Annotated in this window: 202 protein-coding genes, 5 tRNA genes, 2 pseudogenes and 1 riboswitch; of the genes and pseudogenes, 137 read left to right on the plus strand and 72 right to left on the minus strand. The window is 72.7% G+C overall.

The features are described 5' to 3' along the window. Positions 1 to 606: 606 nt before the first annotated feature. The 6 genes and pseudogenes from BM051_RS30340 to BM051_RS29880 form a co-directional block, all read right to left on the minus strand. Positions 607 to 1,449: a C40 family peptidase gene (locus BM051_RS30340; RefSeq protein WP_341770817.1), complete on the minus strand. Its 843-nt coding sequence runs from the start codon at positions 1,447 to 1,449 to the stop codon at positions 607 to 609. 556 nt (positions 1,450 to 2,005) lie between these two features. Continuing rightward, complete coding sequence (locus BM051_RS29870; RefSeq protein WP_243859604.1) at positions 2,006 to 2,518, minus strand: hypothetical protein; 513 nt, start codon at positions 2,516 to 2,518, stop codon at positions 2,006 to 2,008. A gap of 117 nt (positions 2,519 to 2,635) precedes the next feature. After that, on the minus strand, positions 2,636 to 3,247 hold the full coding sequence (locus BM051_RS29875; RefSeq protein WP_243859605.1) for a hypothetical protein: 612 nt from the start codon (positions 3,245 to 3,247) through the stop codon (positions 2,636 to 2,638). A gap of 75 nt (positions 3,248 to 3,322) precedes the next feature. After that, positions 3,323 to 3,396 (minus strand) — tRNA-Arg (locus BM051_RS13115). Between the two features lie 460 nt (positions 3,397 to 3,856). After that, positions 3,857 to 4,663: pseudogene (locus BM051_RS13120) on the minus strand (endo-1,4-beta-xylanase). 32 nt (positions 4,664 to 4,695) lie between these two features. Further along, positions 4,696 to 5,085, minus strand: a complete 390-nt coding sequence (locus BM051_RS29880; protein ID WP_092530426.1) for a hypothetical protein — start codon at positions 5,083 to 5,085, stop codon at positions 4,696 to 4,698. Positions 5,086 to 5,531: 446 nt separating this feature from the next. Between BM051_RS29880 and BM051_RS29885 the strand changes: the two genes are divergently transcribed. The 3 genes from BM051_RS29885 (at position 5,532) to BM051_RS13140 (ending at position 7,022) form a co-directional block, all read left to right on the plus strand. Next, a complete protein-coding gene (locus BM051_RS29885) occupies positions 5,532 to 5,972 on the plus strand; it encodes a hypothetical protein (RefSeq protein ID WP_092530427.1) in 441 nt (146 codons plus the stop codon). Continuing rightward, positions 5,957 to 6,325 (plus strand): hypothetical protein, encoded by a 369-nt coding sequence (locus BM051_RS29890; RefSeq protein WP_243859606.1) that lies wholly within the window; start codon positions 5,957 to 5,959, stop codon positions 6,323 to 6,325. The genes BM051_RS29885 and BM051_RS29890 overlap by 16 nt, the downstream gene beginning before the upstream one ends. A 76-nt stretch (positions 6,326 to 6,401) precedes the next feature. Continuing rightward, positions 6,402 to 7,022: a mycothiol-dependent nitroreductase Rv2466c family protein gene (locus BM051_RS13140; RefSeq protein WP_092530429.1), complete on the plus strand. Its 621-nt coding sequence runs from the start codon at positions 6,402 to 6,404 to the stop codon at positions 7,020 to 7,022. A 764-nt stretch (positions 7,023 to 7,786) separates the two neighbouring features. Here the strand turns inward: BM051_RS13140 and BM051_RS13145 are convergent. Together BM051_RS13145 and BM051_RS13150 are read right to left on the minus strand one after the other, a co-directional pair. Beyond that, entirely contained in the window at positions 7,787 to 8,182 is a 396-nt protein-coding gene (locus BM051_RS13145; RefSeq protein WP_092530857.1) for a peptidase inhibitor family I36 protein, read from the minus strand. A gap of 175 nt (positions 8,183 to 8,357) precedes the next feature. Beyond that, positions 8,358 to 9,440, minus strand: coding sequence for a LacI family DNA-binding transcriptional regulator (locus tag BM051_RS13150; protein WP_092530430.1), 1,083 nt, complete (start codon positions 9,438 to 9,440; stop codon positions 8,358 to 8,360). Between the two features lie 87 nt (positions 9,441 to 9,527). Between BM051_RS13150 and BM051_RS13155 the strand changes: the two genes are divergently transcribed. The 8 genes from BM051_RS13155 (at position 9,528) to BM051_RS13190 (ending at position 24,350) form a co-directional block, all read left to right on the plus strand. Next, the gene (locus BM051_RS13155) at positions 9,528 to 10,721 is read left to right on the plus strand and encodes an MFS transporter (protein ID WP_092530858.1); all 1,194 of its coding nucleotides are present in this window, start codon (positions 9,528 to 9,530) and stop codon (positions 10,719 to 10,721) included. Positions 10,722 to 10,814: 93 nt separating this feature from the next. Next, positions 10,815 to 12,830 (plus strand): bifunctional copper resistance protein CopD/cytochrome c oxidase assembly protein, encoded by a 2,016-nt coding sequence (locus BM051_RS13160; protein WP_092530431.1) that lies wholly within the window; start codon positions 10,815 to 10,817, stop codon positions 12,828 to 12,830. A 205-nt stretch (positions 12,831 to 13,035) separates the two neighbouring features. Beyond that, positions 13,036 to 13,479, plus strand: a complete 444-nt coding sequence (gene ssb, locus BM051_RS13165; RefSeq protein ID WP_092530432.1) for a single-stranded DNA-binding protein — start codon at positions 13,036 to 13,038, stop codon at positions 13,477 to 13,479. A gap of 162 nt (positions 13,480 to 13,641) precedes the next feature. Beyond that, positions 13,642 to 15,318, plus strand: coding sequence for an energy-dependent translational throttle protein EttA (gene ettA, locus BM051_RS13170; protein WP_092530433.1), 1,677 nt, complete (start codon positions 13,642 to 13,644; stop codon positions 15,316 to 15,318). A gap of 101 nt (positions 15,319 to 15,419) precedes the next feature. Beyond that, complete coding sequence (locus BM051_RS13175; RefSeq protein WP_092530434.1) at positions 15,420 to 18,191, plus strand: hypothetical protein; 2,772 nt, start codon at positions 15,420 to 15,422, stop codon at positions 18,189 to 18,191. Positions 18,192 to 18,317: 126 nt separating this feature from the next. Further along, the gene (locus tag BM051_RS13180) at positions 18,318 to 23,291 is read left to right on the plus strand and encodes an NAD-glutamate dehydrogenase (protein WP_092530435.1); all 4,974 of its coding nucleotides are present in this window, start codon (positions 18,318 to 18,320) and stop codon (positions 23,289 to 23,291) included. Between the two features lie 41 nt (positions 23,292 to 23,332). Then, positions 23,333 to 23,722, plus strand: a complete 390-nt coding sequence (locus BM051_RS13185; protein WP_092530859.1) for an acyl-CoA thioesterase — start codon at positions 23,333 to 23,335, stop codon at positions 23,720 to 23,722. Further along, positions 23,715 to 24,350, plus strand: a complete 636-nt coding sequence (locus tag BM051_RS13190; RefSeq protein ID WP_092530436.1) for a DUF8010 domain-containing protein — start codon at positions 23,715 to 23,717, stop codon at positions 24,348 to 24,350. The genes BM051_RS13185 and BM051_RS13190 overlap by 8 nt, the downstream gene beginning before the upstream one ends. Positions 24,351 to 24,446: 96 nt before the next feature. Here the strand turns inward: BM051_RS13190 and BM051_RS13195 are convergent, their stop codons facing one another. Both BM051_RS13195 and BM051_RS13200 read right to left on the minus strand, forming a co-directional pair. Then, complete coding sequence (locus BM051_RS13195) at positions 24,447 to 24,863, minus strand: SgcJ/EcaC family oxidoreductase (protein ID WP_243859607.1); 417 nt, start codon at positions 24,861 to 24,863, stop codon at positions 24,447 to 24,449. Between the two features lie 756 nt (positions 24,864 to 25,619). Then, complete coding sequence (locus tag BM051_RS13200) at positions 25,620 to 26,315, minus strand: DUF305 domain-containing protein (protein ID WP_341770818.1); 696 nt, start codon at positions 26,313 to 26,315, stop codon at positions 25,620 to 25,622. Between the two features lie 153 nt (positions 26,316 to 26,468). Here BM051_RS13200 and BM051_RS13205 point away from each other — a divergent pair, with 153 nt between their 5' ends. Further along, on the plus strand, positions 26,469 to 27,875 hold the full coding sequence (locus BM051_RS13205; RefSeq protein WP_243859641.1) for an LVIVD repeat-containing protein: 1,407 nt from the start codon (positions 26,469 to 26,471) through the stop codon (positions 27,873 to 27,875). Positions 27,876 to 27,882: 7 nt separating this feature from the next. On the opposite strand, the gene BM051_RS13210 is transcribed toward BM051_RS13205, so the two are convergent. Genes BM051_RS13210 through BM051_RS13220 form a run of 3 tightly spaced genes read right to left on the minus strand, consistent with a single transcriptional unit; the run spans position 27,883 to position 30,442 of the window. Beyond that, positions 27,883 to 28,995, minus strand: a complete 1,113-nt coding sequence (locus BM051_RS13210) for an alpha-amylase family glycosyl hydrolase (RefSeq protein WP_092530439.1) — start codon at positions 28,993 to 28,995, stop codon at positions 27,883 to 27,885. A 4-nt stretch (positions 28,996 to 28,999) separates the two neighbouring features. Beyond that, complete coding sequence (locus BM051_RS13215) at positions 29,000 to 29,410, minus strand: globin (protein WP_092530440.1); 411 nt, start codon at positions 29,408 to 29,410, stop codon at positions 29,000 to 29,002. A gap of 42 nt (positions 29,411 to 29,452) precedes the next feature. Beyond that, complete coding sequence (locus tag BM051_RS13220) at positions 29,453 to 30,442, minus strand: mechanosensitive ion channel family protein (RefSeq protein WP_092530441.1); 990 nt, start codon at positions 30,440 to 30,442, stop codon at positions 29,453 to 29,455. 152 nt (positions 30,443 to 30,594) lie between these two features. Between BM051_RS13220 and BM051_RS13225 the strand changes: the two genes are divergently transcribed. Beyond that, the gene (locus BM051_RS13225; RefSeq protein ID WP_424923288.1) at positions 30,595 to 31,314 is read left to right on the plus strand and encodes an HNH endonuclease; all 720 of its coding nucleotides are present in this window, start codon (positions 30,595 to 30,597) and stop codon (positions 31,312 to 31,314) included. A 133-nt stretch (positions 31,315 to 31,447) separates the two neighbouring features. Here the strand turns inward: BM051_RS13225 and BM051_RS13230 are convergent, their stop codons facing one another. Beyond that, on the minus strand, positions 31,448 to 31,837 hold the full coding sequence (locus tag BM051_RS13230) for a hypothetical protein (RefSeq protein ID WP_092530443.1): 390 nt from the start codon (positions 31,835 to 31,837) through the stop codon (positions 31,448 to 31,450). A 318-nt stretch (positions 31,838 to 32,155) separates the two neighbouring features. Between BM051_RS13230 and ctaJ the strand changes: the two genes are divergently transcribed. The 3 genes from ctaJ to BM051_RS13245 all read left to right on the plus strand — a co-directional run bounded on the left by ctaJ (position 32,156) and on the right by BM051_RS13245 (position 33,797). Continuing rightward, on the plus strand, positions 32,156 to 32,404 hold the full coding sequence (ctaJ, locus tag BM051_RS13235; protein ID WP_092530861.1) for an aa3-type cytochrome oxidase subunit CtaJ: 249 nt from the start codon (positions 32,156 to 32,158) through the stop codon (positions 32,402 to 32,404). Further along, on the plus strand, positions 32,391 to 32,882 hold the full coding sequence (locus tag BM051_RS13240; protein ID WP_092530444.1) for a DUF5130 family protein: 492 nt from the start codon (positions 32,391 to 32,393) through the stop codon (positions 32,880 to 32,882). The genes ctaJ and BM051_RS13240 overlap by 14 nt, the downstream gene beginning before the upstream one ends. Before the next feature lie 519 nt (positions 32,883 to 33,401). Then, positions 33,402 to 33,797, plus strand: a complete 396-nt coding sequence (locus tag BM051_RS13245; RefSeq protein ID WP_092530445.1) for a hypothetical protein — start codon at positions 33,402 to 33,404, stop codon at positions 33,795 to 33,797. Positions 33,798 to 34,017: 220 nt separating this feature from the next. On the opposite strand, the gene BM051_RS13250 is transcribed toward BM051_RS13245, so the two are convergent. From BM051_RS13250 to pepN, 3 genes are all read right to left on the minus strand, one after another. Further along, positions 34,018 to 35,919, minus strand: a complete 1,902-nt coding sequence (locus tag BM051_RS13250) for a S9 family peptidase (protein WP_092530446.1) — start codon at positions 35,917 to 35,919, stop codon at positions 34,018 to 34,020. A gap of 355 nt (positions 35,920 to 36,274) precedes the next feature. Further along, on the minus strand, positions 36,275 to 36,958 hold the full coding sequence (locus BM051_RS13260; protein WP_243859609.1) for a hypothetical protein: 684 nt from the start codon (positions 36,956 to 36,958) through the stop codon (positions 36,275 to 36,277). A 196-nt stretch (positions 36,959 to 37,154) separates the two neighbouring features. After that, positions 37,155 to 39,716, minus strand: a complete 2,562-nt coding sequence (gene pepN, locus BM051_RS13265) for an aminopeptidase N (RefSeq protein WP_092530447.1) — start codon at positions 39,714 to 39,716, stop codon at positions 37,155 to 37,157. Between the two features lie 162 nt (positions 39,717 to 39,878). On the opposite strand from pepN, the gene BM051_RS13270 reads away from it, so the two are divergent. Then, entirely contained in the window at positions 39,879 to 40,508 is a 630-nt protein-coding gene (locus BM051_RS13270) for a mycothiol-dependent nitroreductase Rv2466c family protein (protein WP_092530448.1), read from the plus strand. On the opposite strand, the gene BM051_RS13275 is transcribed toward BM051_RS13270, so the two are convergent. Both BM051_RS13275 and BM051_RS13280 read right to left on the minus strand, forming a co-directional pair. Continuing rightward, positions 40,495 to 41,310 (minus strand): MBL fold metallo-hydrolase, encoded by an 816-nt coding sequence (locus tag BM051_RS13275; protein WP_092530449.1) that lies wholly within the window; start codon positions 41,308 to 41,310, stop codon positions 40,495 to 40,497. The genes BM051_RS13270 and BM051_RS13275 overlap by 14 nt on opposite strands. 24 nt (positions 41,311 to 41,334) lie before the next feature. After that, a complete protein-coding gene (locus BM051_RS13280) occupies positions 41,335 to 42,123 on the minus strand; it encodes a 2-phosphosulfolactate phosphatase (RefSeq protein ID WP_243859610.1) in 789 nt (262 codons plus the stop codon). A gap of 47 nt (positions 42,124 to 42,170) precedes the next feature. Between BM051_RS13280 and BM051_RS13285 the strand changes: the two genes are divergently transcribed. Together BM051_RS13285 and BM051_RS13290 are read left to right on the plus strand one after the other, a co-directional pair. Next, complete coding sequence (locus tag BM051_RS13285) at positions 42,171 to 42,644, plus strand: ribose-5-phosphate isomerase (RefSeq protein WP_208325967.1); 474 nt, start codon at positions 42,171 to 42,173, stop codon at positions 42,642 to 42,644. Further along, positions 42,644 to 43,453 (plus strand): Fpg/Nei family DNA glycosylase, encoded by an 810-nt coding sequence (locus BM051_RS13290; RefSeq protein ID WP_092530864.1) that lies wholly within the window; start codon positions 42,644 to 42,646, stop codon positions 43,451 to 43,453. The genes BM051_RS13285 and BM051_RS13290 overlap by 1 nt, the downstream gene beginning before the upstream one ends. A gap of 50 nt (positions 43,454 to 43,503) precedes the next feature. On the opposite strand, the gene BM051_RS13295 is transcribed toward BM051_RS13290, so the two are convergent. Next, positions 43,504 to 44,295, minus strand: coding sequence for a hypothetical protein (locus BM051_RS13295; protein ID WP_092530451.1), 792 nt, complete (start codon positions 44,293 to 44,295; stop codon positions 43,504 to 43,506). 175 nt (positions 44,296 to 44,470) lie between these two features. On the opposite strand from BM051_RS13295, the gene BM051_RS13300 reads away from it, so the two are divergent. Continuing rightward, positions 44,471 to 45,340, plus strand: coding sequence for a TIGR03619 family F420-dependent LLM class oxidoreductase (locus BM051_RS13300; protein WP_092530865.1), 870 nt, complete (start codon positions 44,471 to 44,473; stop codon positions 45,338 to 45,340). Between the two features lie 17 nt (positions 45,341 to 45,357). After that, positions 45,358 to 45,804, plus strand: coding sequence for a nuclear transport factor 2 family protein (locus tag BM051_RS13305; RefSeq protein ID WP_166677751.1), 447 nt, complete (start codon positions 45,358 to 45,360; stop codon positions 45,802 to 45,804). Between the two features lie 2 nt (positions 45,805 to 45,806). On the opposite strand, the gene BM051_RS29030 is transcribed toward BM051_RS13305, so the two are convergent. Continuing rightward, entirely contained in the window at positions 45,807 to 45,977 is a 171-nt protein-coding gene (locus tag BM051_RS29030; RefSeq protein ID WP_166677752.1) for a hypothetical protein, read from the minus strand. Positions 45,978 to 46,601: 624 nt separating this feature from the next. Then, positions 46,602 to 46,672: transfer RNA gene (locus BM051_RS13315), tRNA-Gly, on the minus strand. A gap of 89 nt (positions 46,673 to 46,761) precedes the next feature. On the opposite strand from BM051_RS13315, the gene BM051_RS13320 reads away from it, so the two are divergent. From BM051_RS13320 to BM051_RS13340, 5 genes are all read left to right on the plus strand, one after another. Continuing rightward, positions 46,762 to 46,835, plus strand: a tRNA-Pro gene (locus BM051_RS13320). Positions 46,836 to 46,987: 152 nt separating this feature from the next. Continuing rightward, entirely contained in the window at positions 46,988 to 48,202 is a 1,215-nt protein-coding gene (locus BM051_RS13325) for a GNAT family N-acetyltransferase (protein WP_092530453.1), read from the plus strand. Between the two features lie 22 nt (positions 48,203 to 48,224). Continuing rightward, positions 48,225 to 49,352 carry a methyltransferase gene (locus BM051_RS13330; protein WP_092530454.1) on the plus strand — a complete coding sequence of 376 codons (1,128 nt, stop codon included), beginning with the start codon at positions 48,225 to 48,227 and terminating at the stop codon, positions 49,350 to 49,352. Between the two features lie 66 nt (positions 49,353 to 49,418). After that, entirely contained in the window at positions 49,419 to 50,834 is a 1,416-nt protein-coding gene (locus tag BM051_RS13335) for a DUF2867 domain-containing protein (RefSeq protein ID WP_092530455.1), read from the plus strand. An 11-nt stretch (positions 50,835 to 50,845) separates the two neighbouring features. Then, positions 50,846 to 51,340, plus strand: a complete 495-nt coding sequence (locus BM051_RS13340) for a hypothetical protein (protein WP_092530456.1) — start codon at positions 50,846 to 50,848, stop codon at positions 51,338 to 51,340. 56 nt (positions 51,341 to 51,396) lie between these two features. Here the strand turns inward: BM051_RS13340 and BM051_RS13345 are convergent, their stop codons facing one another. Next, the gene (locus tag BM051_RS13345) at positions 51,397 to 52,239 is read right to left on the minus strand and encodes an urea carboxylase-associated family protein (RefSeq protein ID WP_092530457.1); all 843 of its coding nucleotides are present in this window, start codon (positions 52,237 to 52,239) and stop codon (positions 51,397 to 51,399) included. A 153-nt stretch (positions 52,240 to 52,392) separates the two neighbouring features. On the opposite strand from BM051_RS13345, the gene BM051_RS13350 reads away from it, so the two are divergent. The 7 genes from BM051_RS13350 to BM051_RS13380 all read left to right on the plus strand — a co-directional run bounded on the left by BM051_RS13350 (position 52,393) and on the right by BM051_RS13380 (position 59,069). After that, entirely contained in the window at positions 52,393 to 53,244 is an 852-nt protein-coding gene (locus BM051_RS13350) for an SAM-dependent methyltransferase (RefSeq protein ID WP_092530458.1), read from the plus strand. A 105-nt stretch (positions 53,245 to 53,349) separates the two neighbouring features. After that, positions 53,350 to 54,741, plus strand: a complete 1,392-nt coding sequence (gene tig, locus BM051_RS13355; RefSeq protein ID WP_092530459.1) for a trigger factor — start codon at positions 53,350 to 53,352, stop codon at positions 54,739 to 54,741. A gap of 136 nt (positions 54,742 to 54,877) precedes the next feature. Then, positions 54,878 to 55,483 (plus strand): ClpP family protease, encoded by a 606-nt coding sequence (locus tag BM051_RS13360; protein WP_092530460.1) that lies wholly within the window; start codon positions 54,878 to 54,880, stop codon positions 55,481 to 55,483. A gap of 29 nt (positions 55,484 to 55,512) precedes the next feature. Next, positions 55,513 to 56,142, plus strand: coding sequence for an ATP-dependent Clp protease proteolytic subunit (locus tag BM051_RS13365; RefSeq protein ID WP_092530461.1), 630 nt, complete (start codon positions 55,513 to 55,515; stop codon positions 56,140 to 56,142). A gap of 222 nt (positions 56,143 to 56,364) precedes the next feature. Beyond that, the gene (clpX, locus tag BM051_RS13370; protein ID WP_092530462.1) at positions 56,365 to 57,660 is read left to right on the plus strand and encodes an ATP-dependent Clp protease ATP-binding subunit ClpX; all 1,296 of its coding nucleotides are present in this window, start codon (positions 56,365 to 56,367) and stop codon (positions 57,658 to 57,660) included. A gap of 23 nt (positions 57,661 to 57,683) precedes the next feature. After that, the gene (locus BM051_RS13375; protein ID WP_092530463.1) at positions 57,684 to 58,055 is read left to right on the plus strand and encodes a hypothetical protein; all 372 of its coding nucleotides are present in this window, start codon (positions 57,684 to 57,686) and stop codon (positions 58,053 to 58,055) included. Between the two features lie 84 nt (positions 58,056 to 58,139). Then, entirely contained in the window at positions 58,140 to 59,069 is a 930-nt protein-coding gene (locus BM051_RS13380; protein WP_092530464.1) for a sensor histidine kinase, read from the plus strand. A 15-nt stretch (positions 59,070 to 59,084) separates the two neighbouring features. On the opposite strand, the gene BM051_RS13385 is transcribed toward BM051_RS13380, so the two are convergent. Both BM051_RS13385 and fdhD read right to left on the minus strand, forming a co-directional pair. Continuing rightward, positions 59,085 to 60,035: an alpha/beta hydrolase gene (locus BM051_RS13385; protein WP_092530465.1), complete on the minus strand. Its 951-nt coding sequence runs from the start codon at positions 60,033 to 60,035 to the stop codon at positions 59,085 to 59,087. A gap of 62 nt (positions 60,036 to 60,097) precedes the next feature. Further along, positions 60,098 to 60,922, minus strand: a complete 825-nt coding sequence (gene fdhD / locus BM051_RS13390; RefSeq protein WP_092530466.1) for a formate dehydrogenase accessory sulfurtransferase FdhD — start codon at positions 60,920 to 60,922, stop codon at positions 60,098 to 60,100. Positions 60,923 to 61,066: 144 nt separating this feature from the next. On the opposite strand from fdhD, the pseudogene BM051_RS13395 reads away from it, so the two are divergent. Then, a pseudogene (locus tag BM051_RS13395) lies at positions 61,067 to 61,434 on the plus strand (MFS transporter); the annotation flags it as partial. A 226-nt stretch (positions 61,435 to 61,660) separates the two neighbouring features. Further along, positions 61,661 to 62,389 carry a DUF899 family protein gene (locus tag BM051_RS13400; RefSeq protein WP_208325968.1) on the plus strand — a complete coding sequence of 243 codons (729 nt, stop codon included), beginning with the start codon at positions 61,661 to 61,663 and terminating at the stop codon, positions 62,387 to 62,389. A 117-nt stretch (positions 62,390 to 62,506) separates the two neighbouring features. On the opposite strand, the gene BM051_RS13405 is transcribed toward BM051_RS13400, so the two are convergent. After that, entirely contained in the window at positions 62,507 to 63,547 is a 1,041-nt protein-coding gene (locus BM051_RS13405; protein WP_243859611.1) for a substrate-binding domain-containing protein, read from the minus strand. A gap of 30 nt (positions 63,548 to 63,577) precedes the next feature. Between BM051_RS13405 and BM051_RS13410 the strand changes: the two genes are divergently transcribed. From BM051_RS13410 to BM051_RS13420, 3 genes are all read left to right on the plus strand, one after another. After that, on the plus strand, positions 63,578 to 65,245 hold the full coding sequence (locus BM051_RS13410) for an alpha-amylase family glycosyl hydrolase (protein ID WP_092530467.1): 1,668 nt from the start codon (positions 63,578 to 63,580) through the stop codon (positions 65,243 to 65,245). Positions 65,246 to 65,422: 177 nt separating this feature from the next. Next, the gene (locus BM051_RS13415; RefSeq protein ID WP_092530468.1) at positions 65,423 to 67,978 is read left to right on the plus strand and encodes a M14 family zinc carboxypeptidase; all 2,556 of its coding nucleotides are present in this window, start codon (positions 65,423 to 65,425) and stop codon (positions 67,976 to 67,978) included. Positions 67,979 to 68,062: 84 nt separating this feature from the next. Next, a complete protein-coding gene (locus BM051_RS13420) occupies positions 68,063 to 68,737 on the plus strand; it encodes a GOLPH3/VPS74 family protein (RefSeq protein ID WP_092530469.1) in 675 nt (224 codons plus the stop codon). Positions 68,738 to 68,739: 2 nt separating this feature from the next. Here BM051_RS13420 and BM051_RS13425 read toward each other — a convergent pair whose 3' ends face one another. Next, a complete protein-coding gene (locus BM051_RS13425; RefSeq protein WP_092530470.1) occupies positions 68,740 to 71,046 on the minus strand; it encodes an FdhF/YdeP family oxidoreductase in 2,307 nt (768 codons plus the stop codon). 180 nt (positions 71,047 to 71,226) lie between these two features. Between BM051_RS13425 and BM051_RS13430 the strand changes: the two genes are divergently transcribed. Together BM051_RS13430 and BM051_RS29035 are read left to right on the plus strand one after the other, a co-directional pair. Next, the gene (locus BM051_RS13430) at positions 71,227 to 73,866 is read left to right on the plus strand and encodes a valine--tRNA ligase (protein ID WP_092530471.1); all 2,640 of its coding nucleotides are present in this window, start codon (positions 71,227 to 71,229) and stop codon (positions 73,864 to 73,866) included. Between the two features lie 336 nt (positions 73,867 to 74,202). Beyond that, the gene (locus tag BM051_RS29035; protein WP_092530472.1) at positions 74,203 to 74,799 is read left to right on the plus strand and encodes a hypothetical protein; all 597 of its coding nucleotides are present in this window, start codon (positions 74,203 to 74,205) and stop codon (positions 74,797 to 74,799) included. A gap of 63 nt (positions 74,800 to 74,862) precedes the next feature. Here the strand turns inward: BM051_RS29035 and BM051_RS13440 are convergent, their stop codons facing one another. Next, positions 74,863 to 75,711, minus strand: a complete 849-nt coding sequence (locus tag BM051_RS13440; RefSeq protein ID WP_092530869.1) for an SGNH/GDSL hydrolase family protein — start codon at positions 75,709 to 75,711, stop codon at positions 74,863 to 74,865. Between the two features lie 365 nt (positions 75,712 to 76,076). On the opposite strand from BM051_RS13440, the gene BM051_RS13445 reads away from it, so the two are divergent. The 7 genes from BM051_RS13445 to BM051_RS13475 all read left to right on the plus strand — a co-directional run bounded on the left by BM051_RS13445 (position 76,077) and on the right by BM051_RS13475 (position 86,345). Next, the gene (locus BM051_RS13445; protein ID WP_092530473.1) at positions 76,077 to 77,591 is read left to right on the plus strand and encodes a sugar ABC transporter ATP-binding protein; all 1,515 of its coding nucleotides are present in this window, start codon (positions 76,077 to 76,079) and stop codon (positions 77,589 to 77,591) included. 274 nt (positions 77,592 to 77,865) lie between these two features. After that, on the plus strand, positions 77,866 to 78,882 hold the full coding sequence (locus tag BM051_RS13450) for an ABC transporter permease (protein WP_092530474.1): 1,017 nt from the start codon (positions 77,866 to 77,868) through the stop codon (positions 78,880 to 78,882). Then, on the plus strand, positions 78,879 to 79,928 hold the full coding sequence (locus BM051_RS13455; RefSeq protein WP_092530475.1) for an ABC transporter permease: 1,050 nt from the start codon (positions 78,879 to 78,881) through the stop codon (positions 79,926 to 79,928). The genes BM051_RS13450 and BM051_RS13455 overlap by 4 nt, the downstream gene beginning before the upstream one ends. Next, positions 79,925 to 81,103, plus strand: coding sequence for a substrate-binding domain-containing protein (locus BM051_RS13460; protein WP_092530476.1), 1,179 nt, complete (start codon positions 79,925 to 79,927; stop codon positions 81,101 to 81,103). Before BM051_RS13455 ends, BM051_RS13460 begins: the two co-directional genes overlap by 4 nt. Next, positions 81,100 to 81,972: a sugar phosphate isomerase/epimerase family protein gene (locus tag BM051_RS13465; RefSeq protein WP_092530477.1), complete on the plus strand. Its 873-nt coding sequence runs from the start codon at positions 81,100 to 81,102 to the stop codon at positions 81,970 to 81,972. The genes BM051_RS13460 and BM051_RS13465 overlap by 4 nt, the downstream gene beginning before the upstream one ends. Positions 81,973 to 82,041: 69 nt before the next feature. Beyond that, on the plus strand, positions 82,042 to 85,659 hold the full coding sequence (locus BM051_RS13470) for a ThuA domain-containing protein (RefSeq protein ID WP_092530478.1): 3,618 nt from the start codon (positions 82,042 to 82,044) through the stop codon (positions 85,657 to 85,659). 125 nt (positions 85,660 to 85,784) lie between these two features. Then, positions 85,785 to 86,345 carry a hypothetical protein gene (locus BM051_RS13475; protein WP_092530479.1) on the plus strand — a complete coding sequence of 187 codons (561 nt, stop codon included), beginning with the start codon at positions 85,785 to 85,787 and terminating at the stop codon, positions 86,343 to 86,345. Positions 86,346 to 86,371: 26 nt separating this feature from the next. Here the strand turns inward: BM051_RS13475 and BM051_RS13480 are convergent, their stop codons facing one another. Further along, complete coding sequence (locus tag BM051_RS13480) at positions 86,372 to 86,983, minus strand: TetR/AcrR family transcriptional regulator (RefSeq protein WP_092530480.1); 612 nt, start codon at positions 86,981 to 86,983, stop codon at positions 86,372 to 86,374. 102 nt (positions 86,984 to 87,085) lie between these two features. On the opposite strand from BM051_RS13480, the gene BM051_RS13485 reads away from it, so the two are divergent. Then, complete coding sequence (locus BM051_RS13485; protein WP_092530481.1) at positions 87,086 to 88,273, plus strand: cytochrome P450; 1,188 nt, start codon at positions 87,086 to 87,088, stop codon at positions 88,271 to 88,273. On the opposite strand, the gene BM051_RS13490 is transcribed toward BM051_RS13485, so the two are convergent. Beyond that, the gene (locus tag BM051_RS13490) at positions 88,263 to 88,886 is read right to left on the minus strand and encodes a class I SAM-dependent methyltransferase (RefSeq protein WP_092530482.1); all 624 of its coding nucleotides are present in this window, start codon (positions 88,884 to 88,886) and stop codon (positions 88,263 to 88,265) included. The two genes, BM051_RS13485 and BM051_RS13490, sit on opposite strands and share 11 nt — an antisense overlap. Positions 88,887 to 89,126: 240 nt before the next feature. On the opposite strand from BM051_RS13490, the gene folC reads away from it, so the two are divergent. Further along, complete coding sequence (folC, locus tag BM051_RS13495) at positions 89,127 to 90,647, plus strand: bifunctional tetrahydrofolate synthase/dihydrofolate synthase (RefSeq protein ID WP_092530483.1); 1,521 nt, start codon at positions 89,127 to 89,129, stop codon at positions 90,645 to 90,647. Continuing rightward, on the plus strand, positions 90,647 to 91,084 hold the full coding sequence (locus BM051_RS13500; RefSeq protein ID WP_092530484.1) for a DUF4233 domain-containing protein: 438 nt from the start codon (positions 90,647 to 90,649) through the stop codon (positions 91,082 to 91,084). The genes folC and BM051_RS13500 overlap by 1 nt, the downstream gene beginning before the upstream one ends. 60 nt (positions 91,085 to 91,144) lie before the next feature. Here the strand turns inward: BM051_RS13500 and BM051_RS13505 are convergent, their stop codons facing one another. Together BM051_RS13505 and BM051_RS13510 are read right to left on the minus strand one after the other, a co-directional pair. Then, a complete protein-coding gene (locus tag BM051_RS13505) occupies positions 91,145 to 91,576 on the minus strand; it encodes a pyridoxamine 5'-phosphate oxidase family protein (RefSeq protein WP_092530485.1) in 432 nt (143 codons plus the stop codon). A 64-nt stretch (positions 91,577 to 91,640) separates the two neighbouring features. Next, positions 91,641 to 94,070, minus strand: a complete 2,430-nt coding sequence (locus BM051_RS13510) for a penicillin acylase family protein (RefSeq protein WP_092530870.1) — start codon at positions 94,068 to 94,070, stop codon at positions 91,641 to 91,643. 243 nt (positions 94,071 to 94,313) lie between these two features. Here BM051_RS13510 and ndk point away from each other — a divergent pair, with 243 nt between their 5' ends. Continuing rightward, positions 94,314 to 94,724 (plus strand): nucleoside-diphosphate kinase, encoded by a 411-nt coding sequence (gene ndk / locus BM051_RS13515; RefSeq protein ID WP_092530486.1) that lies wholly within the window; start codon positions 94,314 to 94,316, stop codon positions 94,722 to 94,724. Between the two features lie 182 nt (positions 94,725 to 94,906). Next, entirely contained in the window at positions 94,907 to 96,457 is a 1,551-nt protein-coding gene (locus tag BM051_RS13520) for an alpha/beta hydrolase (protein ID WP_243859642.1), read from the plus strand. Positions 96,458 to 96,486: 29 nt separating this feature from the next. Here the strand turns inward: BM051_RS13520 and BM051_RS13525 are convergent, their stop codons facing one another. Both BM051_RS13525 and BM051_RS13530 read right to left on the minus strand, forming a co-directional pair. Beyond that, positions 96,487 to 97,404 (minus strand): dihydrodipicolinate synthase family protein, encoded by a 918-nt coding sequence (locus tag BM051_RS13525; RefSeq protein WP_092530487.1) that lies wholly within the window; start codon positions 97,402 to 97,404, stop codon positions 96,487 to 96,489. Further along, the gene (locus BM051_RS13530) at positions 97,401 to 98,849 is read right to left on the minus strand and encodes a sialate:H+ symport family MFS transporter (RefSeq protein WP_092530488.1); all 1,449 of its coding nucleotides are present in this window, start codon (positions 98,847 to 98,849) and stop codon (positions 97,401 to 97,403) included. The genes BM051_RS13525 and BM051_RS13530 overlap by 4 nt, the downstream gene beginning before the upstream one ends. A gap of 115 nt (positions 98,850 to 98,964) precedes the next feature. Here BM051_RS13530 and BM051_RS13535 point away from each other — a divergent pair, with 115 nt between their 5' ends. From BM051_RS13535 to BM051_RS13560, 6 genes are all read left to right on the plus strand, one after another. After that, positions 98,965 to 99,753, plus strand: coding sequence for a FadR/GntR family transcriptional regulator (locus tag BM051_RS13535; protein ID WP_243859612.1), 789 nt, complete (start codon positions 98,965 to 98,967; stop codon positions 99,751 to 99,753). A gap of 106 nt (positions 99,754 to 99,859) precedes the next feature. Next, positions 99,860 to 103,285, plus strand: a complete 3,426-nt coding sequence (locus tag BM051_RS13540; RefSeq protein WP_243859613.1) for a phosphodiester glycosidase family protein — start codon at positions 99,860 to 99,862, stop codon at positions 103,283 to 103,285. Between the two features lie 147 nt (positions 103,286 to 103,432). After that, positions 103,433 to 103,747, plus strand: coding sequence for a quaternary ammonium compound efflux SMR transporter SugE (sugE, locus tag BM051_RS13545; RefSeq protein ID WP_092530489.1), 315 nt, complete (start codon positions 103,433 to 103,435; stop codon positions 103,745 to 103,747). Between the two features lie 86 nt (positions 103,748 to 103,833). Then, on the plus strand, positions 103,834 to 104,778 hold the full coding sequence (locus tag BM051_RS13550) for an ABC transporter ATP-binding protein (RefSeq protein ID WP_177216929.1): 945 nt from the start codon (positions 103,834 to 103,836) through the stop codon (positions 104,776 to 104,778). Continuing rightward, a complete protein-coding gene (locus BM051_RS13555) occupies positions 104,775 to 105,596 on the plus strand; it encodes an ABC transporter permease (RefSeq protein ID WP_243859614.1) in 822 nt (273 codons plus the stop codon). Before BM051_RS13550 ends, BM051_RS13555 begins: the two co-directional genes overlap by 4 nt. Before the next feature lie 2 nt (positions 105,597 to 105,598). Next, positions 105,599 to 106,432 (plus strand): ABC transporter permease, encoded by an 834-nt coding sequence (locus BM051_RS13560; protein ID WP_177216930.1) that lies wholly within the window; start codon positions 105,599 to 105,601, stop codon positions 106,430 to 106,432. Between the two features lie 14 nt (positions 106,433 to 106,446). Here the strand turns inward: BM051_RS13560 and BM051_RS13565 are convergent, their stop codons facing one another. Beyond that, positions 106,447 to 107,898 (minus strand): S8 family peptidase, encoded by a 1,452-nt coding sequence (locus BM051_RS13565; protein ID WP_092530491.1) that lies wholly within the window; start codon positions 107,896 to 107,898, stop codon positions 106,447 to 106,449. Between the two features lie 591 nt (positions 107,899 to 108,489). On the opposite strand from BM051_RS13565, the gene BM051_RS13570 reads away from it, so the two are divergent. From BM051_RS13570 to proB, 5 genes are all read left to right on the plus strand, one after another. Then, positions 108,490 to 111,651: a translation initiation factor IF-2 N-terminal domain-containing protein gene (locus BM051_RS13570; RefSeq protein ID WP_134046215.1), complete on the plus strand. Its 3,162-nt coding sequence runs from the start codon at positions 108,490 to 108,492 to the stop codon at positions 111,649 to 111,651. Between the two features lie 178 nt (positions 111,652 to 111,829). Beyond that, on the plus strand, positions 111,830 to 112,144 hold the full coding sequence (rplU, locus tag BM051_RS13575) for a 50S ribosomal protein L21 (RefSeq protein ID WP_092530492.1): 315 nt from the start codon (positions 111,830 to 111,832) through the stop codon (positions 112,142 to 112,144). A 30-nt stretch (positions 112,145 to 112,174) separates the two neighbouring features. Further along, positions 112,175 to 112,429: a 50S ribosomal protein L27 gene (gene rpmA / locus BM051_RS13580; protein ID WP_092530493.1), complete on the plus strand. Its 255-nt coding sequence runs from the start codon at positions 112,175 to 112,177 to the stop codon at positions 112,427 to 112,429. Positions 112,430 to 112,565: 136 nt separating this feature from the next. Continuing rightward, entirely contained in the window at positions 112,566 to 114,053 is a 1,488-nt protein-coding gene (gene obgE / locus BM051_RS13585) for a GTPase ObgE (RefSeq protein ID WP_092530494.1), read from the plus strand. A 2-nt stretch (positions 114,054 to 114,055) separates the two neighbouring features. Then, the gene (proB, locus tag BM051_RS13590) at positions 114,056 to 115,192 is read left to right on the plus strand and encodes a glutamate 5-kinase (protein ID WP_092530495.1); all 1,137 of its coding nucleotides are present in this window, start codon (positions 114,056 to 114,058) and stop codon (positions 115,190 to 115,192) included. A gap of 83 nt (positions 115,193 to 115,275) precedes the next feature. Here proB and BM051_RS13595 read toward each other — a convergent pair whose 3' ends face one another. The 3 genes from BM051_RS13595 to BM051_RS13605 form a co-directional block, all read right to left on the minus strand. Further along, on the minus strand, positions 115,276 to 115,887 hold the full coding sequence (locus BM051_RS13595; protein WP_341770820.1) for a hypothetical protein: 612 nt from the start codon (positions 115,885 to 115,887) through the stop codon (positions 115,276 to 115,278). Beyond that, on the minus strand, positions 115,806 to 117,086 hold the full coding sequence (locus tag BM051_RS13600; protein WP_092530497.1) for an MFS transporter: 1,281 nt from the start codon (positions 117,084 to 117,086) through the stop codon (positions 115,806 to 115,808). The genes BM051_RS13595 and BM051_RS13600 overlap by 82 nt, the downstream gene beginning before the upstream one ends. 764 nt (positions 117,087 to 117,850) lie before the next feature. Further along, on the minus strand, positions 117,851 to 119,986 hold the full coding sequence (locus tag BM051_RS13605; RefSeq protein WP_092530498.1) for a RecQ family ATP-dependent DNA helicase: 2,136 nt from the start codon (positions 119,984 to 119,986) through the stop codon (positions 117,851 to 117,853). A 294-nt stretch (positions 119,987 to 120,280) separates the two neighbouring features. On the opposite strand from BM051_RS13605, the gene nadD reads away from it, so the two are divergent. Continuing rightward, complete coding sequence (nadD, locus tag BM051_RS13610; protein ID WP_092530499.1) at positions 120,281 to 120,877, plus strand: nicotinate-nucleotide adenylyltransferase; 597 nt, start codon at positions 120,281 to 120,283, stop codon at positions 120,875 to 120,877. Positions 120,878 to 120,968: 91 nt separating this feature from the next. On the opposite strand, the gene BM051_RS13615 is transcribed toward nadD, so the two are convergent. Both BM051_RS13615 and BM051_RS13620 read right to left on the minus strand, forming a co-directional pair. Beyond that, positions 120,969 to 121,256, minus strand: a complete 288-nt coding sequence (locus BM051_RS13615; protein ID WP_092530500.1) for a hypothetical protein — start codon at positions 121,254 to 121,256, stop codon at positions 120,969 to 120,971. Between the two features lie 73 nt (positions 121,257 to 121,329). After that, positions 121,330 to 122,511, minus strand: a complete 1,182-nt coding sequence (locus tag BM051_RS13620; RefSeq protein ID WP_092530501.1) for a helix-turn-helix domain-containing protein — start codon at positions 122,509 to 122,511, stop codon at positions 121,330 to 121,332. Positions 122,512 to 122,656: 145 nt separating this feature from the next. Here BM051_RS13620 and rsfS point away from each other — a divergent pair, with 145 nt between their 5' ends. The 8 genes from rsfS (at position 122,657) to BM051_RS13660 (ending at position 131,212) form a co-directional block, all read left to right on the plus strand. Beyond that, positions 122,657 to 123,058, plus strand: a complete 402-nt coding sequence (gene rsfS, locus BM051_RS13625) for a ribosome silencing factor (protein WP_092530502.1) — start codon at positions 122,657 to 122,659, stop codon at positions 123,056 to 123,058. Continuing rightward, a complete protein-coding gene (locus tag BM051_RS13630; RefSeq protein ID WP_092530503.1) occupies positions 123,055 to 123,669 on the plus strand; it encodes a histidine phosphatase family protein in 615 nt (204 codons plus the stop codon). The genes rsfS and BM051_RS13630 overlap by 4 nt, the downstream gene beginning before the upstream one ends. Before the next feature lie 6 nt (positions 123,670 to 123,675). Next, the gene (gene octT / locus BM051_RS13635; protein WP_092530504.1) at positions 123,676 to 124,413 is read left to right on the plus strand and encodes a diglucosylglycerate octanoyltransferase; all 738 of its coding nucleotides are present in this window, start codon (positions 123,676 to 123,678) and stop codon (positions 124,411 to 124,413) included. Positions 124,414 to 124,422: 9 nt separating this feature from the next. Next, positions 124,423 to 125,271 carry a DegV family protein gene (locus BM051_RS13640; protein WP_092530505.1) on the plus strand — a complete coding sequence of 283 codons (849 nt, stop codon included), beginning with the start codon at positions 124,423 to 124,425 and terminating at the stop codon, positions 125,269 to 125,271. Positions 125,272 to 125,465: 194 nt separating this feature from the next. After that, complete coding sequence (locus BM051_RS13645; protein WP_092530506.1) at positions 125,466 to 126,263, plus strand: ComEA family DNA-binding protein; 798 nt, start codon at positions 125,466 to 125,468, stop codon at positions 126,261 to 126,263. Positions 126,264 to 127,066: 803 nt separating this feature from the next. After that, positions 127,067 to 127,378, plus strand: a complete 312-nt coding sequence (locus BM051_RS13650) for a hypothetical protein (protein ID WP_092530507.1) — start codon at positions 127,067 to 127,069, stop codon at positions 127,376 to 127,378. 463 nt (positions 127,379 to 127,841) lie between these two features. After that, the gene (locus BM051_RS13655) at positions 127,842 to 130,256 is read left to right on the plus strand and encodes a ComEC/Rec2 family competence protein (protein ID WP_092530508.1); all 2,415 of its coding nucleotides are present in this window, start codon (positions 127,842 to 127,844) and stop codon (positions 130,254 to 130,256) included. 290 nt (positions 130,257 to 130,546) lie between these two features. Continuing rightward, entirely contained in the window at positions 130,547 to 131,212 is a 666-nt protein-coding gene (locus tag BM051_RS13660; RefSeq protein ID WP_134046217.1) for a hypothetical protein, read from the plus strand. Positions 131,213 to 131,391: 179 nt separating this feature from the next. Here BM051_RS13660 and thrC read toward each other — a convergent pair whose 3' ends face one another. Continuing rightward, complete coding sequence (thrC, locus tag BM051_RS13665) at positions 131,392 to 132,663, minus strand: threonine synthase (protein ID WP_092530510.1); 1,272 nt, start codon at positions 132,661 to 132,663, stop codon at positions 131,392 to 131,394. 12 nt (positions 132,664 to 132,675) lie between these two features. Continuing rightward, positions 132,676 to 132,808: riboswitch (SAM riboswitch) on the minus strand. Positions 132,809 to 132,929: 121 nt separating this feature from the next. Here thrC and holA point away from each other — a divergent pair. Then, on the plus strand, positions 132,930 to 133,910 hold the full coding sequence (gene holA, locus BM051_RS13670; RefSeq protein ID WP_092530511.1) for a DNA polymerase III subunit delta: 981 nt from the start codon (positions 132,930 to 132,932) through the stop codon (positions 133,908 to 133,910). 331 nt (positions 133,911 to 134,241) lie between these two features. Here the strand turns inward: holA and rpsT are convergent, their stop codons facing one another. Continuing rightward, the gene (gene rpsT / locus BM051_RS13675) at positions 134,242 to 134,502 is read right to left on the minus strand and encodes a 30S ribosomal protein S20 (RefSeq protein WP_092530512.1); all 261 of its coding nucleotides are present in this window, start codon (positions 134,500 to 134,502) and stop codon (positions 134,242 to 134,244) included. 368 nt (positions 134,503 to 134,870) lie between these two features. Between rpsT and BM051_RS13680 the strand changes: the two genes are divergently transcribed. From BM051_RS13680 to BM051_RS13705, 6 genes are read left to right on the plus strand one after another with little or no spacing between them, the layout of a single operon-like run. After that, positions 134,871 to 135,737 carry an EamA family transporter gene (locus BM051_RS13680; protein WP_092530513.1) on the plus strand — a complete coding sequence of 289 codons (867 nt, stop codon included), beginning with the start codon at positions 134,871 to 134,873 and terminating at the stop codon, positions 135,735 to 135,737. 45 nt (positions 135,738 to 135,782) lie between these two features. Then, entirely contained in the window at positions 135,783 to 136,163 is a 381-nt protein-coding gene (locus tag BM051_RS13685) for a VOC family protein (protein ID WP_092530514.1), read from the plus strand. Between the two features lie 21 nt (positions 136,164 to 136,184). Then, positions 136,185 to 137,417, plus strand: a complete 1,233-nt coding sequence (locus BM051_RS13690; RefSeq protein WP_134046219.1) for a DUF6346 domain-containing protein — start codon at positions 136,185 to 136,187, stop codon at positions 137,415 to 137,417. A 21-nt stretch (positions 137,418 to 137,438) separates the two neighbouring features. After that, entirely contained in the window at positions 137,439 to 137,969 is a 531-nt protein-coding gene (locus tag BM051_RS13695) for a YbaB/EbfC family nucleoid-associated protein (RefSeq protein ID WP_243859615.1), read from the plus strand. A gap of 3 nt (positions 137,970 to 137,972) precedes the next feature. Continuing rightward, positions 137,973 to 138,281, plus strand: coding sequence for a type VII secretion target (locus BM051_RS13700; protein WP_092530517.1), 309 nt, complete (start codon positions 137,973 to 137,975; stop codon positions 138,279 to 138,281). Next, positions 138,278 to 139,318 (plus strand): WXG100 family type VII secretion target, encoded by a 1,041-nt coding sequence (locus BM051_RS13705; RefSeq protein ID WP_092530518.1) that lies wholly within the window; start codon positions 138,278 to 138,280, stop codon positions 139,316 to 139,318. Before BM051_RS13700 ends, BM051_RS13705 begins: the two co-directional genes overlap by 4 nt. Positions 139,319 to 139,338: 20 nt before the next feature. On the opposite strand, the gene BM051_RS13710 is transcribed toward BM051_RS13705, so the two are convergent. Further along, positions 139,339 to 139,941 (minus strand): class I SAM-dependent methyltransferase, encoded by a 603-nt coding sequence (locus tag BM051_RS13710; RefSeq protein ID WP_092530519.1) that lies wholly within the window; start codon positions 139,939 to 139,941, stop codon positions 139,339 to 139,341. 111 nt (positions 139,942 to 140,052) lie between these two features. On the opposite strand from BM051_RS13710, the gene lepA reads away from it, so the two are divergent. Further along, positions 140,053 to 141,912 (plus strand): translation elongation factor 4, encoded by a 1,860-nt coding sequence (gene lepA / locus BM051_RS13715; RefSeq protein WP_092530520.1) that lies wholly within the window; start codon positions 140,053 to 140,055, stop codon positions 141,910 to 141,912. 46 nt (positions 141,913 to 141,958) lie between these two features. Continuing rightward, complete coding sequence (locus tag BM051_RS13720) at positions 141,959 to 143,017, plus strand: nitronate monooxygenase (protein ID WP_092530521.1); 1,059 nt, start codon at positions 141,959 to 141,961, stop codon at positions 143,015 to 143,017. 19 nt (positions 143,018 to 143,036) lie between these two features. Here the strand turns inward: BM051_RS13720 and BM051_RS13725 are convergent, their stop codons facing one another. Beyond that, on the minus strand, positions 143,037 to 144,062 hold the full coding sequence (locus BM051_RS13725; protein WP_092530522.1) for an alpha/beta hydrolase: 1,026 nt from the start codon (positions 144,060 to 144,062) through the stop codon (positions 143,037 to 143,039). Positions 144,063 to 144,160: 98 nt separating this feature from the next. After that, on the minus strand, positions 144,161 to 145,129 hold the full coding sequence (locus BM051_RS13730) for a zinc-binding dehydrogenase (protein ID WP_092530523.1): 969 nt from the start codon (positions 145,127 to 145,129) through the stop codon (positions 144,161 to 144,163). 60 nt (positions 145,130 to 145,189) lie between these two features. Between BM051_RS13730 and BM051_RS13735 the strand changes: the two genes are divergently transcribed. The 6 genes from BM051_RS13735 to BM051_RS13760 are packed head-to-tail and all read left to right on the plus strand — an operon-like array spanning position 145,190 to position 148,463. After that, positions 145,190 to 145,390 (plus strand): hypothetical protein, encoded by a 201-nt coding sequence (locus tag BM051_RS13735; protein WP_092530524.1) that lies wholly within the window; start codon positions 145,190 to 145,192, stop codon positions 145,388 to 145,390. 9 nt (positions 145,391 to 145,399) lie between these two features. Continuing rightward, complete coding sequence (locus tag BM051_RS13740) at positions 145,400 to 145,837, plus strand: guanyl-specific ribonuclease (RefSeq protein ID WP_092530525.1); 438 nt, start codon at positions 145,400 to 145,402, stop codon at positions 145,835 to 145,837. Next, the gene (locus BM051_RS13745) at positions 145,834 to 146,226 is read left to right on the plus strand and encodes a barstar family protein (RefSeq protein ID WP_243859617.1); all 393 of its coding nucleotides are present in this window, start codon (positions 145,834 to 145,836) and stop codon (positions 146,224 to 146,226) included. The genes BM051_RS13740 and BM051_RS13745 overlap by 4 nt, the downstream gene beginning before the upstream one ends. A gap of 55 nt (positions 146,227 to 146,281) precedes the next feature. Next, positions 146,282 to 146,722: a VOC family protein gene (locus BM051_RS13750; protein WP_092530526.1), complete on the plus strand. Its 441-nt coding sequence runs from the start codon at positions 146,282 to 146,284 to the stop codon at positions 146,720 to 146,722. A gap of 36 nt (positions 146,723 to 146,758) precedes the next feature. After that, the gene (locus BM051_RS13755; RefSeq protein WP_134046221.1) at positions 146,759 to 147,256 is read left to right on the plus strand and encodes a DUF3224 domain-containing protein; all 498 of its coding nucleotides are present in this window, start codon (positions 146,759 to 146,761) and stop codon (positions 147,254 to 147,256) included. 34 nt (positions 147,257 to 147,290) lie between these two features. After that, positions 147,291 to 148,463: an AAA family ATPase gene (locus BM051_RS13760; RefSeq protein ID WP_092530528.1), complete on the plus strand. Its 1,173-nt coding sequence runs from the start codon at positions 147,291 to 147,293 to the stop codon at positions 148,461 to 148,463. Positions 148,464 to 148,465: 2 nt separating this feature from the next. On the opposite strand, the gene BM051_RS13765 is transcribed toward BM051_RS13760, so the two are convergent. From BM051_RS13765 to BM051_RS13800, 8 genes are all read right to left on the minus strand, one after another. Continuing rightward, positions 148,466 to 149,251 (minus strand): enoyl-CoA hydratase family protein, encoded by a 786-nt coding sequence (locus BM051_RS13765; RefSeq protein WP_092530529.1) that lies wholly within the window; start codon positions 149,249 to 149,251, stop codon positions 148,466 to 148,468. A 296-nt stretch (positions 149,252 to 149,547) separates the two neighbouring features. Continuing rightward, positions 149,548 to 150,318, minus strand: a complete 771-nt coding sequence (locus BM051_RS13770) for a sirohydrochlorin chelatase (protein ID WP_092530877.1) — start codon at positions 150,316 to 150,318, stop codon at positions 149,548 to 149,550. Between the two features lie 125 nt (positions 150,319 to 150,443). Beyond that, positions 150,444 to 151,799: a sulfate adenylyltransferase subunit 1 gene (locus tag BM051_RS13775; protein WP_092530530.1), complete on the minus strand. Its 1,356-nt coding sequence runs from the start codon at positions 151,797 to 151,799 to the stop codon at positions 150,444 to 150,446. Positions 151,800 to 151,801: 2 nt separating this feature from the next. Next, positions 151,802 to 152,722 carry a sulfate adenylyltransferase subunit CysD gene (gene cysD, locus BM051_RS13780; protein ID WP_092530531.1) on the minus strand — a complete coding sequence of 307 codons (921 nt, stop codon included), beginning with the start codon at positions 152,720 to 152,722 and terminating at the stop codon, positions 151,802 to 151,804. Positions 152,723 to 152,733: 11 nt separating this feature from the next. Next, positions 152,734 to 153,438: a phosphoadenylyl-sulfate reductase gene (locus BM051_RS13785; protein WP_092530532.1), complete on the minus strand. Its 705-nt coding sequence runs from the start codon at positions 153,436 to 153,438 to the stop codon at positions 152,734 to 152,736. After that, on the minus strand, positions 153,435 to 153,590 hold the full coding sequence (locus BM051_RS29895) for an Insertion element protein (protein WP_092530533.1): 156 nt from the start codon (positions 153,588 to 153,590) through the stop codon (positions 153,435 to 153,437). Before BM051_RS29895 ends, BM051_RS13785 begins: the two co-directional genes overlap by 4 nt. Further along, a complete protein-coding gene (locus BM051_RS13795) occupies positions 153,587 to 155,287 on the minus strand; it encodes a nitrite/sulfite reductase (protein ID WP_092530534.1) in 1,701 nt (566 codons plus the stop codon). The genes BM051_RS29895 and BM051_RS13795 overlap by 4 nt, the downstream gene beginning before the upstream one ends. Positions 155,288 to 155,615: 328 nt before the next feature. Beyond that, positions 155,616 to 156,416: a hypothetical protein gene (locus BM051_RS13800; protein WP_092530535.1), complete on the minus strand. Its 801-nt coding sequence runs from the start codon at positions 156,414 to 156,416 to the stop codon at positions 155,616 to 155,618. A gap of 99 nt (positions 156,417 to 156,515) precedes the next feature. Here BM051_RS13800 and BM051_RS13805 point away from each other — a divergent pair, with 99 nt between their 5' ends. The 5 genes from BM051_RS13805 (at position 156,516) to BM051_RS13825 (ending at position 161,973) form a co-directional block, all read left to right on the plus strand. Beyond that, a complete protein-coding gene (locus tag BM051_RS13805) occupies positions 156,516 to 158,231 on the plus strand; it encodes a carbon starvation CstA family protein (protein WP_092530536.1) in 1,716 nt (571 codons plus the stop codon). Further along, a complete protein-coding gene (locus tag BM051_RS13810; RefSeq protein ID WP_092530537.1) occupies positions 158,228 to 158,500 on the plus strand; it encodes a cory-CC-star protein in 273 nt (90 codons plus the stop codon). The genes BM051_RS13805 and BM051_RS13810 overlap by 4 nt, the downstream gene beginning before the upstream one ends. Next, positions 158,491 to 159,417, plus strand: coding sequence for an ArsA family ATPase (locus tag BM051_RS13815; protein WP_424923290.1), 927 nt, complete (start codon positions 158,491 to 158,493; stop codon positions 159,415 to 159,417). Before BM051_RS13810 ends, BM051_RS13815 begins: the two co-directional genes overlap by 10 nt. Before the next feature lie 283 nt (positions 159,418 to 159,700). Continuing rightward, positions 159,701 to 160,906, plus strand: a complete 1,206-nt coding sequence (gene hemW / locus BM051_RS13820) for a radical SAM family heme chaperone HemW (RefSeq protein ID WP_092530538.1) — start codon at positions 159,701 to 159,703, stop codon at positions 160,904 to 160,906. A gap of 251 nt (positions 160,907 to 161,157) precedes the next feature. Continuing rightward, positions 161,158 to 161,973 (plus strand): siderophore-interacting protein, encoded by an 816-nt coding sequence (locus BM051_RS13825; protein WP_092530539.1) that lies wholly within the window; start codon positions 161,158 to 161,160, stop codon positions 161,971 to 161,973. A 219-nt stretch (positions 161,974 to 162,192) separates the two neighbouring features. Here the strand turns inward: BM051_RS13825 and BM051_RS13830 are convergent, their stop codons facing one another. From BM051_RS13830 to BM051_RS13855, 6 genes are all read right to left on the minus strand, one after another. After that, positions 162,193 to 163,194 carry a TIGR03842 family LLM class F420-dependent oxidoreductase gene (locus BM051_RS13830; protein ID WP_092530540.1) on the minus strand — a complete coding sequence of 334 codons (1,002 nt, stop codon included), beginning with the start codon at positions 163,192 to 163,194 and terminating at the stop codon, positions 162,193 to 162,195. Positions 163,195 to 163,205: 11 nt separating this feature from the next. Continuing rightward, positions 163,206 to 164,597 carry a dihydropyrimidinase gene (hydA, locus tag BM051_RS13835; protein WP_092530541.1) on the minus strand — a complete coding sequence of 464 codons (1,392 nt, stop codon included), beginning with the start codon at positions 164,595 to 164,597 and terminating at the stop codon, positions 163,206 to 163,208. 10 nt (positions 164,598 to 164,607) lie between these two features. Then, positions 164,608 to 165,450, minus strand: a complete 843-nt coding sequence (locus BM051_RS13840; RefSeq protein WP_092530542.1) for a nitrilase-related carbon-nitrogen hydrolase — start codon at positions 165,448 to 165,450, stop codon at positions 164,608 to 164,610. Beyond that, positions 165,401 to 166,981: an NCS1 family nucleobase:cation symporter-1 gene (locus BM051_RS13845; RefSeq protein ID WP_092530543.1), complete on the minus strand. Its 1,581-nt coding sequence runs from the start codon at positions 166,979 to 166,981 to the stop codon at positions 165,401 to 165,403. Before BM051_RS13845 ends, BM051_RS13840 begins: the two co-directional genes overlap by 50 nt. Positions 166,982 to 167,108: 127 nt before the next feature. Then, positions 167,109 to 167,525, minus strand: a complete 417-nt coding sequence (locus BM051_RS13850) for a DUF6114 domain-containing protein (RefSeq protein WP_177216931.1) — start codon at positions 167,523 to 167,525, stop codon at positions 167,109 to 167,111. Continuing rightward, positions 167,525 to 168,160 (minus strand): DUF6230 family protein, encoded by a 636-nt coding sequence (locus tag BM051_RS13855; RefSeq protein ID WP_092530544.1) that lies wholly within the window; start codon positions 168,158 to 168,160, stop codon positions 167,525 to 167,527. Before BM051_RS13855 ends, BM051_RS13850 begins: the two co-directional genes overlap by 1 nt. A gap of 235 nt (positions 168,161 to 168,395) precedes the next feature. On the opposite strand from BM051_RS13855, the gene BM051_RS13860 reads away from it, so the two are divergent. After that, on the plus strand, positions 168,396 to 175,853 hold the full coding sequence (locus tag BM051_RS13860; RefSeq protein WP_092530545.1) for a type I polyketide synthase: 7,458 nt from the start codon (positions 168,396 to 168,398) through the stop codon (positions 175,851 to 175,853). Next, entirely contained in the window at positions 175,846 to 176,967 is a 1,122-nt protein-coding gene (locus BM051_RS13865) for an SDR family oxidoreductase (RefSeq protein ID WP_208325969.1), read from the plus strand. Before BM051_RS13860 ends, BM051_RS13865 begins: the two co-directional genes overlap by 8 nt. Positions 176,968 to 177,007: 40 nt before the next feature. On the opposite strand, the gene BM051_RS13870 is transcribed toward BM051_RS13865, so the two are convergent. The 3 genes from BM051_RS13870 to BM051_RS13880 all read right to left on the minus strand — a co-directional run bounded on the left by BM051_RS13870 (position 177,008) and on the right by BM051_RS13880 (position 180,747). After that, entirely contained in the window at positions 177,008 to 178,447 is a 1,440-nt protein-coding gene (locus BM051_RS13870) for a wax ester/triacylglycerol synthase domain-containing protein (protein ID WP_092530547.1), read from the minus strand. Positions 178,448 to 178,665: 218 nt separating this feature from the next. Further along, entirely contained in the window at positions 178,666 to 179,034 is a 369-nt protein-coding gene (locus tag BM051_RS13875) for an SSI family serine proteinase inhibitor (protein WP_243859618.1), read from the minus strand. A 90-nt stretch (positions 179,035 to 179,124) separates the two neighbouring features. Then, entirely contained in the window at positions 179,125 to 180,747 is a 1,623-nt protein-coding gene (locus tag BM051_RS13880; RefSeq protein WP_092530549.1) for a PucR family transcriptional regulator, read from the minus strand. A gap of 121 nt (positions 180,748 to 180,868) precedes the next feature. On the opposite strand from BM051_RS13880, the gene BM051_RS13885 reads away from it, so the two are divergent. The 18 genes from BM051_RS13885 to BM051_RS13970 all read left to right on the plus strand — a co-directional run bounded on the left by BM051_RS13885 (position 180,869) and on the right by BM051_RS13970 (position 197,534). Further along, entirely contained in the window at positions 180,869 to 182,191 is a 1,323-nt protein-coding gene (locus BM051_RS13885; protein WP_092530550.1) for an aspartate aminotransferase family protein, read from the plus strand. After that, positions 182,188 to 183,699: a CoA-acylating methylmalonate-semialdehyde dehydrogenase gene (locus BM051_RS13890; protein WP_092530551.1), complete on the plus strand. Its 1,512-nt coding sequence runs from the start codon at positions 182,188 to 182,190 to the stop codon at positions 183,697 to 183,699. Before BM051_RS13885 ends, BM051_RS13890 begins: the two co-directional genes overlap by 4 nt. 109 nt (positions 183,700 to 183,808) lie before the next feature. After that, positions 183,809 to 184,834, plus strand: a complete 1,026-nt coding sequence (gene hrcA / locus BM051_RS13895; RefSeq protein WP_092530552.1) for a heat-inducible transcriptional repressor HrcA — start codon at positions 183,809 to 183,811, stop codon at positions 184,832 to 184,834. A 40-nt stretch (positions 184,835 to 184,874) separates the two neighbouring features. Next, positions 184,875 to 186,032, plus strand: a complete 1,158-nt coding sequence (gene dnaJ, locus BM051_RS13900) for a molecular chaperone DnaJ (protein WP_092530553.1) — start codon at positions 184,875 to 184,877, stop codon at positions 186,030 to 186,032. A gap of 94 nt (positions 186,033 to 186,126) precedes the next feature. Then, positions 186,127 to 186,888: a 16S rRNA (uracil(1498)-N(3))-methyltransferase gene (locus BM051_RS13905; protein ID WP_243859619.1), complete on the plus strand. Its 762-nt coding sequence runs from the start codon at positions 186,127 to 186,129 to the stop codon at positions 186,886 to 186,888. Between the two features lie 594 nt (positions 186,889 to 187,482). Continuing rightward, the gene (locus BM051_RS13910) at positions 187,483 to 187,842 is read left to right on the plus strand and encodes a histidine triad nucleotide-binding protein (protein ID WP_092530555.1); all 360 of its coding nucleotides are present in this window, start codon (positions 187,483 to 187,485) and stop codon (positions 187,840 to 187,842) included. A gap of 114 nt (positions 187,843 to 187,956) precedes the next feature. Next, positions 187,957 to 189,057, plus strand: a complete 1,101-nt coding sequence (locus BM051_RS13915; protein WP_092530556.1) for a PhoH family protein — start codon at positions 187,957 to 187,959, stop codon at positions 189,055 to 189,057. 5 nt (positions 189,058 to 189,062) lie between these two features. Further along, on the plus strand, positions 189,063 to 189,614 hold the full coding sequence (ybeY, locus tag BM051_RS13920; RefSeq protein WP_092530557.1) for an rRNA maturation RNase YbeY: 552 nt from the start codon (positions 189,063 to 189,065) through the stop codon (positions 189,612 to 189,614). A gap of 13 nt (positions 189,615 to 189,627) precedes the next feature. Next, positions 189,628 to 190,971: a hemolysin family protein gene (locus BM051_RS13925; RefSeq protein WP_092530558.1), complete on the plus strand. Its 1,344-nt coding sequence runs from the start codon at positions 189,628 to 189,630 to the stop codon at positions 190,969 to 190,971. Next, positions 190,964 to 191,329 (plus strand): cytidine deaminase, encoded by a 366-nt coding sequence (locus BM051_RS13930; protein ID WP_092530559.1) that lies wholly within the window; start codon positions 190,964 to 190,966, stop codon positions 191,327 to 191,329. The genes BM051_RS13925 and BM051_RS13930 overlap by 8 nt, the downstream gene beginning before the upstream one ends. Before the next feature lie 59 nt (positions 191,330 to 191,388). Then, positions 191,389 to 192,294: a GTPase Era gene (gene era / locus BM051_RS13935; RefSeq protein ID WP_092530560.1), complete on the plus strand. Its 906-nt coding sequence runs from the start codon at positions 191,389 to 191,391 to the stop codon at positions 192,292 to 192,294. A 198-nt stretch (positions 192,295 to 192,492) separates the two neighbouring features. After that, the gene (locus BM051_RS30650) at positions 192,493 to 192,969 is read left to right on the plus strand and encodes a CD225/dispanin family protein (RefSeq protein WP_092530561.1); all 477 of its coding nucleotides are present in this window, start codon (positions 192,493 to 192,495) and stop codon (positions 192,967 to 192,969) included. After that, positions 192,966 to 193,418: a DUF2752 domain-containing protein gene (locus tag BM051_RS13945; protein ID WP_424923291.1), complete on the plus strand. Its 453-nt coding sequence runs from the start codon at positions 192,966 to 192,968 to the stop codon at positions 193,416 to 193,418. Before BM051_RS30650 ends, BM051_RS13945 begins: the two co-directional genes overlap by 4 nt. 85 nt (positions 193,419 to 193,503) lie before the next feature. Further along, entirely contained in the window at positions 193,504 to 194,409 is a 906-nt protein-coding gene (locus BM051_RS30345) for an RDD family protein (RefSeq protein WP_092530562.1), read from the plus strand. 76 nt (positions 194,410 to 194,485) lie between these two features. Then, the gene (locus tag BM051_RS28480) at positions 194,486 to 195,400 is read left to right on the plus strand and encodes an RDD family protein (RefSeq protein ID WP_134046223.1); all 915 of its coding nucleotides are present in this window, start codon (positions 194,486 to 194,488) and stop codon (positions 195,398 to 195,400) included. A gap of 25 nt (positions 195,401 to 195,425) precedes the next feature. Further along, the gene (gene recO, locus BM051_RS13960; protein ID WP_092530564.1) at positions 195,426 to 196,313 is read left to right on the plus strand and encodes a DNA repair protein RecO; all 888 of its coding nucleotides are present in this window, start codon (positions 195,426 to 195,428) and stop codon (positions 196,311 to 196,313) included. Further along, positions 196,252 to 197,109, plus strand: a complete 858-nt coding sequence (locus BM051_RS13965) for an isoprenyl transferase (protein WP_092530565.1) — start codon at positions 196,252 to 196,254, stop codon at positions 197,107 to 197,109. The genes recO and BM051_RS13965 overlap by 62 nt, the downstream gene beginning before the upstream one ends. Beyond that, positions 197,106 to 197,534 carry a hypothetical protein gene (locus BM051_RS13970; protein WP_092530566.1) on the plus strand — a complete coding sequence of 143 codons (429 nt, stop codon included), beginning with the start codon at positions 197,106 to 197,108 and terminating at the stop codon, positions 197,532 to 197,534. Before BM051_RS13965 ends, BM051_RS13970 begins: the two co-directional genes overlap by 4 nt. Positions 197,535 to 198,582: 1,048 nt before the next feature. Here the strand turns inward: BM051_RS13970 and BM051_RS13980 are convergent. Beyond that, positions 198,583 to 198,921: a hypothetical protein gene (locus BM051_RS13980; RefSeq protein ID WP_092530568.1), complete on the minus strand. Its 339-nt coding sequence runs from the start codon at positions 198,919 to 198,921 to the stop codon at positions 198,583 to 198,585. A 383-nt stretch (positions 198,922 to 199,304) separates the two neighbouring features. Between BM051_RS13980 and BM051_RS13985 the strand changes: the two genes are divergently transcribed. From BM051_RS13985 to BM051_RS13995, 3 genes are all read left to right on the plus strand, one after another. Beyond that, positions 199,305 to 200,516 (plus strand): hypothetical protein, encoded by a 1,212-nt coding sequence (locus BM051_RS13985; protein ID WP_092530569.1) that lies wholly within the window; start codon positions 199,305 to 199,307, stop codon positions 200,514 to 200,516. A gap of 85 nt (positions 200,517 to 200,601) precedes the next feature. Next, positions 200,602 to 201,654: a permease gene (locus BM051_RS13990; RefSeq protein WP_092530570.1), complete on the plus strand. Its 1,053-nt coding sequence runs from the start codon at positions 200,602 to 200,604 to the stop codon at positions 201,652 to 201,654. Then, positions 201,651 to 202,367, plus strand: coding sequence for a TIGR03943 family putative permease subunit (locus BM051_RS13995; protein ID WP_092530571.1), 717 nt, complete (start codon positions 201,651 to 201,653; stop codon positions 202,365 to 202,367). Before BM051_RS13990 ends, BM051_RS13995 begins: the two co-directional genes overlap by 4 nt. Positions 202,368 to 202,387: 20 nt before the next feature. On the opposite strand, the gene BM051_RS14000 is transcribed toward BM051_RS13995, so the two are convergent. Further along, complete coding sequence (locus tag BM051_RS14000) at positions 202,388 to 202,819, minus strand: Fur family transcriptional regulator (protein WP_092530572.1); 432 nt, start codon at positions 202,817 to 202,819, stop codon at positions 202,388 to 202,390. Next, complete coding sequence (locus tag BM051_RS14005; RefSeq protein ID WP_092530573.1) at positions 202,816 to 203,229, minus strand: ArsR/SmtB family transcription factor; 414 nt, start codon at positions 203,227 to 203,229, stop codon at positions 202,816 to 202,818. The genes BM051_RS14000 and BM051_RS14005 overlap by 4 nt, the downstream gene beginning before the upstream one ends. Positions 203,230 to 203,597: 368 nt before the next feature. Here BM051_RS14005 and BM051_RS29040 point away from each other — a divergent pair, with 368 nt between their 5' ends. The 8 genes from BM051_RS29040 (at position 203,598) to BM051_RS14045 (ending at position 212,289) form a co-directional block, all read left to right on the plus strand. After that, positions 203,598 to 204,809, plus strand: a complete 1,212-nt coding sequence (locus BM051_RS29040; RefSeq protein ID WP_092530574.1) for a hypothetical protein — start codon at positions 203,598 to 203,600, stop codon at positions 204,807 to 204,809. A gap of 221 nt (positions 204,810 to 205,030) precedes the next feature. Then, entirely contained in the window at positions 205,031 to 205,630 is a 600-nt protein-coding gene (locus tag BM051_RS14015; RefSeq protein WP_243859646.1) for a class F sortase, read from the plus strand. A gap of 104 nt (positions 205,631 to 205,734) precedes the next feature. Continuing rightward, complete coding sequence (locus BM051_RS14020; RefSeq protein WP_092530576.1) at positions 205,735 to 207,123, plus strand: glycine--tRNA ligase; 1,389 nt, start codon at positions 205,735 to 205,737, stop codon at positions 207,121 to 207,123. Positions 207,124 to 207,156: 33 nt separating this feature from the next. Then, complete coding sequence (locus BM051_RS14025) at positions 207,157 to 207,807, plus strand: YdcF family protein (protein WP_092530577.1); 651 nt, start codon at positions 207,157 to 207,159, stop codon at positions 207,805 to 207,807. A gap of 98 nt (positions 207,808 to 207,905) precedes the next feature. Beyond that, positions 207,906 to 209,216: a deoxyguanosinetriphosphate triphosphohydrolase gene (locus tag BM051_RS14030; protein WP_092530578.1), complete on the plus strand. Its 1,311-nt coding sequence runs from the start codon at positions 207,906 to 207,908 to the stop codon at positions 209,214 to 209,216. Between the two features lie 44 nt (positions 209,217 to 209,260). Beyond that, entirely contained in the window at positions 209,261 to 210,379 is a 1,119-nt protein-coding gene (locus BM051_RS14035) for a serpin family protein (protein ID WP_092530579.1), read from the plus strand. After that, positions 210,376 to 211,566: a glycosyltransferase family protein gene (locus tag BM051_RS14040; protein ID WP_243859620.1), complete on the plus strand. Its 1,191-nt coding sequence runs from the start codon at positions 210,376 to 210,378 to the stop codon at positions 211,564 to 211,566. Before BM051_RS14035 ends, BM051_RS14040 begins: the two co-directional genes overlap by 4 nt. 135 nt (positions 211,567 to 211,701) lie before the next feature. Continuing rightward, positions 211,702 to 212,289, plus strand: a complete 588-nt coding sequence (locus BM051_RS14045; protein ID WP_092530580.1) for a carboxymuconolactone decarboxylase family protein — start codon at positions 211,702 to 211,704, stop codon at positions 212,287 to 212,289. On the opposite strand, the gene BM051_RS14050 is transcribed toward BM051_RS14045, so the two are convergent. Beyond that, complete coding sequence (locus tag BM051_RS14050; protein ID WP_092530581.1) at positions 212,275 to 213,225, minus strand: sigma-70 family RNA polymerase sigma factor; 951 nt, start codon at positions 213,223 to 213,225, stop codon at positions 212,275 to 212,277. The two genes, BM051_RS14045 and BM051_RS14050, sit on opposite strands and share 15 nt — an antisense overlap. Positions 213,226 to 213,282: 57 nt before the next feature. Between BM051_RS14050 and dnaG the strand changes: the two genes are divergently transcribed. From dnaG to BM051_RS14065, 3 genes are all read left to right on the plus strand, one after another. Beyond that, complete coding sequence (gene dnaG, locus BM051_RS14055) at positions 213,283 to 215,187, plus strand: DNA primase (protein ID WP_425319717.1); 1,905 nt, start codon at positions 213,283 to 213,285, stop codon at positions 215,185 to 215,187. A 61-nt stretch (positions 215,188 to 215,248) separates the two neighbouring features. Then, on the plus strand, positions 215,249 to 215,770 hold the full coding sequence (locus BM051_RS14060; protein ID WP_092530582.1) for a hypothetical protein: 522 nt from the start codon (positions 215,249 to 215,251) through the stop codon (positions 215,768 to 215,770). Positions 215,771 to 215,785: 15 nt separating this feature from the next. After that, positions 215,786 to 216,544 (plus strand): trans-aconitate 2-methyltransferase, encoded by a 759-nt coding sequence (locus BM051_RS14065; protein ID WP_092530583.1) that lies wholly within the window; start codon positions 215,786 to 215,788, stop codon positions 216,542 to 216,544. A 164-nt stretch (positions 216,545 to 216,708) separates the two neighbouring features. Here the strand turns inward: BM051_RS14065 and BM051_RS14070 are convergent, their stop codons facing one another. Continuing rightward, positions 216,709 to 216,957 carry a hypothetical protein gene (locus tag BM051_RS14070; RefSeq protein ID WP_092530584.1) on the minus strand — a complete coding sequence of 83 codons (249 nt, stop codon included), beginning with the start codon at positions 216,955 to 216,957 and terminating at the stop codon, positions 216,709 to 216,711. 162 nt (positions 216,958 to 217,119) lie between these two features. Here BM051_RS14070 and BM051_RS14075 point away from each other — a divergent pair. The 5 genes from BM051_RS14075 to BM051_RS14095 all read left to right on the plus strand — a co-directional run bounded on the left by BM051_RS14075 (position 217,120) and on the right by BM051_RS14095 (position 220,702). Beyond that, positions 217,120 to 217,192 (plus strand) — tRNA-Asn (locus tag BM051_RS14075). A 148-nt stretch (positions 217,193 to 217,340) separates the two neighbouring features. After that, positions 217,341 to 217,622, plus strand: coding sequence for a hypothetical protein (locus BM051_RS14080; protein WP_092530585.1), 282 nt, complete (start codon positions 217,341 to 217,343; stop codon positions 217,620 to 217,622). Between the two features lie 107 nt (positions 217,623 to 217,729). Beyond that, a tRNA-Ile gene (locus BM051_RS14085) sits at positions 217,730 to 217,806 on the plus strand. 101 nt (positions 217,807 to 217,907) lie between these two features. After that, complete coding sequence (locus BM051_RS14090; protein ID WP_092530586.1) at positions 217,908 to 219,176, plus strand: site-specific integrase; 1,269 nt, start codon at positions 217,908 to 217,910, stop codon at positions 219,174 to 219,176. 956 nt (positions 219,177 to 220,132) lie between these two features. Continuing rightward, positions 220,133 to 220,702 carry an NUDIX hydrolase gene (locus BM051_RS14095; RefSeq protein ID WP_092530587.1) on the plus strand — a complete coding sequence of 190 codons (570 nt, stop codon included), beginning with the start codon at positions 220,133 to 220,135 and terminating at the stop codon, positions 220,700 to 220,702. Here BM051_RS14095 and BM051_RS14100 read toward each other — a convergent pair. Continuing rightward, on the minus strand, positions 220,667 to 221,785 hold the full coding sequence (locus BM051_RS14100) for an NsdA family TPR-like regulatory protein (protein WP_092530882.1): 1,119 nt from the start codon (positions 221,783 to 221,785) through the stop codon (positions 220,667 to 220,669). The two genes, BM051_RS14095 and BM051_RS14100, sit on opposite strands and share 36 nt — an antisense overlap. A gap of 183 nt (positions 221,786 to 221,968) precedes the next feature. Continuing rightward, the gene (locus BM051_RS14105; RefSeq protein ID WP_092530588.1) at positions 221,969 to 222,346 is read right to left on the minus strand and encodes a helix-turn-helix domain-containing protein; all 378 of its coding nucleotides are present in this window, start codon (positions 222,344 to 222,346) and stop codon (positions 221,969 to 221,971) included. Between the two features lie 156 nt (positions 222,347 to 222,502). Here BM051_RS14105 and BM051_RS14110 point away from each other — a divergent pair, with 156 nt between their 5' ends. The 5 genes from BM051_RS14110 to BM051_RS14130 all read left to right on the plus strand — a co-directional run bounded on the left by BM051_RS14110 (position 222,503) and on the right by BM051_RS14130 (position 226,542). Continuing rightward, the gene (locus BM051_RS14110) at positions 222,503 to 222,784 is read left to right on the plus strand and encodes a helix-turn-helix domain-containing protein (RefSeq protein WP_166677754.1); all 282 of its coding nucleotides are present in this window, start codon (positions 222,503 to 222,505) and stop codon (positions 222,782 to 222,784) included. Then, a complete protein-coding gene (locus BM051_RS14115; RefSeq protein ID WP_424923292.1) occupies positions 222,781 to 223,170 on the plus strand; it encodes a WhiB family transcriptional regulator in 390 nt (129 codons plus the stop codon). Before BM051_RS14110 ends, BM051_RS14115 begins: the two co-directional genes overlap by 4 nt. After that, complete coding sequence (locus tag BM051_RS14120; RefSeq protein ID WP_092530591.1) at positions 223,167 to 223,496, plus strand: hypothetical protein; 330 nt, start codon at positions 223,167 to 223,169, stop codon at positions 223,494 to 223,496. Before BM051_RS14115 ends, BM051_RS14120 begins: the two co-directional genes overlap by 4 nt. Positions 223,497 to 223,597: 101 nt before the next feature. Then, a complete protein-coding gene (locus BM051_RS14125) occupies positions 223,598 to 224,356 on the plus strand; it encodes a hypothetical protein (protein WP_243859621.1) in 759 nt (252 codons plus the stop codon). Continuing rightward, positions 224,353 to 226,542 carry a cell division protein FtsK gene (locus tag BM051_RS14130; RefSeq protein WP_424923293.1) on the plus strand — a complete coding sequence of 730 codons (2,190 nt, stop codon included), beginning with the start codon at positions 224,353 to 224,355 and terminating at the stop codon, positions 226,540 to 226,542. The genes BM051_RS14125 and BM051_RS14130 overlap by 4 nt, the downstream gene beginning before the upstream one ends. A 183-nt stretch (positions 226,543 to 226,725) precedes the next feature. Here the strand turns inward: BM051_RS14130 and BM051_RS14135 are convergent, their stop codons facing one another. The 3 genes from BM051_RS14135 to BM051_RS29405 form a co-directional block, all read right to left on the minus strand. Then, the gene (locus BM051_RS14135) at positions 226,726 to 227,598 is read right to left on the minus strand and encodes an endonuclease/exonuclease/phosphatase family protein (protein WP_166677755.1); all 873 of its coding nucleotides are present in this window, start codon (positions 227,596 to 227,598) and stop codon (positions 226,726 to 226,728) included. Between the two features lie 181 nt (positions 227,599 to 227,779). Next, positions 227,780 to 228,115: a hypothetical protein gene (locus BM051_RS14140; protein WP_092530594.1), complete on the minus strand. Its 336-nt coding sequence runs from the start codon at positions 228,113 to 228,115 to the stop codon at positions 227,780 to 227,782. Further along, a complete protein-coding gene (locus BM051_RS29405; RefSeq protein WP_092530595.1) occupies positions 228,108 to 228,341 on the minus strand; it encodes a hypothetical protein in 234 nt (77 codons plus the stop codon). The genes BM051_RS14140 and BM051_RS29405 overlap by 8 nt, the downstream gene beginning before the upstream one ends. Before the next feature lie 326 nt (positions 228,342 to 228,667). On the opposite strand from BM051_RS29405, the gene BM051_RS14150 reads away from it, so the two are divergent. Beyond that, complete coding sequence (locus BM051_RS14150) at positions 228,668 to 230,059, plus strand: NsdA family TPR-like regulatory protein (protein ID WP_243859622.1); 1,392 nt, start codon at positions 228,668 to 228,670, stop codon at positions 230,057 to 230,059. Positions 230,060 to 230,686 lie beyond the last annotated feature (627 nt).

Raw genomic sequence — 230,686 nt, forward strand, 5'->3', positions numbered from 1 at the left:
AGAGTAATCGAGCATACCCCACAGCGTGGATTCCCTCGTAACCATTCTCATCACAGTAGCCATCATGATAGTTGCTGTCGGCGTGATGTTGCTGGTGGCCCTGACCCGGAAGGGCTCAGTGACGACCATCACGATGACCACCCGGCGAATCGTCTTGCATTCAGCAGCCTCACCGGATGTTGTGTACGCCCTACTCTCGCAGGAGTGCCCGTCTGGCTACTCAGTCGAGGACGTCGACCCCTTCCGCGGCTTGGTGATCCTTTCGTCACGGCCGACCGCTTTCACCTGGGGCTTCTTTTACCCTGTCGTCGTATCAGCGGAAGGCACTGGTGCTCGTGTGGAGATTGGCATCAAGCCGAAGGTGTTCCAGTACGGCCCCCTGGTGACACGGGCGCACAGGAAACTTGCGCACGCAGTGGCCGGCTTGCCCAATGTCCACATCGAAAATGGTTGAGAAGGAGGCAGGTCGATATCGACGCCATTAGCGTTCCAGCACCAGGACTACAGGGTTGTACTCTGCGTACGCTCGCCGGAAACCGTCGTCGGGTCGCCTCAGGGGATGAGGCTGGTGTTCGGTCTGCCTATCCTGGGAACGTGCATCCGGTCTCATGTTGCTGCCCCCTGGGCTGGTCTTGTTGCGGCGCGGTAGTGGCCGATGGGGTCGATGCGGATGACGGCGCCGGTGTAGGGGGCGTTGATCATGTGGGTGCTGGAGATGGCGATGCCGACGTGAGTGATCGTGTGTGGGCTGGTGCCGAAGAACACCAGATCACCTGGTAGCAGTGGTGTGCTGGGTGGGAGCAGCGGGCCGGCGTCGTGTTGGGTTCGCGCGGTGCGCGGGATGGTGACCCCGGCTGCTTGGTAGGCGGCGCGGGTGAGGCCGCTGCAGTCGAATCCGCCTTCGGCATCGCCGTCGCCGCCCCAGACGTAGGGTTTGCCGAGCTGGGCGTGGGCGAATGCCACGGCGGCCTGTGCGGCTTGGCCGGGTGGGCCGCTGCTGGGCGCGGCGTCGCGGTAGAGGGCGGCTTGGGCGAGGACTTCGTCGACGTACCAGCCGGCGTGGTTGTAGGCGAAGATCGCGGCGTGCAAGCCGTGGCTGACGTTGTTGTCGCAGAGGTAGAAGCTGGCTGCGAAGATCGCGTCGTGCTTGTCCCAGGGAGATGGCGGGGTGTGTCCGCCTGGCGGAAGGGGGTGGCGGGCGATGACGCTGTCGAACGTGGGCTGGAGGCACTGCATGGGACCGCGTGCGTGGGAAGAGTTCTCGGTGCCCTCGGCGACGCCGGGCAGGGTGCTGCGACCGTGGTCGGACTCGACCTTTCCGATCGCGGCGAGGATGGACCAGTCGAGGCCGGGACATGCGGTGGCGGCCTGCTGGTAGAGGGCGAGGTAGTCGACGGGTATGTCGGCGAGCGCGGTCTGGCTGGGGGTGCTAGTACTACTACCGATCACGGCCCTGATCACATTGCCTGCGGCCGCGGCGCGCCGTCGCGTGCCGCGCAGTGCTCGATACGGCCTGGAGCCGCTGTGGCTTGCACCGACGAAGGGATGGAGTCGTGAGCCGAACCACTGGTTCCGGGCCGACGCGTATGCGGCCCGCCGTCTATGGATGTACCAACCACACCGGCGAGAGAGCCGGGACGGACGTGTCCCGCCGCTACCGCGCTTGCAGCGCGGTAGCGGCGGAGTCCGGCGCGATGGCCCAGTGGTTCTACGACGCCCCCGCATACCCTCGGCGGCCGCTTCCGCCTCAACGTCCACGACATCGAGTCCCAACTCGGCATGCCACGCGGTGACTGTCGGGAGCTCGCTATCAGGATCGCTGATCCGGACCGCGAGTTCGCCACGATCGTCTGTGCCGCGCTCGGTCGCCTCCCACGCCAGCCTCGCCTGCGACACCCACTTCTACGCGCGGCGAGCACGGCCAACGTGCCCTTGGCGTTCGCCGACGACCTGTCTCTGACCCGGCAACTCGCACCCAACGCACTGGTCTTCTCCCGACTCGGGCTCAGCTGTCCGGAATGGCCGACGCTTCGATGACCCCCACGAACGACCGCTTTCCCGAACCAGCCGCCGACCCAGAGATGCGGCTGGACATTCGCATTGCCGAAGGCGCCGAAGCCGAACGACTCCGGCTCGAACAGGCCCAGGTACTCATGGAGGTGACGCAATGGCTGGCCCAGAGGCAACCCAGGAATGGCTCAACCAGCAAGGCGGCCTGAGCGCTGTCTCCGGCCCGTACCGTTCCGGCTGGGACGGCTTCGACTCGGCTGCGGTCACCGCCGCGCCTGCCCTGATCCCAGTCGCGTTCCTCGGGCGCACCTCCACCGACGACCAGCAGGACCCCGTCGGGTCGCTGCTGCGCCAGCTGCGCATCTCGCAGGAAGCGCTGCCCGAGGGCTGTGTCATCGTCGCGTACTTCTACGACGTCGAGTCCGGACGCAAAGACCTCGATGTGCGCGGCCGGGGCGATCGTCACGAGCGGCTCGGCATCCCCATCCCGCGTGATGGCGGCATCCACGATCTGCTCAAAGAGGCAACCAACCCCAACCGACGCTTCCAAGCAGTCATCTGCGAACAGATCGACCGCATCGCACGTCGGGCCTACTACGGCACGCTCGTGGAGCACCGCCTCCAGTCAGCCAACGTCGGACTGTGGGCCGCCGATGAGCCCATTCGGCTCGATACCGACATGCTCATCGACCCGACCACGGTGCTCACCCGACGGGTCAAGCAGGGCATCGCTGAGTGGTACGCGCTGGACATGATCAAGCGGGCTCGCGACGGGTTCGAGACCCACACCGATCAGGGCTACAACGTCGGCAAAGCCTGCTACGGCTACCGCACCGTCCAGGTCCGGCTCGACAAGCAGGACTCCGACGACGAGCACGCGTCCGACAAGGGCAGCGCCGAGCAGACAGGGCGAGGAAGGTCTGGTAATCGAGGGAAGGGTCGGAACGGTCCGCGGACCAAGAGCAAGCTCGTCAAGGAGCCGATCGAGGCCGCGGTCGTCCGCAAGATCTACGACTGGCGGATTGCCGAGCGACTCAGCTACGAGGCGATCGCGGAGCGACTCAACCTCGACCTCGCGCTGTTCGAAGCGCTCAGGTTGGAGATCCACTACAACAAGACCGACAACACCGCCGTCTGCCGCATCACGCTGAGTGGCGAGACGCTCCCAGCGCTTCAGCAGACCACACACGAGAGCGGAGTGGTACTCCCCTTCACGAAGCCAAAGCGCAAGAACCACGGCAGCACCAGCACCGACGCGAACGAGAAGGACGAGGCGCTCAGCGACTCGTCCCCCCTGTTCCCATCTGCTGTGTGCCCCCGGCAGGACTCGAACCTGCGACCTAGAGATTAGAAGGCTCTTGCTCTATCCAGCTGAGCTACGAGGGCCGGTGCGGCCGACTGCCGGTGGCCACCCGCATGCCCCCAGCTTAGTCGGCACATCTTGTCGATCGTCCGATCGCGGCAAAGCGTTTCACCGCTGGCAAGCCCGGATGAGGCCTGCGTCACAGCTGCTCGGGGTGGCGGCGTGGCCAACCCCCATTATCGCAGGTGAGGAGCTCGTCGGCGGAGCGGGCCGACCGGAGGGGGGCCGGCCCTCGCGGCGAACCGGACCGGGCCGGGGGGAGGTGGGTTGCCGAGTGGACAAGCCCGACTTCCCCTTCGTCCAGGGTGGGTAACGGTGGTTGCGCCGGATGGACCAGTCGTCCGCTGGTTTTGTGCGAGTGGCCGGCGGTGATCGCCGGGAGGAGGCTCCGACCGGCGCCCCTACAGCCGCTGCACGCGCCTGGTGCCGGCCGGGGAGGGCGGTGCCGCGCCGCGCCACCCTCCCCGGCCTTGCCGGCAGCGCCTACGGGTTGATCCTCGTGTAGGCGGGCTTCGGCCTCAGGCTGCTGTCGAACAGGCATGCCGCACCCTGACCGTTGAAGGCGTCGGGGACCCACGAGTGCCGGTCGGTGAAACCCCACGTGGTGAACTCGACACAGCGGGACACCGCATGGCAGGTGTCCCACACCCGCTTGTAGTAGTCGGCCTGAGTGGACAGCTTCGACGAGTCGACCGGCAACGGCATCCGCACGTCGATCTCGGTGATCGCCACGGCGACGCCCAGCGCGACGAACCGCTCCAGGTTGGACCGCAGGTCGTTCGGGAAGCCGTACTGGATGGTCAGATGCGTCTGGAGGCCCACGCCGTTGATCGGGACTCCCTGCTGGCGCAGTGAGCGCACCAGGTTGTACACCGCGTTGCTCTTCGCGTTCTGCCCCTCGATGTTGTCGTCGTCGATGTACAGCTTGGCCGAGGAATCGGCCTGCCGCGCCCAGCGGAACGCCTCGGCGACCTAGCCGTCACCCAGCTTCTGCTGGAAGATCGAGTTGCGCCGCGAACCGTCCTCGTTGAACGCCTCGTTCACCACGTCCCACGCCCGGATCCGACCCCGGTACCTGCTCATCACCGTGGTGATGTGGTTGCGTACCACCGTCCGCAGCTCGTCGGCCGACAGGTTGTTCAACCAGCTCGGGTGCTGGCTGTGCCACACCAACGTGTGACCACGAAGGGACTTGCCGTTCCGCCGCGCGTGGTACTGCCCGCGGTTGCGTTCGAGGCTCTCCCACTTCATCTCGTTCTCGGGGGTCACGCTGTCGAACTCGCGGGTCAGGGTGGCGCGGTCTCACTTCCCACCGATCCCCATCAAGCCGCTGGTGAGCGACCGGCGAACTGGGTCTGGTACTCCCACAGCGTCAGGGTGAGCACGAGCGGGAACAGGAAGCCGTTCCACGCCTGCGACGCCGTGTAGATGCCGATCGTGGCGATCGACGAACGGGATATCGGGACGACCAGCCTGACCAGCACCGGTGGCCGGTCGAGCGGCTCGGCGAGTGGGAGCGGCGCTACGCCGCGGAGAACTTCGGGCCGGAGCACGCCGGCGCCGTCGCCGAGGTCCTGCGCACCTACGGCACGCTGCAGTCCCGGCGCAAGCCGGAACTGCTCAACGGGAGGATCAGCGTGGACCCCACCAAGGATCTCGCGACCGACCCGACCGCGGTCGTCTGCGACGACGAGGCCGACCCGTTCAACCACGTCGACTATCGTGAGCGGGAGCGGGTCACGGAGGAGTGGCAACGGCTGGCGGCCAGGGCCGAGCGGATCGGCGCCGCGCTGCCCGCATCCCACCGGAATGCCTACTACCAGCTGGTGCTCTACCAGGTGAGGGCGACGGCCAACCTGTACGCGCTGCGGGAGGCCGAGTTCACCAACCTCCGCTACGCCGAGCAGGGTCGGGCGGCGACCAACGACCTCGCCGACGCCACCGGTGCCCGGTTCGCCGAGGACCAGGCGATGTCGGACTACTACGACAACACGCTGGCCGGCGGGAAGTGGAACGGCTTCCAGACGCAACCGAAGATCGGCTACGGGGATGTCGAGCGTTACGGGCCGGACGCGCCGTGGCAGCAGCCGCGGACCCGGAACCACGTGGCGCTCCGGACGCCGTCTTCCCACCGCCGAAACGCATCGAGGTGCCGCCGATGGCCGACATGGGGGTGGCAGTCGACGGATCGGCGGACTGGTGGCCGGCGGCGGACAGCCTACCGGTGCTGCCGATGTTCAGCCCGTACCAAACCCAGCCGGCCCAGTACATCGAGGTCTTCAACCGCGGAACGGTCCCGTTCGACTACCGGATCGCGCCCGCCGAGCCGTGGGTGCTCGTCGAGCCGAGCGGCGGCCGGGTCGACCAGCAGGTGCGTGCCACCGTCCGGGTCGACTGGTCCCGGGAGCCGAAGGGCACCAGCCGGGTGCCGATCAGGGTGTCCGGGCCGGACGGCGCCGAGCTGGTGGTCGAGGCCATTGTGGACAATCGGAAGGTGTCGGGAACCCGGCCGGCGGGGTTCGTCGAGGCCAACCGTTCCCTGTCACCGCGCCGGCCCAGACCCCGGGTGGTGACGGACCACGGTTGGAGTACCGGATGAACGTGTTCACCACCGGACCGGGCGAGGTGTGGGCGTACCTGTCGCCGCGCAACGACACGGTGTCGTCGAACGGGCTCGAGTACGCCATCCCGATCGACGACCAGCCACCGCAGGTCGTGAACGTCACCGAGGCGACCGGCGCCGACGACACGGCGATGAACAAGCAGTGGGAGCGCAACACGTCGGACAACGTCAACCGCACGGTCACGCGGCATGTCATCACCTCCCCTGGGGTGCACACCGTCACGTTCTGGATGGCCGACCCGACCGTGGTGCTGCGGAAGCTCGTGGTGGACACCGGTGATCTCCGGGAGAGCTATCTCGGGCCACCGGAGAGCTTCCGATTCGGATGAGGCTGCGCTTCCGGTTCCGGTTCCGCTTCCGGTTCGGGTGAGGCCGGGCCGTCGTTCGCGGGCGTAGGGTTCGGGCATGGCCGACCGCTGGATCGCGGACTTCTGGTTCGACCCCTCGTGCCCCTATACCTTCATCACCTCGCGGTGGCTCGTGGAGGTGACGACCGTGCGCCCGGTCGACGTGCGCTGGCGGGTGATGAGCCTGTCGGTCCTCAACGAGCATCGCGACGACGATCCCGAGGGTGATCCGGAGGGCTACCTGTGGGTTCCGGTTCGGGTGTGCGCCGCGGTGGCGCGACACCACGGTCACGACGCGCTCGGCCGCTTCTACGCTGAGCTCTGGTCGGGGGCCGACCAGGACCGGGTCGGCCAGGACTGGATCGGCGACCTGGAGACCGCGTTGGCGGCGGCGGGCCTGCCCACCTCGCTGGCCGAGGCCGGGACCACCGAGGAGTACGACGACGCGGTGCGCGCCTCGCACCAGGACGGCGTCCGCCTGGTCGGCGACCACACCGGCACCCCGGTGCTGGCGGTCACCTGTCCGGACGGCAGCCGGCCGGCCATGTTCGGCCCGGTCCTGTCCCAGGTCCCGCACGGCGAACGCGCCGGCCGGCTGTGGGACGGGGTCCTGCTCGTCACCGGGGTGCCGGGCTTCCACGAGCTGAAAGGCCGAGCGCCGGAGACCGGCGCGGGCTGAGGTGGCCCCAGTCCGAGACGGACGGGTCGGGACGAGGCAGCCTCGTGCGGTGACCCGCCGTCGCCGCCCGCCCAGGCCGGACCAGTGGCGCTTCCGCTCGGGTGCCGTTATCCGGAGTCCGCTGGCCGCTCCGGTCCCGGTCGTCGGCGTGCTGATCGGGGGACCGGCGGCGAGCACCTTGCCGACCACCGCGGTCGCTGCGGGGGACGCCCGGACCCATCACCCGCGGTGGCCGGTCCCGCCAATCCGACGCCGGGGTGGCGAGCCATCACGTGGTCGAGAACCAGCGGCCGCCGCCGAGCCGTGTCCGCCGCTGCGCTGAGTCCGGGGTGCTGCTCCCCGGATGGGTGTGCCATGTCGATGCTCCCTGCCTGTCGTTGTTCCATCCGTCATGCGCGGTGTCGTCCGTGTCGCCGCTGACCTCGGCGCACCCGACCTTTTGGCACGGCCTTGCCTCGGTGCGCCCGGCTTCGGCGGTAGCCGCCGAACTCACCCGGCCGGCATCGACCCTCGAGGAGCGCCAGCCGGCGTGACCGCGTCAGCCGGACCGCACGACGCCGGCCGGTGGGTCCGGTGGCCACCGCCGCCAGGGCGGGGCATGTCCCCGACCGATGGCCACCGGACCCCGGGAAAGACCCGCGGGCGCACCCGGTGACCAGGTGCGGGCGCGCCCGCGGGCGGGTCGTGTCGGGGCACGACCCTTTCTCGGGCCGGTTGTCGTGTCGTGTCCCCAGGAAGAACGACACCGGCCCGGTTCAGGAGGCTCAGTTCCAGATCTGGATCGCGCGCACGAGGAACGGAGCCTGCGGCACGAAGGTGCCACCACCCGGATAGGTCGTGAAGTCCGCCTCGGTGGCGCAGTCCTCGTCCTGATAGACGGTGACGTCCCGGTCGATGCGGTTGACGAAGGATTTCGCCGCAATCCCCTCGCTCAACGGAACGCATTCCTCGGGGTTCGTGTTACGGAGGTCGTATCGGGCCGGCGTGCCCGCGTAGAGCTCACTCGCCCACGCGCAGAACTCGCCCGGCGCGCAGTCGAAACCCGGCGGTGTGACCGGGTCCGGCGCGGCGGGGGCGGCCGACACGGGGCCGGCGCCGGCGAGCAGGGCGAGCCCGGTGAGCGCGAGAGCTCGGGACAGTCGCGGGATTTTCCTCATCATCGTCGTGGTCCCCCTGTTGTGGTCCGGAATGGGGCGCTGGAGCAAATATGCAGGGCCGGGGGAGGGGAAGCCAAGAGGGAATTCGAGGATTGTGGACAACTGGAAAGAAGTCACCTGTTCGGGTTCGAGTTGTCCACAGATTGCCGGAAGTGGTTGCAGGAGAAAACCCAGCGTGCTAACTCGGTGCCGGGCCGGCGGACTCCCGCACCACCAACTCGACGTCCAGCGTCGTCGCGCGGGGTGGCCGCGCCCCGGCCAACAACCGCAGCGCCAGCTCACCCGCGATCTCGCCCTTGCGGGTGAGGTCCTGCCGCACGGTGGTCAACGGCGGCTCAGTCCACCGTACCGGTGGGGTGTCGTCGAAGCCGACCACCGACAGGTCCCGCGGTACCGCCAGCCCCCGCTCCCGGGCCACCGTCAGCGCGGCGACCGCGAGCTCGTCGGACATGCACAGCAGCGCGGAGGGCCGCGGCTCCCGGTCGAGAACTGCCCGGACCGCGCCCATGGCCTGCTCGCGGGACAGCCCCGAGGTCTCCCAGACCGGCACCGACCCGGCCGGTACGCCGGCAGCGGCCAGCACCTCCAGGTACCCGGTCAGCCGCTCGCGGTTGTCCCGGAACCGGCTGCGCAGCGCCTCGTCCACCGTCAAGGGTCCCTCGCGCGGCGTGGACAGGCACTGCGCCGACACGATGCCGAACCGGCGGTGCCCCAGTTCCACCAGATGGCGGGCGGCGGCCGCGGCACCGCCCCGGTCGTCGATGCCCACCCTGGCCGATCCCGGCACCATCGGGTGGTCGATCACGACCAGCGGGAGCCGCCGGTCTCGCACCGCCCGCAACGCCGGCGCGCCGTCGGCGAGGGAGTAGGCCACCGCCAGGTCGACCTGCGCGCTGAGCACCCGCTCGGCGCGCGGGCCCCCGTCGTCCCCGCCGGGCAGCAACAGCAACGCGTGCCCCTCCGGGTCCACCCGGCTGGCGAGGGCGTCGAGGGTGATGGACAGGGCCGGGTCCGAGAACGCCGCGGACAGCCCGGTATCGAGCATGAACGCGATCGCGCCGGCCCGCCGGGTCGCCAGGCTCCGCGCGGTCGGGTTCGGGCCGGGATAGCCGAGCTGCCGGGCCGCGCGCAGGACCTCCTCCCGAAGTCGGGCGGACAGCTGGTCCGGCCGGTTGTAGGCGTTGGACACCGTCGCCCTGGACACGCCGACGAGCGCGGCGACGTCATCGAGCGTCGGCCGGCGTCGCTTCCCGTCGGTCATCGCCGCAGTCTAGGTCGGGTGGACATTCTGAAGCGCTTAAGACACGCTGGGAGCGGAGTCTCACCGGGCGGAAGGGGCAGGTCCGTGGTGTCACAGCGGTTCGCGGTGATCCTGGTGTTCGCGCTCAACGGAGGGGCGCTGGGGTCCTGGGCGCCGAGGGTGCCCGCCCTGGCCGACCAGACCGACGCCGAACCCGGCGCGCTCGGGCTCGCCCTGCTCGGCGCCAGCGTCGGCATGCTGCTCGCGGCGGCGGTCACCGGGCGGCTGGTCGAGTGGTTCGGTGCCCGCGCGGTGATCGCCGGCTCGACACTGGTGGCCTGCGCGTTGCTGCCCGGCCTCGGCGCCGCGCCGTCGGTGCCGCTGCTGGGCGCCGCGCTGGTCGGCCTCGGCGCGTCGGTCGGGATGCTGGACGTGGCGATGAACGTGGCCGGCGTGGCCGTCGAGCGGCGGGTCGAGCGGCCCGTCATGCCGATCTTCCACGCCGGCTTCAGCTTCGGCGCGCTGGTCGGGTCGGGTGCGGCGGCGCTGGCCGCGGGGCACGGCTGGTCGCCGGCACGGCACCTCACCGTCGCGGCGGTGGTCGCCGTCGCCGTGCTCTTGGCCGTGCTGCGGCCCCTGCCGGGTGTCGCGCCGCGGGCGGCGCACTCCGCCGAGCCGCCGCCCGCCGCCGGGGCGGTTCCGATCCGGCGCCCGGCGCTGTGGCTGCTCGCCGGCGTCGCGCTGTGCTCGGCGATCGCCGAGGGCGCGAGCTCGGACTGGTCGGCACTGCTGATGGTCACCGAGCACGGCGTCGGGGAGGGCGCCGCGGCGCTGGCCTTCTCGGTGTTCTCGCTGGCCATGGCCGTCACCCGGCTTGCCGGCGGCTGGACCCACGCGCGCTTCGGGCCGACGCGGGTCCTGGTGGGTGGCGCCGTGTGCGCCGGCGGCGGACTCCTCGCGGCCGCGCTCCTTCCCGTCGCGGCGGCGGGCTACGCCGGCTTCGTCCTGGCCGGGGCCGGTCTCGCGGCGTCCTTCCCGGTCGCGCTGAGCCTCGCCGGTGAGGCGGGGCGGCGGGGCGACGGCACCGGGGGAGAGCGGGAGATCGCCTTCGTCACGGCGATCGCCTACACCGGGTTCCTCGCCGGGCCACCGCTCATCGGCGGGATCGCCCAGTTGACCTCGCTGTCCACGTCGTTCGTGGCCGTCGGGCTGATCGCCGCGCTCATCGCGCCCGCGGCCACCGCCGCCGGCCGGTCCCTGGCCAGGGAGCGCGCCGCCACCCGCTGCTCGGGACGCGCCTGACGGACCCCTTCCCGACCCCGGCGGAGAGATCCACCGCATCCGAGGGCACCGGGCGAGAGGAGCCGCGCTCGGCGCTCGGCCTACTCTCGTGGGGTGTCCCCGGAAGGATCCCCGACCACCGGCGCCGCCCGCCGGGCCAGCACGCTCCCGCTGCTCCTGGTCTGCGTTCTACTCGCCGCCTTCGTCGCCATCGGTCTGGTCGCGCTGACCGGTGGTGCCGGCTACGTCATCGCCGGGCTCACCGACCCCGGCGTGGTCACCCGCTACGGCGTCACCGTGGTCAGGGTGGTCGCCGAGGCCGCCGCCGTGGTGTGCATCGGGGCGTTGCTGCTCGCCGCGTTCCTGGTGCCGCCGCAACGGTCGGGCACCCTCGCCGCCGACGGCTACGCCGCGGTCCGCATCGCCGGCGTGGCGGCGTGGGTGTGGTGCGTCGCGGCGCTCGCCTCCGTGGTGTTCAGCGCCGCCGACGGCGCCGGCCGTCCGGTCACCCGGGTGCTGTCGCCGGAGGTGCTGGTCGGCCTCGTGGACGCCATCGAGCAGCCGAAGGCGTGGCTCATCACCGCGCTGATCGCGTTGCTGCTCGCGCTGGGGTGCCGCCTCGTGCTGAGCTGGGGCTGGACCACGGCCCTGTTCTTCCTCTCCGTCGGCGGGCTGGTCCCGATCGCCGTCACCGGGCACTCCGCCAGCGGCGGCTCGCACGACGTCGCCACCAACAGCCTGCTGTACCACCTCGTGGCGGCCGCGCTGTGGGTCGGCGGGCTCGTGGCGGTGCTCGCGCTGGGATGGCGGCGGGGCAGGCACCTCACCCTGGCCGCGCGCCGCTTCTCGAAGCTGGCGCTGGTGTGCTGGATCGTCATGGCCGTCTCCGGGGTGCTCAACGCGGTCGTCCGGATGGGACCGGAGCACCTGTTCACCACCGACTACGGCCTGCTCGTGTTGGCCAAGATCGCCGCACTGGGCGTGCTCGGCGTGTTCGGCCACCAGCAGCGTCAGCGTGGTGTGCGCGGCCTTGTCGACGGCGCCGGCGGCGGGCAACTGCTCCGGCTGGCCGCCGTCGAGATCGTGGTGATGTTCGTGACGATCGGCCTCGCCGCCGCGCTGGCCAGGACACCGCCGCCGGAGGAGATCGGCTACCAACCGTCCACCACCGAGCTTTTGATCGGCTACGACCTGCACGCCCCGCCGACGCTGGCCCGCCTGCTCTTCGACTGGCGGTTCGACCTGGTCTACGGCACCGCGGCGATCGTGCTCGCGGCGCTGTACTTGCTCGGCGTGCGCCGGCTGCGTGGCCGTGGGGACCGGTGGCCGGTCGGCCGCACCCTGGCCTGGGTGTCCGGCTGCGCGCTCCTCCTGGTGTCGACCTCGTCCGGCATCGGCCGGTACGCGCCGGCGATGTTCAGCGTGCACATGGGCAATCACATGTTGCTCTCGATGGTCGTGCCGGTGCTGCTGGTGCTCGGTGGCCCGGTGACCCTGGCGCTGCGGGCGCTGCCACCGGCCGGGCGGAAGGCGCCTCCCGGGCCGCGCGAGTGGCTGCTGGCGTTCGTGCACTCCCCGGTCTCGCGGGTGCTCACCCACCCGCTGGTGGCACTGGTGCTGTTCGTCGGCTCCTTCTACATCCTGTACTTCTCCGGGTTGTTCGACTCCGCGCTCAACTACCACTGGGCCCACCTGGCGATGAACGCGCACTTCCTGCTCGCCGGGTACGTCTTCTTCTGGCCGGTGATCGGGGTCGACCCCGCCCCGCGCCGCCTCCCGCCGATCGGTCGGCTGGGTCTGATGTTCGCGGCGATCCCGTTCCACGCCTTCTTCGGCGTGATCCTGATGAGCATGCAGACCGTCATCGGCGAGACCTTCTACCGCTCGCTGCGGCTGCCGTGGGTCCAGGACCTGCTGGCCGACCAGCGGCTGGGCGGCGGCATCGCGTGGGCCTCCGGCGAGGGGCCGGTGGTCCTGGTCCTGATCGCCCTGCTGGTGCAGTGGGCGCGCGCCGACGAGCGCGAGGCGCGCCGCACCGACCGTCGGGAGGCGGCCAGCGGCGACGCGGAGCTGGCCGCGTACAACGCGATGCTCAAGAAGCTCGCCGACCAGGGCCGCCCCCGCGAGTGAGCCGTACCCGGTAGCACACCCCACCGACAGGAACGCCGTTCCGAGGCCCGCCGACCCGCAGGTTGTCCACATCGCCTCCGGTCGTCCACAGATTCGCCGCGGCCGCCCCACGCCGCCTCCCGGCCGGGCACGCTGACCAGTAGCCGCTCCGACCCTCGGGAAGGGCAGCGGCTCCGAGCGACAGCCGAGACGGAGGAGAAGGACGATGGCGGTTGGGGAGACCACGGTGGCACTGGTCGGCACGGTGACCAGTGACCTGGCCCGGAGGCGGGTGTCCACCGGTGACGACGTCACCAGCTTCTGGGTGGTCAGCCATGAGCGGCGGTTCGACCGGGACACCGGCGAGTGGGTCGACGGCCGGCAGCTCTCCGTGCGGGTCTCGTGCTGGCGACGGCTGGCGGACAACGTCCAGGTGTCGCTGGGCAAGGGTGACCCGGTGATCGTCACTGGCCGGCTCTACACCAGCGAGTTCGACGGTGCCGACGGCGGCCGGCGCACGATCACCGAGTTGGACGCGTACGCCGTCGGGCCCAACCTCGGCCGGTGCGCCACGGTCGTGCAGCGGCACCGCCGGGACGGCCCTCCGGCGTCCGACCCGGGCCCGCCGAAGGCCACCGACCGTGCCGCGCCGGCTCCGGCGGCGGTGTAGCCCGCCGGGTGCTCGGCGGGGGGCTCTGACGGCCGCCGGAGGCCTCGGCGGCCGTGCTCAGCGGTGGAAAGGAGGTGGTGAAGGGCGAGTACCGCGGCGACCGGGACGGCTCGACGGTGACCGCCGTGAAGGCGCGCGCACGGCGGCTCTACGATCGCAGGCATGGCCGAGTTCATCTACACCATGAAAAAGGTGCGCAAGACGGTCGGGGACAAGGTCATCCTCGACGACGTCAGCACCGCCTTCTACCCGGGCGCCAAGATCGGCGTGGTGGGTCCCAACGGCGCGGGCAAGTCCACCGTGCTCAAGATCATGGCAGGGCTCGACCAGCCGAGCAACGGGGAGGCGTTCCTCCAGCCGGAGGCCACGGTCGGCATCCTGCTGCAGGAACCCCCGCTGAACGAGGCCAAGACGGTTCGCGGCAACGTGGAGGAGGGGCTCGGCGAGATCAAGGTGAAGCTCGACCGCTTCAACGAGATCGCCGAGCAACTCGCCACCGACTACAGCGACGAGCTGATGGCGGAGATGGGCAAGCTCCAGGAGGAGCTCGACCACGCCGACGCCTGGGAGCTGGACTCGCAGCTCGAGCAGGCGATGGACGCGCTGCGCTGTCCGCCGGGCGACGAGCCGGTCACCCACCTCTCCGGCGGTGAGCGGCGGCGGGTGGCGCTGTGCAAGCTGCTGCTGTCGAAGCCGGACCTGCTGCTGCTCGACGAGCCGACGAACCACCTGGACGCGGAGAGCGTGCTGTGGCTCGAGCAGTTCCTCTCGAAGTACCCGGGCGCCGTGCTGGCGGTGACCCACGACCGGTACTTCCTGGACAACGTCGCGCAGTGGATCATGGAGATCGACCGCGGCCGAGTGATCGGTTACGAGGGCAACTACTCGACGTACCTGGAGAAGAAGCGCGAGCGATTGGAGGTGCAGGGCAAGAAGGACGCCAAGCTGGCCAGGCGGCTGCAGAGCGAGCTGGAGTGGGTGCGCTCCAACGCCAAGGCCCGGCAGACCAAGTCGCGCTCCCGGCTGGAGCGGTACGAGGAGATGGCCGCCGAGGCGGAGAAGACCCGGAAGCTGGACTTCGAGGAGATCCAGATCCCGCCGGGCCCGCGGTTGGGCAACGTGGTCGTGGAGGTCGAGCACCTGCGCAAGGGCTTCGATGACCGGGTGCTGATCGAGGACCTGTCGTTCACCCTCCCGCGCAACGGCATCGTCGGCGTGATCGGTCCGAACGGCGTCGGTAAGACGACACTGTTCAAGACCATCGTCGGGCTCGAGGAGCCGGACGCCGGCACGGTCCGGATCGGCGAGACGGTCAAGCTGTCCTATGTGGACCAGGAGCGGGCCGGGATCGACCCGGAGAAGACGGTGTGGCAGGTCGTCTCCGACGGGCTGGACTACATCCACGTCGGCCATACCGAGATGCCGTCGCGGGCGTACGTGAGCGCGTTCGGCTTCAAGGGTCCGGACCAGCAGAAGCCGGCGGGGGTCCTGTCCGGGGGCGAGCGCAACCGGCTCAACCTCGCGATGACCCTCAAGCAGGGCGGCAACCTCATCCTGCTGGACGAGCCGACCAACGACCTGGACGTCGAGACGCTGGGATCGCTGGAGAACGCGCTCGAGCAGTTCCCCGGCTGCGCCGTGGTCATCTCCCACGACCGGTGGTTCCTGGACCGGGTGGCGACGCACATCCTGGCGTGGGAGGGCACCGACGAGAACCCGGCCAAGTGGTTCTGGTTCGAGGGCAACTTCGAAGGCTACGAGCGGAACAAGGTGGAGCGACTCGGGCCGGACGCGGCGCGCCCGCACCGGGTCACGCACCGCAAGCTCACCCGCGACTGAACGGTTCGTGGTACTCCTAGGCACCGCTGAGCGAGTACGCCAGAACCCAGACCGAGCGGAGTCCCCCCGTGGTAGCCAGCAAGCACACCAGGCCAGGCGCCGTGGCCGGTCCGACAGCCGGCGCGGACGCCGCCTCCGGTGCCGGCGACCGCGGTGGGGTCGAGCGTCTGCTCGAGCAGGCCGCCGGGCTGACCCTGCGGGCGCCTGAGCTGGCGCTGGTCCTCGGGGAGCGTGCGGCGGCGCTGGCCGAGGCGGCGGGCTCCAACGAGCTGTGGGTGCGAGCGGAGGGCCTGGTGGTCCTGGCCAGCGTGCGGCTGGGTGTGCGTGCCCCCACGGTCGGCAGGGCGGTGGCGGCCCTGCGCGCTGCCGAGGACAGCGGTCAGGAGGCCACCGCCGCGCAACTGCGGACCGATCTCGCGCTGTGCGCGCGCAGCGTCGGGCTCCCGCTGGCCGGGCTGGCGGCGCTGCGACCGGTGCTGGCGACTCGCGCGGTACGGCAGTCACAACGGGCGCTCGCGCTGTGCCAACTCGTCGGCTGCCTCGGGCCGTTCGGGCGTAAGCCGGAGCTGGACCGGGCGCTGCTGGAGGCGGACCGACTGTGCCTGGCCGACGAGGCGCTCGACGACGACACCCGGTTGCTGTCCAGAGCGCTGCTCCGGGTCGGGGTGTCGGCGCACCGGAGACGACACGGCGACCTGATGGGCGCCGCGGACGCGGCCCGTACCGGGATTGGCTTCCTGGACGACCTGGCGGACAAGTCGGCCGACGGCGGGGTGGTGCGCGTCCGGCTGGTGTTGGCACTGGTGTGTTCCCTGCTCGACCGCGGCAACGCCGACACCGCGGTGGAGCTGGCCCAGCCGATCCTCGACGAGCCGCACCGCGCCGCCGGGGTCGCGCCGGCCGGCTGGTTGCGACTGGCGGTCGCGACCCGGGTGTACCTGCCGGAGGGATCCGGGGAGGCCGCCGCACGCCTGCTGCGCGACGCACTGCACAGCAGCGAGGCGCACGGCCTGCACGCGCTCTCCGCCAGATTGTGGCTGGAGCTGGCCTATGTCGAGGAGCAGCTCGACCGGCCGGCCGAGGCCGTGCGGTGCCTGCGCCGGTCCCGAGCCGCCGAGCACACTCACGCCAGGGCCCGCCGGCAGGCCTGCGCGGTGCTCGCCGGCGAGTTCGGCACCGGCGAGCAGCCGCCGGTCGACCTCGACGAGCTGCTGGCACCGACGGTGTCCGCGCCGGCGCCGCGGGCGGCCGAGCGGTCGGCGGCGGTGGCGCCCGTACTGCAGCTGGCATCCGAGCAGGTGGCGCCCGAGCCTCGTCACGAGACAGCGCCCGCGGTTACTTCCCGGGAACCGGCGCGCGCGGGCGAGGCCGAGCGGTGGCGGCTGCGCACCGACCCCGCGCGCGCCGCTGACGCACGGGTCGCTGACAGCGAGGGGTGGCGACCCCGTGGCGTGTCCGCGCCGGCCGGCGCCACCACCACCGGAGGGCGGCGGTCCCGGCCCGAGTCCCTGGAGGCCACCGGGGCCGAGCCGTGGCGGAGCCGGGACGAGCTGGCGGAGCCGGTGGGCCCCGAACCGTGGCGGGCCCAGCACGACACCGCACCGTCGCGTGCCGCACGCGAGGTGGAGCCACCGACCGAGCCGTGGCGGCGGTCCGGGGCCGACGAGCCGGCCTGGGAGCGCCGGTTCGAGAGCGAGACGCGCCCGATCACCGGCCGGAGTGGCAGCTCCGGGACGTCGACCAGCACCACGCGGCACGACGCCGAGCACGGCTCGGTCACCGCGCGCTCCGTGCTCGACCGGCTGGGAATCTCGACATCGGGGTCAGGGGGACGCCGCAGGGCAAGCGAGTCCGACGAGCCCGGCCGCGACGACCGCGTCCACACCGGCGAGCGGACTCACACCGGCTACGGCCTCGACCGCCCCAGCACCGATTGGGCAAGTGCTGATTGGGTAAGTGCTGATCGGCTGAGTGCCCAGCGGGACCACGACGATCGCGACAGCGCCGATCGGTCGGACCGTGGCCGGTTCGGCCGCGACCAGGACAGCGCCGATCGGTTCGCCAGGGAACGGGACAGCGGCGACCGCGGTGACGAGTGGTTCGGCGAGGACCGGTTCGGTGCTGGGCTTTCGGATGGCGGCCGGTTCGGGGCGGACCGGCCCAGCGGTGAGCGGCTCGACGACGAATGGTCCCGAGGAGACGCCGGCGTCGACCGGAGCGGAAGCCGCCGGTCACGCGACGAGCGGGCCCGCGAACCCGGCTTCACGTTCCGGACGGAGGCCGAGCCAAGCGGGCGCTGGGGTACCGGCTCGCCCGAACCCACCGAGCGGGACGACCGTGGCCCGGAACCAGCCACGGAGGAGAACGACACGTGGCTGCCCCGGCTGCGCCTGCCGCCGTCGTTGGCGCCGATGGACGACCTGGACTTCACGTTCTCGGCGGTGGATCCGCCGGTGGATCCACCGCCGGCCGAGACCGGATCCAGGCACGCACCGGAGCCCGGCCGCACCGCGGCGGCCGAGTACACCCGCGCGCGCGAGCACCGCACGGCCGAGGACGCCCCCTCCGCCGCGCCCGACCGTCACGGCGACTCCGGCTTCGGTGGCGCCGACTTCTCGGACTCCGGCTTCACCGACTCCGGCACCGCCAACGGCGCCCCCGACCACTCCGCCGAGCCCGAGCCGACCGGTTACGACTTCCCGCTCGACGACCCACCGCCCGGCGCCGGGCTGGCCGAGCTCCTCGCCAGGGCGCTCGCCGAGCACAAGGCGGGCACCAGCAGCGCCGCCGCGCTGGTCAAGCGCCTCGGCGCGCAGCAGACCGACCTGGACGGGCCCCGTCGCGTCAACGGCCGGCACCGCGACGACGACTGAGCTCCGGTCCCCGCCACGGCTTGCGGCGCGGTCGACCGGGCCCGTCGGTGACCTACCACCATCGGCGTTAGGGTGATCCCGGGGTCGGGGCACACGGTCGTGTCATGAAGTGGAGAGTTGTCTGAGATGAGCTCGGTGGGGACGACGCATCGGCAGCCGCAGGCCGCTGACGACCAGGGCGACCGCCGGCGGCGCCCGCGGAGCCCGGAGCAGATCAGGGACGAGCTCGTCGAGGCCGCCGCCGAGCACGCTCCCGACATCGCCGAGCTGATCCGCCTCTACTACCGCCACGTCCCCGCCGAGGAGATCCTCGGCGACGACCCGGAGGGCCTCGTCGGCGCGGTGCGCGCCCACCTGCAACTGGCCCAGCGGCGGATGCCCGGCCGCCCGGTGGTGCGGCTGCTCAACCCGACGATGGCCAACGACGGTTGGTACCGCGAGGCCACCGTCGTGCAGATGGTCACCGACGACATGCCGTACCTGGTCGACTCGGTCGCGGCGCAGCTGTCCCGCGCCGGCGTGCAGGTCCAGCGGATCGTGCACCCCATCGTGGTGGTCACCCGGGACCTCACCGGCGAGCTGCGCGAGGTCCACCCCGACGCGGACGTCGACGAGCCCCCGGCCGGCGCCACCGCCGAGTCGTGGATGTACCTCGAGATCGACCGGATCACCGACAGCGAGCGTGCCCGCGAGCTGGACAACCGGCTCACCTCCGTGCTCGGCGACGTGCGCGAGGTCGTCGAGGACACCGAGAAGATGATCGAGGCGGCGCACACCATCGCCGCCGAGCTCGACGCCACCCCGCCGCCGTTGCCGGAGGAGGAGGTGCGCGAGGGCGCGGATCTGCTGCGCTGGCTCGCCGCGGGGCACTTCACCTTCCTCGGCTACCGGCGCTACGAGATCATCGGTCACCCCGGCTCAGGTGGGGAGGAGCCGGCACTGCGTGCCGTGCTCGCCTCCGGGCTCGGCGTGCTGCGGCAGGACAGCCTCGCCGCGCGCAGCCTGACCGCCGGCCCCGACGCCAGCGCGCTGGCCCCGACTCTGCTGGTGCTGACGCAGGCCAGCGCGCCGTCGACGGTGCACCGGCCGGTCTACCCGTTCTACATCGGGGTCAAGACCTTCGACGAGGACGGCAACGTCAACGGTGAGCACCGCTTCCTGGGCATGTTCACCACCACGGCGCTGCACGAGGACGTGCTGGACATCCCGGTGGTGGCCCGCCGGGTGCGGGAGGTCATCCACCGCGCCGGGTTCCCCATGGAGTCCTACTCCGGGCAGCGGATGCTCGAGGTGCTGCAGAACTGGCCGCGTGCCGACCTGTTCTCCGCCGACACCGACTCGCTCTACGCCACCGCGACGGGCGCGATCACCCTGGCCGGCCGGCGGCGGCTGCGGCTGTTCCTGCGCCAGGACACCTACGGCCGCTTCTACTCGTGCCTGGTCTTCCTGCCCCGGGACCGCTACACCACCCGGTCCCGGCTGCGGATGCAGGAGGTCCTGCTGCAGGAGCTGGACGGCACCCACCTCGAGTACAGCACGAGGGTGGGGGAGACGTTGCTCGCCCAGGTGCACTTCACCGTGCACACCGACCCGTCCCGCCGGGTCGAGCCGGACACGCTGCGGATCCAGGAACGGCTCACGGAGGCGATCCGCAGTTGGGACGACCGGATGGTCGAGGCGATCCTGGCGGAGCGCCGGGAGCGCAACGAGGGCGGCGTGGCGCCCGCGGTGGTCGAGGAGTCGGCTAGCGAGCAGGGGCAACGCTACGTGGCCGTGTTCCCGGAGGCCTACAAGGAGGACTTCTCCGCCGCGGAAGGCCTTGCCGACCTGCGCAGGCTGGAGTCGTTGACCGGCGAGGACGACCTGGCGATGTCGTTCTACCTGCCGGAGGAGGCCGAGCCGGGGGAGCGGCGGTTCAAGCTCTACCTGCTCGGTGAGGGCGTGACCCTGTCCACGCTGCTGCCGGTGCTGCAGTTGATGGGCGTCGAGGTGGTCGACCAGCGGCCGTACGAGCTGCGCCGAGAGGACGGCACCAGGTCCTGGATCTACGACTTCGGGCTTCGGGTCGAGCCGAAGATGCTCGACCAGATCAGCCAGGGCGACGAGGCGGACCTGCAGCAACGGTTCCAGGACGCGTTCGGCGCCGCCTGGCGCGGCGACTGCGAGGTCGACGGGTTCAACGCGCTCGTGCTGCGCGCCGGGCTCACCTGGCGGCAGGCGGCGGTGATCCGCGCCTACGCCCGCTACCTGCGTCAGGCGGGCAGCACCTACTCCCAGGAGTACATCCAGAACGCCGTGCTGGCGCACACCGACGTGGCGACGGCGCTGGTCCGGCTGTTCGAGAGCCGGTTCGACCTCGGCTGCTCCGCCGAGCAGCGCGCGGAGCACACCGAGGCGCAGGTCGCCGAGATCAACGCCAGGATCGACGCGGTGACCAGCCTCGACGAGGACCGGATCCTGCGCCGGCTGCTCGCGGTGATCTGCGCGACGCTGCGCACCAACTACTACGTCACCGACGACGATGGCAACCCGCGCCCGTACCTGGCGGTCAAGCTCGACCCGCAGGCCGTGCCCGATCTGCCCGAGCCGCGGCCGCAGTTCGAGGTGTTCGTGTACTCCCCGCGGGTCGAGGCCGTGCACCTGCGGTTCGGCACGGTGGCCCGCGGCGGGTTGCGCTGGTCGGACCGGCGGGAGGACTTCCGCACCGAAATCCTGGGCCTGGTCAAGGCGCAGGCGGTGAAGAACGCGGTGATCGTCCCGGTCGGCGCGAAGGGTGGGTTCGTGGTCAAGCGGCCGCCGGCCCCGACCGGCGACGCCAGCCTCGACCGGGACGCCAACCAGACCGAGGGCATCGCCTGCTACCGGATGTTCATCTCCGGCCTGCTGGACCTCACCGACAACCTCGTCGAGGGCACCACCCGGCCCGCGCCACAGGTGGTGCGCTACGACGGGGACGACAACTACCTGGTGGTGGCCGCCGACAAGGGCACGGCGACGTTCTCCGACATCGCCAACGAGGTGTCGGCGGCGTACGGGTTCTGGCTCGGTGACGCGTTCGCGTCGGGCGGGTCGGTCGGCTACGACCACAAGGCCATGGGGATCACCGCGCGCGGCGGGTGGGAGAGCGTCAAGCGGCACTTCCGCGAGCTGGGAGTGGACACCCAGACTCAGGACTTCACCGTCGTGGGGATCGGCGACATGGGCGGCGACGTGTTCGGCAACGGCATGCTGCTGTCCGAGCACATCCGGCTGGTGGCCGCGTTCAACCACCTGCACATCTTCCTCGACCCCGACCCGGACGCGGCCGCCTCGTTCCGTGAGCGCGAGCGGCTGTTCGAGCTGCCGCGGTCGTCGTGGGACGACTACGACCGGTCGGTGATCAGCGAGGGCGGCGGGATCTACCCGCGCAGCGCGAAGACGATCCCGATCAGCCCGCAGGTGCGCGCCGCGCTGGGGTTGACCGACGACGTGGAGAAGCTGTCCCCACCCGAGCTGATCAGGGCGATCCTGCTCGCGCCGGTGGACCTGCTCTGGAACGGCGGCATCGGCACCTACGTCAAGGCTTCGGACGAGACGCACGCCGACGCCGGCGACAAGGCCAACGACGCGGTGCGGGTCAACGGCGACGAACTGCGGGTGAGGGTCGTCGCCGAGGGCGGGAACCTCGGCTTCACCCAGCGCGGCCGGATCGAGTTCGCCCGCAACGGCGGCAAGATCAACACCGACGCGCTGGACAACTCCGCGGGTGTGGACTGCTCCGACCACGAGGTCAACATCAAGATCCTGCTCGACCACCTGGTCAACGTCGGCGAGCTGGACCGGGAGCAGCGCAACGTCCTGCTGGGCGAGATGACCGAGGAGGTCGCCGAGTTGGTGCTCGCCGACAACTACCGGCAGAACGCCGTGCTCGGTGTCGCCCGCGCGCACGCGCCCGGAATGCTCTCGGTGCACCAGCGGCTGGTGGCGGCGTTGGAGGCCAAGGGCGCGCTGGACCGGGAGCTGGAGGCGTTGCCGGACCCCGGCGAGTTCAAGGCGCTGGAGAAGGCGGATCTCGGACTCACCTCGCCCGAGCTGGCGACCCTGCTCGCTCACGTGAAGCTGGACCTCAAGGACGAGCTGCTGGCCAGTGAGTTGCCCGACGTCGAGGTGTTCTCCCGCCGGCTGCCGGAGTACTTCCCGCGGCCGCTGCGCGAGCGGTTCCCCGACGCGATCCACGAACATCCGCTGCACCGGCAGATCACCACCACGCTGCTGGTGAACGAGGTGGTCGACGGAGCGGGCATCTCGTTCGCCTTCCGGCTGGGCGAGGAGATGAACGCGACGGCCACCGACGCCGTGCGGGCCCACGCCGTGGTGACGTCGGTGTTCGACCTGCCCGCGCTGTGGGCCGACATCCGGGCGCTGGACAATGTCGTGTCGAGCCGGCTCGCCGACGCCATGGTGCTGGAGACCCGCAGGGTGCTCGACCGTGCCGCCCGCTGGTTCCTCACCAATCGGCCGCAGCCGCTCGCGGTGGGCGCCGAGATCAGCCGGTTCGGCGAGCCGGTCAGTGATCTGATGCCCCGGCTGCCGGAGCTGCTGCGCGGCCGGGAGGCCGCGTCGGTGCGGGAGTATGTCGGGCGGCTGGTCGCCGACGGGGTACCCGACGAGCTGGCCGAGCGGACCGCGGTGCTGCTGCACACCTACGGCCTGCTCGACGTGATCGAGGTGGCCGAGCTCGCCGAGCGCGAGGTCGGGTTGGACACCGAGCGCAGCCCGTTGGAGACGGCGGAGCTGTACTACGCGCTGTCCGACCACCTCGGCGTGGACAAGATGCTCACCGCGATCAGCGCGTTGGAGCGGGGCAACCGGTGGCACGCCCTGGCGCGGCTCGCGTTGCGCGACGACGTGTACTCCTCGCTGCGGGCGATCACCCTTGACGCGTTGCGGCACAGCGAGCCGGAGGACAGCGTCGAGAACAAGATCGCCCACTGGGAGCAGGCGAACTCGTCGCGGTTGGCGCGGGCGACGGTGACGCTCAGGCAGATCGAGCGGTCGGGCCGCAACGACCTGGCGACGCTGTCGGTGGCGGCGCGGCAGCTGAGGAGCACGGTGCAGTAGTGGCCGGTTACGTGGCGCTGGTCCGGCCGCGGTGGTCGGACATGGATGTGTTCGGGCACGTCAACCACGCGAAGATGGTGACCCTCCTGGAGGAGGCGCGGGTGCCGCTGCTGTTCGACGAGGCTGCGGCGGCCGGGCTCACCGGGCTCGCCCGTGGCGTGGTGGTGGTCCGGCTCGCCGTCGACTACCGGGCGCCGGTGGTGGTCCGCGGTACGGAGGTCCGGGTGGAGGTGTCCTTGGCGGAGCTGGCGTTCGCCTCGTTCACCCTCGACTACACCGTCTACAACGGACCATCTACTGAGAACGGTGTGGCGGTGGAGGCGCGGACGGTGCTGGCGCCGTACGACGTGGCCGGCGGCCGGCCGCGCCGGCTGAGTGAGGGGGAGCGGGAGTTCCTGGCCCGGCGGTTGGACGGGGGAGTGAATGCCTGAGCTGCGGATCACCGACCCGGCGGACCGGGAGACGCTCGCCGCGTTCGTCGCCCGCGCGGTGCGCCTCGACGCGCAGGCCGTGGTACGGCTGCGGCGGCGGTCTCCCGAGGTGGTGGAGGCGTGGGTGGCCACTCCGTTCGACGTGCTGGTCACCCGGGCCGTGGGCGGGGAGATCGCGCCCGCGGACGTCACCGTGTCCGGCAACGAGCTGCTCGCCGCGCTGACCGTGGCGGGTGGGGCGCGGATGGACCCCGGGCCGGCGCGGGACCTGCTGTGGCGCTCGGAGCTGCCGGCGGGGGCCACGTGGCAGCCGGTGGACGCGCTGCCCGCGGCGGTGGTGTCGGAGTTGGCCGAACGGGGTGTCGCGCTGGCCAGGGAGAACGTCGGGCCGCACGGCACGCCGCCGGCATCGCTGATGGACCAGACGGTGCTCACCGTCACCGGTGGGGACCTGGAGATCAAGGTGCCGATGCGGTGCCTGTTCGCGCTGTCCGGGATGGGCTTCGTGGACTCCTCGCTGCCGGACGACGTGGTCAGGGTGACCGCGACCGACTCCTGGATGCGCCTGGACGCGCGGTACGGCGCCGCCGTGCGGCGCCGCCACGCGCTGCTGCCCCTGCTGTTCTGAGATATGGAGGCGCCGACTTCCGACGCGCCCTGTCCTTGGTGGTGTTCCAGACGGGGCTGATCCCGCACCGCGCCCGCATCGAGGCTCCGGCGTGGCTCAGGAGTCGAGCACCTCGGTGTTCTGGCAGGCGGTCAGCAGCCACCGGCCGTCCTCCTTGGACATCACGTACAGCGGGCTGCCCTCGTGCTGGCCCTCGATCGGTTGCCCGTCGCGGGTGAAGTACCGCTGACGGACCTTCACGGCGGCGACGTCGGGGCGGATGAACAGGACGTGCACGACTTCGTAGCTCGGCCTGAGGTCTTTCATGGCGCCGGGCAGGACCTTGCTGGTGAAGGCGGCGATCTCGTCGCGCCCAGTCAGACGCTTGCCATGGCCGGTGGTCCAGATGGCGTCCGCACGGAACTGGGCGACGAACTCGTCGACGAGCTCGTTGGCCTGGGCATGCTCAACGGTGGCGACGACCTGCTCGATCGCCCTGATGTCGTCATTCTGCGTGGTGTTCATGCCGATCATCCTGGCACCTCCACCTGACTTGACGTCAACAGTGGCGGCCGCTGGAGGGGTGGCTCCGTGTCAGAAGTCACCGCCTCGGAGAATCAGGGACGTCCCGGGGATGGGCGCGTTTCGTCGGACCGCCCGGCATCGTGATCCGCGCGATGTCGAACAGCCGGAGCGCCCGGTGGAGTACCAGGCCACGTCGTCGATGGGGTGGCAGGGCTGGCGGTGACCGATGTGGACCAGCTTGCGGCCTCCACGATCGGGCAACGCGATCACTGTGCGTGGAGTCGCGAGGGTGGGCGCGCGAGCGGAACCGCCACCGAGACCCACCCATCCCGAGATCGAGCAGGAAGCACCGACCGCACCACACACCGCGACGCGCTCGCGATCCGGCCGGCACCCGCCGACGCTGTCCACCCGTTCGAGCGAAAACGCCCCGAGAGCTCCACTCGGCGCGCCGAATCGGTCCAAGTTGTCCACAGATTCCCGGTGAACCCGCCGAGCCACCCGACTCCCGGTAGACTGGAACCGGGGCCGCCCCCCGGTGCGGGTGGGGGCTACCTCCTGGGGGGTTGTCGATCAAGTGTAGCGCTGGCTTCGTGGCGCATGTGGTCGTAAAGCCGGAAGCCCGCGTGTGGCCGCGAAGCCCGGAAGCCGCCGTCGCGGCCCCTCGCCGTGGTCAACGCGGTGGCCGGGGTGTGCTCGGCGTCGCGAATGTTCGCCGCGGAGCCCTGGGCAGGCCGTCCACTCGGGATGAGTGCCGCGGCGACACTAGCCGCGGACGGCGCGCATCCGGTCGATCTCGGCGCTCTGCCCGGTGACCACGTCCTGGGCGAGCTGCTGCACCCGCACGTTCACCCCGTGCGCGAGCACCTCCTCGGCCATGGTCAGCGCGCCCTCGTGGTGGGTGATCATCAGGTCCAGGAACATCCGGTCGAACTCCGGGCCGCTCGCCGCGCGCAGCGCGGACAGCTGCTCGGGCGTCGCCATGCCGGGCATCAACTCGGACGCACCGTGCTCGTGGTGTCCGTGCGACCCGTGCTCCTCGGCCGGCACCGGCTCGCCGTGCTCGGCCAGCCACCCCTCCATCAACGCGATCTCACCGTCCTGCGCCACCGCGATCCGCTCGGCGATCGCCCGCACCCGGGGGTCGTTGACCCGCCCCTCCACCATGTCGGTCATGGTGATCGCCTGCCGGTGGTGCGGGATCATCATGGTCAGGAACCGCACGTCCGCCTCGTTGTGTGGCACCTCCTGCCGGTGCTCGTCGGCCCGCGCGGCCGGCACCTCCTTCGCCTCCTCACCCGGCCGACCCGGCACGAGCACCCCCGCTGACTCCCCGCCCGGCGCGGGTTCCGGCCCCGCCGTACACCCGGCGCCCACCAACGCCACGGCCGCCACGGCGGCGCACACCCCAACCCGCATGGCGCCAGCGAACCCCGCCGACCGCGCCCACGTCAACCGCATCCTCCAAATGTAGCTAGCCAAGCGAACGACCTCGGGTAATAATCGCGCCAAGCCGGCCGAACGCGCCACGAGCGCCGGTGAGAGGAGCGACTTCACGTGCAGACGAGCCCGACGCGGACGGATCCCGCCAAGCCCCGGCGCCTGCGCCGAACCCTGCTCGCCGCTTTCGGCGCGGCGAGCCTGCTGACCGGCGGGGTGCTCACCGCCCCCGCGGCCACCGCCCAGGACACCACCGGCATCCCCGGTGTCGACCAGATCGCCCACAGCCCCAACCTGCGGCAGATCGCCAACATCCCCAAGCAGGCCCCGTTCAACACCACCGAGGCCTACGGCACCGACATGGCCTTCACCGACGGCCACGCCATCGTCGGCAACTACGACGGCTTCGTGATCTACGACGTGCGCATCCCGTTCCGCCCGCGGATCGTCAGCCAGGTCCTCTGCCCCGGCGGTCAGAACGACGTCACGGTGCACGGCGACCTGCTGTTCCTGTCCACCGACTACCCGCGCAGCAACGACTCCTGCACCAGCGAGCCAATGCCGGCGTCGAACCCCTCCGCCTGGGAGGGCATCAAGATCTTCGACATCAGCAACCTCGCCCGGCCGCGCTACGTCGCCTCGGTCCGCACCGACTGCGGCTCGCACACCAACACGCTCGTCCCCGGCACCGACCGCAAGGACGTGTTCATCTACGTCTCGTCCTACTCGCCGGCGCCGGACCTGCCGAACTGCCAGCCCCCGCACGACAAGATCTCGATCATCAAGGTCCCGCTGCGCCGCCCCGCGCAGGCCGAGGTGGTCGCCACCCCGGTGCTGTTCCCCGACGGCGGCAACCTCGGCGGCACCAACCCGGACGGCACCCGCCGCGCGGCGACCACCGGTTGCCACGACCTCACCGCCTTCCCCAGCCAGGACCTGGTCGCCGGCGCGTGCATGGGTGACGGCGTGCTGATCGACGTCTCCGACCGGCTCGCCCCGCGGGTCATCGAGCGCGTGCAGGACAACGTCAACTTCGCGTTCTGGCACAGTGCCACGTTCAACAACACCGGCACCAAGGTGATCTTCACCGACGAACTCGGCGGCGGTGGCCTGCCCACCTGCAACGCCCGCTTCGGTCCCCACCGCGGCGCCGACGGCATCTACGACATCGTCGGCAGCGGCGACGACCGCAAGCTGGTCTTCCGCAGTTACTTCAAGATCCCGCGGCACCAGGCCGACACGGAGAACTGCGTGGCGCACAACGGATCGCTGGTTCCGGTCCGCGGCCACGACATCATGGTGCAGGCGTGGTACCAGGGCGGCGTGTCGGTGTGGGACTTCACCGACTCGGCCAATCCGAAGGAGATCGCCTACTGGGAGCGTGGCCCGCTCTCGGCCACCGAGTCGCTCACCGGCGGATCGTGGTCGGCCTACTACTACAACGGCTACATCTACTCCTCGGACATCCAGAAGGGCCTGGACGTGCTGGACCTGCGCGACCGGCGCACCATGAGCGCGAAGGCCGTGCGGTTCGACGAGTTCAACGCGCAGACCCAGCCGCAGTATCGCGACCGGAGGTGAGCCGGGTCTAGACCAGCCAGGCGGCGGCGTCCGGCGCCAGCTGCTCGCCCGCGAGGGGCACGCTCGACAGCAGCACCTCGCCGGGCGGCAGCGGCACCGGCGCCGCCGCGCTGTTCACCGCGCACACCAACCCGCCGGGCTGCCGGCGCAGTGCGCAGCAGCCGGGCGGGGCGCCGTACCACTCGACCGTCGACCCGGCCACCGCAGGATGTTCCTGCCGCAGCTCGAGCGCCCGCCGGTACAGCGACAGCGTCGAGTCCGTGTCCTCCAGCTGCGCGGCCACCGTCCGGTCGGCCCAGTCGCCGGGCACCGGCCAGGTCCTCGGCGCCGTCGAGAACGCGAACGGGGGCTCCGCGCCCTCCCAGGGCAACGGCACGCCGGCTTCGGCGCCGGCGAGGCCCAGCTCCTCACCCTGATCGAGGAACACCGCGCCGGGCAGGGCCAGCGCGAACAGCGCCATCGCCCGCGCCCGCCGCGGTCCGTCCTCGCCCGCCCCGAACCGGTCAGCCTGGCGCGGTCCGCGGTGGTCCACCGCTGTCCAGGCCGGTGGCACGCCGGCCCGCTCCGCGGCGGTCAGCGCGCGCTCGACGGCGGCCTGCAGGGCGTCGGCGTCGAACCGGGGCAGTACCAGGCCACGGTCGACGACCAGGTCCAGCGGGCCGGCGGCCGACCACCGCCCGGCGGCCATGACGGCGGGATGCTCGTCGAGCACCTTGCGCACCGTCCGGTGTGCCTCGGTTGGGTCACCACCGCCGGCCGGGTCGCCACCGACCCGGAACCCGTCCACGCCGTGGGCCAGCCAGGACCGCAGGATGTGCTCCAGCTCCGCCGGGTCGTCGCCGAGCGGGACGTCGACAGTCACCTTCAGCCCGCACCGGTGCGCGTCGGACACCAACCCGTCGACGTCGTCGGTCGGATGTCGCCCCGCCGGCTCGGGAAGGGCCAGGGTCAGCGCGTCCACGCCGAGCAGCTCGAGGTAGCCGAGCCGGCTCCGCACGCCGGCGAGGTCGCCGACCCCGTCGCCGTCGGCGTCCGCGAACGAGGGGACGTGGACCACGTAGCACACGGCGTCGGTCCACCAGGCCCGGTCCGAGTCGGACCGGGCCACCGCTCTGCGCACCGGCTCACCCCCAGCTGTTCATCAGCGAGTGCGCGGCCATCTCCAGGTAGTTCCACAGCTGGGTGCGATAGGGCTCGGGCAGGTCGGCCTCGTCCACCGCGACGCGCATCGCCCGCAACCAGGCGTCCCGCTCGGCGGGACCGATTCGGAATGGGGCGTGCCGCATCCGCAGCCGCGGATGGCCGCGCTGCTCCGAATAGGTGTGCGGGCCGCCCCAGTATTGCATCAGGAACAGGCGCAACCGCTCCTCCGCCGGACCGAGGTCGGCGTCCGGGTACAGCGGGCGCAGCACCTCGTCCTCGGCGACTTCGGCGTAGAAGCGGGCGACGATCTCGCGGAACGTCGGCTCCCCGCCCACGGCCGCGAAGAAGCTCTCCGGGTCGGTCGGTGGCTGCTGGCCGGTCACGTCTGCCATGCCTCCATCTTGCCTGTCGTGCTCGAGTCGGGTGGCGGGCCGTCAGCCGGAGTTGTTCGAGTTCGGCTGGTTCACGAAGAAGCGCCCCAGCGGCGGCTCGAAGCCGGCGTCCTCCAGCGCGGACATGACCTTCGCGCGCAGCGCCCGCTGCACCGCCCACTGCCGGCTGGGCCGGACCTTCACGGTGAGCCGCAGCTGGATGCCCTCCGGTGTCACGCTCTCCACCCCCAGCACCTCCGGCGGCTCCAGGATGTCCGGGGCGATCGCGTCGCTGGCCGCGGCGTCGGTGGCCACCTCGTTCAGCAGTCGAGTGGCCCGGTCGACGTCGGTGTTGTAGCTGAACGGGATGTCCACCAGGGCCACCGCGTAGCCCTGGCTGGAGTTGCCCACGCGGAGGATCTCGCCGTTGCGGACGTACCAGACGGTGCCGTTGATGTCCCGCAGGGTGGTGATCCGCAGGCCCACGGCCTCGACCGTGCCCACCGCCTCCCCGACGTCCACGACGTCGCCGACGCCGTACTGGTCCTCCAGCATCATGAACATGCCGGAGAGGAAGTCGCGCACGAGGTTCTGCGCGCCGAACCCGAGCGCGATCCCGACGATGCCGGCCGAGGCGATGATCGGGCCGAGGTCGATGCCCAGCTCGGCGAGGATCTGCAGCACCGCGAGCCCGTAGACGACGAACGTGGTCAGCGACTTCAGCACCGAGCCGATCGTCTTGGCCCGCTGCCGGCGCCGCTCCGCGGTGAGCGGGCCGAGCATGTCGGGCGCCCGCTCGCGCAGCGGCCGCAGCAGGGCGGGCAGCTTGCCACCGCCGTCGGCGGGCACCGTGGTGAGCCGGTCGATCAGCTTGCGAACCAGGAACCGCACCACGAGGGCGATCAGCAGGATCAGCAGGATCCGCAGCGGCTTGGCCACCAGCCAGTCGGCGGAGGCCGCCAGCCACTCGTTGTGGGTGAGCCGGAACACCTGGGCGCACCACGTGCCGGCGTCGTTCACGCAGTCCGGTGGTTCGCTGAGCAGCTGGTTCACGTAAGAGGGCACTTCCTTGTCCTGGACGTGGTCACGGACGGGCTCCGGATACCTCGCGATAGCACCGTACCCGCTGTGATCCTGGAGCCAACGAGCGTGCGCTCCGGGGGTGATCTGTGGTCGACTATGCCTGCACCGGTGGAGGTGGTCGAGTGCCAGACCGACAACCGAGCCCTCACGGCGTGCTCGCTCCGCAGGAGGTCGGGCCCGCGCCGGGGGGCATGCCGTACTCGACGGTGGCGGGAGGCGCCACGAGCGGACCGCAGCCGACCGGGCCACCCACCCGCGGCGGCAGGAACGGCCGCGGACCGGGGCAACGCCGATCGGAGTACCCGGCGGTCGGTCCACCGCTGACCGGCGGCAAGCGGCGGGTGCTGCTGCTCAACGCCACCTTCGAGCCGCTGACCGCGCTGCCGCTGCGGCGCGCGGTGGTCCTGGTCGTGTGTGGTAAGGCCGAGGTGGTGCACGGTGACCCGGCCGGGCTGACCCTGCACGCCGCGACCGTGTCGGTGCCGGTGCCGTCGGTGATCCGGTTGAGCAACTACGTGCGCGTGCCGTACCGCGCGCAGGCGCCGCTGACACGGGCCGGGCTCATGCACCGGGACCGGTTCCGCTGCGCCTACTGCGGAGGCCGGGCGGAAACGATAGACCATGTGGTGCCGCGCAGCCGCGGGGGGCAGCACACCTGGGAGAACTGCGTGGCCTGCTGCGCGAAGTGCAACCATCGTAAGGCCGACCGGCTGCTGAGCGAGCTCGGCTGGCGGCTGCGGACGGTGCCGAGGGTGCCGCACGGGCCGCACTGGCGACTGCTCGCGCACTCCACGGATGCCGACCCGCAGTGGCGGCAGTACCTGGGGATCCCGGCGGCCTGACCGGTGTGCCGGACCGCGGCGGCCCAGCCGCCGGAGCGGCTGGGCGGGCCGACGGGTACGTCCGACCCCGGATTGCCGGCGGGGTCCGCTGGGGCTGTGCCGGCCCCGGCCGGTACGGGTCGACCGGGTCGACTCAGGCGGCGAGGGTGACGCGCGTGCCGGCGGTGACCCTGGTACCGCGGGTGACGCGGGTGCCGCAGGTCACGCGGGTGCCCCTGGTGACGCGCGTGCCGCGAGTGACTCGCGTGCCGGCGGTCACCCGGGTGCCCGCCGTGACACGGGTGCCGCGGGTCACGCGGGTGCCCCTGGTGACCCGGGTGCCGGCCGTGACGCGGGTGCCGCGGGTGACGCGGGTACCGCAGGTCACGCGGGTACCGCAGGTCACGCGGGTGCCTCTGGTGACGCGCGTGCCACGGGTGACCCGGGTGCCGAGCGTGACGCGGGTGCCCAGCTCCGGGTGGGAATCGATCAGTGACGGCAGGGTGTCGGTGCTCGCCTGGGCGGGGGTCTTGGCGAAGTGCATGACATGTCCTTCCGGAACCGGTACGTGACTTATTGGGATGGGGAGCGAGGCGCAAGGCCCGTACAGGTGAAAAAACTACGAGCATTTCACTCGGCGAACAAGACAACAGCGTCGGGTGCCGCCGCCCGTACGGTGAGTTGCAACCTTTCGCGCGACCCTCTTCGGCCCAACGTGGGATGCGTGGCGTGGCAGTCGGCGGACGGGTGACTCCGGAGGGCGAACGGTCCGTGACCGCTGCCACCGGTGTCCTGGTCCGGCTGGGGCGGCGCCGGTACCGGCAAGCGGACGTCGGCCGAACCGATCGGTTACGCTGCGCGCGTGAACATGGTCGAGACGATCCTGGTCTTCGTGCTGATACCGCTTGCCCTCTACGGCGTGATCAGCCTGGCCACGCTGAGGTCGAAGTTCGCCGGTGCCCCCCGATACCGTCCGGGCCAGCCGTGGGAGTACCCGCCGCAGTGGTGGAGTGCCAACCCGGACGGCGTGAGCCATCAGCGGGTCGGGGACGAGGCGTCCGGGGCGACCACCGACGGCACGGTCAAGGGAGGCGCGCGTGGGACATGGTGAGCTGACGCACGGCGACGTGCGGGTGGATCCGGCCGAGCTCGGACCGGGCGCCGCGGTTACGGCGAGCGGCCGCGTGTCGGCCGCCAGGATGTACGAGCCGCCTACTCCATCCGGTCTCTTCAACCCGACGCAGCTCGCCCGGTTGGACGAGGCGCTGACCCTGGCCAGCCGGGAGACCGGGCTGGACTTCACCATCTACCTGGGAGAGCTGGGCGAGGACAGCAGGGTGGGCGCCGAGCGGCTGCACGACTCGATTGGGGAGCGGGCTCCCTGGTCGGTGCTCATCGCGGTGTCCCCGGGCGAGCGGGTGGTCGAGGTGGTCACCGGCGCCGAGGCACACCGCCGACTGCCCGATCGTGGCGCCAAGCTCGCGGTGATGAGCATGGTGGCCTCCTTCAAGGAGGGCGACCTGATCGGCGGGCTGATCAGCGGCCTGCGCATGATGACCGACCAGGCCGGCCCCGCACCCCGCGACTGACCCGAACGCGAATCGCGCGGAACCACTTGCCCCCACCCCCACCCTGTCCCTTGGGGGCCGGCCCCGCTTCCAGCCTACCGCTGGTGGGGGCCGTGGGCGGGGGTTGCGGAAATCTGTGGACGCCTTTCGGCGATGTGGACAACCGTCCGAGGCCGCCGGCCGCCTCGGAGGACGCGGGGTCGACGCGCATCTGCGGTGTGACCTGGGGACGGCGGGGCCTGACACGGGAAGCGGGTCGTCGATGCGGCGCCGGTGCCGTCGCGCCGTACGACCGAGCGGTCCACGTCGGGGACGCGCGCCGATTGGCACCTCCGGCCCTGCCGACGCCCCGGCCCGCCCAGGGGATGCGTAGACCCGTGTGCGGGCCATGGACCGCGCGTGGGCGGGCGGAGCCGGGCGGGGTGCCGCGGGTCGCGTGGGCGCGCCGACTTAAGCGGTGTCTTCTGCACCACGCGAGCCGGGACTTGACGCCAGGCGCTTGCTCGACGGCGGCACCGGTCGACGGGCAAGATTGCCGACGTGCGTCTGCAGCGGGCGGTGCGAGCGTTGGCCTGGAGCCACGCGGTTACTCGTTCGACGATCGCGGCTGGGTTCCTGGCTGCGCCATCGACCGTCGGGAGGTCCTGGCTGGGTGACGGGATTGATACCGGTGGGGGTGACGTCGCGCTTCGCGCGATGGCCGTGCGGGATCTCGTCATCGGGGTCGGCACGATCAGCGCGTTGTGGTCGCGCGCTCCGGTGAAGCGATGGTTCGAGCTGGGGGTAGCAGTCGAGGCCGTTGAGCTCGCCGCGATTCGGCGCCGGCGGAAGGAACTCGGGACAGCGGTCGACGCCTGGACACTGCTGACCGCCCTGGGTGCGTTGGGCGGCGCGGTGATCGCGATCGCGATCAAGGACGACCGAAGCATTGCCTGACGACAGTTGGGGGGTTGTGCCCGACCTGCCCGAGATTGGAGTGCTGTCATTGGTCTGCACCCGCCACTGTGAACTTTGAGCGGCTTCCCGCACGACCTACGCCCGGCGCATGGATGAGACGAGCGAACACGCTTCGCGTCGCGAGCTGCCTGCGAGCGATCTTGCCGTCCCAATCGTCATTGTCATGGGACGCGACGACATTAGGGCCACGTGTCGTTGGTCAGGGCCGGAGCCAGCGGTCGAGCCAGGCACGGGTCCGGCGTAGGACGTCGAGTTGGTGATTGCGTTCCCGGATCGAGTGCCCCTCTCTCGGATAGATCACGAACTCGTGCTCGACGCCGAAATGGCGCAGCGCCCGGTGGAAATACACGGATTGACCGAGGGGCACGTTAGTGTCCTCGGCACCGTGCAGGATGAGCACCGGAGTGCGAACGCGGCTGGCGAAGGAGATCGGACTGACCGCGTCGTGCGGATGCGGACCGACACCGGACCACCCGGTGCTGCCACCGAGCGCAGCTTCGAACTGGCCGTTCTCGCCGGTCGCGGCGAGCATGCCCCAGTCGATGACGCCGGCGACGACCAGCGCGGCGCGGAACTGATCGGTCTGGCCAACGGCCCAGGCGGACATGAACCCGCCGTGGCTCCCGCCGGCGATGCCCAGCCGATCCGGATCGGCGACGCCCTCGGTGATGAGCAGGTCGATGCCGGTCAGGATGTCGGTCCACTCCTCCTGGCCGACCCGGCCAGCCACACGGGAGGCGAACTGGTGGCCGTGGCCTTGGCCCCCGCGCGGGTTGGGCAGGAACACCGCGTAGCCGGCGGTGGCCAGCCACTGCGCGCTGGGGAACCAGAACAGCTGGCAACGATCGGCGTAGCGATCGTACGGGCCTCCGTGCACGATCGTGACCAGAGGAAACGGGCTGTCCGACGCGGACTTTCCGACCGGCAGTACGAGCAGGCCGTCCAGGTCGAGACCGTCGGCGGCACGGTAGGCCAGCGGTTGCTGAGTCCCAAGAGCGATGCCGTCCAGTTCCGGGCGGGTGTCAGTGATCTTTCGCAGCGGCCCGCTCGGTGGCCCGACGTGAACGTTCGCGGGCTGGTAGCGGGTGCCGGTCAGTGCCGCGATCTTCTCCCCGGTTGGGGTGGTGGTGAGGTCGTCGAGGCGTCCGGGGTGCTGCGACAAGGTCGTGGGGCCGGTGGGGTCGAGTCGGGCCAGGGTTGTGTTCAGGCCGTCGGCGAACACAATCAGTGGGGCGGCATCGGTCTGGTGCAGTTCGGTGGGACACATCGGGAGACCGGAAGTCCGGTTACGCAGGACACGGCTGCCCACGGCCAGGTCGAACACGGCGGTGCCGGCTTGCAGAGCCGGTGGGGTGAGAGCGATGTAGCCAAGGTGCCAGCCGTCCTCGCCTGGCCACCAGGCCAGAGAGTGTGCGTCTGCCCCGACAGCTCCGAGGTCCACCGCTGTCCCGGTCGTGGTGTCGAACAGGTGCAGTTGGCCGGTGCGGAGGCCGTAGTCGTTGTCGCTGCTGGCCTGGGTGAGTACGGCGAGTGCGCCGCCGTCGGGACGTTGCCGCAGTTCCACGACGTGCCGGTCGCCGAACACATCCGGGGTGGTGACCCGTCCGGTGTGCAGGTCGAGCAGACGCAACCGGGCACGCGGTTCGCGCTCACCGACGACAACAGCGTCGTCACGGTCCCGGGCGCGGCGCGCGTCCTGCTCGGTGGGTTCGTCCTGGGCGAGCAGAGCGACCAGGTTGGGGTCAGCGAGCGGCAGGTAGTCGACGACGCCGGCGCGCCAGTTGGTCACCGCGGCCGCCGCGCCGTCGGCAAGGGGGAGCCGGTGCACCTGCGGGATACCGCGGTCAGCGCGGTCGGACAGGAAAAACAGCATGGCCGAGTCCGCGGACCAGCGTGGTCGGGACTCTGCTGCGGTGTCGGTGGTCGCCCGGTGCGACGCCGCGGCGCAGTCGGTGTCGACGAGCCAGAGTTCGGTGTCGAGGTGGTCACCGGTCCGGCTGACGGGAGCGAGGACGTAGCAGAGCAGTTGTCCGTTCGGGGCAAGGGCCGGGGTCTGCGGTGTACGACCATCGACCACGAGTTCGGCGGTCAGGCCTGTCATGTGATCAGTCTGCCAACATCAACAGCGCAGCACGCGATCGAGTCAGAAGGCTGACACGATGCTGTCCGGCATACTCCCGGGCGGACCTTTTCGCCCGGCGCGTCCGGAAACGTGTGTCGTGCTGCCAGCGCGCGCCCCAAAAGCACCGAGCCAGCGGTAGTTCAGAGAAGCAGGCGTGTTCGTGGCGGCAGGGCGGGCCATAGGGCCGGCCGCAGCCGCCGAGCTCGACCTTGCGCTTGTCGAGGTTCGCCTCGAACTCGGTCCACTCCTCGGTGGTGACGTCACGGTACTCATCCGCTGGTCGGGTGGCCCGCCCAATGGCAAGAGGGCTGGTGGCGGCGTGTCCTGTCCTGGCTCAGAGTCCGAGCGCTTCCGTCACTCGCTCGGACAGATCATCCTCGGTCATCGTGGTGTCGACCTCGATGACGCGCAGTTGGAGACGCCTCGTCTCCGCGCAGAGGCGTCCAGTGAACATCCGATCGCGCTCGAGCAGGTTGTGCAGGGCCCTCTCCGGATCACTGGTCTTCCGCGCCATGTCCCATGTCGAGCCCCTGCTGTGGAGTGCCGCCCGGCGGAAGTCGGGCGTCGGGAGGAGCCAGACGGCGTGACTGGGCACGGCAAGGAGAGGCTTCACGAGGTGTGGCAACAGTCGGAAGCCCTCGACGAGCACACCAGGTTCTCTCGGGAGGCGGAGAAGGTCTTCCACGATCAGGCTGAAGCTTTCGCCTCGAAACCAGTGGAAGGTCTCGAGCATGGTCGCTGGAGATCTGTTCACCCACCGCTCGTCCATGTCCATGGCCTTGAACTCGCCCAAAAACTGGCTGTCTTCGGGCTTGCTCCGGGCGGCGTGATCCGACATCACGTCGTCGGTCGCGTAGAGCCGCAGACCGTGCCGAGCCGCCAGGCGACGCGCGATGGTCGACTTGCCCGCTCCGCTGCCGCCACCAATCCAGTAGACGTGCCGCAGCCGGGCACGCAGGACTGCGGCGTCGGCGTTCCCTTCGTGGTGTTCAGGTCGCCCTTCGGGTCGATGGTTCACGGCGGCTCCTCAGGTGCGTCGCTGACTTCGGCCGCGTAGTGGGTCCAGTCGCCGCTGCTGGCGCGTTGACCTTCCCGAGCCGTGCAGGGATACCCGGGTGCGGCCGATGCCGCGGCTCGCGCACGGCCAGACGCGGACGCGCGGCGGGAGCGGGCGGGGGCCGCCGGCACCTCGCCGGCGGCCCCCGCCGTCGAGGTCAGCTCTCGTCGAACTCCCGGGCCGCGAGTGCCCGCACGATGCCGGCCCTGCCCTCGGACACCAGCCGCCGCAGTGCCGCCGGGCGGTCGCCGGCCAGCCACGCGTCCGCGGCCTCCACCGTGGACTTCGTCACCGCCCACGACGGGAACAGGCCGACCACCGTCGGCTGGGCCCGCTCGCTCGACCGGCGCCGCCACACCTCGTCGATCACCTCGAAGTAGTCGTCGACGTAACCGCCGAGCAGCGCCTTCTGCGCCGGGTGGGCGAAGCCGGAGATGATCGCGTCGCTCACCGCGTTCGGCAGCTCGTCGTCGTACACCGCGCGCCGCCACGCCTCGGCCTTCGCCTCCGGAGTGGGCCGCAACGCCCGGGAGTGCTCGGCGTGCCGGTGCCCCGCCGCGGTGTCATCCCTCGCCTTCTCCGCGTCGATCTCGGCTTCGCCGGCCTTTCCGTGCGCCACCAGCGCGTCGAGCAGCCGCCAGCGCAGGTCGGTGTCGACGGTGAGTCCGGGAAGCGGCGCGGACCCGTCCAGCCACCCGGCCAGCACGTCCAGCGTCGCGCCGTCGAGCACGGCGCCGGTGAGCGCGTTGACGTAGGCGAGCTGGTGGTCCGAGCCCGGCTCGGCCGCGCGGGCCAGCTCCAGCAGCCGCTGGGTGAACGCCGGCCACCCGTGCTGGGCGGCCCACGCCTCCTCGGCATAGGAGTTCAGCGCGGTCTGCGCCTGCAGCAACAGCCGCTGCACGACGCCCACCTCCGTCTCGCCCTGGACACCGCGCATCACCAGGGTGACGAAGTCGCGGGCCTTCAGCTCGGCCTCCCTGGTCATCTCCCAGGCGGCCGACCAGCACATCGTTCGCGGCAGTGGCTCGGCGATGTCGGCGATCCGGTCGACCAGGGTGACCAGCGACCCCTCGTCCAGCCGCATCGCGCAGTAGGTCAGGTCGTCGTCGTTGACCAGCACCAGCTTGCCCGCCGGCGCCCCGACCAGGTCCGGCACCTCGGTGCGCTCGCCGGTGACGTCCAGCTCCACCCGGTGCGTGCGGACCAGCCGGCCCGTGTCGTCGTCGTACACGCCGACCGCCACCCGGTGGGTGCGCAGCTCGCCGGCGCCCGGCTTCGCGCCGCTCTGCAGCACCGCGAAGGAGGTGAACCGGCCGTCCGCGCCGACCTCGAACCGCGGCCGCAGGGTGTTCAGCCCGGTGGTCTCCAGCCACTGCGCGCTCCATCCGGACAGGTCCCGCCCCGACGCCTCCTCCAGCGCGGTGAGCAGGTCCGCCAGCGTCGCGTTGCCCCACGCGTGCCGGTCGAAGTACACCTTCAGCCCGGCGAGGAAGTTGTCCAACCCCACGTAGGCCACGAGCTGCTTGAGCACGCTGGCGCCCTTGGCGTAGGTGATGCCGTCGAAGTTCACCTCCACCGCCTGCAGGTCCACCATGTCCGCGGCGATCGGGTGCGTCGAGGGCAGCTGGTCCTGCCGGTAGGCCCACGACTTCTCGATGTTGGCGAAGCTGGTCCAGGCGTGCACGTACTCGGTGGCCTCGGCCTGGGCGAGCACGCTGGCGAAGGTGGCGAACGACTCGTTCAGCCACAGGTCGTCCCACCAGCGCATGGTCACCAGGTCGCCGAACCACATGTGCGCCATCTCGTGCAGCACCGTCTCGGCCCGCCGCTCGTAGGCGTAGCGGGTGACCCTGCTGCGGAACACGTAGTCCTCGAGGAAGGTCACCGCGCCGGCGTTCTCCATCGCGCCGGCGTTGAACTCCGGCACGAACAGCTGGTCGTACTTGGCGAACGGATACGGGGTGCGGAAGCTGCGGTGGAAGAACCCGAAGCCCTGCTTGGTCTCGGTGAACAGCCGTTCGGCATCCATGAACTCGGCCAGCGAGGCACGGCAGTAGATGCCGAGCGGGATGGTGCCGTGCTCGTCGGTGTACTCGTCGCGCCAGGACGCGTACGGGCCGGCGATCAGCGCCACCAGGTAGGTGGACAGCCGGGGGGACTCGGCGAACCGGGTGCGCACCGCGCCGCCCGTGGACGCCTCGGCCGACTCGACCGGCGTGTTGGACACCACGGCCCACTCCTCCGGCGCGAGCACGGTGAGTCGGTAGGTCGCCTTGAGGTCCGGCTGGTCGAAGCAGGTGAACATCCGCTTGGCGTCGGCGGTCTCGAACTGGGTGTAGAGGTACACGTTGTCGTCGACGGGGTCGACGAACCGGTGCAACCCCTCACCGGTGTTCATGTACCGGCAGTCCGCGACGACGACGAGCTCGTTGTCCGCGGCGAGGTCGGGCAGGGCGATGCCCTCGTCCTCCACGTAGCCGGAGGCATCGAGGGGCCGGCCGTTCAGCGTGGCCGAGCGCACCCCGGCCGCGACGATGTCCACCCACGACCGCTCGCCGGGTCGCGCGCAGCGGAATCGGATCGTGGTCCTCGACTCGAACGTCTTCTCACCGGGTCCGCCGTGGCCGTCGGTGAGGTCGAGCTCGATGTCGTAGGACTGCACGTCCAGGAGTTCGGCGCGCTGGGCGGCTTGCTCTCGGGTCAGGTTCGGGGCGGGCACTGGCACCTCTGCTGGTAGCGGTTCTCGATTGCATCTGCTCGTGCATCCAATCATGCAGCCGGGGTGTCCGGCACTGGGGAACAAGCCGCCGATCTTCGCTGTTGCCCGCAAGTGGGACCGAGCCACGGCCCGCCCCGCCTTCGACGACCAGGGAGAACCACCATGACCACCAGCGAGGCACCGGCCACCCGCACCCGCGTGGACTTCTACTTCGACCCGGCGTGCCCGTTCGCCTGGATCACCTCCCGCTGGATCCTCGAGGTCGAGAAGCAGCGAAACCTCGACCTGCGCTTCCGGATCATGAGCCTCGCCGTGCTGAACGAGAACCGCGAGGACCTGCCCGAGAAGTACAAGGACCTGACCAAGGCGGCGTGGGGCCCGGTGCGGGTCGCGGCGGCGCTGGCCGAGCGGCAGGGTGAGGAGGCGCTACGCGACTTCTACACCGCGGTGGGCACGCGCATCCACAACCAGGGGAACAAGGACTACCGGGCGGCGGTGCGCGACGCGCTCGCCGAGATCGGCGCGCCCGCCGAGCTGGCCGAGGCCGCCGACGGCACCGACTACGACGAGGCGGTGCGCAAGAGCCACCACGAGGGCATGGACCCGGTCGGCACCGACGTCGGCACGCCGACCCTGCACATCGACGGCGTCGCGTTCTTCGGACCGGTGCTCACCGAGATCCCCCGCGGGGAGGACGCGCTCAAGATCTTCGACGGTGCGCGGATGTTGGCCAGCTACCCGAAGTTCTTCGAGCTCAAGCGGACCCGCGACGAGGAGCTCACGTTCGACTGAGCGCCGCGCGGGTGACGTCGGCGGGGTAGGGCGAGCGGGCCACCGCCTGGTCGACGGCCACCTCGCCGGCGGCGACCGCGGCGCACAGGCCGCCGAGCACCACCAGCGGCTCCCGCTGCGCCGCGACGAAGTCCGGTGTCACCGGGTCGCCGTGCCCCGGCACGACCACCGCCGGCTCGGCGGCGAGGATGCCGGCCAGCGCGGCCGGCCAGCCGCCGACCGCGGCGTCCGGGCCGAACGACTCGGCGGTGAACGTGCCCTCCGGCCCGTTCTCCACGAGGTCGCCGACGAACAGCACGCCGGCGTCGGGCACCCGCACGACCAGGTCGTGCCCGGTGTGCGCCGGGCCGAAGTGGGCCAGCCGCACCCGGCGGCCACCCACGGTCAGCTCTTGTTCCCTGCTGACGAGGTGATCGGGCGGCACGATCTCGCTGGTGGCGATGCGCCTGGCGATGTCGGGCCGGCCCTCGTCGGCGTAGCGGGCGGCCCACTCGGCCCTGGCGTCCTGGCCGTGGGCGAGCAACTCGGCGCGGCACCCCTCGTGTGCCCACACCGGGCACGGGGTGAACGCGGAGGTGCCGAAGCAGTGGTCGAAGTGCGCGTGGGTGAGCACCACCGACCACGGCAGCGGGGTGACCGCCCGCACCGCCGCCGCCAGCTCCGCACCCTGCACGGCGTCGCCCCGGGTGTCCACCACCAGGCACGCGTTCGCGCCGAGCACCAGGCCCACGGTCAGGTCGAGCTCGGCGTAGCGGCGGGCGAAGACGCCGTCGGCGAGCTCGATCCACCGGCCCTCGTCCATGGCTGCCCCCTCGCTCGCGAGATCTCAGCGTAGGGGCAGGTGCTGGAACACGCCGTTCACGAGCCGGGGCGCCACCGTCGAGCGATTCACCCCGATGGCCAGGTCGACGTCACCCCCGTACCCGGCGTCGATGAGCTCCTTGCCCGAGGCGGAGCCGGCGACCACGGAGCCCACGTCCGGACCCGCCGCGCGGAACGCTCGGGCCGCCAGGCTCGCCTCCGGCGACGGCCAGCGCAGGCCGAGTCCGATCAGCGCGTCCACGATCGCGCCCGCCCCGAGGTGGTCCTCCACGCAGGGCCGCAGCGGGCCGACCGTGCCGGCGGGCGCGAGCACGTCGACCTGCCAGCGCTCCCCGGCCGGCACCACCCCGATCGGCTGGCCCGCGGCGCGCACCCGCGCCTCCGCCGCCACTGCGCGGGCGTTGCGCAGGCAACCCGCGAGCACCTCCGCGCCGGTCTCGGCGGCCGCAAGGCACAGCGTCGCGCCGTTGGGGGAGGCCACCGCGATGTAGGCGCCGGGCGGGGTGCGCAGCACCCAGGAGGGGCGCAGCGTGTGGCCGTGCTCGTCGGGGACGGTGGCGCCCTCGGCCGCGGCCGCCGCGCGCGCCGCCGAGTCACCCCAGCGCAGCGGCCGGACCCGCCCACCGCGGCTCACCGCGAGGTCGACCGTGGTGGAGAACGACAGCACGTCCACCACGACGAGCACGGCGCACTCCCGGCCCAGCGCGGCCACGCCCTCCGCGCTCCACTCGAGGCGGATGTCGTGCCCGGACTGCCCGAAGATCTCCCGTTCGATCTGCGCCCTGAGGTCCACCTCCCCAGCATGCCGGCCCGCCGCCGGGGATGGCAGACTGGCATCCCGTGCGCGTCTACTTGGGAGCCGACCACGCGGGGTTCGAGCTGAAGAACCACCTGGTCGGGCACTTGCGGAAGCTGGGCCACGAGGTCGTCGACGTCGGGCCGCGGGACTACGACCCCGCCGACGACTACCCGCCGTTCTGCATCGAGACCGCCCGCAGGGTCGTCGCCGACGAGGGCAGCCTCGGCATCGTGGTCGGCGGCTCCGGCAACGGCGAGCAGATCGCGGCGAACAAGGTGCCCGGCGCGCGGGCGGCCCTGGCCTGGAGCACGGAGACGGCCCGGCTGGCCCGGGAGCACAACCACGCGCAACTCATCGGGATCGGCGCGCGGATGCACCGGCCCGAGGAGGCCGTGGCGATCGTCGAGGCGTTCCTCGACACCCCGGTGTCGACGCAAGCGCGGCACACCCGGCGGGTCCGCCAGGTGCTCGACTACGAGTGCACCGGGACCCCGCCGGTGCTGCCGGAGGGCTGATGCCGGAGGGGCACACGCTGCACCGGCTGGCCCGGCTGCACCGGCGCCGCTACGCCGGAGCGCCGGTCGCTGTCTCCAGCCCGCAGGGGCGGTTCGCCGCCGAGGCCGCCCGGCTGGACGGTGCGGTGCTGCACGACGTCGAGGCGTACGGCAAGCACCTCTTCCACCACTTCGGTCCACTGGGGACGGTGCACGTGCACCTCGGGCTGTACGGCGCGTTCACCGAGGCTCCGCTCCCGGTCGCACCGCCGGTCGGCCAGGTCCGGTTGCGGCTGGTCGGTCGGACACATTGGACGGACCTGCGCGGGCCGAACCGGTGCGAGCTGCTCGACGAGGAGCAGGTGGACCGGATCCGGGCCCGGCTCGGCCCCGACCCGCTGCGCCGGGACGCCCGTCCGGAGCTGGCGTGGCAGCGGATCTCGAGGTCCCGGACGCCGCTGGCGGCGTTGCTGATGGACCAGTCGGTGGTGGCCGGGGCCGGCAACGTGTACCGGGCGGAGGTGCTGTTCCGGCACGGCATCGACCCGATGCTGCCCGGCGCCGCGCTCGAGGAGCCGCGGTGGAAGGAGTTGTGGGCCGACCTGGTCGCGCTGATGCGGGCGGGCGTGCGTACCGGCCGGATCGACACGGTCGCCGACGAGCACCGGCCGGAGGCCACCGGACGGGCGCCGCGGCAGGACCGGCACGGCGGTGAGGTCTACGTCTACCGGCGTGCGGGGCTGCCCTGCCTGGTGTGCGGCACGCCGGTGGCACGCCGTGAGCTAGCCGGTCGGAACCTGTACTGGTGCCCGGCCTGCCAGGCGGGGTAGCCGACCGCCGGTGACTCCGGCGCAGCCGGCCCTGACCGTTCTCAGATGTCTCAGATGTCGAAGCCGCCCAGGTCGAAGCCCCCACCATCGAGGCCGCCGCCGTCGAAGCCGGCTCCCTCGGCGCCGCCGGTGTCCGCGCCCACCTCGGCCCCGGCATCGGCGCCCCCGTCGGCGCCTTCCAGCGCGTCCTGCTGGCCGGCGTCGTGACCGGCTTCCCACGCCTCGGCGGACGGGATCCCGGCCATGCCGGAGAACATGGCGCTGAACAGCATCATCGAGCCCAGGCCCCAGGCGCCGGCCACCAGCGCCGGCTTCCACCACGGCTCGCTGTACCAGCCCCGCGGAACCGGCCGCCCGGCCACCCGGCCGCCCGGGTAGTAGTGCGGGGTGTCCTGCCCCGGCTCGGGCGACGCCACGTACCGGTGCCCCTCGACCTCGACCGCGCGGCGCTCGGTCACCGAACCGGCGCGCTCCCGCTCGCGGTCGGCGGGCAGCGGGGGACCGGGGTCCAGGCCCATCGCCTCCCTGGCCGCGCGGACGTAGTAGAGCCCCTCGAGCGCGGTGTCGGTGACCAGGCGGGCCTGCTCGACCGTCCTGGCCTGCTCCAGCTGGGAGCCCGCCGCGGTGTAGCGCTCGGCGGCGTCGGCCAGCGCCTGCTGTGCGGCGAGGTCGGTGCCGGTGAGGTTGAGCACCTGGCCGCCGAGGCGTTCGACCCAGCGGCGGGCCTCGGCCTTGGCGTCGTCGACCTCACGCTGCCGCGCGGCGGCCCTGCTCCGGGCCAGATAGACGCCGGCGAGGACGACGAGCGCCACGAGAACGGTCAGCACGATGGCGGTACCCATGGATCACGCTCCGCTCGGTCGGTGGCGTTCGGCCACCCTTCCGGCCACTTTTCCGGACAACGCGGACATCGGCCCGTGGGTTCCCGCGCCGGGTGAACGGGTTCGGCCTGGTGGTGAAAACTAGAACACGTTATAGTGTCGAGGTCCATTGCTGTGGGTCGTCGGGGTGGTGCGGATGAGGTTCACGGTCTCGGTCGCGATGAGCCCGCCGGAGCAGTTCGCCGAGTTGGCGAGGACCGCGGAGGAGTGCGGATTCGCCGCGGTGGCGTTGCCGGACTCGCTCTTCTACTCGGAGTCCGTGTCCGCGGCCTATCCGTACACTCCGGACGGAAGCCGGTTCTGGGACGAGGAGACGCCGTGGACGGACCCGCTGGTGGCCGCGGCGGCGATGGGCGCGGTGACGAACGAGATCAGGTTCTACACCTCGGTGCTCAAGCTCGGCTCGCGCCATCCGGTGCCGCTGGCCCGGCAGGTGGGGTCGGTCGCGGTGCTCACCGGCGACCGGTTCGGGCTGGGGCTCGGCGTCGGTTGGTCGCCGGAGGAGTTCGAGTGGTGCGGGGTCCCCTATGCCGACCGCGGCCGGCGCGCGGACGAGGCGATCGAGGTGCTGCGCCGGATCCTCGATGGCGGGATGGTGGAGTTCCACGGCCGGTTCTTCGACTTCGGGCGGTTGCGGATGAGCCCGGCGCCGCGGCGGCGAGTGCCGTTCTACATCGGCGGGCACACGGAGGCGGCGCTGCGCAGGGCCGCGCGGGTGGGCGACGGGTGGGCGTCGGCGATGATGCGGTTCGACGACCTGCGGGCGGCGATCGAGCGGCTGCGGGTGCTGCGTGCCGAGGCGGGGCGGGCGGACGAGCCGTTCGAGATCCAGGCGGTGTGCGTGGACCGGTTCGGGGTGGACGGCTACCGGCAGCAGGAGGAGATCGGCGTGACGGAGGCGATCACCGTGCCGTGGGTGCTGGACGGGGTGGGGTTCGACGCGGATCTCTCGGCGAAGCGGGACTCGGTGAAGCGGTTCGCCGACGAGGTCATCGCGAAGGTGTGAGCAGAGGTGAGGATGCCGTGTCGGTGACGGTGTGCTGGGACCCGGAGGCGGAGCAGCCGCCGGCGCGGGTGGCCGCGTGGCGGTCGATGAACGCGGTGGCGCGCGGGGACAAGGACGAGTGGTTGGCGCTGTTCGCCCCGGACGGCGTCGTGGAGGACCCGGTTGGGCCGTCGATGTTCGATCCGGAAGGTCGCGGGCATCGTGGTCGGACGGCGATCGCCGCCTTCTGGGACGCGACGATCGGCAGGGCGGAGGGGCTCGAGTTCGTGATCCGGGACTCGCACGCGGCCGGCGCGGAGGTGGCGAACGTGGGCACGATCACGACGTTCCTGCCCGGCGGCTACCGGGTGGACACGGACGGCGTGTTCGTCTACCGGGTGGGCGACGACGGGTTGATCGCGTCGGTGCGGGCGTTCTGGGAGACGGAGCGCGCGATGGCCACCGCCCGCCCGGTGGACGCCTGAACTCAGCGAAGCCCGAGCAGCTCGCTCAGCGCGGAGACGTACGGATCCGCGGCCACCGTCCGGAACTCGGTGGGTGGGTCGCCGACGCGGAGCCCGCTCACGGTCACCTCACATGTCGCCGGCTGCCCGTCCACCAGTAGCGGCACGGCGTGCAGTGTGATCGACCAGTCCATGCGACCGAGCTTCGGATGGTCCGGTGTACTCGGCTGGGCCAGGACCTCGGCGGGTCGGCCTCCGGCTCGAAGCGGTGTCTCGCCTCGACCACGATCTTCGGCGCCGACTTCGGCGGCCACTCGCTCAGCTGTCGCGAGGCCAGGCCGACAGTGACGGGCACAGCGGCTTCGGATCGGGGTGGGGAGGGGGAATGGATGGAGCCCCCACATCTCATGAGGCATGCCCTGATCCGGCGTGGGGAACGGCAGGTGCCCCCGCGCCGGTAAGGCGCGCACCGCCGGATGCGTTGTCCCTGGAGGGGGCTCGCGTCCTGCGGAGAGCCTCGGCCGGACCCGAGCCGTACGTCGATCTTGCGCTCCCGAACAAAGCTCTCGCGCTCCCGAACGTGGGATTCGCACCAAAAGCGACCACAGAACCCACGCGTGGCACGAGCAAGCGAGCGCAGCGAGCGAAGCGACAAGAAGACGAGGCAACCCCACGCGCCATGCTGGTTCACGACCAACGTCACCAGCGCCCGCCAACAGAAGGAGCTCGCACCGTGGGGTCTGGGGGCTCGGCCCCCAGATGCGATGGCGAGACGGACAAGGCGAGCGCGTTCCGCGAGCAGGGGGCGCCCACCGTCGAGCGGGTGACGGGAATCGAACCCGCGTCGCCAGTTTGGAAGACTGGAGCTCTACCATTGAGCTACACCCGCAGGCGCCCAACGGGTACCGGGCGCGGCGCAAGTCTAGCGGGTGCCGCTAGGGTGATCACACGGCGCCCTGGTGGGGGCGGTGATCGATACGGGGTGTGGCGCAGCTTGGTAGCGCATTCGCTTTGGGAGCGAAGGGTCGCAGGTTCAAATCCTGTCACCCCGACAACGGTGGCCTGACCTGCGGGTTCGTCCGGCCCGTGCCGGCTGGTCCGGCAACGGGCACGGCGCGGGTATGGCCTGGACACTTTGCGTCGACCGGCAGCGTCGACCGATATTCGGGTGCGGGGACCCGGTGCCCGCGGCCAGGATCGCCCCATGGTTGATCTCGTGGTCCGTCCGGTGGCCGAGGGTGAGGAGCGCGCCGTGTTCGGCGTGCTGGTCCGCGCGCTGCGCGGCACCCCGCCGGACGACGAGCGGTGGGCCCAGCGCGCTGCGGCCTTCTTGGCGGAGCGCCGGTTCGCCGCGTTCGCCGGCGATCGCCCGGTCGGCCTCACCGGCTCCATGCCGACTCGGCTCACCGTGCCCGGCGGCGAGTCCGTCCGGACCGCCGCGGTCGACGGTGTCGGCGTCCTGCCCGGCTACACCCGCCGCGGGCTGATGACCCGCCTGCTCACCGAGCAGCTGCGCGACTGCGCCCGTCGCGGCGACGTCCTCGCCGCGCTGCACGCCAGCGAGGCCACCATCTACGGCCGGCTCGGCTACGGCATCGCCACCCGTGTCGCCTGGCTCCGGGTGGACCGGCGCGCGGCGGCACCACGACCCGACCTGCCCAGGGCGGGCGAGGTGCGGCTGCTCGACCCGGACGAGGCGCTCACCCTGCCGCCCGCGCTGTACCGGCGTGCCGGCACCCGCCGCCCCGGCCGGATCGACCGGCCGGCGCAGTGGTGGTCGCTGCGGCACGAGGCACGGGTCCGCGACAACCACCTCGTCGCCGTGCACCGCGACCCCGCCGGCGAGGACGACGGCTACGTCCTCTACCGCGTGCTCGAGCGCCGCTCGTTCGACCAGCCGGTGCTCGGCGAGGCGCTGGAGGTGGTGGACCTGCACGCGCCCAACGCCGTGGCCGCCGCCGGCCTGTGGCGCTACCTGCTCTCCGTCGACCTCGTCGCCGAGATCCGCGTGCCCGGCCGCCCGCTCGACGACCCGCTCCCGGCGATGCTCGCCGACCCGAGGGCGTGCCAGACCACCAACGTCTTCGACGATCTCTGGCTGCGCCTGGTCGACGTCCCCGCCGCGCTCGCCGCCCGCGGCTACGCGCCCGGCGTGCCGGTGGTGCTCGAGGTGACCGACGACCAGCTGCCGGCCAGCACCGGCCGCTACCGGGTCGGGCCCGACGGCGCCGCCCGCACCACCGACCCGCCCCAGCTGCGCCTGGACGTCGAGACGCTGGCGATGCTCTACCTCGGCGAGTGGCGGGTCAGCCTGCTGGCCGACGTCGGCCGGATCGGCGTCACCGACCCCGCCGCCCCGGCCATGGCCGACCAACTGTTCCGCACCCCGGTGCACCCGTGGTGCGGCACCCCGTTCTGACCCACCCGCTACGGTGACGAGGGTGACCGGGCACCAGGTCGTGCGCTGGACCGAGGCCGGTGAGCCGCGCGAGGCCCGCTGGCGCTCGGCCTCCGGCGCGCCACCGCCGCGCCGCATCGAGATCGCCGACGACACCACCACCGCGGACGCGGCGTTCCGCCTCGCCAGCGCCGGCACGGGTCTGCTGTGGCGCGGTGACTACCAGAACGCCCGGCAGCTGCTGAGCGCGCTGGGCCGCCGGATCGACCGGCGGCGGTCGGCCAGCAGGGAGCCCGGCTCGCCCGCCGAGGCGTTCCACCGGCACCGGCACGCCCAGTCGCGCCGGGCCCGCACGTTGAGTCTGCTGCTGGTCCCGCTGGACCCGGACCACGTCGTTCCGCTGCGCAGGGCCCCCGACGTCCGCCAGGCCTGCCTGGAGGCCTACGGCCCCGCCGACGAGCCCGCGCTCGTGCCGCTGCGCGAGCTGCTCGGCGTGATCGGCGCGCACGAGTGGCGGAAGAAGGGCGTCCCCGTCCCGGCACTCGGCGCCCGCATCCACCCGCACTACGGGGTGTTCTCCCCGGTCCGCGGCGAGTACGTCGACCTCGTGGCGCGCGCCCCGCTGCCGTCCCGCGAGCTGGCCTTCGACGTCGGCGCCGGCACCGGCGTGCTCGCCGCGGTGCTCGCCCGGCGGGGTGTGGGCAGGGTGGTGGCCACTGACCAGGACGCGCGGGCGCTCGCCTGCGCTCGGGACAACATCACCCGGCTGGGGCTGACCGATCGGGTGGTGGTGCGCCACGCCGACCTCTTCCCGCCGGGCCGTGCCCCGCTCGTCGTGTGCAACCCACCGTGGGTCCCGGCCCAACCGACCTCGCCGCTCGAGGCCGCCGTCTACGACCCGGGCGGGCGCATGTTGCGGGCCTTCCTCACCCGGCTGCCCGGCCACCTGGCCCCCGGCGGCGAGGCCTGGCTGATCCTGTCCGACCTGGCCGAACACCTCGGCCTGCGCACCCGGTCCGAACTGCTCGACGCGTTCGAGCTGGCCGGGCTCACGGTCGTCGGCCGGCTGGACATCGCCCCTCGGCACCGGCGGGCCACCGCCCCGGACGACCCGCTGCGCACCGCCCGTGCCGCGGAGGTCACCTCCCTGTGGCGGTTGACCGTGCGCTGAGCGTGCCGGCCTGGTGATACTGGGAGCCCGGTCGCGGGAGGAGATCGGCCGGGACGGGGAGGAGCCATGACGCGCTGCCTGGTGCTCGGCGCCACCGGCTACGTGGGCGGCCGGCTGGTGCCGCGGCTGCTCGCCGCCGGCCACGAGGTGCGTTGCCTGGTGCGGGACGGGGCGAAGGCGGACGGGCTGGCCGCGGCTGGGGCGACACCGCTGGCCGGGGACGTGCTCGACCGGCACTCGCTGGACACCGCGATGGCCGGCGTCGACGTCGTGTACTACCTGGTGCACTCGCTGGACGCGCCGGACTTCGTCGCCAGGGACCGGCGCGCGGCCGAGCTCACCGCGGCCGCGGCCGCCGAGGTCGGCGCGCGGCAGCTGGTCTACCTCGGCGGCCTGCACCCCGAGCGGGACGAGGACCTGTCCGCGCACCTGTCCTCCCGGTGCGACGTGGCGGAGGTGTTCCTCACCGGCGCGGTGGCGGCGCTGGTGCTGCGCGCCTCGATGATCATCGGCACCGGCTCGATCAGCTACGAGCTGCTGCGCCACCTCACCCACCGGGCGCCGGTGCTGCCCGCGCCGCCGTGGCTGGACACCCGCATCCAACCGGTCGCGATCACCGACGTGCTGCACTACCTCACCGCCTGCGCCGCGCTGCCCGCGCCGCGCCGCGGAACGGTCGACGTGGGCGGCCCCGAGGTCCTCACCTACCGGCAGCTCATCCAGCGCTACGCGCGCATCACCGGGCTGCCGAAGCGGCTGCTGGTTCCCGCGCCGGCGCTGCTCACCCGGCTCGCCGGCCCGGTGGTCGACGGGCTCACCCCGGTGCCCGGCCGGATCGCCACGCCCCTGCTGGAGTCGCTGCGGCACGAGATGGTGTGTCACGGCGTGCCGGTGACCGACGTCCTGCCGGCCCCACCGGGCGGGCCGACCGGGGTCGACGCGGCGATCCGCGCGCACGACCCGCTCGCCGCCACCGCTGCCCCCGGCAAGCCGGGCACGGACAGCGGGCCGGTGCTGCGGGACACCTGGGGGCTCACCACGCCGGCCCGGCCCGACGACGTGTGGCGGGTGGTGGCCGGCATCGGCGGCGACGCCGGCTGGCGGGTGCCCGGTCTGGTGTGGACGGCGCTGGGCCTGGCGGACCACCTCGTCGGCGGGGTGGGCCTGCACCGCGGCCGGCCCGGCGAGCTGACCAGGGACGCCGTCGTCGACTGCTGGCGGGTGGTGGAGTGCGACCCGGTGGCCCGGCGGCTGCTGCTGGTGGCCGAGCTGCGGCTGCCCGGCCGGATGTGGCTGGAGCTGGGGGTCGAGCCGTGCGACGGCGGCGCCCGGTTCCGCCAGGAGGTGCTGTTCTACCCGCACGGCGCGGCCGGCTACGCGTTCTGGCTCGCCCAGCGGCCGGTGCGGCCCGTGGTGTTCGGCACCATGGCACGCAACATCGTGCGGGCCGCCGAGCGGGAGGCGCCCGCGCCGACCGGCTGAGGAGGCACGGGGTGACGGGACGGCTCGCGCGGACGGCGGGGGAGGGCGTGCTCGCCGGGTTCGCCGGCACGACCGCGATGACGGTCACCGCCGCGGTGTACGCCCGGCGACGTGGCCCGCTGGAGCCGGACGAGTCGGGCACCCTGCCGGTGATCGACTTCGACAACAGCGACCACGTGGTGATCGCCGCCGCGCGGCTGCTGCGGCTGAAGCCGCGCACCCCCGCCGCCCGGCGGGCCCTGTTCCACCTCGTCCACTGGGGCTACGGCTCGGCGGTCGGGATCGGCCGGCAGCTCATCGGTCGCGTGGTGCCCGGCGAGTTCGCCGGCACCGCCGTGTTCTACCTGGCCACGCAGGCGATGGCGGTCACCGTGTTCCCGCTCGCCGGCGACACCCCGCCGCCGTGGCGGTGGAGCCGGGAGCAGCGGGCCACCAGCGTGGTCGGCCACCTGGTCTACGCCGGCACGGTCGGCGCCGTACTGGCCGCGCTCCGCCGGCGCCGCTGAGGCACTGAGGCACTGAGGCACTGTCGCCGCTCGCGGAACCGTCGCCGCTCGCGGAACTACCGCTCGTCCCAGCGGGGCGCGCGCAGGCCGTGCACGCTGCGGTAGGCGGCCCGCTCCGGCGGGCGCCACCCGGCGAGCAGCTCCGGCCGCGGCCGGTAGACCTCGACCCCGAGCGGCCGGCACACCTTCACCGGGTCCCGGGCCTCCGGACCCCACAGGGGCACCGAGAGGTCGCCGCCGGGGCAGGTGGACAGCGCGCACAGCAGGTCGAGCTCGGCGAAGAACTCGAGGTGGTCGCCCGGCCGGGCGGGGCAGGCCTTCATGAAGTACTGGTCGTCGGCGTTGAGCCCCGTGCACTGGAAGACGTTGAGCACGTCGTGCACGTCGAACTCGGTCAGCCCGTAGGGCAGTACGGCGCGGACCAGGTTGGAGTGGCAGTGGAAGTCGAAGTCCTCGCCGGTGAGCATGCGGTTCACGTACGGGTCGCAGCGGGTGCCGAGCAGGTCGTGCACCCGGCCTCCCTCGGCGTCGACGCCGTAGCCGGCCAGCGAGTCGGCGGTGATCGTGACCAGCGGGCGCAGGAACGGCAGCGTCGACCACAGCCGGTCGAACGTGCTCACGTGCGCCCGCTGGAGCTGTCGGGTGCGCGCGGCCCACAGCCGTTCCCTCGGGTCGTGCAGGTTCCACACGTTCAGGTCACCCACCTGCGGCCCGTCCAGCGTGACCAGCCGGCACAGGTGGCCGCGGGGCACCGGCCACGCCCGCCCGGAGCGGATCGGCACCTCGAAGGACTCCACCAACTCGTGCTCGCCGTGCGCGGCGGCCAGCCGCCCGTAGAAGGCGCGGTCGACGTCCAGCGCGCCACCCTTGGTCGCCCGGTAGGCGCTTTCCGTTGCCACGCCCGCACGGTAACGCCCGACCCTCGTCGTGGGCCATCGGGTGACGACCGGATCGGCGGTACCCGGCGGCTCGCTAAGGTGGCCCACGAGGCTCACGAGGTCAGGGACGCGACGAGGAGGTCGGGCGATGGTTGGGGACTGGGGAGCGGAGTCATGAGCGACGAGCAGCGGCCGGTGTACGTACCGCAGGGCGTCGACCTGGAGAAGCCCAACGCGGCCCGCACCTACGACTGGTACCTCGGCGGCACCACCAACTGGGCGGTCGACCGGGAGTTCGGCAAGCAGGTGCTGCAGGCGTTCCCCTCGCTGAAGCCGTTGGCGCGGATCAACCGCGAGTTCCTCCGCCGTGCCGTGCGGTACTGCGCGGCCCAGGGCATCCACCAGTTCCTCGACATCGGCTCCGGGGTCCCCACCGCCGGCAACGTGCACGAGGTGGCCGAGGAGGTCGACCCCACCAGCCGAGTGGTCTACGTCGACAACGAGCCGGTGGCCGTGGCGCACTCGAAGGTGCTGCTGGAGCAGCGGGGCGACCCGCGGCGGCACGCGACGATCAACGCCGACCTGCGCGACCCGGAGCACCTGTGGAACGAGGCGACGGCCACCGGGGTGCTCGACCCGAACGAGCCGATGGCGCTGCTGATGGTCGCCGTGCTGCACTTCATCCCGCCCGGCGCGGGCGCTGAGGAGGCGGTCGCCCGGTACAAGGAGCTGCTGCCCAGCGGGTCCTACCTGGTCGTCTCGCACGCCACCAACGACGGCGTCCCGCCGCACCTCGCCGCCGAGCTCGGCGCGGCGGAGGAGCGGTACAAGCGGGCCAACACCCCGGTCGGCTACCGCACCCGTGAGCAGTTCAGCGCGTTCTTCGACGGGTTCGAGCTGGTCGAGCCGGGCGTGGTGTGGTTCCCGGAGTGGCATCTCGACGACGTGGACTCCGAGCTCAGCGCCGAGTGGGCGCACGACCCGCCGTCGAGTTGCGGTTTCGTCGGGGTGGCGCGCAAGCCGTAGGGCCAACCCGGCCTCGGCCCGGCGAGCCCGCGGTCCTAGACTCTGCCAGTCCGGGTCCGCGACCGACCTGGGAACATCCACTATTTCCAGCTCGAGGAGAACACGTTGAAGAGCACCGTCGAGCAGCTCAGCCCGACGCGCGTGAAGATCAATGTCGAGGTGCCGTTCGACGAACTCAAACCGAACTTCGACCGCGCCTACCGCAAGATCGCCCAGCAGGTCCGGATTCCCGGCTTTCGGCCGGGCAAGGCTCCGGCCCGCGTGCTGGAGAGCAGGATCGGCCGCGCACCGGTGCTCGACGAGGTCGTCAACGAGGTCATCCCGGCGAAGTACCTCGAGGCCGTGCGGGCCGGTGAGGTCCGCGCGCTCGGCCGGCCCGACTTCGAGGTCACCCGGCTCGAGGACCGCGAGGTGCTGGAGTTCACCGCCGAGGTGGACATCCGCCCGGACATCACCCTGCCGGACTTCTCGAGCGTCGCGGTGACCGTCGACGACCTCGAGCTGACCGACGAGGAGATCGACTCCCAGCTCGACGAGCTGCGGGCCCGCTTCGGCACCCTCACCGGCGTCGACCGGCCGGCCGAGCAAGGCGACTTCGTCTCCATCGACCTGTCCGCCACCGTCGACGGTGCGGAGGTGCCCGACGCCACCACCACCGGCCTCTCCTACGAGATCGGCTCCGGCCAGCTCGTCGAGGGCATCGACGAGGCGCTGGTCGGCGCGCGGGCCGGGGAGACGAAGACCTTCACCACCAGGCTGCTCGCCGGGGAGCACGCGGGCAAGGACGCCGAGGTCACCGTCACCGTCCAGTCGGTCAAGCAGCGCGAGCTGCCCGAGGCCGACGACGAGTTCGCCCAGCTGGCCAGCGAGTTCGACACGCTGGACGAGCTGAGGGACGACCTCCGCAAGCGGCTCACCCAGGTCAAGCGGATGCAGCAGGGCGTGCAGGCGCGGGACAAGGTGCTGGAGGCCCTGCTCGAGGCCACCGAGGTGCCGTTGCCGGAGAAGGTCGTCGACGCCGAGGTGGACAACCGCAAGCACGACGCGATCCACCCGTTCGACCACGACGAGGCCGCGTTCGCCCGCGCGCTCGAGGCCGAGGGCAAGAGCCTGGAGGAGTTCGACTCCGAGGTCCGCGCCGAGGCGGAGAAGGCGGTGCGCACCCAGCTGCTGCTGGACACCGTGGCCGACGCGGAGAAGGTCGACGTCAACGACGCCGAGCTGACCGAGCGAATCGTCTACCAGGCGCAGCGGTTCGGGATCAGCCCCGACGAGTACGTGCAGCGGGCCCAGCAGTCCGGCCAGCTCGGCGCGATCTACGCCGACGTGCGGCGTGGCAAGGCGCTGGCCGGCGTGGTCCGGCAGGCCACCGTCACCGACACCTCCGGCAACGAGGTGGACCTCGGCGACCTGTTCGGCTCGACCGAGTCGACCCCTTCGGGTGACGGCGACGAGACGCAGGTCACGGGCGAGGCGGGAACAACCGACCAGCGGTGATGCTCTCAGCGAACTCGGGCGGTGTCAGGCATTCTGCGCCGCCCAAGTTCGTTAGGGTCGGTTACAAGATCCGCACAGCAGAACGAACGGCAGAGCGGGGCGCGCCCGCGCCCATCTCGCGAAAAGGCAGGCAGACGTGACGCAGCACTTGCCCGAGGGGCGGACCACCACCGCAGGGCTCAACCTCACCGACTCGGTGTACGAGCGGCTGCTCGCCGAGCGCATCGTCGTGCTCGGCTCCGAGGTCAACGACGAGATCGCCAACCGGATCACCGCGCAGCTGTTGCTGCTCGACGCCGACGACTCCGAGTCGGAGATCCGGTTCTACATCAACTCGCCGGGCGGGTCGGTGACCGCGGGGTTCGCCATCTACGACACCATGCAGCTCATCCGGCCGGACGTGGCGACCTACGCGATGGGGATGGCCGCGTCCATGGGCCAGTTCCTGCTGTCGTCGGGCACCCCCGGCAAGCGCTACGCGCTGCCGCACGCCCGGATCATGATGCACCAGCCCTCGGCGGGCGTGGGCGGCACCGCGTCGGACATCGCCATCCAGGCCGAGGTCTACGGCAAGTGGAAGCGGGAGATCGCGGCCATCACGGCGGAGCAGACCGGGCAGACCGTCGAGCAGATCATCGCCGACGGCGACCGGGATCGCTGGTTCACCGCCGAGGAGGCCAAGGACTACGGCTTCGTGGACCACGTGCTGTCCCGCGAGCCGCGTACCGGCTCGGACCGCTGAGCACGTACCGAGCCAACGAGGAGACGGACATGAGCGAGCTTCACCTTCCCCATTCCCGGTACGTGCTGCCCGAGTTCACCGAGCGCACCAGCTACGGGATCAAGACTCACAACCCGTACACGAAGCTGTACGAGGAGCGGATCGTCTTCCTCGGCGTGCAGGTGGACGACGCCTCCGCCAACGACGTGATGGCCCAGCTGCTGCACCTCGAGCACGAGGACCCGGACCGGGACATCACGATGTACATCAACTCGCCGGGCGGGTCGTTCACCTCGCTGATGGCGATCTACGACACGATGCAGTACGTCAGTGCCGACATCATGACGGTGTGCCTCGGTCAGGCCGCCTCCGCGGCGGCTGTGTTGCTGGCGGCCGGCACCCCGGGCAAGCGGCTCGCGCTGCCCAACTCCCGGATGCTGATCCACCAGCCGGCCACCGAGGGCACCTACGGCCAGGTGTCGGACCTGGAGATCCAGGCCAACGAGATCCAGCGGGTCCGCCGGCTGATGGAGGCGACGCTGGCCAAGCACACCAACCGCTCGCCCGAGCAGGTGCGCGACGACATCGAGCGGGACAAGATCCTCACCGCCGACGAGGCCAAGGAGTACGGGCTCATCGACGAGGTGCTGCCGTACCGGAAGGCGTCCGGGCGGAAGTGAGACAACCAGACCAGGAGACCGGCGTGTGCCACCCGGCGACGCCGGTCTCCTGGTCTAGGGTGGCCCCTCGGCGCGTTTCGCGGGCCGTTGGTCCTCCCGTCGGACGCGTCGGGCGGGTACCGTCAGTGGCAGCGCGCGTGACGCCAGCGACCAGAGGTGGCCGCGAGGGCAGGCAGACAGTCAGGTGCACCCGGTGCGCCGGAGGGGACGAGGTCAACGGTCATGGCACGGATCGGCGACGGCGGAGACCTGCTGAAATGCTCTTTCTGCGGGAAGAGCCAGAAACAGGTGAAGAAGCTCATCGCCGGACCAGGCGTGTACATCTGCGACGAGTGCATCGACCTGTGCAACGAGATCATCGAGGAGGAGCTGGCCGAGGCCGGTGACGTCAAGCTCGACGAGCTGCCGAAGCCGGCGGACATTCGAGACTTCCTCGAGCAATACATCATCGGCCAGGACGACGCGAAGCGGACGCTCGCGGTCGCGGTGTACAACCACTACAAGCGCATCCAGTCGGAGAACCGGACCGGGCCGAAGGACTCCAAGGACGAGCCCGTCGAGATCGCCAAGTCGAACATCCTGCTGCTCGGCCCCACCGGCTGCGGCAAGACCTACCTCGCGCAGACGCTGGCCAAGCTGCTGAACGTGCCCTTCGCCATCGCCGACGCCACCGCACTCACCGAGGCCGGCTACGTCGGCGAGGACGTCGAGAACATCCTGCTCAAGCTGATCCAGGCGGCCGACTACGACGTCAAGCGGGCCGAGACCGGGATCATCTACATCGACGAGGTCGATAAGATCGCCCGCAAGTCGGAGAACCCGTCGATCACCAGGGACGTCTCCGGCGAGGGCGTGCAGCAGGCGCTGCTGAAGATCCTCGAGGGCACTACCGCCTCCGTGCCGCCGCAGGGCGGGCGCAAGCACCCGCACCAGGAGTTCATCCAGATCGACACCACGAACGTGCTGTTCATCGTGGCCGGGGCGTTCGCGGGCCTGGAGAAGATCATCAACGAGCGGGTCGGCAAGCGCGGCCTCGGCTTCGGCGCGGAGATCCGCACCAAGGCCGAGATCGAGGAGAGCGACGTCTTCGGCGACACCATGCCGGAGGACCTGATCAAGTTCGGGCTCATCCCGGAGTTCATCGGCCGGCTCCCGGTGGTGGCCAGCGTCACGAACCTGGACAAGAAGTCCCTGGTCCGCATCCTCACCGAGCCGCGCAACGCGCTGGTGAAGCAGTACAAGAAGCTCTTCGAGATGGACAACGTGGAGCTGGAGTTCACCAAGACGGCGCTGGAGGCCATCGCCGACCAGGCGGTGCTGCGCGGCACCGGCGCCCGCGGCCTGCGGGCGATCATGGAGGAGGTCCTCCAGCCGGTGATGTACGACATCCCGAGCCGAGACGACGTGGCCAAGGTCGTGATCACCGAGCAGACCGTCAGGGAGAACGTGAACCCGACGATCGTGTCCCGGCAGCCGTCCCGCCGCCAGCGCGGTGAGCGCGGCGAGAAGTCGGCCTGAGCCGGTCCCGCCACATCCGCCCGATGACCGCTCCGGCCTCGCACGGTCCCGCCCCCGACGGTTCGACCGGGTACGACGAGCCGCGCGGCCTGGCCGAGCTCTCCCGGCACGTGGTGGCGCGGCTGTACCGCCGGCACCCGAAGCTGCGCCTGGTCGCCGCCGTGGCGCTGGGCGTGCTCGCCGCGGTGTGCGTGGCGGCGACCGTCACCCGCGCCTCGCCGGCGCCGCTGATCCCGCTGCCGGCGCTCGCGCTGGCCGGCTACGCGCTGCACCGCACCCGGCGGGCGGCCGATGACCGCGCGCTGCTCGGCTGGACCCTGCTGGCGGCACTGGGCGTCGCGGTGTGCTTCTGGGCGATGAGCATCGTCGCGCGTTGGCTCGACAAGGTCGGATAACGGTTCCGCCCGCTCGCTGCCTCCGGCGTTTGTCCCGTTCCCGTTCGGGGTAACTACCCGCGCGATGTGGAACGGAGGCCACCTGTGACGGCTCGAGCGACCGGGACCGACACGGTCTCTCACCAGGCGCTCCTCTACCGCGGACGGGACGAGTACGTGGCCGGCACCGTGCCCTTCGTCCAGGACGCTCTCGCCGCGGGGTTGCCGGTGCTGGTGGCCGTGCCCCCACCCAACCTGGACCTGCTCCGCGCCGAGCTCGGCGACGCGGCGGGGGAGGTCAGGCTGGTGGACATGTCCGAGGCCGGGCGCAACCCCGGGCGAATCCTTCCTCGGGTGCTGCTGGCGTTCGCCGACGCCCACCCCGGACCGGTGCGCGCCATCGGTGAGTCGGTGTGGCCGGGCCGGTCGGACGCCGAGTACCCCGCCTGCGCCCGCCACGAGGCCCTGATCAACCTGGCGTTCCGCGACCGGGACGGCGCCATCCTGTGCCCCTACGACGCCGCCCGGCTCGACGAGGCCGTGGTGAAGGAGGCCGCGCTCACCCACCCGGTGATGGTCGAGGCCGGGGGGACGCGGCGCAGCGCCGACTTCGACCCCCACCGCGTCCTCGCCGAGCGCGACCGGCCGTTGGACCCACCGCTGGCCGCCGTGAAACTGCCGTTCGACGTCCGTGGCCTGCGCGCGGCCCGGCAGTTCGCCGTGGCCCGCGCCACCGAGCTGGGCCTGGCCGGCGAGCGCCTCCGCGACGTGGAGCTGGTGGTCTCCGAGCTGGTCGCCAACAGCGTCGTGCACGGTGAGGGCGGCGGTGTGCTGCGGGTCTGGGCGGACGGCGAGCACGTGCTGTGCGAGGTGACCGACGCGGGGCGGATCGTCGACCCGCTCGCCGGGCACCTTCCGGCGCCACCCGACCAGCTCGGCGGGCGCGGCCTGCTGATGGTGCACCAGCTCGCCGACCTGGTTCGGCTGCACACCGGGCCCGGGGGCACGACCGTGCGGGCGTACTTCCGCCGCTGACGTGCGTGGGCTCCACTACGGTGTGGCCGGCAGGTACCGGCCGAGGAACCGGACCAGGCTCGGCAGCACGGTCCGGTAGAACCCGTCGCCGTGGCCACCGCGCGCGGTGTAGCCGATCTCCGGGCGGGCCAGCGCGATGAACCGGCGCACCCCGGGGATGAAGCCGTCGTCCGTGCCGCACCACACCGCGGTGGGGACGTCGGCGAGCGCCTCGACGTGCCGGAGCGGGTCGAGCGCCAGCCATTCCCGCATCCCGCTGAAGGCGCGGCGCTTGCTCATCTCGGCCCAGGTCGTGATCAGGGCGGGGGACAGCGCCGCCACCGCGGCCGGGGGCCGGCCCCGCTCGACCCGGCGGCGGGCGTAGAGGAGGGCGCCGAAGCCACCCATCGACACGCCCGCGGCGGCGAATGGCGAGCCGTCGGCGCCGCCGAGGCCGCGGTCGCGCAGCCAGCGCGGCACCTCCTCGAGCAGCATCCGCATCGGGTCGTCACCCGGCCGGTTCTCGTGCCAGTAGTGGTCGCCGCCGTCCACGGCGACGAACCCGAACGCCGGCACCGCGCGCCGAGCCACGTCGGTGGCGAGTTGCCGGAGCAGCCCGGACGGCGCGGCCGCCCTGGCCGAGCCGCCCCGGCCGTGCAGGAACAGCGCCATCGGCAGTCCGGCCCGGGGCGAGGAGGTCGGCAGCATCGTCACCAGGTCCACCTCCCGGCCGCGGGCGGCCGAGTACACCCGCTCGACCCGGAACCGGCCGGGCCGCGGTTCCGGCCCCGACGCGACCCCCAGCGTGCGGTGCATGGCCGGGCCAACCGGCAGGGTGTCGGTGGCGATCCCGCCGGCCACCACGGACACGCCGAGGCCCGACGCCGTCGCCAGCAGCACCGACCGACGGCTGTGCCGCCGCCCGCCGTCCGGTCCCGCCACCGCGACCCCCTTCACACCCGAGCCATCGGCCCTCCGTGATCCCATCGTCGATCACCGCCCTGGTGTTGCCATCGGCCGTCCGGCCGATCCTGCCGGCCGAACGGCCCTCACCCGGGTATTCGCCCCTCCCCGCAGTAGACGTTCATGCTGTTCCCGCGCAGGAAGCCGACCAGCGTCATCCCGTGCTCCTCCGCCAGCTCGACGGCCAGCGACGACGGGGCGGACACGGCCGCCAGCAGCGGGATGCCCGCCATCGCGGCCTTCTGCACCAGCTCGAACGACGCCCGGCCGGACACCAGCAGCCCGGTGCCGGCCAGCGGCAGCAGGTCGTGCAGCAGCGCCCAGCCGAGCGCCTTGTCCACGGCGTTGTGCCGGCCGACGTCCTCCCTGACCACCAGCAGCGTGCCGGTCGCGTCGAACAGGGCCGCGGCGTGCAGTCCGCCGGTCGCGGCGAACACCCGCTGCCGCGACCGCAGCGCCTCGGGCAACGTGGCGAGGACCTCGGCGGTCACCCGGAACGGCGAGTCGGCGGGGTCGAACCGGGTGGCCAGGCGCACCGCCTCCAGCGCCGCCTTGCCGCACACGCCGCAGGAGGAGGTGGTGTAGAAGTTGCGCTCCACCCCGGTCGCCGGAGGCGGTACGTCGGGCGCCAGGGTCACGTCGAGGACGTTGTAGGTGTTGCGGCCGGTGTCGTCGACGCCGGCACAGTAGCGGGCGGTCGCCACGTCGACCCGGTCGCCGATCACTCCCTCGGCGAGCAGGAAACCGTGGGCCAGCTCGACGTCGTCGCCAGGGGTGCGCATGGTGACCGCCAGCGGGCGGCCGTCCACCCGCAGCTCCATCGGCTCCTCGGCGGCCAACGTGTCCGGCCGGCGGTGCCGCCCCTCGGGGGTGAGCCGGCGCACCGGGCGCCGCACCGTCACCCGACCCATGTCACCCCACCCATTGGCCGCTCCTCTCGATCCTGAGCGATCGTGTCCAGTCTTGTCCTCGCGTCGGCGCTGCGCGGCGCGGCGGCCAGGCACTGGATTGCGCGCTCAACCACGTGCCAGCGTAGGCGAGCGGAGGGTTCCGGGATGGGCGTCGGCTTCCTCGACCGGTCGCGCGGTGTCGCGCCGCGGGGCTGGAGCCGCTGGCTGATCCCGCCCGCGGCGCTGTCCATCCATGTGGCGATCGGCCAGGTGTACGCGTGGAGCGTGTTCAAGCCACCGCTGGAGGGAGCGCTCGGCCTCACCGGCACGCAGAGCGCGCTGCCGTTCCAGCTGGCCATCGTGATGCTCGGGCTGTCCGCGGCGTTCGGCGGCACCCGGGTGGAGCGCAACGGGCCGCGGTGGGCCATGTTCGTCTCGGCGAGCTGCTTTTCGGCAGGGTTCCTGCTCTCCGCACTGGGCATGGCGGCGGGGCAGGACTGTGGGTGGCCGTGCCGTTCGGCTACGGCCTCGTCGAGCTGATCGCCAAGGTCGTCCGGCTCTTCTGAGAGCGCAACTGCGAAGTTGTCGGCCCGACGTGGTTGGTGCAGGGCTCGGCCGAGGGCGCTCCCTGCGGCGGTGAGTTCCGGCCGGGTCGCGCGTCTGTGCTGGAGACCGTCATATGACGATGCCCGGAACGAGACACCACGGAGGACGACCACGCCGGACGACCCGGCCACCGCGCTGCCCGGCCGCCCGCCCGTGGTCGACCTGGCCACCTGGCAGGCCGCCCGTGCCGAGCTCCTGGTCCGCGAGAAGGCCCACACCCGCGAGGGCGACGCCCTCGCCGCGGCCCGCCGGCGGCTGCCGATGGTGGAGCTCGACGGAACGGTCGAGGTCGTCGGACCGGACGGCCCGGTCCCGTTCCTGGACCTGTTCCAGGGCCGCGACGAGCTCGTGGTCTACAAGCACATGTGGCACGACGGCGCGCCGCACCAGGGGCAGTGCGAGGGCTGCACCACCACGGCCTGGCACCTCAAGGACGCCGGCTACCTCAACGCCCGCGGTGTCTCGTTCGCCATCCTGACCACGGGCCGGTGGGACGAGGTGGCCTCCTACGTCGAGTTCATGGGCTACACCCAGCCCTGGTACTCGGTGCGCGACGTGGACGCGCCGGTCGGTGGCGGCATGGGTTACCTCACCTGCTTCCTGCGCGATGGCGACCGCGCATTCCTCACCTACTCCACGACAGGCCGTGGCAACGAGCCGGCCAGCGGGTCCTTCGGCCTGCTCGACATGACGCCCTACGGCCGCCGCGAGACGTGGGGGGATAACCCCGAGGGCTGGCCCGAGGGGCGCGGCTGGTGCTGGTACTGGCGCTCGGACGCGGACGGGAACGCCACCTGGGGCCCGACCAGCCGCCCCGTGCCGCAGTGGACCCGCCCCGGCGCGACTCCCGTGGAGACCCTCGGCCGCCAGGGCCACCACTGACGCGCCATCGCCGACGGCGTCGACACAGGTGTGGGGTGCCGGGCGAACCTCCGGACGAGACGAGGGCCGCCCGCGCGCTCCTGGTTCTCGACGTCGGGCAGGACGGCGTGAGCGGGTTCATCGCGTGCTGGCCCGCACCGAGGCGGTCCATGCGGCGGGGCCGCTCGGTCCGCGATCGCCGAGTGCGATCAGGGCACAGGCCCGCCCCTGATCGAGCAGCGACTGGGCGATGGTGGTGAGACCTTCGCGCCTCGCGTCCGGGCCGTCGTCCCAACCGGACACCGCGACGTCGTTCGGCACGTGGAGTCCTCGGCGACGGGCGGAGTCGAGGACGGCGAAGGCGAGTTGGTCGCTCATGGCCAGCACCGCGTCGGTGTCGCACGCGTCGAGGAGCACGTCCGCCATGGCCGCCGCGTCGTCGCGGTCGTTGCGGGCCACGACGGCCACCGGCAGGCGACACGTGTCGAGGCCCGCTTTCCGGCAGTGGTCGTAGACGCCGAGGAGGCGTGCGCGGGTGACCGGGAACGCCACGTGGTCGGGGTCCGGTCCGGTTTCCAGTCGGGATCTGCGGTCGCGACCGAAGGGAAAGCTGAGCACCGTCGGGCGGTGGGCTCCGCCGAAGGTGCGCGCCGCCAGCTCGCGGGCGGCGGCACGGTTGTCGATGCCGACCAGCCGAGCGCCGGGGACAGCGGGACCGCCGTGAACGGCGACCGGCTTGTGCAGCCCGGTCACCACCGGGAGCACCGGGTCGGAGTCGACGGTGGTCCAGACGATGTAGCCGTCAACGGATGCCGACCGCACGCGGTCGACGTCCTCGTCCTCACCCGTGGTCGGAATGAGGTTCAGCCCGATCCCGCGCTCGCGGCAGACCTCGGCGACGCCGGCGAGGAAGCGGCGGGCCTGCGGGTCCTCGAAGGCGTAGGCGAGGTGCTCGCCGAGCACGACGCCGATCGCGCCGTTGTGGCGACGGCGCAGGGACCGTGCGGTCGGGTCCGGTCCCCGGTAGCCCAGCTCGGCGGCGACCTCCCGGACCCGGCGCAGGGTGTCCGGGGCGACCCGGTCCGGCTGGTTGTAGCAGTACGACACCGTCATCGGGGAGACCCCGCAGCGGCGCGCCACCTCGGCCATGGTGACGCGCGACGATCCGGCGCTGGACATGGTCCCAGCCTACTTGTGTATCGTTACACAATGCGCACGGAGAACACCCATCTCACCCTCGGGCGACCGGCCCGGCCCTGGTGGCAGGACGCCGTCATCTACCAGGTGTATCCACGCAGTTTCGCCGACACCGACGGTGACGGGATCGGGGACCTTCCCGGCATCGTCGAGCGGCTTCCCCATCTCCGCTCCCTCGGTGTCGACGCCCTGTGGATCTCGCCGTTCTTCCGATCGCCGATGGTCGACTACGGCTACGACATCAGCGATCACACCGCCGTCGACCCGATCTTCGGCACCGACGCCGACGCGGACGTGCTCATCGCCGCGGCCCATGCGCAGGATCTGCGCGTCCTCGTCGACATCGTGCTGCCCCACACCAGTGACCAGCACCCGTGGTTCCGCGCCGCGGCCACGTCCCGCACCGCACCGACGCGCGACTACTACGTCTGGCGTGACGGGCCCACCCCCGGTCGCCCCGACGGCGGCCCACCGAACAACTGGTCCGCCGGGTTCCCTCCGGGCAGTTCCAGCTGGACGTGGCATCCAGCCACCGCTCAGTGGTATCTGCACTCCCACCTGCCCCAGCAGCCCGACCTCGACTGGTCCAACCCCGCGGTCCGGGCGGCGCAGCTCGACGTCCTGCGCTTCTGGCTGGACCGCGGCGTGGACGGCGTCCGGCTCGACTCGATCAACCGCCTCGGCAAGGACCCCGCCTACCGCGACAACGTCCCCGGCCAACCCCCGCGCCAGCAGAACTGGCCGACACTGCACGACTACCTGCGCCAGGTTCGCGCGCTCGTCGACGAGTACCCCGACGCCGTCGTGGTCGGCGAGGTCTGGGAGTTCGACCAACGCCGCATCCTGCCCTATCTCGCCCCCGACGAACTGCATCTCGCCCACAACTTCGTGTTCGCCAGGCTGCCCCTCGACGCCGCGGAGATCAGGCGAACGGTCGAGGAGTTCCTCGACCTGGCCGGCCCGAGCACCTGGCCCGCGTGGTTCCTCAACAACCACGACGAACCGCGGGTCGTGAGCCGGTGGTCGGCACCGGGCGACGACGAGAAGGTCCGGCACGCCCGGGGGCGTCTCGCCGCCATGCTGCTGCTCACCCTGCGCGGCACCCCCTTCCTCTACCAAGGTGAAGAGTTGGGCCTCCCCGACACCGAACTACCACCCGGTGTGGGCGAGGACCGCAACGGGCGCGACCCGCAACGCACCCCGATGCCCTGGGGGCCACCGTCCACGGCCGGTCCTGACGCGGGATTCAGCACCGCCGAACCATGGCTGCCGATCGGCGCCACCGCCGAACAACTCAACGTCGCCGCCGAACTCCGGGACGCGAGCTCGATGCTCACCCTCTACCGCGACCTCCTGAGCCTGCGCCGAACCCGGCCCTCCCTGCGAGCCGGAAGCCAGGTGTTCCTCGACGTGCCACGCGACCTCCTCGCCTACCTCCGCACCGAGGGCGGGGAACGCTCGCTGGTGGTCCTGAACTGTGCCGCCACGACCTGCTTCCTCGACCTTGCCGCGGTGTTGGGGCCCGGCTGGTCGGCCACACCCGTGCTGCTGGCCTCGACCAGCGACGCCGCGGGACCGGCGCTTTCGGCCACGGCAGGCGGGTCGGATTCCACCCTTGTCCTGGGTCCGTTCAGCGGCGTCGTCCTCGACCCCGGACCCCCGCTGGAAGCGGCGGTGTGACGATCAGCGGCCCGAGTTGGCCCCGCGAGCACCGCCCGCCTGGCTCCCGGATGACCGGCCCCGGCTCACCGCGGCGACCCGTCAACCGCCCGGTATGCCGAAGTGTTAGCCGGCGACTTCTTGCCAAGTCGTTAGCGGGGCGAAACACTCGTCGCACCCGTGCTCAGGGAGGTACCCATGCCCCGTGCCCGCTCGGCCCGCCGGCTGCTCGCCGCGGCCGCACTCCTGCTGCTGCCGGCCACCGCGCTACCGGCCCAGGCCGCCCCGCCGACCGGCCCGGATCCCGGTGCCACCACGCACCGCGAACCCGGTAACGGGCCCGAGCGCAACCGGGTCGCCGCCACCGACGCCGCGCCGCGGCCGGTCGCCGCCAGGGCGGCGGGGGAGAACCGGCGGCACGGCGACCACCGGGGCTACCCTCGCCGCACCGAGCTGCGGGTCTACCCGGAGGATCCGACGGACAAGGCCGTCAAGCTCGGTCTGGTGCCCTACCACGCGCTGGCACCCCGGCTCAACGACCTGCAGGCCCGCAGCGACCGGGTCTCGGTCGAGGTGATCGGCCAGTCGACGCTCGGCCGTGACCTGTACCTGGTCACCGTCACCGCCCCGGAGCGGCCGGCGGAGACCCGGCGGCAGGACCGCTGGCGGGAACTCATCGAGAACGACCCGGCCCGCGCCGCCCGGAACGTCGCGCTGGTCCGGCACTACAAGGCGCCGATCTGGATCAACGCCAACATCCACGGCGACGAGTGGGAGGGCACCGACGGTGCGCTGCGGGTCATCGAGCGGCTGGCCACCGCCCAGGACCGGGACACCCGGCGGCTGCTGGAGCGCACCCGGATCCACGTCACCGTCACCAACAACCCGGACGGGCGGGTCGCCGGCACCAGGGCCAACGCCGCCGGGTTCGACATCAACCGCGACCACATCACCTCCGCCCAACCGGAGTCCCGGGCCGTTCGGGACGTCGTGATCGGCACCCAGCCGCTGGTGATGCTCGACGAGCACGGCTACACCGGCACCACGCTGATCGAGCCGGCCACCCCGCCGCACGGCCAGAACTACGAGTACGACCTCTACATCAAGCACGCCTACGCCAACGCGCTCGGCATGGAGAAGGCCGTCGCCGGGCTCGGCCACCCGGAGACGGCCACCGCGGACATCCCGTTCCGCGACTTCGACCCCGGCGAGTGGGACGACTGGCCACCGATCTTCACCCCGATGTACGCGATCTACCACGGCGCCGTCGGGCACACCGTGGAGGTGCCGCTGCGGGTCAACCGGCGCGAGTACGACACCCTGCCGGTCGAGGAGCTGCGCCGCCGCTCGGCGATCAACACCGACGTCGCCGCGGCCACCATCCGCGCCGCGATCGACTACACCGACCACAACCGGGCGGCGCTGATCGCCGACCAGATCGAGCAGTTCCGGCGCGGCTGGGCCGGCACGCCGCAGCGCCAGGTGCCGGACGGCTACGTGCCGGGCTACGGCCCCGAGGACCGCTACACCGTCGACTTCCCGCGGGCCTACGTGATCCCGGCCGGCGAGGGGCAGCGCTCCGCGCCCGCGGCGGCCCGGCTGGTCGACCACCTCGTGGTTAACGACGTGCGGGTCGGCCAGGCACGGTCGCCGTTCCGGCTCGGCGGCCGCGCCTATCCGGCGGGCTCGTACCTGGTGGACATGCACCAGCCCAAGCGCGGCCTCGCCAACGCGATCCTCGCCGAGGGCAAGGACATCTCCGCCGACGTCCCGAGGATGTACGACATCTCCGGCTGGAGTCACCGGCTGCTGTGGGGCGCGTCGGTGGACGTCGTCCGGGACGAGGCCCCGCGGGTGCGCACCACGCCGGTGACGGCGGCCGCGCCGACCGGCGGGGTCGACGCGGCGCCGGGGCAGGACCTGGCACTGGCGCTGCTGGACGGCAAGGACGTCCAGGCGGTCAACACCCTGCTCGGCCAGGGGCTCCCGGTGCACCGGCAGACCGACGGCGGGGTGATGGTGCCGGCGTCGGCGCGCTCGGCGGCACTGGCCGTGGCGGAGCGGTTCGGCGTCCGGTTCACCGCGGCGCCGGCCGGTGAACGCGGCCCGCTGCTGCGCCGTCCGGTGCTCGCCGCCGCGGTGGGCGCCGACGAGCTGGCGGTGCTGCGTGAGCTGGGCTTCGAGGTGCACCCGGTGTCCACCTCGGCGCTCAACTCCGGGTTCGATCTGTCCAGGGTGGACACCCTGGTGGTCTCCAGCGGGCTGTCCTACCGGCAGCTCACCGCGCAGGCGCGCGCGGCGGTGGACGCGTTCCTCGCCCGGGGCGGTGTGGTGACCCGCGGTGCGACCGGGGCGGCGTTCAACGCCGACGCCGGGCTGCTGCGGGTGCGAGCCGTGGCCGGGCGCGACGACGCCAACGGGGTCGTCGCCACCACGACCGGCGGCGGCGCGGTGGGCAGCGGCTCGCCGGCGCACTCGTTCGTGTACTCGCCGATCTGGTTCACCGAGCTGGGCGAGTCCGTGGTGGCCGAGCAGCGGTACGCCACCGGGAACCCGCTGGTGGCCGGGCACTGGCTGCCCGGCAAGGACGGCCAGGGGCCGGCGCAGGCCGCCGGGTCTGCGGCGGTGGTGTCGGGCACCGCCGACCGCGGTACGCGGACGGTCCTGTTCGGCACCGAGCCGCTGTTCCGGGCCCACCCCAAGGGCCTGTTCGCCCAGTTCGCCAGGGCGGTCTACTGGACCAGCACCCCGTGACCCACTGAGGAGTCGGGGTCGGCGCCGGGGAACCGATTCGCGGTCTCCCCGGCGCGTCCCGGCCGGGGCCCCTAGGCTCGGGGCATGGTGATCGCGGAAGACCTGCTGCTGCTGGCGTTCGACGACGACACCGGCAAGCCGATCTCGGGGGTGAGCAACCTCGAGCTGAGCCTCGCCGGCGCGCTGCTGATCGAGCTGGCGATGCTGGGCAGGGTCGGGCTGGCCGTCGAGGGCGAGTCGGTGAAGAAGGGGCGCCTGGTGCTGCGGGACAGCACGCCCACCGGCCACCCGGCGCTCGACGACGCCCTGGACAAGCTCGGCAAGCTGGAGGGGCGCAAGCCCCAGGACGCCATCCGCCCGCTGTCCGGCGACGACCTCTCCAACCGGCTGCTCGCTGGCCTGGCCGACCGCGGCATCCTGCGCCGCGAGCAGGGCCGCGTCCTCGGGATCTTCCCGACCACGCGCTGGCCGGCCGAGGAGTCCCGGCACGAGGAGGAGGTCCGCGCCGGGCTGCGCCGGGTGCTCGTCGACGGTGGGGCGCCGACCGAGCGGGAGGCCGCGATGATCGCGTTGCTGTCCGCGATGAAGCTGGCCGGCAGGGTGGTCGACGCGCCGGACCGGAAGCTGGTCGAGCGGCGGGCCAAGGAGATCGCCGAGGGCAACTGGGTGTCCGACGCGATGGGGAAGGTGACCGAGGAGATCACCACGGCGGTGATGGTCGCGGTCTTCGTCCCCACGATCGTCAGCACCACCAGCTGAGCTCAGCCGGCGCGCTCCAGCCGCACCACGATCGCCTTCGCCACCGGCGTGTTCGACGTGCGGGCCACCGAGTCCAGCGGGAGCAGCGCGTTCGCCTCGGGGAAGTACGCGGCGGCGCAGCCACGGGCACACGGGTAGGCCACCACCCGGAACCGCTCCGCCCGGCGCTCGCCGTCGCGCCACTCCGAGATTAGGTCCACGAGATCGCCGTCGGCGAACCCGAGGGCGGCGAGGTCGTCGCCGTGGGCGAACACCACCCGACGGCCGCCCTCGATCCCGCGATAGCGGTCGGACAGCCCGTAGATCGTGGTGTTGTACTGGTCGTGGCTGCGCAGGGTCTGCAACAGCAGCCGCCCGGCGGGCACCGCCGGGTACTCCAGCTCGTTCGCGGTGAACCGCGCCCGCCCGGTGCTCGTGCCGGGGAACTCGCGGTTGTCCCGCGGCGGGTGTGGCAGCACGAATCCGTCCGGCTCGCGCACCCGCCGGTTGTAGTCCGCGCAGCCCGGGACCACCCGGGCGATCCGCTCCCTGACGAGGTCGTAGTCGCGTTCGAACTCCGCCCACGGCACGGGGTGGTCGGGGCCGAGCAGGGCGCGGGCCAGCCGGCACACGATCGCCACCTCGGAGCGCAGGTGCGGGCTCGCCGGCGGGAGGGTGCCGCGCGACCCGTGCACCACCGACATCGAGTCCTCGACGGTGACGAACTGGGCGCCGGCGGCCTGGACGTCCCGCTCGGTGCGGCCGAGCGTCGGCAGGATCAGCGCGGTGCGGCCGGGCACGACGTGCGAGCGGTTGAGCTTGGTCGAGACGTGCACGGTGAGCGCGCAGGAGCGCAACGCCCGCTCGGTGAGCGCGGAGTCCGGTGCTGCGGCGGCGAAGTTGCCGCCCAGGCCGACGAACACCCGGCCGCGGCCGTCGCGCATCGCCCGGATCGCCTCGACGGTGTCCCAGCCGTGCTCCCGCGGCACGGTGATGCCGAACTCCTCTTCGAGCCGGCGGAGGAACGGCTCCGGCATCTTCTCCCAGATCCCCATGGTTCGGTCGCCCTGGACGTTGGAGTGCCCGCGCACCGGACACAGTCCGGCGCCCGGCTTGCCGATCATCCCGCGGAGCAGCGCGACGTTGGCGATCTCGCGGATGGTGGGCACCGCGTGTCGGTGCTGGGTCAGCCCCATCGCCCAGCAGAAGATGGTGCGCTCGGACGCGGCGAGCATCCTGGCGATCCGCTCGATGCGTGTCCTGGGCAGCCCGGTCGCCTCGTCCACCGCGGTCCAGTCCAGCGCGCGCAGGTGCGCGGCGTACTCGGCGAACCCGTCGGTGCGTGACTCGACGAAGTCCCGGTCCGCCACGGTCCCGGGCGCGGCGTCCTCCCAGCGCAGCAGCAGGTGGCCGAGCGCCTGGAACAGCGCGAGGTCGCCACCCAGTCGGATCTGGGCGAACTCGTCGGCCAGCGGGGTGCCCCTGCCGGCCACGCCGCGCGGCGTCTGCGGGTTCCTGAACCGGATCAGGCCGGCCTCCGGCAGCGGGTTCACCGCCACGATCCGCGCGCCGTTCGCCTTGGCCTTCTCCAGCGCGGTGAGCATGCGCGGGTGGTTGGTGCCCGGGTTCTGCCCGACGACCACGATCAGGTCCGCCCGGTGCAGGTCGGCCAGCCGCACCGAGCCCTTGCCGACACCGGTGACCTCCGACAGCGCGGCGCCGGAGGACTCGTGGCACATGTTCGAACAGTCCGGCAGGTTGTTCGTGCCGAACGAGCGGACCAGCAGCTGGTAGAGGAACGCCGCCTCGTTGCTGGTGCGGCCGGAGGTGTAGAAGATCGCCTCGCCGGGATCGGCCAGCGCCCGCAGCTCGCCGGCGATCAGGCCGAACGCGTCGTCCCACGCGATCGGTTCGTAGTGGGTGGCGCCGGGGCGGAGCACCATCGGGTGGGTCAGCCGGCCCTGCTGGCCGAGCCAGTGGTCGGTGCGCTCGGCCAGCTCGGCCACCGGGTGGCGGGCGAAGAACTCCGGGTCGACCCGGCGCAGCGTGGCCTCCTCGGCCACCGCCTTGGCGCCGTTCTCACAGAACTCGATCGTCCCGCGGTGCCCGCCGTCGGCCGCGCGCGGCTCGGGCCAGGCGCAGCCGGGGCAGTCGAAGCCCTCCCGCTGGTTGACCAGCCGCAGGGTCCGTACCGCCCTGCCGGGGCCGAGCTGCTCGAGGGCGCGCTTCGCCGCGACGACGACACCGGTGACTCCGGCCGCCGCCGACTTCGGGCCGTGCGCGTCGAGCCGGCTCTCGTCGATGTCCTCGCGGGGCGGTTTCCTTGGCATGCCTCGCATCCTCCGCCATGGGCCGGCCCGGACGCCAGGGCTGTTCACACTAAGGTGTCGAACACGAGTTCGAATACCGCGCTAGCATGGGGTGTATGAACAAGATCCGAACTCCCGCCTTCTCCGCGGTTCTTGCCCCCACGAGGGCTCGAGGAGCCGCACTTCGTAGGCTTACCGGTTGTGACGGACATTGGGACCCAGCAGCAGACGGAACTGCCCGGCAACTGGAACCCGGCCGAGGAAGAGGCCGAGCTCTACCGGCGCTGGGTAGCCGCGGGCTACTTCACCGCGGACGCGGCGTCGGACAAGCCGCCGTTCACGATCGTGCTGCCGCCGCCCAACGTCACCGGCAGCCTGCACATGGGGCACGCGCTGGACCACACGCTGATGGACGCGCTGACCCGGCGGCGTCGCATGCAGGGTTACGAGGTGCTGTGGCTGCCCGGGATGGACCACGCCGGCATCGCCACGCAGAACGTCGTCGAGCGTGAGCTGGCCGGGCAGGGCGTGTCCCGGCACGACCTCGGCCGGGAGGGGTTCGTCGAGCGGGTCTGGGAGTGGAAGGCCGAGTACGGCGGCAAGATCCTCGACCAGATGAAGCGGCTCGGCGACGGCGTCGACTGGTCGCGCGAGCGGTTCACCATGGACGAGGGCCTGTCCCGGGCCGTGCAGACCATGTTCAAGCGGCTCTACGACGACGGGCTGATCTACCGGGCCGAGCGGATCATCAACTGGTGCCCGCGCTGTCACACCGCGCTGTCGGACATCGAGGTGGAGCACTCGGAGGACGAGGGCGAGCTGATCTCCATCCGGTACGGCGACGGTGAGAAGTCCGTCGTGGTCGCCACCACCCGCGCAGAGACCATGCTCGGCGACACCGCGGTGGCCGTGCACCCCGACGACGAGCGCTACCGGCACCTGGTCGGCACCGAGGTCGAGCTGCCATTGACCGGGCGGCGCGTCCCGGTGGTCGCCGACGAGCACGTGGACCCGGAGTTCGGCACCGGTGCGGTGAAGGTGACCCCGGCGCACGACCCGAACGACTTCGAGATCGGCCGGCGGCACGACCTGCCGGCGTTGACGATCATGGACGAGCGCGGGGTGATCACCGCGCACGGTCCGTTCGAGGGGCTCGACCGGTTCGAGGCCCGGCCGGCGGTGGTGGCCGCGCTGCGTGAGCAGGGCCGGATCGTCGCGGAGAAGCGGCCGTACCTGCACGCCGTAGGGCACTGTTCGCGGTGCGACACGGTGGTCGAGCCGCGGCTGTCGCTGCAGTGGTGGGTGCGGGTCGGGCCGCTGGCCAAGGCGGCCGGCGACGCCGTGCGCGACGGCCGCACCCGGATCCACCCGCCGGAGCTGGCGAAGCGCTACTTCGACTGGGTCGACAACATGCACGACTGGACCATCTCGCGTCAGTTGTGGTGGGGGCACCGGATCCCGGTGTGGTATGGGCCGAACGGCGAGACGGTGTGCGTCGGCCCCGACGAGCAGCCGCCCACCGGCGAGGGGTGGCACCAGGACCCGGACGTGCTGGACACCTGGTTCTCCTCGGGGCTGTGGCCGTTCTCCACGATGGGTTGGCCGGAGCCGACCGCCGACCTGGCGAAGTTCTACCCGACCACGGTGCTGGTCACGGGCTACGACATCCTGTTCTTCTGGGTGGCCCGGATGATGATGTTCGGGCTGTACGCGATGGACGGCCGGCAGCCGTTCGACAACGTGTTCCTGCACGGGCTGATCCGGGACGCGCAGGGCAAGAAGATGTCGAAGTCGCGGGGCAACGTGATCGACCCGCTCGACTGGATGGACACCTACGGCGCCGACGCCACCCGGTTCACCCTCGCCCGCGGTGCCAACCCGGGCGGGGACATGGCGCTGGCCGAGGAGTGGGCGGCCGGGGCCCGCAACTTCGGCACGAAGCTGTGGAACGCCACCCGGTTCGCGTTGCTCAACGGAGCGACCGTGGCCCGGCCACTGCCACCCGCCGACGAGTTGACCGCGACCGACCGGTGGATCCTCGGCCGGCTCGCCACCGTGGTGCCCGAAGTGGACCAGCTGTTCGAGGAGTACCAGTTCGCCAAGGTGACCAACGTGCTCTACCACTTCGTGTGGGACGAGCTGTGCGACTGGTACCTGGAGCTGGCGAAGGTGCAACTGACCATCGAGGACACCGCGCGGGCCGAGCACACCAGGGCCGTGCTCGGGCACGCGCTGGACACCGTGCTGCGGCTGCTGCACCCGTTCCTGCCGTTCGTCACCGAGCGGCTGTGGACCGCGCTCACCGGGGGAGTGTCGCTGGTGGTGGCGGCGTGGCCGGAGGCGGACCGGTTCGCCGGCTACGCCGACGAGGTCGCGGCGGAGCGGATCGCTGACGTGCAGAAGCTGATCACCGAGGTCCGGAGGTTCCGCGCCGACCAGGGGCTCAAGCCGGGCCAGCGGGTGGTCGCCACGCTGTCCGGGCCGGGGTACGACGGCATCGCCGGGCACGAGGCCGCGGTGCGCGCGCTCGCCCGGCTTACCGAGCCCGGTGACGGGTTCACCGAGAGCGCCGCGCTCGAGGTGGGGCTCACCGCCGGCGCGGTGAACGTCCGGCTCGACCTGTCCGGCGCCATCGACGTGGCCGCGGAACGCAAGCGGCTGCGGAAGGATCTCGCGGTGGCCGAGAAGGAGCTCAAGCAGGCGGAGGCCAAGCTCGGCAACGCGGCGTTCCTGGAGAAGGCGCCGGCGGAGGTGGTGGAGAAGATCCGCGCCCGGCGGAACACCGCGGAGGCGGACATCCACCGCATCACCGCCCGCCTCGACTCCCTGCCCTCCTCCTAGCCTGGCGGATGGGGTGCTGCGTGGCTGCTGCCCGGGGAACACCAGTGAGGTGGGGCACGCCTCACCCCAGGGGCAGCCGTGCGTAGGCCGGTTCGGGGCACGCCCCCATCGACAAGGGGCACACACCTCACCACGGGTTGCAGGTTGCGGCCATTCCCCTCCCCATTTCCGATCGTCAACACCTTGGGGCTTCGGGGTGGGGACCAACGTCCCGAAGCGGGACAAGGCTCCAAGCACAACTCGCCCGCGCGGCTTCGAAATGGGACAGCCATGCCCACCACACCCCGCGTGGCTTCGGATGGGACAGCGCAGCACTCCGAGACGAGTGGAGACGACGTGGACCGACCCCGGCGGGTGACCTGGGTGCGGCAGCGTGGCCGTGGGTGGGCCGCGGTGTACGGGTTGCGTGACGGTGTCGCGGTGCTGCCGGATCCGTACGTCTGGTACCGGTACCAGCTGCTCGTCGGCGTGCCGGTCGTGCTGCTCGGAGTCGCGCCGGTAGCGGTGAACTGGACCCGGCTGGGTCTGCCCGGCAGTGGCTCGACCGGGCTGGTCGTCCTGGTGGCCGCCGTCGCGGTCGAGGCGCTGCTGCTGCGGCTCGCCCGCGGCGCCGCGGAGCTGCGCCGGGTGGCGCTCGGCTGGGCCCGGCCAGGGCGGCTGGCGCGGCCGCCGGTCTTCGGCATCGTGCCGCTCCGTGCCCGCTGGACCACCGTCGCCGAGATGCGTCGCGGCCTGGCGATCCGCGGCTTCACCGAGCCGGTGCTGCACGCCGGGGCGGTCCGCGCCATGGAACTCGGCCGGGCGGGATGGATGGTCACCGCCACGCTGCGCACCGCGGAAGGTGAGATCTACGAGCTGGTCCGCCCTTTCCCCGTGGGGCAGCGGCGGTTCCGGCGCGTCCTGCGGGACAGCCTGGCCGGCACGCCGCACTGAGGCGGCCCGGCGGTGGCGGTCGGCTGCGTTCAGTGGGTGGGTCGCGTTGTGGGTGACGCCCGCTCACCGGGCGGTGAGCCGCGTGTCGAGGTGGGCACGGACCACCGAGGCCACGCCGGCCATTCCGGCGCGGTAGGGGTGGTACTCCGCGGCCTGGAACAGCGTGCGGTCCTTGCCGTTCACCCACGCCACCCCGGCCGGCTGGCACGCGTCGTGGCCATTCGAAGGGCCGTAGGTGTCGACATAGGACATTCCGATGCGGGAGGCGGTGGCGGCGGCCAGCGCGGCGTTGAGCGCCTCCTCCACACTGCTCAGCCAGGCGTAGTCACCCTCGGCGAACGGCAGCACGTCCGGACAGTGCCCCCGCTCCGGCGCGATCCGCGGGTAGCCGACCACCAGCACCTCCGCCCGCGGCGCCCGCGCCCGGATCCCGTCCAGCACGGCCGCAACGTTGTCCCGGATCCCGGGCAGCAACGCCGCGATCGCGTCCACCCCGCCCTCGGTGAAGTGCTCCCGGCACGGCGCCCCGGTCGGGTCCGCGTCGCGCAGGGTCGGGCAGGTGCCGACCAGCCGGCCGAACACCCCGAAGTCGTTGCCGCCGATGCCGAGCGTCACCAGGTCGGTGCCCTCCCGCAACGCGTCCAACTGCGGCGCGTTGCGACCCAGCGTCACGTCCTGGGGTCGGAACATGTGCTCGGTCCGCGCGCCTGCGCAACTGACGTCGGTGAACGACCTCGGGCGCAGCGCCACCGCCAGCATCGACGGGTAGTTGCTGGTCGACCGCATGCAGCCGAACGGGCCGAGCCGCTGCAACGGGATCAGCGGCCCGGAGGTGTAGGAGTCGCCGAGCGCGACGTAGTGCCGGGGCGTGGCGGCGGCCCCCGCGGCGGCCGCCGGTAGCGCGAAGGCCATCAGGGTGAGCGCGGTGATGGCGGTGAACAGCGCGGTGAACACGCTGCGGCGGACGAGCACGGGACACCCTCGCGGGCAGGCGGCGGTCAACGGCGGCCACCGGCGCCCAGCCCTGGCCTCGCGGGAGCGGTCACCGATGGTTACCGCGGTCGCTCGGCCCTGGACCTCGCGGGCCACGGCGGCGCCTCTCCTGTTCCTAGCCTCCGACGGGCGCCGGCGGTGTCCTCCGATCGGGCCGACTTCACCCGCTCCTTACGACATTTGGCGCAATCGACAGGCTTTCTGGCCTTGAGAAGCACATTTTCGCACAACTAATACACACTTTTGTTTGACATGCACTGAAGATCCCTCGTAGGGTCCAGCGCATGTCTGTGGCAGGGCTGACCTCACAAGGGCACCCGGTGGTGCGGATGCGGGGCGTTCGCAAGCAGTTCCTGGGGGTGGAGGTCCTGCACGGGGTGGACCTCGACCTGCACGCCGGCGAGGTCCACGCGTTGGTGGGGGAGAACGGCGCCGGCAAGTCGACGCTGATGAAGGTGCTGGCCGGGGCACACCGCCCGGACGCGGGGACGGTGGAGATCGACGGCGCCGAGGTGACGTTCGGCTCCCCGCGGGAGGCCCAGCGGGCCGGCATCGCGATCGTGCACCAGGAGTTCACCCTGCTGCCCGACCGGACCGTGGCGGAGAACGTCTGTCTCGGCCGGGAGCCGGTGCGCCGCGGCCAGGTCGACCGCGCGCGGATGGAGGCCGACACCGCGGCGCTGCTCGACCGGCTGGGGGAGCGGGGCATCTCCCCGCGCGTCCCGGTGCGTCGCCTGCCGGTCGCCCAGCAACAGGTCGTCGAGATCGTGAAAGCGCTATCAACGGACGCGAAGGTACTCGCGATGGACGAGCCGACCGCCGCGCTCGCCGACCACGAGGTGGAGCTGCTCTACCGGCTGGTCGGCCGGCTGCGCGAGGCCGGCATCGCCATCCTCTACGTCTCGCACCGCCTGCGCGAGGTGTTCGACCTCAGCCAGCGGATCACCGTGCTCAAGGACGGCGCGCTGGTGACGTCGGTGCCCACGGCCGAGCTGACCACCGACGAGCTGGTCCGGCACATGGTCGGCCGCCCGCTGGCCGCGCTGTTCCCGGAGAGGGCGCGCCCGGAGGAGCTCGGCCCGGTGCGGCTGGCCCTGCGCGGCGCGGGCAACGCCCGACTGCGCGGCATCGACCTCGAGGTGCACGCCGGCGAGGTCGTCGGCCTCGCCGGGCTGCAGGGCGCCGGTCGGTCGGCCGTGGCCCGCGCGGTGTGCGGGGTCGACCCGTTCACCGTCGGGACGCTGGAGCTGGACGGCCGGTCGGTGCGGATCCGCTCCCCGCGGGCCGCGGTTCGGCACGGCATCGCCCACGTCACCGAGGACCGCAAGGGCACTGGGCTGGCGCTGCGGCAGTCGGTGCGGGACAACGTGCTGCTCGTGCGGCGCGCGGCGTTCGGGCGCAGCAGGGGCGCGCGGGACGTGCGCGAGCTGCTGCGCTCGGTCGCGGTGGTGGCCCGCGGCGAGGATCAGGAGGTGCGGTTCCTGTCCGGCGGGAACCAGCAGAAGGTCGTGCTGGCGAAGTGGCTGGCGGTCGAGCCGGCGGTGCTGGTGGTGGACGAGCCGACCCGAGGAATCGACGTCGGCGCGAAGGAGGCGGTCTACGAGTTGCTCCGCGGTCTCGCCAGGGAGGGCGTGGCGGTGCTGATGATCTCGTCGGACCTGCCGGAGCTGATCGGGATGAGCGACCGGGCGCTGGTCATGCACGACGGCCGGCTGGCCGGCGAGCTGCCCGCCGGGCCGACCGAGGAGGCCGTGATGCGCCTGGCCACCGGGCACGAGCTGGGCGAGGAGGCGGCGTGACCGCCAAGGCGAGCGAACCGGGGGACATCGCGATGCGGCGAACGGGACCGGAGGCGCACCCCGGGCCGGCGACAGCGGCCAACCTCCCGACGCGAACGGCCAACCTCCCGACGGGAGCGGCAAACACGGTGACGCGAGCGGCGAATACGCGGACGGGAGCGGCGAACACGGTGGTGGTCTTCAGTGGGGAGGGGTTCGCGGGCGAGCTCGTGAGCGCGCCATGCGACGCGGCAGCCCGGCGGGTGTCGCCGAGGAGCGCCGGTGAGGGGGCGGCGTGAGCACGACCGCGGTGCGGCCGCGGCCGGCCGCCGCGCCCCGGCCGGAGCGCCGTCCGAAGTGGACGTCGTGGCTGAGCCCCACGGTCGCGGTCTACCTGGCGCTGGTGCTGGTGCTGGTCGCCGGCAGCGTGGTGGTCGGGGCGCGTGGCGGGGTACTGCTCGACCAGGGGGGCATCCTCAACATCCTCACCCGCGCCACCGCGCTGGGGCTGGTCGCGATCGGCCAGACCATGGTGATCCTGGCCGGCAAGCTGGACCTGTCCGTGGCTTACCTGATCGGCCTGTGCTCGCTGGTCGCGGCGGAGACCATGGCCGGCGATCCGGCCCGGATCGTGCCCGCGGTGCTGCTGACCCTCGCGGTCGCCGCCGGGGTCGGCCTCGTCAACGGCCTGATCGTCACGCGCCTGAAGGTCAACGCCTTCATCGCGACGCTGGGCATGGCACTGGTCATCCGCGGTTACCTGGAGAACGGCTACACCGGACCGGCCGGTGACGTGCCCCGCGCCTTCCAGCACCTTGGCTACGACCGGATCGGCCCGGTCCCGGTGTCCACCCTGCTGATGCTCGGCCTCGCCGCACTGGCCTGGTGGTACCTGACCCGGGGCCGCGGCGGCTACCACCTCTACGCGGTCGGCGGCGACGAGGACGTGGCGCGGCTGTCCGGCATCCGTACCGGTCGGGTCGTGGTCACCGCGCACGTGCTGTGCTCGCTCGCGGCCGGGCTGGCCGGCCTCTTCCTGGCCAGCCGGCTGGGCTCGGGGGCACCGTACGTCGGCGTGGACGCCGGCTACGACCTCGAGTCGATCGCGGCGGTGGTGCTCGGCGGCACGCTGCTCGCCGGTGGCCGGGGCGGCGTCGTCGGCACGATCGGTGGCGTCCTCATCCTCGCCACGCTCGACACGATCTTCGACGACATCGGGCTGAACTCCTTCGTCAAGGACGTCGTCCGCGGGGTGGTGCTCATCGTCGCGGTGGCGCTGTACGCCCGGCGGCGGATGCGGAGGGCGGCATGACCGGCGACACCGGAACCACGAGCGGAACCACGAACGACACCAGCGCCGGCACCCCGGCCGCGCGCCCGCGTTCCCGGCGGCTCCGGCTGGCGGACGGCACCGGCCCGGTGCTCGCCGTGCTGGTGGTGCTGCTCGTCGCGCTCGCGTTCGCCGGGCCGGCCTACATTGAGCCCGCCGGCTACCTCGCGCTGCTCAAACGGGCGGCGCCACTGATGATCCTCGCGATCGGCCAGTACTTCGTGATCGTCAGCGGCGGGTTCGATCTCTCGGTCGGCTCGCTGGTCACCGCGGAGGTGGTGATCGCCGCCCGGCTGATGGACGGCGACGAGTCGGCCACGCTGTGGGTGATCCCGTTGCTGCTCGGATTCGGCGCGCTGGTCGGCCTGGTCAACGGGCTGATCACCACGCGGCTGCTGGTGCCGTCGTTCATCGTGACCCTGGGCATGCTGCTGGTGCTCGACGGCGCGGTGTTCCTGTGGACCGGCGGCTCGCCACGCGGCGCGCTGTCCGACGCGTTCCGCGAGGTCGGCCGGGGCGGGCTGGAGGTGCCGCTGCTCGGCCAGCTGCCGTGGTCGGTGGTGCTGCTCGCGGTGCTCTGCGTCGCGGCCGTGCTGTTCATGCGCGGCGGCACCGGACGCACACTGGTCGCGGTCGGCGACAACCCGGACGTCGTGCGGCTCGGCGGCGGAAACGTCGAGCGGCTGCGCACCCTGGCGTTCGTCCTGTCCGGACTGTCCGCGGCCGTCGCGGCCATCCTGCTCGGCGGGTTCGCCGGCGTCTCCGCGCAGGTCGGCGACGGCCTGGAGTTCCGGGTCATCACCGCGGTCGTGCTCGGCGGCGTGGTGCTCGGTGGCGGCCGCGGCTCGGTGGTCGCGGCGATGGCCGGCGCGCTCACCCTCGAGGCCCTGTTCTCCCTGCTCAACCTGCTCGGCGTCGCCGGTGGCCTCGAGTCGGCCGTGCAGGGCGGAATCATCATCGCCGCCGTGGCGTACGCGGCGGTGGGACACCGACTCCTTCCCGGCAACCGAACCAGGAGAAACCGATGACGAGAGCATGGATGGCCGTCCTCGCCGCCGGCGCGCTGGCCCTTCCGGCGTGTTCGAGCGACCTGCCGGCCGAGGCGGACAAGCCGCCCGCCGACGGCGCCCCGTCCAGCGCCCCCGCGGCGAGCGAGTTCTTCGACCAGGCCGAGTACGACCGCCAGCTCGCGCTGCGCCAGGCCACCCCCGAGGGGCCGGCGGACAAGCCGTGGGAGCAGGCGCTGCGGCCGGAATGGGTGGACACCGCGCAGTACGAGAAGGACGGTCCACACAAGATCTGCTTCTCCAACGCCTCCGTGGACAACCCGTGGCGGCAGGTCGGCTGGAAGACCATGCGGGCCGAGGTCGACCTGCACCCGGAGATCGCCGACTTCACCGCGCTCGACGCCGAGGCCAAGGACGACAAGCAGATCAGCGACATCCAGTCACTGGTGTCCCAGGACTGCGACGCGCTGATCGTCTCGCCGAACACCACGCTGACGCTCACCCCGGCGGTGGAGCAGGCGTGCGCGTCCGGCATGCCGGTGATCGTGTTCGATCGCGGCGTCAACACCGACTGCCCGGTCACCGTCATCCACCCCATCGGCGGCTACGCGTTCGGCGCGACCGCCGCCGAGTTCCTCTCCCGGGAGGTCGGCCAGGGCGGCTCGGTGCTGGGCCTGCGCGTGCTGCCGGGCGTGGACGTGCTGGAGCACCGCTGGGCCGCGGCCGAGCGGATCTTCTCGGCGAACGGCGTGCGGGTGGTCGGCGCCGAGTTCACCGGCAACGACAGCGCGAAGGCCAAGAGCATCGTGTCCGACTACCTGCAGCGCGAGGGCAGGATCGACGGGATCTGGATGGACGACGGCACCGCGGCCGTGGCCGTGCTCGAGGCGTTCGAGGACGCCGGCCTCGAGCCGCCGGCGATCTCCGGCGAGGACCAGCAGCAGTTCCTGGAGAAGTGGAAGGCCGAGGGGCTGACCGCGCTCGCCCCGACCTACCCGACCTACCAGTGGCGCACCCCGGTCATCGCGGCGCTGAAGATCCTGAACGGCGAGCGGGTGCCGAAGGAGTGGATCCTGCCGCAGCCGGTGATCGACTCGACCAACCTCGACCAGTACCTCACCGCGGGCATGCCGCCGCTGCACTACGGCCTCTGCGGCTGCCAGGACATGCCCGGCTACCCCGAGCGCTGGCGGTGACGGCCGTGTGGCCGGTCGGGGTGAACACCTGGGTGTGGACCTCGCCGCTGGACGACGCCGCGCTGCGGGAGCGCGCGAAGTGGGCCGCCGAGCAGGGGTTCGACGTGCTCGAGCTGCCGGTGGAGAACCCGGGTGACTGGGACCCGGCCGCCGCGGCGACCGTGCTGGCCGACCTCGGCCTCACGGCCACCGTGGTGCTGGTGATGCCACCGGGACGCGAGCTGGTCCAGGCCGACGCCGCGGTGATCGGCGCGACGCGGGACTACCTGCGGCACTGTGTCGACGTCGCGGCCACGGTCGGCTCGCCGGTGCTCGCCGGGCCGGCGTACGCCTCGGTCGGCCGCACGTGGCGGACGAGCCCGGCGGAGCGGGAGACCTGCCTCGCCGAGCTGCGCGAGCACCTCGCCCCGGTGGTCGAGTACGCGGGGCGGGCCGGAGTCGTGCTGGGCGTCGAACCGCTCAACCGGTACGAGACCAGCCTGCTCAACACCGTGGCGCAGACCCTGGAGGCGCTCGACGGTCTCGACGAGCGCGCGTGCGGGGTGGCGCTGGACGTCTACCACCAGAACATCGAGGAGACCGACCCGCCGGCGGCGATCCGCGCGGCGGCCGGCCGGATCGCGCACGTGCAGGTGTGCGGCAACGACCGGGGGACGCCGGGGCGGGACTACCTCGACTGGCCGGCCCTGCTGGCCGCGCTCGACGCCGCCGGTTACCGCGGTCCACTGTGCGTCGAGTCGTTCGCCGCGCACAACCAGAGCATCGCCACCGCCGCGTCGGTGTGGCGCCCGCTGGCGGAGAGCCAGGACGCGCTCGCCGCGGACGGGCTGGCGTTCCTGCGGGAGGTGATGTCCACCGCACGAGCCTGATCCACCTCGACGGCGCCGGCACGCCGGAGAACCCCGATTTCTCTCTCCGTCCCCACACGTGAGGAATCCATGACACGCATGAGACTCTTGCCGAGGGTGGGCGCCGTCGTCCTCGGCGCGCTGGTCGCGATCGGGCTCGCCCCGGCGTCCGCGTCGGCCCATCCCGGCCACGAGCACGACCCGGAGTTCCGCGCCCTGCTGTTCACCAAGACCGCGGGCTACCGGCACGACTCCATCCCCGCCGGCGTCGCCATGTTCGAGCAGTTGGCGGCCGAGCACCACTTCGAGCTGGACCACACCGAGGACTCCGCGGTCTTCACCGACGCGACACTGGCCACCTACGACGTCGTCATCATGTTCCAGACCTCCGGCATGGTCTGGGAGAGCGACGCGCAGCGCCAGGCGATGCGGAACTACGTGGCCGGTGGTGGCGGTGTCGCGGCCATCCACAACGCCACCGACATGGGCATTGAGTCGGAGTTCCCCTGGTGGGACGAGCTGGTCAACGCTGGTGCGCACATGCCGTCGCACTCGCCGGGCGTGCTGCGCGGCACCGCGAAGGTCGCCGACCCGAACCACCCCTCCACGGCCGGGCTGCCGGACCGCTGGGAGCGCGACGAGGAGTGGTACAACTTCGACCACAGCATTCGCGGCAAGGCGCACGTCCTGGTCACCGCGGACGAGTCGACCTACAACCCCGGCCCCGACGCGATGGGTGCCGACCACCCGATCTCGTGGTGCCGCACGGTGGGCACCGCGCGGGTGTGGGCGACCGCGATGGGTCACCCCACCGCGGCCTTCTCCGAGCCGCTGTTCATCGAGCACCTGCTCGGCGGGGTCCGCACCGCCGCCGGGGTCGCGCCCGCCGACTGCGCGGCCACGGTGGACAGCTCGTTCGAGAAGATCGCGTTGGACAGCGACACCAAGGCGCCCACCGCGTTGGACGTCGCGCCGGACGGCCGGGTCTTCTACACCGAGATCCTCGGCCACGTGAAGGTGTTCGACCCAACCACCGACAGCTACTCGGTCGCGCTCGACATCCCGGTGTACTCCGGCGGTGAGGACGGCGTCGTGGGCATCACCCTCGACCCGGCTTTCGCCGAGAACAACTGGCTCTACCTGTACTACTCACCGCCGGGCACCGAGGAGATCAACCGGGTCTCCCGGTTCACCGTGCGGGACAACACCATCGACGCCAGCACGGAGACCGTGTTGCTGGAGATCCCGGCGTCCCGGCGCGAGGAGCCCGGGCACACCGGTGGCTACCTGACCTTCGGGCCCGGCGGCAACCTCTACATCGGCGTCGGCGACGACACCAACCCGTTCCACTCCAGCGGGTACAGCCCGATCGACGAGCGACCGGGCCGGGACCTGTTCGACGCGCAGAAGACCTCGGCGAACACCAACGACCTGCGTGGCAAGATCCTGCGGATCCACCCGGAGGCCGACGGTGGCTACTCGATCCCCGAGGGGAACATGTTCGCCCCGGGCATCGAGAAGACCCGCCCGGAGATCTACGCAATGGGCTTCCGCAACCCGTTCCGGTTCAGTGTGGACACCGACGGCACGGTCTACGTGGCCGACTACGGGCCGGACGCCGGCAGCGCCGACCCGAACCGCGGGCCGGACGGCAAGGTCGAGTGGAACATCATTCGTGAGCCGGGCTTCTACGGCTGGCCGTACTGCGTGGCCGACAACATCCCGTACAACGACTACGACTTCGCCACCGGTACCTCCGGCGCCAAGTTCGACTGCGCCAACCCGATCAACGACTCGCCGAACAACACCGGGCTGCGCGAGCTGCCGGCGGCGAAGGCGGCGGAGATGTGGTACGGCTATGGGCCCTCCGCGGAGTTCCCGATTCTGGGCACCGGTGGCTCCGCGCCGATGGGCGGTCCGGTGTACCGCTACGACCCCGAGCTCGACTCGGAGGTGAAGTTCCCGGCCTACTACGACGGCAAGCCGTTCTTCTCCGAGTGGGCCCGCAACCGGATCTTCTCCTTCAACCTCGACGACGAGGGCTCGCTGCTGTCCATCGACCCGTGGTTGGACAGCGTGGAGACCCTCGCGCCGATGGACATGCGGTTCGGCCCGGACGGGGCGATGTACCTACTCGAGTGGGGCGGCGGCTTCGGAAGGGACCACCCCGACTCCGGGCTCTACCGGATCGAGTACAACCAGGGCAACCGCCAGCCCGTGGTGAAGGTGAGCGCCCGCCCGCTGTCCGGGCAGGCCCCGCTGGAGGTGACGTTCTCCAGCGCGGGGTCGAACGACCCGGAGGGCACCAAGGTGAGCTACGCGTGGGACTTCGGCGACGGCACCACGTCGACCGAGCCCGACCCGGTGCACGTCTACACCCGCAACGGGCAGTACAACGCGCAGCTCGTGGTCACCGACGAGACCGGCAAGACCGGAGCGGCCAACGTGACCGTCACCGTGGGCAACACGGCACCGGAGGTCGAGCTGGTCTCGCCGGTCGACGGCGGGTTCTTCGACTTCGGCGACACGGTGCCGTTCGACGTGCGGGTCACCGACCCCGAGGACGGTGAGATCGACTGCTCGCGGGTGGTGGTGCAACCCGCGCTGGGCCACGACCAGCACGCCCACCCGCTGGACCCGATCAACGCCTGCACAGGTCGGTTCCAGACCATCGTGGACGACGGGCACGCCGGGGCGAACATCTTCTACTCGGTGGACGCCAGCTACACCGACCGCGGTGGCGACGGCGCTCCGGCGCTGGTCGGTCGGGACATGGCGGTGCTGCAGCCGAAGCACAAGCAGGCCGAGTACTTCACCCGCTCGATGGGCATCCGCGTGGTGTCGCAGAGCGGCGCGGAGAACGGCCAGCGCATCGGCGACATCACCGACGGCGACTGGATCGCGTTCGACCCGGTCAACTTCACCGGCATCGACCAGGTCTCGCTCCGAGCCTCCGCGCCGGACGGCCGGGGTGGGTCGGTGGAGTTGCGGGCCGGGGCGACCGACGGGCCGCTGGTGGCCACCGTGCCGGTGCCGAGCACCGGCGGGTGGAACAACTACGTCCAGCTGCCCCCGGTGGACATCACCGACCCCGGCGGCACGACGGAGCTGTTCGTGGTGTTCCGTGGGGCGATGGCCAGCCCGTTCGACCTCGACTCGCTGACCTTCGTCGGCCGCGGTGTCGCGGTGGGTGACGAGCAGCCGCCCGCCGTCGAGGTGTCCGGTGTGGACGACGGTGCCAGCCACGGTGACTCCGTGGACCTCACGCTGGGCTGGACGGCCACGGACGACGAGTCCGGGGTCGCCGGCACCGAGGCCATGCTGGACGGCGCGCCGGTGGACAACGGTGCGGTGGTCCCGCTGCACGCCCTGGCGCTCGGCCCGCACGAGCTCGTGGTCACCGCGACCGACGGGGCGGGCAACGTCGCCGAGCGGAAGGTCACGTTCACCGTGACGACGTCGCTGGCCGACGTGCGGGCACTGGTCGACCGGTTCTCCGGGGAGGGCCGGATCGACCGGGTCACCACGGTCCGGTTGCGGTCGGCGCTGTTCGCGGCGACCACGCTCACCTCGGCCGGCGTGACCCATGGCGCGATCAGGGCCATGGAGCTGTTCGCCGACACCGCCCGCCGCCACGTGCGTGACGAGCAGGCGCGGGAGGTACTGGTCCGGGACGCCGAGGCACTCGTGGCGGAGTGGCGCGGCTGATGGGATCACCCAGGACGCGAGGTCGGATGCCGGGCCGATCCTCGCACCGGCCGGCGCCTCGGCGGACTCGTCCGCCGGGGCGCCGGCTCCCCGGTGTCCGTGCGCGGGTCGGGCTGGCGGCGGGCGTGACGCTCGCCGTGCTGGCCGTGGTGCTGCTGCCCGACCTGCTCGGCGGTGGCGACCCCCGGCAGGACCGGGTCGCCGAGCTGCGGGCCGCCGAGCGGGCCCGGGACGCCGAGCTGACCAGGGAGCTGGTCGGGCTCGCCGAGGCCGCGCGGGCCAAGGTGGTGCCGGTGCTCGGCGGGCTCGACGAGCCCGCCGCCTCGACCGACCGGGTGGCCGAGTGGCGGGCCGCGGTGGACGCGGCGGCGGAGCGCTTCGCCGCCCGACCGTCCGGCGGCACGGCCGTCAACCTGGCCCGCTCCGGGCTGGCCGGGGCGATCACCACGCTCGGCAGGGCGGTCGAGGTGTACGAGCTGGCCTCGACAACTGGCGAGACCGCCGACGAGGCGGGGGAGCGGTCGCGGGCACTCGCCCGGTCGTTGCGCGACGACGCCGTGGTGGCGTGGTCGGTGGCGGCGAACCAGCTCGACGTGGCCGGCATCGAGGCCGGGATCGGGCACGTGCACGTGTTCCTGCCGCCGCGCGGGCTGCCGGGCGAGCTCACCGAGCACGGCCAGGGCTGAGACTCCCGGCGGCTGACTCCCGGCGGCTAGTCCAGTGTCGCCAGGCCGCGGGCCGCGAGGTCCGCGGCCCGGCGGGCGGCGGCGAGCGTCTCCCGCGCCGAGGCGCCGTCGTCCAGCGCGGTCAGCGCGGCGGCCTGCATCGCGCCGAACAGCGCGCCCACGGCGGCCGCGGCGGTCACCGGGTCCAGCTTGTCCGGGTAGGCGCGGCACAGGGCGCCGGCCAGCCGCCGTTGCGCGTCCTGTAGCAGCTGCAGCGACCGGGCCCGCAGCTCCGGCACGGTGGTGATCAGCCGGATCCGGATCGGGTCCAGCGAGAGGAAGCTCTGCTCGTCCATCACGGCCGCGGGATCGAGCACCCGCTCGACCACATGCCCGAGCAGCGCGGCCGGCCGCTCGCCGGCGCGCCGCGTGCGGACCACCGCGAGCATCTGCTCGATCCGGTCCTCGCGGAACGCGAAGAGTACCTCCTCCTTGCCGCCGACGTGGTTGAACAGGGTCTTCGTCGACACCCCCGCCTCCGCGGCGATCTCGGCGACCGTCGTGCGGTGATAGCCCTTCGTGGCGAACAGCCGCAGCGCGGCGGCGAACAGCGCCTGCCGGGTCTGCTGCTTCTTGCGCTCCCGCAACCCCGTGGACATCGGCTCAGCCTAACCCCGAGAAAGTTACAGCAGTTGTAAACTGGATGAAGATAGTGTTTGATAGTTAGTGTCAGTTCTGCTGTCGACGCGAAGGGGTCCGCGATGGCCGACGTCCTCCCCACCACCCGGCACCACCCGTTCGACCCGCCCGCGGGGCTCGCCGCGCTGGGTGACCGCGACACGCCGCACCGGTTGCGCTTCGCCGACGGCCACGAGGGCTGGCTGGTCACCTCCTACGCGCTGGCCAGGGCGGTGCTGGCCGATCCCCGGTTCAGCGCACGATCGGAGCTGCGCCACAGCCCGGTGCGCCGGCCTCGGGCGGACGACCTCGGTCCGGGTGGGCGTACCCCGCCGGGCTTCTTCATCGGGATGGACCCGCCCGAGCACACCCGCTTCCGGCGGCTGCTGGCCGGGGAGTTCACGGTGCGCCGGATGGACCGGCTGCGCCCGCGGATCGAGGCGATCGTCGGCGAACGGCTCGACGCCATGGCCGCCGCCGGCCCACCGGTCGACCTGGTGCCGGAGTTCGCGCTGCCGGTGCCGTCACTGGTGATCTGCGAGCTGCTCGGCGTGCCCTACGCCGACCGGGACCGGTTCCAGCGGGACAGCGCGGCGCTGCTGCGGCTGGACGTGACCGACGAGGTGGCGACCGCCGCGGTGCGTGGTCTGCGGGAGTACCTGCGGGACCTGGTGCGCCGGCTGCGCGCCGAGCCGGGTGAGGACCTGCTGAGCGCGCTGGCCGCGGGGGACCGGTTGACCGAGGACGAGCTGGTGGGTATCGCGTTCCTGCTGCTGGTGGCCGGCCACGAGACCACCGCGAACATGCTGGCGCTGGGTACCTTCGCGGCGCTGGGCGAGCCCGACCTCCTGGCGGCGTTCCGGGGTTCGGCCGAGGATGTCGCGGCGGCCGTGGAGGAGCTGCTGCGCTACCTGTCGATCGTCCACTTCGGGGTGAGCCGCACCGCGAAGGAGGACGTCGAGCTGGCCGGACAGCGGATCCGGGCGGGGGAGTGCGTACTGGCCTGGCTTCCGGCGGCCAACCGGGACCCGGAGCGGTTCCCCGACCCCGACCGCCCCGAGCCCGCCAGGGCCGGCGCCGGGCACCTGGCCTTCGGGCACGGCGTGCACCAGTGCCTCGGCCAGCAGCTCGCCCGGATGGAGCTGCGGATCGGGTTCACCGCGCTGTTCGCCCGCTTCCCGGGGCTGCGGCTCGCCGTGCCGGCCGAGGAGGTGCCGTTACGGCACGACATGGGCGTCTACGGCGTGCACCGGCTGCCGGTCACCTGGTGAGCTCGGGTTCGCGGTAGGTGAGCAGGTAGCGCCAGAACGGCAGCACCCGCACCCGCCGGCCGGGCAGCAGCCGGGCCGACTCGCGGCGAATCTCGGCCATGGTCATGGTCGTGTCGCGGATCGGCGGGTGCGGCAGCGGGTCCGGGCCGCCGTTCAGCCGCTCGCCGGCGGCGACGACGGCCCTGGCGGCGAGGTTGACCGGCATGGCGGCGATCCAGGTGGTCCAGTCGCCGGCGGTGCTCGGCCTGCCGAGGCCGAGCACGGCCAGCACACCGCCGGGCGCCAGCACCGTGCGGAGCGCGGCCACGGTCGCGAACGGCATGTGGTGCAGCGCGGCGAGGCAGGAGACGACGTCGTACCGGCCGGCCGGGAGCTCGGCGCGGGACACGTCCTGGACCCGGTAGCGAATGGTGCCGGGGCCCGGCGAGCCGAGCGCGCGGGCGGCCTCGACCATGTCCGGCGCCACGTCCAGCGCGTCCACGGTCAGGCCCGTGGCGGCGAGCCGGCGGGCGAACCGGCCGGTGCCGCACCCGACGTCGAGCGCGGTGCGCGCGTGCCGGGGAACCTGGCGCAGCAGGAGCGGGTGGTAGTGGTCGTTGTGGTCGAAGGGCACACGGCAACGGTGCCAGAACGGGCGGACGTAGACTCGCGGCGGGACGAACAGCGCGACGCCGTGCGACGACTGCCGAGCATCGACCGAGCCCCGGCGAGGGAGGAGCGGAGGCGGAAGGAGCGCGGCCCAGAGAACACGCCGTGCGACGACTGCCGAGCATCGACCGAGCCCCGGCGAGGGAGGAGCGGAGGCGGGAGGAGCGCGGCCCAGAGACACGGAGCACGATTGCCCCGAGGTGACATGGGCTCTTCCGGCGATCCATCCGGTGCGGAGCCGGCCGGGTCGGACAACGCCGAGTACCCGGCCGAACTGTCCAGTGGCGACAACTTCGTCGCGGGCCCGCTGCCCGACGACCCGGCCGAGGCCGGCGCCGCCGAGGTCGACGAGGCGGAGCGGGTGGAGCGCGGGCGCCGCGAGCTGCTGGTGGTCGAGGCCGAGCTGAACCAGCGGTGGCCGGAGACGAAGGTGGCGCCGTCGCTCGACCGCGTCGCCACGTTGCTCGACCTGCTGGGCAACCCGCACCGCGGCTACCCGGTGCTGCACGTCGCCGGCACCAACGGCAAGTCGTCGACCGCGCGGATGATCGAGGCGCTGCTGACCAGGATGGGGCTGCGTGTCGGCCGGTACACCAGCCCGCACCTGCAGCTGGTGACCGAGCGAATCAGCGTGGACGGCGCGCCGATCCCGGAGTGGAAGTACGTCGAGACCTATCGCGACATCGCCCCCTTCGTGTCCATGGTGGACAGTGCGACGGGGGCGGACGGTCCGGCGATGACCAAGTTCGAGGTGCTCACCGGGATGGCGTTCGCGGCGTTCGCGGACGCCCCGGTGGAGGCCGCGGTGCTCGAGGTGGGCATGGGCGGTCGGTGGGACGCGACCAACGTCGCCGACGCCCAGGTGGCCGCGATCACCCCGATCGGGCTCGACCACGTCGAGTACCTGGGCGGCGACCTCGCCGGCATCGCGCGGGAGAAGGCCGGGGTGATCAAACCCGGCGCGGTCGCGCTGTTGGCCGAGCAGGACCCCGTGGCCGAGCGGGCGTTGCTGGAGCGCGCGGTGGAGGTGGACGCGGTCGTGGCCAGGGCGGGCAGCGAGTTCGGCGTGCTCGACCGGCAGATCGCGGTCGGCGGGCAGCTGCTGCGGCTGCAGGGACTCGGCGGGGTGTACGACGAGGTGTTCCTGCCACTGCACGGCGCGCACCAGGCGGGCAACGCGGCGCTGGCGCTGGCCACGGTGGAGGCGTTCTTCGGGGCCGGCAAGGACCGGCAGCTGGTGGTCGACGCCGTGCGGGAGGCGTTCGCGGAGGTGCGGACGCCGGGCCGGCTGGAGCGGGTGCGCGCGGCGCCGGCGGTGCTGCTCGACGCCGCGCACAACCCGCACGGCGCGGCGGCCCTCGCCGCGACGGTCCGCGAGGAGTTCGCCTTCCGGCGGCTGGCGGCCGTGGTCGGGGTGATGGCGGACAAGGACGCCCGCGGGATCCTCGAGGCGCTCGAGCCGGTGGTGTCGGACGTGGTGGTGACCCGGAACTCCTCGCCGCGGGCGATGCCGCTGGACGAGCTGGCGGCGTTGGCCGCCTCGGTGTTCGGGGAGGAGCGGGTGGCCGCCGAGCCGACCATCGACGCGGCCGTGGAGACCGCGATCGGCCTGGTCGAGCAGACCGACGACCCGGAGGAGCCGCTCGCCGGCGGCGGAGTGCTGGTCACCGGCTCGGTCGTGACGGCGGGCGAGGCCCGCACCCTCTTCGGCAAGGAGCCCGAGTGATGGCCGGGGACGAGCGGCGGGACGGTGGGACCACGGACGAGCGGGCCGCCGAGCCGGCACCCCCTCGCAAGGACCCGATGGCGTCGTTCCGCGGGGTGCTCGCCGGGACCCTGGTGATCGAGGCGGTCGTGGTCGCGCTGGCGTTGCCGGTGGTGGCCAACCTCGGCGCGGGCATCGCCAGCTGGCAGGGCTGGGCGATCATCGGGATCGCCGCCGCGCTGGTGCTGTGCTGCGCCGTGCTGCGCCGGCCATGGGTCACCTGGGTGGTGCTCGCCCTGCAGGTGGCGCTGGTCGCGTTCGCCGTCGCCCTGCCCGCGGTGGCCATCATCGGCCTGCTGTTCCTGGCGGTCTGGCTGTGGCTGCTGTGGCTGCGCCGCGACGTCGCGCGCCGCATGGCCGCCGGCACGCTCCCCAGCCAGCGACCCGACCAGGGCTGAGACCGCCGTCACCTCGCTCCGGCATCCCTGGGTTGGCCGGGCATGGTGGACTCGCCCTGGTCAGACCTGGTAGCTGAGGTCGGTAGCGGTGAGTCGGGACGGGCGGAGGCAAAGCCACACCGTTCCGCGCTCGGCCGGGTCGTCGTGGAGGTACCGACGGAAGCGATCATCCCAGTTGGCTTCGTCAGGGCCGAGGTAGCGGCCGAGCTTGCGGCGCCCTCGCTCGACGTCGAAGGGCAGCACCTCGGCGCGCCCCCGCGCGATGACCTGCCGGACGAGGCCGGTGCGCGGGTCACACAGGTCGACGGTGAGCGCCAGCACCGGGTCGGCCCGGACCCGGTCGAGCAACCGGGCCCACGGCCCGGTGAGGATCCAGAACGCCTCCTCCTCCCACAGGTACCAGGTCGGTCGCACGGTCGGACCGTTCGTGGCGACGCGTGCGGTCAGCGGCTGGGCCAGGAACGCGTCGACGTCGAAGTCGGGGTTCCTCATCGCGTTCCTCCCTGCCGTCCGTCGCGGCTTCCCGACGGCGACGTCCTGAACGTGGCGAGCACGACTAACGCAGGTGCACGACGCGAAGGGCGGGGGAGGTGAGGATGTCGCGTTCGCAGAAGCGGGCGCGGACCCACTCACCGCGGGAGAAGAGCCTCGTCTGGTCCGCGTGGTGGGGTGAGGTCGGGTCCGCCGACTGCGAGTAGGTAAGCAGCGTCGCGGCGTCCGGGCAGGGGCCGCGGCCGAAGCCGACCACCTGGATGTGGCTCGAGCCGTGCACCACCTCGGTGTAGCCGCGCGCCGGGTCCCACACCGGCACGAGCATGTTCAGCACACCCAGTACCTGGTGGCCGCCGTGCACCGGGATGCGCTCGCCGCCCCGCACCACGTACTGGTGGTCCCCGAGCCGCCCGTCCAGCGGGATGCCCGCCGCGCGCAGCTCCGCCGCCGCGTCGCCGAACGCCCGCCACACCTCGGGCCGGTCGATGTCCAGGGTGTTCGGCGTGCCCACCGGATCCGCCGGGTCGAACGGCGTCCGCCACACCCCGGGGATCGCCGCCACCTCGCGGGCGAACCGGTCGAACAGCAACGACCCCCGGCTGTCCACGCCGTACGTGTGGTCCCAGGCGGCCAGCGCGGGGCACGCCGACCGCACGTCCACCGGCCCGGTCCCGGACGGCGCCCGCCCCTCCGGGAAGGCCGCGCACATGCGGGCGGTGTCCGCCGCGGCCAGCACCGCCAGCCGGCTGCGGTCACCGAACAGCAACCGCCGCATCGACTCCGGGGTGACGCCACCGCCGGCCAGCGCCTCCTCGACGGAGACGATCGCCTCGCGGGTCCGTCCCGACCGCTCGGTGCCGACGTCCCCGAGGACCCGCGGGTAGCCGGTGATCGGCGCGCGCGGGTTGGTAAACCAGGGGCTGTCGTTGGCGTTGAGCGCGTAGTCCCGACGGTGCAGCACCGGCAGCCGGCCCGCTCCCAAGAGCCCCGGTTCGACCGCGTCGGGGTCGCTGCCCCACCCGCACGTCGCGTCGGACCCATCCAGAATGGACACTCCAGTGGCCGGGAACACCTGCCGTCCCAGTGGGGTGCCGCAGCGCTCGGCGAGCTCGTCGGTGACGTGCGGGACCACCTGCACGTCGGCGAACAGGGCGTTGCCGGCGCGGTCGGTGGCGATCGTGTTCACCCACGGCACGCCCTGGGTGCCGGCCAGCGTGCGGACGATCTGCCGGGTGCTGCGTGCCTGGTTGAGCTCGAACCACGTGTTCAGCCCGCGCAGGTTCGTCGCGTTGGCGTCCCGCACGGCGTAGCCGGACCGCTCGGTCCACGGCAGCGGGATCCCGGGCCCCGCGGTGACCATCGGGCCGTACCGGGTCTCGTACAGCGTCCGGGACACCTCGCCGAGGCTGCCGTCGGGCTGCCGCACCGCCACCCGCACGGTGCGCGGCACCATCCGTTCGGCCTTGCCGCCCACCAGGTAGCTGGTCGGGTCGCCGGGCACCAGCGCCAACTCGTACAGCCCGAACGTGCGCGCGGTGGACACGGTGTGCGTCCACGCCGCGTCCCTGGTGAACCCGATCTGCACCAGCGGGATGCCGAGCAGCCCGCCCCCGGAGGCGTTGAGCCGGCCGGGCACGGTCAGCTGGAACTGCCAGAACCGGCGGCTGCCCTGCCACGGGTAGTGCGGGTTGCCGAGCAGCACACTCCGGCCGGCGGCCGTGCCGTCGGCGCCGATCGCGATGCCGTTGCTGCCGAGCTCGTCCGAGCCGAGCGCCTCGGCGAGCCCGGTGGCGAGCCGACCGGCCACGTCCGGCGGCGGCACGGTGCCCCTCGACGCCGTGGCCGCGGCGGCCGTGTCGGTCGGCGGCGCGGCGTTCGCGATGCCCTCGGCGAGCAGGCCCTGCCCGGTGATGGTGGCCAGCGCGTAGAAATGCCGATACACGTCGAGTTCGGTGATCGGCCGCAGCCAGGCCGCGCCGCGGCAGGCCGGGTCGGTCACCGACTCCGGCGGGGTCTCGGCGAGGTGCCGGTTGTAGCCGCGGACGTAGCCGGCGACGATCTCGCGGACCTCCCGCCGCGGCCCGGCCGGTGCGGGCAGCGCGGCCAGCCGCTCGACGACGCCCGAGTCGATGATCCGCTGGAAGTGCAGGTCGCTGGTCAGGTTGCCGCGCGCCGAGCCGAGGCCGTCGTTGCCGGCACCATCCGGTCCGAGGTGCCGGGAGCGCTCGGCCCCGACGGTGAGGTAGATGTCGGCGAGCGCGCAGAGGTTGTCCTTCGCCGCCGCGTAGCCGTACCCGTACCCGGCGCCGGCGACGTCCCCGGCGAGGATGTGCGGGACACCGTGCTCGGTGTAGCGGATGATCGCCTGTCCGCTCGCGGGGGCCGCGACCGCCGGCGCCGCCACCAGCCCGACGGTCACCAGTGCGGCCGCCGCGACCGCTCCCGCTCTTCGCCACCCCCGGGAACCCGGCTTCCGCGCACCCCGCCCGGCCATCTCGACCACCCTCCGCCACCGCGCCGCTGACCGCATTCCTGACGCAGCCCAACGTAGCCACCGGAGCCGGCGGGTGCCAGGATTCGGCGCGAGTTCGGGGGTTTCCCGCAGCACGTCGTGCGGGAGACCGCCGCCGGGACCCCGGTGGAACCGCTCGGACGCGGCGCCGGGCGCCGGACCTCCGGATCCGATCGCTAGGCTGCCGGGGCCGAAGCACGTTCCCACCGAAGGAGAAACACCGTCGTGACTGAGCGCACGCTGGTCCTGGTCAAGCCCGACGGCGTCAAGCGGGGCCTGGTCGGCGAGGTCATCTCGCGCATCGAGCGCAAGGGGCTGACCCTCGCCGCGCTGGAGCTCCGCGCCGTCGAGCGGGCGGTCGCCGAGGAGCACTACGCCGAGCACAAGGACAAGCCGTTCTTCGGCGACCTGCTGGAGTTCATCACCTCCGGCCCGGTGGTCGCCATGGCCGTCGAGGGCCCGCGCGCGATCACCGCGTTCCGCCAGCTCGCCGGCGGCACCGACCCGGTGGAGAAGGCCACGCCCGGCACGCTGCGCGGCGACTTCGCCCTGGAGACCCAGTTCAACCTGGTGCACGGCTCCGACTCGGCCGAGTCCGCCGAGCGCGAGCTGAAGCTCTGGTTCCCCGACCTCTGAGCATCGCCCTGGGGTCCGTCATCGCGACGGACTTCAGGGATTTTCCCCCTGGCGTCCCTGAGGCCGTGCCCGATAGTGTCGGCCGCACCTGGGCAAGGAATTACCTCTAGGGGGTCGTTGTGGTAAGTGGTTTGCGTTCGCCTGCCCGTCGGGCGGGTGCGGTCGCGGGAACGGCGTTGCTCGTGACCGGCCTGGTCGGCGGTGGCCAGGCCGCGGCGGTCGAAGCGCTGGACACCAACGGGGCGCCGGTGCCCGAGCTGAACTGGGCGCCGTGTCCGGACGACGTGGCGCCGGAAGGCTACGAGTGCGCCACCGCGGAAGTCCCGCTGTCCTACCGAAATCCGCACGGGCAGAGCATCACCCTCGCCGTCGGTCGGCTGCCCGCGACCGACCAGGCCAACAAGCTCGGCACGATCTTCTACAACCCCGGCGGTCCGGGCGGACCCGGTCGCATCGCGCCGCCGCTCACGCCGGAGCTGCACGAGCGGTTCGACATCGTCGGGTTCGACCCGCGCGGGATCGGCGCGAGCACGCCGCTGTCGTGCTTCCCGAACCCGGAGGACGCGCGGAAGCTGGGCGGCCCGTTCCCGATCACCCCGGCGCAGGAGCGTGAGCGGGTCCGCGAGGTCACCGAGGCCACCGAGATCTGCGGGCGGAACGCGGGACCGTTGATCGACCACATGTCCACGGCCAACGTCGCCAGGGACATGGACCTGCTGCGGCAGGCGGTCGGCGAGGACATGACGTCCTACTACGGCATCTCCTACGGCAGCCATGTCGGCTCGGTCTACGCCAACCTGTTCCCGGAGCGGGTGGGTGCGGTGGTGATCGACGCCGTGCTGGACCCGGTGGAGTGGACCACCGGCTACCGCCCGGAGGAGTGGTTCCACCCGTTCTCCTACCGCCTCGGCAGCCACCTCGGCGCCCAACGGTCACTGGAAAGCTTCCTCGACGCGTGCTCCGCCGACGAGCGCTGCGCGTTCCGGGAGCCGGGGGTGGACCTGCTGGCCAAGTACAACGCCATCCTCGACCGGCTGCTGGAGGGTCCGCTCACGATCACCCTCCCGGAGGGGCAGCCGCAGGAGATCACCTATCAACTCGCCGTGCAGAGCACCCTCGGCGCGCTGTACTCCGCGGCCGCCTCGCCGGTGCTCGCCGAGTTCCTGCAGGCCCTGCACGACGCCGCCCGGCCCGACACCTGGCTGTCCGGCCCGCCGGTGGCCGCGCTACCGCCGGTGCCGAGCACGCCCTACGCTCCGCTGCGGCTCGGCCCCGAGCAGGGCGTCGCGGTGATGTGCGCCGACTCCAGCAACCCCGGCAACCCCTACCAGTGGGGCCGGTTCGCCCGGAAGGCCGACGAGGACGCCCGTGGCTTCGGTTCACAGTGGACCTGGCTGTCGGTGCCCTGCGCCACCTGGCCCGGGGCCGACAAGGACCGCTACACCGGTCCGTGGAACCGCGACACCGCCAACCCGGTGCTGGTGATCGGCAACGGCAAGGGCGACCCGGCGACTCCGTACGAGGACGCCCGCAAGACCGCGGACATGCTGGGCGACGCGCGGCTGCTCACCCTGGACACCTTCGGCCACGGCGCGCTGGGTGAGAGCGCGTGCGTCGACGCCGCGGTGAGCGCCTACTTCGCCGACGGCACGTTGCCCGCCGAGGGCACCGTCTGCCAGCCCGACCGCGGCCCGTTCGACGAGCCGGTGATGCCGGAGCCAGCGCGGAGCTGAGCGCCGGGCCTCACCCGGGACGGGAACCATCAGCCGAGACCGGCGTCGGTCAGGATTCGCCTGATCGCGCCGGTCTCGGCCCGGTCCAGCGGCAGCAGCGGTGGGTTGGTCGCGGGGTGGTCGATCACGCCGCGCAGCGCCAGTGCCGCCTTGAACGCACCGAGCGCGCCCGCGGTGAACCCGATCCGCCCGCGGTCGGCGATGTCGACGATGCCGAACAGCCGGGCCAGCCGGTCCTGCTCCGCGGCCGCCGTGGCGAGGTCGCCGTCCCGGGCGGCCCGGTACAGCCGGACGTAGCCGTGCGGGTCGACGTTGCCGAGGCCCGGCACGATCCCGGCCGCGCCCAGCGCCACCGCGGTGTCGGCGAGCAGCTCCGAGCCGGTGAGCGCGGGGAGGTCGGGGGCCCTTCGGCGGATCTCCCGGAATGTCGCGAGATCACCACTGGAGTCCTTCAACGCCACGACCAGCTTCGTCTCGGCGAGCTCGGCCACCAGGTCCGGGACGAGCCGGGCGCCGACCGCGCCGGGGATGTCGTAGGCGACGACCGGGCACGGCAGCGCGGCCTGGACGAGCCGGAAGTGCTCGACGATCTCCGCCGGGTGGGGGCGGACGTAGAACGGCGCGGTGACCACGACCGCGTCGGCGCCGAGCGCGGCGGCCTGCCGGGCGTGCTCGATCACCCGGCGGGTGCCGGTGTCCACGGCACCGGCGAGCACCGGGACCGCGCCGGCCACCGTGCCGACCGCGACCTCGACGATCGCCCGTCGTTGGGCGGTGTCGAGCAGGGCGACCTCCCCGGACGACCCGCCGAGGAACACCCCGTCGACCCCGGCGGCCAGCTGGAACTCGACGAGCCGCTCCAGCGACGCCCGGTCCACCTCCCCGGTTGCGGTCAGCGGGGTGACGAGCGGGGGCACGACACCGTGCAGGGCGAGGTCGGCGGTCATGGGGTGGTCCGATCCGTGCTGGTGCGGGCCGGGGTGTCGGCGGAGATGTCGGTGCTGACCCGCAGCCAGCGGCCGATCCTGGCGGGCAGGTCGAACCCGATGATCAGGGCGACGGTGACGGTGAGCGTGACCGCGAGCGTGGTCAGCGCGGTGCCGAGGTCGCCGAGGTCGGCGGCGATGGCCGCGCCGGCCAGCGGGGCGACCGCGCCGCCGAGCGCGCCGACGTTGTAGCTGAACCCGAGGCCGGCGGCGCGCAACCGGGTGGGGAAGTGGTCGGCGATGTACTTCGGCAGCAGGCCGGAGATCCCCTGACTGGTGGCCTGCATCGCGAACAGCAGCACCCACAGCAGCACGATGTTGCCCGCGGGCAGCGCGAAGACGGGGAACACGAACGCCAGCGAGACGAACAGGCCGAGCACGTAGGCCCGCCGGGTGCCCAGCCGGTCGCCGAGCACGCCGGCGAGGCACGATCCCGCGGCGTAGCCGAGGCCCGCCCAGGTGAGCGCGTTGGACACCTGGCCGGCGTCGTAGCCGAGCTCGGTCTTGAGGTAGGTCGGCAGCAGCGACTGGATCGGCCAGGAGTACAGGAACGCGCAGAAGACGGTCACCATGATCGCGAGCATCACCGGCCAGAGCCGGCCGGCCAGTTGCACGGCGAACGCGACGAACCCGGCGACCACCACCGCCACCAGCAACCAGCTCACGCCCCCGGAGTTCTCGCTGAACACCAGGACCAGCGCGGTGGCGAGCACGGCCGCGAGGAGCCCGTTGCCGAGTCGCCGGCGCGGGGTGAACAGCACCGACGACGTGGTGACGTCGCGCCGCCCGGCCACCTCGGCCGTCCACTCCGCGGCCTCGGGCAGCGAGCGGCGCAGGTAGAGGGCGAGGGCGATGGGCACGATGCCGACGTAGAACAGCCACCGCCAGCCGAGGTCGGGCACGATCACCTCGTAGGACAGCGCGGCCAGCACGGTGCCGATCGGGTAGGCCGACAGCAGGAAGCCGGTGGCGCGGTTGCGCATGGCCTTCGGCCACGACTCCATCACGTAGGTGGCGCTGGAGCCGTACTCGCCGGCCATGCCGATCCCGACGATCGCCCTGAACACGAACAGCGACCAGTAGCCCCAGGCGAACCCGCACAGCCCGCTGCCCACCGAGAACGCGAGGATGGCCAGGATCATCGCGGGCTTGCGGCCGAACCGGTCGCCGATGGCGCCGAGCACGAGGCCGCCCAGCCACCGGGACACGAACGCCGCCGAGACCAGCGTGGCCGCCGTGGTCAGGTCGAGGTCGAAGTCGTCGGCGATCTCGGTCAGCACGAGGGTGATCAGGATGAAGTCGAATCCGTCCAGCAGGTAGCCGAGCCAGGCGGCGAAGAACGCCTTGCGCTGGCCTCCGCTGAGTTGGCGGAACGACTGGGGGACGCCGGGCGGCTCCGTTGCCATGGCAGGACCTCCGTCAGGAAGACATAGGATGTCCTATGTCCAGCGGTAAGGTAGTGCCATGACGGGAAGGACGCAAGGGGTGCCCGACCGGCGGGGCGGCCTAGACTCGATGCCCGTGACGACCCCGGCGAGCAGCCGTTCCCGCGCCGACCGCCCCGGTGCTGATCGACCGAGTGCTGATCGACCGAGTGCCGAGCGGCCGGGTGGGGCGCGGGCCAACCAGCGGGCACTCCAGGAGTCGATCAAGCGGCTGATCGTCGACCGAGGGTTGGCCCCGGGCGCACCGCTGCCCACGGAGCACGACCTGATGCGTGAGCTGGGGGTCAGCCGGCATCCGTTGCGCGAGGCGATGAAGGCACTGGAGGCGCTCGGCATCGTCGACATCCGGCACGGCTACGGCACCTACGTCGGTTCCGGTGCGCTCACCGGGCTCGAGGCCGGGCTCGCCTTCCGCGGCGCGCTGTCCCTGCGCGGCGACCTGCGGGACATCCGCGACCTGCTCGAGGTGCGCGAGGTGCTCGAGGCCGGGCTGGTCGACCGGTTGCTCGCCGCGCACGACCGGCTGGACTTCGCCGCGCTCGAGGCCGCCGTCGCCGGGATGGAGCGGGAGGCCGAGCGGGGCCGGTACGCGGCCGACCACGACTGGGCGTTCCACGAGGCCCTGTACCGGCCGCTGGGCAACGAGCTCGTGCTCGCCCTGCTGCAGGTGTTCTGGCGGGTGTTCCACCAGCTCGACGCCGAGCTGCCGCGGGCGGCCGACCCGCCCGAGGTCACCGCGCGCTGGCACCGGAACATCCTCGACGCCCTGCGTGCCGGGGACGAGCCGGCGCTGCGGGCCGCGGTCGACGAGCACTTCCGCGGTATCCGGGCCAGGGTGGAGCGGGCCGAGCCGCCGGAGAACTGACGCGCGTCCTTGTCATCCTGTTCCTCCCTGTTCATCCGAAGGTCTTCCGCCGGGCGGCCGCACGCGGTTCAATGGTCCAGGCATTCACTCGATCGTGGGGAACCTTGTGAAGAAGTCACCGCTGCTGGCGCTCGGACTCAGCGCTCTCCTCAGCGCCCTCGTCAGCTCCCTTCTCGGCGCCCACGGGGCCCCGGCCACCGCTGACCCGCTCGCCGCGCCACTGGGCCCGCCGCCGGTGGAGGCCGCGCCGCCGGCGTCCTCGGCCGCCGAGGGGCCGATGGCGTTCACCGCGCCGTCCCGGGCCGGGTCCACACCGGACGACGGCCTGGTCACCGACACGGTCACCGCGCCGGTGGCGCCCGGCCTCACGCTCACCGAGTTCGACCGGTTCGACCCGCGGGGCTGGATCCGCGGCGACACGCTGACCGTCGACCTCGCCGCCGGCCCGCGGCCCACCTACCTCAGCCCGGGCACGGTGTCCGCCCGCACCCCGCTGTCGGAGCAGGCCGAGCGGGCGGGCGCGGTCGCCGGCGTCAACGGCGACTTCTTCGACATCAACGCCACCGGTGCGCCGCTCGGCGTGGGCATCGCCGGCGGCGAGCTGCGGACCGCGCCGGCGAGCGGGCACAACCTCACCGCGTCGGTCACCACCGGCGGCACCGCCCGGCTCGCCGAGGTGTTCCTGAAGGCCGAGGTGACCCTGCCGGGCGGCACGACCGTCCCGGCCACGAACTTCAACGGCGCCCGGATCCCCGCCGGCGGGCTCGGCGTCTACACCCCGCTGTGGGGCGGTGCGGCGCGCGACACCGCGGTGGCCGGCGCCGACCGGGTGCTTGAGGTCGAGCTGCGCGACGGTGCCGTGGCGGAGGTCCGCGACCACGTCGCCGACGGCCCGATCGCCGCGGGCTCCACGGTGTTGCTGGCCAGGGACGCGGCCGTCGACGGCCTCGCCGCGTTGCGCCCCGGCGACCCGGTGACCGTGTCCTACGCGCCGCGCACCGACGCCGGTGAGCTGGCCGTGGCCGTCGGCGGCAACAAGGTGCTGCTGCGCGACGGGGAGATCCAGCCGGTCGACGCGGTCACCGCGCACCCGCGCACCGCGGTCGGCTTCTCCGCCGACGGCAGGAAGCTGTGGCTGGTCACGATCGACGGCCGGCAGGCCGACAGCCGCGGCATGACCGAGCTGGAGCTGGCCCGGCACCTGAAGTCCCTCGGTGCCGACGACGCGCTCAACCTCGACGGCGGCGGCTCCTCGACGCTGCTGGCCAGGGAGCAGGGCGAGCCGGCGGCGGCCGTGCGCAACGCGCCGTCCGACGGCGGTGAGCGCCCGGTGCCCAACGGTCTCGGCTTCACCACGGCGCCGGGCAGCGGGCGGCTCACCGGGCTGACCCCACGCCCCGCGCTGGACACCGAGCACGCCGACCGCGTGCTGTCCGGGTTGAGCCGCACCCTGGAGCACGGCGGGCACGACGAGACCGGGACCGCCGTCGACGCCCGGCCGCACTGGTTCACCACCAACCCCGTGCGTGGCACCGTGACCAGCGGCGAGTTCACCGCGCATCCCGACCCGGTGGACCCGGCCCGGCGGGCCGAGGTGACCGTGGTGGCCACCCAGCGCGGCGTGGTCGGCCGTGGCACGCTCACCGTGCTCGGCCGGCCGGTGCGGCTGGGCACCAGCACTGAGCAGGTGGCGCTGTCCGGCGCCCGGGCTCGCGGCGAGTTCCAGGTGTTCGGCTACGACGCCGACGGCTACGGCACGTGGCTCGAGCCCGACGACGTCAAGCTCGACTACGACCCGGCCGTGGTGCGGGTCGAGCCGGCCGGCGACCGGTTCGCGGTCACCGCGGTGGCCGGCTCCGGCGCCACCGTGATCACCGCGACCGCCGCCGGGCACACCACCCACCTCGCCGCGTCGGTGGGCAGCCGGCCGGAGCCGCTGCATCCGCTCGACGGCGCCACCGGCTGGCGGGCCAGCGTCTACCCGGCGGTGGTTGGGGCCGCGCTGTCCGGCGCCGAGGGCCGCGACGGCGGCGCCGGCCTCGCGCTGGACTACCGGCTCACCGGCACCAACGCCACCCGCGCGGCCTACGTCAACGCGACCACGCCGCTCCCGCTGCCCGCGGGCACGCAGCGGATCGGGATGTGGGTGCACGGCGACGGCGAGGGCGCCTGGCTGCGGGTGGAGCTGCGGGACGCCGCGAACGTCGCGTCCCTGCTCGACCTCAGCCGCAGCGTGGACTGGACCGGCTGGCGGTACGTGTCGGCGGCGCTGCCGGACGGCCTGCCCGGTGGGCAGCGGCTGACCCGGTTCTACGCCGTGGAGAACGTGCCGGCCGAGCAGTACTCCGGCCGGCTGGTGTTCGACGACCTCACCGTCGAGGTGGCGCCCGCCGCGAACGTCCCGGCGGACCCGGCGGTGCCCGACCCGGCCCTGCTCACCGACGGTGTGGTCGGCCCTGGCGGCCTGCGGATGGCGGTGGTCAGCGACGCGCAGTTCACCGCGGACAACCCGGACGGCCCGCTGGTGGCGCAGGCGCGCCGCTCGCTGCGCGAGGCCGTCGCCGCCCGGCCCGACGTCGTGGTGATCAACGGGGACTTCGTCGACCGCGGCACGACCGCCGACTTCACGCTCGCCCGGCGGATCATCACCGAGGAGCTCGACGGCAGGGTGCCCTGGTACTACGTGCCCGGCAACCACGAGGCCGACGGCGGCAGTGACGCCGGCGGGTTGACCGAGTTCCAGGCGGAGTTCGGCGCCCCCTACCGCGTGGTGGACGTGAAGGGCGTCCGGCTGGTGCTGCTGGATTCCTCGCGCGGGAGTCTGCGCGCCGGCGGGTTCGAGCAGGTGCGGATGTTGCGCGAGGCGCTCGACGGCGCGGTGGCCGACCGCGCGGTGCGCGGGGTGATGGTGGCCATGCACCATCCGGTGTCTGACCCCGCGCCGACCGGAAACTCCCAGCTGGCCGACCGCAAGGAGGCCGAGTTGCTCACCGAGTGGCTCAGCGAGTTCGAGCACCGCTCGGGCAAGCCGGCCGCCGCACTGGCCGCGCACGCCGGGGTGTTCCACCTCTCCCGGGTGGACGGCGTGCCGTACCTGCTGAACGGCAACGCCGGCAAGGCGCCGGCGGCCGCGCCTGGCGAGGGCGGCTTCACCGGCTGGGCGCTGGTCCGCGTCGACCCGGCGCGGCGCGCGGAGCCGGTGCGGATCGAGACCAGGGCGCACGTCGACGAGCTGACCCTGCACGGGCCGGGGACGCTGGCCCCGGGTGCCTCGGCACGGGTCACCGCCGAGGTGCTCCAGGCCGGCCGGCGGGTGCCGGTGCGCCACCCGGTCAGCGCCGACTGGGCCGGCGGCCACGGGCTGCACGTCGTGGAGCCCGCGCCGTGGGGCGGCACCACCCGGCCGGCGCCGTGGGACGTCGCGTCGTTCGACCCGACCACCGGCACTCTCACCGCGCTGCGCGCCGGCAGCACCGAGTTGCGGGTGACGGTCAACGGCACGACCAGGACCCTGCCGGTGCGGGTGAGCTGAGACCCGCGCGGTTCACGGGATCGGCGTGCCGCCGCCCGGGCGGCGGCACGCCGCCGTGGGTATCCTCGCCGGTGGCGGCCCGATCCGGAGCCGCCCCGGACGAGCGCACGCCGTACCCGGCCCGGCGAAGACGGCGCGCACCACACCATGAACTGGATCATCCTGGTCATCTCGGGGCTGTTCGAGACCGTCTGGGCGATCGCCCTCGGCAGGAGCGCCGGGTTCAGCCGGCTGGTGCCGTCGCTGGTGTTCGCGGTGGCGCTGCTGCTGAGCATGGCCGGCCTCGCGTACGCCATGCGCACCATCCCGACCGGCACCGCCTACGCGGTGTGGGTCGGCATCGGCGCCGTCGGCACCGCGGCGTTCGGCATGCTCTGGCTCGGCGAGCCGGCGACCCTGGCGCGGGTGCTGTGCCTGCTGCTGATCGTCGCCGGCGTGGTCGGCCTGAAACTGGCCCACTGAGCTGGCCCACTGAGCTGGCCCACTGAGGGGAATCCGCCCGGTAAAGCGGTTCGTTCCTGTCGGTGGGGCGTGGCAGTGTGCATGGTGTGAACACCGAAGGGGAGCAGGCGGGGCCGCTGGTCGAGGGCAAGGCACTGGTCAAGCGGTTCGGCGACGTCGAGGCGGTGCGCGGCATCGACGTCGAGGTCCGTCGCGGTGAGGCGTTCGGCTTCCTCGGGCCGAACGGTGCCGGCAAGTCGTCGACGATGCGGATGATCGGGTGCGTGTCGCCGCGCTCGGACGGTGACCTGACCGTGCTGGGCATGGACCCGGACCGGGACGGGCCGCGGATCCGCGCGCGGATGGGCGTGGTGCCGCAGCAGGACAACCTGGACACCGAGCTGACCGTGCGGCAGAACCTGCAGGTCTACGGTCGGTACTTCGGGCTGTCCCGGGCACACGTGCGGCGCAGGGCGGTGGAGCTGCTGGAGTTCGCGAACCTCACCGAGCGCGCCGACGACGAGGTGGAGCCGCTGTCCGGCGGGATGAAGCGGCGGTTGACCATCGCGCGGGCGCTGGTCAACGACCCGGAGCTGCTGTTGCTCGACGAGCCGACCACGGGGCTGGACCCGCAGGCCCGGCACCTGCTGTGGGACCGGTTGTTCCGGCTCAAGTCGCAGGGTGTCACGCTGATCGTCACCACGCACTACATGGACGAGGCCGAGCAGCTGTGCGACCGGCTCGTGGTGATGGACGGCGGGCGGATCGCCGCCGAGGGCTCGCCGTTGGAGCTGATCGCCCGGTTCTCCACCCGCGAGGTGCTCGAGTTGCGGTTCCCACCCGGCGAGCAGGACGGGGTGGTGCCACTGGTGGAGGACCTCGCCGACCGGCTCGAGGTGCTGCCCGACCGGCTGCTGCTCTACACCGACGCCGGCGAGGCGGCGCTGGAGCGGGTGCACGCGCGCGGCGTGCGGCCGCTGTCCAGCCTGGTCCGGCGGAGCACGCTGGAGGACGTGTTCCTCCGGCTGACCGGACGGAGCCTGGTCGAGTGAGCGTGGACGTCAGGCTGCCGCCGTGGTCCGCCGGCCGGGTGGTGCCGTCCTGGCGGGCGGCGTTGCTGCGGGTGGAGGGCCACTGGACATGGTACCGACGGTACTGGAAGTCCAATCTGTACTCCTCCGGGCTGCAGCCGGTGCTGTTCCTCGCCGCGATGGGGCTGGGCTTCGGTTCCCAGGTGCCGGCCGGGCCGGCAACCGGTGGACTGTCCTATCTGCACTTCGTCGCGCCGGCGCTGCTGGTCGCCGGCGCGGTGCAGCAGGCGGTGGCCGAGTCGAGCTTCCCGGTGCTGTCCGGGTTCAAGTGGCAGAAGGACTACCTCGCGGTCACCGCGACGCCGATCACCCCCGGGCAGGTCCTCGGTGGACAGTTGATCTGGGTCGCGCTGCGGCTGCTCATCGCCGGCGCGGTGTACGCGCTGGTCGCGCTCGCCTTCGGGGCCTGGCTCAACCCGGGCGCGGTCCTCGTGGTCGGGATCGGCGTCGTCGCCGGTATGGCCTGCGCGGCACCGGTGATGGCACTGGCCGCCACCACCAACGACGAGGGCTCGCGGTTCACCTCGCTGTTCCGGTTCGTGGTGATGCCGATGACCCTGTTCGCCGGCACGTTCTTCCCGATCACCCAGCTGCCCGCCGTGCTGCGCTGGCTGGCGTGGATCTCCCCGCTGTGGCACGGCAACGAGCTCGCCCGCGGCGTGACCCTGGGCGGGCTGGACCTCCTGCCGGCGCTGGGACACCTGGCGTTCCTGGTGGCGCTCTTCGCCGTCGGCGCGCTCGCCGCGCGGCACTACTTCTACCGTCGGCTGGTGGTGTGACGATGACCGGAGCGGCGACGGTGGCGGGTGCGCGTTCGCGCGGCCTGCTGGTGCGGATCCTGCCGCCCGCGCTGTACGCGGGCAGGGCGAGCGCGCTGCTGGAACGGTCCGTGCTGTCGTACTCGCGGGCGTGGCTGGTGTTCGTGTCCGGCGCGGTCGAGCCGCTGTTCTACCTGCTGGCGTTCCAGGTCGGGTTCGGCCGGCTGGTCACCGAGGTCGTCGGTCCGGACGGGCCGATGTCCTACGTGGCGTTCGTGGCGCCCGCACTGCTGGCCGCGTCGGCCATGAACGGGGCGGTGTTCGACGCGACCTACGGGGTCTTCTTCAAGTTCCGCTACTCGCGCACCTACGACGCCATGCTGGCCACGCCGATCGGCCCACTCGACATCGCGCTGGGTGAGATCGGCTGGGCGGTGCTGCGCGGCGGGCTGTACGCGGTGGCGTTCTTCGGCGTGATGGGCGGGATGGGGCTGGTCGCCTCGCCGTGGGCGGTGCTACTGATCCCGGCCGCGCTGCTGGTGGCGTTCGCGTTCGCCGCGGTCGGCATGGCGTGCGCGACGTTCCTGCGCTCGCCCTCGCAGTTCGACTTCGTCCAGCTCGCCGTGGTGCCGATGTTCCTGTTCTCCACCACGTTCTATCCGCTGTCGGTGTACCCGGACGCGCTGCAGGTGGTGGTCCAGCTGGTGCCGCTCTACCACGGCGTGGAGCTGATGCGCGGCCTGTCCGTCGGGGCCCTGGAGCCGTCGATGCTGCTGAACGTGGGCTACCTGGTGGCGCTGGCCACCGTGGGGGTGTGGGGCACGGCCCGCCGGCTGGGCACCCTGCTGCTGCGCTGACCCGCCGGACGGACCTACCGCACCGGGACCGGGCGCGCGGGTTGGGCCGGGCTCACCGCGGCGAGGGCGTCGACCAGGCCGTGGCCGTAGAAGCCGTTGTAGGCGGTGTATCCGGCGCAGTAGGCGTCCTGGGTACCGTTGCCGGTCAGGTCGTAGTCGGCGGGGCAGGGCACCGGCAGCGCTCCCGCCGCCAGCGCCTGGCGCAGCCGCCGCGGCGCGTGGTGGGGCCGGGTCGACGCCAGCAGCGCCGCCACCCCCGCCACGTGCGGCGCGGCCATCGAGGTGCCGCACAGCGACGCGTACCCACCGGGCACCGTGGACAGCACGCACCGCCCGGCGTCGCCGCCGGGGGCGGCGAGGTCGATCGCGCCGAGCCCGTAGGAGCTGTAGCCCGCCTTGACGCCCCGCTCGGTGACCGCCGACACGGTGACCACCTCGCGCAGGCCGGCCGGCAGCGCCGCGCAGTGCCCGCCGGGCGTCCCGCCTCCCCCCGCCGACCGGGCGACGGCCCGTGGCACCGGGGTGAGGTTCGTCGCGGTGTTGGTGGCCGCGGCCACGTTGAGCGTGCCGGCCGCGTCGGCGTGAGCGACCGCCCTGGTCACCGCTTCCCGCGCCACCGCGTGCCCGCCACCCTCCCCGCAGGACGGCGACCAGCTGTCGACGGCGTAGCTGCTGTTGGTGACGGCCAATCCGTTCCGCGCCGCCCACAGGAACCCGCAGACCACCGCCTCCGGGTCGACCCGGCCGTGGTCGTCGACCACCTTCACCGAGGCCAGCCGCACCCCGGGGGCCACTCCGGTCACGCCCCGGCCGTCGTCGGCGGCCGCGATGGTGCCCGCGACGTGGGTGCCGTGCGGGGACGTCGTCGGCTCCCACGCGGCCCGGTCCCGGTCCGGCGCCCCGGTCAGGCAGCCCGCGGACAGGTCCGGCGCGAGGGCCGCGGCCAGGTCGGGGTGGTCCGGGTCGATCCCGGAGTCGAGCACCCCGACCACCACGTCCCGGCTGCCCCGGTCGACCGCCCTGGCCAACTCGGCGTTGATCGCCCGCATGTTCCACTGCTCGGCGGTGCGGTCGGCGGTGGGGACCGCCGCGGCGCCGAGGCGGTCCAGCCGCTCGCGCGGCGCGCCGGTCCCGGACCGCAGGCGCTCCCGCTGCGCGCTGAACGCCCGGCCGGTGCTCAACCGGTCGGCGAAGTCCCGGTCGGCCGAGGTGGCGACGGCGACCGCGATCTCCGGGTAGTAGATCGTCGGGGCACCGCACGCGGCGAGGATCTCGCTGGTCGCGGCGCTCTCCGCGGTGCCGCGGTCGAACACCACCAGGTAGCGCAGGGGGGCGCCACCGGAGTCCCCACAGCCGTCGGCCTGGGCGCCGAGCACCGGGCTGGCGGCCACCAACTGCCCGGCGACCAGCAGCGCGGCGCAGGTGAGCATCGCGCTGGTCCGCCGCACGGACACCGCAACCTCCATCGCCACTGCTCGTCGGACCCGCTCGGCTCGGTGTCGCCGGCCGCCGGGTGCCGCTCTCGACGCGCACGCTAGCCACCCTCGGCGGGGTGGACAAGCGATTCGACGAAGTTCCCCCACCGGTGCGCGGCGGCCGTGCATGTCGCCCTCCCGCCGCACATGGCGCGGGCCGCGGGGTGCGCTCGGGCACCGAGCACCCGTCCGGGCGCGTGCCGTGTGGAATACTCGACGATGGCTACCGGATCGCGGCACCGCCCAGGCGTGGTGCGCGGCGGCACGGTGGCCCGGTGACGTGCCGGGTGAACGCCAGGACGTCGCCGCCGCGAGCACTGCGGGTGCCGGCGGCGAGGCGACGTGGGAGGTGGCGAACCGCCAGCGTGCGCGCGGAGCGTGACCGAGAAGGGACCTGCCACCGGCGGGCCGGCGACCCGGCACCCTGGTGGCGTGCAGGACAGGATTCCCGCCGTCGGCCAGCGCCGTGGCGGACCACAACAAGAGGCCCCTGTGCGGCCGCGTCCTGACCAGCCGGTTCCGGTGTGAGGAGAGACCTCGACCGGAGGCGGCGACGGACGCGCCCGGGGGCGGAGGAGACATATGTCGAACGCGGAGACACCCGCCGAGAACCAGGGCGGGACTACCGCCACACCCGACAACGGCCCGCTGGCCGCACTGCCCGACCGGATCAGGGTGCACGCCCTGGCCAAGCTGCTCGGTTCGAGCAGCCGCGAGCTGCTGACCACGCTGTCCGAGCTGGGAGTGGCCGCCCGCAGCGCCCAGTCCAGCATGTCCAGGGAGGACGCGCTGCGGGTCGCCGAGTCCCTCGGCGTGACCGGGCTCACCGACGCCGGGCCCGAGATCACCCAACCGACCAGCGAGCCGGCGACCGAGCCGACCGAGCCGACCAGGTCGGCTCGCACCGAGCCCGCACCGAGCGCCGCCGACCGGGCCGACCGGGGGGCGGCGCCGAGCCGGCCGGCCACCCCGTTCTCCGCGCCGCCGGAGACCCCGGCTGGGCTGCCCGAGCCGGCCGCCCCGGCCGCCCCGCACGTACCGGTGTTCGCCGCACCGTCGCCGGTGTTCCTGCCGCCCGAGCCGGAGGCCGGGGTGGAGCCGGGGGAGCCGGCGCGGGCCGAGGCCCCGGAGGCCCCGGACACCACGAGCGGCCCGGACACGGACGACTCCGACGAGTCGGAGTCCGCCGGCCGGCGCCGCCGCCGCCGGGGCCGGCGCGGTCGCGGCCGGGGCAAGGGCGGTGACGACACCGGTGCCGAGCAGTCGGAGTCGGCGGGCAAGGCCGAGCCGTCCGGGGATGGCGCGGACAAGCAGGACAAGTCGGACAAGACTGATAAATCGGAGAAGTCTGCCAAGACGGACAAAGCTGACAAGGCCGACAAGTCTGACAAGACTGGCAAGGCGGAGAAGTTCGACAAGGCCGCCCAGTCGGCCGAGGCCGAGCCGGACACCAACGGTGACGAGGCCGGGGCCGAGTCGGGGGACGGCGAGGATGGTGAGACCTCCAGCCGCCGCCGGCGGCGGCGCCGGCGGCGCAAGGGCGGTGCCGACACCGACGCCGACACGACCGAGACCGGCGACGACCCGCCGAACACCGTGGTGCACGTCCGGGAGACCAAGGGCGAGACCGCCGGCAGGGACGGGGTGCGCAGCGTGCGCGGCTCCACCCGGCTCGAGGCCAAGCGCCAGCGGCGCCGCGACGGCCGGGAGGCCGGCCGCCGGCGGGCGCCGATCCTGTCCGAGTCGGAGTTCCTGGCCCGGCGGGAGTCGGTCGATCGGACGATGGTGGTCGCCGAGCGGGACGGCTCCACGCAGATCGGGGTGCTCGAGGACGGCGTGCTCGTGGAGCACTTCGTGACGACCTCGGGCAGCGGCTCGATCGTCGGGAACGTCTACCTCGGCCGGGTGCAGAACGTGCTGCCGTCGATGGAGGCGGCGTTCATCGACATCGGCAGGGGCCGCAACGCCGTGCTCTACGCCGGCGAGGTCGACTGGGACGCGGCCGGCCTCGAGGGCAAGGCCCGCAAGATCGAGCAGGCGCTGTCCACCGGTGACAACGTGCTGGTGCAGGTCACCAAGGACCCGGTCGGGCACAAGGGCGCCCGGCTGACCACCCAGATCTCGCTGCCCGGCCGGTTCCTGGTCTACGTCCCGTCCGGCGGCGCCACCGGCATCTCCCGCAAGCTGCCGGAGAACGAGCGGCGCCGGCTCAAGGACATCCTCAAGCGCATCGTCCCCGAGGACGCGGGGGTGATCATCCGCACCGCGTCGGAGGGCATCAGCGAGGCCGAGCTGGAGCGCGACGTGCGCCGACTCAAGGCGCAGTGGGAGGTCATCAAGGAGAAGGCCGCCGCGGCGAACGGCTCCTCCGGCAAGAAGAAGTCCGGTGCGCCGGCCATGCTCTACGAGGAGCCGGACCTGCTGGTGAAGGTCGTGCGCGACCTGTTCACCGAGGACTTCGGCAGGCTCGAGGTGCAGGGCGAGACCGCGTGGGAGACCATCTCCGCCTACGTCGAGCACGTGGCGCCGGACCTGCGCGACCGGCTCAAGAAGTACACCGGCACGGGGGACGTCTTCGCCGACTACCGGATCGACGAGCAGCTCACCAAGGCGCTCGACCGCAAGGTGTGGCTGCCCTCCGGCGGCTATCTGGTCATCGACCGCACCGAGGCGATGACGGTGATCGACGTCAACACCGGCAAGTTCACCGGCTCCGGGGGCAACCTGGAGGAGACGGTGACCCGCAACAACCTGGAGTCGGCCGAGGAGATCGTCCGGCAGCTCCGGTTGCGTGACATCGGCGGCATCATCGTGATCGACTTCATCGACATGGTGCTGGAGTCCAACCGCGAGCTGGTGCTGCGCCGACTCACCGAGTGCCTCGGCAGGGACCGCACCCGGCACCAGGTGGCCGAGGTCACGTCACTGGGCCTGGTGCAGATGACCCGCAAGCGGGTGGGCACCGGGCTGCTCGAGTCGTTCTCCACCACCTGTGAGCACTGCAAGGGCCGCGGCGTGCTGATCTCCACCGAGCCGCAGCGCGGTAACGGTGGCGGTGGCCACCAGCACGGCGGATCCCGCCGGTCGCGCGGCCGGGGCAAGGCCGACGACGGCGCGCCGGCCGAGCGCACCGAGCAGGCGCCCGCCGGACCCACGCCCGAGCAGCGGGAGTCGGTGGTCTCGGCCGTGCAGGCGATGGCCAGCGCGTCCAAGACCGCGAAGGGCGGTGAGGGCGACTCGACCGGGCACGAGGAGACCCCGCGCAACGGGCGCGCCCCGGCCGCGGAGTCCGGCGGCCGCGGGGAGCGGAAGGCCCCGCGGGGCCGGAAGGACCGGGCCGAGCGCGCGGAGCCGGCCGCGGTGGGCACGACGCCCGAGTCCGGCCCCGCGCCCGAGCGCCCCGGAACGGGCGCGGCGGAAGCCGGGGCCGCCGACGCGCCGGCCGGCCTGGACCGGCCCGGCACCGGCGAGACCGCCCCGGCGCCGGAGCCGGCGGGCGAGGAGAAGGTTACGGACGGCGGCGCGTCGACCGAGCGCGAGCCGGAGGCGCGTCCCGAGTCGGCCCACCCGGCCGAGCCCATGACCCCGGCGCCCACCGGCCAGGAGGGCGGGACCGGTGAGCCGACCCAGCCCGAGGTGCCCCACGTCCCGGCGCCCGCCGTGCGGTCCACCACCCGGCGGCCGCGCCGCCGGGCGGCGTCGCGGCCCGCTGGCCCGCCGGTGAACGTCTCGGACAACACCTGACGACCCGAAGATCCGCACCCCGGTGTGGGCCGCTGTCCGGGCTTCCCGTAACCTGGACAGCGGCCCGTCGCCAGAGGCGGGCCTCACGGTGCGCGAGCCCCGGACCGCCCCCGGCGGGCCGGCCGCGCCAGCACCACCCGCACGTCCCAATCCACAGTCGAGTAAGCAGGAGACTTCCGTGTCGGCGTACGCGATCGTCAAGACCGGCGGCAAGCAGTACAAGGTGGCTGTCGGCGACGTCGTCGAGGTCGAGAAGCTCGAGGGCGAGCCGGGCACCGAGCACACCTTCCCCGCCGTGCTGGTCGTCGATGGCGGCGAGGTCACCACGGACGCCGACGCGCTGGCGAAGGTCTCGGTCACCGGCAAGGTCGTCGAGCAGACCAAGGGTCCGAAGATTCGGATCCACAAGTTCAAGAACAAGACCGGCTACCACAAGCGCCAGGGTCACCGGCAGCGGTTGACCCGCGTCGAGGTCACCGGCATCACCAAGTAAGGCTGTTGCAGCAAAGGAGAGTGACCAGAGATGGCACACAAGAAGGGCGCCTCCAGCTCCCGCAACGGCCGTGACTCCAACCCGCAGTACCTCGGTGTCAAGCGGTTCGGCGGTCAGGTCGTCAAGGCCGGCGAGATCCTGGTTCGGCAGCGCGGCACCAAGTTCCACCCCGGCGTGAACGTCGGTCGCGGCGGTGACGACACCCTGTTCGCGCTGTCCGCGGGCGCGGTCGAGTTCGGCACGAAGCGCGGTCGCAAGACGGTCAGCGTCGTCTCGGCCGAGTAACTCGGACCACTCGGGCGACGGGTGCCTGCCACATGCGCGGGCCTCGTCGCCCTTTTGCTATCCACCACCGGGACGAGCCCGCCCCGCGAGGGCGCCGGCTCCCGTGGTGGCCGCAGACATTCGGGAGAGGACGGGCATGGCGTCACGGTTCGTCGACCGCGTGGTGATCCACGTGGCCGCCGGTGACGGTGGCAACGGCTGTGCCTCGGTGCACCGGGAGAAGTTCAAGCCGCTCGGGGGGCCCGACGGCGGCAACGGCGGCAAGGGCGGCGACGTGCTGCTGGTCGTCGACCCCAACGTGCACACCCTGCTCGACTTCCACTACCGGCCGCACGCCCGGGCGCGCAACGGCAAGCAGGGCCAGGGCAGCCACCGCAACGGCGCCGCGGGCGAGGACCTCGAGCTGCGCGTGCCGGACGGCACGGTGGTGCTCACCGAGGACGGGGAGGTGCTCGCCGACCTGGTCGGTCCCGGCACCACGTTCGTCGCGGCGAAGGGCGGCCGCGGGGGCCTCGGTAACGCAGCATTGGCGTCGCGAGCGCGCAAGGCGCCGGGCTTCGCGCTGCTCGGCGAGCCCGGCGAGCAACACGACCTGGTGCTGGAGCTGCGCTCGGTGGCGGACGTGGGCCTCGTCGGCTTTCCCTCGGCGGGCAAGTCGTCGCTGATCTCGGTGCTGTCCGCGGCCAAGCCGAAGATCGCCGAGTACCCGTTCACCACGCTGGTGCCCAATCTCGGGGTGGTCACCGCGGGGGACACGGTGTTCACCATGGCCGACGTGCCCGGGCTGATCCCGGGCGCCAGCGAGGGCAAGGGGCTCGGGCTCGACTTCCTGCGGCACATCGAACGCTGCGCCGTGTTGGTGCACGTGGTCGACTGCGCCACCCAGGAGCCCGGCCGCGACCCGGTGTCCGATATGGACGCCCTGGAGGCGGAGTTGGCGAAGTACACCCCGGGTCTCGGGGGGGACCTCGCCGAGCGGCCGCGGATGGTGGTGCTCAACAAGGTCGACGTGCCGGAGGCGGCCGAGCTGGCCGAGCTGATCCGGCCGGACCTCGAGCGACGCGGGCTGCGTGTGTTCGAGGTGTCCACCGCCACCCGACAGGGGTTGCGGGAGCTGACCTTCGCGCTGGGCGAGGTGGTCGAGGCGGACAGGGCGGCGCGGCCAGCGCCGGCGCCGCGCCGGATCGTGCTGCAACCGCCCGCCGTGGACGACTCCGGGTTCACCGTGGAGCCCGATTCGGACGAGCCCGGCGGGTTCGTCGTGCGCGGGCCCAAGCCGGAGCGCTGGGTGCGGCAGACCAACTTCGGCAACGACGAGGCCGTGGGCTACCTCGCCGACCGGCTCAACCGGCTCGGGGTCGAGGACGAGTTGGCCCGGCTCGGGGCTCGGCCGGGCAGCCCGGTGACGATCGGCGACGTGACGTTCGACTGGGAGCCGTCCACGCCCGCCGGCATCGCCGGCACCCCGTCCGGCCGGGGCACCGACGCGCGGTTGGAGCAGAGCGGCCGGGTCAGCGCCGCCGAGCGGAAGGAGGCCCGGCGGATCCGCCGGGAGGGCGTGCCCGACGCCGAGGCCGGCGAGGGTGCCCACTCCACCGAGAACCGGGTGGACGGGGATGGCTGAGAATGGCTGAGGCGGCCGTCGGTGCGCGCCGCGACGCCCGCGCGGCCATCGCGGCGGCCGGGCGCCTGGTGGTGAAGGTCGGGTCCTCCGCGTTGACGTCGACCGGTGACGGCCTCGACGGCGACCGGCTGGACGCGCTGGTCGACGCGGTGGCCGGCCGGGTGCGCCGGGGGACGCAGATCGTGCTGGTCTCCTCCGGCGCGATCGGCGCCGGGCTGGCGCCGCTGTCGCTGCGGGCCCGGCCGCGGGACCTCGCCACCCAGCAGGCCGCCGCCAGCATCGGGCAGCTGGCCCTCGCGCACGCGTACGCCGAGTCGTTCAACCGGTACCGGCTGACCGTCGGTCAGGTGCTGCTGACGTCGGACGACGTGGTGCGCCGCACCCACTACCGCAACGCGGAGCGGACGTTCGCCCGGCTGCTCGCGTTGGGCGCGGTACCGGTGGTGAACGAGAACGACACGGTGGCCACCGAGGAGATCCGGTTCGGCGACAACGACCGGCTCGCGGCGTTGGTCGCCCACCTCGTCGGCGCCGAGGGGCTCGTGCTGCTGTCCGACGTGGACGCCCTCTACGACGGTGACCCGCGGCGTGGCGCCACCCACAAGGTCACCGAGGTGACCGGTGAGGCCGACCTGGACGGCCTGGAGGTGGGGATGTCCAGCTCCGGGCTGGGGACCGGGGGCATGGTGTCCAAGCTGGCGGCGGCGCGCACCGCCGCGGCGGCCGGGATTCCGGTGCTGCTGGCCGCGGCGACCGAGGCGGCCAGGGCGCTCGGCCCCGCCGACGTGGGCACCGCGTTCCGGCCGGCGGGGTCGCGGCTGTCGGCGCGGCGGTTCTGGCTGGGGTACGCGGCCGGGGTGAGCGGCCGGCTGCACCTGGACGACGGCGCCGTGCAGGCGGTGGTGCACCGCCGGCGCTCGCTGCTGGCCGCGGGGATCACCGGGGTGGACGGTGACTTCCAGGCGGGCGACGTGGTCGACCTGGTCGACTCGGCGCAGCGGGTGGTGGCCCGTGGGGTGGTCGCGTTCGACGTGGCCGAGCTGCCGGACCTGATCGGCCGGTCGAGCCACGAGCTGCCGGAGGAACAGCGCCGGGAGGTCGTGCATGCCGACGACCTCGTTCCCCTCCGCCGCCACTGACCCGCGGCTCGCGCTGAGCCGACTCCGCCCCCTCGGGTGGACGCTACGGCTCCCGCCCCGGACGACCTCGGCACGCGGCGTGGCTAATGCTCGTGCCGCCGCGGTCCGGTGTCACCGGCGGAGTCGTCGGCCGGCCCGCGGTCCCCGACGGGTTCCTCGTCACCCGGCGTCAGCTCGTCCCGCGATGTCTCCCTTCCGGCACCGCTGCCGAGTGCCGGTGAGCCAGCTGCGTCCGCCCTGGTGGGGCACAGGTGGCGGGCGAGGCGGGCCGCCTGCTCGGCGTAGGCCTCGACGAACCCGGGGGAGTCCGGGTCGAGTCCGGGGATGGCCCGTGCCGCGGCGCCGAACGCCACCGGCGCGCTGCCGAGGCTGATCAACATGAGCATCAGGTGGGCCGGGTCCAGGTCGCCGGGGAGGTCGCCGGCCCGCTGCCGCTGCCGCAGGTACTCGACCCGCTCGCGCAGGAAGTCCCGCTGTGCGCCCGCCTCCTCCGCGGTGCCGGTGCCGGTGCCGCCGGTGAGGTTCTCCCACATCAGCAGGCGCGCCGCGGCGGGGTCACGGAGGAGGCCGCGCACGAACTCGACGACGGTGTCCGCGATCGTGGCGGCGCCGGTCAGCGCAGCACGCTTCCCCTGGTCTCGGGCAACCGCAGGATCACCAGGAAGGCCACGGCGGCCCCGGCGGCGACGTACCAGAAGAACACGGTCGACGCGCCGGCCGTGGCCAGCGCGCTGATCACCAGCGGAGCGGTGCCGCCGAACAGCGCGACGGTGAGGTTGTACCAGGCGCCGATGCCCAGCGCGCGGACCTCGGTCGGGAACAGTTCGCTCATCACCGCCGGGGCGATCGAGGTCATCGCCGTGTACAGGCCGAGCCCGACGCAGAACACCACCAGCAGGTTGACCACCCCGGGCCGCACCAGGGTGGACAGCGGCACGATGAGCACGGCGGTGGCCGCCGACCACACCAGCAGCTGCGGCTTGCGGCCGAACCGGTCGGCCACCGCGCCCATCGGGTACTGCAACGCGACGAACAACGCGGTGGCGATGGACAGCGCGAGGAACACGTGCTCGTCGTTCACGCCCCGCGTCCGCACGGCGAACGGGGTCAGCGCGCTGAAGAACGTGTAATAGCACAGGGTGGACAGCATGGTGAAGCCGACGAGCTGACCGACCGCCCGTGGGTGCTCGCGCAGAGTCGTCGCCAGGGGGTGGCGCACCCGGCGGGCCTTGACCTTGTTGCCCTCGAACTGCTCGGTCTCGTGCAGCGTGCGGCGCAGCCACAGGGCGACCACCCCGAACACCCCGCCCAGCAGGAAGGGGATCCGCCAGCCGAAGGACTCCAGCTGGGCCGGGTCCAGCGCCCGGGACAGCACGTAGCCGAGCAGCGAGGCGAGCAGCACCGCCGAGCCGGTGGAGATGTAGAAGAACGACGAGTACCGGCCGCGGCGGCGCGGTGGTGCGATCTCCGCCAGGTAGGCCGACGCGTTCGAGACCTCGCCGCCCAGTGACATCCCCTGACCGACCCTGGCGAGCAGCAGCAGGATCGGGGCCAACCAGCCGACCTGCTCGAACGTCGGCAGCAGCCCGATCGCCAGCGAGCCGCCGGCCATCAGCACGATCGTGAAGATCATCGCCGGTCGCCGCCCGCGCACGTCGGCGAAGCGGCCGATGAGCATGCCGCCGAGTGGGCGGAAGAAGAACGCCAACGCGTAGGTCGCGAAGGCGTTGATCTCCGCCAGCTCTCCGGGGAAGAACGCCCCGGCGAAGTAGATGCTGAACGTGGCGTAGATCGTCCAGTCGAACCACTCGAGCGCGTTGCCGGCGCTGGCCGCGACGAGCTTCCGGACCGGAAGCCGGTGCCGACTGTTCGTACGCGCGCCCGCCTCGACCACCCTGCCTCCCAACCGGTCCGCCCGCTGTTCCGAATGAGCCGAACGGGCCCACCGCGTCGGACCCTGCCACACCGCCACCGCGCGTCGTAAGATCTTGACACGGCCTTGTCCGGCAGTGCCGACGTGGGCCGGGGCCAACCGGACCACCGGCTGGCGAGACCCGACGACGCCCACCTGAGAGCGACTACCCCGGGCGGTTGTCGTCGGGCTGTTGTGGTCGAGCCACTGTCGTCGAACCGTCGCCCTCGAGTAGCCACCACCACGTCACCGCACCGAGCAGCCCCGCCACATTGCCGACACCGAGCAGCCTCCGGCGACACACCGTCACCGAGCAGAACCGCAGGGCCGCCGTTTCGGCTACCTGCGTCCCACCTGGCGGCGCCGCGTCCACCAGTGCGCACCGCGCTCGCCCGCGTCGCGCCGGGGTTGCTCGCCGCGACCCGGGCGGCCCGAGAATCCTTCACCGAACCGGGGCCCCTCCGCCCGCCTGTCCAACCCGTGGCCCGAATCCGCCCACTGACCCAACCAGGTACCCGGAGATGCACGTCCCGGAAGGCAGAGCCGACATGCTGTGCCGGGGCGCATGTCGGGCTCGCCGTGCCCGATCGGGTGCCCGCGGCGCCGCACTCGATCCGGTGTGCCCCAGGGACGCCGTCCCCCCGGACGTCGTGCCCGCGGCGGTGCTCGGGAGACCCTGCCCCACGGAACGCGGCTCGGGGCGTCGTTGCCCGACGCGGGGCCGGGAGGATCGCGGTGGGCCGACCTCAGGAGGTCGTGGCCAGCGCGAACGGCAGGATCACTGGCGCACCTCCCTTCCGCAGCAGGCGCGTCGCCACCGTCATGGTCCAGCCGGTGTCGACCACGTCGTCGACCAGCAGGATCGGGCCGTCCAACCCGGACACCTTCGCCGCCAGCGCGTCCGGCAGCCGCAGCCGGGACCACAGGTCGGCGAGCCGCTGGGCGCTGTTCGATCCGCGCGGTGGTGGCCCGTGCGCCTCGACCGCACCCAGCAATGGCATCCGGCCGATGGCGGCGAGGCGCTGCGCGAGGTCGCGCACCAGGGTCGGCCGGGTGTGTGACGCGATCCCGACCACCGCGGCCGGCCGGGCCGGCCAGTCCCAGGCGGCCAGTACCTGGACACAGGCCTGGAACACCGGCTCCGGCACCGGGCCGTCGGCGGCCTCCGGACCGAGCAGCTCCCGGAGTCGGGTACCCCAGCCGATGTCGGTGAGCCGGCCGAGCGCGCGGCCCGGCTCGGCCTGCTCACCCTTCGGGATCCGGCCCGACACGGGCACGTCCAGCGTCGCCATCGCGGTGGGCCACTGGCGGCGTGGCGCGACCTCGACCCCGGGCCGGCGGAGCCGTTCGGCGGTGCCCGCCGACGTCTCCGCCGACACCTCGGCCGACCAGCGGCGCCCCGTACAGTTGTCGCAGCGCCCGCACGGGGCGGCGTGCGGGTCGTCGAGCTGCCGGAGCAGGAACTCCATCCGGCACCCTTCGGTGTCGAGGTAGTCGAGCATCGCCCGCTGCTCGGCCGCACGGGCCGCCCGGACCCGCTGGTAACGCTCGCCGTCGTAGTGCCACTCCTGCCCGGTGCTCACCCAGCCGCCACGTACCCGACGTACCGCGCCGTCCACGTCGAGCACCTTGAGCACCATCTCCAGCCGCGACCGGGACAGCTCGACCCTCGGCTCCAGCGCGGCGGTCGAGAGTGGACGGTCCGCGGCGGCGAGCGTCCGGAGCACCTGCGCCACCTGCCGCTCTCCCGGGAAGGCCAGCGACCCGAAGTAGCGCCAGATCTCCTGGTCCTCGACGCCGGGAAGGAGCAGCACCTCGGCCCGCCGGACCCCGCGCCCGGCTCGCCCCACCTGCTGGTAGTAGGCGATCGGGGAGGCGGGCGAGCCGAGGTGCACCACGAAGCCGAGGTCGGGCTTGTCGAAGCCCATCCCGAGCGCGGAGGTCGCCACCAGGGCCTTGACCCGGTTGGCCAGCAGGTCGTCCTCGGCGGCGATCCGGTCGGCCGGGTCGGTCTTGCCGGTGTAGGCGGCCACCGGGTACCCGCGCTCGCGCAGCAGCGCCGTGACGTCGTGCGCGGCCGCGACGGTGAGCGTGTAGACGATGCCCGAACCGGGCAGGTTCTCGAGGTGCTCGGCCAACCAGGCCAGCCGGGACTCGGCGGTCGGGAGCCGGACCACGCCGAGGTGCAGGCTCTCCCGGTCGAGCGGGCCGCGCAGCACCAGCGCCGCGGTGCCCGGGTTCGCGCTGCCCACACCCAGCTGGTCGGCGACGTCGGTGACCACCCGGTCGTTGGCGGTGGCGGTGGTGGCCAGCACCGGCACCCCCGCCGGCAGGGCGCCGAGCAGGGTGCGCAACCGCCGGTAGTCCGGGCGGAAGTCGTGGCCCCAGTCGGAGATGCAGTGCGCCTCGTCGACGACGAGCAGCCCGGTGGAGGCGGTGAGCTCGGGCAGCACGGCGTCCCGGAAGTCCGGATTGTTCAGCCGCTCCGGGCTCACCAGCAGCACGTCGACCTCGCCGGCCGCGATCGCGACCCGCACCTGCTCCCACTCCTGCACGTTCGCGGAGTTCATCGTGGTGGCGGCGATGCCGGCGCGGGCAGCGGCCGCGATCTGGTTGCGCATCAGCGCCAGCAGGGGCGAGACGATCACGGTGGGGCCGGCGCCCCGCTCCCGGAGCAACGCGGTGGCCACGAAGTACACCGCCGACTTGCCCCACCCGGTGCGCTGGACGACCAGCGCCCGCCGGCGGTGCTCGACCAGTGCCTCGATCGCGGTCCACTGGTCCTCGCGCAGGGCGGCTCCGTCGCCGGCGAGCGCCGTGAGCAGGGACTCGGCGCGCTGCCGGAGCGGTGTCCGGAGGGCTGTGGTGGGGGTGCTGTTCATGGGATCCACGTGTACCGCATCGGACCGACGGGGGCGGAATCGCGACGGCACGAACGGAGCCGCCGGTTCACGAAACCAGAGAATGTGTGTCGCAGATCACTTTTCTCGGGTTGGCAGGCCTCGTGATGAGGCGGCGGGCTCGCGCTCTCACCGGTGTGCCGGTCCTCGCGGGGGAGGACCGGCGCGCGGCGGGCGACGACCCGCCGCAACCGCGGTGCGCGGGGACGGCCCCTTCGGGGAGCGGTAGGGCCGACCCGCGCACCGCGCCTCAACTGGGCGTATACGCTCGGGCTCATGTCGCCACGCCGCATCGGGGTCATGGGGGGCACGTTCGACCCCGTGCACCACGGACACCTCGTCGCCGCCAGCGAGGTCCAGTCCCGCTTCCACCTCGACGAGGTCATCTTCGTGCCGACCGGGCAGCCGTGGCAGAAGTCCGACCGGATCGTCACCAAGCCCGAGGACCGGTACCTGATGACCGTGATCGCCACGGCCTCCAACCCGGTCTTCTCGGTGAGCCGCGTCGACATCGACCGGGGCGGCAAGACCTACACCGTGGACACGCTGCGTGACCTGCACGCCGAGTACCCCGACGACGAGCTCTTCTTCATCACCGGCGCCGACGCGCTCGAGCAGATCCTGACCTGGCGCAACGCCGAGGAGCTCTTCGACCTCGCGCACTTCATCGGCGTCACCCGCCCCGGGTACCACCTCAACGACCACCACCTGCCCAGCGGCAAGGTGAGCCTGATCGAGGTGACCGCCATGGCGATCTCGTCCACCGACTGTCGGCAGCGGGTGCTCAACGGTGAGCCGGTCTGGTATCTGGTGCCCGACGGCGTGGTGCGCTACATCGACAAGCGCCGGCTGTACCGCCACCCACCGGTCTGAGCTGGGCTGAAGGTACCGTGGTCGAGTAGCTGGGGATGGAACCCGGTCGACGCGGATGTGTCCGCGCATCGGCGCCGACCGGGGGCCGGGGTCAGCGGGAGCAGCAGGCCTGCCGCAGGCGCCGGACGAAGCCGGGCTCCCGCTCCGAGCAGACGCGGCAGGGTGGCAGCACCTCGAGGTAGTCCTCCGACGCGACGACGCACGCCGCGCCACACACCGCTCGGTAGGCCACCCCGTAGCGGTACGGGACCATCTCGGCCCCGATCGGGACCCAGTGCGCCAGCCGGCGGGCCGCCTCGGCCACCCCGCCGCACATCACGTGCCCGGCGGAGTGCCGTGCGGTGGAGCCCACCGGCTCCCTGCCGTCGCTGCGTCGCATGACCCCAGAGTGCGCCGCCGGCGGCGGAAAACGTTGACTCCGTGGCAACTACTCGATCGGAGCAGTGCCGGCGTCAGACGGTCAGGCCGGCGCGGAACGCCATTCCCCGCAGCTCGCGGCCCACGGCGTCGCGCTTCGCCTTGGCCAGCAGCTCCGCCAGCACCGAGCGCATGAACGGGTGCCGGTGGATCCGCGCGGGCGCGATCCGCTCCGCCCTGCGCAGCATCAGCACGGCGTCCTCGTGCCGCTTGGGCAGCCGCGCCAGCGCCCGCCCGTACTCGCGCCAGTACGCGGCCTTGCGGGTCGGCGAGGGCAGCGCGTCGGGGTCGACCGACTGGGCGATCCGGGCGGCCTCGGCGTGCTCGCCGGCCTCCAGCGCCACCGACATCCGCCACACGCCCACGTTCGCCGGCCCGAAGCCGAACCACCACGCGTCGCCGTCGCCGCTGCGCTCGGCCAGCTCGGTCGCGTGGTCGAGGGCCGCCGCGCGCTCCCGCTGGTCCCCCCGAGCGGCGGCGACCAGCGACGAGGCCAGCGCGAGCATGCCGGACAACTGCAGTTGCTCGCCGGTCGCGGTGCCCACCCGCGGCGCGGCCAGCGTCTGCGCCGCCAGGTCCAGCGCGCCGGCGCCGAGCAGGCCGAAGCCGGTGCCGAACGCGCTCGCCGCCTCGGCCACCGGGTCGTCGGCCAACCGTTCGGCGGCGTGCCGGGCGAGCGTGGCGGCCTGCCACGCGAGGTCCAGCGGCGCGCCCACGTCCATCAGCCACGCCTGCGTGCCCTGCACGTGGGTGAGCACCAACAGGCGGAGCAGCGTGCGCTGGTCCCCGCCGGCCGCCAGTGCGGTGTGCAGGTCACGGATCAACGCCGGGAGCGCCTCGCCGACCACGGCGTACCGGCAGTCCCGCTGGGCGGCGAGCACGTCGCTCACCCGGGCCGTGAGTGCCTCCGCCGGCATCCACTCACCGCATGGCTCACCCATGCTCACCGCGAGCAACGCCAGCCGCACCGCGCCCAGGGAGCGCTCCTCGTCGAGCTCGCCCGGCGTGGCGAGCGCACCGCTGGTGATCTCGGTCGGCGCGACATCCAGCGCGTTCGCCAGCGCCACGATCAGCGAGCGGCGGTCCAGCGCCCGGTCCCCGGACTCGAGCCGGGACAGGTAGGACGGGGAGATGCCGGCCAGCCCGGCGACCACCGTGAGCGACTTGCCGCGCGCATGGCGGATCTGGCGCAGCGTGCGGCCGATCCCGGGTGTCATACCTCCAGGGTAGTTGAGTCCCCCGTCGGGGTGGACACGGAAAGTAGGCAGCCGTTCGCTCCGTCCGAGGTCGCGAGGTCACAGGCCTGACTGCGGGTGACCCCGGGTACCCTGCTGCGGGACCACCGATTCGTGAAGGAGCACTGTGGCAGCGACGGCCGAGGCACGGAACCTCGCGAGGGCGGCCGCCCACGCGGCGGCGGACAAGAAGGCCACCGACGTGGTGGTGCTCGACGTCTCCGACCAGCTGGTGATCACCGACGCCTTCGTCATCGCCTCGGCGCCCAACGAGCGGCAGGTCGGCGCGATCGTCGACAACGTCGAGGAGAAGCTGCGGATGGCGGGGCACAAGCCCGTCCGCAGGGAGGGCGCCCGCGAGGGCCGCTGGGTGCTGCTGGACTACGTCGACGTGGTGGTCCACGTCCAGCACGACGAGGAACGCTCGTTCTACGGTCTCGAACGGCTGTGGAAGGACTGCCCCCGGATCGACGTCGAGGGGCTGGCCCCCGCGGAGGCGGAGCCGGCCGGGGAGGACGGGGCGCCGTGACGCTGCGCCGGCTCGTGCTGTGGCGGCATGGGGAGACCGACTTCAACGCCACCGGCCGGATGCAGGGACACCTGGACTCCGAGCTCACCGTGGTGGGCTGGAACCAGGCGCGGTTCGCCGTGCCCGCGCTCGCCCGCTTCCAGCCCGACCTGGTGATCGCCTCCGACCTGCGGCGGGCCACCGACACCGCGACCGTCCTCGCCGAGGCCATCGGCGTGCCGTTGCGGGTCGACAAGCGGCTGCGGGAGACCCACCTCGGCGAGTGGCAGGGGCTCACCGGCCCCGAGGTCGACGCGCGCTCGCCGGGGGAGCGCGACCGCTGGCGCGCCGACGCCACCTGGGCACCGCCGGGAGGCGAGTCGCGGGTGGACGTCGCCGAGCGGGCCTACGAGGTGGTCGCCGACCTCGAACATGCCGAGGCCGAGGTCGGCGAGACCGTGCTGCTCGCCGCGCACGGCGGGCTGATCATCGCGTTGACCGCGCGCCTGCTGAACCTGCCCGTGGAGAGCTGGCCGGTGCTCGGCGGCATCGCCAACTGCCACTGGGTGGAGCTGGGGCGGCGGGACGGCGCCTGGCGGTTGCACGCCTACAACGCGGGCATGACCGGGTAGGGCGGCGTGTCCGCGCCCCGGCTGCTGGTGTTCGGCGACTCGCTCAGCTTCCACGGCCCCGACGGTCCCCACCGGGCCGACGAACCCCGCCTGTGGCCCAACGTGGCGGCCACCGCGCTCGGCGGCACCGCCGACGTCGTCGCCCAGATCGGCTGGACCGCCAGGGACATGTGGTGGGCGCTGATCAACGACCCCCGCGTGTGGGCTGAGCTGCACCGGGCCGATGTCGTGGTGCTCGCCGTCGGGAGCATGGACACGCTGCCCTCACCGCTGCCGACCTACCTGCGCACCGGGCTGCGCTACCTGCGCCCGGACCGGCTGCGGCGGGTCGCGCGGCGGGCCTACCTGGCCGCGCAGCCGCGGCTCGCGGTCGCCCTGCGCGGGCGGCCCACGGTGCTACCGGCTCGGTTGACCGTGCGGTACCTGGACACGGCGGTGGGCGCGCTGCGGACGCTGCGGCCGACCCTGCCGGTGGTCGGCTGGCTGCCGTCGGTGCACCAGGCGCCCTCCTACGGGTACGTGCACACCGCCCATCCGGCCGCGACGGCCGCGGTCGCCGCGTGGGGTAGGGGCGTCGGCGTGCCGCTGCTCGACCTGCCGGCCGTGGTGGGGGAGCACGTCCGGGGCGGGCGGGGCAACCCGGACGGCATGCACTGGGGATGGGCAGGGCACGCCGCGGTCGGCGCCGCCATGGCCGAGCTGATCGGGCCGTTGCTCCCGGCCGCGGACGACCCGGGGCCGTAGGCTGGCCCGGTGCCGGTTGCCGTCGTCACCGACTCGACCGCCCACCTGCCGGAGGGTTTCGCCGACCGGCACGGGATCAGGGTGGTGCCCCTGCACGTCCTGATCGACGGGGTGGCCGCGCTGGACGGCACCGACGTCGGGCCCGCGGAGCTGGCCGAGGCGCTCGGGCAGCGGCGGATCGTGACGACGTCGCGGCCCACGCCCGCCGAGTTCGCCGCGACGTTCCGGGCGGTGCTCGGCGACGGTGCCGACGCGGTGGTGTCGGTCCACCTGTCCCAGCGGTTGTCCGGAACGTGGGAGTCGGCGGTGCTCGCCGCGCAGGAGGTCGATCCCGACCGGGTGCGGGTGGTCGACTCGCGCACCACGGCCATGGGCCTCGGCTTCGCCGCGCTGCACGCCGCGGAGGTGGCCGCGAGTGGGAGGAGCGCGGCGGAGGTGGAGGCCGCCGCCGTCGACACCGCGCGGCGCTCCTCGACGCTGTTCGTGGTGCCGACACTGGAGCACCTGCGGCGAGGTGGTCGGATCGGGCCGGCCGCGGCGCTGCTCGGCACCGCGCTGGCGGTGAAGCCGGTGCTGCACATGGATGACGGTCTGATCCAGCCGTTGGAGAAGGTGCGCACGATGCACCGGGCGGCGGCCCGACTGGTGGACCTGGCGGCGGAGGCCGCCGGCGACGAGCCGGTCGAGCTCGCGGTGCACCACCTGGCCGCGCCGGAGCGCGCGGTCGAGCTGGCCAACCGGTTGGAGGAGCGGCTGCCCCGGTCACGTGGCTGCGTGGTGTCCGAGCTCGGCGCGGTGATCGGCGCGCACACCGGGCCGGGGGTGCTCGGCGTGGTGGTGCAACGGCCCGGTCGCTGAGGCTGTCCTCGTCGTCCACGCCCGGCGGTTCCTGGGCGGTGCCGTGCCCCGCTGACGGTGAGCCCGACGCCCGATAGCACACGCCGCCGACCGTTTCCGTCAGCGCACCCCGACCTGTCCACAACCACCCCCTTGTCCACAGCCCCCGCCCTTCCCCCTGGCCTCCCCACCACCCCCTCCCTAACCTCGACCACATGTTCGACACACCACCCCCTCCTTCCCCGCACCACGGGCCCACCACGCTCACGCTCGGGCAGTTGGCCACCCACGGCCCGCCGGACGACGACGTCCTCGGCCCGACTCCTGACGTCGTCGACCGAGGCCACCGGGACCCACCCGGCCGGTTCTGGCGGCTGTGGTGCCGATGGCTGCCCGCGCCGCCCGACACGGGAGGCCGGCGCGGCGCGTTGATCGTGGTCGTGCTGCTCGGTGTCGTCGTCGCGGTGCTGGTCAGCGTCCTCGTCCTCGGCGCCCGCCCGGCCGAGGAGACACCGCCGCCCCTGCCGCTCGCCGCGGCGACCGCTGGGCCTTCCGCCGCGTCCGGCCCACCCGCCGAGCAGGGGTCGGTGGTGGTGAGCGTCGTCGGGGAGGTTCGTTCGCCCGGGCTGGTGACGGTCGCCCCGGGAGCACGGGTCGCGGACGCGCTCGACGCCGCGGGCGGGGTGATGGGGGAGGTGGACCTGGCCACGGTGAACCTGGCGCGCAAGCTCGTCGACGGTGAGCAGATCCACGTCGGCACGCCCCCGCCGGGTGCACCGCCCCCGGGTGGTGCCAGCGCGCCGGCCGCCGGCGCCACCGGACTGGTGAATCTCAACACGGCGACGGTGGAGCAGCTCGACGGGCTGCCCGGCGTCGGCGAGGTCACCGCGCAGCGGATCCTCGACTGGCGCGCACAGCACGGCTCGTTCACCGCTGTCGAGCAGTTGCGTGAGGTGGAAGGCATCGGGGAGAAACGGTTCTCCCGGTTGCGTGAGCAGGTGACGGTCGGATGAGTCCGCGGTTGATCCGACCGGCATCCCGCGTGGCGGGTGTCCCTCCCTGACCACCTGGCACGCCTCGCCGGCGCCCGGGCCTCCCGCCCGGCCACTCCAGCGACGAGGTACCGAGGCCCACCTCTCCGAGGTCCGGCCCGGCTCGCCTGATCGGGCCAGCTCGCCCCGAGCTGTCCGGTCAGGGCGGGGGGCCCCGACGAGCGTCGCCGGGGAACGGGATGGAGCAACCGGTCCGGCTCGTCCGAGTGCTGTCCCGCGGCCGGGGTGGACCCCGCTGGCTGGCTCGCCTGACCAGAGCATCGGGCGCCCGTGTCGGCGACACCGGCCCGGACACGGCGTGCAGGCCGTCCGGCGGTTGTTGTCCCAGGTTCGTCGAGTTGGTGCACGGGCACGACGACGGCGGCCAGCTGGAGGGCCGAGGTCATCGCCCCGGCGCCCTACCCACCCCGTCCCATCGGTCCGCTCCACAAGGTCGTCCGACTCGCGGCCGGCAGTCCTGTTGCCCGTGTCGGTTGGGCGAAGGCTCACCGGCGCTGTGCCGGCCTTCCTGGTGTCCGTCGGCCAGGTGAATGGGACGGGTGGCGGGTGGCGGCTCTGGGTTTCTCCCGGGGCACACGATCCGGGTGCGGCATCTCGCGCGGAGGGGGCGGTCGGTCAGGGTTCGCCGGTGGCTCGGTCCGCTGGGCTCCCGATGGGCGTGCTCGAATCCAGGCGGTCGGGTGGAATCGCACAGCGAAGTCCGTTGTGGACACTGCTCCAATGGAGGGAGGGTCACGGGTGGGCGTACGGTCCGCACGGACCGAGTGACTACCGCGGCCACGGCGCTGCCGACCGCGGGTCGCCCGGCGCAGTGGACCGGCGTGGCCGACGTGCCGTTGCCGCACGGCACGGGCTACCGGCAGCGCCCGTCGGTCGGTCCCTCCGAACCAGGTGTCACATGGCCGGCCGTTGTCGAGGTGGCGTGCGTGGGTGACCGCCCGGCGAGGTGGTCTGGGTGCCGACTGCTCGCCGCGGTGGGCGGAGCGCCCGACTTCCCATCGGCGCGGCCGGTCCGGGGCCGCGCCGAGGTGGCCGGCCGCGGCCAGCGGCCCGCCTCGGTGGTCGGGCACGGCTGAACGTTGGCGTGCTGGTCCGGGACACGGCTGAGGGACGGCGTGGCGGTCGGACGGGTTGAGGGACGGGTGGTCGGCCGTGCGCGCGTCGAGCGCATGAGGCTGGTCATGCCGGTCGCCGAGGGCAGGACGTGCTCGCCGTCGCGTGCGGGCACCGGGGCGGTGAGCCCGGTCGGCTCGGTCGGCTCCGAAGGTCGGTGCGCGTTTCTTGCCGACCGGCGCCACGGCCGCGTCGACACACGCTGCTCCATCCGAGCACGACGAGGTGCTCGGAAATCCATCGTCAGCCGCGCCGCCGCAGGTCGCGCTCGCTGGTGGCGGCTCGCTGACGGCCGTACCGGTTCCACCCACGCCGTGGCCCGAGCGCTCGAGGTCGTCGCGTCACCGGCCGGGCCGACCGGCACCAGCCAGCGCGGCGACCCGTACCGGGTGGCGAACCCGGCTCCCAGCAGGAAGGAGGATCCAGATGAGCACCCCACCGGTCGACCCACCGCCACGGGACCCACCGCCACGGGTTCGCCACGACGTTCGGCTGGTGCCCGCCGCGCTCGTGGTGTGGGGCGCGGTCCTGCTCGGCTGCCTGCACACGTGGTGGCTGACCGTCGCCACGGCGGGAACCGCGGCCCTCGCGGCGGTGCCGCTGCTCCGGCACGGCCGGCCGGCGCTCCGGCGCGCCGCCGCGGCGGTCCTGGCCGGCGGCGTGCTCGCCGCGGTGACCTGCGGGCTCCGGTTGGCCCGCGCCGAACAGGACCCGCTGCGCACACACGCCGACCGCGGTGCCCACGCCGTGCTCAGGGTGGTCGTCACCGAACGGCCCCGGCCGGTCCGGGCGGCCGGCTTCGCCGGACGGCCCGGCGGCACCCGGCTCGTGGTGCTCCGTGGGCAGGTCCGTGCCGCGACGGTGACCGGCCAACCGGTGCCCACCGGTGGCCGGGTGGTGCTCGTCGCCGCGGCGGAGGAGTGGTCCCACCTGCTGCCAGGGCAGGAGGTGACGGCCACCGGGCGGATGGTCCCCGCCCGCCCCGGCCAGCTCACCGCCGCCGTGTGCCACGTGCGCGGCCCACCGGCCGACGCCACCCCCGCACCCTGGTGGGAGCGCGCGGCCGCCTCGATGCGCGCCGACCTGCGCTCGTCCGCCTCGGTCATGGCGGACGAGCCCGCCGGTTTGCTGCCCGGGTTGGTCGTCGGTGACACCGACGCCCTGTCCCTCCGGGTGGAGGACGAGTTCCGCGACGCCGGCCTGACCCACCTGCTCGCGGTCTCGGGCAGCAACGTCGCCATCGTCTGCGGGGCGGTGCTGATGCTGCTGCGCCTGCTGCGGATCGGGCCCCGGGTCCGCGCCGCCGCGGCGGGCCTGGTCCTCGCCGGGTTCGTGATCCTGGTCGGGCCCGAGCCCAGCGTGCTGCGTGCCGGCGTAATGGGCGCGGTGGCCCTGCTCGCGCTCGCTCTCGGCCGGAACCGGTCGGCCGTGCCGGCGCTCGCCGTCGCGATCGGCGGTGTGGTCCTGTACGACCCCGCGATGGCGACCAGCGTCGGCTTCGCCCTGTCGGTGGTGGCCACCGCCGGGCTGGTGCTGCTCGCACCTCGCTGGGCGGACGGCCGCGGCGTGCCCACCGGCGCCGCCGAGGCGCTGGCGATACCGGTCGCGGCCTTCCTGGCCACGGCACCGGTCCTCGCCGGTGTCGCCGGCGAGCTCAGCGTCGTGTCGGTGGTCGCGAACCTGCTCGCCGCCCCGGTCGTGGCGCCGGTGACCGTGCTCGGCGTCGCGGCGGTCGTGCTCGCCGGCCCGTGGCCCGGCGCCGCGGAGGTGCCGCTCCGGGTGGCCGAGCCCGGCGTCGAGTGGCTGATCCTGGTCGCCAGGGAGGCATCGGCCGTTCCGGGCGCCACCCTCAACTGGCCCGGCGGCTGGTGGGGAGGCGCGCTGGCCGCCCTGGTCGCGGCCCTGCTGGTGCTGGCCCTGCGGCACCGCGCCGCCCGCACCGGCCTGGCCGTCGTGCTCGTCGTCGGGTTGCTGGTGTTCGTGCCGCTGCGCACGATCGCGCCGCCGTGGCCACCGGCCGGTTGGTCCGTCGTCGCCTGTGACGTCGGTCAAGGTGACGCCATCGTCCTGGCCACCGGTGAGCCCGGCCGGGCCGTGGTGGTCGACACCGGGCCGCAACCCGGTCCGGTGGACCGCTGCCTCGACCGGCTCGACGTGCGCCGGGTCCCACTGATCGTGCTGAGCCACCTGCACGCCGACCACATCGGCGGGCTGGCCTCCGTCTTCGAGGGCCGCGCCGTCGGTGGCGTGGCCGTCGGCCCCGGCCGCTCACCGCACTGGGCCTGGCGGCAGGTGGCCGACCAGGCCGCCGCGCACGACGTCCCGCTGCTGGAACTCGCCGCCGACGACCGGCTGGCGTGGCCCGATCTCCGCCTGGAGGTGATCGGGCCGCGGCACGTCACCGGCCGGTCGGCGGACCAGGACGGTACGGCCATCAACAACACCTCCCTGGTCGCCAGGGCCGCGACCGCGGCGGGCAGCGTGTTGCTCACCGGCGACATCGAACTCATCGCCCAGGGCGACCTGCTCGCCGCGGGCGTCGACCTGCGGGCCGACGTGCTCAAGGTCCCGCACCACGGCAGCCGGTTCTCCCTGCCCGGCTTCCTGGCCGCCGTCGCGCCCCGGCTCGCGGTGGTCAGCGTCGGCGCCGGCAACACCTACGGCCATCCGCACCCCACCACCCTCGGCGCACTCACCGCCGGTGGCGCGCTCGTCGTGCGCACCGACACCGACGGCGACACCGCCGTGCTGCCCGACACCACCGGCCCGGCGGTGGTCCGCCGAGGCCGGGGTCGCGCCGGTGGCCGGAGTCGTGGCCCACCCGAGCCGTGCGGACGGTGATCGAGGTGCTGGAGGCGACAGCGGCGGAACGGCACCATCCGGTCACCGTGCAGTCGCCCGGTGTTCACCCGTCGCCCGAATTGAGTTACGTTCAGCCGGTTTCGATGTGATGCACCGTACTCGTGGGAACTCTTGTCCCCGTTCTCGGTCTCCTGCCTACCATTCGGTCACCGGAACAATTCTGGAATACCCGGAGGATTGAAGTCCCAAGGTGGTCAGGGCTCGACCACCTTGCCCATTTCCGCCCCTTTCGGTGGCGGGCCTCGATTTGTCCAGAAAGGTCGAAAACCATGATTCGTTCCACTGTGTACAAGCCGGTCGCGGTGCTGCTGGCCACGAGCGTGCTGCTCGTCGGCGGAGCTCAGCTCGCCAGCGCCGGGACCCTGCCGCCGAGCGCGACCACGGCATCCGATGTGGACGAGCTCGCGGTCGACCGCGCGCTCGGCTCCGTGGTGACCGTCGAGAACGTCGACGGGTTGCTCGCCGCGGCCCGCGCCAACGGTGACACGGAGACGGTGCACGCGCTCGACGGTGTTCGTGCCGAACTGGTGACCGTGCTGAGCGAGAAGTCCGAACTGGGTGGCTCGTCGGTGGCGAACCAGGACATCATCGACACCATCAAGCGCATCGCCAAGTTCGCCCAACCGATCGTGGTCGCCGCACTGCGGATCGGCGGCCCGCTCGCCGCGCAGATCCTGGACACGATCGGGAACGCGCTCCGGTTCATTCCGGGCCTGGGCGGGGTGATCTCCAGCGGCGTGCTGAAGACGGTGGCGCTCGGGGTCCGCGAGGGCGCCGAGGCGCTGGCCGCGCTGATCGAGAGCATCAAGATCGAGGGGCTGAGCCAGGCCGAGGCCCGCGACGCGCTGGCCGGTCAGCTGCGTCAACTCACCGACGCACCGGCGGACCAGGTGGCGGCCGCCGCGACCGTGCTGGCCGTGGTGGCCACGGCCTGAGCGTGGCCCGAATGACGGACCCGACCACCGTCACCGGTTGGCGGGGGTGGGAACGACCGAGCCGTACGGCGGGTGGGGCAGTTCGGCTGCCCCACCCGCCCAGGTCTGCTCGCTCGCCCGCGCCCCGAACGGCCGGCGCGGTGAAGCACGGGACCGGGGGAGCGGAGTGGGGCGGCCGGTCAGCCGCCGAGGACCTCGCGGACCGCGTCGGCCGACGGCGGCACCGTCGCGCGGGGCCCGATCCGGCCCTCCACCGCGTCGAGGGTCTTCAGCCCGTCACCGGTGATCAGCAGGACGGTCTCGGCGTCGGGGTCGAGCACCCCGTTGTCCACCAGCTTCTTCGCGGTCGCGACGGTCACCCCGCCGGCGGTCTCGGTGAAGATGCCCTCCGTCCGCGCGAGCAGCCGGATGCCCTCGACGATCTCGTCGTCGCTGACGTCCTCGATGGCGCCCCCCGTGCGGTTGACGACGTCGAGCACGTACGGGCCGTCGGCGGGGTTGCCGATGGCCAGCGACCGCGCGATCGTGTCCGGCTTGACCGGCTGCACCACGTCGTGGCCGGCGCGGAACGCCGCGGACACCGGCGAGCAGCCGGTGGCCTGCGCGCCGAACACCGAGTACGGGCTCGCGTCGACGAGGCCGAGCTCGCCCAGCTCCCGGAAGCCCTTGTCCACCTTGGTCAGCTGGGACCCGGAGGCGATCGGCACCACGATCTGCTCCGGCAGCCGCCAGCCGAGCTGCTCGGCCACCTCGAACGCGAGCGTCTTGGACCCCTCCGAGTAGTAGGGCCGCACGTTGACGTTCACGAACGCCCACGTCTCCCGCTCGGCGGCCAGCTCGGTCGCCAACCGGTTCACGTCGTCGTAGTTGCCGTCCACGGCGATCAGCGCGCCGTCGTACACGGCGGTGGTGAGCACCTTCGCGCGCTCCAGCGACGACGGGATGAGCACCACCGACCGCCAGCCGGCGCGGGCCGCGGCGGCGGCGACCGCGTTGGCGAGGTTCCCGGTGGACGGGCAGGCGAGCGTGTCGAAGCCGAACTCCCGCGCGGCCGCCAGCGCGACGGCGACCACCCGGTCCTTGAAGGAGTGCGTGGGGTTGCCGGTGTCGTCCTTGACCCACAGCCGCCGGACGCCCAGCTCCGCGGCCAGCCGGTCGGCCCGCACCAGCCGGGTACAGCCGGGCTCGGTGTTGGGGACCTCCTCGACGTTCGACGGCACCGGGAGCAGCTTCTTGTACCGCCAGATGTTGCGCGGGCCCGACTCGATGTCCTCGCGGCGCACCCGGCCGAAGTCATAGCCGACCTCGAGCGGCGAGAAGTCCTCGGCGGAGACGAACTCGGGAGCCAACGGCTGCCGGTGACCCTCCTCCTTCGACACCAGCTCCACGGCGGGGCCGAGGTCGACGGTGCGCGCGCGGTCGGCGGGGGAGGTTCCCAGGGCTGCGGTCATCGCGAGGTCCTTTCCTCATCTGTCCCACATCGTGGGCCGGAATTGGCACCGTGGTCGCCAGCTACCTCGCGGAATCGAGATGACAGGCTGGACGCCGGTTGCCGGGGCTTCGTCGGGCCGTTCCCTCTGCCCCTCTGGATGAGCGGTATTCGGTTGTCGGCGGCTGCCGTGTGCTCCACAGTACGACATCACGCCATCGCGCGGCCACGGGATGGGGGCACATCACCGGGGCGGACGCCTCGCGTTCCACATGGCAGGATCACGGTGTGACCGCGCCAGCCACCACCCCCGCACCACTGCACCTCGTGCTCGGCGACGAGGAACTCCTCGTCGAACGGGCCGTCCGGGCCGCGCTCGACGCGGCGCGGCTCGTCGACCCGCCCGCGGACCTCACCCGCGTCAAGGTGTCCGAACTCACACCGCCCGCGCTGGCCGAGCTGGTCAGCCCGTCGCTGTTCAGCGAGGGCAGGGTGATCGTGCTCGAGGGGGCGCAGGACGCCAGCCAGGAGATCGCCGACGCCGTCATCGGCTACGCGGCCCAGCCCGCCGACGGGGTGGTGCTCGTCGTGGTGCACAACGGCGGTGGGCGCAGCAAGGCCGGCAAGTCGCTGCCGGCGGCGCTGCGCAAGGCCGGGGCGGTGCTCACCGAGTGCCCCAGGATCACCAAGCCGGCCGACCGGGAGTCCTTCGTCCGCAACGAGGTCAGGGCGGCCGGCGGCCGGATCGACGCCGCCGGGGTCGTCGCGCTCATCGAGGCCGTCGGCTCCGACCTGCGCGAGCTGGCCGCGGCCGCGGCGCAGCTGGTCGCCGACTCGGGCGGCTCCGTCGACGAGGAGGCGGTGCGCCGCTACCACCGCGGGCGCGCCGAGGTCACCGGGTTCGCCGTGGCGGAGAAGGCCGTGGCCGGCGACCGGTCGGCCGCGCTGGAGGCGGTGCGCTGGGCCCAGCAGATCGGAGTGCCGCACGTGCTGGTGGCCGACGCGCTGGCCGACGCCGTCCGTACCATCGCGCGGGTGTCGGCGGCCGGTCGCGGGAACCCGAACCAGCTCGCCGGCGAGCTGGGCATGCCCCCGTGGAAGGTGCGCAAGGCGCAGGGGCAGGTCCGCGGGTGGCGGCCGGCCGGGCTGTCGGCGGCCATGCGGGTGGTGGCCCGGGTGAACGCCGAGGTCAAGGGCGCGGCCGCCGACCCGGACTACGCGCTGGAGCGCGCCGTGCTCGAGGTGGCCGCCGCGCGCGAGCTGCGGTAGCGGCCGGCGCGCGGACCGGGAGCCGCACAGCGGCTTCGGATCGGGGTGGGAGGGGGAATGGATGGTGCCCCGCGCCTAGGGGCGTGCCCCGAGCCGGCGGGGGAACGCCTGGTGCCCCCGTGCCTAGTGGTGCTGTGCGCCACCGAGGGGTTCTCGGGCAGCAGCTTCGCGTTCTAGCGGCGCAGGGCCTTCGGCTGGCAGGCGGAACCGCGATCCGAGGGTGGGATTCACCGATGCCGGCGGGGGACTCTCGGTCTGGGCGAGTTCCCCGGGGCCGGGAACGCCGTGGGCCCCCGGCGGGTGATCGCCGGGGGCCCACGGAGAAGACGGCTCAGAGGGCGTTGGCCCGCTTGGCCATCCGCGACTTCTTGTTCGCCGCCTGGTTGGCGTGGATGACGCCCTTGCTGACGGCCTTGTCCAGCTTCCGGGCGGCCGCCCGCTGCATCTCGAGGGCGCGCTCCCGGTCGCCGGCCTCCGCGGCCTCACGGAACTTCCGGATCGCGGTCTTCACCGACGACTTCACCGACTGGTTGCGCTGCCGCGCCTTCTCGTTGGTCTTGATGCGCTTGATCTGGGACTTGATGTTGGCCACGCGGGCGCTCCTCCATCGGCTCGGGTTGGTCGTGCCGCGTTGTCGTGGCCCCGGCCCCGCTCGACGCGGGATCGGGCTTCCTCCCTTGCGGAATGCCACACGGCGACAGCGAGACAGCGTACCCGGCCCGCCCACCCGGCAGGACACCCGGTCCCGGCTCCTCGCCCCGCCACCGGCCGCGATGCCATGATCGAGGGTGCCAGTGCCTAGGGTTCCGCCGCCGGCCCGACCGAGGAGACGGCACGGGGAACGACAACCAGGGCCGGCGGGACCGGTCCGAGCGGCACCATCGGCCCAACTGGCCGTTCAGCTGACGGGACAAAAGCCTGGAGGCCCGCATTCCGCGTACGACACGGAAAGGGTCCCCGGTGAACGTCCTCGCTCTCGGTCTCGTCCTCGGTGCCGCCGCCCTGCACGCCGGGTGGAACCTGGCCGCCAAGCGCGTCCCGGACGGGGGCGCGCGGTTCGTCTACCTCTACTACACCGTGTCCGCGGTGGCCTGCCTGCCGGTCGCGTTGGTGGCGCTGCTGCTCGACCAGCAACGCCCGGCGTGGGGCTGGTTGCTCGCCGCGGCCGGCACGGCCGTGCTGCACGTCGGCTACGGGCTGGTGCTGCAGCGCGGGTACGCGGTCGGCGACCTGTCCGTGGTGTACCCGCTGGCCCGCGGCACCGGCCCGCTGCTCGCGGTCCTCGCCGCCGTGCTGCTGCTCGGCGAGCGCCCCGGCTGGACCGGTCTCACCGGCGCCCTGCTGGTCGTCGCCGGCGTCCTGGTGATCGGCTGGCCGGGCCACGGCACCGGCGACCGCCCGGCACTGCGCGCCGGCATCGGCTACGGCGTGCTGACCGGGGTGATGATCGCCGCCTACACGCTGTGGGACGCCCACTCGGTCACCGGGCTGGCGGTGCCGCCGCTGGCCTACCTTGCCGCGGGCTCGGCGCTGCAGAGCCTGCTGCTCGCCCCGCTGGCCCTGCGCGACCGCCCCGCCCTCGACCGGCTCTGGCGCGCCCACCGGCGCGAGGTGCTCCTCGTCGGGCTCCTCTCCCCGCTGGCCTACCTGCTGGTGCTGTTCGCCCTGCGGCTCGCCCCGGTGAGCCTGGTCGCCCCGGCCCGCGAGCTGAGCATCGTGCTCGGCGGCCTGGCCGCCTGGCTGGTGCTGGGCGAGGCCGAGCCGGTGCGCCGGCTCGCCGGCTCGGCGGTCGTGCTCGCCGGCATCGCCGCGCTCACCCTGGCCTGACCAGCGGGGTGGCCCCGCCGGCGCCCAGCCGGTAGGCAGGGAGGCATGGAGATCCTGAGCAGCCGCGTACTTCTGAAGCCGAAGGATCCGGCGGTGACCACGGCGTTCTACCGGGACGTGCTCGGCCTCGCGATCTACCGCGAGTTCCCCGGTGGCACGGTGTTCTTCCTCGGCCAGGGCCTGCTGGAGGTCGTCGGCCGCGGCGAGGCGGGCGCCGGACCGGACGTGGCACTGTGGCTGCAGGTCCGCGACCTGCCCGCGACCCTCGCCGAGTTGTGCTCCCGCGGTGTGGCGATCGAGCGGGACGCCCGGCGCGAACCGTGGGGGCTGGACGAGGCGTGGATCGTCGACCCGGACGGCACCCGCATCGTGCTGGTGGAGATTCCCGAAGGCCATCCGCTGCGCACGGACGCCCGCACGCCCTGACCCTGTGCCACACTTCGCCCCGTGCGCACGTCCGCGGAGGCTCCCGCGCCGCTCGCCCGGCGGGTGGGCCGCGCCCTGATCTGGTTGCTGGCCCTGGTCGTCGGCCTGCTCGCGTGGGCGACGGTGGCCAGGGTGACCTACGGCGGCGGGCCCGAGGTCGACCGGCTCGGCACCGCCCAGGTGCTGCGGTGCGTCGAGCACGGCCCGGTCAGTCGCTTCGGCGTCGGCACCACCCACACCTGCACGGCCGAGGTGCGGTGGTCGAACGGGCAGGTCGAGCAGCGGGAGTTTTCCCCGGGGCAGCTGAGTCCCGCCGACACCGGCGCGGCGGTGCCGGTGTACCTGGACATCCCCGAGGGCGTCCGCGGTGAGCTCTCCCTGGGCCGCAACGACAGCGCCCGGTTCTCCGCGCTGCGGCTGCCGGCGAACCTCCTGCTCGGGGTGGTCGTGGCGGGCCTCGGCCTCGGCGCCGCCTACACCGGTTACCGGGTCTTCCGCCCCCACTCGGCCCGGCCCGAGCGGGGCGAGCGCCCGGAGCGACGGGTCCGCGGCCGCGCCGCGGAGCAGCGCAAGGCCGGCCGCCGCGCCGAGCGGCGCTGGCCGGTGACCGCGGCCGACCTCGCCGCGACCCCGACGCCCCGGCGCACCGTCCGGCTGCGGCTGCTGGCCGCGTGGTGCGTCCTGGCCGTGCTGTACACGCTGCTGGCCACCGTCCCGCGCTACGACGCGCCGAGGTCGCCGGAGTTCACCTCCCCCTGGCCGCGGCTCGGCGATGCGCTGCTGCTCGACGTGCCGCCCACGGCCGTCGCGGTCCTCGGCACCATCCTGGCGGTGCTGCTCGCCGCGGCCGCCGGCGCGTCGCGCACCGACGCCGCGCGCGTCGTTCGCCACGGGCCCGACTACGTCGGCCGGGACCTCGCCGGCCGTGGCCCGGTGGAGCGCAGGGTGGCCGACCAGCTGGGCCGGCTGGCCGCGCACGACGTCGGGTTCCGACTGGCCGGCGTGGCCGTCGGAGTGCTGTTGCTCGCCGTGGCGGCGTGGGCAACAATGCGCGCGATCAACGCCTGGTCGTCCCAGGCCCCGGTCCCGGTGCAACTCGCCAGCCTGCGCGACGCGGTGCTGCTCGCCGCGCTGGCGTCGCTGTGGCTCGGCACCGTGGAGACCCGGCACCGGCGGCTCACCCTGCTGCTGGAACGGCACCGGGAAACTTCCCGGGCATCGGCGGGAACCGGGAGCGGCTCGGCGGAGTCGTAACGGCGCGGTGGAAGGAGCGCGGTGGCAACGGAGGGCATGGCGGGGGGTCAGCAGTGGCTGGCCGACTACACCCGCAGGGTCGGGGAGATCCAACGCAAGGCGGAGCAGACCCAGGAGCAGATCAAGAACCTGCGGGCACGGGCGGCCAGCCAGGACGGCTCGGTGTCGGTCGTGCTGGCCCCCGGCGGGCGCCTGGAGCGACTCGACCTCTCGCCACGGGCGATGGACCTGGGTCCGCAGCGGCTGGCGACGGTGATCACCCAGACCATCCAGGCCGCGCACGCCAACGCGGCGGCGCAGACCGAGGAGGCGCTGCGGCCGCTGGTCGGCGAGTCCGACGCCATGGAGTTCCTGCGCGACCAGATCGGCACCTCGCTGGCCGAGGAGCCGGAGCCCGAGCCGGGCACCGCCCCCGGCGACCAGCCCGCCGGACCGGTGCTGCGCCGGCCCGACGAGCAGGCCCCGAGCCGCCCGGCGCCGCCGCGGCGCCCCCGCCCACCGCGGAACGACGACGATGACGACGAGCCGTTCGGCGGCTCCATCCTGAGGTGAGCCATGACCGGATTCAAATCCACCCCGGAGGACCTGGCGACGCACTCCGCCACCGTGAAGCGGCTCGGTGAGCAGCTGAGCGGCGCGGCGACGACGGGCCGTGGCGTCGACCTCGGCGGGGAGACCTACGGCATCATCGGCCAGGCCTTCGCCGGTGACGTCAAGGAGCAGATCACGCAGACCGCCGACGCGATCGACGAGCTCGCCTCCGGGCTGTCCGACTTCGGCGACGGCGTCGAGAGCGCCGGCCAGCAGTACCAGCGGATCGAGGACGAGATCGAGCAGCTGCTCAAGAAGTTCGGGGGCGAGTGATGGTTCTCACCGGGATGGACGAGCCGACCGCGGGGGCCGGCCCCATCGACACCGTCTACCAGGCGGCGATGGACTTCAACAAGCCCGAGGACTGGGCGATGGACGGCGTCGCGCTGGGGCTGGACACGCTCGGCTTCATCGCCAACCCGCTGGGCAGCCTGCTCGGCGCGGGCATCGGCTGGCTGATCGAGCACCTCGAGTTCCTCAAGGAGCCGCTGGACGACCTCGCCGGCGACCCCGGCGCGATCTTCGGTGTCGCCGCCGTGTGGGGCGAGCAGGTGCGCAAGGAGGTCGGGCGGATCGCCGACGACTACCAGAAGGCGATCCAGTCCGAGATCACCAGCTGGTCGGGCGACGCGGCGGACTCCTACCGCAGGACTGCCAACGAGATCGTGGAGCAGATCCGCTCGCTGGACGCGGCCTCGGCCGCCGTCGCGGAGGGCGTGAAGGGCTCAGGGCAGCTCGTCGCGACCGTGCGCGGCATCATCCGTGACCTCATCGCCGACGTCGTCGCCGAGATCATCATCGCCGCCGGGGCGGCACTGGCCACTAGCTGGTGCTCCTTCGGCGGCTCGATCGCGGCGTTCATCGGCTGGTCCGTCGCCCGCGGCGCGGCCACCGCGGGCAAGATCGCCGGCAAGATCTCCAAGCTGCTGATGAAGCTGGCCAACATCCTGAGCAAGTTCAGCAAGCTGCGCGGTGCCGTGCAGGCGCTGGGCAAGCTGGCCAAGCGGTTCGGCGACGTGGCCAAGACCCTCGGCAAGACCGCCGGCCGGCACGGCAAGGCGCTGCGGCAGATCGAGGGCAAGGTCGACGACTGGAACAACAAGATCGTCGGCCGGTTGCCGGACGGCCTCAGGGACACGGCGGGCAAGGTCGACGACATGATGACCAAGCGCCCGCGGGACGGCTTCGCCGACACCTTCAGCGCGGACAACATCGGCCGGACCGTCGTCTACGAGGCGGCCAAGGAGAACGCGCAGGCCGACGAGAACTACGACAAGGAGAAGGAGAAGCTCGCCGAGGGCAAGCAGTGACGGCCGGCCGGGGGTGGCGGTCAGTCCGGCCGGCGGGCCCGCAGCTGCGCCGCCCTGCCCGCCATCGGCCCCGGCGGGTCCCACACCCAGGTCTGCACGTCCGTGAAGCCCGCGTCGGTGAGCTCGTCGGCGAGCGCGTGCCGGGGCACCGGTAGCCACTTCTCGTGCGCGGAGAGCACCAGCCGCCCACCGGGGCGCAGCACCCGCAGCAGCTCGGCGAAGCCCGCGGCGCGGTCGGACCACAGTGGCACGGTGTTGACGCTCAGCACGACGTCCACCGAGGCGTTGTCCTGCCCGGTGTCGTCGACCGAGCCGAGCCGTAGCTCGACGGTGCCGCGGCGGGCGGCCTCGGCGCACCGCTTCCGGCACAGCTCGAGCATCTCCGCCGAGGGGTCCACGCCGATCACCCGCCGGGCCGCGGCGGCCGCCTCGGCCAGCCCGACTCCGGGACCGGGGCCGACCACGAGCACCGTCTCCTCGGCGGTTGGCCTGGCCACCGCGACGACGTGCCGCTCGGTGGGCCCGTTGCCGCGGGCCATGAGCGCGCCACCGATCCGGCCGAGCACGCCGCGCGGGTGGCCGAAGGCCCTGTCCAGTACGTCGTCGGTCAGTGAGGTACGCATACTTCGAGCACAGCACGCCTCGCCGCGGCCGGCATCGGGGATGACCCGGAATTCGCCGCGGCCGGTCATGGGACCATGGGCAGTGCCCACGACGACCCCGAGGACTCGCGAGTGACACGACCCCGCACGTTCGCCGACACGACCTTCACCCCGCCGGAGCAGATCCGGAACTTCTGCATCATCGCCCACATCGACCACGGCAAGTCGACGCTGGCCGACCGGATGCTGCAGATCACCGGCGTGGTGGAGGAGCGCGCCATGCGCGACCAGTACCTCGACCGGATGGACATCGAGCGGGAGCGCGGCATCACCATCAAGGCGCAGAACGTGCGCCTGCCGTGGCGAGTCGACGGCCGCGACCACGTGCTGCACCTGATCGACACGCCCGGCCACGTGGACTTCACCTACGAGGTCTCCCGGGCGCTGGAGGCGTGCGAGGGCGCGATCCTGCTGGTCGACGCGGCACAGGGGATCGAGGCGCAGACCCTGGCCAACCTCTACCTCGCGCTGGACAAGGACCTCACCATCATCCCGGTCCTGAACAAGATCGACCTCCCGGCGGCCGACCCGGACAAGTACGCCGCGGAGCTGGCGCACATCATCGGCTGCGAGCCGACGGACGTGCTGCGGGTCTCGGCCAAGACCGGCGCCGGGGTGCGCGAGCTGCTCGACGAGGCCGTGCGCCAGGTGCCGCCGCCGGAGGGCGACGCGGACAGCCCACCCCGGGCGATGATCTTCGACTCGGTGTACGACACCTACCGTGGCGTGGTCACCTACATCCGGGTCGTCGACGGCCGGATCACCCCGCGGCAGCGGATCCGCATGATGTCCACCGGGGCCACCCACGAGCTGCTCGAGGTCGGCATCATCTCGCCGGAGCCCAAGCCCAGCGCGGGCCTCGGCGTCGGTGAGGTCGGCTACCTGATCACCGGGGTGAAGGACGTCCGGCAGTCCCGGGTGGGTGACACCGTCACCAGCGAGAAGCACGGCGCGAAGGAGCCGCTGGCCGGCTACCGGGATCCCAAGCCGATGGTCTACTCGGGGTTGTACCCGGTGGACGGCTCGGACTACCCGGTGCTGCGCGAGGCGCTGGACAAGCTGCGGCTCAACGACGCCGCGCTCACCTACGAGCCGGAGACGTCGGTGGCGCTCGGGTTCGGCTTCCGCTGTGGGTTCCTCGGCCTGCTGCACCTGGAGATCACCCGTGACCGGCTGGAGCGCGAGTTCGGCCTCGACCTCATCTCCACCGCGCCGAACGTCGTCTACGAGGTGCGGATGGAGGACGGCACCGAGATGCAGGTGACCAACCCGTCCGACTGGCCGACCGGCGGCAAGATCGCCGAGGTGCGCGAGCCGGTGAGCCGGGTGACGATCATCGCGCCGGCCGAGTTCATCGGCGCGATCATGGAACTGTGCCAGAGCAAGCGCGGCCAGCTGCGCGGCATGGACTACCTGTCCGAGGAGCGGGTCGAGCTGCGCTACGACCTGCCGCTGGCCGAGATCATCTTCGACTTCTTCGACTCGCTCAAGTCGCGCACCCGCGGCTACGCCTCGCTGGACTACGAGGAGGCCGGCGACCAGGCCGCCGACCTGGTGAAGGTGGACATCCTGCTGCAGGGCGAGCCGGTGGACGCGTTCTCCGCGATCGTGCACAAGGACGCCGCCTACGCCTACGGCAACAGGATGGCCACCCGGCTGCGCGAGCTCATCCCACGGCAGCAGTTCGAGGTGCCGATCCAGGCGGCCGTCGGCTCGCGGGTGATCGCGCGGGAGACGATCCGGGCGATCCGCAAGGACGTGCTCGCCAAGTGCTACGGCGGGGACATCTCCCGGAAGCGCAAGCTGCTGGAGAAGCAGAAGGAAGGCAAGAAGCGGATGAAGACCGTGGGGCGCGTGGAGGTGCCCCAGGAGGCCTTCGTCGCTGCTTTGTCCACTGAGGATGGTTCCGACAAGGGCAAGGGCAAGAAGTAGGTCACGTTCGGCTGGCCCGTCGCGCCGGCGGTCGTAGGGTGAGGGCATGTTCGACACGTTGCGTTGCCCCGTGATCGTGGCGCCGATGGCCGGCGGCCCCTCGACCCCCGAGCTGGTGGCGGGCGCGGGCGAGGCCGGCGCCTTCGGGTTCCTGGCCGGTGGCTACCTCGACACCGGCGCGCTGGCCGACCGGATCGACCGCACCCGCGCGCTGACCGGCGCTGACTTCGGGGTCAACCTGTTCGTGCCCGGTGAGCGGTCGACCGCCGGCCTCGGGACCTATGTCGAGCGGGTGCGGGCCGAGGCGGAGCGGTACGGCGTGGCGCCCGGTGAGTCGCGCTGGGACGACGACGCGTACCCGGCCAAGCTGGACGTGGTGGTGGAGCGGCGGGTGCCGGTGGTGTCGTTCACCTTCGGCATGCCGAGTGAGCGGGACGTGGCGCGGCTGCGCGAGGCCGGCAGCAGGGTGCTGGTCACCGTGACCGGGCCGGAGGAGGCCGCCGCGGCGGCCGCGCTCGGCGTGGACGGGCTCTGCGTGCAGGGGTTCGAGGCGGGTGGCCATCGCGGCCTGCTGGCCGACGACCCGGCGCACCCGGCCGGCGGTGAGCTGTACGGGCTGCTCGCCGCGATGCGCCTGGTGTCGGCGGTCACCGACCTGCCGCTGGTCGCGGCCGGGGGACTGGTGCACGGGGCCGACGTCGCCGCGGTGCTGGCGGCCGGCGCGGTGGCCGCCCAGCTCGGCACGGCGTTCCTGCGGGCCGACGAGGCGGGCACGGCGCCGGCGTACCGGCGCGCACTCGCCGAGGCGGGCCGGCCCACGGCGATCACCCGCGCGTTCAGCGGGCGGCCGGCGCGCGGGCTGGTGAACCGGTTCCTGGACGCGCACGGCGCGCACGCGCCGGCCGCGTACCCGCAGGTGCACCACCTGACGAAGCCGGTGCGCGCGGCGGCCGGCGCGGCCGGTGACCCGGAGGCGCTGTCGCTGTGGGCGGGGCAGACCTACGCGCTGGCGGGCGCCGGGCCGGTGGCGGAGATCCTGGACCGGCTGACCGAGCAGGCACGCGCGGCCCTCGACCGCGCCGCCCACCGCGTCCTCGGCCGCTGACGTCTCCGGTGGGCGCCGGTCAGCCGGCGGCGTCGCGCTCGGCGGGGACCGCCGCACCGCCCGCCGGGGCGCGGGTCCCGGCCGAGTGGTGCACGCCGGCCGCGAAGTAGGCGAGCAGCTCGGCCACCTCGGCCGGGTCGTCCAGCTGCGGGCAATGCCCCCAGTCGTCGCGGACCAGCAGCCTGCTGTGCGGCACGAGCGCGTGCAGCTGCCGCCCGGACGCCGCGCTGACCAGGCGGTCCTTGCCGCCGGCGACCACGAGCAGCGGCACTCGCACGCGGTCGAGCTGGTAGGCCGCGGCGAGCTCGGTGATGAGCTGGCGGGCCTGGTGGAGGCGGTGCGTGGTGCTGCGGTAGTCCGGGAACAGCTCGAGGAACCGGCGCACGTGCTCCGGCTCCGCGGTGGTCCGGTCGCCGTAGAGCAGCCACGGCACGACCTGCTCGGCGATCGCGCGGACGACGAACCGGGGCACCGGAAGCGGCAGCGTCGAGTACAGCCGTAGCGGCAGCGGGTACCGGGCGACGGTGCGGATCAGCCACGAGTCGACGAACCCCGGGGCCGCGATGGACGCGATCCCAGCCAGCGGCAACCGCGGATCCTGCGCGGCACGCAGGCCGAGCGTGCCGCCGAGCGAGTTGCCGGCCAGCACCACGGTGCCCAGCGCCGCCTGCTCCCGCAGCAGCGCCGCGGTGAACATGTCGAGCTGCGGCAGCATCGGCCCCGGCCGCAGCGCCTCGGCCGCACCGAACCCGGGCAGGTCCACCGCCACCGCCGGGTGGCCGGCCGCGCCCAGCTCCTCCAGCACCGGGCGCCAGGTGTCCGCGCTGTCGCAGTAGCCGTGCAGCAGCACTAGGCGGGGACGCTCCGACCGCGCGGCCCCGCGCCGCCGCGGCCGCGCGCGTCGCGGCCCTTCCTGCGGGGGCCCGACCTCGAGCACCCTCGTGCGCACCCCGGCGATCCGGCGGTGCCCGACCCGGACCACCGCCGGATCGGTCTCCTGCCGGCCCGGTGGGGTGAGCGGGGCGGCCCGCCGTGTCGCGGTCACCTGTCCAGGCTAGCCAAGGACTCTCGACTTCCGCTCGGAAACCGTGGATCACAAACACGTATCGGCACGGCGTCAACGAGGCGTCTGCCCAGGTCAGCTCACTCCCGGACGAAGACGATCTTGCCGGCGGTCGCCCCCTCGTGCATGTCCCGGAAGCCCCGCTCGGCCTCGGTGAACGGCAGTTCGGCGCCGATCTGCGGGCGGATGCCGGCGAGGTCGACGTAGGCCAGCAGGTCGGCCAGCTCGTCCCGGGTGCCCATGGTCGAGCCGACCACCCGCAGTTGCAGGAAGAACACCCGCTGCAGTTCGGCGTCGGCGTTCGGTCCGCTGGTCGAGCCGGAGACCACGATGACCCCACCCGGCTTGAGCGAGCGCACCGAGTGCCCCCACGTCGCCTTGCCGACCGTCTCGAACACGGCGTCGACTCGCTCCGGGAGCCGAGCCCCGGACTCGAACGTCCGGTGCGCGCCGAGCCGCTCCGCCAGCGCCCGCTTCTCCTCGGTACGTCCGGTCGACCACACCCGCATCCCGGCCGCCACGCCGAGCTGGACCAGCGCGGTGGCGACGCCGCCCGACGCGCCCTGCACCAGCATCGTCTGCCCGGGGCGCAGGCCCGACTTGACGAACAGCATGCGGTAGGCGGTCAGCCAGGCGGTTCCCATGGTCGCCGCCTCGGTGAAGGACAGGCTCGCCGGCTTGGGCAGCACGTTGCGGGCCGGCACCACGACCCAGTCGGCGAAGGTGCCCTGGTACCTCTCGGTGAGCAGGGTGCGCTTCGGGTCGAGCGTGTCGTCGCCCTGCCAGCCGGGCGCGTTGACCACCGAGTGCAGCACCACCTCGGTGCCGTCGTCCAGCACGCCGGCGCCGTCGCAGCCGAGGATCATCGGGAACTGGTTGGGTTTGATGCCCACCCCGCGCAGCGTCCAGATGTCGTGCATGTTCAGGCTGGCCGCCCTGACCGCCACCCTGACCCACCCCTCGGGCACCTCGGGCTCCGGCCGTTCGCCCACCACCAGGGAGGCGAGCGGGTCGTCCTGGTTCGGTTCCTTCGCGTACACGGCAAACATGGGGGTCAACCTACCCGCCCGTCGCTCGGGGTACAGCCGGGCCGGCGTAGGCTCACCGGCGTGCTGGACGGACTGACCGCGTGGTGGGACACGTTCGAGCTGTGGCTCGCGCAACGCTGGTTCCCGGTGCAGTTCGTCCTGGTGATGGCGGTGCTCGTGCCGCTGTGCCTGGGGGTGGCGTGGGTGCTCGGCTGGCTGGTCGACCGCCTGCCCCACCGGTTCGGCGTGACCCGGGAACAGGAGCCGCCGGGCCGGTCTTAGGGTGTCGCCATGCGGAACCGGAGACGGATCACCGCCGCGCTGGTCGGGTTGATCGTCCTGGTGCTCGGCGGCTGGCTGGTGCAGGAGGCCGTCACCGACGGTGGGGGTGCCGGCGCACCGGCCGGAACCAGCCAGGCACCGGCTCTGGGCGCGGAGTCCGGGCAGCGGGCGGTGCCGCTGTCGAGCCTGCCTCCAGAGGCACGTGATACCTGGAAACTGATCGAGCAGGACGGGCCGTTCCCGTACCCGGACCGGGACGGGAGCGTGTTCGAGAATCGGGAGAAGCTGTTGCCCCCCAAGGCGTCCGGGTACTACCGGGAATACACCGTGCCGACGCCGGGCAGCCGGGATCGCGGCCCGCGGCGGCTGGTCACCGGCTCCGGCGGCGAGTTGTACTACACGGACGACCACTACGCGTCGTTCGTCCTCGTGGACCCGGCCCGGTGAGCACCGTGGACACACCGAACGTCAGCTCCATCGCCGACGGCGCGCGGGCGCGCGGGGCGTTCCCGCACGTGGTGAACGCCGGCGCGCGGCCGGACAAGATGTCCACACTGGACGCCATCGCCGCCGCGTTCTCGTTCCCCGACTGGTTCGGCCGGAACCTGGACGCGCTGTACGACATGCTCACCGACCTGTCCTGGCTGCCCACCGGTGAGCACGTGCTGATCTGGGTGGACGCGGACGCGTTGAAGCGCGCGGACCCGAAGGGCTACCTGGGCATCCACGGCGTGCTCTCCGACGCCCAGCGGGCCACCACGCACGGCGCGGACCGGTCCGACCTCCGCCGGCTCACCGTGGTGCTGACCTCCGGCGACGGCAGCGCGCCGGAGTAGCCCGGCGTCCGGTTCGATCAAGCCGGCGGACGGTCGGTCGTGCGAAGCTGACGACATGGAGCAACGCGTCGACATCCTCACCCTCGCCACGGCCGACCTGGACGCCGCCCGGCGGTTCTACCGCGACGGGCTGGGCTGGTCCCCGCTGTTGGACGTGCCCGACGAGATCGTCTTCTTCCAGGTGGCGCCCAGGCTGGTGCTGGGCCTGTTCCGTGCCGACAGGTTCCGCGCGGACCTCGGCGGCACCGCGGCCGAGCCGTCGCTGACCGGGATCACCCTGTCGCACAACGTCGCCAGCCCGGACGCGGTGGACGAGACCGTGCGGGCGGCGGTGCGCGCCGGCGCTCGATTGGTCAAGCCGCCGCAGCGGGCGGACTTCGGCGGCTACCACGGGCACGTCGCCGACCCGAACGGCGTTATCTGGGAGATCTGTCACAACCCGGGCTGGCGGGTCGACCCCGACGGCCGGGTGCACCTGGAGGAGATCCCGGACTGAGTGTCGCTCCGGGGGCCGCTCGTTCGTCTCCCGGACATGAACACGGCACGACGTCCGCGACCGCTGGCCCTCCTGCTGCTGACGGCGCTTCCCTTCGCCGGGGTGGCACCGGCCGGAGCGGCCGCGCCGGGCGGGCGCCTCACCGGCGTCTTCACCATCACCTCGTGGAACGAGAGCACGCACCACGAGCTCCCCGGCGGGGCACGGCTGATCCACCTCACCGCCACCGACACGTTCGCCGGCGGCATCACCGGCGAGGCGTGGGCGGAGGAGGAGCACCTGATCCGCGCCGACGGCACCCGCGACTTCGCCGGGATGATCGTCGTGACCGGGCGAGTCGGCACCAGGGCGGGCGGCTTCGTGATCCGGACGACCGGCACGTTCGACGGGCACACCGCGCGCAGCGACTGGCGGGTCGTCCCCGACTCGGGCACCGGAGGGTTGCGTGGCCTGCGCGGTGTCGGCGGTGACCGGGTGACCGCCGCCGACGGATCGCACGTGCGCTACACCCTCACCTACTGGTTCGACCACTAGGGCCCGACCGTGCGGCCCCGGCTAGTGTCGGGGAATGCTGACCACCGTGGCCGTGCGGAACTACCGGTCACTGCGGGACCTGGTGCTGCCGCTGTCCGGGTTCACCGTGGTGACCGGTGCCAACGGCAGCGGCAAGTCCAACCTGTACCGCGCGCTGCGCCTGCTCGCCGACGCCGCGCGCAACGGCGCCGTGGCCGCGCTCGCCAGGGAGGGTGGGCTGCCCTCGACCCTGTGGGCCGGGCCCGAGGTGCACGGCCGGGCGGTGCGCGAGGGGCGAGCACCGGTGCAACCGGTGCGGCGGAGCGAGCCGGTCGGTCTCCGGCTGGGCTTCGCCGGCGACGAGTTCGGCTACGCGCTGGACCTCGGCCTGCCGGTTCCCGAGGACGAGAGCGAGTTCAACCTGGATCCGGAGGTGAAACGGGAGTGCGTGTGGCGCGGCCCGGTGCTGCGCCCGGCCACCCTGGTCGCCGACCGGGCGGGGCCCAGGATGCTCCGGCGTGACGAGTCCGGCGGCTGGGCGCAGGACGCGCACCCCATCGGACCGACCGACAGCATGCTCAGCCAGTTCGCCGACCCGCGGGCCTGTCCCGAGCTGCTGATCGTGCGGGAGCGACTCCGCTCGTGGCGCTTCTACGACCACTTCCGCACCGACGCCGACGCCCCCGCGCGGCAGAGCCGGATCGGCACCCGCACCCCGGTGCTCGACCACGACGGCGGCGACCTCGCCCCGGCGCTGCGCACCATCCAGGAGTTCGGCGACGGTGCCGCGCTGGGCACGGCGATCGACAACGCCTTCCCCGGTTCCCGACTGGAGGTGTTCGCTGCCGACGACGGCCGGTTCGACCTCCGGTTCCACCAGCACGGGCTGCTCCGCCCGCTCGGCGCGGCCGAGCTGTCCGACGGCACCCTGCGCTACCTGCTCTGGGTGGCCGCGCTGCTCAGCCCGCGGCCGCCGGAACTGCTGGTGCTCAACGAACCGGAGACCAGCCTGCATCCCGACCTGGTGCCGGCGCTGGCCGCCCTGATCGCGACGGCGGCGGAGCGGACCCAGCTCGTCGTGGTCTCCCACTCCGAGCTCCTGGTGCGCGCGGTGACCGCCGTCGCGGAGGACGCCACCCCGGTGGAGCTGGTGAAGGAGCTCGGCGCCACGCAGGTCGTGGGCCAGGGTCGGCTCGACCGGCCGTCCTGGCAGTGGCCCAAGCGATGACGCTAGCCGGCGCCCGGCTCCGAGGGGACCCATGCCGCGGGGCGCTTCTGGGCGAAGGCGGTGATGCCCTCCTGGGCCTCCTCGCTGGCGAAGAACCGGGCGGAGAGCTCGAGCATGTCGGCGAACGCCGCGGACAGGGTCGAAGGTCGCTCGGTGCGCAGCAGCTCCTTGGTCGCGGCGAGCGCGTTGGGGCCGCCGAGCGACAGCGACCGGACGTAGCGGGCGACCTCGGCGTCCAGCCGCTCGGCCGGCACCGCCGCGTTGATCAGGCCGATCTCGGCGGCCCGCTCGGCGTCGAACGTGTCGCCGGTGAGGAAGAGCTCGTGCGCGGCGCGCGGGGTGAGCCGGGGGAGCACGGTCACCGAGATGACCGCGGGGACGACGCCGATCCGCACCTCGGTGAACGCGAAGGTGGCGTCCCGCACCGCGACGGCGATGTCCGCGGCCGCCACGATGCCGACACCGCCCGCGCGGGCCGGCCCGGCGAGCTTGGCGACCACCGGTGTGGGACTGGTCCAGATCTGCTCGAGGATCTCCGGGAACTCGTTGACACCCTGGTCGGCGGCGCCGGCGCCGCGGGCCTCCTTGAGGTCCATGCCGGCGCAGAACACCGGGCCGGTGTGGTCGAGCACGATCACCCGGACGGCCTCGTCGGCCACCGCGGTGGTGAGCCCGTCGCGGAGCTCGCGGCGGAGCTGGGCGGACAGGGCGTTGCGGTTGTGCGGCGAGTCGAGCGTGATCGTCGCGACGCCACCCGCCACCGAGTAGTGCACCAGTTCGTCAGCCATGCGGACACTGTGACACAGCACCCGGTCCGCTCCGACGTGATCCTCGTCGGCGTGCGGTCACCGAATGTGGTCGTGGTGCGGACCGGGTTCGGGGCGGAATGGCAGGCCGTGGCGGCGGAGAACTGGACGAACTGGCGCGCCACCACAGGGTGCACGTGCGTGGCCGTACCGCCTCGTGGTTCGCCAACACCACCCGATTGTGTCGAACGCCCGTTCGAATGTCGCCGTATCGTGGACTCACGCGGCCCATCTGACGCCGCGTTGGAAGGGGGTCGGAAGCGTGCTGGAATCGGTGGTCAGGCCGGGCGGGTGGCAGCGGTGGCCGTCGCCTCGGCGTATCGCTGGAGGACCAGGTGGGCGACTTTGGTGTCCGCGCCGAGCGGTGCGGCCAGGGGGATGGCCGGGTCCGCGTGCCGGGCGAGCGTGGCGATCCGGTCGGGCAGCAGGCCCGGCGCGAGGAACCAGGACGCCACCGCGAACCGGCGGGCGCCCATGGCGCGGAGCTTCGCGATCGCCGCCGGGACGTCCGGCTTGGCCGCGCTGGCGAACGCCGCGACCACCCCGGCGACCGGGTTCCTGGTAGCCCAGTGCCGGGCCAGGCGGCGCACCACGTCGTTCGCGGCCGCGTGCGACGAGCCCACCGCGGCCAGGACGATGCCGAGTTCGGGGTCGGTGAGGTCGGCACCGGCCGCGACGAGCCGGTCGAGGGCGAGCGCCGCCAGGGCCGGCGGGTGACCGAGCACGTCCGTCACCGACACTCGTAGCCGGGGTGAGCGGGTGGTGACCTGGTCGACCAGCGCCGGTAGGTCGACCCGGGCGTGGTAAGCGGTGCCGAGCAGCAGCGGCACCACCACCGCCTCCCGGTGACCGTCGCCGTGCAGTGCGGTGAGGACGTCCGGCACGCTCGGCTCGGACAGGTCGAGGAACGCCGGACGCACCTCGAGACCCGGCGCGAGCGCCCGCACGACGTCGACCAGTGCCCGAATGGTCGCCGCCGAGTGTGGGTCACGACTGCCGTGCGCCACCGCCACCAGCGGCGGCGCACCACCGGCGTCACCGGTAACCACGGCGCCCCGGTTCGTGCCGTCGGCTGGCCGGGTGCCGCCGCGTGCCGTGGTACCACGATCGGGCACACCGCCAACCAGGGCGGGGAGGGGGTGGGGGAGGGGCCCCTTCGGTAGGTGCGCGGCGCTCACGTCTGCGTACTCGGTGCGGACGGTTCGGGTGACGGCGACCCGGGCGCGGACGCCGGTGACGCCGATCCCGCGGCCGACGGGGGGCGCAGGGCCGAGAAGCGCTCGCCGACCATGCCGGCGGCCAGCGTGTCGCCGTTCTTCGGGTCGATCACCAGGAACGCGCCGGTGCGCGGGCTGGTGGCGTAGTCGTCCACCGGGACCGGCTCGGCCAGCCGCAGCCGCACCGCACCGATCTCGTTCAGTTCCAGCGAATCGGGACCGTCCACGGTGGACAAAGACTGCTCGTCGAAGCGGCGGTCCAGCTCCTCCACCAGCGCCGGAACGGTGCGGGTGCCGTGCTTCACCAGCACCCGCGCCCCGGCTCGCAGCGCGGTCCCGGACAGCCAGCACAGCGTCGCGGCCAGCTCGTCGGTCACGGTCGGCGGCGCGTCCGCCGCGGCGAGCAGGTCACCCCGGGCGACGTCCAGCTCGTCGGCCAGCACCACGGTCACCGACCGCCCGGCCCCTGCCTCGGGCAGCGGACCGTCCGCGGTGTCCACCCGCTCGACCCTGCTGCGCAACCCCTGCGGCAGCACCACCACCTCGTCGCCCGGCCGCACGGTGCCCGAGGCCACCTGCCCGGCATACCCGCGGTAATCGGGATGCTCGGGGGTACGCGGCCGGATCACGTACTGCACCGGCAGCCGGAACGGCGCGTCGTGCGGGTCGGGCGCCACCGGCACGTTCTCCAGGTGTTCCAGTAGCGTCGGCCCGGCGTACCACGGCGTGCGCTCCGAGCGGGCGGCCACGTTGTCGCCGTGCAGCGCCGACACCGGGATCGCCAGCACGGTGCCCTCGGCGTAGCCCAACGACGCCGCGTGGGTACTGAATTCCTTGGCGATCACCGCGAACGCGGCCTCGTCGTAGCCGATCAGGTCGATCTTGTTCACCGCGAGCACCAGGCGCGGCACGCCGAGCAGGGCGAGCACGGCGGCGTGCCGGCGGGTCTGCTCCACGACACCCTTGCGCGCGTCCACCAGCAACACGGCCAGCTGTGCCGTCGACGACCCGGTGACGGTGTTCCGCGTGTACTGCACGTGGCCCGGCGTGTCGGCCAGCACGAAGCTGCGCCGCGGCGTGGCGAAGTACCGGTAGGCGACGTCGATGGTGATGCCCTGCTCCCGCTCCGAGCGCAGCCCGTCGACCAGCAGGGAGAGATCCGGTGTGGACAGTCCACGGTCGACGCTGGCGCGGCGCACCGCGTCGAGCTGGTCGGCCAGCACCGACTTCGTGTCGTAGAGGAGCCGCCCGACGAGGGTGGACTTTCCGTCGTCCACGCTGCCGGCCGTGGCCAGGCGCAGCAAAGAGCTCATGGTCAGAAGTACCCCTCTCGCTTGCGGTCCTCCATCGCGGCCTCGGACAGCCGGTCGTCGGCCCGGGTGGCGCCCCGCTCGGTGAGGCGGCTCGCCAGCACCTCGGCGATGACGTCCTCCACCGTGGCGGCCGTCGACTCCACGGCGCCGGTGCACGAGCCGTCGCCGACGGTGCGGTAGCGCACGGTCAGCTCGCGCACCTCCTCGCCCTCGCGCGGCCCGCCCCACGGACCATCGGTCAGCCACATCCCGTCCCTGCGGAAGACCTCGCGCCGGTGTGCGTAGTAGATCGACGGCAGCTCGATCCGCTCCTTGGCGATGTAGTGCCACACATCGGCCTCGGTCCAGTTCGACAGCGGGAACACCCGAACGTGCTCGCCGGGGCGGTGCCGGCCGTTGTAGAGGTTCCACAACTCGGGCCGCTGCCGGCGCGGCTCCCACTGCCCGAACGCGTTGCGCAGGCTGAAGATCCGCTCCTTGGCGCGCGCCCGCTCCTCGTCCCGCCGGCCGCCGCCGAACACCGCGTCGAACCTGTGCTCGGTGATCGTGTCCAGCAGCGGCACGGTCTGCAGCGGGTTGCGGGTGCCGTCCGGCCGCTCGGCCAGCCGGCCGTCGTCGATCCAGTCCTGGACCTTCGCCACGACCAGCCGCAGCCCGTGCCGGGCCACCACCTCGTCCCGGAACGCGATGACCTCGGGGAAGTTGTGCCCGGTGTCGACGTGCAGCAGCGGGAACGGCACCGGCGCCGGCCAGAACGCCTTGATCGCCAGGTGCAGCAGCAGGGTCGAGTCCTTGCCGCCGGAGAACAGGATCACCGGGCGATCGAACTCACCGGCCACCTCCCGGATGATGTGGATGGCCTCCGACTCCAGCGCGGTCAGGTTGTCGCGGGCCGCGTCCGTCGCGGGCTCGAGCGTCGTCATGGCTCCCTCTCTCACGCGTGCAGGCCACACTCGGTCTTCGCCTTGCCCGCCCACCGGCCGCTGCGCGGGTCGGCCCCCGGCGCGACCTTCGCCGTGCACGGCGCGCAGCCGATTGACGGGTACCCCTCGGCGACCAGCGGGTTCTGCAGGATCCCGTGCTCGTGCAGGTAGCCGTCGAACTCCTCGTCGGTCCACGCCGCGATCGGGTTCACCTTCACCAGGCCGTTGCGCTCGTCCCACGTGACGATCGGCGTGTTCGCCCTGGTCGGCGCGTCCACCCGGCGCACGCCGGTGATCCAGCACGAGTAGCCGGCCAGGGTGCGCCGCAGCGGCACCACCTTGCGCAGGAAGCAACACTGGTTCGGGTCCCGCTCGTGCAACCGCGGGCCGTACTCGGCGTCCTGCTCGGCGACGCTCTGCTCCGGGTAGGCGTTGACGATCCGCACGTCCGGGTAGACGGTGGTCACCGCGTCCCTGGTGCCGATCGTCTCGGCGAAGTGGTAGCCGGTCTCCAGGAACAGGACGTCCACATCGGACTTGATTTTCGTGACCAGGTCGATCAGCACGGCGTCCTGCATGTTCGACGCGACGATGAGGTCGTCGCCGAACCGCTCCACCGCCCAGCGGATCGCCTCCTCCGCCGTCGCGTCGGCGAGCTCGGCGGAAGCCCGCTCCGCCAGCGCCTTCAGCTCCTCGGTCCGGGTTGCCGTTGTCATCGCACGCCTCCTGGAAGCCGCAGTCCCACCAGTGTCACCGCGAAGACACGGCGGCATGCCGTGCACAACCACGCACCCTGCCGCTCTTCTTCCGGCCTGAGATCCTCGTCACCGCAGTACGGGCAGTAGAAGGGCGCCGCGCGCTCACTCACCGCAGGTCCTCCTCCGCCGCGCGGGCCACCCACTGCGCGAAGCGCTCACCCTGCTCGCGCTGGGCGACGAAGCGGCGCACCACCCGCTCGACGTAGCCGGTCAGCTCCGCGGCGGTGACCTTGTGCCCGCGCAGCTTGCGGCCGAACCCGGCGTCCAGGCCGAGCCCGCCGCCCAGGTGCACCTGGAAGCCCTCGACCTGGGTGCCGTCGTCGTCGGTGACGATCTGCCCCTTGAGCCCGATGTCGGCCGTCTGGATCCGCGCGCACGAGTTCGGGCAACCGTTGAGGTGCACGCTCACCGGTGTGTCTATATCGGACTGGATATCGGCGAGCCGTCGCTCCAGGTCGGCGACCAGCCGCTGGGCCCGCGCCTTGGTCTCGACGATCGCCAGCTTGCAGAACTCGATTCCGGTGCACGCCATCACGCCGCGCCGCCACGGCGAGGGGTCTGCCCGCAGCCCCAGCTCGGCCAGCTCCGCCCGCAGCCCGGACACCTCGGACTCGGGCACGTCGAGCACCACGAGCTTCTGCTGTGGGGTCAGCCGTACCCTGGCCGACCCGGCCCGCTCGGCGGCCTTCGCCACGGCGAGCAGCGACGAGCCGGACACCCGGCCGGCGACCGGCGCCGCGCCGACGTAGTACCGGCCGTCGTGCTGGCGGTGCACCCCGACGTGGTCGATGGGCACGGCCGGCACCTCGGGCGCGGGACCGTCGAGCAGCGGCCGCTTCAGGTACTCGGTCTCCAGCACCTCGCGGAACCTCGCCGCGCCCCAGTCCTTGACCAGGAACTTGATCCGCGCCCGGTGGCGCAGCCGGCGGTAGCCGTAGTCGCGGAACACGCCGACCACGCCGGCCCACACGTCCGGCACCTCGGCCAGCGGCACCCAGGCACCCAGTCGCTGGCCGAGCATCGGGTTGGTGGACAGCCCACCGCCGACCCAGACGTCGAAGCCGGGGCCGTGCTCGGGGTGTTCGACCCCGACGAACGCCACGTCGTGGATCTCGTGCGCCACGTCCGGCAGGCCGGAGATCGCGGTCTTGAACTTGCGCGGCAGGTTGGCGAACGCGGGGTCACCGACGTAGCGGCGGCGGATCTCCTCGATCGCCGGCGTACCGTCGATGATCTCGTCGGCGGCGATGCCCGCCACCGGGGAGCCGAGGATCACCCGGGGGCTGTCCCCGCACGCCTCCATCGTGGTCATCCCGGCCGCCTCGAGCTTCTGCCAGATCGTCGGCACGTCCTCGATGCGGATCCAGTGGTACTGGATGTTCTGCCGGTCGGTGATGTCGGCGGTGTCCCTGGCGTAGGTCTGGGAGATCTCGCCGAGCAGGGCGAGCTGCTCGGTGGTCAGCGCGCCGCCGTCGAGGCGCACCCGCAGCATGAAGTAGGAGTCGTCGAGCTCCTCCGGCTCCAGCGTCGCGGTGCGGCCGCCGTCGATCCCGGGCTTGCGCTGCGTGTACAGCCCGTACCAGCGGAACCGGCCCCGTAGGTCACCGGGGTCGATCGCGTCGAAGCCGGCGCGGGCGTAGATGTTCTCGATCCGCGCCCGCACGTTGAGCGGATGGTTGTCCTTCTTGGACCGCTCGTTCGGGTTGAGCGGCTCGCGGTAGCCCAGCGCCCACTGCCCTTCGCCTCGGCGTTGCTTGGGGCGCGCGGCGCGGCCGGTGTTCGGGGTTTCGCGCGTCGGCGAGGCCATCTGGTCGTCCTCCGGGGACTGGCGGTAAGGTGCCGCGCGCGCCGGCGAGCGCCCGGGGTCGACCGTGGTGGGAGCGCTTCGCGGCGGGCCCGGCGCCTGGTGGTTACGGAAACGGGCGGCGGGAGGTCAGCTCGTCGCCTGGCACAGTGCGCTGGCCATACGGCCCTGATCCACGTGTCGTCGGGACACGAGTCGCACACCGGCAGAAGTCACCCGTCCAGGGTGCCACGCGCCCAGAATGTGGTCGAGCCGCATCCACATGCTGGGAGAAGTGTCACGGTGGGCGGTGCGGTACCGAGGACGCAGCGCGACGGCGGCCACCCCGGCGTCAGGGAGTCGCGGCCCGCTCGGCGGCGGCGATGCCCCGGCGGCAGCCCCGGCCCAGGTCACGGCGCCGCTGGATCCTCCGCAGCAGCGGGAGCGGGCCCAACTCGGCGTCCGGGTCGCCGTGCCGGCGGGTCACCGTCAGCTCGGCGCCGTCCAGGGTGCCGTACCGCGACCAGCACTCCCACCGTTCGAGATCGGGCATCGAGTAGTCGTACCCGAACACCAGCGCGGGCCCGCCGGCCGGCAGGTCACCCGCGGCGAGCGGGCGCAGGCCGACGCGCTGGCCTCCGTCCCGTACCGAGGCGGTGCGCACCGCGGGGGCCCCGCCGTGCCCGTGCACCACGAGTGCCTGGGTGCGCGGGTTGGTGCGCGCGGGCAAGTCGGTGACGGTGTGCGCGTGCGCCAGCCGGACGACGATCCGGGGCAGCCACCACCAGTTCTCCCGGCGCAGCAGCGGGCTGTCGGCGAGCACCCGCGACGGCGGGTACTTCCTTAGTTCCTGGTCGAGCAGCTCACCGGCGAACACCTCGCCCGTGGTGTCGTCGGTCACGTCGATCCGGCCGGCCGCCGCCGCGCCGGCGCGGCGGGGCGGCAGGGAGCGGGAGTCGGTCACGGCGAACACCGCCTCCCCGGCCGCGCCCAGGTCGGCGATCTCGGCGGCGCGGGCGTAGGGCAGCGCCACGCACGGTGCTCCGTCCAGCGTCAGCGGTGTCACCGCCACCGCCGCGGGTTCACCCGACGGTCGTAGCCAGCACAGCTCCGCGGTGACCGCGCGTCGCCATAACCGAACCAACTCGTTCACGTCTCAACTCTTCTCTCGAAGATCGGGCTGCTGCTACCGTGCCGCGCAGTATCGGCTGGTCACAAGCCTCCGGCCAGTGGCGTCCGTGGAGGATCCGACATGCCCGCGATCGTGGTTGCCCTGGTGGTGGCCGTCCTGTTCTACCTCGGGTACCGCTACTACTCGGCGTATCTCGCCCGCAAGGTGTACGCCCTGGACCCGGCGTTCGTCACCCCCGCGCACAGCATGCGGGACGGCGTCGACTTCGTGCCGACGAACAAGCACGTGCTCTTCGGCCACCACTTCACCTCGGTGGCCGGCGCCGCGCCGATCGTCGGCCCGGCGATCGCGGTCTTCTGGGGCTGGGGGCCGGCGCTGGCGTGGGTGGTGCTCGGCACGATCTTCGCCGCGGGCGTGCACGACTTCGGCGCGCTGGTCGTGTCGGTGCGGCACCGCGCCAAGAGCATCGGCACCCTGGCCAAGGAAGTGATCAACAAGCGGGCCCGGACGCTGTTCCTGCTGATCATCTTCTTCCTGTTGACCCTGGTCAACGCGGTGTTCGCGGTGGTCATCGCGAACCTGTTCGTCGCCAACCCCTCGGCCGTGCTGCCGATCCTGCTGGAGATCCCGCTGGCCATCGCCATCGGCCAGTACATCTACCGCACCCGCAGCGCGGCGCTGGTGCCGTCGATCGTCGGGGTCGTCCTGCTGTACGCGACGATCCTGCTGGGGCAGCTCTGGCCGATCTCGCTGGCCGGCATCGCCGCCGAGGACGGGCTGCTCACCGAGCGCAACCTCTGGGTGATCCTGCTGTTCGCCTACACGTTCGTGGCGTCCCGGATCCCGGTGTGGGTGCTGCTGCAGCCCCGCGACTACATCAACTCGCACCAGCTGTTCATCGCGCTCGGCGTGATCGGGCTCGGGCTGCTGGTCGGCATGGACCGCATCGTGGCGCCGATCGTCAACGACACCCCGGCCGGCTCACCGAGCTGGTTCCCGTTCCTGTTCATCACCATCGCCTGCGGCGCGATCTCCGGCTTCCACAGCCTGGTCGCGTCGGGAACCACGTCGAAACAGCTGGACAAGGAGACCGACGCCCGATACGTCGGTTACATGGGTGCCGTGGGCGAGGGTTCGCTGGCGGTCGGTTCGATCCTGGCCTGCACCGCCGGGGTGGCGGCCACCCAGGTGGACTGGAACGCGTTGTACACCAACTTCTCCACGGCGTCGGGCGGGGCGACCGGCAACTTCGTCAACGGTGTCGCGTCCTTCGCCGGCAACCTCGGCGTGCCCACCTCGGTGGCGGTGATCTTCGCGGCGATCGTGGTGATCAGCTTCGCGGCCACCACGATGGACACCGGGGTGCGGCTGCAGCGCTACATCGTGCAGGAGATCGCCGAGATCGCCGGCGCGCGGGGGGTGGCCCGCAACGTCACGCTGGCCACCGCGATCGCGGTGCTCATCCCGCTGGTGATGGCGTTGCTGCCGGGCGGAGGGGACGCCGGGTACACCTTCGGTGTGCTGTGGCAGCTGTTCGGCACCACCAACCAGCTCACCGCGGGGCTGGCGCTGGCGGTGATCGCCGTGTGGGTCACCCGTCACCGGCGCAGCCCGGTGGCCATCCTCGTTCCGCTGGTGTTCCTGCTCGCGATGACCAGCTGGGCGCTGATCATCAACCTCGGCAAGTTCGTCGACCAGGGCCAGTGGGTGCTCGCGCCGCTGGACACGATCATCTTCGTGTTGGCGCTCTGGCTGATCGTGGAGAGCGCGATCGCGCTGCGCCGGGCCTGGCTGTCGGCGCGGTCGCCGGAGCGGGAGCCGGAACCGGAGTCGTGAGCGGGTGGGGCCGGCTGCGGTCGGCGTGGCGGCGGCTGGAGCGCGGGCACGACGCGCTGTTCGTGGCGCGCTGGCGGCAGGGGTTGCGCCGGGAGGCGCGCCGGCGCGAGGACACGCTGCGGGCGCTGGTGCTGCTGGAGTCGTTGGGCGTGGACAACCCGGTGGCCTACGAGACGCTGGACCTCGTGCCGTACCTGGTGGCCGACCTGCACGCGTGGCACCGGCGGATGGGGCGGGAGAGCTTCGGCGATCCCGGGGTGTGCTGTTGAGGCCGATCCGGTTCTTCGGCGGCAAGGGCGGGGTCGGCAAGACGACGTTGGCCGCCGGCTACGCGCTGCACCGGGCGCGGCGCGGGGAGCGGACCCTCGTGGTGTCGACCGACCCGGCGCACTCCCTCGGTGACGTGTTCGGCGTGCCGTTGGGGGAGCGGCCGCTGGCGGTGGTGCCCGGGTTGTGGGCGGCGGAGGTCAGCGGGGAGGCGCAGGCGGCGCGGCGGGTGGCGGAGATCGTGGCGGACGCGGAGCGGACGTTGCCGCGGGAGGTGCTGCCGGCGGTGCGTCGGCACCTGGCCAGGGCGGTGGAGAGCCCGGGGACCGTCGAGTCGGCGCTGCTGGACGCGGTGACCGATCTCGTGGAGCAGGTGGGTCGGGACTGGGATCGGCTGGTGGTGGACAGCGCGCCGACGGGGCACATGCTGCGGTTGCTGAGCCTGCCGGCGTTGCTGACGCCGTGGATCGAGGGGCTGGCGCGGCAGCGGGAGAGCGTGCGCGGGGTGGACCGGCTCGCGGCCGGGTTGGTGGGGCGGGCCGACGAGGAACCGGACCCGCTGCTGGAGCGGTTGCGGGCGCGACGGGAGCGGATGGCCGGGTTGGTCGAGCGGCTGCGGGCCGACGCGGAGGTACACCTGGTGCTGGTGCCCGAGCGGCTGCCGCTGGCGGAGACGGTGCGCGCGGCGGAGCAGCTGACCGGCGGCGGGCTGCGGCTGGGAACCGTGGTGGTGAACCGGGTGGTGCCGGCGGGGGAGACCGGCCTGCTGGCGCGGCGGCGGGAGCAGCAGGAGGAGGTGCTCGCGCGCGTGGCGGAGCGCTTCGGCCGGGAGGGCGTGGCACGGGTGCCGCTGCTGCCCGGGGCGCTGACCTCGACCGCCGAGCTGACCGAGGTCGCGGACCTGGTGAGCGACCTGTAGCCGCGCGACGAGCCGGATGAGCGGCAACCTCGAGTCTCCGTGTGCTGGTCATCGGGGCGACCACGGTTCTCCGCCGGGAGGAACACGCCTGCCGGTCACTCGGCCAGCACACCCTCGTCGACCAGCTTCGGCGACATCGCGTTCCGTGGAGAACCGCCCCCGCCTGGCTAGCCCTGCTGTCGAGTTGGCTGCTCGATCCAGTCGGCGTCGCATGCAGACCGGCTGGCTGGAGCACCACGACCGCCGGTGAGGCGGCGCCGGTCCACCCGGTCATACTGGTCGGGTGGCTGTTCCCGTCCTCCCCGAGGCGTCGGCGCTGCCCGCGCCCGCGCTGGCCGGGCTCGCCGGGCGGCCGTTCGGCGTGTACGTGCACGTCCCGTTCTGCGCCACCCGCTGCGGGTACTGCGACTTCAACACCTACACCGCCGGTGAGCTGGGCTCGGCCGCGTCGCCGCGGTCTTGGCTGGAGGCGCTGCGCCGCGAGCTCGACCTCGCCGCCCTCGTGCTGGGCTCGGCACCGCCGGCGGACACCGTGTTCGTCGGGGGCGGCACGCCGTCGCTGCTCGGCGCGGACGGCCTGGCCGAGGTGCTGGCCGCGGTCCGCGCCGCCTTCGGGCTGGCCCCCGGTGCCGAGGTGACCACCGAGGCCAACCCCGAGTCCACCTCCCCCGAGTTCTTCGCTGGCATCCGCGCCGCCGGCTACACGCGCGTCTCGCTGGGCATGCAGTCGGCCGCCCCGCACGTGCTGCGCGTGCTGGATCGCACGCACACCCCCGGCCGGCCGGGGGCGGCCGCCACGGAGGCGAGGGCCGCGGGGTTCGCGCACGTCAACCTGGACCTGATCTACGGCACGCCGGGTGAGCGCACCGAGGACCTGGCGGCGTCGCTGGCCGCGGTGGTCGAGGCGGGCGTCGACCACGTGTCGGCGTACTCGCTGATCGTGGAGGACGGTACCGCGTTGGCTCGCCGGGTGCGCCGCGGTGAGCTGCCGGCGCCCGACGAGGACGTGCTGGCCGCCGACTACGAGCTGATCGACCGCACCCTGCGGGACGCCGGCCTGCGGTGGTACGAGGTGTCGAACTGGGCGGCCACCGACGCCGCCCGCTGCCGGCACAACCTCGGCTACTGGCGCGGTGGCAACTGGTGGGGCGCCGGGCCCGGCGCGCACAGTCACGTCGGCGGGGTGCGCTGGTGGAACGTCAAGCACCCGGCCCGCTACGCCGGCCTGCTCGCCGCCGGCGAGTCCCCGGTCGGCGGGCGGGAGGAGCTCACCACCGACGAGCGGCACACCGAGCGGGTGATGTTGGAGCTGCGACTGGCCGAGGGCCTGCCGCTGGACGCGCTGGACGTCGCCGGCCGGCGCGCCGCCCGCGCGGCCGCGACCGAGGGCCTGCTCGAGGGGTCCACGATGGACGCCGAGGCCCGGGCCGTGCTCACCGACCGCGGCCGGCTGCTCGCCGACGGCGTGGTGCGCCGCCTGCTGGGCTGACCGGGCTCACCCGCTGGTGGGGCGAGCGGCTGCCCTGCGCCACCAGCACGGAACCCGGCGCCCCCTGACCGTGGGCGGGCGTCGTGTCCGCGCGCCGCGATCAGGTGTTCGCGCCGCACGACGCGGACACGCGTGCACAGAGGGCGGACACGCGTACGCGCAACGCGAGCAAGGGGGCAAGCGCGCGCCGGAGAAAGTGAGGGTAGCCTAATCTGAGTAAACGTCGTCGGGGTTTGTCGAGGAGAAGGCGTATGGCGGAGCAACCCGCCCGCAAGCGGCCGCTGACCCGGCTGCGGGTCCAGCGGGTGGAGCGGATCACCCCCCACATGATCCGGGTGGTCGCCGGAGGTGACGGGCTCGCCGAGTTCGTGGCGAACGGGTTCACCGACAGCTACGTGAAGCTGGTGCTCCCGGTGCCCGGGGTGCGCTACCCGGAGCCGTTCGACATGCGACGGATCCGGGCCGAGCTGCCACCGGAGCAGTGGCCGACGCTGCGCACCTACACCGTGCGCTACCTGGACCGGGCCGCGGGTGAGCTGGCCATCGACTTCGTCCACCACGGTGACCAGGGGCTGGGCGGCCCGTGGGCCGCGGCGGTGCGGCCCGGCGACGAGATGATGATCCTCGGCCCCGGCGGGGCCTACGCGCCCTCCGCCGACGTCGACTGGCATCTGCTGGTCGGTGACGAGAGCGCGCTGCCCGCGATCGGCGCCGCGCTGGAGGCGATGCCGGCCGGCGCACCGGTCCGGGCGCTGATCCTGGTCGAGGACGGCGCCGAGGAGCAGCTCCTCGTCACCAAGGGTGACGCCGAGGTGCGCTGGTTGCACCGTCGCGCCGGTGACGACGTGGTGGCGGCCGTGCGCGCCCTCGACTTCCCGGCCGGCACCGTGCAGGCGTTCGTGCACGGCGAGGCCGGGTTCGTCCGCGAGCTGCGCCGGCACCTGCTCGACGAGCGCGGGGTGCGCCGCGACCTGCTGTCCATCTCGGGCTACTGGCGGCGGGGCAAGAACGACGAGGAGTGGCGCGCGGAGAAGGCGGCGGAGAAGGCGTCGGAGAAGGCGTCCTGACCCCGACGCCGGCTCGCCCCGGCGGCACCCGGATGACCACGCCGGTGCCGAGCGGCCGGGTGGGGGACAGCCCGAACGTCGCGGAGAAGCTGTCGCTGACGTGCGGTGCGCTGGCGAAGCCCGCGCGCGACCGCGGCGGTGGTGAGGCCCGCGCCCGATCTGGCTCTACTGCGGCGTCGAGGTCGTCGCCGCGCAGTGCTGGCGGTCAGCGCCTGACCCTCACCCGCCCGCCAGTGCGCCGATCACCTCTCTGCCGTAGGCGGCCAGCGTCTCCTCCCGCTGGTCGTGCATCAGGTACACGGCGAACTGGTCGACCCCCAGGGCGGCCAGTTCCCGCAGCCGGTCCACGTGCGCCCCGGCCGGCCCCAGCAGGCAGAACCGGTCGACGATCTCGTCGGGCACGAAGTCGGTGGACGGGTTGCCGGCCCGCCCGTGGTGGGCGTAGTCGTAGCCCTCGCGCCCGGCGATGTAGTCGGTCAGCTCCCGCGGCACCGGCCCGGTGTCGCCGTAGCGGGCCACCAGGTCCGCCACGTGGTTGCCGACCATCCCGCCGAACCAGCGCAGCTGCTCCCGCTGGTGCGCCAGGTCGGTGCCCACGTAGGCGGGCGCGGCCACGCAGACGGTGATCCCCGCGGGGTCCCGCCCCGCGGCGCGCGCCGCCTCCCGCACCGAGCCGATCGTCCACCGGGCGATCGCCGGGTCGGCGGTCTGCAGGATGAACCCGTCGGCGTGCTCGCCGACCATCCGCAGCGCCTTCGGCCCGTACCCGGCCATCCACATCTCCAGCCGGCCGTCGCGGACCCACGGGATGCGCACCACCCGGTCGCCCATCGACACCGCCCTGCCCTCGGCCAACTCCTTGATCACGTGCATGGCGTCGCGCACGGTGGCCAGCGTCGACGGCGGCTTGCCGACCACCCGGTGCGCCGAGTCGCCGCGGCCGATGCCGCACACGGTGCGGTTGCCGAACATGTCGTTGAGCGTGGCGAACAGCGACGCGGTCACCGACCAGTCCCGGGTACCCGGGCTGGTCACCATCGGGCCGACCGTCATCGTCGACGTCGCCGCCAGGACCTGCGAGTAGATCACGAACGGCTCCTGCCACAGCACGCAGGAGTCGAACGTCCAGCCGTAGCCGAAGCCCTGATCCTCGGCCACCCGCATCAGCCGGACCACCTCGCGTGCCGGCGGGTCGGTCTGCAACACCACCCCGAAGTCCATTGCGGACACCCCTATCGCAGGTACTGGCAGCGGTCCCGGGACAGGAACGTGCCGTGGCCGACCCTTCCGCTGAACGTCCCACCGGAGAGCACCACCCGGCCCCGGGAGAGCACCGTCTCGACCCGGCCGGTGACCTCGAAGCCCTCGTACGCCGAGTAGTCCACGTTCATGTGGTGGGTGGCCGCGGACAGGGTCTGCCGCGCCGTGGGGTCGTAGATCACGATGTCGGCGTCCGATCCCGGCGCGATGACGCCCTTGCGCGGATAGAGTCCGAACATCAGCGCCGGGGTGGTCGAGGTGATCTCCACCCAGCGGGCCAGGGAGATCTCCCCGCTGACCACGCCCTGGTGCAGCAGGTCCATCCGGTGCTCCACGCCGGGCATCCCGTTCGGGATGTCCCGGAAGTCGTCCCTGCCGAGCTCCTTCTGGTCCTTCAGACAGAACGGGCAGTGGTCGGTCGACACCACCGACAGGTCGTTGGTGCGCAAGCCCCGCCACAGGTCGGTCTGATGCGACCTGTCCCGTAGCGGCGGGGACGCCACGTACTTCGCGCCCTCGAAGCCGGGGGCCATCATGTCGTCGAGCGACAGGTAGAGGTACTGCGGGCAGGTCTCGGCGAACACGTTCTGCCCGGTGTCGCGCGCCTCGGCGACGGCGGCCAGTGCCTGCGCCGCGGACAGGTGCACGATGTAGAGCGGCGCGCCGGTGACCTTGGCCAGCATGATCGCCCGATGGGTGGCCTCGCCCTCCAGCTCCGGCGGCCGGGTGAGGCCGTGCTGCGCCGGCTCCCGGCGGCCCTCGGCGATCGCCCGCGCCGCGAGCTCGTCGATCGCGATGCCGTTCTCGGCGTGCATCATGATCGTCGCGCCGATCTCGGTCGCCTTGTCCATCGCGCGCAGGATCTCGCCGTCCGTGGAGTAGAGCGCGCCCGGGTAGGCCATGAACATCTTGAAGCTGTTCACCCCGGCGCCGGCGCAGGTCGACATCTCCTTGAGCGTCGTGTCGTTGACGTCCGACACGATCATGTGGAAGGCGTAGTCCACGGCGCAGTTGCCGTCCGCCTTCCGATGCCATTCGTCCAAAGTAGCCAGCAGGGACGTGCCCTTCTCCTGCTTGGCGAAGTCGATGATCGTGGTGGTGCCGCCCCAGGCCGCCGCGGTGGTGCCGGTGGCGAAGGTGTCCGAGACCACCGTCCCGCCGAAGGGCATCTCCATGTGGGTGTGCGCGTCGACACCGCCGGGCAGCACGTACTTTCCGGCGGCGGCGAGCACGGTGTCCGCGGCGTCGGGGTCGAACACGCCCGGCGCGGCGACCGCCGCGATCCGCTCGCCGTCCACCAGGACATCGGCCGCGCTCGCGCCGGTGCTGCTGAGCACGGTGCCGCCGGTGATCAGGGTTCGCATGCCGGCCTCCTCACGCCTCGACGAGCGGCCCGTAGCTGTCCGGCCGCCGGTCCCGGTAGAACGCCCACAGGTCGCGGACCTCGGCCAGCAGGCCCATGTCCAGGTCCCGCACCACGACCTCGTCCTCGGTGTCCGAGGCCGCCTCGCCGACCACCTGGCCGCGTGGGTCGGCGAAATAGGACTGGCCATAGAACTCGTTGTCCCCCAACGGCTCCACGCCGACCCTGTTGATGGTGCCGACGAAGTACTCGTTGGCCACGGCGGCGGCCGGCTGCTCCAACCGCCACAGGTACTCGGAAAGGCCGCGGCTGGTGGCCGACGGGTTGAACACGATCCGCGCGCCGGCGAGGCCGAGCGCCCGCCAGCCCTCCGGGAAGTGCCGCTCGTAGCAGATGTACACCCCGATCCGGCCGACCGCGGTGTCGAACACCGGGTAGCCCAGGTTGCCGGGACGGAAGTAGAACTTCTCCCAGAACCCCTTCACCTGCGGGATGTGGTTCTTGCGATGCTTGCCGAGGTAGCGGCCGTCGGCGTCGATCACCGCGGCCGTGTTGTAGTACACGCCCGGCTGCTCGGCCTCGTACACGGGCACCACGAGCACCACGCCGTGCCGCTCGGCCACCTCCCGCATCAGCTGTGTGGTGGGGCCGTCCGGGACGGCCTCGGTGTAGGAGTAGTAGTCGGTATCCTGCACCTGGCAGAAGTAGGGGCCGTAGAACAACTCCTGCAGGCACACCACCTGCGCGCCCTGTGACGCGGCGTGGGCGATGGCGTCGACGGCGCCCGCGATCATCGACTCCTTGTCACCCGTCCACCGCTGCTGTACCAGCGCCGCCCGTATGAGGTCGCTCACCTGTGTCCTCCTTCGTCGTCCGCAGGAACTCGGCCCGGCTGGGGGCGCCGCGGGACAGCAGCAGGTACGCCGCGAACGCGGCCACCAGACCCACCAGCCAGCTGTAGTCGTAGAAGGGCTTGAACAGCGGGATCAGTCCGTCCGCCGGGAACGGGCCGGCGCCGGGCTCGGAGTAGGCGCCGCCGACGGCGAGCACCGCGCCGACCGCGGTGGCCACCAGCGCCCGCCAGTTCCAGCCGCCGCGGAACCAGTAGCGGCCGCCCTCGGCGTACAGGTCGGTCAACCACAGGCGGGTCCTGGCGTGGGCCCAGTAGTCGGCCACCAGCACCCCGGCCACCGCGGCCAGGGTGCCGCCGTAGAAGCCGAGCCAGGCGAAGATGTAGATGTTGGGGTCGGCGATCAGCCGCCACGGCTGGATCGCGATGCCCAGCACCCCGGTGATCAGCCCGCCGACCCGGAAGCTGATCCGCCGCGGAAAGGCGTTGGAGAAGTCGTAGGACGGGCTGACCACGTTGGCCGCGAGGTTGGCCGACACGGTGGCCAGGCCGAGCCCGAGCAGCGCGAGCACCACGACGAGCGGCGAGTCGAACCGGCTGGCCAGCTCCACCGGGTCCCAGATCGCCTCGCCGTAGATCACGATGCCGCCCGAGGTGATCATGATGGACACGATCGCCATGAACGACATCGTGGTGGGCAGGCCGAGCACCTGGCCGAGCGCTTGCTTGCGCTGGCTGGCGCCGAACCGGGTGAAGTCCGGCATGTTCAGCGACAGGGTCGCCCAGAACGCGATCATGCCCATCAGCGAGGGCGCGAACACCACCCAGAAGTCCGCACCCCAGCCCAACCGGGACGGCTGGGAGAAGATCGGGCCGAGGCTGCCGGCCTTCACCAGCACCCAGACCAGCAGGATGAGGAAGCCGACGGTGACCAGCGGCGCGCTCCAGTTCTCGAACCGGCGGACCGCGTCGATCCCGCGCCAGATGATGGCCATCTGGAAGGCCCAGAAGGCGAGGAAGCCGAGCCACATCGTCCAGGGCTGGCCGAACACCTCGGCGGCGTGCAGCCAGCCGTCGCCGACCAGCGTGCCGAGGATGACGAAGATCGCCTGCCCGCCGACCCAGGTCTGGATGCCGAACCAGCCGCAGGCGATGAACGCGCGCAGCAGGGCCGCGAGATTGGCGCCGCGGACGCCGTAGCTGGCGCGGGCGAACACGGGGAAGGGGATGCCGTACTTGGTCCCGGCGTGGCTGTTGAGCAGCATCGGGATCAGCACGATCAGGTTGCCGAGGGTGATGGTGAGGAACGCCTGCGCCCAGTTCATCCCGATGGCGATGAGGCCGGAGGCGAGCAGGTACGAGGGGATGTTGTGGGCCATCCCCATCCACAGCGCGAAGTAGTTGTACGTCGTCCAGCGGCGCCCCGCGACCGGGACCGGGGCCAGCTCCGGGTTGAGGAAGCGGCTCCCGGCGATGGCGGCCGAGTCGACCAGTTCGATCCGGCCGTCGCGGTGACGCAGCTGCGCGGGCTCCATCCCGGCATCGTCGTGTCCGACCGGCGCGGACGGGACTGGCAGAGTGTTCAGCGATACGTGACACAGCACACACTCTGTCGATTGCGTCGTGCCCTGCCGACGGACAACGACAATGCCAGCGGGCTGGTCAGGTGGGCTCGGCGACGTCGGTGGTGCGTCGCACCTCGGTGTTCGTTCCGGCGGGCCGAGGTGGGGACCAGGCGAGGGCCAGCGAGCCGCCCACCAGGGCCAACACCATGCCAACGAGGAAACCACCCAGGTTGGTCGTCACGTAGGACACGAAGCCGAACACCAGGACCACGATGCCGAGCGGCACGCGCCGGTGGGGCAGGCGGAGCAGCAGGATGCCACATCCCACCAGCACAGCTCCGGCGAGCAGGGCGCCGACCCCGGTGACGCCCTGTACCAGGAGGAACTTCGCGCTCCACAGGGGGACGAACAGCAGTTCCAGCCCGGCGAGGGTGGTGACCAGGCCAGCGAGGAAGGGGCGGGTGCGCCGCCAGGCACGAAACCAGGTGCCGACCCCGGTGCGTGTGGCCGGCATCAGAAGCATTCCGGTCCACGTAACGACACGTCGAACCGGAGGCCGGGGACCTGCAGGGTGCCGGCGACCAGTTGTCGTGTGGTGAGGCGGAGGTCGTCGATCACCAGGGAGTCGGCGCGTTGGGCGTAGTCGGCGCCATCGGGGTGCTCGGAATCGGGCCGCAGCGCGCCGAGGCCGATACCGCTGAACGTGGTGTTGCCGAGCAGGTCGGTCAGGTTCAGCACGAGGTCCTGCACCTCGACGGGGGCGCCCTCGCCGGAGGTGATGCGCAGGGTCACCGGGCCGATCGGGGTCGGTACCGCGGTGGACTGGCACAGGGAGGTGATGCGGGCCGAGATCAGCGTGGTCAGCGCGATCGGCTGGCCGGCAGAACCGGTCAGGTCGAGTTGCGGAACCTGGAGGAAGCCGCTTCCCTCCAACCGAGCCGCCGAGACCTTGACCGGGATGCCCGACAGCGCGACGGAGACCGGCAGCGCGGAGGTGGCGGTGAGGACCAGCAGCCCGGCGGCGGCGATCAGGTTCGCGATGGCCAGCGCGCAGAAGCGGCCCCAGCGGGTGCGGCCCGGCGGAGGTGGCACCGGGAAGTCCGCCGGTGTGTTCGGCTCGGGCGGTTCCGTTCCGGAATCGGTGTGCACGCGAGGGTCCTCGTGAAGAGTTGGTGACAGGATCAGGTTCCGGCAGTCTAGAACTCGCCGGCCGGTGGCGCCGCCGGCAATGCGACCCGGTTGGGTGAAGATGGGGGGGAACCACCAGATCGAGTGATGGGTAGTTGTGTCCCGGCCCCGGGGCGTGAAACTGTGGCGCTTACCGTTCCAATGGTTTACATGTCGATTCGTGTCGACGTTTCCGGACCGATCTCGAGGAGTGGGTATGACCGGGTTGGCCGCGACGGGTGCCGCCAGGGAGGACGTCGCCGCGGAGGGGATCGCGGTGGTCGGGGTCGGATGTCGGCTGCCGGGTGGGATCAGTGGGCTCGACGGCTTGTGGTCGGCCCTGTCCGAGGGACGCGACCTCGTGTCGGAACTGCCGATTGACCGCTTCGCCACGGAGCGGTTCGTGGACCCCGCCCGGCGGCGGCGCGGGAAGTGCTATACGAGCGCGGCGGGGGTGTTGACCGGATTCAACCTGGCCGAGTTCGATGCCAAGTTCTTCGGCGTGTCGCCTCGGGAAGCCAGTCGGATGGATCCGCAACAACGGTTGTTGCTGGAAATGTCGGTCGAGGCGTTCGACGATGCTGGTATTGATCCCGCGGGACTGACAGGATCGGATACCAGTGTTTTCGTGGGAATTTCCGAGGTCGGCTACTCGTTTTTCCAGAACGCGAACCTGTCCAGCGTCAACGCGTACACCAATTCGGGCTGTGCGGCGTCGATTGCGGCGAACCGCCTGTCGTACTTCTTCGATTTCCACGGACCGAGCATGGCGATCGACACGGCGTGCTCGTCGTCCTTGGTCGCCGTGCACCAGGCATGCCGAAGCCTGGTTGACGGAACGTGCCGGGTGGCGCTCGCCGCCGGAGTGAACGTCCTGCTGAATCCCTATTCCTTCGTCGGTTTCGCGCGGGCCTCGATGTTGTCGCCGAGCGGCCGCTGCCGCCCCTTTTCGGCCAACGCCGATGGGTACGTGCGGGCCGAGGGTGGCGGGGTGGTGGTGCTCAAGCGACTGTCGGACGCGGTGGCCGACGGTGACCGGGTGCACGGCGTGATCCTCGGGTCGGGAACCAACTGCGACGGCCGCACCCGGGGGCTGGCATTGCCGGGGGCGCGGACGCAGGAGGCGTTGTTGCGCCAGGTGTACGCCGCGGCGGGGGTGGAACCGGACGAGGTGGGGTACTTCGAGGCACACGGCACCGGGACCCCGGTTGGTGACCCGATCGAGTGCGCCGCGATCGGCGGGGCACTGGGGCGACACCGGCGGAAGGGCCAGTTGCTTCCCGTGGGGTCGGTGAAGTCGAACCTGGGGCACCTGGAGCCGGCCGCCGGCATGGCGGGCCTGCTGAAGGCCCTGGTGGTGTTGCGACATCACACGGTTCCACCGACGTTGCACGTCACCCCGCCGAACCCCGAGATCGACTTCACTGGATGGGGACTGGCCCCGGCGGTGGAGGCCGGCCCGTTGTCCACCGACGGGCGCGGGGTTGTCGGGGTGAACTCGTTCGGGTTCGGCGGCGCGAACGCCCACGTGATCGTGGGTGCCGGGCCGGCGCCGCGTCCGAACGGAGCCCCACCGGCCGCGATGCGGTTACCGGTCGTGGTCTCGGCCCGGTCCCCGGAGGCCCTCACCGTCGCCGCCGAACGGATGGCCGAGCACCTCGCCGACGCCACACCGGTCGGCTTCACCGACATCGCCTACACCGCGGCCCGCCGGCGCGGCCACCACCCCCATCGGGCGGTCGTGCTGGCCGGCGATGGTCGGGAGGCCGCCGACCGGCTGCGGCGTGTGCTAGATCAACCGGCGGCCGCCGTTGGGCGGGGCAGGGCCACCGCGCGAGGACGGGTCGCGTTCGTGTTCTCCGGCAACGGTGCGCAGTGGGCGGGAATGGGCGCGGACCTGCTGGCGACGGACGCGGTGTTCCGCAGTGCGGTGGCGGCGGTCGACGCCCGCCTGCGGCCGAGGCTGGGCTGGTCGGTGGCCGCGGAGCTGGCGGCGAACGCCCACGACCGTATGAGGCGCACCGAGGTGGCGCAGCCGGCGTTGTTCGCGGTGCAGGTCGGGGTAGCGGACCTGCTGCGATCGTGGGGCGTGATTCCGGCGGTCACCGTGGGACACAGTGCGGGCGAGGTCGCGGCGGCGTACGTGGCCGGCGCGCTCGACCTGGACGCCGCCTGCCAGGTGGTCGCCGAGCGCAGCCGCGCTCAGGCGGTGACGGCCGGCTCGGGGCGGATGGCGGCGGTGGGCCTGCCCGTGGACCGGGCCCGCGAGGTGCTGGCCCGCTGGCCCGGGCTCGAGCTGGCGGCGATCAACACCGGTCAGGACGTCACGATCAGTGGCGATGCCGGAGAACTGGCGGCGTTGGGCGAACACCTCATGGCACAGGGGGTGTTCTTCCGGGAGCTGGACCTGGATTACCCCTTTCACAGCAGGGCGATGGATCCGATCGTGGCGCCGCTGCGGACGGTACTGGCGGACCTGGCGCCGACCGCGTCCCGGTTGCCAATGGCCTCGACGGTGACCGGGCGGTGGGTCTCCGGCGCGGAGCTGGACGGGGACTACTGGGGGCGCAACGTGCGGGAGCCGGTGCTGTTCGGCCCGGCGGTGCAGTGCCTGCTCGGCGACGGGGTCGACGTCTTCGTCGAGGTCGGCCCGCACCCGGTGCTGGGCGGGTACCTGCGCCGGCTGGCCGGCACCGTGCCGGAGCTCACGGCGGTGGTGGATACCCTGACCCGGACGATCGGGGGTGCGCAGGCGCTCGAGGCGACGATGGCGGCGCTGATCGCGGCCGGAGTGCCGGTGGACTGGGACCGGTACTTCCCGAAACCGGGGCGGGTGGTGGAGCTACCGCCGTATCCGTGGCAGCGCGAGCGGCACTGGAACGGGACGCCACACAGCCTGCTGAGTGCCGGTGGCGACGGCACGATCGACCACCCGTTGCTGGGGGAGCGGATGGCGGTGTTGGAGCCGACCTGGCAGGACGTGGTGGAGCCAGTGCGGGTGCCGTGGCTGGCCGACCATCGGGTGGGTGGGGCCGTCGTGTTGCCGGCGGCCGCCTACGTCGAGATGGCACTCGCCGCCGGCCGGCGCGTCCACGACGCCCCGGTGGAGGTCACCGACCTGCGGATCACCAGCGCGCTCGTGTTGCACCGGGACGACGGCCAGGACGTGCGTCTCCAGTTCTCCCTGTCGGAAGAGGACGACGTCTTCCGGGTCGCCAGCCGGACCGAGGACGGTGCGGAGTGGCATGTCCACGCCACCGGCCGGGTTCGTCGGCTCTGGCGGCCGCAACCGCTGCCCGCCGGCCCCCGCGATCCCGGGCCGCCGTTGCCCCGACGACTGTCGAAAAAGGACTTCTACGGCGGCGCGGCCGAGGCCGGCCTTGACTACGGGCCGGCGTTCCAGGTGCTCGACGAGCTGCGGGTGGGCGAGGACCACGTGCTGGCGTCCTATGTCCACGAGGCATCGCAGACCGGCTACGAGGTGCATCCGGCGCTGCTGGACGCCACGCTGCAGGCCGGTGCCCCGCTGCTCGACTCGGCCGCCGAGGGGAAGGCCTTCCTGCCCGTCTCGATCGGCACCGTCCGTTGCTGGCGGCAGCCGGCGGCACGTGGGATGGTCCGGGTTCGGTCCCGCGCTCGGACCGAGCGCTACGCCCGTTGGGACATCACCGTTTTGGACGACCAGGGCATCGTCGCCCTGGAACTGCGCGACGTCTGGTTACGCCGGTTCGACGCCTTGGACGCCCCACCTGTGCAACGGTACGTCACCGTGTTGCGAGCCGCGCCGTACGAGAGCGGTGAGCTGGCACCCGCACCGGTACCGGCGGTCGACGAGTTGCTCGCCACCCCTCAGGGGGAATCCGCGCGGGCGGTTCTCGAGCACGTCGACAGCGAGGTGTTGCGGTGGACACGGCAGGGCTGTGCCCACTACGCGGCGGCCGCCCTCGCGGAGTTCGTGCCGCTCGGGCAGGAGTTCGACCAGGACGACCTGCTCGCCGCGGGCCTGTCGGCGAAGTTCGCCGGACTGGCGGAACTGCTGCTGTCGGCGGCCCAGGCACAGGGGTTCGCGCACCGGACCGGCGATCGGCGTTGGCGCCTGACATCCGCGGGTGACCCATCCTCGGTGGTGCGGTCCCTGATCGAGGAGTGTCCCCAGCACGGCCCCGAGACGGCACTGTTCGGCCAGGTGGGGAACCAACTCGCCGGGATCTTACGCGGCCAGCGGGACCCGGGCGAGATGATCACGGTTGACTGTGCCGCGCTCGTCGAGCGATACCACGAGGTGGCTCCGCTGGGCCGGGCCACCACTCTGGCCATCCTGCGGCTGCTGAGTGCGGTCGTGAACGGCTGGCCGGAGGACCACCCGTTGCGGGTGCTGGAGGTGGGCGCCGGCACGGGTGCGACGAGCGCGGCCCTGCTACCGGTGCTGCCGCCCGAGCGCACCCGGTACGTCGTCACCGACACGAGCCGGGCGTTGTTCCCCCGGGCACGGAAACGCCTCGAGCGCTACGACTTCGTCGATTTCGCGGTACTGGATCTCGATCGCGACCCGGCCGACCAAGGATTTCCCGATGCCACCTTCGACGTCATCGTCGCGTCGAACACCCTGCACGGCACGGTCGACCTGGAGCGGTCGGTGCGGTCGGTGTCCCGACTGCTCACCGACGGCGGCCTGCTTCTCGCCGGCGAAACGCACGATCCCGAGCTGGTGGTGTTGCCGTTCGGCGTCCTGGATGGCTTCTGGCGTGCCGCCGACCGGGATCTCCGGCCGACGTCGGGATTGTTGCCCCGCGCGGCCTGGCCGGCCCTGCTGCGCCGGTGCGGGTTCGGTGACGTCGTCCAACTCGGTGACGAGCGGGAACCGCTCCGCGGCGCGGCCTCGGTCCTCGTGGCCGCCCGGGAGCGACGCCGCCCGGTCGAGCCCGTGCTGCCCCCTACCCCCCTCGGTACCCGGTGGATCGTGCTCGCCGAGGACGACACCGAGGTCGAGTTCGGCGCGGCGCTGGCGGAACGGTTGACCGACGCCGGTGCCGACGAGGTGCGGGTTGCGGTGCCCGGTGCGGCACCCGACGGCTGGCCGGCCGTGCTCGATCCCGACGCCGCCTCGGTGCGGATCGTGTTCCTGCTGTCGGCGGGTCCCGCCCTTCCCGGGGGAACGGGCCGCGTGGTGCCGGACCGGTTGGGGCGCCGAGCCGCGATCCTTCGGGACCTCGCGGTGGCCGGGGATCGGCTGCCGGACACATCGGACACCGAATGCTGGGTGGTGACCCGGCCGAGTGGGGCGCTGCCCGCGCCGGAACGTCCGGAGGCACCCGAGGACGCCGCGATCTGGGGCGCCGCGCGGTCCCTGGCCAACGAGTGCCCGGCACTGGGGGTCCGGCGGTTGTCCCTGGCACGGGTCTCCGACCTCGGAGAGAATGCCGACCGGTTGGCGAGGGAACTGCTCACCCCGAGCGACGAGGACGAGATCGTGCTGACCGGCGGTGGCCGGTTCGTGCCCCGGGTGGTCGAAGCCGAACCCGAGACCGCGATGGTGGCGGTGGGGGAGACGACGCCGTGCTCGCTCCAGCTCCACAATCCGGGCCTGTCCTACCGGCTTTCCTGGGTTCCCCGTTCCCGCCCGGTCGTCGGCCCCGGCGAGGTGGCGATCGCGCCGCGCGCGACGGCCCTGAACTACCGCGACGTGCTCAACGCGGTGGGCGTGTTGCCACCGGAGGCGGTGCACGGCACGGTCAGCGAGGCGGGGCTCGGCTTCGAGTGCGCGGGAGTGGTGACCGAGGTCGGCGCCGGGGTCACCGAGCTGGCGCCGGGAGACCGGGTGTTCGGCATGGCCCCGGCCGCATTGGGCTCACCCGTCGTGGCCGATGCGCGGGCGGTGGCGCGGATACCCGATGGGCTGTCCTTTACCGAGGCCAGCACGCTTCCGGTGGCCGCGATCACCGTCCACCACGGCCTGGGCACCCTCGCGCGGCTGGCGCCCGGCGAGGTGCTTCTGGTGCACGGCGGCGCTGGTGGCGTCGGGCTCGCGGCCCTGCAGTACGCGCGGCACCGGGGCGCGACGGTCATCGCCACGGCTGGGTCGGCGGCCAAGCGGAACCTGCTGCGCACGCTCGGCGTCGAGCACGTCTTCGCCTCCCGCGACTTGTCCTTCGTCGACGACGTGCTGAGGGCGACAGGGGGGCGGGGCGTGGACGTGGTGCTCAACTCGCTGGCCGGCGAGGCGGCCGTGCGTAGCCTCGAACTGCTGTGCCCGCACGGCCGGTTCGTCGAGCTGGGCAAGCGGGACATCCTGGAGAACAAACGACTGTCGCTGCGCCCGTTGGAACGTAACATCAGCCTGTTCTGCGTCGACCTCAGCACCGGTGAACCGGACCATCCGCTGTCCAATTCGCCGATGTCCGTCGTGGCCGAGCTGGTTGCCGAGGATGTGTTTCGGCCGTTGCCCCACACGGTGTATCCGGCCGCCAGAGTGGCCGAGGCGGTCGAGTTCCTGCGGCATTCGCGGCACATCGGTAAGGTGGTCGTCTCGTTCGAGGCGGACGTGCCGGTGGAACTGCGGCCGGCCCCGGTGCGGCTGGACCCCTCGGCCAGCTACCTGGTCACCGGCGGCCTCGGTGGGTTCGGCGCCGCCACGGCGCGCTGGTTGGCCGCCCGCGGTGCCCGAAACCTGGCGCTGGTGAGCCGGCGTGGCCCGGACGCCCCGGAGGCGTCAGGGCTGGTCGCCGAGTTGGCCGCACAGGGCGTCACGGCGACCGCCTACGCCGCGGATGTGGCCGACGTGGCGGCGATGCGGCGGGTATTCGACGGTGTGGCCGCGACCGGCTGCCCGCTGCGAGGGGTGGTACACGCGGCCATGCGACTCGATGACGCGCCACTCGGGGAGTTGACGGACGACCGGTTCCGCACAGCGCTCGTCCCGAAGCTGCGCGGCGCGCAAGTCCTGGACGAGCTGACCGCGGACAAGTCGTTGGACTTCTTCCTGTTGTTCTCCTCGGTGTCCGCGTTGGTCGGCCAGATCGGGCAGGGGAACTACTGCGCCGGCAACCTCGCCACCGAGGCACTGGCCCGGAATCGGCGGTGGCGGGGACTGCCGGGGCAAGCGGTCGAGTGGGGGGTCCTCGGCGAGGTCGGGTACGCGGCACGCACCGGCATGGTCGACACCCTGACCAGCTTCGGGTTGGACACCCTGGCCCCGCGGGAGGTACTGGCCGAGCTCGAGCGGTTCCTCGGCACCGACCTCGACGTGTTGACGGCCGGAAGAATGGACTGGGGCCGGCTCCGCGACGCGCTGCCCGCGCTGCGGGCGCCGCGGCTGGCGAGGCTACTGCCACCGTGCGATGAGGGCACCGGACAGGACCACGCCGACTTCGCGGCCCTGTTGGCGGAGGTGGGTCCCGAGGAAGCCCACGTTCGCGTTCGCCAGGCGCTGGTGGAGTTGCTGGCCGGCGTGCTCCAGATCGAGGCGGACCGGATCGAGCCGTCTTCCCGCCTGGACCAACTCGGCATGGACTCGCTGATGGGCGCCGAGTTGCTGGTGTCGATCCGGGCGCGGCTCGGTTGCGACGTCCCGGTCATGGCGGCGGTCCGCAGCAGGAACGTGGACGACCTGGCGCGGATCGTGCTCGCCCGGCTCGTTCCCGGCGCGGCGGACCAGGACGGGGAGCCGCGTGGCTGAGCCGGGAGTGGCATTGACCGGCGCCACCGGATTCCTCGGGGCGCACCTGGTTCGGGAGTTGCTGCGCCGCCACCGCACGCTCACCGTCCTGGCGCGCGGGGACTCGGCATCCGTACTCGACCGCATCGGCCGGTTCCTGCGGCTGGCCGGGGCGTCCGCGGAGCTGCTCGACGAGCTTCCCGGGCGCGTTCGTCCGGTGCGGACGGATCTCACCCGACCGCGGCTCGGGCTGTCCGCCACCGCGTTTCGAGAACTGGCCGACGAGCTCGACGTCCTCTGGCACTGCGCGGGCGACGTCACCCTGGGCGGGGACCTGGCCGAGCTGCGCCGGGTCAATGTCGGGGGTACCCGACAGATGCTGGACCTGGCCGCGGCGGGGCGGCGACAGCCCCTGCTCCACCATGTCAGCACGGCCTTCGTCGCCGGTGCCCATCGGTACGGCACGATTCGGGAGGATTTTCTGGACGACAGTGCCGGCTTCGAAAACCACTACGAGCGGTCGAAGTTCGAAGCCGAAGTGCTCGTGCGCCGGTGGGCCGCGGAGCACGGGCGGCCCGTCGTCGTGTTCCGGCCGAGCGTGCTGGTCACCGACCTGCCCCGGTGCGCCGACCTGCCCCGGCACACGGTCGGCCTGGTCGGCGAACTCGTCGAGAAACACCTGCGGCAGTTCGGGCTGGCCGACCACTGGCCGCCGGAGCACCTGCGCCCGGTGGTCCGGATCGTCGGGGACTCCACCGCCCACCTCAACCTGCTGCCGGTCGACACGGCCGCGTCGGTGATGGCGAGGCTGGCCGAGCACCCCCCGTCCGGTGGGGTGGATACTTTCCACATCGTGCATCGCTGGGACACGCTGATCGCCGACCTGCTCGCCGTGCTGGAACGGATCGCGCCCGTGCGTCCCCGGCTCGTCTCCGGTGTTCCGCCGGACGAGACGTCGTTGGAGGCCGCCGTGCGCTACTACTCGGCCTTCGGATCCTACGCGCGGCAGCACCGGCGGTTCGACGACAGCAGGGTGCGCGCGTTGCTCGGCAATTCGACGCACTGCCCGCGGCTGGATCGGAACTACCTACACGCCACCATACGACGCGCCGCCGCGTCCGCGGCCCGCGCGTAAGGGCGCCGCGCCGACGCGCCTCGCCCTCCCGGCCCGGTGATCAGTCCCAGGCCGCCTGCCGCGGTCGGTCGGGGCCGGACGTCAGTTCTTCGGCGCCGTTCGGAAAGACGGAGCGGGTCGGCGATCCGGGTCGTGGTGCCAGTGGGTCCAGCTCCTCCGATTCCTCCAGCTCCGTCAGTGCCCGCAGCCACAACCGGCACAGCCCGTCCCCGTCGGGCAAACCGGAGTCGACGGCGAAGCCGACACAGCCGTGGTCCTGGTACGTGGTGAAGTAGGCCGCCAGGGGGTGCCGACGGGGAAGGAAGCCCAACGGCACGACCCGGGTCACTGGTGCGTTCTGGTAGCCCAGCTGATGCGTTGCGGAACGGATGTTGCTGGCGAGCAGGTCGACGTGCCAGCGGGAGAATGTGAGGGCGAAGATCCCCCGGACGAACCAGCGTGGCAGGGCCCGCATTCCGGCCGCCGCCACGCCGATCCGCCCGCCGCCCTTCGCGGTGGCTGTCGCCGCACTGACCCGCCGCAGTCGCTGTCGCGGGTCCTGCTCGTCGCAGGGCAACGCCACCCGCAGGTTCGCCACCCGGTTGCCGAGCGTGTGATCGCCCTCCCTGCGATGCAGGTCGACCGGGATGAGTGTCCACACCGGACGAGGGCCGCGTCGCCATGGCGTGTGCGGCCACTCACGTAGCGCGCTGGCGAGCGTGGCCAGGAAGAGATCGTTGAGGGTGACGCCGTGCCGGTCGGCCAGCGCGCGTAATCGGGCGACCGGGACCGACGTCCACGCGAATCGGCGGTCGCCGGTGCGGCCGCGGGTCGTGAACGACCGGGATGCCAGCGGCAGGAACGCGCGGAGGTACCGAAGACCGCCGCGAAGAACGGTCAGCAGGCCGGCGCTTCTCGTCCGCTCGACGGGCGGGTATGGGGCTGCCGTGGCGGGCTGATCGGGTGTGGTGGCGAGCAGGCGACAGGTCACCGCCACTATCGAGGCGGCGTCCAACAAGGCGTGATGGGCCTTGAAGAGTAGCGCCCACTCGTCGTCGGCGTAGCCGTGGATCAGCCACATCTGCCATGGGGGCCGCCCCCGGTCCAGGCGCCGCGCCATGATGGCATCCACCGCCGCGGGTAACCCGTCGGGCTCGGCCACCCATGTCGAGCAGTGTCGGGTGAGATCCGGTTCCGGCCGGACCCATCCCAGGGTGGGCCCGCGGCGACACACCGCGAACTCGAGCACCGGCAGGCCACCGAGTCGCGCGGCGACGAACCGGGGCCAATCGGCGGCGGGCGGCGACCCGTGAAACAACGCCAGCCCGCCGACCTGCACGTTGGCGACCGGCGTCCGGGCTTCGTAGGCGACGAAGGCGTGTTCGAGCCCGGTGAGTGGCCGGCTCCAGGGCGCTGACGTCACGCCGGCCGCCCGGTGACTGGCCGGGACGAGGCCGGCGCGGCTTCGGCGAGTTCCCGGAACACCGGCGTGCCGGCACACTTCATGGCGACGGTCACCGCGACGTACACGTCCACACCCTTCGAGCTCGAGGCAGTGATCACCAACGCTGGCACGAGGTCATGTGGGCGGCAACCGCGGGATGTCCCTTGTGGGTGATGGCAGAGCGAATTCGCCCGGCCGGAGGACGGTGCACGCTTCGTCGGCGGTGGGGACGGTTCCGGGGCGGGCCCGCTCAGTGGGCCTACCCCGGAACGGGTTCAGAAGCCGAACACGCCGCCGGTCTCGGAGTCGGCCACGCAGCTGTTGGGGTAGGTGGCGCGGAAGTGCACCGGCTTGCCCCGCCAGATGCCGTGCGCCACGGCCTTGACCGGGTCGTAGATCATGATGCAGGACTGTTGCTTGACCGGCAGCTTGGTGAGGTCACCGCCGGCCTGCGCCAGGGAAGAGCACGCCTCCTGCGGGTCGGGGTGGCTGCCGTAGGCCGGGGCACAGTGGAGGGTGACCGTTTTCGCGGCACCGTCGACTTCGTACAAGGACAGCGTCAACGACGCCTCGGGCGGAGCGGCCGGCCCGCCGAGGCATGCCAGGGTCAGCGCGCACGCGGTGATGGGTTCGAAAGGAAACATAGGCATATATTGCCTATCGGCACGGGAGACCCGTCACTGAGTTACTCGGCCGGGTGAAAGTTGGCTGCCACGATCGAGCGATGTGGAGGGTTACGTCGCCGACCGGGACCGCCGCACCTCATGTGCCAGCAGGGCGAAGTGCAGCGACAGCATCGACTCCGGATCCTCCAGCGGCACCCCGAGCACCTGCTCGATCCGGGCGAGCTGCTGGTAGTACGCCGTCCGCGAGGTGTGCGCCGCCGCGGCCGCCGCCGACTTGTTCCCGCCATGGGCGCAGAAATGCCGCAGTGCCCGCAGCAGCCGCCCGCCGGACGCGGCGTCCCTGGCCAGCAGCGGCCCCAGCTCGCGGGCGGCGAACGCGGCCACCCTGTCGTCGTCGGCCAGCAGGTGCAGCAGCCCCCGCAACCGCACGTCCGCCAGCCGGTGGAACCCGTGCGGTGCCGGCTCCCACGCGGCCGCGGCCACGTGCGCCGCCTCGGTGAGGCTGCGCCCGGCGGCGCCGGCGCCGTCCACCGTGGTGCCCGCCGCCACCACCACCGGCACCGCCGACCGCCCCTGCCGCAGCTCGCCGGCCAGCCGCCCGAGCACCACGTCGACGTCGGCCTCCTGGGACAGCGACAGCAGCGCCCGCACCGCGGTGCCGTCCAGGTCGGCCACCAGCGCCGGCACCCGGGCCCGGCGTGCGGCCAGCACTGTCGCCTCGGTCAGCTCCCGCACCACGGACGGCACGGCGGCGGCCGGCGCGGGCGGGGTGGCCGCGGTCAGCGACGGCCGCACCGCCACCCCCACCAGTCGCCGACCGGTCAGCTCGACACCGATCGCCGCGGCCCTGGCGAGCAACTCGGCACCGGGCACCGGAGAGGTGAGCAGCTCACCGAGCACGGTCCGGTGCGCCTGCCGTTCCAGACTGTCGCCGTCCCTGGCCAACAGGCGGTGCACGGCCAGCGCCGATGCCGCCCGCTCGACCACCACCACGTGCCGGTGCGCCGGCGGCTCCGGCGTGACCAGCACCAGCCGCCCCCAGTCGTGCCCGCGCGCCCCGACGACGGTGACCAACCAGCCCGACTCCGCCGCGTATCCGGTGCGCTCCCCGAGCCGCACCGCGCGCGAGCGCTCCGGCCACCGGTCGAGCAGCTCGACCGGATCGGTTCCGGCCGCGTCGTAGGCGAGCACCTCGTGCCCGAGCGACTCCAGCACCACCGGCAGCCCGGTGCCACGGGCCACCTCGCGCAGCACCACCGCCGGCTCCGCCCCGGACACGGTGAGCGCGGTGAACGTCTCGTGCACCTGCTCGGCCGCCCGCAACTCGGCGACCTGCGCGTCCACGATCATCGCGTGCACCGTCTCGGTGACCGTGACGTACCGCGTCTCCCTACCCAGCGTGATCAGCGGGACACCGCGCCGCTCGGCGGCCGCGCGCAGGGCCTCGGGCAGCGCGTCGCTCCAGTGCCGCACCAGCTCCACCACCACACCGGCCACCCCGGCGTCGGCCAGCGAGTCGACGTAGGCGGTGAGCGCGGCGGCGTCGTCGGGCAACGCGATGCCGGTGGTGAGCACCAACTCGCCGCCCTTGAGCAGGTGCGCGATGTCGGCGACTTCCGCGACGTGCACCCACCGCACCCTGCGGTCCAGTCCCGCGGCGCCGGCCACCACGCGGGGCAGGCCGGACCGGACCACCGGCAGCGCCAGCACCTCCGCCACGGTCGGGTACATGCGTGCCTCCTCGACCGTCCCTCGACCACCCGCACCGGAAAGCAGACTGTACGGCTCCCACCGGTACTCGGTACATGTTGTCGGTGGTGGCGGCCCTCCGGCGGCGCCGACACTCGCAGGCATGACCGAAGCGGAGCTGCTGGCCCGCCATCGGGCGGTGCTGCCCGACTGGCTGGCGCTGTACTACGACGAGCCCATCGAGATCGTCCGCGCCGGGGGCCGGCACGTCACCGACGCCTCCGGCCGCACCTACCTCGACTTCTTCGCCGGCATCCTGACCAACGCGATCGGCTACGGCGTCGCCGAGATCAGCGACGCCGTCCGCGCCCAGGTGGACACCGGCGTGCTGCACACCTCCACGCTGTACCTGATCCGCGGCCAGGTGGAGCTCGCCGAACGGATCGCCGAGCTGTCCGGCATCCCGGACGCCAAGGTGTTCTTCACCAACTCCGGCACCGAGGCCAACGAGACCGCGCTGATGCTGGCCACCCAGTACCGGCGCAGCAACCAGGTTCTGGCGCTGCGCAACTCCTACCACGGCAGGGCCTTCGGCACGGTGGCCATCACCGGCAACCGCGGCTGGGCGGCCAGCTCGCTGTCCCCGGTGCGGGTCAGCCACGTCCACGGCGGCTACCGCTACCGCAGCCCGTTCCGTCACCTCTCCGACGCCGACTACGTCGCCGCCTGCGTCGCCGACCTGCGCGACGTGCTCGCCACCACCACGGCCGGCGACGTCGCCGCGATGATCGTCGAGCCGATCCAGGGCGTCGGCGGGTTCGCGATGCCGCCGGACGGCCTGTTCGGGGCGTTCGAGGAGGTGCTCGACGAGCACGGCATCCTGCTGATCTCCGACGAGGTGCAGACCGGGTGGGGCCGCACCGGCGAGCACTTCTGGGGCATCTCCGCGCACGGCGTCGTCCCCGACGTGATGACCTTCGCCAAGGGCCTCGGCAACGGCATGGCCATCGGCGGGGTGGTCGCCCGGAGCGAGGTCATGGACTGCCTCACCGCCAACTCGATCTCCACCTTCGGCGGCAACCCGGTCGCCACCGCCGCGGCCAGGGCCACCCTCGACTACCTGCTGGAGCACGACCTGCAGGGCAACGCGGCCAAGCTGGGCGACCGGCTGGTCGGGGGGCTGCGGGACATCGCCGCCGACCACGACGTCGTCGGTGACGTGCGCGGCAAGGGACTGATGATCGGCGTGGAGCTGGTCCGGCCCGGCACCAGGGAGCCGGGACCGGGAGAGCCCAGCCCGGCCGCGGCCGGCGTGGTGCTGGAGGAGACCAAGGCCCGTGGCCTGCTGGTCGGCAAGGGCGGGCTGCACGGCAACGTGATCCGGCTCGCGCCACCGATGACCCTCACCGCCGAGGAGGCCGACGAGGCGCTGGACGTCCTCGCCGCCGCCGTCGGCGCCGCACAGGAGGAGGTGGCGCCGGCATGACCCGCCGCGTCAGCCACTGGATCGACGGCAAGCCGTGGGCCGGCGTGGCCACCCGCTCCGGAGAGGTGTTCGACCCGGCGACCGGGCGGGTGCGGGCCCACGTGGACCTCGCCGGCCCCGCGGAGGTCGACGAGGCGGTGGCCGCCGCCGCCAGGGCGTTCCCAGCCTGGCGGGACACCGCGCTGTCGGCCCGTACCCGGATTCTGTTCGCCTTCCGCCAGTTGCTCGACGCCCGCAAGGACGAGCTGGCCGCGCTGGTGACCGCCGAGCACGGCAAGGTCGCGGCGGACGCCGCCGGCGAGGTGCGACGCGCGCTGGAGAACGTCGAGTACGCCTGCGGCGCGGGCCAACTGCTCAAGGGCGGGTTCAGCGAGAACGCCTCCACCGGGGTGGACGTCTACTCGATCGCCCAGCCGCTGGGCGTGGTCGGGGTGATCTCACCGTTCAACTTCCCGGCGATGGTGCCGCTGTGGTTCGTGCCCAACGCCATCGCCTGCGGCAACACCGTCGTGCTCAAGCCCAGCGAGAAGGACCCTTCGGCCGCCATCCTCGTCGCCGAGCTGTTCGCCGCCGCCGGCCTGCCCGACGGCGTGCTGAACGTGCTGCACGGCGACCGGGACGCGGTCGACGGGCTGCTGGCCCACCGGGACGTGAAGGCCATCTCGTTCGTCGGGTCCACCCCGGTGGCCCGGTACGTCTACGAGACCGGCACCCGGCACGGCAAGCGGGTGCAGGCGCTCGGCGGGGCGAAGAACCACATGGTGGTGTTGCCCGACGCCGATCTCGACCAGGCCGCCGACGCCGCGGTATCCGCCGGCTTCGGCTCGGCCGGGGAGCGGTGCATGGCCGTGTCCGTGGTGGTCGCCGTGGACCCGGTCGGCGACGAGCTGGTCGCCAGGATCGCCGACCGGATCGCCGGGCTGCGGGTCGGTGACGGCCGCAGCCCCGACTCCGAGATGGGTCCGCTGGTCACCGCGGCGCATCGGGAGCGCGTCGAGTCCTACGTCGTCGCCGGCGTCGCCGCGGGCGCCCGGCTGGTGGTGGACGGCAGGGACGTCACCGTCGACGGGGCCGCCGGCGGGTTCTGGCTCGGCCCCACCCTCTTCGACCGGGTCGAGCCGGACATGTCGATCTACACCGACGAGATCTTCGGCCCGGTGCTGTCCGTGGTCCGCCGGCCGAGCCTCGACGCCGCGCTGGAGCTGGTCAATGCCAACCCCTACGGCAACGGCACGGCGGTGTTCACCGGCGACGGCGGCGCGGCGCGCCGGTTCCAGCACGAGGTCGAGGTGGGCATGGTCGGGGTGAACGTGCCCATCCCGGTGCCGGTGGCCTACTACTCGTTCGGCGGCTGGAAGGACTCGCTGTTCGGCGACAGCCATGCCTACGGCCCCGAGGGCTTCCACTTCTTCACCCGCACCAAGGTGGTCACCGCGCGCTGGCCGGCCGAGCGGGCGGCCCGGCCGGGTTCGGCGCGCCCCGACCTCGCCTTCCCCGGCACCGGCTGAACCAGCGGGCAACGCCCGGCCACCGGCGTGGCCCCGCGGGCACCAACCAGTACGTAAACTCGTTGTCAGCTACGCGCGGGTATCGACGAGCGGTGGACTGGAGGTGCCGATGGCCAACGCCGACGAGCGACGGTTCGAGGTCCTGCGTGCCATCGTCGCCGACTACGTCTCCAACCAGGAGCCGGTCGGGTCGAAGGCGCTGGTCGACCGGCACAACCTCGGGGTCTCCAGCGCGACCGTGCGCAACGACATGGCCGCGCTGGAGGAGGAGGGCTACATCACCCAGCCGCACACCAGCGCCGGCCGGATCCCCACCGACAAGGGCTACCGGTTGTTCGTCGACCGGCTCTCCGAGATCAAGCCGCTCAGTGCCGCCGAACGGCGGGCCATCCACCACTTCCTCGAAGGCGCCATCGACCTCGACGACGTGCTCCGCCGCTCGGTGCGGCTGCTCGCCCAGCTCACCCGGCAGGTTGCCGTGGTGCAGTACCCGATGCTCACCAGGTCGACGGTGCGCCACCTCGAGGTGGTCGCGCTCACCCCCGCGCGGCTGATGCTCGTGCTCATCACCGACACTGGCCGGGTCGACCAGCGCACCGTCGACCTCGGCGACGTGCTCGCCGAGGAGAACGTGTCCCGACTGCGCGACCTGCTCAACGGCGCGCTCGCCGGCCACCGGTTGACCGACGCCGCGGCGAAGGTGTCCGAGCTGCCCGAGCAGGGTCCGGCCGAGCTGCACGACGTGCTCACCCGGGTCTGCACGGTGCTGGTCGAGTCGCTGGTCGAGCACCCCGAGGAGCGGCTGGTGCTCGGCGGCACCGCCAACCTCACCCGTAACGTCGCCGACTTCCCCGGCTCGCTCCGCCAGGTGCTGGAGGCGCTCGAGGAGCAGGTCGTGGTGCTGAAGCTGCTCGCCGCCGTCCGCAACCCCGGTGCGGTCTCGGTGCGGATCGGTGAGGAGAATGAGGACGAGCAGATGCGCAGTACCTCGGTCGTGTCGATCGGTTACGGCATGGACGACCTGCTGCTCGGCGGCATGGGGGTGGTCGGGCCGACCCGGATGGACTACCCCGGCACGATCGCGGCGGTACGCGCGGTGGCCAACTACGTGGGCCAGATCCTGTCCGGCAGGTAGCCGGCGGGCGGCCGGCCTTTTCTAGGAGGACGTCAAGACGGTGGCGAGGGACTACTACGGCATCCTGGGGGTGCCCAAGAACGCGTCCGAGCAGGAGATCAAGCGCGCGTACCGCAAGCTCGCGCGCGAGCTGCACCCGGACGTGAACCCGGCCGAGGACGCGCAGCAGCGCTTCGCCGAGGTCACCACCGCCTACGAGGTGCTGTCCGACCCGCAGAAGCGCAAGATCGTCGACCTCGGCGGCGACCCACTGGACAACGGCGCCGGCGCCGGCATGCGCGACCCGTTCGCCGGGTTCGGCGGGCTCGGCGACATCATGGACGCCTTCTTCGGCGCGGCCACCGGCGGTGCCCGCGGCCGCGGCCCGCGCAGCCGCGTGCAGCCCGGCTCCGACGCGCTCATCCGGCTCGAGCTGACCCTCGAGGAGTGCGCCACCGGCGTCGACAAGGAGATCACCGTCGACACCGCCGTGGTCTGCGACGGCTGCCACGGCGCCGGCACCGCCCCCGGCGCGTCCGTCACCACCTGCGACACCTGCGGCGGGCAGGGCGAGATCCAGTCCGTGCAGCGGTCGTTCCTCGGCCAGGTGGTCACCTCCCGACCCTGCCCGGTCTGCCGCGGCTACGGCGAGGTGATCACCGACCCCTGCCGGCAGTGCGGCGGCGACGGCCGGGTGCGCGCCCGCCGGCAGGTGGTCGCCAAGATCCCGCCCGGCGTCGGCGACGGCATGCGGATCCGGCTGTCCGGGCAGGGCGAGGTCGGCCCCGGCGGCGGGCCCGCCGGCGACCTCTACGTCGAGGTCGACGAGGTGCCGCACGAGGTGTTCGTCCGGCAGGGCCACGACCTGCACTGCAACTTCCGGATCCCGATGACCACGGCCGCGCTCGGCGCCACCATCCCGCTGGAGACGCTGGTCGACGGCGAGGTCGAGATCGACATCGAGCCGGGTACCCAGCCGGGCACCGAGCTCGTGCTGCCCGGCAAGGGCATGCCCCGGCTGCGCTCCTCCGGCCGCGTCGACGGCCGCGGCGACCTGCACGTCCACATCGACGTCGTGGTCCCCACCAAGCTCGACGAGGCGCAGGAGGAGCTGCTGCGCGAGCTGGCGCAGCGGCGCGGCGAGGAGGCACCCACGCTGGCCGGCAATGGCAGCAAGCACGGCGGGCTGTTCGCCAAGCTGCGCGCCAAGAGCCGGTGACCGGGCACCCCCCGGCCGCTGGGAATCCCGCGCGCGAGTCGCTGTTCACGACGTCCCGGGAAGCCCCGCGGGCCAGCGCCGGTGGGGAGGGGGCGTGACCCAGGCCGGCGACAGTACGCCACCGGTGTTCCTGGTGCCCACCCTGCCCGGCGGCCCGACCGGCCTGCTCGACGGCGACGAGGCCCGGCACGCCGCCACCGTCCGGCGGCTGCGCGCCGGCGAGCCGCTCGTACTCACCGACGGCGCCGGCGGGCTCGCCCACTGCACCGTCGAGTCCGTCCGTCCCGGCCGGCACCCCGAACTCCAGCTGCGGATCCACCGGCGCGAGCGAGTGCCCCCGCCCGCCCTGCGGGTCACCGTCGCGCAGGCGCTCGCCAAGGGCGACCGCGGCGAGCTCGCCGTCGAGCTGGCCACCGAGGCCGGCGCCGACGCCGTGCTGCCCTGGCGCGCCGCCCGCAGCGTGGCCCGCTGGGACGAAGGCCCGCGCGGAGCCAAGGCGCTCGCCCGCTGGCGGGCCACGGCCATGGCCGCGGCCAAGCAGGCCCGCCGGGCCTGGGTCCCCGAGGTCGGCGACCCCGTGGACACCCGCGACCTCGCCGACCGGGTCCGCGCCGCCACCCGCGCCCTCGTCCTCGACGCCGCCGCACCCCGCCCGCTGGCCGACCTCGACCTCCCCGACACCGGCGAGCTGCTGCTCGTCGTCGGCCCCGAAGGCGGCGTCACCCCCGACGAGCTCGCCACCCTCACCGCCGCCGGCGCCGTCCCCACCCGCCTCGGCCCCACCGTGCTGCGCACCTCCACCGCCGCCGCCGTCGCACTCGGCGCGCTCGGCGTGCTGACGCCACGCTGGGCCTGACCGCCGCCGACTATCACCGATCTTCGAAACAGCGAACTTTTTCGCGCCTTTTCGGAGCGGATCCTGGCGCGACGACCGGCGGGCCACTAGGCTCGACACGTAGCGCCACAAAGGTTTCGGGCGCCCGGGGGGTCCACTTCTCCTGGGGCGTCGATGTCCCCGCCGGACACCTCCCCCCTCGGTCCGGCGGAGCCGCGGTGGCGATGGAGCGACCCCCAGGTTCCATCGCCCCGCGGCGCCCTCACCTTTCCCGCCCCCTGTTCGCCGGCCTGGTGGCCGGCTTCCCGGGGGCGGTGAGGGCGTGTTTTGTGGGGGCGAAGCCCCCCACACCCCACCCGGAGGGGCTCCGCCCCCCGGACCCCCCACATGTGGTCGCCTTGCCGAGGTTCGTCACCGGCCCGGGCCCCCGTGCCGGGGTGGCCTTGGCGAGGTTCGTCACCGTCAGGGATCTCGATGTGTGGTCACTTCGGGTAGTTCGGGTCTCGTTGTGGTGGGGGGCACCTGCTTTCGTTGCCTGGTCCCTCTCTGCGTGCGGCTTAGCTCGGGGAAGGTGGTCTCGATGGTGGGCGGTGGGGTGGCGTTAAGGTCTGGGTCATGAGTGATGCGGACGAGTTGTTCTTGCGGATCATTGCTCGGGAGGTTCCGGCTGACGTCGTGTACGAGACCGAAACGACACTGGCGTTCCGGGACATCAAGCCGCAGGCCAGGACGCACGTGCTGGTCGTGCCGAAGACGCGCTACCGCAACGTCGCCGAGCTCGCCGCCGCCGACCCGGGGCTGCTCGCCGACGTCATCGCCACCGCGCACAAGGTCGCCGAGCTCGAGGGCATCGCCGGCAGCGGCTACCGCGTCGTGTTCAACACCGACGCCGACGCCGGGCAGACCGTGTTCCACGTCCACGCCCACGTCCTCGGTGGCGAGCAGCTGGGCTTCTTCGGCCGCTACCGCTCCTGAGCCCGCCCGCGCCGGGGTAACCGACTGCGCGGGCCCCGGCGGTGCCGCTAGCATCGAGGGAGACCAGACGAAACCGACGAGCAGCGAACCCGCAGAAAGCAGGCCCGAACGCACGTGGCCGGTACCGCACAGGATGGCGCCGCCCGCTCCCCGCTGAACGGAGACGTCTCCCGCACCGAGGAGACCGCCGACCAGGAGACAGCGCGGACACCCGACACCGGGGCGGCCGCCGAATCGGCACAGTCCAAGTTCCCCATCCCTGACGCCGCGGCGCTCATCCTGCTGGGGTCGCGTGACGAGAACCTCCGCATCGCCGAGGACCTCCTCGAGGCTGACGTGCACGTGCGGGGCAACGAGGTCACGCTCACCGGCTCCGCCACGGCCGTCGCCTTCGCCGAACGGGTGTTCACCGAGCTGGTCACCCTGGTCGGCCGCGGCCAGCAGGTGGGGCCCGACACGGTCCGGCGCACCGTCGGCATGCTCTCCGCCGGCGGCGCCGAGTCGCCGTCGGACGTGCTCAGCATGGACATCCTGTCCCGCCGCGGCCGCACCATCCGGCCCAAGACGCTGAACCAGAAGCGCTACGTCGAGGCCATCGACAAGCACACCGTCGTGTTCGGCGTCGGCCCCGCGGGCACCGGCAAGACCTACCTGGCCATGGCCAAGGCCGTGCAGGCGTTGCAGGCCAAGCAGGTCACCCGGATCCTGCTCACCCGGCCCGCCGTCGAGGCCGGCGAGCGGCTCGGCTACCTGCCCGGCACCCTGTACGAGAAGATCGACCCCTACCTGCGGCCGCTCTACGACGCGCTGCACGACATGGTCGACCCCGAGTCCATCCCGCGGCTCATGCAGGCCGGCACCATCGAGATCGCGCCGCTGGCCTACATGCGCGGCCGCACGCTGAACGACGCGTTCATCATCCTCGACGAGGCGCAGAACACCACGCCCGAGCAGATGAAGATGTTCCTCACCCGGCTCGGCTTCGGCTCCAAGATCGTCGTCACCGGCGACATCACCCAGGTCGACCTGCCCAACGGGCAGCGCAGCGGCCTGCGGGTCGTCCGGGACATCCTCGACGGCGTCGACGACCTGCACTTCGCCACCCTCACCAGCCAGGACGTCGTGCGGCACCGGCTGGTCGGCGACATCGTCGACGCCTACGAGAAGTGGCAGGCCAACCAGGACGCGAAGAACGGCTGGAAGGGCCGCCGGTAAGCACCGTGAGCATCGAGATCGCCAACGAGTCCGGCGTCCGGGTCGACGAGGAGTCCATCGTCTCCGTCGCCCGCTTCGCCCTCGACCGGATGGAGGTCAGCCCGCTCGCCGAGCTGTCCGTCCTGCTGGTCACCCTCGACGTCATGGAACACCTGCACGAACGGTGGATGGACCTGCCCGGCCCCACCGACGTGATGGCCTTCCCGATGGACGAGCTGGAGTCCACCCGTCGACCGGACGCCGCCGAGGCGTCCCCGGCGCTGCTCGGCGACATCGTGCTGTGCCCCGCCTTCGCCAAGGACCAGGCTCACACCGCTGGCCACTCGCTGCTGGCCGAGCTGCACCTGCTGACCGTGCACGGCGTGCTGCACCTGCTCGGCTACGACCACGCCGAGCCCGCCGAGGAACGCGAGATGTTCGCGCTGCAGAAGCGGATCCTCGGCGAGTACCAGGCCGCGACGGCGGCCGCCCGCCGGCGCGACGCCCAGCGCGACGCCGACGACCGCCTGCTCGGCACGGTGGGCCTCGACGGGGGGCCCGTCGAGTCGACCGAGTGACCGGCCGGCAGCCGTGATCGACTCCGTCCCGCTCCTCGTCGTCGCCGCGGTGCTGGTGCTGCTCGGTGGCGTGTTCGCCGCCGCCGACGCCGCGATCAGCACCGTGTCCAGGGCGATGGCCGAAGGGCTCATCCGGCTCGGGCGGGTCGGCGCCCGCCAGCTCGCCCTCGTCGTCGACGAGCGCCGCCGGCACATCAACCTGCTCCTGCTGCTGCGCATGGGCTGCGAGCTCACCGCCACCGTGCTGGTCACCGTGGCGTTCCTGCGCTCGATCGACCCCGACGGGCTGGCCGTGGCCGCCGCCGCGGCGGTGATGGTCCTGGTCAGCTACGTGCTCGTCGGGGTCGGCCCGCGCACCATCGGTCGCCAGCACCCCTACCGAGTCGGCCTCGTCGTGGCCGGGCCGGTGCGCGTCCTCGGCTCGGTGCTGGGGCTGCTCAGCCGGCTGCTCATCGTGCTCGGCAACGCCATCACCCCGGGCAAGGGCTTTCGCGAGGGTCCGTTCACCTCGGAGGTCGAGCTGCGCGAGCTGGTCGACCTCGCCGAGGAGCGCGGCGTCGTGGGCACCGAGGAGCGGGAGATGATCCACTCGGTGTTCGAGCTCGGCGACACGGTGGCCCGCGAGGTCATGGTCCCGCGCACCGAGATCGTCTGGATCGAACACACCAAGACCGTGCGGCAGGCGCTCGCGCTGTCCCTGCGCACCGGGTTCACCCGGCTGCCGGTGATCCGCGAGTCGGTCGACGACATCGTCGGCGTGGTCAACCTCAAGGACCTGGTGCGAGCCGCGCTGGCCGAGGACGGCATCGCGCGGCCCGTGGAGGAGCTGATGACCGCCGCCAGCTTCGTCCCCGACTCGAAACGGCTCGACGAGCTGCTCCGGGAGATGCAGGTCACCCGCAACCACATGGCGATCGCCGTCGACGAGTACGGCGGCACCGCCGGCCTGCTCACCATCGAGGACATCCTCGAGGAGATCGTCGGCGAGATCACCGACGAGTCCGACACCGCCGAGCGGCCCCCCGTCGAGCACCTCGACGAGCGGACCGTGCGGGTGTCCGCCCGGCTGGGGGTCGACGACCTGGCCGAGCTGTTCGGACTGGAGCTGGACGACCACGACGTGGAGACCGTGGGCGGTTTGCTCGCCCAGCGGCTCGGTAGGGTTCCGTTGCCCGGCGCCGAGGCCGAGGTCGCCGGCCTGCGGCTGCACGCCGAGGGCGGCAAGGACCGGCGCGGCCGGATGCGGATCACGACGGTGGTGGTGCACGCCGAGGACGAGCGCATCGCCGGGCGGCGGCTTCGGGTGAGCAAGCCGGACGACGGTGACGAGCGGGACAGGAGCGTCGAACATGCCTGAGCACGGGGCCGAGCTGGCGGCCGAGGACGAGAAGTTGGTGGTGCTGGCCCGCTCCGCCAGGGCGCGCACCCAGGCCGAGGAGGGCGCCGCCGTGCGGGACACCGACGGGCGCACGTACGCCGCGAGCACCGTCCGGCTGCCGTCCTTCGCGCTCACCGCGCTGCAGGCCGCCGTCGCCGCGGCCGTGTCCAGCGGCGCCGAGGGCCTCGAGGCCGCCGTCGTGGTCAGCGAGCGGCCGCTGTTCGACCAGGCGTCGGTGCACGCTCTCCGCGACGTCGCCCCCAGGGCCAGCATCGTCCGCGCCGACCCCTCCGGCGCCGTCCAGGAGGTGCTCCGGCTCGACGGCACGGACGGCTGACCGCACCGGCCCGGACGCGCCCGGCGCCCGCGGGGGGCCATGGTCGACAATGGTCGGTGATGAGCACTCCGCCAGAGCACCGGTCCGGGTTCGCCTGCTTCGTCGGCCGCCCCAACGCGGGCAAGTCGACGCTGACCAACGCGCTGGTCGGCACGAAGGTCGCGATCACCTCCAGCAAGCCGCAGACCACCCGGCACGCCATCCGGGGCATCGTGCACCGCCCCGACGCGCAGCTGGTGATCGTCGACACTCCCGGATTGCACCGCCCGCGCACCCTGCTCGGCCAGCGGCTCAACGACGTCGTCCGGGCCACCTGGTCCGAAGTGGACGTGGTGGGACTCTGCGTTCCGGCCGACGAGCGGATCGGGCCCGGTGACCGGTTCATCGCCGGCGAGCTGACCAAGGTCGCCCGCCGCACCCCGGTGGTCGGCGTCGTCACCAAGACCGACCTCGTGCCGCCGGAGCGGGTGGCCGAGCAACTGCTGGCCCTGGAGAAGGTGCTGGACTTCGCCGAGCTCGTCCCGGTCTCCGCGGTGGACGGCTACCAGGTGGGCACCCTCGCCGACGTCCTCGTGGGCAAGCTGCCGGAGGGGCCGCCGCTCTACCCCGAGGGCGACCTCACCGACGAGCCCGAGCAGACCCTGATCGCCGAGCTGGTCCGGGAGGCCGCGCTGGAGGGCGTCCGCGACGAGTTGCCGCACTCCATCGCGGTGACGATCGAGGAGATGCTGCCCCGCGAGGGCCGCGCCGACCTGGTGGACATCTACGCCGTCGTCCACGTGGAGCGGCCCAGCCAGAAGGGGATCGTGCTCGGGCACCGGGGGGAACGGCTGAAGGAGGTCGGCACGCGCGCCCGCCGGCACATCGAGGCCCTGCTGGGCAGCAAGGTCTACCTCGACCTGCACGTCAAGGTCGCCAAGGACTGGCAGCGCGATCCCAAGCAGCTGCGCAGGCTGGGCTTCTGACCCGCCGGGGACGGCGGTGACCGACCGACCGGCGGGCGATCACGATCTCGATGTGGTCATGGTCATGGTGGCGCGCTGTGGTGGATCCTGGCGGCCGCGGGTGTCGTCACACTCAGCGTGTTCGACGGCACCACCGGGTACTAGCCCCACCGCCTGGGGCGCTGGCCAGCGGGCCAGGGACGAGCAGGGGAGGACCAGGTGACGAACCCGTACCCGGGGCAACCGGAGGGCCAGGAGCCCGACGCGCGGCAGTACGGCCAGCCGGGGCAGTACGGGTACCCGGCCCAGTACGGCCAGCCGGGTCAGTATCCGGCGCAGTACCCGGGTCCGTATCCGGCGCAGTATCCGGCGCAGTATCCGGCGCAGTATCCGGCGCAGGGCCCGTACGGGCAGCCGGTGTACGGCCCGCCGCCGGATAACAACCTGGTGTGGGGCATTCTCACCACGATCTTCTGCTGCCTTCCGTTCGGGATCGTCTCGATCGTCAAGGCCAGCCAGGTCAACACGTTGTGGGCGCAGGGCTTCGCGGCCGAGGCGCACAAGGCCGCCGACGACGCCAGGACGTGGGCGATCTGGTCGGCCGCCGCGACGGGGATCGTGCTCGTGTTGTACGTGATTCTCATCGCGGTCATGCTGCTGGCCGTGGGACTGTCGTGGGACGAGGTCACGCCGTGATCACCGGCGAGCTCCCGAGCGCGCCGGTACGTGGGCCGCGGAACATGCTCCGCGCGCTCGGGCCGCCGCTCGCGGTCGTCGCCGGCGGGGCGGTCTGCGCCGGCGTGCTGCTCTGGGCCGACCCCACCACGCCCGGCGGACCACTGCCGGTGTGCCCGACCAAGGCACTGTTCGGGCTCACCTGCCCCGGCTGCGGCACGCTGCGGATGCTCTACAGCCTGCTGCACGCCGACGTCGGCGCCGCGCTGCACTTCAACGCCGTGGCCGTGGCCGCGCTGCCGCTGCTCGCCTGGAGCATGGCCGCGTGGACCGTGGTGCGGCTGCGGGGCCGCCCGGTGCGCACGTGGCAGCAGTGGCGCTGGGCGCCGGCCGTCATCGGGATCGTGTTCGTCGGCTGGTTCGTGCTGCGGAACCTGCCGTTCGCGCCGTTCGCCGCGTTGAAGGTCTGACGCCCGTGGGGCAGGGCCGCCACGCCGGGGCCGGACGGTACGCTGCCGCAGCGCACACGCATCATCGTGACCTCAGGGGGAGAGCATGACCAGTCCCTACGGCCAGCAGCCGGCCGGGCAGGGCCAGCCGGGCGGCGGCTTTCCCGGGCAGCAGCCCTACGGCCAGCAACCGTACGGCCAGCAGCCAGGCTCGGGGGCCTTCCCGGCCCAGCAGCCGGGCTCCGGCGGCTTCCCGGCCGCGCAACCCGGTTACGGGGCGCCCCCCGGGGGCTTCCCCGCGGGCCAGCAGCCGTACGGCCAGTCGGGCGGGTATCCCGGCCAGCCCTACGGGGGTTATCCCGGCGGGCCGCAGAACCTGGCCAGCTGGGGCCAGCGGGCGGGCGCGTACCTCGTCGACGGGCTGCCGGCGGCCATCCTCCCGCTGATCGGGATCCTGGTCGCGCTCGGCTCGCCCACCGCCGGCGTCATCATCGCCATGCTCGGCTGGCTCGTCGGGCTGGGCTGGCTGATCTACAACCGGTGGATGCAGGGCGGAAACACCGGGCAGTCGCTGGGCCGGCGGATGCTCGGCATCACCCTGGTCGGCGAGCACACCGGGCAACCGATCGGCGCGGGCAACGCCTTCGTCCGCGACCTCGCCCACTTCCTCGACGGCCTGCCCTGCTACATCGGCTTCCTCTGGCCGCTGTGGGACGAGAAGCGGCAGACCTTCGCCGACAAGGTGATCGGCACGCTGGTCGTGCCGGCACCGGCCGCGCCGAACGGCCAGCCCGGGTTCGGCGCCCCGGGGCAGCCCTACGGCGGTCACCCGCAGCAGGGCGGCTTCCCCTCGCAGGGCGGTTACCCGCAAGGCGGCTACCCGCAAGGCGGCTACCCGCAGCAGGGCCAGGCACCGGGCTTCCCGCCGCAGGGTCAGCAGTACGGGCAGCCCGGCGGGTTCGGCCAGCACGGCCAGCCGCCGCAGGACGGGCACCCCCCGCAGCAGTGGTGAGCCCGGCCGGCGGGCGCCGGCTTCCCGGTGACGCAGCTTCCCGACGATCCAGCCTCCCGGTGAGCCGGTGCCGCCGATGACCTCCCCACCGCACCCCGAGCGGCCGGGCCCCGACCCCACGATGGCCGGCGGAGCCGGCTGGGCCGCGGCCGACCCCGCACCGTCTCAGTCGGGATCGTTCCCGCTGTCGCCCGATGCCGCGCCGTCCCACCTTCAGCCGCCCCCATCGGCGGCGGGTCCGTCGGCCGCCCAGCCGGCACCGGCCGATCCGTTCCCACCGGCCGACCCGCCCCCACTGGCCGGACCGTACGCAGCGGGCGGACCGTACCCAGCGGCACAGCCCGGCACGGGTCACCCCGCTCCGCCGTACTCGCCGGGATGGACCGCCCAGGCCGCCCAGGGGCACGTCCCGCCCGGCTCGCCGTATCCCGGACACCCGTACCCGGGGTATCCGCCGCCGATCGCCGCGGGCGGTGGCTTCCCCTGCGGCCCCGAGGGCGACCTCGCGCTGGCCGGGCTTGGACCGGTGCGCCGGGCCGGGATGGGTCGCCGGTTCGCCGCGCGGTTGCTCGACGGGCTGCTCCTGCTGGTCGTGCTCGGCGCGCTGGTCGGCGGGGTCGTCGGCCTGCTCGCGGCCCGGGGTGCCTTCGACCGCGACGACCCGCCGCTGTGGGCGCTGCTCACCCTGATCGTGCTGGTGTACTGCGTCGCGCCGCTGATCCCGCCCGCCTACGAGATCGCGATGGTGGCCCGCGGCGGCGCCACCGTGGGCAAGCGCGCGCTCGGCATCCGCGTGGTCCGCACCGCCGACGGCGCGTTGCCCGGCGTCGGGACGAGCTTCCTGCGGTTCCTGGTGCCGTTCGGGGCGAGCTGGGTCAGCTGCGGCCTCGGCGGCCTGCTGGTGTACCTGTCACCGGTGTTCGACCGCTCGCCGGCCCAGCAGGGCTGGCACGACATGGCGGCGAAGACCATGGTGATCCGCGCCCGCTGACGGATGCGGATGCGACCATGGAAGGGTGAGTCTCTACCGCGACACCGGGGTGGTGCTGCGGGTGCACAAGCTCGGTGAGGCCGACCGGATCATCACCCTGCTCACCCGCCGGCACGGCAAGGTGCGCGCCGTCGCCAAGGGCGTGCGCAGGACGAGCTCCCGGTTCGGCGCGCGGCTGGAGCCGTTCGGGCACGTCGACGTGCAGCTCTACACCGGGCGCACGCTGGACGTGATCACCCAGGTGGAGACGGTCGACGCGTTCGCGCTCCCGCTGGTCGCCGACTACCAGCGCTACACCGCGGCCAGTGCGATCACCGAGACCGCCGACCGGCTCACCGCCGAGGAGGGCGAGCCGGCGCTGCGGTTGTACCTGCTGGTCACCGGCGCGCTGCGGGCGCTGGCCACCACCGACCGGGACGCCTCGCTGGTGCTGGACGCGTTCTTCCTGCGGGCCATGGCCTTCGCCGGGTGGGCCCCGGCCATCACCGAGTGCGCCCGGTGCGGGCTGCCCGGCCCGCACCGGGCGTTCAGCGTCCCCGCCGGCGGCTCGCTGTGCGCCCGCTGCCGGATGGCCGGCTGCGTCCACCCCGCGCCCGAGGTGCTCGTGCTGCTCGAGGCGCTGCTGCACGGCGACTGGGCCGCGGCCGAGCGGAGCGCGCCCGGCACCCGGCGGGACGCCAGCGGGCTGGTCGCCGCGCACCTGCAGTGGCACCTGGAACGGCAGCTGCGGTCGTTGCCGCTGGTGGAACGGCGCCGGGAGGCGGCCGACCCGGGCAGGTTAGGGTCTGACGGGTCGGCCGGGACGGATTTCCGCGGCGGGCCGAGTACGGAGTCGGACAGGGAGGTGTCGGGTGCGGCGCAAGGAACGGGAGGCGGCGCCGGCGGCATCGATGGCGCGGCTACGGGCACCTGACCCGCACCCCTCCGGCGCCCGGCCGCCGGAGATCCCCCGGGAGTTGCTGCCCCGCCACGTCGCGCTGGTGATGGACGGCAACGGCCGCTGGGCCAACCAGCGTGGCCTGCCGCGGATCGAGGGGCACAAGCGCGGCGAGGCGGTGATGATCGACGTCGCCAGCGGGGCCGTCGAGCTGGGCATCGAGTGGTTGTCGGTGTACGCCTTCTCCACGGAGAACTGGAAGCGCAGCCCCGACGAGGTGCGTTTCCTGATGGGGTTCAACCGCGACACCATCCGCCGACAGGTCGACTACCTCGGCTCGATCGGGGTGCGAATCCGCTGGGCGGGGCGCCGGCCCCGGCTGTGGCGCAGCGTCATCAAGGAGCTGCAGGCCGCCGAGGAGAAGACCAGGCACAACACCAGGTTGAACATGACGATGTGCGTCAACTACGGCGGGCGGGCCGAGCTCGCCGACGCGGTGCGGCGGATCGCCACCCTCGCCGCCGAGGGGAAGATCAACCCGGCGAAGGTCGACGAGCGCACGATCGTGAGGTACCTGTACCAGCCGGAGATGCCCGACGTGGACCTCTTCCTGCGGCCCTCCGGCGAGCTGCGCACGTCGAACTTCCTGCTCTGGCAGTCGGCCTACGCCGAGTTCGTCTTCCAGGACACGCTGTTCCCCGACTTCGACCGCCGGCGGCTGTGGGACGCCTGCCTGGAGTACGCCCGGCGGGACCGGCGGTTCGGCGCGGCGCTGGACCGCGCGGCCGAGTCGGCCACTCTCGCCACCCCCGCCGCCGGAGCGAGCTCATGACCACCGAGGCCGCCGACACCGCCGCGCTGCTCACCCTCGCCCGGCAGTCGCTCGAGCGGTTCCTCGAGGTGCACGTCGACGACGACGGCGCGCTGACCTTCTCGCACGCCGACGTGCCGTGCGTGGTGCAGGCGACTCGGCTCGCCGAGGGGCTCACCGTGCTCAGCCTGACCTGCGTGGTGGCGTGGGACCTGCCGGACGACACCGCGTTGGCCGCGGCCGTCGCCGAGCGGGCCGGCCAGGGTCTGTTCGGCACGCTGGGCGTGGTGCACACCGAGCGCGGGCTGGACCTGACCCTGCGCTACGCGTTCCCCGCGGGGGGCATGGACTCCGCACCGCTGGGCACGCTGCTGATGCTGGTGGTCTCCACCGCATCGCAGGTGCGGGCCGACCTGCTCGGCCCCGGCGAGCCCACCACCGGCTGAGCACGCCCCGCGCTGCCCGGGAGGTCCGCGCTCGGGTCGTTCCCGGGCGGACACCGCCGAACGTGGCGGTGGGTGAGCGCTCGACGACTACGCTTGTCCGCCGCGGGTCGGTGTGTCGGGAGGGTGTCGAATGCCGGAGTTTCGTCGGGTCGACAACGTGGGCGACGACGCCGAGCCGGCTCCGGTTGAGCGGTTCGATCCGTTCGAGCCGGCGCCGGACCAGCGCGAGGTCGACGCGGCCGACCTGCTGCGCCTGCTGGCCGAGCCGGTCGACGCCGCGTGGCGTCGGGGACCGAGCCCGGCCGCGCCGACCTTGCTGCTCGAGGACGCCCACGTCACCGGCTGGCTCGACCTGTGGGGCGCCGACCTGCCGTATCGGCTCCGGTTCGAGCGCTGCCGGTTCGAACGGCCCCTGGATCTGCGTGAGGCGCGCCTGCTCGGCCTGGAGTTCCGCCACTGCTGGCTGCCGGGACTGGCGGCCCGCCACCTCCACAGCCGCGGCGACGTGTGCCTCGTCCGCAGCGCCGTCGTGGCCGACGAGGTGTCCGAGGACGGCGCGGCCACGGTGCGTCGGGGAGTGGTCGCCGAGCACGAGCCGCCCGCCGGTGCGGTCGACCTCACCGATGCCGCCATCGGCGGCTCGCTGGTGCTCACCAGGAGCGCGCTCCGGCATCCGGGCGGCAGTGCGCTGCTGGCCGACCGGCTGGTCGTCACCGGTGAGCTGTCAGCCCGCCGGCTCCGGGTGAGCGGCGAGGTGCGGGTCCACGGCCTGCGCACCGGTGGCGACGTCATCCTCTCCGGGGCCACCCTGGACAACCCGGCGGGCGTCGCGCTCAGTGGGGAGGGCCTGCGGGTCGGTGGCAACCTGCTGGGCGAGAGGGACCAGGACGAGTCTCGCCGGTTCAGCGCCGAGGGGGTGCTGTACCTGCCCAACCTCGCGGTGGCCGGCGACGTCGTGTTCCGCGACGCCCGGCTCACCGGCGCCCTGACCGACGAGCGCGCCCACGCGATGAGTGCCGGTGGTCGGGCGGCGCTGGTCGCGGACCGGCTACGTGCCGGTGGCAACGTCGAGCTGAGTGGGCAGCTCGAGGCCACGGGGGCGATCCGGATGCCCAACGCCCACATAGCAGGTTCGCTCCGGCTCGCGCGGGCCCGCATCGAGATGCGGCGCCATGGGTACGAGCCATTCCCCGGCCCGGCCGTGCTCCTGGACGGCGTTGAGATCGCCGGCGACCTCGAGGGCACCGGGCGGATCCAGGGGCAGGTACGGCTCGTCGGCGCGACCGTGCACGGCGACGTGTGCCTGAACGCGACGGTCCATGGCGACGGACGCGAGGCCCTGTTGGTCAGCCGAGCCAGTGTTTCCGGCGACCTCGTGCTCGCGCACTGCACCATGGACGGCACTCTTCGCCTGGACGACGTGACCGTCGGCGGCAGCATCGACCTGCGCGGTACCAGGGCACGGCATCCCGAGCTGGCCAGGTCGAAAACCTGGTCCGTGGACCTCCGCGCGGCGCGGGTCACCGGTGACGTCCGACTCACCGATGGCTTTCGCGCCGAGGGTGGAGTGACTCTGGCGGGCGGCACGGTCGGGCGTCGGATCGACATCACCGGCGGCGAGCTGGCCTGCTCGCGGATGGGCATGGGCGGGATCGCGTTCGACGCCAGCGCCACCGCCGGTGAGTTCGTGCTGGCCCCGAGGAGGCCACCGGAGGGCAGGGTCGTGCTGCGGGGCGGGCGCTGCGGCACGCTCCGCGACTCCCCCGAGCTGTGGCGGGCCACCGGCGGGCTGGACCTGGTGGCTTCCGCTACGGCACGCTCGACCCGCCGATCGCGCCGTCAAACGACAAGGCGGTCGACCAGCGGTTGGCGATGCTGCGCGCCGGTCTCCGCGACTACCTGCCCGGGCCCTACGACCAGCTCGCCGCGACGCTGCACGCGAGCGGCAACGACCGGCAGGCCGCGAGGGTGCTGCTGGCCAAGCAGCGCTCCCGCTACGACTCGCTGGCCCGCGCCCACCCGGTCCCCCGGGTCGGGATACGGCTGTGGAGTGGGCTGCGGCGCTGGACGGTCGGCTACGGGCACCGCCCGGTGCGCGCGCTCGGCTGGCTGGCGGCACTGCTCGCGCTCACCGCGGCCGTGCTCACGACGACCGACCCCGACAGCAGAACCCGCGACTGGAGCCTGGGTGTGCTCGCGGTCGTGGGATTCGTTCTCCTCGCGACCGCGGCCGGCGGCGTCGGCACCTACCTCGGCGACCGGGCGGCCCTGTACCACCACGCCGCGGCCAGCCCGTTCGCTCCGGTTGGGCCGGGGGTCGGCTTCCGCACCGGCGGTGAGGGCCTCGTGCCGTTCCGCCCGAAGCGGCATGCATGGGGCGACCCGCTGGCCGATGAACCGGCACCCGTGCTCCCCGAAGCCACTGACTCGGCCGCCGAGGACACGCTCGTGGTCGAGGCGTACCTGGACACCGACGATCCGCTGGTCGCCCGCTCGGTCTTCACCGCACTGGACGACCTCGTGGAGGTGCTCGGCTACGAGCGCCCGGAGCGGGAGCACGTCCTGCGTGGTTCGTGGTGGCGCCGAACCACGACGAAGCTCGGGGAGTGGCTCGGTTCCGACGAGATGCGGGCCCGCCGGATCATGGTGGAGCGGGCGCTGCAGCTGGCCACCGTCGAGCAGGCGCAGGCGGAGGTCGACGTGAAGTCGGCCGAGGCGGTCGCCAACCTCGTGGCCTCCCTGCAGGACGTCCCGCAGGCCTGCCTGCGGGTCGGGTCGATCCTCCTGGTGAAGTACCAGGGTGACCACGGGGAGGTGGTGCTCTCCCGCACCCTGTCCCAGGTGGAGATCAAGGCGCTCGAACGCTTCCCGGAGATCCAGACCAAGCCACGTCACGTCCTGGACTCGCTCGCCACCGCGGTCGCCAGCCTCGACGACATCGGCGTCGAGGACGTGATCGGGAAGAACGAGCCGACGGTGTGAACCGGAAGGCGCCGAACCGGCGCGAGCCGGTCCAGGGTGGCGGTCCGGCGCGGCCGGTCGACCGCGTCTGGCAGCATTGCCGCCAATGGGAACCGTTTTCGACAGTGTGCCCGCTGAGCCCACCGAGCCCACCGAGACCACCGGGCCGGTGGCCGCGCGCCCGCGCCGCGGCAGGATCAGCTCGGTCGAGGTGCTCTGCGCGGTCCTGCTGGTCGCGATCCTCGGCCAGTCCTGGCTGCGGTCGGTGCTCGACGTGCCGGCCCTGCGCACCGGCGCCACGGTGTTCGTCGCGGTGTGCGTGCAGGCCCTGCCGTTCCTCGTGCTCGGCGTGCTGCTCAGTGGCGCCATCGCGGCGTTCGTCCCGGCGCGGGCGCTGCGCAGGGTGCTGCCCCGTCGGCAGGGCGCCGCGGTCGGCGTCGCCGGGCTCGCCGGGGTCGCCCTGCCCGGCTGCGAGTGCGCCTCGGTCCCGGTGGCCCGCCGGCTGATCGGTCAGGGCGTGGCCCCGGCGGCGGCGCTGACCTTCCTGCTCGCCGCGCCGGCGGTGAACCCGGTGGTGCTGGTGGCCACCGCGGTGGCGTTCCCCGGCGAGCCCGGCATGGTGCTCGCCCGGTTCCTCGGCTCGCTGGGCACCGCCGTGATCATGGGCTGGTTGTGGGCGCGGTGGGGCCGGCTCGAGTGGATCGCTGAGCGCGCGTTGCGCCGCCTGCCGGAGGTCGCGCCCGGCGCGCGGTGGCGGACGTTCACCGAGATCGCCCGCGCGGACCTGGTGGACGCCGGCGGGTTCCTGGTGCTCGGCGCGCTGATCGCGGCCGCGATGAACGTCCTGGTCCCGGCCGAGTGGTTCGGCGTGCTCGGCTCGCAGATCGTGCTCGGCGTCCTGGTGATGGCCGTGCTCGCCGTGGTGCTGGCGCTGTGCAGCGAGGCCGACGCGTTCGTCGTCGCGTCGCTGAGCGCGCTGCCGCTGCTGCCCCGGCTGGTGTTCCTGGTGGTCGGCCCCGCCGTCGACGTGAAGCTGGTCGCCATGCAGGCCGGCACGTTCGGCCGGTCCTTCGCGTTCCGGTTCGCCCCGGTCACCTTCGTGGTGGCGGTCTGTTGCGCGGTGCTCGCCGGGGTGCTCGTGCTGGGCGGTGTGCGATGAGGCGGGAGACCCAGAACGTGCTGCTGATCCTGCTCGGCGGCGCGCTGCTGAAGATCGCGCTCAACGGCGACTACCTGCGCTACGTCAAGCCGAGCCAGCAGCCGTGGATGCTCGGCGGGGGAGCGGTGATGGTGGCGCTGGGGGCGATCGCCATCGTGCGCGACCTGCTCGCCGCCCGTGCCGCGCGGGATCCGGCCGAGGGCGGGCACCACCACCCGGCCCGCTCGGCGTGGCTGCTCATGGTGCCGGTGCTCGCGGTGTTCCTGGTCGCGCCGCCGGCGCTGGGCGCCGACTCGGTCGTCCGCACCCAGGCGCGGGCCCCGCAGAGCGAACCGCCCAGGGCTGCGGCGGCGTTCCCCGCGCTGCCGGAGGGTGCGGTGGTGCCGCTGGGGATGGCCGAGTTCGTCGCCAGGGCGGGCTGGGACGACACCGGCAGCCTGCACGGCCGCACGGTGTCGCTGTCCGGCTTCGTGGTGCGCGCCGACGGCGACGTCCTGCTGGCCAGGATGCGGATCGGCTGCTGCGCGGCGGACGCGTTCCCGGTGACCGTGCGGCTGCTGGGGGACGGGGTCACCGGACTCGCCCAGGACACCTGGGTCGAGGTGACGGGGCAGCTAATGCCGGGCAGCGCCGACCGGCGGGACCACACCCCGGACCTCACCGTGGCCACCGTGCGCCCGGTGCCGGTGCCCGAGGACCCCTACGAGTACTGAGCCAGCACCGAGCGGGCTGGTCAGTTCTCCTCGGCCCGGCAGGTGGCGCACGTGCCGACGATCTCCACGGTGTGGCTGATGTCGGAGAACCCGTTGCCGGCGGCGATCTTGTCCGCCCACCGCTCCACCGCGGGACCCTCGATCTCGACGGTGTACCCGCAGCGGCGGCACACCAGGTGATGGTGGTGGTGGGACGAGCAACGCCGGTAGATCGCCTCGCCGCTGTCCGTGCGCAGCACGTCGATCTCGCCGGCCTCGGACAGCGACTGCAGCGTGCGGTACACCGTGGTCAGCCCGATGCCCTCGCCCCGCTTGCGCAGCTCGTCGTGCAGCTCCTGGGCGGAGCGGAAGTCGTCCACCTCGTCGAGCAGTTCCACGACGGCGGCGCGCTGCCGGGTGGCCCGCCGGCCGGGCACGGGAGCTCGGCGCCGGGTGGTGGGGCCGCCGCTCACGACCGGTCGCCTTCCCGCACGGTTCCGCCTTCCTGAACATGGGTCACCGCGTCGGCCACGATGTGCGCCAGATGGTCGTCGACGAGGCGGTACACGACTTCCCGGCCGCGTCGCTCGCCGTGGACGACGCCGGCCGCCTTGAGCACCCGCAGGTGCTGGCTGATCAGGGGCTGGGCGGTGGCCAGCGCGTCGACGAGCTCGTGCACGCACCGGTGGCCGTCGCGCAGCTGCAGCACGATCGCGATCCGCACCGGGGCGGCCAACGCCCGCAGCAGCTCACCAGCGTCGGCCAGGGTAGCGGCCGGAGGCGGGGGCGTCGCCGCGGTGGGGGGCCGCTCCGGCGAGTGCACCTGCTGCTCCGCGTCCCCGGGCAGCCCCGGGGGTGCCGCGTCCGGGCTCACCGTCGGCATCTCGTCACTCCAGCGTCTCCGGCATCTGGTCGTGCCCACCTCGGCCGTCCCGAGAGGCGTCCCCACCCATCCTAGTGGCGCGCCGGCGGGTCCCCGGTCCCGACGAGGTGCCGGCCGGTCCGATCCCGGGTGGTTGTGGCCTCGACACGCCCGGTAACCCGACGCTACTCCATCCAGGTGGTTTCCGAGAATCCTTCGCGAATTGCCCGCGTTGTGACGGAGAAGGTGACAGGTTGTCGCCGAACGGTGCCCGGCTTCACGCTACGGTGTGACCCGTCGCGAGCCGGGGAGTGTGGGGACGCACAGGCCAGGGAGTCCCGGTCGCCCGTGATCCGGGTGATCGGCGACGAGGACGAAGCTGAGGAGCCATGACTCGTTTCGGGACGAAGCTGGCGGCCGGCGCGGCGGCACTCGCGCTCGCGGCCGCACCCGGATGGTTCACCGGCGCGGCGGCGCAGACCGGTGGTGGTCCCGCGGACGTCGCGGTGGACGAGCGGACCGGCCCGGTCGCGTTCGCCAACGTCGTCGCCGCCGAGATCGGCGAGGACGGCCAGGGCGGTGGGTTCCTCGTCACCAAGACTCAGCGCTCGCCGCTGCGGCCGGGCAGCTCGACGCTGTCGCGGGAGCGGGTGATGGTGCCCCAGAAGTCGGAGAAGCCACCCGCGCCGGGCGAGCCGGACGAGCGAGCCACGATGGGCGACTACCTGGTCCGGTTCGGCCCCGACGCCGGCGCGACGAGCCCGTTCCCGGCCGAGGTGCCCAGCCGCGAGCACGACGTGGTCGCCACGCTGCGGCCCGACACGGTCCCCACCGCGACCGCCGAGGCGAACTACGCGCTCCAGGTCCGGCCCGCGACCGAGGGGGACGGCGGTGGCGACGACACCGAGAAGCTCCCCGGGGTGGCGGCGACGGTGTTCGCCATCCAGGAGGCACGCAGCGCCGTCGAGTGCGCCGCCGTGGACCGGGTGGAGTCCGAGACCTCGGCCGCCACGCTGTGGGTGCGCCAGCGCGACGGTGAGCTCACCCCGGTCGACCCGCCGGCCGTCGGCGAGGAGCTGACCCTCACCGACCTGCCCATCGGCGCGCCGCTGACCCTGCACGGGGCGGACCCGGCCAAGACCACCTCCGACGTCGTGGTGCGCCGGGTGACCGCGTTCGACCAACTACTGCGCCAGGAGGAGTGGCGCGACGGCGACGTCACCGGCGTCGGCGGGTGGGCGGTCCGGATCACCAGCCACCTCCGGGACAGCGAGGGGGAGGTCCTCGTCGACAAGGAGGGTGAGCCCACCCAGGTCGTGACCCGGCTCGTGCTCGGCGGGGTGAGTTGCTCGCTGCCCGCCGGCTTCACCCCCGTCCTGGACCGGCCCACCGTCCCGGTGAAGATCCCGGCAGGGTGGATGGCCGAGGCCCAGGTGATCGGCGGCCCGGTGGGCGACCGGACGATCGAGGCCGAGGCCCCGTTCGACCCCGCGGCCGGTGTCGGCCTGGTGGCCGGCGGTGCGCTGCTCGGCGCCGGCGCCGTAATGCTGTGGCGGCGCGCCCGGCGGGCCGGCCTCGACCGGACCGACCACACGGGATGACCGTGCCCCCGGACTCCACCGAGCCGACCGGCCCCGCCCAGTCCCCGGCACCGGGCGCCGAGCGGCTCGGGTCCGCCGTGTCGGCGGGCTCCGCTGGGCCGAGGGGCGGTGCCGGGCCGAGGGGGGCTGCCGGACCGCCGGGGTCCGCCGGGCCGACCGACGCCCCGGGAGGCGTCGATCCCGCGCGGGGCCGCCGGCGCGCGCTCGCCGCGGTCGCCGCCCTGCTCGCGGTCGCCGCCGTGGCCGCCGGGGTGCTCGTGCTGGTCCGCCCCTGGGCGGCGCCGCCCGAGCCCACGGCACCACCGCCCGCGGCCGCGCCACTCGTCGAGCCGCCCGCCGCGACGACCTCGGCCCCCGTGCGCCAGGTGGCCGCGCAACGGCCGGGCACCGTCCGGCTGCCGGAGGGCGGCACGGCGACACTGGTCCGCCGCGAGCTCACCGCCGACGGCACCCTGCCCATCCCGGACAGCCTCGGGGAGGCCACCTGGTGGGGCGCGGAGCTCGGTGCCGGGCACGGCGCGGCGCTGCTGTCCGGCCACGTGAACTGGAACCGGAGGAAGGGGCCGTTCGACGAGCTGTGGCGGATCCGGTCCGGCCAGGAGGTCATCGTGCTGGACACCGCCGGCGGCCGCTGGGTCTACCGGGTCACCGACGTGCTCACCCTGCACAAGGACGAGCTGCCCGCGCACGCGCAGCGGCTGTTCGGCCAGGACGGGCCGCACCGGCTGGTGCTGGTCACCTGCGGCGGGGACTACGTCGGCGGCACCGACGGGTACCGGGACAACAGGATCGTGACCGCGGAGTTGGTGAGCCGTCCGTGACCGGTGTTCGCGGCGGGTAATCCCCCCGCGAGGCCGCGGGAGCGGCCGGATACGCTGACAGCTCAGAGTTCCGATAACCGTTCCCGCATGACTGGAGAGCGTGGGTGGCCGCCAACACGATCGAGACCGTCGTCAGCCTGTGCAAGCGCCGGGGCTTCGTCTTCCCCAGCGGGGAGATCTACGGCGGTACCCGGTCGGCCTGGGACTACGGCCCGCTCGGCGTCGAGCTGAAGGACAACATCAAGCGGCAGTGGTGGAAGACCATGGTGCAGGGCCGCGACGACGTGGTCGGCCTCGACTCGTCGGTCATCCTGCCCCGCCAGGTGTGGGTGGCCTCCGGACACGTCGACGCGTTCGTCGACCCGCTGGTCGAGTGCCTGTCCTGCCACCGCCGCTTCCGTGCCGACCAGATCGCCGAGGAGTACGCCGAGCGCACCGGCAAGCAACTCGCCGAGGGCGACCTGTCCGACGTGCCGTGCCCCAACTGCGGCGTGCGCGGGCAGTACACCGAGCCGCGCGAGTTCAACGGGCTGCTCAAGACGTTCCTCGGTCCGGTGGAGTCCGAGGAGGGGCTGCACTACCTGCGCCCGGAGACCGCGCAGGGCATCTTCGTCAACTTCCTCAACGTGCTGACCACGTCGCGGAAGAAGCCGCCGTTCGGCATCGGCCAGATCGGCAAGTCGTTCCGCAACGAGATCACCCCGGGCAACTTCATCTTCCGCACCCGAGAGTTCGAGCAGATGGAGATGGAGTTCTTCGTCGAGCCCGGCGAGGACGAGCGCTGGCACCAGCACTGGATCGACCTCCGCACCGAGTGGTACACCGACCTGGGGATCCGGCGGGAGAACCTGCGGCACTACGAGCACCCCAAGGAGAAGTTGTCGCACTACTCGAAGCGCACCGTCGACATCGAGTACCGCTTCGGGTTCTCCTCGGGGCAGGAGTGGGGTGAGCTGGAGGGCATCGCCAACCGCACCGACTTCGACCTCACCACGCACGCCAACCACTCCGGTGTCGATCTGTCCTATTTCGACCAAGCTTCCGGTGAGCGGTACCGGCCGTTCGTGATCGAGCCGGCGGCCGGGGTGGGCCGCCCGATGATGGCGTTCCTGCTCGACGCCTACACCGAGGACGAGGTGCCCAACGCCAAGGGCGGGCTGGACAAGCGGGTCGTGCTGAAGCTGGACTATCGGCTCGCGCCGGTGAAGGTCGCGGTGCTCCCGCTGTCCCGCAACGCCGATCTGACCCCGAAGGCCAGGGACATCGCCACGAGCCTGCGCAAGCTGTGGAACGTGGAGTTCGACGACGCCGGCTCGATCGGCAAGCGGTACCGGCGCCAGGAGGAGATCGGCACGCCGTTCTGCGTCACGGTGGACTTCGACTCGCTGGAGGATCAGGCGGTCACCGTGCGCGAGCGGGACACCATGGCCCAGGAGCGGGTGGCGATGGACAAGCTGGAGTCCTACCTGGCCGCCCGGCTGCCCGGCTGCTGACCTGGCATCGGACGGCGCCGGCGAGGGAGGAGCATGCGGCCACGGGGAGACGGGGCGTCCGGAGCGCGCTGGTTGGGTCGTACCGTGCTCGGAGCGGTGCTGGTCGGCGCACTGGTGATCGGGGGGACGGCGGTCCGGGTGTGGCAGGTGGCCCGCGGTGACGACCGTTCCCGGGCCGACGTGATCGTGGTGCTCGGCGCCGCGCAGTACAACGGGCGGCCCTCGGAGATCTTCGCGGCCCGGCTCGCGCACGCCAAGCGGCTCTACGAGCAGGGCGTGGCGCCGGTGGTGGTCACCTCGGGCGGGAGCAAGGCCGGCGACGCCTACACCGAGGCCGAGGCCGGTGCCCGGTGGCTGGTCGCGCAGGGCGTGCCCGCGGAGCGGACCGTGCCCGTCGAGCAGGGCCACGACACGCTCGGGACGCTGCGCGCCGTGGCGGAGCGCGCGCACGCCCTCGGCTGGCGCTCGGCGGTGATCGTCAGCGACCCGTGGCACTCGCTGCGGGCCCGCACGATGGCCCACGACCTCGGGCTGCGGGCGTGGACGTCGCCGACGCACCGCGGCCCCGTGGTGCAGACCCGGGAGACGCAGGCGCGTTACATCATCCGGGAGACCGGCGCGCTGCTGTACTACCGGCTGGCCAAGCGGCCGGCCGACGACATCGGCGGCGCCGGCCTGGGCTGACGCCGCCGCGCGGGACATCGACCAGCACCGACCGGTACAGCCAACCGGGATCGTCGGGAAGAAGCCGAGTGTCGGCGGGGCGGCTTAAGCTGGCGCGGGTGAACGGATACACCGGCCACGACCGCGCGCGGCGCGTCGCCGAGCCGCCGAAGACCGCGGCGCTGCCCGGCGCGCACCCGACCGCGCGTGGGGACTTCGCCCGTGACCGGGCACGGGTGCTGCACTCGGCGGCGCTGCGCCGGCTGGCCGGCAAGACCCAGGTGGTGGGCCCGGGGGAGGGTACGGAGATCAGCGGTGTGCCGCGGACCCGGCTGACCCACTCGCTGGAGGTGGCCCAGATCGGCAGGGGCATCGCCGAGGAGCTCGGCGCCGACCCCGACCTCGTCGACACCGCCGGGCTGGCGCACGACATCGGCCACCCGCCGTTCGGGCACAACGGCGAGCAGGCGCTCAACGCGGTCGCCGCGCCCTGCGGTGGGTTCGAGGGCAACGCCCAGACGCTGCGCATCCTCACCCGCCTCGAGCCCAAGGCGCTGGACGGCGACGGCACCCCCGCCGGGCTCAACCTCACCAGGGCCTGCCTGGACGCGGCCACCAAGTACCCGTGGCCCCGCCCCCTCGACGCCGCCGAGACGTCGGCGCCCTCCGCCGCGGCCGCGCAGCCGAAGTTCGGGGTCTACGCCGACGACCTCGCCGTGTTCGAGTGGATGCGCGCCGGCGCCCCGGAGCGGCGGACGTGTCTCGAGGCGCAGATCATGGACTGGGCCGACGACGTCGCCTATTCCGTGCACGACGTGGAGGACGGCGTGCTGTCCGGCCGCATCGCGCTGCGGGTGCTCACCGACCCCGCCGAGCGCACCGCGGTCGCCGAGCTCGCCGCGAAGCACGTCACCACCGCCTCGGTAACCGACCTGGACGCCGCCGCCGCGGACCTGGCGCGGTTGCCGGTGGTGGCGGTGCTGACCGGCGGGCCGTACGACTCGTCGCTGGGCGCGCAGGTCGCGCTCAAGCGGCTGACCAGCGAGTTGGTCGGCCGGTTCGCCGGCGCCGCGGTGACCGGCACCCGGGAGGCGTATGGGGAGGGGCCGCTGCGCCGGTACGGCGCGCGGCTGGTCGTGCCGCAGCGGGTGGTGGCCGAGGTGGCCGTGCTCAAGGCGCTGGCGCTGCGGTACGTGATGAGCGACCCGCGTCGGCTGGCGACGCAGGAGGGCCAACGGCAGGTGCTGGCCGAGCTGGTGGAGGTGCTGTGCCGGCGCGCGCCGGAGGCGCTGGACCCGGTGTTCCACGCCGCGTGGGTGGCCGCCGACGACGACGCGGCGCGGCTGCGGGTGGTGATCGACCAGGTGGCGTCGCTGACCGACGCGCAGGCCAGGGCCTGGCACTCCTGGCACACCGGCTGGCACGGCTAGCGGGTGCGTGGCAGCGACCGGCGCGGGGCCGGTAGTTTCGGGGAATGGCCGACCGTGAGCCCGAACACGCCCACCTGAGCTTCGCCCTCGCCCTGCACCGGTCGGTGGCCGGCGCGGCCGGCGACTCCTGCCTGTCGCCGTACTCGGTGGCCAGCGCGCTGACCCTGGCGGCGAGGGCCGCCCGCGGGGACACCGCCGGCGAGCTGGCCCACCTGCTGGCCGGGTCGCCGGCCGGGCTGCCGGAGCAGGCCGCGCTGTTGCGGGCCGCCGCGGAGCTGGCCGAGCCCGCCGAGCGGCAGGAGGAGCCGGTGCTCGCCGTGGCGAACACGCTGTGGGCGTGGGAGAAGTTGCCGATCCGGGACGAGTTCCGGGCGGAGCTGGCCGGCTGGGTGGGTGGCCGGGTGGCGACCGCGCCGTTCGCCGAGGACCCGGAGGGTGCCCGGCGGATCATCAACGACGACATCGACCGGGCCACCCACGGGCTGGTGCCCGAGCTGCTCACCCCGGGCACGGTGCGCGACGACACCGTCGCCGCCCTGGTGAACGCGCTGTACCTGCGCACCGCGTGGGTGTTCCCGTTCCCGGAGTCCGACACCGCCGAGGCCGACTTCACCGCGCCGGACGGCGTGCGCCGGGTGCCGACGATGTACCAGGTCGAGCGGCTCGGCTACGCCGCCGACGCCGGCTGGCAGGTGGTGTCGCTGCCGGCCGTGGGCGGGGTGCAGGCGGTGGTGCTGCTGCCGGACGGCGACCTGGCCGACCGGGAGCCCGGGCTCGACGCGGACACGCTCGGCCGGCTGCTCGCCGGAACGCGGGAGCGGCTGGTGCACCTGTGGCTGCCCCGGATCCGGCTCGATCTGCGCAGCGAGCTCACCCGGCCGCTGCGGGCGCTCGGCGTGCGCACCATGTTCACCTCGGCCGCCGACTTCGGCGGTCTCACCGACGACCCGCGGTTGCTGGTCTCCGACGTGCTGCACCAGGCCGTGCTGCGGCTCGACGAGCGGGGCCTGGAGGGCGCGGCGGCGACGGCGGTGATGATGCGGCTGGTGATGATGCCCGAGGGCGATCCGGTGGAGGTCCGGGTGGACCGACCGTTCCTGCTGCTGGTGCGGCACGCCATGACCGGTGCGGTGTACTTCCTCGCCAGGATCACCCGGCCGTGAGTGGGAGAGGCGCCGGATACGCCCTGTCCGGTGTGGAACCGGGTGCCGCCCGGTCGCCGCGGGGCCGGCTGCCCGCCGCGGTGTACGCGCACGCGGCCGGGGTGTACCTGCTGGTGCAGGCGGTCGGCGTCGGGGTGCTGGCGCTGCTGGCCGCCCGGCACGACCTGACGCTGCTCGGCCGGCTGACCGCCTGGGACGGCGCGTGGTACCTGTCGCTGGTCGAGTACGGCTACGACGGGGTGGCGCCCGGCCTGCGCGACGCGCACGGCGAGATCTTCCCCGAGGCGCCGCTGGCGTTCTTCCCACTCTACCCGGCGCTGGTGGTGGGCCTGGCGCAGCTGCCGGGGGTGGGCGAGGTCGGCGCGGCGATCACCGTGAGTGTCCTGTGTGGACTGGTCATGGCGCTCGGCCTGGTGCGCCTCGCCCGGCACCTCGACCCCCGGCCGCGGGTCGGGCTGCTGGCGGTGGCGCTGGTCGCCGGGGCGCCGATGGCCATCACCTTCGCCATGGTCTACACCGAGGCGCTGTTCTGCGCGCTCGCGGTGTGGGCGCTGGTGTTCGTGCTCGAGCGGCAGTGGGTGCTGGCCGGGGTGGCCTGCCTGCTGGCCGGGTTGGCCCGCTCGACGGCGAGCGTGCTGATCGGGGCGGTGGTGCTGGCCGCGCTGGTGGCGGCGTGGCGGGGGCGGGACCGCGCGGCGGCGCTGGCCTGCGTCGTGCTCGCCCCGCTGGGGCTGCTCGGGTTCTGGGGGTTCGTGGCGGTGCGCACCGGCAGCCTCACCGGGTGGTCGGACATCGAGTGGCGGGGGTGGAACACCCGGTACGACTTCGGCGGGGAGACCGTCGGGTTCGTGCTCGACACCCTGGCCGAGGGGCCGTCGGTGATGCAGGTCGGCGCGGTGCTGGCGGTGTTCGCCGCCATCGGGTTGGGGGTGCTGGCGTTCCGCCGGCTGCCGTGGCCGCTGGCGCTGTACGGCGCCGGGGTGGTGCTGCTCGTGGTGGGCACCGCCGGGTTGCCGGCGGCCAAGCCGCGGTTCCTGCTGCCGGCCATGGTCGTGCTGTTGCTGCCGGTGGCGATGGCGCTGGCCCGCCGGAGCCGGAACACGATGCTGGCGCTCACCGTCGCGTTCGTCGCGCTCGGCGTCTGGTACGGCGGCTACGCGCTGACCGGCTGGAGGTACGCCATCTGAGCCGCTACCGCCCGTCGACCACGTCCCTGGCCGGGCTTGCCACCACTCCGTGCTGCGCTCATGGATGGCGCTGTCACATCCCACGGCGCCGTCTCGTCCCCCGGGTGACGACACATCGATCCCAGGGAGGACGCCATGCCCCGCATTCCCGCGGTGCCCGCCACCGCCGCCGGCCCGATCCTGCGGCTGGCCTACCGGTTCGCCCGCCGGCGCTTCGGCGCCGTGCCCGAGCCGTTCGCGGTGGCGGCCCACCACCCCCGGCTACTGTGGGCCGGCGGCGTGCACGAGCTGCTCGTCGAGAAGGCGGCCACCACGCTGCCACTGGCCGTGCGCGAGTTGGCCGTCTACCGCACCGCCGTGCGACTCGGCTGCTCCTGGTGCGTCGACTTCGGCACCATGCTGCAGCGGCACCATGGCCTCGACATCGACCGGCTGAAGGCCATCGACGACTACCCGACCTCGGAGCTGTTCACCCGGCAGGAGCGGCTGGCCCTGGCCTACGCCGACGCGATGACCGCCACCCCGGTGACGGTGACCGGCGAGCAGGTGGCCGAGCTGGAGCGCGAGTTCGGCCGCAAGGGTGTGATCGAGCTGACCTACCTCGTCGCGGTGGAGAACATGCGGGCCAGGACGAACAGCGCCCTCGACATCACCGACCAGGGCTTCACCTCGGGGGAGGCATGCCAGGTGCCGATGCCCGGGACGAGCTCAGCCGAGCGGTAGCCGGGCCAGCTTGTCCGGGTTGGCCTGGTCGTAGATCGCCACGATCCGGCCGTCCCGGATGGCGAAGGTCTGCACGTGGGCGTCCAGGTCGAGGTAGCCGTCGCCGCCCGGCTCGGCCGGCAGGTGCACGCCGAGGTCGCCGTTGACCAGTACCGGCCGCCCGCCGCTGAACGCCCCCGGTCGGTACTTGCCCAGCAGCCCGGCGAAGAACCGGACGATCCGCTCGGCGCCGACCATGACCCTGCGGGTGGTGCGGGCCTTGCCGTCGGCGTCGCCGATCAGCACCGCGTCCGGGTGCAGCAGCTCGGCCACGGCCCGTACGTCGCCGGACAGCAGCGCCGCGGTGAACCGCTCCAGTACCGCGCGCTGCTCGTCCAGCGACGCCCGGGGCGGCGGGTCGGCGGCGGCGACCGCCCTGCGGCCGCGCGAGGCGTGCTGCCGGGCGGCGGCGGGGGAGCAGCCGAGCACCGCGGCGATCTCGGCGAACGGCAGAGCGAACGCGTCGTGCAGGACGAACGCCAGCCGCTGCTCCGGCGGCAACGTGTCCAGCACGACCATCGCGGCCATCCGCACGCCCTCGTCGCGGACCACCGCGTCCAGCGGATCGGCCCCGTCGACCGAGGTGACGATCGGCTCCGGCAACCACTCCCCGACGTAGCGCTCCCGCCGCACGGCCGCCGAGCGCAACCGGTCGAGGCAGATCCGGCCGACCACCGTGGTCAGCCACGCCCTGCGGTCGCGGATCGCGGCGCGCTCGGCGCCGGTCAGCCCGGTCAGCCGCAGCCACGCCTCCTGGACCGCGTCCTCGGCATCCGCCCGCGACCCCGTGACCCGGTAGGCGACCGACATCAGGTGCGCCCGGTAGGAGTCGAACTCGGCGGCGTCGGGCGCGGCGGTGTCGGGTTCGAGCGGGCGCTCGTTCGGGGGAACGGTCATGGTGGCAGTCTGCACCGGACGCGGCGGCCGCGTCCGCTCGCGGGGCCGCGCACTAGAGTGGGGTCCGTGGCGGGACGAATCCGGGAGAGTGACATCGCGGAGATCCGCGAGCGCAACCGGATCGACGAGGTCGTCGGCGAGTACGTGGCGCTGCGGCGGGCCGGTGGTGGCGCGCTGAAGGGGCTGTGCCCGTTCCACGACGAGAAGACCCCGTCGTTCAACGTGCGGCCGACGCACGGCACCTTCCACTGCTTCGGCTGTGGCGAGGGCGGCGACGTCATCAAGTTCGTGATGAAGATGGAGCTCGTCGGCTTCCCGGAGGCGGTCGAGCGGCTGGCCGACCGGGTCGGCTACCGGCTCACCTACGAGGGCGGCGGCAGCAGCGTCCGGCGCGACCCGGGCACCCGCGCCCGGCTGGTCGAGGCGCACCGGGCCGCGCAGGAGTTCTACGCCGAGCAGCTGGCGTCGTCGGACGCGAGAGCGGCCAGGGAGTTCCTCACCGAGCGCGGGTTCGACGAGGCGGCGGCGCGGACGTTCGGCTGCGGGTTCGCGCCGGGTGGCTGGGACCGGCTCACCAAGTACCTGCTGAACCGCGGGTTCGAGTTGGCCGAGCTGTACAAGGCGCAGCTGTCCAAGGAGGGTCGGCAGGGGCCGATGGACCGGTTCCGCCGGCGGTTGGTGTGGCCGATCAGGGACCTCGGCGGCGACGTCGTCGGCTTCGGCGCGCGGCGGATCTTCGACGACGACCCGATCCAGGCGAAGTACCTCAACACCAGCGAGAGCCCGATCTACAAGAAGTCGCAGGTGCTGTTCGGGCTCGACCTGGCCAAGCGGGAGATCGCCCGGCGGCACCAGGTGGTGGTGGTCGAGGGCTACACCGACGTGATGGCCATGCACGCCGCCGGCGTGCCCACCGCGGTCGCCGCGTCCGGCACGGCGTTCGGCGAGGACCACATGAAGATGCTGCGCCGGCTGATGATGGACGACGACGCCTTCCGCGGCGAGGTGGTCTTCACCTTCGACGGGGACGCGGCCGGGCAGAAGGCCGCGATGAAGGCGTTCGAGGGCGACCAGACTTTCGCCGGGCAGACCTACATCGCGGTGGCGCCGGACGGGATGGACCCGTGTGAGCTGCGGCTGGCCAGGGGCGACGCCGCGGTGCGCGACCTGGTCGCCCGGCGCACGCCGCTGTTCGAGTTCGCGATTCGCAGCATGCTCGCCGAGTACGACCTGGACTCGGTCGACGGGCAGGTGGCCGCGCTGCGCCGCACGGTGCCGTTGGTGGCCCGGATCAAGGACAGGGCCAAGCGGGACGGCTACGCGGCCAAGCTGTCGTGGTGGGTCGGCTGGCAGGACGAGGCCATGGTGGTGCGCCGGGTCCGCGAGTCGGCCGGCGTGCCGGTGACCGTCACCGGCCGGCGGGCGCTGGCGCGGCAGAACGGTTCCGCCAACGGGTCCGCGTCCGAGATCGCCCGGCCGGACCCCGGCGACCCGCGGCTGCGGGCGCAGCGCGAGGTGCTCAAGGCGGCGCTGCAGGAGCCGGCGATCGCTGGGCCGGAGTACGACGCGCTGCCCGAGGAGGCGTTCACCCACCCGGCGTACGTGGCGGTGCACCGGGCGGTGCTCGGCGCCGGGGGGGCGGCGTCCGGGCTGAGCGGGCCGGCGCTGCTCGACGCGGCGAGCGAGCACGCTCCACAGGGGACGGTGCGGTCGCTGCTGTCGGAGCTTGCGGTGGAGCCGTTGCGGGCCAGGGACGAGGTCGACGTCCGCTACGTCGCGGGGGTGCTGGCCGCGGTGCAGGAGAACCTCGTCGGGCGGCAGATCGCGGAGATCAAGTCGAAGCTGCAGCGGCTGTCACCGGTGGACGCGGCCGAGGACTACCGGTCGCTGTTCGGCGACCTCGTGGCGCTGGAGCAGTACCGGAAGGCGCTGCGGGAGCAGGCCGTGGGAGGGATGGTGTGACGGTGCGCGCGACCCATCCGGCTCGGCGGGTGCTGGTGGCGGGCGCCGGCGAGGAGGGGGCGTGAACCTGCTGCGGCGGTTGTTCGGAGACGAGTCGCCCCCGGACCTCGCCGGCGCGCTCGAGCCCGGCGAGCACGTGGTGAGCTCCGCGGCGGTGGAGTCCGGCGGGGTGGTGGCGGTGACCGCGCTCGGGCTGTGGGTGCCCGGGCCGGACGGGGTGCGGCGGATCGGCTGGCACCTGGTCGACAAGGTGGTCTGGAAGCTGGGCGTGCTGGCGGTGACCGAGGCCGAGGAGGTCGGGCGGGCCGGTGCGGCGGTGGTCTTGGCGGATCGCCCGCCGGCGCGGTTCGTGCTGCCGCGGCCGGGGGCGCTGCCCAAGCACGTGCGGCAGCGGGTGGACGGGTCGATCCGCGGCCGGTACCGCAAGGAGCTGCCCGGCGGGGGCGGGTGGTTCGTGTTGCGCAAGGTGCCCGGCCGGGACGGCGTGGTGCTGCAGGTGCGGCCGGATCCGGAGGCGGACCCGGAGCCGCTGGCCGAGATGGCCAGGGAGGCGGCGGCACGGCTGGTCGACACCGCCGAATAGCAGTACGCTCGTACTGTGAAGTGGGATCCCGGGAAGTACCTGGAGTTCGCCGACCTGCGGGCGCGGCCGTTCCACGAGCTGGTGGCGCGGATCGGGGCGCGGTCGCCGCGGCGGGTGGTCGACCTCGGGTGCGGGCCGGGAAACCTCACGGCGGTGTTGGCGAAGCGGTGGCCGGGGGCGCGGCTGGAGGCGGTGGACGGCTCGGCGGAGATGGTCGCGGCGGCGCGGGCGGCGGGGATCGCCGCCGAGGTGGGCGACGTCCGCGAGTGGGTGCCGGAGCCCGACACCGACGTGGTGGTGTCGAACGCCGTGCTGCAGTGGGTGCCCGGCCACCGGGAGCTGCTGCGGCGGTGGGCGGGGGCGCTGCCGGCGGGAGCGTGGCTGGCGGTGCAGGTGCCGGGCAACGGCGCGTCCCCGTTCCACGCCGTGGTGCGCGAGCTGGCTCGGTCTCCCGAGTGGGTGAACCAGCTGGGTGACGTGGTGTGGCGGGAGGAGGTCGACGACCCCCGTGGCTATGCCGACCCGCTGGCCGACGCGGGGTGCGCGGTGGACGCGTGGGAGACGACGTACCTGCACCGGGTGGCCGGGCCGGGCGCGGTGCTGGAGTGGGTCACCGGGACGGTGCTGCGCCCGGTGCGCGCCGCGCTGGACGACGTGGCGTGGGACCGTTTCCGCGCGGAGCTGGCGCCGAGGCTGGCCGAGGCCTATCCGTCCCGGAGTGACGGGAGCACGTGGTTCCCGTTCCGCCGGGTGTTCGTGGTGGCCCGGGTGTGACCCTGGCCCGGCGTGCTTCCCGGCCTGCCCACACCGGATCGAGAGCCGGCTCCCGCCGCACCGGGCGGTTCCGCGAGTGCGTTCCGGGCCGTGCTGACGGCCGGGGGCTGAGCGCCGGCCGCCCCTGGTCGGCCGGCGCTGCCTGGTGCTGGCCGGGTGTCGGGTCAGGCCTGGCGTGTCGTGGTGTCGGCGGCGCGGCGCTGGCCGTCGGGGCCGTGGGCGGTGTGCCGGCCGAAGGGGACCCGCTCGCCGAGCTGCTCGCCGATCTTGGCCCTGGCGATGCCGGCGGCGCCCTGGACCGCGGGGTGGTCGATGATCGTGCGGTAGTGGCGCACGATCTGCTCGTACCGGCCGCGGCCCGCCCTGGCGCCCAGCACGTAGCCGACGGCGGCGCCCAGCAGGAATGCCTTCATCGTCTCCCCACCTCCTCGTCCGGCGTTGGCGGACCTCCCGTCATTGTCCCCCAGCACGCGCGGTGCCGCCGCCGTCACACCGCCCGGGGTGGCTGCAGGCGGTGTTCGGGCATGCGTTAGAGTCTCTACCCGTCGGCCGGCACGCTCCGGCCGGCGCGGCGTTCCCCTGTAGCTCAATTGGCAGAGCATTCGGCTGTTAACCGAAGGGTTGCTGGTTCGAGTCCAGCCGGGGGAGCAGGAGCCCAGGTCTCAGGCCTGGGCTTTCTTCGTGGGTCCGGCCTGCGGTGATCCATCGCACGGAAACCGAACACATATGCCGCCTCTCGTTTCCCGGGGGTGATCATGCTTCCCGCGCCGCGATCCCGTCGGCCCAGGAGCGGCTGGTGACCCCCGGTGGCGCGGAGCGGGTCGTGACGGGGGTGCGCGAGGTGGTGAACGCGCACGATCCCGAGGGGTTGCTCGCGTCGGGTTGCCCGCCGGACGAGTACGAGCCGGAGATCCAGCACTTCGCCCGGCTGATCCTGGCCGGCCGGAGGATCACCGGCGAGGTGGTCGTGGAGGTGTGGGGCCACTGGTTCGGCGCCGCCGGGTACCTGCAGCGTCACGACCAGCACGAGCGTCTGGCCGCCGACCTCCGCGCGGTGGCCGAGCGACGGGAGCGCTGACGCGTCCGCTGTGTGCCGTCGCCTGCCCGAGCCGATCGCGCCATACGGTAGGTTCAACCTCTGCCGGGGGAGGTCGGACTATGGAACACCCGCCCCCGGACGCACTGGGGCCGGTAGCTCAGCAGGTTAGAGCAGGGGACTCATAATCCCTTGGCCGCGGGTTCGAGCCCCGCCCGGCCCACCAGTATTACCAGGGCAAATGGTCTCGTCGGAGGCTAGCCCGTCTGGGCTTGTCCATCGCTCTGTCCATTGACAGGCCGTGTAGCGCCCCTCACGCTGGTAGACATGAGCGGCTCAGCGACCAGCGATAAGCACCGCCAGCGCGGCAGCGTGCGCCAGCGCGGCAACTCGCTACAGGTGCGCGTGTACGCCGGTGTCGACCCGGTGACGGGCAAGCCGAACTATCTCACGGAGACGATCAAGGGCACCGACAAGGCGGCCCACCGGCGAGCGAGCAAGGTCATGACGAAGCTCCAGGCGCGGGTGGACGCGCAGCGCTCGCCGAGCAGCTCAGTGAGCTTCTCGCACGCCGTGGACGAGTGGTTGCGAACAGCGGACATCGAAGACACGACTCGGCATGGCTACGTGGGATACATCGAACGGAGCATCCGTCCGGTGCTGGGTGACCTTCCGGTGAACAAGATCACCGCTCGGACACTGGAGACATTTTACGGGGAGCTCCGGCGCTGCCGACTGAACTGCGACGGGCGGCCGTTCGTCGAGCACCGGGCCGAGGGCGAGCACGACTGCGCCGAGAAGAAGTGCGCTCCCCACCAGTGCAAGGGGATGGCGGCGTCGACCGTGCGGCAGGTGCACTCGATCATCAGCGGTGTGCTGAACGCGGCCGTTCGGTGGGACTGGATCAGCTCGAACCCGGCCCGAATCGCCCAGCGGCCGAAGCAAACTCCGCCCCAGCCGGACCCGCCGTCCCCGGCGCAGGCAGCCAAGCTGGTGGACAAGGCGTTCGAACTGGACGAAGCGTGGGGAACGCTCGTCTGGCTCGCGATGACAACGGGAATGCGCCGCGGTGAGGTGTGCGCGCTGCGCTGGTCGCGCGTCGACCTCGACGAAGGCATTGTCGAAGTGCGGAGCAGCTACACGACGTTGCGCGGTGTCGGCCGGGAGAAGGACACCAAGACGCACCAGATGCGCCGCATCGCGCTCGACACGGAGACGATCGTATTGCTCCGCGAACACAAGAACCGCTGCGACGAACTGGCCCGAAGCTTTGGCCTCCCGTGGAGCGAGGACTTCTACGTGTTCCACGAGGTGTCGGGTGACCTCACCAAGCCGTACTCGCCGGAGTCGGTGTCGAACCGCTACAAGAAGATGGCCAAGCGCCTCGACATCGACACCCACTTCCACGCACTCCGCCACTACTCGGCCACCGAACTGCTGACGGCCGGCATCGACCTCCGCACCGTCGCCGGACGCCTAGGTCACGGCGGTGGTGGCGCTACGACTCTCCGCGTCTACGCCGCGTGGGTCGCCGCGGCAGATCGGAAGGCAGCCGAGATCCTCGGCTCCCGCATGCCGAAGGTTTCAAGGAAGTGAGGTGGCCTTAGAGCCAGCCGCCCGAGTGAATACAATGCAGTCGCATGAGAATCTTTCGTCCCGTCAAGTTGTGCTCGTGTCCTATTGGTCAGTTCTGGCGCGAATACTGGATCCGTCAGCGTAATGCAGCTCTTCTTGTGCTCACCTTCCTGTTTATTTCTTATCTATCTCTCTTGGCTGCTCGTCATTTCGGATTGATAGGCAAGGGCCTGGCTTTGTGGCTCATTTTCACTGCGGCAGCGCTGGGTGGCTGCCTTTGGTTAGTACGCAGTGTCGCCCATCGTCCACCTCCTGATTGGAAGTCATTGCAGACTGCGGACTTCAACAGCGTTGTCTGGTTCGTGATTCTTACCGCCCTCGCGTGGTGGGCAATTTGGCGAGTTCACTACGGTGGAGTGAAGCTTCTATATGCAACCGGCATCTTCGTGGCACTGACTTGTTTTTTCGCCTACGAAGTGGTACTGCGGATCCCCAGACGGATAGAGCGATTTGTGAAGAGTAGCCTTTCTGAGAAGTTGCCACTCGAATCGCTTGCGCTGCAGAGGCAGTACTCTGCTCACGAGTGGAGGTGTAAGGCTGGGGAAAACTCAAAGCTTCGACAGGCGCGCAACGCGAGATTGAGGAAAGCTGCTGACGCTCGAAGAAAATATCGTGCAGGGGTGGGCGGGTTCGCACGCGTGTACAGATTTCTCGCAAACATTGTTGTGCCATACGCGAATACCCCATCGTGGCTCTCCGCGTTTATGGCTTCAGCTTCGCTGTTCGTGGCTTTTGTGCCTATTTTTCAACCTTCCCCCTTGAGTGCGTTCTTCCTGTTTGTTCCGTTCTTTCTCATAGCTCCTATTGATTACCTTAGGCGGCGGCTGAGCGGGACGGTTGATAGTCACACACAAGGTGGGGAAAGTCCGGGGCCTGGTCTCAGTTGGCCCCGTGAGCCTGTGCGTAGGCTGTCGGCCGTGGCTGACGAGCATGGGTCGTGGCAGAGGTTTGGGGAGCGGTTGGTGTATGACAACCGCTGGGTGAAGTTGGGGCTTGCGGATGTGCAGGCGCCGAATGGGGAGCGGTGGGAGTACCACGTGGTGCACCTGGCGCGGATCGCGATCGCGTTGATCGTGAACGAGCGGGACGAGGTGCTGATGTTGTGGCGGTACCGCTTCCCGACCGATCAGTGGGGGTATGAGCTGCTCGGTGGGCTGGTGGAGGACGGTGAGGAGCCGGCCGTGACGGCGGCGCGGGAGGCGGCCGAGGAGAGCGGGTGGCGGCCGGTCGGCGAGCCGGAGCACCTGATCAGCTTTGAGCCGTTGCCGGGGCAGGTCACCGCGCCGACGGAGGTGTACCTGTGGCGGCGGGCCGAGCACGTGGGCGAGCCGACCGACACCGAGGAGGTGGGCCGGGTGGAGTGGGTGCCGCTGGCCCGGGTGCCGGAGCTGGCCGCGCGTCAGCAACTGCTGGGTGCGGGTGCGTTGGTCCCGTTGCTGTACTACGTGGCCTCACGTGGGCAGGACCAGGGCGGACAGTCGGGCTAGCTGCCGGTCGGACCTGATCTGCACCGCTAATCGGCGCGCTTGGCGTGCGTGGGTGAGCGCGGCGTCTCGGTCGCCAGCGGCGGCGAACGCGTAGGCGAGATCGGCGAGCATCCCGGTGCGGGCGCGGACGAACGTGGCCGGTAGCCGGGGCAGCGCCGCGGTGAGTTGGTCGATCGCCTCCGCCTCGCCGAGGCGGCAGAGCGCGGCGCCGCGCCACCGGTCCAGGTGCACGCCGCCGAGGAACAGGTACGGCAGCGCCGGGTCCACCGGATCATCGGGCAGGAGCGCGCGGGCGGCGTCGAACGCGCGTAGTGCGTCGTCCCGCCGGCCGGCGGCGGCCAGTCCCTCGCCATGGGCCGCGGCCAGCCACGCGCGGAGCAGTCCGGGTGCCACGGTGTCGGCGATCCGGCGTGCCTCGGCCATCTGCTCCACGGCGGCCGCGGTCTCGCCGAGATCGAGCAGGATGAACGCCTGCTGGGCGGTGGCGTGCGCGAGCAGGATCGGCGAGCCCGCCTCGCGCGCCGCCGCCTTGGCGGTCTCGTGGTGCTCCCATGCCTGCCGGATCGCGTTGCGGTCCAGCGCTTCCCACCCGGCCAGGGCCGCCGCCTCGGTCAGCACACCGGCCAACGCCTCGCGTCGACCGCGGCCGACGCCGAACGCGAGCAGCCGGGTCACCTGCTCGATGTTGGCGCGGAGCTGGTCGAGCACGGTGACCCCGCCGAACTGGCGGTCAACGTGGCGCGCCTGGTCGAGCTGCCGACGGAAGACCTCGACCGTCTCGGCGTCCACGCTGCGCGCCACGGCCAGCCGGGCGCGCAGCTCCGCGGCCCCGCCATCGTCGGTGTCCTCGGGTGGGAAGCCGAGTTCCTCGTTCGTGCGCCCGTAGATGTCGCGGAACAGGCGTTGGTACGGCTCGCTGACCTGTTCGTGCCCGTTCTCCCAGCGGGACAGCTTCGTCTTCAGGCTGGTCGCCGACATCACCGGGATTCCCCGCGCGGCGGCCCGCTGGATCACCAGGCGAATGACGTCCTCGGCCTTGTAGCCGAGCTGCTTGCGCACCCCCTGCAACCTGGTCGCCGGCATCATCCCCCCTACGTCAGATAACCACCCTGACCTGCGAAGTTAATTGCGGTTAATGGCGAGGCCGTTAACCGTCGCCACCTGCGAAAAGCCCTGTCGCTGTCGTTTTCTTGGGGCATGAACGAGAACGACAGCCCCACTGCGGCAGCGGGTTCGAGGCGCATCGACCGGGCGGGCATCCGGCATTTACCGGGTGTCCCGTCGGGTTGGCGGGACCACGGCGGCGAGCCCTGCGCTCAGCGCGTCGAGCCGCTCGGTGATCTCGCGCAAGTGCTCCTCGATGGCAGCCAGCCGGGCGGGCACGTCGTCGTGGTTGGCCTCGCCCGGCTGGGGCGGGCGGCGTCCGCTGAGGACGGCGCTCAGGTGGCCGGGATGCCACTCCAGCGCGATCGACAGCGCTTCGAGCGTGCGAGCGCTGCGGCGCCGCTCCACGGTGTGGTGCTGGATCTCGCGAATGATGGCCTGCGAGACGTGCGAGCGTTCGGCAAGCTCGCGCTGACGCAAACTCAGTTCGCGCATGCGCTGGTCAATCGCCTTCGCGACCGCCGCCCAGTCTTCCGCCACCCATTCCTCCGTGGTCCGCCTGAGAGCTGAGATTAGCGCTTTCTGATGACAGCGCGCCGCCCGGCGTCGCGCTTCTGGACCAATCGCGCCCTTCGATGCGCTGATATCTGCTGTCTTTCATCTCTTTTTCCTTCTTTGAGCTTAAGGAAACCATCAATGAGTACCGCTATGCCGAATGCCGGTGCGCCGGTGTTCTACACAGTGCGGGAGACCGCGCGGATCCTGCGGGTCGACCCGTCCACGCTCTACCGGGCGATCCGGGAAGACGCCTTCCCGGCCGTCCGTGTGCGCTACCGCTACGTCGTCCCCGCCGCGGCGCTGAATCGGTTGGTCGCGGAGGCTGCCGAGTCGGGTGGGTGTGTCGATCCGGCCCGGTTGGTGGCTCGGCGTCGGGCGGAGCGTGAGGTGGCGCGTCTGTCCGGGGGTGCGCCGTGGTGAGCCGGGACGCTTTGCATGCGGAGTTGGCCGCGCGGTTGGACCGGTTCGCGGATGTGCCGGATGCGGTGTTGTGCGCGGTGGTGACCCGGGACGGGTTGTGTTTCTGGGTGTTCGACCGGGCGGAGATGCCGGAGCTGTCCGGGGAGCCGGAGCGGGATCGGGCGTTGGCCGCGTGGTTGTGCGCGGGCTGCCCGGTGCTGGACGCCTGCCTGGAACTGGAGTTGCGCACCGCCGGCGCGGAGTCGGTGGGGGTGTGGGGTGGTCTGGCCGAGGACGACCGCCGCGCCGTGCACCGCGCCTGGGCCGTCCGCCGCGCGGCGGGCGGGCGGCGGGTGTGGAAGGTGCGCCATCCCAACCGCCGCCCCCGAGGGGGTGAGTGGGAATGACCGTGCAACTCAGTCCGGAGCAGGTGTTGGCCGGGTTCGGTGTGCTGGTCGCGCTGGTGTGGGTGTGGCGGGCCGGGTCCCGTCGCGCTCGGCGGGCGGCCGAGGCGGCCCGGGCCGGGAGTCGGGTGGTGTCGCTGGCCGGGCGGGTGCTGCTCACCGCCGGGTGCCTGGTGGGGGTGCAGTGGCTGGTGATCACCTACGTGGACAACCTGACGGTGTTGCTGGTGGTGCTGTCGATCCCTGATGTGATCGCCGCGCACGTGCTCACCCGCGCTCTGACCGTCACCGAGTTGGGCACGACCCGGCGGCCTGGTGATCGCCGATGAACCCCCAACAGCACACACGCGGCCGGAAGGGGTGGGCCGCCGAGGGGCGGACCACCCCCACCCCCGGAGTCGGCAGCGCGCCGGGGAGCCGGGTGCGGCGGGTGGCGACGGAGGCGGCCGAGGCCGCGGAGCTGCGCGCCTATGACTCGCATCCGGAGGTGGTGGCGTGGCGGGTGGAGCGGGTGCGCACGCAGGTGGATCGGTTGTGCTGGGCGGGCATCGGACTCGGGCTGTGCTTCACGATGGCCAACGTGCAGCACTTCGCCGCCGCCGGCGCGGCGGCGTGGTCGCTGCCGTGGCTGGCGGCGTGGCTGCTGGACCCGGCGGTATCGCTGGTGCTGCTGGCGATCCTGCGGGCCGAGCAGGTCACCGCCCGCTACCGCCTCCGCACCGGCGGATGGGCGCGGGCGGCGAAGTGGGCGGCGCTGGCCGCCACGTATGTGATGAACACCTGGCAGTCCTACGCCGCCGGCTCGCCCGCGGCGATCGTGCTGCACTCGGTGCCCCCGCTGATGGTGTTCGTGGCCGCCGAAGCGATCACTGACGTGCGGGACAAGCTCACCGAGGCCGTCACCGTCGCGTTCACCGACGCCACCCGCGACCACCCGGTGAACTCCCCGGCCACCGTTCACCGTTCCGGTGAGGCGTCCACCGGTCGTCGGCGGGGTGAGAAGCGGCGGAAGCTGTTCGGTGACTATCTCGCCGAGGCGCGGGCGGCGTGGACGCCGGGGGTGGTGGTCACCCCGGCGTGGGTGCGGCAGGTCACCGACTGCTCTCGCGGGCTCTCGCCCCGGCTGGCCGCCGCGCTGGCCGCCGAGCTCGACCGGGACACCGAGCATGGCGGGGAGGTGGACCAGTGAACCCCTCCAAGCGAGAACATCTGGACGCGGCCGAGCTGGACCGGGCGCGTTCACGAGCGGTCGAGCCGGCCGAACTGGTGTTGGACGGTGAACTGGTCGACGACCCGCCACCCACCACCGGTCCGCGTTCACGGCCGGTCCGGTGGCGGGTGTGGTGGCAGCGGTTCACGGACTGGTGGCTGCGGTCATCGCGGGTGCCGGTGTCGCTGAAGAACCGGGCGCAGGCGCGGCAAGCCGCCAAGGATGCCGTGGCCGCGGCGGCGCGGTCGCCGTGGCGCTATCTCGGCGCGGTGGTGCGTGGGGTGGTGGCCGGGGTGCGGTGGTGGCGCCGCTGGGTGACGGTGGCCGACTATCGGGAGGCGGCTGAGGAGTCGGAGAAGCTGGCGGACAAGTTCACCGAGATTCGCGAGCTGACCTTGTTCCGCTGGCGGGTCACCCTCACCGTCGCCCTGCTCACCCTGACCGCCGGCGCGCTGGTGTTCCTCATCTACGGTCCCCGTCCACTCTGGACCACCGCCGCCCTGGTGTCGGTGGCGCTGGCAATCCTCGGTCGACGCAAGGACGGCAGCCCCGGGCGCAAGGCGGTGCTGGCCGGACCGCGGTCACTGGCCTGGACGATGGACCCCCAGGTCCTGGTGGACGCCTTCCGGGACGCCAAGCTGATCAGCAAGGACGAAACCCTCCGCCTGGTCGAACGCGCCCACCGTATCGGCGAAGGCTGGGCCATTACCGTCGACCTGCCCGCCACCAGGAAGGCGGCCGATGTGATCAAGCACCGGGAAGCGTTGGCCTCGGCGCTGGCGGTGGACGAGGTGCAGTTGATCGCCGAGCGGGTGCGCGGCAACGGCGGGCACGCCGGCCGCGTGGCGTTGTGGGTGGCCGACAGCGACCCGTACGCCACGCCGCCACGGCGTACGCCGTTGCTGGGAGTGGAGCGGTGGGACGCATGGCGGCCGGTGCCGTTCGGCCGCGACGCGCGTGACCGGCGGGTGGACCTGCCATTGGTGTGGACGTCGTTGCTGGTGGGTGCGATTCCCCGGCAGGGCAAGACGTTCGCCGCCCGCCTGGCCGCCGCCGGGTTGATCCTCGACCCGTACACCCGGCTCTACGTGGCCGACTTCAAGGCGGGCAAGGACTGGGACGCCTGCGCGCGGGTGGCGCACCGGTTCCTCTCCGGTGACGACCCGGATCACGTGCTGGCGCTGGTCGCGTGGCTGGCCGAGTTGGTCGGGGAGGTGCAGGGCCGCTACCGGCGGATGCGCACGCTGGACGACACCGTGTGCCCGGAATCCAAGATCACCCCGGAGATGTCACGGGACTCTACTCTGGACATGCCGGTCACCGCCGTCATCGTGGACGAGGTACAGGTTCCGTTGGAGGAACGGACCCCGGTGGACGTGCAGGGCAAGCGGATTCCCGCCGGGGAGTACGTGGGCGAGCTGCTCACGTGGTTGGCGAAGAAGGGACCGGCGGCCGGGATCGTGCTCGTGCTGGCCACCCAGCGGCCCGACTCCGCCACCATCCCCTCCGGACTGCGTGCGGTGCTCGGGTCGCGGTTCGCGCTGCGGGTGATGGACTGGCGCGACAGCAACATCGTCCTCGGCGAGCAGATGAACACCCGCGGCTACGACGCCAGCCGGCTCCTGCCCTCCCACAAGGGTGTCGGTATTCTGCGACCGGACGGCGACACCGCGGCCGGGGCGGACGTGCTCGCGATGACGGTGCGGACGTACTACATGCCGAACGAGGACTGGCGGACCCTTTGCGAGCGCGGCCGGGCACTGCGCGACGCGGCCGGAACCCTCACTGGGCACGCCGCCGGGCAGGACATTCGGCCGGCGCCGGAACACCCCGCAGTGGCCTCACTCGGCGCCGTTCCCACGCCGCGCGAGCGCTCGGCGAACGTGCCGGAGCCGCTGGCCTCGGTGGTGGCCTACCTGGGCGAGGATCTCGACCGGCGGGAGTTCGTACCCACCGCCGAGTTGGTCGACGCGCTCGGTGTGGAGCCCACCGCGTTCGGCCGGCAGATGGGCGAGCTCGACTGCCGCTCCGTCCGTGACCGCATCACCGACGCCGACGGCCACATCCGGCAGGTCCGCGGCTACTTCACCGCTGATTTGCGTGCCGCGATCGACGCCCACCGCGACGGCCGCGCGGAACCGTGTGAACCACCAGACGACGGGTAGCGGTCTACCCGTCACACCCCAGCGGACCCGTCACACCCGTCACGAACGTGTGTGACGGGTTCCGGCATGCGGTGACCAGCGGAAACACCAGTGGTGACGGGTGTGACGGGGCTCCGCCAAACCCGTCACGGCTCCCGCACACCGCCCTCACCGGGCCGGTTGCGCGACGCGCCCAGCGACCCGTCACACCCGTCTCGTGAGCCGGTAGGCGCCGTGGACGTAGGCGTGGTCGGACAGCTCCGGCGGTGGCTGGACGACGCGGTAGGCGTCGACGGCGGCGGAGAGACCGGCGCCGCGGAAGATGCGGTCGATCCGCAAGCCCACTCCGTCAGCGTCGGGGGAGGTGGTGACGGTGGGGTCGCCGGCTTGTTCGCCCATGTCGCGGAAGCCGTAGAGGGTGCGCAGCTTGTCGAGTTGGCGGGTGTCGATCTTCCACCGCCCGGTGGCCGGGTTGTGCCATGCTTTCTGCTCGATCTTGTGCAGCTCGCCCCGCCGCGCGCACACCTTGAACCAGTCGGTGGGTAGGTGTTCGCGGTACCAGCCGGAGGTGGCGTTGAAGTCCCCCACGATCAACGCTGCCGTGCGGCCCCAGGTGGCGAGCCGGTTGGCCGCCTGATCGAACGCGGTCCGCCCCAACCCGCCCTGCCAGTGCTCGCAGCACAGTGCCGTCTCCACGCCGTGGATGTCGGCGATGAGGAATCCCTGCCGGCGCAGCGGCACGTCCGCGGCTTGCGGGTCGTGCCACTCCAGTGGCCGCACCACCGCCGTGTTCACCAACAGGACGGGGTGGTTGCGATGCCCCGGGCGGACGGACACGAATGGTTCGTACCAGCCGTGGCGCAGCGCGGTCGACAGCCGGGCGACCACGTCTCGGCGCAGGACCCGTTGCCCGTCGCGCAGGCAGTGGGTGCCCTCCGGCAGCCCGAGCACATCCGGTGGGACCGGCGTCTGCGCCAACAGCCACTCGAGTGCCGCCGCCAGCCGGTGATGCCCTTTCCCGGGTGACCAGCCCAGGCGGGCGATGTTCCACGTGCCGACGCTGAGCACTGCGCGCACTGTGCCACCGCCGCTCGTGCCGGTCAGCAGCGCGCACCGCACTTGGCGCACACCGACACGCCATCCCGCTGAACGGGCTCATGCACGCCGCCTTTCGGGCAGCGGAACAACGCCTCGTGATCGTCCGAATTCCACCAGCGAGGCGGAAAAGTGCCCGCCCCCAGGTCCGTCGTCCACGCCATCACGTGTCTCCTCCAATCTCGTCAACACCCGGCGGCAGCGCGGCCAGCACCTCCGCCGTGCGCACCACCACCCCGTGCCACCAGTGCAGGTGTGCGCTCGCGCGGACGAACCCCACCGGGGTCAGCCGCACCCACCACACCCGATCCACCCGGCGGACGCGCACATATCCGGCCAGCCACAACCGGGCGAGATGCGTCCTTATCGCGGCCGGCTCGCCCACCACGGCGCGGATCTGCGACCAGCGGCACCACCGCATCCCGAACAACGCCACCGCCACCAGCAACCGGGTCCGATGCAGCAACAACCGGTCCCGCTCGCCTCGCCCGTCACACATGGGGCTCACCGCCCCTCCGGGGAAGGGCACGCAGGCAGCTCTCACACGGCATCCCCGCCGGCGCGTCCAACAACTCCACCTCTCCCCGGCCGAACACCACCCCGCAGTACGCCGCGAACTGCTCCGGCAGACTCGCGTCCTCCGGCGCGGGTGCTACGTGCGTCAACCGCGCCCGCTCACCCACCACCCCCGACCGCGGACGGAGCAGAAAGAACCGCACCGTCACCGCCCCACCCCCAACCCGGCGGGAAGCGCAGGCCGGCCGTCCCGCCCGGGGGACACCCCGCCACGGCGAGGCGACGGGACGACCGCAGACCCACACCCACCCAGCACCCGCCGCCACCACCCCGGCCGCCGATGCCGCGACCGAGGCGGCCGCCCCAACCGCTCCTCCGCACTCCGCATCGACGCCCGCGCCACCAGAAACGCATGACACCGCGCACACGGCGGACCCGGCGGCAGCAACACCGACCCCAACACCGCCACATGCCCACACACCGACTCCCACCGACCCACCCGCCGGCCCGCCGCGAACTGCTCATCCGTGATCGCGTGATCCCGCCCATCGACCACACACCGATGCCACGTGACGAACAGCCGGTCCCCGCCGCTCGGCCGCCCTTGGCCGCTGTCCACCGTGTCTCCCTCGCCGTACCTGCGCTGACCAGCACCAACGCGCTGTGCGAAACTGAAACCAGCGTGTTCTCAGCGCAACCGTCAGCGGAACGACACGGAGCCGACATGGTTCCGACAGCCGAAGGGCCGCACATGGATCGCAGCGAGGCAGGGACCCGCCGGCCCCGGACCGTGCTCGAACAGCAGATCCGGCAGGTTCGGCGGCTCACGCTGAACGAGTTCGTGGACTACGCGGAACGGTTCGCCAGAGAGCACGACGAGCGCGGCACGCTCAGCCTCCGGCACCTCGAACGGCTGGTGTCCGGCCGCGGGCCGAACGGAAAGCCGATCGGCCGGCCCCTGCCGGCCACATGTCGACTCCTCGAACGCATCTTCGGCATGTCGACAGAGGAACTGCTGTCGCCCGCAGACACCCCAACCGACAACAGCGGCGAGACCGAGCTTCGCCGCATGATTCGCGCGTCGGCCCGCGTGGACGACGCCGTGATCGCCCTACTCCGCGACCAACTCGCCACCATTCGCCGGTTGGACCGGCAACTGGGCGCCCTGATCGCCCACCAAGAAGTCCTCACGAAAGTGGAGCAGGTGACCGGGCTGCTCGGCCACAGCGTCACACCACGAACCCGAGAACAACTGGCCGCGTTGCTCTCCGAACTGTGCTCGCTCGCCGGCTGGCAGGCGCTCGACTCCGGCCGGCCGATGGACGCGTGGCGGCTCTACGAACGCGGCAAAGCGGCGGCCCGCGAATCCGGGCGACCGGCATTCGAGGCGTACGCGGTGGCGGAACAGGCGTTCGTCCTGCTCGACATCGGTGAGCACACGAACGCCGTCGACGCGCTCGCGGAGGCCACCACCACGACGGGCAAGGTGTGCTCTCCACTGCTCCGCGCGTGGCTGTCCGCCGCCCGTGGGGAAGCCCTCGCCGCCGCCGGCCGCCACACCGAGAGCCTCCGTGCGTTCGACCGCGCCGCGGCCCTCGCGTCCGCAGAGCCGCCGGGGGAGGACGGCCCGTATGTCGCCCTCGATGCGGTTCACCTCACCCGCTGGCGGGGCCACGCACTCGCCCTACTGTCCGCGCCCGAGGCCGTCGACGTCCTGACCGCGGCGCTCGACCAGCTCGATCCCACCTTCACCCGCGCGGAGACCGCCCTGCGCGTCGACCTGACCGCCGCCCACCTCGTCCGGAACGAGCGCGAGCAGGCCGCAGCGGTGGCCCAACGCGCCGCCACCCTTGCCGCCGAGATCGGCTCGACACGTCAACAGCGGCGGCTGTTCGTACTGACCGACCGGCTCTCGTCCTGTCCATGAAGCTGTCCATGAACCAGGGCGATCGGGTGCCTACCGATCCACTCGTGGACAACTGAAGCAGCTAAACCGGCAGGTCAACAGTCTATGCCGCACTTCCCGGGCGACTCATAATCCCTTGGCCGCGGGTTCGAGCCCCGCCCGGCCCACTCGCGAGTGGGCGAGGTGTGCTCGCGGAGAGCGCTCGCCTCGCTCGCTCGTCGTGTCGTCTGGGGGTGCGACCCCCAGACCCCGCCCGGGGACACGCCCCCGGACCCCCACTGCGGTTGCGGTGGGATGGTTCGCATGCTGACGCGTCAGGCCCACAAACGTGGCACGGTTCGAGTTATCGGCTCGTTTGCTCGGTCGCGCGTGCCGAACCAGTCCGGAGCTCGCGATCGGCGACGCCCGGGTCAGCACCGCATGAAACCCAGACAGGGCGCGATGGGTGGCAGATCACCGTCGGTGTCACCGGTGTCGATGGTTCCGGCCGCGACAGTGTCTTGGCGCCAACGAAGTTGTCCTGGATGTCCCGCCCTGGTCGGACGGGGTGGGGGAGGGACCTCACGCCGCCACCGCCCGTCGTGGTGGCGCAGCACGTATGGTGCGCGCTTGTCGCCCTCCCAGCACGGGCATCGTTCGCCCCATTCG

Origin of the sequence: Amycolatopsis arida (assembly GCF_900115565.1) — a bacterium.
Classification (GTDB): domain Bacteria; phylum Actinomycetota; class Actinomycetes; order Mycobacteriales; family Pseudonocardiaceae; genus Yuhushiella; species Yuhushiella arida.

What these genes read in the sequence shown, in the direction of transcription:
- BM051_RS13525 (WP_092530487.1), bottom strand. Translation starts at nt 97,404, where the DNA reads ATGACCGCCGACCTCGCCCTGCACGGTGTCGTGCCCCCGCTCGTCACC.
- BM051_RS13415 (WP_092530468.1), top strand. Translation starts at nt 65,423, where the DNA reads ATGCCCCGTGCCCGCTCGGCCCGCCGGCTGCTCGCCGCGGCCGCACTC.
- BM051_RS13765 (WP_092530529.1), bottom strand. Translation starts at nt 149,251, where the DNA reads ATGGCTGACGAACTGGTGCACTACTCGGTGGCGGGTGGCGTCGCGACG.
- clpX (WP_092530462.1), top strand. Translation starts at nt 56,365, where the DNA reads ATGGCACGGATCGGCGACGGCGGAGACCTGCTGAAATGCTCTTTCTGC.
- BM051_RS13880 (WP_092530549.1), bottom strand. Translation starts at nt 180,747, where the DNA reads ATGTACCCGACCGTGGCGGAGGTGCTGGCGCTGCCGGTGGTCCGGTCC.
- obgE (WP_092530494.1), top strand. Translation starts at nt 112,566, where the DNA reads ATGGCGTCACGGTTCGTCGACCGCGTGGTGATCCACGTGGCCGCCGGT.
- BM051_RS13275 (WP_092530449.1), bottom strand. Translation starts at nt 41,310, where the DNA reads ATGGACGAGGGCCGGTGGATCGAGCTCGCCGACGGCGTCTTCGCCCGC.
- BM051_RS13440 (WP_092530869.1), bottom strand. Translation starts at nt 75,711, where the DNA reads ATGGCCTTCGCGCTACCGGCGGCCGCCGCGGGGGCCGCCGCCACGCCC.
- BM051_RS13150 (WP_092530430.1), bottom strand. Translation starts at nt 9,440, where the DNA reads ATGACCGACGGGAAGCGACGCCGGCCGACGCTCGATGACGTCGCCGCG.
- BM051_RS13425 (WP_092530470.1), bottom strand. Translation starts at nt 71,046, where the DNA reads ATGCCAAGGAAACCGCCCCGCGAGGACATCGACGAGAGCCGGCTCGAC.
- BM051_RS13385 (WP_092530465.1), bottom strand. Translation starts at nt 60,035, where the DNA reads ATGGGATCACGGAGGGCCGATGGCTCGGGTGTGAAGGGGGTCGCGGTG.
- BM051_RS13910 (WP_092530555.1), top strand. Translation starts at nt 187,483, where the DNA reads ATGAGTGATGCGGACGAGTTGTTCTTGCGGATCATTGCTCGGGAGGTT.
- BM051_RS13420 (WP_092530469.1), top strand. Translation starts at nt 68,063, where the DNA reads ATGGTGATCGCGGAAGACCTGCTGCTGCTGGCGTTCGACGACGACACC.
- BM051_RS13270 (WP_092530448.1), top strand. Translation starts at nt 39,879, where the DNA reads ATGACCACCAGCGAGGCACCGGCCACCCGCACCCGCGTGGACTTCTAC.
- BM051_RS13250 (WP_092530446.1), bottom strand. Translation starts at nt 35,919, where the DNA reads ATGACAGGCCTGACCGCCGAACTCGTGGTCGATGGTCGTACACCGCAG.
- BM051_RS13335 (WP_092530455.1), top strand. Translation starts at nt 49,419, where the DNA reads ATGACGCGCTGCCTGGTGCTCGGCGCCACCGGCTACGTGGGCGGCCGG.
- BM051_RS13300 (WP_092530865.1), top strand. Translation starts at nt 44,471, where the DNA reads ATGAGGTTCACGGTCTCGGTCGCGATGAGCCCGCCGGAGCAGTTCGCC.
- ssb (WP_092530432.1), top strand. Translation starts at nt 13,036, where the DNA reads ATGGCGGTTGGGGAGACCACGGTGGCACTGGTCGGCACGGTGACCAGT.
- BM051_RS13510 (WP_092530870.1), bottom strand. Translation starts at nt 94,070, where the DNA reads ATGGCCGGGCGGGGTGCGCGGAAGCCGGGTTCCCGGGGGTGGCGAAGA.
- BM051_RS13570 (WP_134046215.1), top strand. Translation starts at nt 108,490, where the DNA reads ATGTCGAACGCGGAGACACCCGCCGAGAACCAGGGCGGGACTACCGCC.
- BM051_RS13145 (WP_092530857.1), bottom strand. Translation starts at nt 8,182, where the DNA reads ATGATGAGGAAAATCCCGCGACTGTCCCGAGCTCTCGCGCTCACCGGG.
- BM051_RS14110 (WP_166677754.1), top strand. Translation starts at nt 222,503, where the DNA reads ATGAGTACCGCTATGCCGAATGCCGGTGCGCCGGTGTTCTACACAGTG.
- ettA (WP_092530433.1), top strand. Translation starts at nt 13,642, where the DNA reads ATGGCCGAGTTCATCTACACCATGAAAAAGGTGCGCAAGACGGTCGGG.
- BM051_RS13195 (WP_243859607.1), bottom strand. Translation starts at nt 24,863, where the DNA reads ATGATCGGCATGAACACCACGCAGAATGACGACATCAGGGCGATCGAG.
- BM051_RS13805 (WP_092530536.1), top strand. Translation starts at nt 156,516, where the DNA reads ATGCCCGCGATCGTGGTTGCCCTGGTGGTGGCCGTCCTGTTCTACCTC.
- BM051_RS13775 (WP_092530530.1), bottom strand. Translation starts at nt 151,799, where the DNA reads ATGAGCTCTTTGCTGCGCCTGGCCACGGCCGGCAGCGTGGACGACGGA.
- BM051_RS13850 (WP_177216931.1), bottom strand. Translation starts at nt 167,525, where the DNA reads ATGCCGGCCACACGCACCGGGGTCGGCACCTGGTTTCGTGCCTGGCGG.
- BM051_RS13530 (WP_092530488.1), bottom strand. Translation starts at nt 98,849, where the DNA reads ATGGCAACGGAGCCGCCCGGCGTCCCCCAGTCGTTCCGCCAACTCAGC.
- BM051_RS13930 (WP_092530559.1), top strand. Translation starts at nt 190,964, where the DNA reads ATGCCTGAGCACGGGGCCGAGCTGGCGGCCGAGGACGAGAAGTTGGTG.
- BM051_RS13740 (WP_092530525.1), top strand. Translation starts at nt 145,400, where the DNA reads ATGCGGAACCGGAGACGGATCACCGCCGCGCTGGTCGGGTTGATCGTC.
- BM051_RS13505 (WP_092530485.1), bottom strand. Translation starts at nt 91,576, where the DNA reads ATGAGGAACCCCGACTTCGACGTCGACGCGTTCCTGGCCCAGCCGCTG.
- BM051_RS14050 (WP_092530581.1), bottom strand. Translation starts at nt 213,225, where the DNA reads ATGACCGTTCCCCCGAACGAGCGCCCGCTCGAACCCGACACCGCCGCG.
- BM051_RS29040 (WP_092530574.1), top strand. Translation starts at nt 203,598, where the DNA reads ATGACTCGTTTCGGGACGAAGCTGGCGGCCGGCGCGGCGGCACTCGCG.
- fdhD (WP_092530466.1), bottom strand. Translation starts at nt 60,922, where the DNA reads ATGGGTCGGGTGACGGTGCGGCGCCCGGTGCGCCGGCTCACCCCCGAG.
- BM051_RS13365 (WP_092530461.1), top strand. Translation starts at nt 55,513, where the DNA reads ATGAGCGAGCTTCACCTTCCCCATTCCCGGTACGTGCTGCCCGAGTTC.
- BM051_RS13290 (WP_092530864.1), top strand. Translation starts at nt 42,644, where the DNA reads ATGCCGGAGGGGCACACGCTGCACCGGCTGGCCCGGCTGCACCGGCGC.
- BM051_RS14100 (WP_092530882.1), bottom strand. Translation starts at nt 221,785, where the DNA reads ATGCCGGCGACCAGGTTGCAGGGGGTGCGCAAGCAGCTCGGCTACAAG.
- BM051_RS13565 (WP_092530491.1), bottom strand. Translation starts at nt 107,898, where the DNA reads ATGGAGGTTGCGGTGTCCGTGCGGCGGACCAGCGCGATGCTCACCTGC.
- BM051_RS13720 (WP_092530521.1), top strand. Translation starts at nt 141,959, where the DNA reads ATGTTCGACACGTTGCGTTGCCCCGTGATCGTGGCGCCGATGGCCGGC.
- BM051_RS13325 (WP_092530453.1), top strand. Translation starts at nt 46,988, where the DNA reads ATGGTTGATCTCGTGGTCCGTCCGGTGGCCGAGGGTGAGGAGCGCGCC.
- BM051_RS13200 (WP_341770818.1), bottom strand. Translation starts at nt 26,315, where the DNA reads ATGCGGTTGACGTGGGCGCGGTCGGCGGGGTTCGCTGGCGCCATGCGG.
- BM051_RS13230 (WP_092530443.1), bottom strand. Translation starts at nt 31,837, where the DNA reads ATGCACTTCGCCAAGACCCCCGCCCAGGCGAGCACCGACACCCTGCCG.
- BM051_RS14035 (WP_092530579.1), top strand. Translation starts at nt 209,261, where the DNA reads ATGGCCGACCGTGAGCCCGAACACGCCCACCTGAGCTTCGCCCTCGCC.
- BM051_RS13180 (WP_092530435.1), top strand. Translation starts at nt 18,318, where the DNA reads ATGAGCTCGGTGGGGACGACGCATCGGCAGCCGCAGGCCGCTGACGAC.
- BM051_RS13350 (WP_092530458.1), top strand. Translation starts at nt 52,393, where the DNA reads ATGAGCGACGAGCAGCGGCCGGTGTACGTACCGCAGGGCGTCGACCTG.
- BM051_RS13845 (WP_092530543.1), bottom strand. Translation starts at nt 166,981, where the DNA reads ATGGAGCCCGCGCAGCTGCGTCACCGCGACGGCCGGATCGAACTGGTC.
- BM051_RS14120 (WP_092530591.1), top strand. Translation starts at nt 223,167, where the DNA reads ATGACCGTGCAACTCAGTCCGGAGCAGGTGTTGGCCGGGTTCGGTGTG.
- BM051_RS13860 (WP_092530545.1), top strand. Translation starts at nt 168,396, where the DNA reads ATGACCGGGTTGGCCGCGACGGGTGCCGCCAGGGAGGACGTCGCCGCG.
- BM051_RS13700 (WP_092530517.1), top strand. Translation starts at nt 137,973, where the DNA reads ATGACCGGATTCAAATCCACCCCGGAGGACCTGGCGACGCACTCCGCC.
- BM051_RS13140 (WP_092530429.1), top strand. Translation starts at nt 6,402, where the DNA reads ATGGCCGACCGCTGGATCGCGGACTTCTGGTTCGACCCCTCGTGCCCC.
- rpmA (WP_092530493.1), top strand. Translation starts at nt 112,175, where the DNA reads ATGGCACACAAGAAGGGCGCCTCCAGCTCCCGCAACGGCCGTGACTCC.
- BM051_RS13615 (WP_092530500.1), bottom strand. Translation starts at nt 121,256, where the DNA reads ATGCGACGCAGCGACGGCAGGGAGCCGGTGGGCTCCACCGCACGGCAC.
- BM051_RS13485 (WP_092530481.1), top strand. Translation starts at nt 87,086, where the DNA reads ATGGCCGACGTCCTCCCCACCACCCGGCACCACCCGTTCGACCCGCCC.
- BM051_RS13375 (WP_092530463.1), top strand. Translation starts at nt 57,684, where the DNA reads ATGACCGCTCCGGCCTCGCACGGTCCCGCCCCCGACGGTTCGACCGGG.
- BM051_RS13470 (WP_092530478.1), top strand. Translation starts at nt 82,042, where the DNA reads ATGACACGCATGAGACTCTTGCCGAGGGTGGGCGCCGTCGTCCTCGGC.
- hydA (WP_092530541.1), bottom strand. Translation starts at nt 164,597, where the DNA reads ATGCGAACCCTGATCACCGGCGGCACCGTGCTCAGCAGCACCGGCGCG.
- BM051_RS13645 (WP_092530506.1), top strand. Translation starts at nt 125,466, where the DNA reads ATGTTCGACACACCACCCCCTCCTTCCCCGCACCACGGGCCCACCACG.
- BM051_RS13500 (WP_092530484.1), top strand. Translation starts at nt 90,647, where the DNA reads ATGGCCGGGGACGAGCGGCGGGACGGTGGGACCACGGACGAGCGGGCC.
- era (WP_092530560.1), top strand. Translation starts at nt 191,389, where the DNA reads ATGAGCACTCCGCCAGAGCACCGGTCCGGGTTCGCCTGCTTCGTCGGC.
- BM051_RS13750 (WP_092530526.1), top strand. Translation starts at nt 146,282, where the DNA reads ATGGAGCAACGCGTCGACATCCTCACCCTCGCCACGGCCGACCTGGAC.
- BM051_RS29030 (WP_166677752.1), bottom strand. Translation starts at nt 45,977, where the DNA reads ATGGACTGGTCGATCACACTGCACGCCGTGCCGCTACTGGTGGACGGG.
- BM051_RS13460 (WP_092530476.1), top strand. Translation starts at nt 79,925, where the DNA reads ATGACGAGAGCATGGATGGCCGTCCTCGCCGCCGGCGCGCTGGCCCTT.
- BM051_RS13405 (WP_243859611.1), bottom strand. Translation starts at nt 63,547, where the DNA reads ATGTCCAGCGCCGGATCGTCGCGCGTCACCATGGCCGAGGTGGCGCGC.
- BM051_RS14025 (WP_092530577.1), top strand. Translation starts at nt 207,157, where the DNA reads ATGCGGCCACGGGGAGACGGGGCGTCCGGAGCGCGCTGGTTGGGTCGT.
- thrC (WP_092530510.1), bottom strand. Translation starts at nt 132,663, where the DNA reads ATGACCGCAGCCCTGGGAACCTCCCCCGCCGACCGCGCGCGCACCGTC.
- BM051_RS13560 (WP_177216930.1), top strand. Translation starts at nt 105,599, where the DNA reads ATGACCGGAGCGGCGACGGTGGCGGGTGCGCGTTCGCGCGGCCTGCTG.
- sugE (WP_092530489.1), top strand. Translation starts at nt 103,433, where the DNA reads ATGAACTGGATCATCCTGGTCATCTCGGGGCTGTTCGAGACCGTCTGG.
- BM051_RS13190 (WP_092530436.1), top strand. Translation starts at nt 23,715, where the DNA reads ATGCCTGAGCTGCGGATCACCGACCCGGCGGACCGGGAGACGCTCGCC.
- BM051_RS13445 (WP_092530473.1), top strand. Translation starts at nt 76,077, where the DNA reads ATGTCTGTGGCAGGGCTGACCTCACAAGGGCACCCGGTGGTGCGGATG.
- BM051_RS13480 (WP_092530480.1), bottom strand. Translation starts at nt 86,983, where the DNA reads ATGTCCACGGGGTTGCGGGAGCGCAAGAAGCAGCAGACCCGGCAGGCG.
- BM051_RS13795 (WP_092530534.1), bottom strand. Translation starts at nt 155,287, where the DNA reads ATGGCCTCGCCGACGCGCGAAACCCCGAACACCGGCCGCGCCGCGCGC.
- nadD (WP_092530499.1), top strand. Translation starts at nt 120,281, where the DNA reads ATGTCGCCACGCCGCATCGGGGTCATGGGGGGCACGTTCGACCCCGTG.
- BM051_RS13825 (WP_092530539.1), top strand. Translation starts at nt 161,158, where the DNA reads ATGGCGGAGCAACCCGCCCGCAAGCGGCCGCTGACCCGGCTGCGGGTC.
- BM051_RS28480 (WP_134046223.1), top strand. Translation starts at nt 194,486, where the DNA reads ATGACCTCCCCACCGCACCCCGAGCGGCCGGGCCCCGACCCCACGATG.
- BM051_RS13760 (WP_092530528.1), top strand. Translation starts at nt 147,291, where the DNA reads ATGCTGACCACCGTGGCCGTGCGGAACTACCGGTCACTGCGGGACCTG.
- BM051_RS13605 (WP_092530498.1), bottom strand. Translation starts at nt 119,986, where the DNA reads ATGAACAGCACCCCCACCACAGCCCTCCGGACACCGCTCCGGCAGCGC.
- BM051_RS13185 (WP_092530859.1), top strand. Translation starts at nt 23,333, where the DNA reads ATGGATGTGTTCGGGCACGTCAACCACGCGAAGATGGTGACCCTCCTG.
- BM051_RS13455 (WP_092530475.1), top strand. Translation starts at nt 78,879, where the DNA reads ATGACCGGCGACACCGGAACCACGAGCGGAACCACGAACGACACCAGC.
- hrcA (WP_092530552.1), top strand. Translation starts at nt 183,809, where the DNA reads ATGGCCAACGCCGACGAGCGACGGTTCGAGGTCCTGCGTGCCATCGTC.
- BM051_RS13995 (WP_092530571.1), top strand. Translation starts at nt 201,651, where the DNA reads ATGAGGCGGGAGACCCAGAACGTGCTGCTGATCCTGCTCGGCGGCGCG.
- BM051_RS14070 (WP_092530584.1), bottom strand. Translation starts at nt 216,957, where the DNA reads ATGAAGGCATTCCTGCTGGGCGCCGCCGTCGGCTACGTGCTGGGCGCC.
- BM051_RS13755 (WP_134046221.1), top strand. Translation starts at nt 146,759, where the DNA reads ATGAACACGGCACGACGTCCGCGACCGCTGGCCCTCCTGCTGCTGACG.
- BM051_RS14140 (WP_092530594.1), bottom strand. Translation starts at nt 228,115, where the DNA reads ATGTGTGACGGGCGAGGCGAGCGGGACCGGTTGTTGCTGCATCGGACC.
- BM051_RS13875 (WP_243859618.1), bottom strand. Translation starts at nt 179,034, where the DNA reads ATGTTTCCTTTCGAACCCATCACCGCGTGCGCGCTGACCCTGGCATGC.
- BM051_RS14090 (WP_092530586.1), top strand. Translation starts at nt 217,908, where the DNA reads ATGAGCGGCTCAGCGACCAGCGATAAGCACCGCCAGCGCGGCAGCGTG.
- cysD (WP_092530531.1), bottom strand. Translation starts at nt 152,722, where the DNA reads ATGACGACGCTCGAGCCCGCGACGGACGCGGCCCGCGACAACCTGACC.
- BM051_RS14045 (WP_092530580.1), top strand. Translation starts at nt 211,702, where the DNA reads ATGCCCCGCATTCCCGCGGTGCCCGCCACCGCCGCCGGCCCGATCCTG.
- BM051_RS13990 (WP_092530570.1), top strand. Translation starts at nt 200,602, where the DNA reads ATGGGAACCGTTTTCGACAGTGTGCCCGCTGAGCCCACCGAGCCCACC.
- BM051_RS13660 (WP_134046217.1), top strand. Translation starts at nt 130,547, where the DNA reads ATGATTCGTTCCACTGTGTACAAGCCGGTCGCGGTGCTGCTGGCCACG.
- BM051_RS13655 (WP_092530508.1), top strand. Translation starts at nt 127,842, where the DNA reads ATGAGCACCCCACCGGTCGACCCACCGCCACGGGACCCACCGCCACGG.
- BM051_RS13410 (WP_092530467.1), top strand. Translation starts at nt 63,578, where the DNA reads ATGCGCACGGAGAACACCCATCTCACCCTCGGGCGACCGGCCCGGCCC.
- BM051_RS29885 (WP_092530427.1), top strand. Translation starts at nt 5,532, where the DNA reads ATGGCCGACATGGGGGTGGCAGTCGACGGATCGGCGGACTGGTGGCCG.
- BM051_RS13830 (WP_092530540.1), bottom strand. Translation starts at nt 163,194, where the DNA reads ATGGACTTCGGGGTGGTGTTGCAGACCGACCCGCCGGCACGCGAGGTG.
- proB (WP_092530495.1), top strand. Translation starts at nt 114,056, where the DNA reads ATGGCTGAGGCGGCCGTCGGTGCGCGCCGCGACGCCCGCGCGGCCATC.
- BM051_RS30345 (WP_092530562.1), top strand. Translation starts at nt 193,504, where the DNA reads ATGACCAGTCCCTACGGCCAGCAGCCGGCCGGGCAGGGCCAGCCGGGC.
- BM051_RS13730 (WP_092530523.1), bottom strand. Translation starts at nt 145,129, where the DNA reads ATGTTTGCCGTGTACGCGAAGGAACCGAACCAGGACGACCCGCTCGCC.
- folC (WP_092530483.1), top strand. Translation starts at nt 89,127, where the DNA reads ATGGGCTCTTCCGGCGATCCATCCGGTGCGGAGCCGGCCGGGTCGGAC.
- BM051_RS13970 (WP_092530566.1), top strand. Translation starts at nt 197,106, where the DNA reads ATGACCACCGAGGCCGCCGACACCGCCGCGCTGCTCACCCTCGCCCGG.
- BM051_RS13785 (WP_092530532.1), bottom strand. Translation starts at nt 153,438, where the DNA reads ATGACAACGGCAACCCGGACCGAGGAGCTGAAGGCGCTGGCGGAGCGG.
- BM051_RS13620 (WP_092530501.1), bottom strand. Translation starts at nt 122,511, where the DNA reads ATGACACCCGGGATCGGCCGCACGCTGCGCCAGATCCGCCATGCGCGC.
- BM051_RS13685 (WP_092530514.1), top strand. Translation starts at nt 135,783, where the DNA reads ATGGAGATCCTGAGCAGCCGCGTACTTCTGAAGCCGAAGGATCCGGCG.
- BM051_RS13885 (WP_092530550.1), top strand. Translation starts at nt 180,869, where the DNA reads ATGACCGAAGCGGAGCTGCTGGCCCGCCATCGGGCGGTGCTGCCCGAC.
- BM051_RS14005 (WP_092530573.1), bottom strand. Translation starts at nt 203,229, where the DNA reads ATGCCGACGGTGAGCCCGGACGCGGCACCCCCGGGGCTGCCCGGGGAC.
- BM051_RS13710 (WP_092530519.1), bottom strand. Translation starts at nt 139,941, where the DNA reads ATGCGTACCTCACTGACCGACGACGTACTGGACAGGGCCTTCGGCCAC.
- BM051_RS13890 (WP_092530551.1), top strand. Translation starts at nt 182,188, where the DNA reads ATGACCCGCCGCGTCAGCCACTGGATCGACGGCAAGCCGTGGGCCGGC.
- BM051_RS13215 (WP_092530440.1), bottom strand. Translation starts at nt 29,410, where the DNA reads ATGGCAGACGTGACCGGCCAGCAGCCACCGACCGACCCGGAGAGCTTC.
- BM051_RS13295 (WP_092530451.1), bottom strand. Translation starts at nt 44,295, where the DNA reads ATGGGTACCGCCATCGTGCTGACCGTTCTCGTGGCGCTCGTCGTCCTC.